Genomic DNA, 226939 nt, shown 5'->3' with positions numbered 1-226939 from the left:
GCCGTTCTCCTCGCCGTAGTCGAAGACGCTCGCGATGCCCTCGTGGTTCACGAGTGCGGCGTGGCGGGCCTCGGCGCGGAAGCGCTCGAGGAACCCGGGGTCGCCCATGTACTCGTCTTTGAGGATCTTGATCGCGACGGTGCGGCCGATGACGTGGTCAGTGGCTTCCCACACCTCGCCCATACCGCCGATCGCGATCCGCGAATCCAGTTCGTAACGCCCGCCGAAGCTCACGCCTTGCATGGGTCTCATCTGTTCAGCACCGCCTCGATAACCTTCTTCGCAATGGGGGCTGCGATCCCGCTGCTCGTCCCGGCCTGCCCCTGGCCGCCCCCGTTCTCGACCATCACTGTGACGGCCACCTGGGGGTTGTCCGCCGGCGCGAAGCCGGTGAACCACAACGTGTACGGATCGCCTGGACCGTGCTCCGCAGTGCCCGTTTTTCCGGCGACATCGACGCCGTCTATTCTTGCACCGCTCGCCGCACCGTCACGGACATTGGCGACCATGAGCGTGCGCATCTGCTCCGCGACATCCGTGCTGAGAGCGCGTTGGAACTCGCTCGGCTCGAACTTCTCCTGCACGGTCAGATCGGGTGCGACGACGGAGTCGAGCAACTGCGGCTTCATCACCATCCCGCCGTTCGCGATGCCTGCCGAGACCTGGTTGATCTGCAGCGGTGTCGCGGTGACGTCGCCCTGCCCGAAGCCGGAGAGCGCCGTGCGGGCGTCGTTCAGTCCGCGGGGGTACTCGGATGCGGCGGCCGGGAGCGGGATCTCCATCTCGCTGTTGAAGCCGAACTTCTCGGCCTCTTCGCGGATGGCGTCGTCTCCGAGCTCGACGGCGAGCTCGGCCATCGGGATGTTGCAGCTGAGCCGCAGCGCGGTTGCGAGCGTCACGGTCTCGCCCGGACCGCACGTGCCCAGGTCGAAGTTGTGGAGCGTGTTGCTCGTTCCCGGAATGGTCCAGGTTGCGGGATTCGGGAACGTCGACTCGGGCGTGTACTTGCCCGAAGAGAGTGCAGCCGAGGTCACCACCAGCTTGAAGGTCGATCCCGGCGGATTGAGGTCGCCGCCGATCGCGCGGTTGAACAGCGGCTTCAGCGGGTCCGCCGCGAGCTCGTCGTACGCGGCGTTGACGCCGGCCGAGTCGTGCGACGCGAGAAGGTTGGTGTCGAAGCTCGGGCTCGTCACCATCGCGAGGATGCGTCCGGTGGACGGGTCGCTCGCGATGACGGCGCCTTCGTACCCCTGCAGGGCGTCGAACGCGGCCTGCTGGATCTGGGGGTCGATCGTGAGCAGCACGTTCGACCCGCGCGCGGGTGCACCCGAGATGATCTGCTCGAGGCGGGCGAGGAACTGCGTGTCATCGGTGCCCGAGAGCGACTGGTTCATGATCTGCTCGATCCCTGATGCAGGTGAGCCGAGCACGGGGTTGATCCAGCCCGTGATCGGCGCCCACATGGCGGCATCCGTGTACTGGCGCTGCCATGAGTAGATATCGCCGCTCGGCACGGATGCCGCCACGACCGAGCCGCCCGCGATGATCGACCCGCGCTGCACCTCGAAAGAGTCGTACAGCGTTCGCCGGTTGCCCGGGTTCTCGTTCAGCGCCTGGGCCTGGATCACCTGGATCCAGCTGGTCGAGATGAACAGCGCGAGGAACATCGCCAGCATCACGAAGCTGAGTCGCCGCAGTTCCTTGGTCATCCGATCACCACCCGGGGTCGAGAGCGAACCGCATCCGAGATGCGGAGGAGGAGGGCCACGATGATCCAGTTCGCCACGAGCGACGATCCGCCGGCAGCCAGGAACGGCGTCGTCAGCCCCGTGAGCGGGATGACGCGGGTGACGCCGCCGACCATGATGAAGACCTGCAGCGCGATCGTGAACGACAGGCCGGTCGCGAGGAGCTTGCCGAAGTCGTCCTGACCGGCCAGGCCGATGCGGACGCCGCGGCTCGTGAAGACCATGTAGAGGCACAGCAGGGCGAAGAGGCCGATGAGGCCCAGCTCCTCACCGAGGCTGGGGAAGATGTAGTCGCTCTGCGAGAGTGGCGTCATCCACGGGCGGCCCTGGCCGAGTCCCGTGCCGATGAAGCCGCCCTTCGCGAGACCGTAGAGGCCGTTCACGAGCTGGAAGCTACCGCCGGCCGCGTCGATGTTCGCCGGGTCGAACGGGTTCAGCCAGTTCTGGAATCGCCCCTTGACGTAGGGGAGCACCTGCGAGGCGATCGCACCGCCGGCCACCACGAGGCTCAGGCCGATCATCACCCAGCTCGTCTTGCCGGTCGCGACGTAGAGCATCGCGATGAACATGCCGAAGATCAGGGTTCCGGTACCGAGGTCGCGCTGGAGCACGATGATCCCGAGGGAGATCACCCAGATGACCAGCACCGGGCCGAGCTCGCGAGCGCGCGGCCACGTGATACCGAGGAAACGGGTGCCGACCGATGTGAGCGATTCGCGCGTGCGCACGAGGTAACCCGCGAAGAAGATCGCCAGGGCGATCTTCGCCAGCTCTCCCGGCTGGAACGAGACGATTCCGCCGATGGACACCCAGACGTCGGCGCCGGCCTCGACACCCAGGCCGGGGATGAACGGCAGGAGCAGCAGGGCGATGCCGGCGAACCCGAAGACGTAGGTGTACCGGAACAGCACGCGGTAGTTGCGCAGGGCGATGACCACGATGAGAGCGGCCACCAGGGCGATCGCGCACCAGACGATCTGGCGCACGGCAAGCATGTCCCAGCCCGCGGAGGTGCCCTCGAGGTCGATCCGGTAGATCATGGCGATGCCGATGCCCGACAGCAGCGTCGCGATCGGAACGACGAAGGGATCTGCGTCGCGTGCGCGCAGGCGCAGCACCACGTGGATCGCCAGCGCGACCGCGTCGAGCACGGCGCAGTAGATCAGGAACGAGGAGTCGATCGCGTCGTTCTTGCCGAGCTGCACGAGGGCGAGCGCGGCGGCGTTGATGACGAACGCGAAGAGCAGCAAGCCGAGCTCGCGGTTGCGCTGCGTCTGCGGCATCCGCAGTTTGCGCAGCGCCTTGATGACCGAGGTGTCGGCCGAGACGGCGGTGCCGGTCACGATGATCCTCCGTCCACGCGCAGGTTCTCGACGATGGCTCGTGCATCCGCGAGGGAGTCGGCCGTGATCGTCTGCTTGACCAGGTCCAACTGGTACGGAGCCAGGTCGGCGAGGGCGATCCCGGTGTCCTCTTCGGGCGAGGAGAGCGAGATCGGTCCGATGCTCGGCGGGATGCCGCGGTAGATCACGACCGTGTCCTCGTCGACGCCCACGAAGAAGCGGGTCTGCGTCCAGCTGTAGGCGCCGAACAGCACGACGCCGATCGCCGCGAGGATGACGATGAAGCCCGCGAACCAGGTGAGCCGGCGCCGGCGTGCGCGGCGGCGGTCCTCCTCGATCAGTTCCTCGAGGAACTCGGCGGCCGGTTCGAAGTGCGTGGGCTCGTTCGCGGCCTGCCGGGCAGGATGCAGCCAGCTGCTGCGCTGCGGACGCGCTGCGGGCACCTCGATGCCGAGCGGGTGCGACGCCGAGCCGACGACGGTCGGCGGTCCGCTGAAGAGGGGGTGCTGACCTCCGACGTCGACGATGACGATCGTGACGTTATCGGGCGCTCCGCCGTCGAGGGCCTGCTTGAGGAGGCTGTCGGCGGTGCGACCGGGGGCCCAGCCCTGCCCGAGCGCCTTCGCGGTGTGCGCGTCGTCGACGACGCCCGACAGTCCGTCGGAGCACAGCAGCCATCGGTCGCCGGGCTGCGTGGGCATGATGAACGTGTCGATCTCGGGATCGGGGTCCATGTCGCCGAGCACGCGCATCAGCACCGAACGGCGCGGGTGATACCGGGCCTCCTCCGGGGTGATGCGACCCGAGTCGACCAGGCGCTGCACGAAGGTGTGGTCCGTCGTGATCTGGGTGAGCGTCCCGTCGCGGAAGAGGTAGAGGCGCGAATCGCCGATGTGGGCGATCACGGCGTATTCGTCGACCATGACGAGCGCGCTGACGGTGGTTCCCATGCCGGCGAGCTCGGGGCGCACCTTGACGGTGCTGATCAGCTCCGCGGCCGTGTCGGCCAGCGCCTCGCGCAGCGCGGCCTCTGCCTCGGTCGTCGACGAGAAGGCGTGGTCGAGACTCTCGAGCCGTCGGACCGCCAGGCTCGACGCGACGTCACCGCCGGCGTGCCCGCCCATGCCGTCGGCGACGACGAACAGGTTCGAGCCGCAGAAGCCCGAGTCCTGGTTGTTCGAGCGCACCTTCCCGGTATGCGAGATGGCGGCGCTGGAGCCCTGGAAAACCATGCGTGCGGGCTACTTCCGCAGTTCGAACGTCGTCGCGCCGACCTTGATCGGCGCTCCCACGACGACCGGAACCGGAGAAGCGACGCGCTCGCCGTCGTGCCACGTGCCGTTGGTCGAATCGAGGTCCTGGATCATCCACTGGTTGCCCCACAGCACCAGGCGCGCGTGGTGGCTCGACGTGTAGTCGTCGCGGATGACGAGACCCGACTCGCTCGAGCGGCCGATGGTCAGCGGCTCGGAGCCGAGCGGAAGCTCGAGGCCCGCCTTGGGGCCGCTCGTGATGACGATGCGCGACACGGCGTCGGTCGTCGCCTTTCCGCCCTTGCCCGCCGGCGCGGGCGTGCCGACGGCGCCGACTGCGGCGGTCGCGGCATCCGGAGACGACGTGGGCGGACGGGTGACCGCGGGGCTCGCCGCGGGCGCGGCACCGGCGGCGGCCGGCTCGGGGAGCTTGCGCACCTTGACGCCGAACAGGTCGGCGCGCAGCGAGTACACGACGGCGAAGACGAAGAACCACAGCAGTACCAGGAAGCCGATCTGCAGCAGCAGGAGGGTCAGCGGACTCATCGGACGTCACCTCGGGTGTCGTACATGCGGGTCGCGTCGGCCGCCGACATCCGCGGACGTGCGGGAGCCTGAGCCTGCGGGACGACGCGGAAGACGATGTCGGTGCGACCGATCCGCACGACGCCGTCCGACGGCAGAGCGGCCTCGCTGACGCGCGAGCCGTTGAGCTGGGTGCCGTTGGTGGAACCGAGGTCGCGCACCATGGCGCGCTCGCCGTCCCAGAGGATCTCGACGTGCTTCCGGCTGGTTCCGGCATCCGGAATGGTGATGTCGGCGTCGCTGCCGCGCCCGATGACGGTGCGGGCCGCGACGATCGGATGCCGCGTCCCGTCGATGTCGAGCACGGCCTGCCACGACACGCGGGCGCCCGCGTCCGAGTTGGAGTCGACGCGGACGGTGCCGGTCGACAGCTGCGGGTCGGCCTGGAGCGTCACGGTCACGGCGCCCGAGAACGAGTAGCCCTGCGCCTTCGCGTGCTTCTCGACCATTCCGCGCAGCTCGTCGAGAAGAGCGGGCCCGATGGCGTTCATGCGCTCGGCGTCGTTGTCGGAGAGGCGCACCGTGAAGGCGTTCGGAACGAGGATGCGGTCGCGGCTGACGACCGCGGCCTTCTTGTCGAGTTCGCTGCGGAGGGCCGAGGCGATCTCCACCGGCTGGACGCCGCTGCGGAAGGTCTTGGCGAAGGCGCCGTTGACGGCACGCTCGAGACCCTTCTCGAAGCTGTCAAGTAGTCCCACTGGGCTCCTCAGGCAGGCGGATGGTTGCTTCATCGTAGTCAGCGAGGCTGAACGGACCATGCATTGGGCCTCGGATCGCGGCTCAGGAGCCGCCGTCGGCGTGATATCCTCGGGAAGTTGAGTTCGTGGAAACACGTTCTCGCGCGAGTGGCGGAATAGGTAGACGCGCTGGCTTCAGGTGCCAGTGCCCGCAAGGGCGTGGGGGTTCAAGTCCCCCCTCGCGCACAGTGAGACGAAGGCCTCCGACCGGGAAACCGGCGGAGGCCTTCGGCGTTCGTATGGGTCTGGCGGGCTTGACCGGACTCGATGTCGATGAGCCCGCTCGATGCGGGGGAGGGCGACCGAGGGCTCGTAGCATCACCCCATGGGCATGCAGAGGACGATCGTCGATCCGCAGACGTGGCTGGAAGTCATCGTGCCCGACTTCGCGACCGATCAGGAAGCTCTCGATCGCTCGCGTCGCCGAGAAGCTGGCGGGGTACCGGCGGTCAAATGGAGCCCGACTACGGCTGTATCTTGTCGCTCTGGCCGGAGAGCAGCGGTGCCGTGGAAGACATCGCTCGTCGCCTCCCCGAGGACGTGGTCCGAGACCTCATGCTTTGGCAGGAACGGTTCGAGGTGGGTTACGTCTTCCCGACAGCGTGGCGTTCCGACGAGCACCGCAGCGAGTGGCTGGAGCAGGGCGAGCGACTGTTCACAGTCGTAGAGAAGGCCCTCTGGTCAGACTTCGACGTCATCCCGAGCTTTCGGCGAGCGACGGGGGAGAGCGATCGCATATAGACACGGGTCGTCTGATCCGCATGCCCGGGACTGCGCGCCGTCAGGACGCCGGGGCCTCCAGGGCGACCTTCGGCTTAGCCCAGGAGCGACCGCGCGTGTCCTTGAGGATGTCGTACTCGACGTCGACGTGCGGTTCGATCGCGCTGTACTTGTCGTTCGGCGCGCCGATCACGAGCTGGAAGCCGAGTCCGCGCCATGCTCCGATCGCACGCTTGGTGAAGTGCGCATCGGCCTTGATGAGGGCTTCGTCCATGAACACGGGCGCGTAGCGAGGTCGTTCGGCGCTGGCGTCGCCGAGCTGGTAGCGCAGGGCCGCGCCGACGATGAACGCGATGAGCTCCTGCGACTCGCCGCCGGACTTCTCGCCGATGTGGTCGTACAGCGCGACGTGCTCCTTCGTCACGGCATCCACCCGCTCGGCGCTCACGCGAACGTGGTTGCGGACGTCGATGAGGTCGCCGAAATCGGGTGCCGACCGCCGCATGTGCCCGATGAGGCGCGACATCCGGCGGTAGGCGTGCTCGCGCTCATCATCCGTCGTGGCGTTCTCGATCAGCCCGCGCACCTCGCGCAGCTCGCGCCGGAAGCGCCGGCGAGGCTCGGACTGGTTCTCGCGCGTGGTGATCTGCAGGCGGTGGTCGTCGTCGTAGAACGGGAGGTCCTGCATGATGCGGTTGATCGGGTCGATGCGATCACGGATCTCGCGGATCGACCGGCTGAGCGTCGAGTCGAGGTTCGTGAGGTCGTTGCCCGATAGCTTGAGCAGGCTGTCGCGCCACTCCGCCTCCAGCTCATGCAGCCCACTGGTCTCGAGGGCCTGGAGAGCGCGTTCGAAGTCGTCGATCGAGGTGTCGGGGTCGGGCAGCAGGTTCGGATTCGGCCACCGCTCGAGGAAGCTCGCCATGATGCGTCGCAGGCCCTCACGGCTCTCGTCGAGGGCATCGACGGCCGCCCGCCGGTCCTCTGCGAGGCGCTGCGCAGCCGTCGCGAGGGCGGCGGAGAAGCGGTTCAGCGCCTCGGACGGGCTGGCGTCCGAGGTCGGCCCATCGAGATGGAATCGCTCGTCGAGGAACGCGGACTGTGCGGCGGTGAGAGTGCGCTCCGCCCGCTCGGCGTCGTCGAGCACGGACTGATCCGAATCGACGTCGTCGATCACCTCGGCCCACTGCGCCTCGATCTGATCACGCTCGATCGACACGCGGGCGATCTCGTCGCGCAGGTGTGAGATCCGGTCCTTGATGTCGGAGATCCGTCGCTGCACATCGGCGATCTCGGGGTTGGCGGCCGTGACGTCGCTCTGCACGCCGATCCAGCGCTCTCGTTCCGCGGTGACCGCCTCGACGTCGACCTCTTCCCAGGTCAGGTCAGTGATCTTGGCGTACACAGCAAGGCGCGAGTCGACCGTGTCGAGCTCGGTCTCGGCGACCTTCCGCTCCCGCAGGGCGTCGTCGAGACGGCGGCGAGCGTCGTCGATGAGACGCGCCACGTCGTGCCGGCGTCGCTCGTTCGAGAACCCGAGGACGTTCTCGCGACCGTGGCCACCGTGCGCGCCGCGGTTGCCCTGCGCGACCTGTCCGGTGATCGTGAGCGCCATGCGATGCTTCGGCAGCTCGGCGCTGGAATCGACGCAGACGTATCCGTGACGGGTTTCGAGCCGCTCCTGCAGCCAACCGGTGAACGGCGAGCTCTGGTAGTCGAGGCGCCCGGGCAGGGTCTGCGGGTCGAGGTTGGCGACCGGCTCCATGCCTGCGTGCACGCCCTCGAAGCGCAACCGCACGGGGGTGTGGACCGATTCGATCGCCGCCCGGAAGCGCCCCAGGTGAGCGGTGTCGATCAGCACCGTGGTCGCGAAGCCGCCGAGCGCGAGGTTGAACGCCTCTCGCCACGGCTCGAACTCGGTGCGCACTTCGACGAGCTCGCCGACGAAGGGAAGGTCGGCTGTCGTGAGCCCGGCGGCCTCCGCGAGCCGCTCGCGCGACTCGTGCAGAGCGGGTGGGATGTTGCCGTGGCGAGAGGCCACGCGCTGAGCCTCCGCCTCCAGTTCTGCGACGTCGATCCGCGCGGCTTTCGCCGCCGACGCGGCTTCAGCGAAGGCGGAGCGAGCACGCGCTTTCGCATCGGAGTCGGCGAGTTCGGCCCGCGCGCGGGAGATGAACGCTGTGAACTCGTCGCGGTTCGAGATCTCGACGCCCAGACCGCGGAGGGCGGCGTCGAGCACCTCGCGGTGTCGCCGGACGTCGGTGAGGCGCCGCTCCACCTCGCGCAGTTCGCGCTGCGCCGTGGCCAGCCGATCCCCGCCGGAGAGCCGGAGCACGTCGATCAGGCCATCGCGCTCCGCCTCGGCGCCATCTGCGAGGGCACGCTTCTCGCGCAGCGTGACCTCGGCCGCGGTCTTGCGCTCGCGCAGCTCGGTCTCGACGTCGCGCAGCATCCCGAGGCGTCTGTCCGCTCGCCAGAGCGTGGCGAGCGACCCGGCATCCGAGAAGGAGCCGACCTCGTCGATCAGGTTCACCCGCTCGGCGGCGGCGGCCATCTTGGCGCGCAGCTGCGGGATAGGCGTGAGCGCGGTGACCTGCTGCCGAGCCGTCAGCATGCGCATGCGCGTGCTCTCGAGTCCGTCGAAGTGCGCGACGACGGCGTCGGCGGTCTCCATCGTCTCGGGCTCTTCGAGCACGAGACGCTTGTAGAGGTCGTCGACGGTCGTGATCTGCTGGCCCGCCTGGATGCGCGCGAGCAGGCTCATCGCCTTGGCCCCGGCCCCTGCTGCCCCGATGCCCAGGACGGCGTGCAGGCGGGCCGAGAACTCGCGGTCCGTTCCGACGGGCTCCAGACCGGCGTCGCGCACGGCGGAATCGGAAAGCCGCTGCGCGGCGGCCGGTTCGAGCGAGCGGAGGTCGAAGGCCCGATCGGTCGTCGCCCGCACGCGCACGGTGTCTTCGAGCACGCGCGCGCTGGCCGGGATGTACCAGGCTCGCACCGCTGTGAACTGCGACCCGTCGTGATCGATCCACGTCATCGAGACGGCGGTCCAGGTGTCTTCGCCGTCGCCTCGGAGGACGGTCATCTTCGTGCCGTCCTCGGTGCGCGACTCGTCGATCTTGCCGCGACCGTAGGAGAGGATGTTGCGCTGCTCGGAGCCGCGAGGACGCCCGGTGACGCCACCGTTCGAGGCGCCGTTGAAGGGAGTGGTGTGGGGCATCATGAGCGCGATGTAGGCGTCCATCAGCGTCGACTTGCCCGACCCCGAGCCGCCGCACAGAAGAGTGGCACCGAGGGAGAAGCGCACGCGATGGGCGCCCTCGTAGCCGCCCCAGTTGATGAGCTGAAGGTCTTCGGCGAGCCACTGCTGGCCGCGGGATGCCGCCGGGATGAGCCCGAACAGCGTCTCGAGCATCGTCACAGCTCCTCCTCCTGAGGCTCGTCGTCGCCTTCTTCGTCTTCGTCTTCGCCGGCCGCGATGCCACCCGTGTCGTCCGCCCCCGACCGGTCGCGTAGCCAATCGCGCAGTTCCCGCAGCTTCTCGGCGCTGAGGACGATCTCGACGAGCGGACTGATGCGGAAGCGGCCTGTCGTCTCCTCGTCGACGATGCCGTCGCGGGCGAGCCGGTCCATCGCTTTGCGGATGAGGCGCTGCCGCTTCGCGGTGTCGCCGTCGGCATCCGCGAAGTAGCTCATCACGGTCTGCTCGACGTCTTCGATGTCGACCCGGGCAGCCGGCTCACCGGCCGCCGATTCCCGCTGGTACACCGTGCGCAGGTGCACGAGGACGAGGGTCTCGGAGCGCGTGTATGCGGCATCCCGAAGCAGGATCGGAACATCGAGCTCGTCCGAGCGCACCTGCTGCTTGTACGCGACCCCGCGGTCGTGGTCGATCACGAGCCGCACGAAAAGGTCGTTGAGGCGCGATTCGACGAGCTGCTGATTGTCGAGGAGGGCTGTCCACTCCTCGCGGTTGCGGTCGGCGAGCACGAACCGCCGCTGCAGCAGGTGGACGAGCACGCGGCGCACCGCGGGATCGAGAACTCCGCGATCGCCGGGGAAGAGCTCGCCGAGATCGTCCTCCATCGCGGCGGGCTCGACGAATGCGCCGTCGCCCGGGGCCTCGTCTTGGGCTGCGCCGAGGGTGGCGGTGTCAGTCATCGTCGGACTCCTTCGAGGTGCGGGCGGTCACGGATCCGAAGGCGAAGCGCCGGGTGGTTCCGTCGGGGCGACGCGCCTCGACCACCGAAAGGTCTTCGCCCTGGCGCATGCCGTTGCGGTGGGCGATCTCGAGAAGGCCCACCAGGTCGACCGGGCGGCGGACGTCGTCGTCCGCGGCGAGGAAGGCCTCACCCAAGTCGAACTCCTCGCCGAGTCCGGCGACGAGAGCCTCGAGCTCCGCATAGCGCGGACCGCCCCAGGCCCGCGTATCGGCATCCAGCATCTCCGGGTCTTCGTCGGATGCCGTCAGCGGTGCCGGCGCACGCGGCGGGCGGATGTCGGTCGTCGACTGCCGCAGGTGGCGGATGTCGGCCGTCGGCAGGCTGCGGATCATCTCGACGGTTGCCTCGGATGACGTGCTGTGCGTCCAGGCCTGGAGGCCGGCCATGACATCGCGCAACAGATCGTCGACGTGGCGATCGCGGATGGGGTCGTGCGTGCGCACCTGCGCGGTGATGACCCGCGACGCACGGCGCTGCGCGGTCAGCACCTCTTCGACGCCGAGCTCCACGCGCCTCGAGATCGCATCGAGCTCGGCGCGCTGCTCGGCGTCCATCAGGCGCGCGAAGGGCTGCGCGACCAGGGCGTGCAGCTGATCGGTGAGGCTGTCGATCCGCTCGGGGTCGCCGATCAGCCGCAGCGCGCCGGCGAACGCCCGGCCCTCGGGGGTCGACTGCATGACGTGCTGCCCGCGCTGCAGGTACTCGCGCAGCACCTCTCCGGTGGGCCGAACATCGCGCCGGAGGTCGGCGACGACATCGCGCTGCATGGCCTTGATCGACTCCGCGACGCGCGTGAAGTCGGCGGGCAGCTCACGCGCCAGGTGCAGCACGTTCTCGGCCTCTTCGAGGAGCTGCTCGTCATCGATCGGCTCGGACTCACCGACCTGGAGGCGCGCGATCTCGGCGTCGAGCGCGTCGCGTTCGCGGATGAGGCGAGCCAACCGCACCTCCGGGTCGGTCTCGGCGTGGTCGGAGAGTCGTTCGACCGCTTCGAGGAGGGTGCGGACACGCGAGTTGGAGACCCGGGTGCGTCCGCCGGTGGTGCGTCCGGTGATCTCAAGCGCGCCCACCGCGTGGGCCGTCAGCCGGTAGACCTCGACGTCGCCGTCGATCTGGGGGACGAGCCATCCCACCCGCACCCAGTAGCGACAGATCTCACGGGCTGTGCCGGCCGGGAGCGCGCGGTCGTCCTCGTCGTATCCGGCCCCCCGCAGCTCGTCGAGGATCTCGGCGACCTCGGCATGCGCGTCCGAGATCTCGACCGACGGCCGGTCGACGGAGAAGACGAGCGAGAGCGTCGCGACCACGAACGGCGCATAGCGGCCGTGGAGCAGATCGAGCGTGGGGGTACGGAACGCCGACAACGCACGCAGATATGCGGCCTCAGCCCGAGTACTTCCCATCCATGCAACAGTATCCGGCGCGCCGACACCGAACTGTCGCGTCAGATCCCGTCGAGCGCCGGTGAATCTCGCCATCCGCGCGTTCGGCGACCGGACGCAAAACACCGGTGGGTGCCCGAGCCTACGTGCCGGCTGGGGCGTTGTCGTATCGGAGTATGTCGCCGGGCTGGCAGCCTAGCGCCTCACAGAGCGCAGAGAGCGTGGAGAAGCGGACGGCCTTCGCACGACCGTTCTTGAGCACGGCAAGGTTCGCTGGCGTGATTCCTATCGCCGCGGACAACTCAGCGACGGTCATGCCGCGTTCGTCCATGAGCCGGTCGATGTCGACGACGATCGGCATCAGATGACCTCCGCAAGGTCGTATCGCATGGAGGCGGACTGCCGAAGCAGCGTGAACAGCACGGCCAGGATCAATGTCGCCGCGGCACTGACTCCGATCGCGGACAGCATGCCGAGCATGAGCGCCGGCGGCGTGACGTGCGCGGCGTTGAGCACCACGAACATCGCGAGGGTGCTGAGCCCAATCGCGGCGGGGCACCACGTCAGCGCGCGCACCCACGTGAAGGCGTCGGTCGTGAAGATGCTGTCGTCGCGCACAAGATCGAGCAAGCGCCACGTGACGACGACCGCTGCCTGACCGCAGGCGATGACGAAGGCTCCCCACCCGATGATGACGGGCTCGATGCTGGCGACCTCCGCGTAGTCGCTGGCGAGGCCGGCGACGTTCGCGGGGATGATGAAGAGCTGGAGCGCGAGCCCGATGAGGGCAAGTACGGCGAAGACGATCTTGGCGGTGGCGATCAGGGTCCGGTTCATATCGCGCTCCTTCACTAGGTATCGAGAAACGATCGATTGTTTCTCGATAGGCGTCTACCCCCTGGACGCGTAGCGGCCGGGATGCCGGCCGGGTCAGCGGGCTCCACAGCGCGAACCAAGTACCTGGCGATGGCCGGCCATAAACGATCGTTTCCGGTGGGCTCGTCGGCATCGATGAGCAGCTGCGCGATACGCCGAGGCTCGATCTCATCGAAGAAGCGATCCTCGCGCCCTGGGGCCATGGACCCGCAGTCCCCGGCGGTCATCGTCCAGATGAATGAAGAAGCCCGAACTCCTGAGCTGCAGTTAGTAGCTCGCGACGGCGGCACCGCCTTGAGGGGGGGTTTCGGTGGAACCCGGCTGATGGCAGAGTCCTATGCGGCAGGGGGGCTCCACCTAAAGAACGGACAGAAAATGCGGAACGCGAAAATGCTCGGCCTCGTCGTCGCGTCGGCGCTTGCCATGATGCTGGCGGTCCCGGGGGCTGCTAGCGCGGCGCAGGTTGAACCGGCACCACCGGCTGATGTGGCGGCTCAGATCGCGAGCGATCCCGAGCTGCGGTACGTCACGGTAGCGGAAGCGGAAGCACTTTATGGTTTCGACGCTGATGCTGAAGATGTCCCGGAGCCAGCCGCAACCGAGCCCGTCGTCACCCCTCTGTGGTCTTGGTGGGGCTGCGACTGGCGCGGAAAAGCCGATTACCCGCACGTGACGAAAAACGAAGCCTCTGTACATGGGTACTGGGTCAAGGATGGTGGCGACTGCCCAGCGACGGGAACGGTCACTGTTGAACTGCAAGCTCTGGGCTGCAGCCAGTTCGGTTGTACATGGATCACCCAGGCGACAGACGTCGCCCCGGGTGTGAAGCCAGGATCGGGAACGGGGCGGTGGGCCACTCCGCACAAGGCGTGCGCGAACAACAACCTCACCGGTTGGCGCGGCCGTGTCGACACGGCGCTCACTGATTTCTACGATCCGTTTGGTTGGGACGATGGGCCGGCCAAGGATCTGAGCTGCTCGCCGGCATGAGTGAGGACGACGAGCAGATCCGGTACGTCCCTCTGCGCCCAGCCGACGAGTACCATCGCGCACCTCAACGCCGAGCCTTCGTGTTGTCAGAGCTTTCTGTCACGCGACTGGTCATCATCTGCGAACTCGACCAGCCCCTTACCGGTAGATCTCGGCCCACCATGAGCATGAAGATCACGCAGTACTTGCGGATGTCGGACGACTCGATGGTGCGCCTCGACATGGATCGCGGGGTGAGCTCGTTCAAACACGGGTGGGAGAGGCCCGTGAGCTGGAAGAGCGCCGCGCAGGACGTGATCGATGAAGTTCTCGACCTCGTTCGGGCTGACGGAGTGGACGGCGAGTCATTTCCGTGGGAGGAGTACGCGGAAGCCGCGCGAGTGCGCGGTATCGAGGTGGGTCCAGACGAACTGAAGGACCTCCCCCACACCGTGCTCATATCGGACGAGCTGACGAAGGTCTTCGAGTTCTGACTTCCGGGACCCGTATCACTTGTGGCCCCGGCGTGAGTATCACCCGGGGCCACAAGTATTGCCCGCACGGTTCGCCTTCGTGGTCTCATCCGCGCCGTTCTTGCTCAGGCGGTTCTGGATGGCGCATCAGCCGACGAGATAGCCGAGACTGCAGGCCTCCTACAAGCGCAGGCCAACGAGATCATGTCGGGTCACACAAGCTTCTCGAAGCTGCTCTTCGAAGCTGCCGCCGCCGACTCGCTGCCCACAACACGAGAGCAGCAGGCGAGAACTTCAGCGTCCTTCTCGAAGTCCAGCCGGGCTGGTGGCCTGTAGCGAAGTTCGGTCAGATCCCGTCGAGCGTGGGCGGGAGGGCGAACACGAGTTCGTCGATCTCGGCGCCACGCGCGGGGGCGTAGGCGCGCTGCCGCCGGATCTCGCTGAAGCCGTTCTTGGTGAGGACGGCGATGGATGCCGCGTTGTCGGCGGCGACCCGCGCGTAGAGCGGACGCTCGGCCTCGCGGGCGACAAGAAGTCGCAGCGCGGCGGAGGCGACACCGCGGCCCTGCGCATGGCGGGTGATCCAGAAGGTGACCTCGCGGTCTCCGTCCACGGTGAAGGCCGCGGCGGTGCCGGCGAAGCCGCCGTCATCGGTCACGACGAACATCGAGACCCGGTCGTCGGCGCGGTGGCGCTCGAGCCAGGCGTCGAACGCTGCCCGGTCGGAGGGGTCGTCGGCGGTGAACGCGGCCTGGGCGACGGCATCCGGGTCGCGCATCATCTCGAAGACGGCATCCGCGTCGTCATCGTCGAAGGGGCGGAGATCCACATGAGTCACACCGGCACGCTACGCGGATGAAATCCGTCTCATTTATGGGTATCGGTGCGCGGCGAAGATCAGTACGCTTATCCCGTCACGCATCGCGTGACGTATCCGGGGGGATCCGTCGACGCCCGGGCGCTGCATTTCTGGCACGCAGCCCGGGCGTCGAATGGGGGAGTGCCCCGACGCTCAGCCGGCAGGGAGCAGCTGCGTACGCAGCTCGTCGATGTCGGCCGCCACGGCGATCGCGCCGTTCGCCTCGTCGGGGGTGCTGAAGCCCCACGACACGAAGATGACGGGCACGTCGTTCGCGGCGCCGCCCTCGACGTCGTGGTGGCGATCTCCGATGAGAACGGGTCGCGACACGTCGATGCCGTCGGCCGCCAGGCGTCGGAGAGCCTCCGCCACGATGTCCGACTTCGAGCTGAGCGTCTTCTCGTCGCTCGTGGCCCCGACGATCTCGCGCAGCCGCGGAGCGAGGCCGAAGTGCTCCATGAGCGCCCGCACCTGGATCTCGGGCTTCGAGCTCGCCGTCGACTGCGGCACGCCGGCCTCATCCAGCTCGACCATGAGGTCGGCGACGCCGGGATAGAGGCGAGCACCGGTCGTGTAACCGTCGGCCTTGCCGAGCACGCGGTAGAACGACACCGCCTCGGTCGCCTTCTCGGGCGTCATCCCGAGGTTCGTCTGGAACGACTCGTGCATCGGCGGACCGATCCAGTGGATGAGCTCCTCACGCGTCGGCGCGGGGTGGCCGAAGTGCTCGAGCGTGATGGTGAGGCGGCGGAGGATGCCTTCGGACGCATCGACGACTGTGCCGTCGATGTCCCACAGCACGCAGGAGAACGGCGATCGGGTCATAGGTCCCACCCTATGTGCGCGATGACACGGAGTACGGCGTGAGGGCGCCGTCGGCCATCTCCAGCACGCGGTCGCAGTGTCTTGCCGACAGGCTGTCACCTACGAGGGACAAGTTCACATGCGCCGTGCACGCCTCCATCGAGAACCCCGATGACGCCAGCGATCACGTCGTCGGCGTCGACCCCGTGCTCCACGAGCTGCATGCCGGCGGTGATGACGCCCTGAACGAGGGCCGCACGGGTTGCGGCATCCGGGATTCCCAGCTCCTCGAGGAGGTGACGCAACGGCGCCGTGAGTGCGTCGTGCATCGCCATGATCGCCTCGACGTTCTTCGGCGAGATATCGGTCTGCTGGAGCCCCGTTGCGAGCGTGTGCTTGCCGTCGGCCGTCATCCGGATCGTCGCGGTGACGTAGGCGTGCAAGCGATCACGCCCCGGCCCGGCGGCATCCATCGCGGCCTCGAGCTCCGCCCCCCACTCCTCGAACGCCTGCATCGCGATCGCGGCGAGGAGGTCGTCCTTGGAGGGGAAGTACTCGTAGAAGCTCGACCGGGACAGGCCTGCTCTCTCGCAGACCGAACGCGGGGTGATGGCGGCGACGCCGGCCTCGGCGATGATCGCCTTCGCCGAGGCGAGGAGGGCTCCGTGTTGAGCGACGCGGTGTTCTGCGACGGTCGCAGCGGTGATCTTCGGCACCGCCCCATTATGGGTCTCGCTCATGAGGCCCGGCGGGGTGGCTATGCGGGTGGCGGGAATGTCTCGCGGCTCCCGCGCGCTGACATCCTCATGACGACATCCAGCACGTCCTCAGCCCACGCTTCCGGCACCTTCCGCATCGGCGGCGACCTCGAGGTCAACCGCCTCGGCTACGGCACGATGCAGCTCACCGGCCCCGGCGTCTGGGGTCCGCCGAAGGATCACGACGAGGCGATCCGCGTGCTCAAGCGCGCCGTCGAGCTCGGCGTGAACTTCTTCGACACCGCCGACTCGTACGGACCCTACGTCGCCGAGGAGCTCCTCAAGGAGGCGCTGCACCCCTACGGCGACGACGTCGTGATCGCGACGAAGGCCGGACTCACGCGCACTGGGCCCAACGAGTGGCCGCCGCTCGGGCGCCCCGAGTACCTGCGCCAGGAGGCCGAGATGAGCCTCCGCCGCCTCGGACTCGACCGCATCGACCTCTTCCAGCTGCACCGCATCGACCCGCAGGTTCCCCTCGAGGACCAGGTCGGCGAGCTGAAGAAGCTGCAGGACGAGGGCAAGATCCGCCACATCGGACTCTCCGAGGTCACCGTCGACGAGGTCAAGGCCGCCCAGCAGATCGCGACGATCGTGTCGGTGCAGAACCTCTACAACCTTCAGAAGCGGGATGCCGAGGAGCTGCTCGACTGGTCGACGGAGCAGGGCATCGGCTTCATCCCGTGGTTCCCGCTCGCGACCGGCGGCCTGACCGGTGCCGACTCGCCGCTCAGCGAGCTCGCTGAGCGCAAGCAGGCATCCCCCGCCCAGATCGCGCTCGCGTGGCTGCTCAAGCGCTCGCCGGTCATGCTGCCGATCCCGGGCACCTCGAGCGTCGCGCACCTCGAGGACAACCTCCGCGGCGCCGAGATCGAGCTGACCGACGACGAGTTCGAGGAGCTGTCGAAGCTCGGTTCCTGACGGGTTCGTGGTCGCGGGCGCGCCGCGTCAGAACAGGCGCGGTGCGCCCGACTCGATGCCCTTCATGGCGTCGTAGTCGAGCGTGACACAGCGGATGCCGCGGTCTGTAGCGAGCACTTTCGCCTGCGGCTTGATCTCCTGTGCGGCGAACACACCCGACACGGGCGCGAGGTGCGGGTCACGGCCGAGCAGCTCGAGGTAGCGCGTGAGCTGCTCGACGCCGTCGATGTCGCCGCGGCGCTTGACCTCGACGGCGATCGTGCCGCCCGCGGGATCGCGCAGCAGCAAGTCGACCGGGCCGATCGCGGTCGGGAACTCGCGTCGGACGAGCGTCAGGTCCTCGCCGATGACCTCGACCTGCTCGGCCAGCAGCCGCTGCAAGTCGGCCTCGACGCCGTCCTTGATGAGACCGGGGTCGACGCCGAGCTCGTGCGACGAGTCGTGGATCATCTCGTAGATGCGCACGACGAGGGTGTCGCCCGACTTCGCGTGGGTCACCCGCCACTGCTCGACGACCTGCTCCTCGACATCCGGGTCGTCCTCGGGCGTCTCGACCGTGAGCGTGCACGGCGGACTCATCCAGTTGAGTGGCTTGTACGACCCGCCGTCGGAGTGCACGAGCAAACTTCCGTCGCCTTTGTGCACCAGCAGCCGAGTAGCCAGCGGAAGGTGAGCATTGAGGCGCCCCGTGTACTGAACGGAGCAGCGGGCGATGACCAGACGCACCCGTCGAGCCTAAGCGCTATCGCTGGGCGGCGTCGGTGTCGGTGTCGGTGTCGGCATCGGCGTCGGTGTCGGCATCGGCGACGGAGAGCTCGTAGATGATCTCCCGGCCGTCCTCGTCATCCCACTGCTCGCCGCGCTCGACGAACCCGTAACCGTCGATGAGCGCTCGTGACGCGACGTTGTCAGGGCTGATCGTCGCGCGCACCGTGCGCACATCGGGGTGGGTGCGGGCGACGTCCAGGAGTATCTCGAGAGCCTGCCGCGCATATCCGCGGCGTCGCAGCTCGGGGTCTACGCGGTAGCCGACCTCGACCATTCCGCCCTCATCAGGCGGGCCGTGGAAGCCGGCCACTCCGACGGCGACGTCGCGCTGGGGATCGATGATGAGCCGGGTGATCCACGGAGCGTCACCAGGCGCGTTCCCGACCTGTGCGCTGCGGTGCCGCCAGAGCCAGTCACATTCCGGGCCTGTGAGGAACGGATTGGCGTAGATCGGGTCGAGGTTCGCCGTGTCACCTGCCCCGAGGGCATGGAGAACCTGCTCGGGGATCATGTCGAGGTGGACGCCGGTGTCGGATGCCGGGAGATGCCAGGGCTGTGTGGAGATCGTCATCGCGGATGATCCTGGCAGAGTGTCGGCGCGGGCGCGCGCCCGCGTGTTCAGCCGATATGCGCGGCGACGGTCGGGATGAGGATGGGTGCGTTCACGGCTGCGTGGAGCACCATGCAGGCGACGAGGCTACGGCGCCAGAGGTACAGCACGTAGATCGCCACGGTTCCGCTCGCGTGGTAGAGAAGCCACTCGGGTCCGAAGGTGAACAGATGTGGCACGACGAAGAACGGAAGCGTCGTGGCGACCGCGACCCAGCGTCGCCGGGTGAGCTCGGTCAATCGTTCGAGGGGATAGCCGCGGAACTGGACCTCTTCGCAGATCGCGGCACTGAGGATCATCGCGACGACCACCAGGATCGGGAGCGCCGCGATGGTGGCGGAGCCGGTGTCGGGTGCGTTCTGCGGACGGATGAGCTGCGCCAGCCAGCTCCAGGCCATGGCGCCACCGAAGAAGATGAGCGCCCACTCGAGGTCTTTGCCGGTCGGCCGCACGATGCGCAGAGACGACAGTCCGCGCCGCTCGACACCGAACACCCACGCGAGGACGAGCGCCGTCGCGAGCCAGTTCCAGAAGATCGAGGCCGCCGGTCCCGCGAGCCCGATCGCCGCGAGCGGGGGGCGCGGGTCGGCTCCGACGGCGCGAAGCACCTCCGGGAGCCACATCGGTGACCACGCGAGACCGATGCCCACGAGCGCGGTGACCCATGCGCGTGCCCGGGTGCGCGGGCGCTGCGATTGCGGTGCCGCGACGGGGTTCGATTCAGGTTCCACGAAAGCAGATTAGCTGCTCTAGAGTGGGCACTCTAGTAACGATCGGCGGGTTATCGTGGCTCCCGTGCCACGCCGACGCGATCCAGAACGCTTCGAAGAGCGACGTTCGGCGATCTTGGATGCCGCGGCGGCCGAGTTCGCCGCATCCGGATACGCGGCCGCCACCACTGCGTCGATCCACCGTCGCGCGGGCGTGTCGTCGGGCACGCTGTTCCACTACTTCCCGACGAAGCTCGACCTCCTGGTCGGAGTGCTGGAGCTGGGGCGTGCGGAGACGGCTCGGGCGCTCGGGGAGATCACCGGAAGAGCTGCAGGCACGGATGCCGTTCTGGCCTATGCCGCCCACGTCGAGACCGAGCTCGCCGACGAGCTGTACCCCGGTCTCGTCCGGGCGATCGGCGACGTCGAACGGCTCGAGCCCGTCCGCGAAGCGCTCGCCGCCGAGACCGCGGCGATCGACGACTTCCTCACGCAGCACCTCGCGCAGGCTCTCGATGCAGACCCGGCGAGGTGCACCGGCCAGGCTCGCGCGATCCGCTGGCTCTTCGACGGAGCCGCAGCCGACGCGGTCGCCGCGCCCGTCCCCACCGGGTTGCTTGTCGACGCGGTGCGCGCCCTGCTTCGCGGCATGGGGGTGCCGCTGCCGCGGTTCTGAGCTACCGCGCCGGCATCTGCCGGTTGTCCCGTCGTCAGGCTCACCTGCCGTTCAAGCCCCGCGGGCCGTCAGCGAGCACGGTTGAGCCTGTTGACCGGACGGGACCGGCTCGGCTCACACGAACCCGACTCGTCCGCCAGGCCATCTGCCCCCGCCCGCTTCACCGCTCCGCCGAGGTCCCAGTTGGGCCGGGAATGGCGGCGGGATACCCGGCCAAACTGGGACCTCGCGGCGCGGTGACGCGGCGCGGACCTCGCGCGACGGGTCAGTGGCGCCCCGCGCCGACCTTGGCCCCGGGCAGCGGCTTCGCGGCGGACGAGGCGAGACCGGATGCCGCAACGAGCACCACCAGGATGAACAGCGTCGGCAGCAGGCCGATGTGGTCGCTGATGAAGCCGAGGATCGGCGGCCCGCACAGGAACGCGACGTAGCCGATCGTCGCGGCGGCACTGACGCGCGCGGCCGCGCGGGCGGGGTCGTCGGCGGCGGCCGACATCCCGAGCGGGAAGCCGAGCGACGCCCCGATGCCCCACAGTGCCGCGCCGACGAAGACGAGCGGCAGGTTCGGGGCGAGGATGAACAGCAGGATGCCGGCTGTCGCGGCGACGGCGAGCACGCGCAGCGTCGCGACGCGGCCGAAGCGGTCGACGAGGGGTCCGCCGAAGACGCGCACCACGGTCATCGACACGCTGAAGACGGTGAGGGCCGCAGCGCCGATGGCGGCGGTTCCGCCCTCGTGCTCGACCACGCCGAGCGCGAGCCAGTCGTTCGCGCCGCCTTCGGCGAAGGCCATGCCGAGCATGATGATGCCGAGCGTGTAGGTCCGCGGCTCGCGCCAGGCCGAAAGCGACACGGCGAGGCGCTGACGCCAGCCGGGCGCGGGACCGTCGGCGGGCGCCGCCTCGGGTGCCGCGGAATCGGCGGCGACGGCGTCGGTGACCGCCCGGCGGGGGACGTTCGCGATCGCGACGATCGCAAGCACCACGATGAGGGCGGCGATGGTGACGGCGTGGATCGCGACGCCGATCCGCAGGCCCGCGGCGATGGCGCCGAGCCCCGCGCCGATCACGGTTCCGAAGCTGAAGAAGGCGTGGAACAGGGGCAGGATCGTCTTGCCCGACTGCGTCTCGATGGCGGCACCGTCGACGTTCATCATGACGTCGAGGCATCCGTTGCCGAATCCGAACAGCGCGAGCCCGACGATGAGCATCGCGTACGAGTGGAAGAAACCGCTGCCGAGCCCGAGGATCGCGAGGCCGATCGACAGCGTGATCAGCACCCCGAACATGCCGGTGCGGGTGCCGAGCCGGGCGATGATGACGGAGCTCGCGGAGAGCCCGAGGATCGAGGCGATCCCCATCGCGAGCAACGCCAGTCCGATCTCGCGGTTCTCGATGCCGAGGTCTTCTTTGATCGTGGGAACGCGCGCCGCCCAGGTGGCGATGCTCAGGCCGCTCGCGGCGAAGATCGCGAAGACGGCGTTGCGCCAGCGCAGGTAGACGGAACGGGAGAGCACATCGGTCACCGGGTCAGCGTACCGAATCGATTCGACGTCGCACGACAGCCAGGTACGATCGGGGCGTGAATGCTCGTCGGCCCACCATCTCGGATGTCGCACACGCGGCCGGGGTCTCGCCGTCGACGGCATCCGTCGTCTTCAGTGGCAAGACGCCCGTGAGCGAGGCGACCCGGGCGAAGGTCCTCGCGGCCGCAGCCGAGCTCGGATACCTCGGGCCGGACCCGCGCGCGGCGTCGCTCCGACGCGGACGCAGCGGCATCATCGGCGTCGTCAGCGGAGGGCGACTCGGCAGCGTCTTCGGCGACCCCGTCATGCGCACGACGATGGATGCGCTCGCCGATGCGGTCGCTCCCATCGGTGCGGGCCTGCTGCTGCTGCGCGAAGGCAGCGTCGTCGCGGGCGAGCCGACCCTCATGACGGCTCCGATCGACGCCGCCGTGCTGATCGGATGCAGCGCGCTGCTGCGCGATCACCTCGCGAGCGTGCGCGCCCGCGGCATCCCGGTCGTCGTCATCGAGGGCGACGGGGGAGAGGGGGTGCCCCGCATCGCGCTCGACAACCGCGAGGCGCAGCGTCTGGCCGCCGAGCACGTCCGCGATCTCGGGCACACGAACGTCGTCGCGGTGACGATGCCGGTGCGGTGGGGGTCGGAGTCGGGCTGGCTGTCGCGTGACGACGAGAGCACCACCTCGGTCGACGTGGTGGCCGACCGGCTCGCCGGATTCCGCGACGTGTTCCCGGATGCCGCGGCCTACGCCGCTGTCGACAGCTCGATCGATGCCGGCGCCGCGGTCGGCCGCGCCCTGTTCGCGGGTGACGGCCCTCGGCCGACCGCGATCGTCGCGCAGAGCGACCTGCTCGCCGTCGGCGTGCTGCGCGCGGCGGAGGAAGCCGGACTGCGGGTGCCCGACGATGTCAGCATCACCGGCTTCGACGGCATCGTCGTCGACGGCCTGGCGCCCTACGAGCTGACCACTCTCGTGCAGCCCGCGTGGCAGAAGGGGCGCGCCGCCGGCGAGGCTGTCGCTGCGCTGCTCGGCGGCGACACGCCCGACTCGCAGTGGTTCACCAGTACGTTCCGCATCGGGAACACGACGGGGCCCGTCGCCGGCGAATCTTAGATCCCGGGGCGCAGGACCGTCATCCTGTCGGTAAGATGGATGACACGACCCCCCACGCCCAGAGGAGGCCTGTTGCTGATCTTCCTCGGTGCGTTCGCGGTTCTTCCGTTGGTTCTGCCGTGGTTGATCAAGCGGATCGGCGCCCGCGCATTCTTCGTCGCAGCCCTGCTGCCCATCGCCGCGTTCGTCGATGCGGCCCGCCGCGCTCCTGAGGTTCTGAGCGGTGGCATTCCGTTCGAGTCATACGCCTGGATCCCCCAGCTCGACATCGCGCTGTCGATGCGGATGGACACCCTCGCGTGGATCATGACGCTCATCGTCACGGGCGTCGGTGCGCTCGTGATGATCTACTGCCGCTGGTACTTCGACGGCAAGAAGGTCGGCGTCGGGCAGTTCGCCGCCGTGCTGCTGGCCTTCGCCGGTGCCATGTACGGCCTCGTCCTGACCGACGACATCGTCGTGCTGGTGATGTTCTGGGAGATCACGAGCGTCCTGTCGTATCTCCTGATCGGGTTCTACAACGCCCGCGGTGCGAGCCGGCGCGCCGCTCTGCAGGCTCTGCTCGTGACGACCCTCGGCGGGCTTGTGATGCTCATCGGCGTCGTCATGCTGGTCGTGCTGTACGGCACGACGAGCCTGAGCACGATCGTCGCGTCACCGGCCCCCGACGGCGCGCTGCTGAACGTCGCCATCGCGCTGACCCTCGTCGGCGCCCTGAGCAAGTCGGCGATCTTCCCCTTCCACTTCTGGCTTCCGGGCGCGATGGCCGCACCCACGCCGGTGAGCGCGTACCTGCACGCGGCCGCGATGGTGAAGGCGGGCATCTACCTGATCGCCCGCCTCGCCCCCGCTTTCGCCCACGAGGATCCGTGGCGCCCGATGGTCATCGGACTCGGCGTCTTCACGATGCTGCTCGGCGGATTGCAGGCGCTGCGCGAATCCGACCTCAAGCGCATCCTCGCCTTCGGCACCGTCAGCCAGCTCGGCATGCTGACGGTCGTGCTGGGCTACGGAGAGCGCAACTCCGCTCTCGCGGGTCTGGCCCTGCTCGTCGGCCACGCGCTCTTCAAGTCATCGCTCTTCCTCGTGGTCGGCGTCATCGACCGACAGCTGTCCACTCGCGACATCCGTGAGCTCTCCGGGGTGGGCCGGCAGGCGCCGACGCTCGCGGTCTTCTCGATCATCGCGATCGGTTCGATGGTGGGCCTCGCGCCCACCGTCGGCTTCGTCGCGAAAGAGGCGGCGCTCTCGTCGCTGCTCGAGGGAGGCACCGATCCCGAAGCCCTCGCGCCTCTCATCGGAATCGTGCTCGGGTCGCTCCTGACCACCGCCTACGGCGCCCGCTTCGTGTGGGGGGCGTTCTTCACGAAGAAGGATGCCGCGGGCGAGACTCTGCCCCGTACCGAGTGGCCCGACCCGCCCATCGGTTTCCTCGCGGCCCCGGTGCTGCTGAGCGGCCTGACCATCGTCGGCGGTGTCGCGGCACCCCTGCTCGACGTCGCATTCTCGGGTTACGCCGACACGATGCCCGAGGTGGCCGGCGCCGACGGCTACGAATACCACCTGGCTCTGTGGCACGGTCTCGAGCCGGCGCTGTTCCTCTCGATCGGCAGCATCCTCGCCGGTCTGGTGCTGTTCTGGTTCGTCGGCCGGCGCGACGGCACGCAGCGTCGCTGGCTTCCCTTCACAGCGGTCGACGCCTACAACGGCACGGTCCGTGCGATCGTGCGGACCTCGGTCTGGACGACGTCGCTGACCCAGCGCGGGTCGCTCCCGGTCTACGTCGGAACGATCTTCGTCGTCTTCGTCGCGGCCGAGGGCACTGCACTCATCGCGCACGGAGGCTGGCAGGCAGACCTGGCCGCGTGGCACTCGCCGATGCAGGTCTTCGTCGCACCGATCATGATCATCGCGGGTATCATCGCGGTGCGCGCGCGGAAGCGTTACACGGGCGTCGTGCTCGTGTCGGTGACCGGGCTCGGCATGGTCGCGCTCTTCGCCTCGGCCGGTGCGCCCGATCTCGCCCTGACGCAGATCCTCGTCGAGACCGTGACGCTCATCGCCTTCGCGCTGGTGCTGCGCCGCATCCCGTCGCGGATGGGCGACCACAATGCCTCGGTCTGGCCGATCGGGCGCGCGCTGCTCGGAATCGGCGTCGGCGCGACGATGGCGCTCGTGGCGATCGTCGCGACCAGCGCCCGCGTCGCCGAGCCGATCTCGACCGCGTTCCCCGACCTCGCCTACGAGATCGGCCACGGCAAGAACGTCGTCAACGTGACCCTCGTCGACCTGCGCGGCTGGGACACGATGGGCGAGCTGTCGGTGCTCATCCTCGCGGCGACGGGCGTGGCCTCGCTCGTCTTCGTCACCCACCGTTCCGACACGCTCTCGCGGGCGATCTCGTCGCTGCCGACCGGCGCGCTCCGCACCCGGCGCCCGCTCGTCGAGACGGCGGAGGGCCCGCGTCCGCGTGCCGGCTCGGGCTCGTCTCGGCAGGCCTGGCTCGTGGGCGGGCAGAAGCTCCGGCCCGAGACGCGCTCGATCATGCTCGAGGTGATCGTCCGCATCCTGTTCCACACGATCATCGTCGTCTCGCTCTACCTGCTGTTCGCCGGCCACAACCTGCCGGGCGGCGGCTTCGCCGGCGGACTCGTCGCGGGCATGGCGCTCGTCATGCGCTACGTCGCGGGCGGCCCGTACGAGCTCGGTGCGGCGGCTCCCGCGGATGCCGGGCGGCTGCTGGGCGTCGGGATGGCGCTCGCCGTCGGCACGGCGGTCGTCCCCCTCTTCTTCGGGGCACCAGCTCTCACCAGCACGTTCTGGGAAGCGGAACTGCCGGTCCTCGGCCATGTCGAGTTCGTCACCTCGACGATCTTCGACGTCGGCGTGTATCTCGTGGTGATCGGTCTCGTCCTCGACGTGCTCCGCTCGCTGGGCGCTGAAGTCGACCGCCAGCGCAAGGAGCGAGAGGAGCTCGCCCGATGAACGTCTCGCTGATCCTCATCATCGTCATGGGTGTCCTGTTCGCCGCCGGCGTCTACGCGATGCTCGAGCGCAGCCTGACGCGCGTGCTCATCGGGTTCCTGCTGCTCGGCAACGCGGCCAACCTGTTCCTCCTCGTCGTCATGGGGGCGCCCGGCGTCGCGCCGTTCTACGGCTCCGCCGACGACCCTTCGGAGTTCAGCGACCCACTGCCGCAGGCCCTGACGCTCACGGCGATCGTCATCACCTTCGCGGTGTCGGCGTTCCTGCTGGCCCTGATCTACCGTTCCTGGCAGCTCGGTCAGGCCGACACGGTCGAGGACGACGAGGCCGACCTCGCCGTGCGTGATCGTGTCGCCGAAGACGACGAGGCGATGGAGCAGGAGATCACCGACGAGGACGACGACGCCACGACCGACTTCGTCGGCGATCAGACCTCGCCCATCACCGTGCTGCACTCGCGCGACTTCGACGCGCTGCGCGACGACGCGCCCACCGATCGCCCCGGAGGAGACCGATGAGCGCCCTGGTTCCCCTCCTCGTGACGCTGCCCCTGCTGGGGGCCGCGATCGCCCTCATCTTCGGTCGCCGCCGCCGCATCCAGGTCGGGGTCTCGATCGTCACGCTCACCGCGACGCTCGTGATCGCGGCGGTGCTCCTGAACGCCATCAATGCCACCGGCGTGCCGATCGCGGTCTCGGTCGGCGGCTGGCCGATCCCCTTCGGCATCGTGCTCTACGTCGACCGGCTGGCCGCGCTGCTGGTCGTCGTCTCGAGCGTCGTCCTGCTCGCGGTTCTGCTCTTCTCGGTCGGCCAGGGCGCCGCCGACGGTGACGACGAGACGCCGGTCTCGATCTTCCACCCGTCGTACCTCATCCTCTCGGCGGGCATCTTCAACGCCTTCATCGCGGGCGACCTGTTCAACCTGTACGTCGGGTTCGAGATCCTGCTCGTTGCGTCGTACGTGCTCATCACCCTCGGCTCGACCGAGTCGCGCATCCGCACGGGCGTCGTCTACATCGTCGTCTCGCTCGTGTCGTCGATCCTGTTCCTGTCGGCGATCGCGGCGATCTACGGCGCGCTCGGCACCGTCAACATGGTGCAGCTCTCGCAGCGGATGACGGAGCTGCCCCAGGAGACGCAGCTCGTCCTGCACCTGCTGCTGCTGCTCGCGTTCAGCATCAAGGCCGCCGTCTTCCCGCTGTCGTTCTGGCTACCCGATTCGTATCCGACGGCCCCCGCTCCTGTCACCGCGGTGTTCGCGGGTCTGCTGACGAAGGTCGGCGTGTATGCGATCATCCGCACCGAGACGGAGATCTTCCAGGACAACGATGTCAATACGCTGCTGCTGATCGTGGCGCTGGCGACGATGATCGTCGGGGTGCTCGGCGCCGTGGCGCAGGCCGAGCTCAAACGCATCCTGTCGTTCACGCTGGTGAGCCATATCGGCTACATGATCTTCGGCCTCGCGATCGCGACGCCGGCGGCCGTCGGGGCCACGATCTACTACATCGTCCACCACATCGTCGTTCAGACGACCCTCTTCCTCGCGGTGGGGCTCGTGGAGCGACGCGCGGGGTCGACCTCCATCCTGAAGGTCAAGGGCCTCATGCGGGCCGCACCGCTGCTGGCCGTGCTCTACTTCATCCCGGCGATCAACCTCGGGGGGCTCCCGCCCTTCTCGGGCTTCATCGGCAAATACGCGCTCTTCGACGCGGCCGCCGACGAGGGCACCCCGCTGATGTACGTGCTGATCGTCGCGGGCATCATCACCTCGCTCCTCACCCTCTACGCCCTGATGCGCGCGTGGAACCTCTCGTTCTGGCGGGAGAAGGACGAGGTCGGCGAGGGTGAGAGCGAGACCGACTCGCGCATCGCCTACCTCGGGGATGCCGAGGGGGCCGACGTCCAGACCGAGAAGCGCGTCATCCCGCGCATCATGACGACCGCGACGGCCGGAATGGTCGCGGTGACCGTGGCGCTGACCGTCTTCGCCGGGCCCCTGTACGACCTGTGCGCCGCCATCGGAGAATCGCTCCTGCAGCCGGTCACGATCAGTCAGCTCGAGCAGGAGGTGCAGTGATGATGGGCGAGGCGAAGCGCAATGCCGCGACCGCGCTCTGGCGACAGCTGCCGTTCTTCGTCTGGCTGGTCGCGCTGTGGATGCTGCTGTGGGGTCAGTTCACCGTGCTCGCGGCGCTGACGGGGATCGTGGTGGCCCTCTTCGTGACGCGCGTATTCCGGCTGCCGCCGGTCGAGCTGTCGGGTCGGGTCAACATCTGGTGGGGCGTCGTCTTCTTCCTCGAGTTCCTCCTCTCGCTCGTCAAGGGATCGCTGCTGGTCGCCTGGCAGGTCATCGATCCGCGCCGTCAGCCGGGCGCTGCGATCATCGCTGTGCCGCTGCGTACCGACGACGACCTGATCATGACGCACGTCGCGGTGACGGCATCCCTCATCCCCGGCTCGCTGATCATCGACATCGACCGCGATCGCCGCATCCTGTATGTGCACGCCATCGGCATCCGCACGCAGGAGCAGCTCGAGCACCAGCGGCGCGAGATCCAGCACTGGGAGGAGCGCATCGTGCGTGCAGTCGGCTCGAAGGAGCAGGCGCACCAGCTCTCGGACCTGCGGAGGGAGCGCTCATGACCTGGCTCATCGTCGTCATCTCGGTCGTCTTCGCCGTCTCGGCGCTGCTCACGCTGTGGCGCATCATCGTCGGCCCGTCGATCCTCGACCGCGCCGTCGCCTCCGACGTGCTGCTGACGCTCGTCATCTGCGCGCTTGGCGCCGAGATGGCGATCAACCATCACACCCGCACCTTGCCCGTGCTGCTGATCGTCGCCGCGGTCGGCGTGTTCGGTTCGATCTCGATCGCGCGCTTCGTCGCGCGGAAGGACAACACGGACGCATCATGACCATCACCGACGTCATCGCCCTCGTGCTCGTCCTCATCGGGGCGCTGCTGTGCCTCACGGCGGCGATCGGCTTGCTGCGTTTCCGCGACGTGCCGACCCGCCTTCACGCCGCCACGAAGCCGCAGGTGCTCGGCTTCATCCTGATCTGCATCGCGGTCGGCGTCTCGCTGCACTCGTGGCCGGTCGTCGCCTTCCTCGTCCCCGTCGCGCTCATCCAGCTTGCGACGGCTCCTCTGTCGGCGCACATGGTGGGGCGGCAGGCATACCGGAACAAGACCCTCGACCGCGATTCGCTCTTCGTCGACGAGTTCGCCGACGCTCCTGCGCCGAGCGACACCCGCGACTGAGGCGCGAAGAAGCGCTAGCCGGCGAGCGAGTCGAGGTGGCGCGCGAGCACCTCATCGGCGTTGACGACGGTGTCGATCGACGAGGTCCAGATGAGGTGCAGCGCCAGCCCGTCGAGGAGCGCGTGCAGTCGCTCCGTCTCGAGGACCGGGTCGAGGTGCGACGCGAGCGCTCCCGCGGCCGCGAGCTCCTCCACGGCGGCGGCACAGACCCGATGGACGCCCTCGTGCAGCTCGCGGGCGTGGCCTCGTAAGCCGTCATCGGTGAGTGCGAGCCGGGTCAGTTGGAGCTGAACCAGCAGCTCGGTACGCCGGGAATCGTCGAGCGGCAGCAGCTCGCGCATCCAGCGCATCGCGCGTTCGCGGCCCTGGCCGGTCACGGCGAGCAGGCGGGTCGTGACGTCCTGTTGCAGTCGCTCCAAGCAGAATCGGCGCAGCTCATCCTGCGTGGAGAACGCGCGACGAAGGGATGCGGTCGCGATCCCCGCCTCGTCCGCCACCCGCCGTACCGACAGTGCCGCGACCCCGTCGCGGGCGAGCACTCGGAACGCGGCCGCAGCGATCTCGTCGTTGCGGTGGTCGTGGTCGATCAGGCGGGGCATGCCAACATCATCCCGCAGCGACGGGAGCCCGCTTGGGCCAGAGGGAGTAGCTGATCGCCCAGAGCAGGTCGATCCCGACGATCACCCCGAGAATGGGGAAGAACCCGAGCAGCTCCGAGGTGCGGTCCGCGTCGCCGACGACGACGATGAGCCCGCCCAGGATCGAGGCAGCGATCGCCGCCGCGAGCAGTGTGCGCGGGACGTCCTTCCAGCAGGCGACGGCATACGCCGCGCCGTACAGCGCGGGGCGTGGGGCCGCGCCCCGGAAATGTGTGGCGACCTTCGCGTCGGCCCAGGCGATCATCCGGTGCCCGTACGCGACGGAGATGCCGATATAGAGCGCGGCGAGGCCGTGGTGCCAGGAGGCCGTCCCGCCGCCGATCAGGTCCGCTGCGACGAGCAGGAGCAGGAGCAGGTCGATCAGCGGCGCTGCGAGGAGCAGCATCGCACCGAGTCGGGGGCGGTTGAGGGCGTAGCGGGCGACGAGGCCGGCGACGATCGCGACCCAGAACCCCACCTCGCAGGCGATGATCGCGGCCAGAATCATGATCGAGTCCTCTCGAGTCGACGAATGCGCCGATGTTAGCACGCGTGTGCTATCAAAAAGGCATGGCTCCGCGACCCGAAGCGGGCGGAAGTCGTATTGACAGGAGGCATGACGCACGCCCCGCCCGACACCCGGGTCTTCCCGGCGGAGACGACGCCCGTGGTCGTGGCGACAGGACACCGATCATGGGAGAACCTCGCGCGGCAGGCGATCGTCGCCGCCGTCGTCGTCGGAGCGGCCATCGCGAGTGCAGCCGTGCCCTGGCTCCCCGTGACGGACGCGACGAGGATGTGGCAGGGAGCCGCTCTCGCGGTGGTGCTGCTGGTCCTGGGCGCTCTGATGGCGCGGTGGCCGGTGCTGCGGCGCGCGGAGCTGATCATCCCGATCGGCGACTTCGTCGCGATCGGCTTGCTGCGCTTCGGCACGGGCGACACGCAATCCGTGTTCCTTGCGATCGTCGTGCTCCCGGTGATCTGGATCGCCGCCGGGCCCGGGCGCTGGCGCATCCTCGTCCCCCTCGTCGGCGTCTGCGTCACGCTGCTGCTGCCGCTCGTGCTGGCGCCCGGCCAGGTACTCACGGTGAGCGAGTTCGTCCGGCTGATCATCGCCGTGCTCGTCTACGCGGCAGCGGGCGCCGTCGTCAACGAGCTGTCGCGCCGCTCGCTGCAGAAGCTCACGGCGTCGCAATGGCACCGGCGCCTGGCCGAGGCCGAGGTTTCGCAGGCCGCCGTCGTGCAGCGGTCGTTGCAGCCGGTCGACGGCTCGGACCTCCCGCCGCGCTTCCGCGTCGCGGGGGTCTGCGTGCCGGCCCGGACGGTCGGCGGCGATTTCTACGACTGGTACGCCACGCCCGACGGCGGCACAGCCTTCACTCTCGGCGACGTCATGGGCAAGGGTGTCGGCCCCGGGATGATCGCCGCAGCCGTCCGCACGGTCATCCGCAGCAACGTCGACGATCCCGACCCCGCCGCGGCTCTGCGGCGCGCCGCCGTCGGCCTGAACACGGGTCCCACCGACACGATCGGCACCCAGTTCACGACGTGCTTCCACGCGCGGATCAGCCCGGATGGGATGCTGCGCTGGGCCGATGCCGGGCATGGCCTCACGATCGTCCGGAGCGCCGACGGCACGAGCTTCTTCCTGCGTTCGGGACAGCTCCCCATCGGTGTCGGCACCGGCTGGACCAGTGACGAGGTCGCACTGCGGCCCGGTGACAGTGTCATCAGCGTCAGCGACGGCGTCCTCGACCTCTTCGGCGGATCGCTGGACTCGATCGACCGCTACCGCGACTTCGTCACCGGTCGGGACGACATCGACGCCGTCGTCAGCGAACTCGCCGCTCGTGCCGCACAGAGCGAGCAGGAGGACGACGTCACGGTGATCGCGGTCACCTGGGGCATCGCCTGAGCTTGCCGACGGCGCTCAGAACGCGCGGTTGCGCACCAGCTCGACGGCGGCCTGCTCGTACCAGCTGCCCGCGGCGGGCCCGCCGTTGCAGGCCCCGTCGCTCTCTCCGGGACGCTTGACCCAGAGCAGGGCGTCGAGCCCGGAGCCGTCCGTGCCGATGCTCGGCGGGGTACCGAGGCCCACCCCGGTCGGGTTGCACCACGTTCCCTGCCATCCGCGGCCGTTGCGCGAGGTGTCGATGACGTACCGCGGGGCACCGCCCAGAAGGGCCCGCAGGCGCTCCGCGTAGCGCTGCTCGTCGGCCGTCGGCGAGAAGTTCGACACGTTGGTGGAGAACCCCCGGCCCTCGAGCACCCCGGCGTCGCGCAACCGCTGGGCCATCGTCTCGGGCGGCACCCAGTTCGCGTTTCCCGCGTCGACGTACGCGGCGACGCCGGCCGCGGTGAGGGCACGGACGGCGTCGCCGATCAGCGTCGCCCGCGGACCCTGGCCCTCGCAGTCGCCGAGCATCGCCAGGGCGTCGGGCTCGACGATGACGGCGGATGCCGTGCCGCGCAGCGTCTGCGCGATAAGCCGTGCCCACGCGCCGTAGCGGTCGACCGGGAGCCCACCCTGCGAGTAGGCGGAGCAGTCGCGGGCGGGGATCGCGTACATGACGAACGTCGCGACCTTGTTCTGCGCCGCCGCCGCCGCGGTCTCCGCCTGGAGCACCCGTACGAGCTCGGCGTCGCTGTACCACTCCCCGAGCCAGGTCGCGGTGGGTCGGCTCGCGATCACCTCGAAAGCGTCGGCCTCGGCCGTCCGGCCCTGAGCTCGCGCGTCCGACACCGCTTGGGCCGCGGCCGAATACGTCGGCAGCGCGGCTCCGCGCGCGAGTGGGTTCGGGCCGGAGCTCGCGCCGGCCGACGGGCCCGCGCCCCGCCGGGTCTGCTCGTGTGCGCTCGCCGGCGCGGCGTGGGCGATCCCGACGGTCACCGCGAGAGCGAGCACCGCCGTGATGGCCGAGAAGATCCGCAGAACGCTTCGCATGATCGACCACCCTCCAAGAACGATGTCCCGAGACTATCGGGATGCCGCGCGCTCGTCAGCGGCCCCGCGCGACCTCCGCCCGGATGATGTCGGCGAGCTCGCGCGGCCTGCTCCACATCGGCCAGTGGCCCGTGGGCAGGTCGACGACGTCGACGTGCCGAAGCCGCGTGACCTCGGCGAACATGGGATGACCGCTCTCGGCCATCCGAATGACCTGCGCGCCCGAGATCGAGCAGCACACCAGCGTGGTCGGCACGGCATGGCGCGCATCGTTCGTGAGGCGCACCGGTTCGCGCACCACCGGCGCGGGCTCGGCCATGGCGCGGTCGCGGAAGCGGTCGAGGTGGTCGGCGTCGAGCCCTGCGAGGCTCGCCTGCTGCCCGAGTTCGTCGAAGGGGGGCAGGGGAAGTTCGGAGACGGTCTCGGGCAGTCCTGGCGCGAACGCGGAGCCGCTCGCCATCGGGCCGGAATCGACCCATACGATGCGCCGGACGAGTTCGGGATGCCGGTCGACGACGATGCTCACCGGCCCGTTGGCGCCGCTGTGGGCGACGACGACCGCCGGGTCGGCGGGTGACGCACCGAGCGAGTCCAGCGTCTCGAGAATCGCGGCGACCTGGTCTTCGATTGTGCGCGTCGCGTGCGCGGGGTCGTCGCCGTCGAGGCCCGGCAGGGTGAGCGCCTTCGTACGAGCATCGGCGGGGGAGAGGTGGGCCAGGACGTCGTCCCAGGCCCATGCGCCCAGCCAGTGGCCGGGGACGAGGAGGAGCGGGGGAGAGGTGAGCTGATCGGTCATGACACCAGCATCCGCCGGGTGTTGGACAGCAGTGTGTCATCATCTATGTCATGAATTCATCGCGATTCCGACGATGAAGCGCGCGGAGCGCTTGCACGCCCTGTCCGAGACGCTGCGCCGCAGCGGGGCGCGCGGTGTCTCGGCCGAGCGTCTGGCGCAGGAGTTCGAGGTGTCGGTTCGGACGGTCAAGCGTGATCTCGATGCACTCGAACGCAGCGGTGCGCCGATCTGGTCGCGGCCCGGCCCGGGCGGTGGCTACGGGCTCGCCGCCGGGTCCTCCCTCCCGCCGATCAGCCTGTCGCCGTCTCAGGCGGTGGCGCTCATGGCCGCGACCGCGGCCGCGACGGACGCGCCGTACGCCGACCTCGCATCGGCCGCCGTGCGCAAGATCGTGGACGTGCTCGACCCACGCACCCGGAAGCACGCGGCCGACCTCGCCGGACGGGTCTGGGTCGACGGCGCGCCCGGCGCCTCGCGTGCGGTCAGATCAGCCCTCGAACAGGCGATGGCCGAGCAGCGCGTCGTCCGCATCCGCTACACCGCTGACAGCGGCGCCACCACGACGCGCGACGTCGAGCCGGTGCTTTTCGCGTCGAATGGCGGCCGCTGGTATCTCATCGGATGGTGTCGCCTGCGCGACGGGATGCGTTGGTTCGCGATGGATCGCGTCGAGCGGGCGCACGTGACGGCGGCGGAGTGCGAGGGGCACACCGTCGCCGAGGTCGGGCGGCCGCCGGACCACGCGCGGCCCGTCGGCGGGTCACGAACGGAGTGAGTCCGCGGGGTCGCCGAAGTGCGTGCGGATGTGCTCGCTGATGACGCGCCGGCCCTCGTCCTGGTCGCCCGCGCGCAGGGCGTCGAGCAGTGTTCGGTGCTGCGCCCCCACGGCGTGCGGGTCGCTGTAGAACGACGCATCGCGCCGGAAGTACGCGCGTACGCGGGGCTGGATCGTCCGCCAGATCTGCAGGCAGTGCTGCTGGCCGGAGAGGATCACGATGGCCTCGTGGAACCGGGCGTCCTCGTCGGCGAGCCGACCCAGGTCGCCGGCCGACGCCGCATCGTCCATGCGCTCGATGATGGCTGCCAGTCCTGCGGCATCCTCATCCGTGCACGCCTCCATCGCCTTCGCGAAGGCGAAGCGCTCGAGGGCGAGGCGGACGGGAACGAGGACGTTCTCGATCTCCTCCTGCGAGACGCCGAGCACCTCGGTGCCGCGGTACGGGTAGGAGACCACGAGCCCCTCCTGCTCCAGCTGTCGGAGCGCCTCGCGGATCGGCGCACGACTGGTCCCGAGCTGACTCGCGAGCTCGAGCTCGGTGAGCTTGTGTCCGGGTTCGAGGTCCCCGGACGTGATGGCCTCTCGCAGCACGTCGGCGACCTGCTGGCGGCGAGAAGCGGTCGGGATCGGCGGAAGCGGAGAGGAGCTCACTCCGCCACCGTAGCAATCCGGTGGTCGTTGTCGACAATGGCCGGAAGAGGCCGGTACGGTTATTGTCGACAATCGACAGCAAGGATTCCGTGGTGAGGAAGGCGGATCAGATGAAGATCACCGAGATCAAGACGTGCGGGCTGCGCGGCGCGACCCCGGAGGGTGGGTGGACGCACGAGCACGGCCCCGACGACGTCATCCACACCCTTATCGCGGTGCACACCGACGAGGGCGTCATCGGCGTCGGCAGCTGCTACTCGAGCGAGGCGCTCGTCCGCGCCGCGCTCGAGCTCCTGACACCGCTGGTCGTCGGGGCAGACCCGCGCGAGCCCGAGCGGGTGAGTCAGACGCTGGCAGCCCATACCTTCTGGATGGGAAGAGGGGGCGCGGTCGCGCACGCCATCAGCGGGATCGACATCGCCCTGTGGGACATCCTGGGGCAGACGGCGGGACTTTCCGTGGGGATGCTGCTCGGGGGCGTCTACCGGTCGCGTGTACGACCGTATGCGTCGCTGCTGGTCGACGACCCCGCCCCGCTGCGCGACACGCTCCACGAGATCGCGGCCGACGGTTTCCACGCGTTCAAAATCGGGTGGGGCGGTTTCGGACGCCGCGACAGCCGATACGACGAGGATGTCGTCGCCACGGCGCGCGACGCGATCGGGCCGGATGCCATGCTCGCCGTCGACGCCGGCGGGTCGGATGGATTCTGGGCGGGCCGATCGGCGTGGGCAATCCGCACCTCGGCGATGCTCGCCGACTACGACGTCGCATGGTTCGAGGAGGCATTGGCGCCCGATGACATCGAGGGCTACACGGCTCTGCGTGCTCGAGCCGGCGTGCCCATCGCCGGCGGCGAGGTGCTGACGCGGCGCCAGGACTTCGCGAGATGCATGCGCGCCGGGGCCTTCGACATCGTGCAGCCCGACACGACGAAGAGCGGCGGGCTCAGCGAATCACGCCGTGTGGCCTGGCTGGCCGAGGAGTTCGGGGTGCAGCTCATCCCGCACGGGTGGAACACGGCGGTCGGGCTGAGCGCGGATCTGCATCTCGCGTCCGCTGTCGCCGGCACCGACCTCGTGGAGTACCGCACGGGCTCGGCCTACATCGACGGGCTGCTGGAGACGCCTCCCGAGCTCGACGTCGACGGCATGCTCGCCGTGCCTGAGGAGCCGGGCCTCGGCATCCGGCTCTCGCAGGAAGCCCTCGACCGATGGGGCACGCGGCCCGATCTGCTTCGGCCGAGCGTGAGCCGGTGAGCGCCGCGGGTCAGTGAACGACCGTGTCGAGGATGAGAGTGCGCATGCCCGCGCGCGAGGCGGCCAGCGCGCCGACGGCGCTGTCTTCGATCGCGAGACACCGGTCGGCTGGAGCCGCGACGAGCGACGCGGCTCGACTGTAGAGGTCGGGGTGAGGCTTGGGGCGGTCGCGTGGCGTCCATCCCACCAGCGTCACTCCCGCCAGCAGGGGCAGCGCGCAGGAGACGGTGTACTGCAGCCGTTCCTGCGCGCTGTTGCTGACGATCGCGACGGGAATACTCGCGCGGACGAGCTCGCGGGCGAGGCGGTAGGTCGCCTCGATGGGCTGCAGGCTCTCGTCGAAGGCTGTGCGCAGGCGCCGCCAGTACTCGGCATAGACGACCTCGGTCGGGGGAAGCGCGGGATTCGTGGTCCGCAGCGCCTCGAGGCGCTGCTCGAAGCTGAGGCCCTCCGCGTCGGCTCCCGGGGCTGCCACCACGCCCAGGTCGCCGGCGAGAGCGCCCCAGACGCGGTGGCCGATGGGCTCGGAGTCGACGAGGGTGCCGTCGCAGTCGAACATCACCGCGTCGATGTCCTGCCGTCGGACGAGATCGACCACGGCAGTGCCGACGTCGTCGACGCGGGTCCGCTCGGGGGCCATCGGGTCACGTGCTCCGTCGGCGTCCACGTCCACCATTCCGCCACTCCTCGCTCTCGTGTCGATTGTCGACATTCTAGCGGGACTGGCCCGGAGTGAATCAGCCGATGAGGCTCGGCTGTAGGTCGCGCAGCGTGCGACCGTGCGTCATCCGGGCCACGCCGACCGCGGCGAGCACGAGAGCGCCGGCCATCCACGCGAAGAGCACCGCGAGATCGAGACTGACCCGACTGAGGTCGCCCCCGTACATCCACTGGCGCATGCCGTCGACGACGTAACCCATCGGCAGAACATGGTGCAGGGCGGCGAGCGGTGCCGGCAGGGTCTGCCAGGGGAAGGTTCCGCCCGCCGTGACGAGCTGGAGGACCATCAGCACGAGGCCGATGAACTGACCGACCGACCCCAGCCACACGTTGAGCGCGAGGATGATCGCGGCGTACGTGAACGACGCCGTGATCAGCATCCCGAGCGTGCCGACGGGGCTCGAGAAGTTGAACCCGAGCGCGATAGAGAGCACCCCGAAGAGGACGATCATGCCGATCCCGCCCAGCATCGCGGGTGTCAGCCAGCCGGCGAGGGTCACGCGCAGGGGTGAGCGCAGCGCGGTCACGGCGCGGCGCGAGACCGGCTTGACGATGAGGAACAGGGCGTAGATGCCGATCCATCCGGCTAGGGCGGCGAAGAAGGGCGCGAGGCCCGCGCCGTAATCGCCGGCCTTCGCGAGGTTGCCGGAGTCGACCGCCACCGGGTCGGCGATCGTCTGCGCCTGCTGGTCGCGCAGCTCGGGAGTCGAATCGGGCAGCTGGGCCACGCCCGAGCTCAGCCCGTCACGCAGGGTGACGAGCCCGCCGTCGAGGGTTCCGAGACCCGACGCCAGCTGCCGCGCGCCCTCGTCGAGCTGAGCGGCGCCGGTCGCGGCCTCGTCCGTCGCCGACGCGAGCTGGCCGGCACCCGACGACACGGATGCCGCACCGTCGGCGGCCTGTGCGGCGCCGCTCGCGAGCTGGGCGGCACCCGAACTGACCTGAGCGGCCCCTGCGGCGAGACGGTCGATCTGCCCCGTCGCCTCGTCGACGCGCGTCGCGCCCGACTGCAGGCGCTCGCCGATCGGATCGAGGCGCGCGAGGACCGCCGCGATCTGCCCCTCGTCGAGTCCCCCGTCGGCGAGCAGGGCGGCGATGTCCGTCCGCACCTGCGGGAGCTGCCCCGCAGCGTCATCGACGGCCGCGCGAACGCGATCGGCGTAGCCGGCGAGCTCGGCCGTGCCGTCGGAGACCTGGGCCGCGCCCGACGCCAGATCGGACGAGCCCTGAGCCAGGGTGCGGGTGCCGTCGGCGAGCTGCGACGCACCGCCGGCGAGCTGGTTCGCGCCGTCGCGCAGCTGCACGGCGCCGCTCGAGAGCCGCCCGGTGCCGTCGGCGAGTTGGTTCGCGCCGTCGAGGGCCTGACCGGCACCGTCGACGAGCTGGTTCGCACCGTCGGTGGCGTTCTGCAGCTGCACGCGGATGTCGGCGATGCCGGTGAGCAGACGCGACGCGGCCTCGCGGCCGACGAGCTCGGCGACGGACGAGCGGATGCGTTCGACCGCCTGCGAGCCGATCGATGAAGCGAGGTAGTTGTTCGCGTCGTTGGTGGCGAGGACCAGCGTCGCCTGCCGGGGCATGTCGCCGGCGGCGCTCGTCAGAGCGAGCGAGAAGTCCTCGGGAAGGGTGACGGAGAAGTCGACCTCGCCGGTGCGCAGCGCCTCCTGCGCCTCGGCGGCATCCATCTGCTTCCAGCCGAAATCCCTGCTCTCGACGAGCTTGTCGGCGACCTCCGACCCGTAGTTGACCGTGCCGTCGCCCTCGCTCGCGGGCGCACCCGCGTCGAGGTCGACCAGGGCCACCGGGATGTCGGCGAACTTGCCGTACGGGTCCTGGTTGGCCCACAGGTACAGGCCGCCATAGAGGACGGGAACGAGCATGAGCGCGATGAGGGCCACCACCGACATCCGGGTGGCCGTCAGCCGTCGCAGCTCGGCGCTGATCAGGGCGGGGATCTTCATCGGGAGGCCTTCGGACGGGTGCCGCGCAACCGGATGCCGCTGGGCACCAGGCGTCGATGCGGCGCGAGGGGATCGGTTTCAGTGAGGAGCGTCGCGGCGGCCTCGCCGGCGATGACGAGCACCGCGAGCCCACGTCCGGCGAATTCGCGCGCGAGCGTCCACCAGGCATGGGGATCGCCGCCGTGGCGGTCGGGCGAGACGAGCACGATGCCCTCGACGCCCGGGCGCAGGGCCGCGAGCTCGAGCAGCATCCGGATGCGATCGGTCGCGGGAACGTCGCCGATGGGAACGCGCGAATACGAGCGCAGGTCGTGCTCGTCGAGCCAGCGCCGAGCGGAGATCGGGTCGGCGAGCCGGCCCGCGAACATCAGCTCCTCGCCGACCATGCCGACCGTGGAGATGTTCGGTGGCGGATCGCTGACGTCGGGAGCGTCGATCAGTGCGGTCTTGTGCCGAAGGGTACGCGCCGCCCGGGCGCCGTCGAGCAGAACGGTGCCGCCGTCGGGCCGCATGCGTCCGCTCGCGATGAGGCCGAGGACCGTCGGGCGCTGCTCGGTCTCGGCGATCGCGAGGGTGGCGCGGCCGGTGCGGAACGACAGGCTCGTGGGCGGCAGAGCGAGATCTTTGCGGCCCTTCGCCACCTCGCGCAGTTCGACGCGCATCAGGACACCGTTCCGACCACGTCGGCGTGTGCGTCGATGATGGCGGCGGCGTCGCGCCACGAGAGCCCCGCGATCGACAGCACCGCTCGGACGACGAGCGAACGCGCCTCGGGCGACGAGGCGTCGAGGCGCACGATGACCGTTCGGGCGGTCTCTTCGATGAGGCGGGCGAGCGTCGGCGCCGCGACGTCCGTGCGGAGCGTGCGCTCGTCCTGACCGCGGCGCACGAGCGCCATCAGCGCTCGGCGGAGCGGGGCGAGGGCCGCGGCGGAGTCTTCGACGTGGCGCTCGTCGAGGGCGACGGCCGCCGCGACCTGCACGTGGGACGCCTCGCCCCAGAGCCGGCCCGTCAACCGGGCGAGGGCGACGGGGACGGGCTCGGTGTCGAGTCGCAGCGCGGGGTCGGTCGCGATGGCGTTGAACCGCTGCGCGCCCGAGGCCACGAGCTCGCGCACGAGGGCGTCACGGTCGTCGAAGTGGCCGTAGAGCGCGCGGCGGCTGAGCCCGGCGGCGCGGGCGATCGCGTCGACGGAAGCGCTCGGGTCGAGCGCGAGCGTGCGCGCGGCGGCGGAGAGCAGGCCGGCGCGGTTCGCGGCGGCATCCTTCCGCGGACGACGGGGGGAGACGGTGTCGGTCACCCGTCGATGATACGAACCTGCACATGCGTGTGCAAGTTACCTCGCTGCAGCGCGTGCTGCGGGTCAGTCGGCGCCGAAGTCGAACGACGCGGACTCGCCCGCGGCATCCACTCGCTCGGCGAGATCCTGGTCGGTCGGCTCGACGTTTCCGGTGATCTCGGCCGCACCGCCCCGCTCGAGGTCGCCGACGAGCTCGGCCGTCGGACCGCCGATGAGGCCGATGCCGGCGTAGTGCTCGAGGCGCGAGCGCGAGTCGGCGATGTCGAGGTTGCGCATGGTGAGCTGGCCGATGCGGTCGGTCGGACCGAAGGCCGAGTCGCCGACGCGCTCCATCGAGAGCTTCTCGGGCGAGTACGACAGGTTGCGGCTCTCGGTGTTCAGGATCGTGTAGTCCTCGCCGCGGCGCAGGCGCAGCGTCACGGTGCCGCTGATGGCGGAGCCCACCCAGCGCTGGATCGACTCGCGCAGCATGAACGACTGCGGCTCGAGCCAACGACCCTCGTACATCAGGCGGCCGAGGCGGCGACCCTGCTCGTGGTAGGTCGCGAGGGTGTCCTCGTTCAGGATGCCGTTCACCAGGCGCTCGTACGCGATGAACAGCAGCGCCATGCCGGGGGCCTCGTAGATGCCGCGGCTCTTGGCCTCGATGATGCGGTTCTCGATCTGGTCGCTCATGCCGAGGCCGTGGCGGCCACCGATCGCGTTCGCCTCCATCACGAGCTGCACGATGTCGGAGTACTCGACGCCGTTGACGGCGACGGGACGGCCGGCCTCGAACGTGACCGAGACGTCCTCGGTCTCGATCTCGACGGCCGGATCCCAGAAGCGCACACCCATGATCGGCTCGACGATCTCGAGCGAGACGTCGAGGTGCTCGAGGGTCTTCGCCTCGTGCGTCGCGCCCCAGATGTTGGCGTCGGTCGAGTAGGCCTTCTCGACCGAGTCGCGGTAGGGGAAGCCGTGCGCGACGAGCCACTCGCTCATCTCGGTTCGGCCGCCCAGCTCGGTGACGAAGTCGGCATCGAGCCACGGCTTGTAGATGCGCAGCGCGGGGTTGGCGAGCAGGCCGTAGCGGTAGAACCGCTCGATGTCGTTGCCCTTGTAGGTGGAGCCGTCGCCCCAGATGTCGACGCCGTCCTCCTTCATGGCGCGCACGAGCATCGTTCCGGTGACGGCGCGGCCGATCGGCGTGGTGTTGAAGTAGGTGCGTCCGGCCGAGCGGATGTGGAAGGCACCGCACGACAGGGCGACGAGGCCCTCCTCGACCATCATCGGCTTGCAGTCGATCAGGCGCGAGCCCTCGGCGCCGTACTGCAGCGCGCGACCGGGGATCGACGCGATGTCGTCCTCGTCGTACTGACCGAGGTCGCCGGTGTAGGTGAAGGGGACGGCGCCCTTGTCGCGCATCCACGCGACCGCGACGGAGGTGTCGAGACCCCCCGAGAAGGCGATGCCGACGCGTTCGCCGACGGGCAGGGACTGGAGGACCTTCGACATGGGGACAATCCTACTGAGCAGGCGTCAGTCCTTCGTGACGGGGACGACGAGGCCGCCCCAGGTCTCGTTCTCGAAGTCGGCGACCTCGGTGGAGGTCAGCAGGTCGTAGAGCGCAACGATGCGGGGGTCGTCCTTCAGGTCGGGGCGCGTCGCGAGAACGTTGTAGTACGGGCTGCCCTCGCCCTCGGTGAGGATCGCCTGGTCGGCGGTGAGGCCTGCGGGCAGCGCGAAGCTGATCGTGACGAAGGCGGCGTCGACGTCGGGCACGGCCTGCGGCAGCGTCGCGTTCTCGATCTCCTGGAACCGGAAGTCGCGCGGGTTGTCGGTGATGCCGGTGAGGTCGGCGACGTCGTCGGAGACCTCGATCAGGCCCTCCTGCGCGAGCAGCTTCAGTGCTCGTCCCTCGTTCGTCGGGTCGTTCGGGATGGCGATCGTCGCGCCGTCCTCCAGGTCGTCGAGGCTGTCGACCTTGCTCGAGTAGAACGCGGCCGAGGGCAGGTAGGCCTCGCCGACGCTGATGAGGTCCGACCCGGTGTTGGTGTTGAAGTTCTCGAGGAAGGTCGAGTTCTGGAACAGGTTCGCGTCGATCGAGCCGTCGACGAGCGCCGTGTTGGGGGTGTTGTAGTCGGTGAAGGGGACGAACTCGATCGTCAGCCCGAGTTCGGCCGCGCCGTTCTCGGCGATGTGGTTGAGGATGTCGCCGGCCGGGGTCTGCAGCGCGCCGACCTTGAGCGTGCCGAGGCCGTCTCCGTCGGCGTCACCCGACTCGGACGCCGGCGATCCGGCGCACCCGGCGAGCAGGAGCGCGGCCGAGGCGACGGCGGCGATGAGGAGCGGGGTGCGGGCGGTGCGAGCCGTGCGGGACATGAAGGGTTCCTCTCGGGATGACGGTGCGGTGCGGTGCGGTGCGGTGCGTGGGGTGCGGGTCGGGGACGGACGGGTGTTCAGGCGGCGCCGCGGGCATCGGCCCGCTGCATCCGTGCGCTCGGGGCGGCGGTGCGGCCGCGGGGCGAGCGGCGGGCGAGGCGCCGGGCGCCCCAGCTCGCGAGGCCTTGCAGCACCATGACGATCGCGAAGATCACGACGATGACGCTGACGATGTGGATCCAGCTGTACTGCTGGTAGCCGTACCGGATCGCGACGTCGCCGAGACCGCCGCCGGCGACGGTGCCGACCATCGCCGAGAAGTTGATGATCGAGGTGACGGTCGTCGAGAGGCCGAGCAGCATCGCGGGCGCGGCCTCGGGCAGCAGCACCTTCGTCACGAGCTGCCAGCGGCTCGCTCCGAGCGATGCGGCGACCTCGAGCAGGCCGTCATCCACTTCCTTGATCGCGATCTCGACCATGCGGGCGAAGAACGGGATGGCGACGACCGACAGGGGCACGATGGCCGCGGTCGGTCCGATGAAGGTGCCGACGATGAGCCGGGTGAAGGGGATCAGCGCGACCATCAGGATGATGAACGGCACCGAGCGGCCGAGGTTGACGATGAAGTCGAGCACGCGGTTGATGACGATGCCGACGCGGCGCGAGCCGAAGGGCGTTGCGAGAAAACGCCCCTGCTCCGTGCCGACGAGCACGACGCCGAGCGGCAGGCCGATGACGATCGTCGCCAGCAACGCGACGCCCACCATGTAGAGCGTCTGGCCCGTGGCGACCAGCAGCAGATTGAGCAGTTGCTCGTTCACGCGGCATCCCCTCCTCGCAGGACATCGACGATGAGACCCTGACTGCGCAGGTCGGCGATGACGGCGGATGCCGCGGACGCGGGCACCTCGAGACGGGTGCGGCCGGCCTGCGTCCCTGCGATCTGCTCGACGAGAGCGCCGAGCAGCGACACGTCGACGTCGTGGTCGCGGGCGATGCGCGCGATGACGGGACGGTCGGCTGTGCCGCCCGCGAACGTGATGTCGATGACCGTCGCGCTCGGATCGGCTCCCGCAGGAATCGGCCCCAGCGGGAAGAGCTGCGACGTGAGGCGCGAGCCCGGCGTGCGGATGACGTCGGTCAGGCGCCCGCTCTCGATGACGCGGCCGTGCTCGATGAGCGCCGCCGAGTCGCACGTCGACTTCACGACATCCATCTCGTGCGTGATGAGGAGCACGGTGAGTCCGAGCTCGGCGTTGATGCGCCGGTAGAGGTCGAGGATCGAGGTCGTGGTCTCGGGGTCGAGGGCGCTCGTCGCCTCGTCGGAGAGCAGCACGCTCGGGCCGCTCGCGAGGGCGCGGGCGATGCCGACGCGCTGCTGCTGCCCGCCCGACAGCTCGTGCACGGCGGCGTCGCCGCGGTGACCGAGGCCGACGAGGTCGAGCATCTCCTGCGCGCGGTCGCGCCGCCGGGTCCGGGGGCTGCCGTCGAGTTCGAGGGCGAGCTCGACGTTGCCGCGCACGGAGCGGCTGCCGAGGAGGTTGAACCGCTGGAACACCATTCCGATGCGGCGGCGTGCCGCGCGCAGGCTGTTCGCGTCGAGGGCGGTCAGATCCACCCCATCGACGACGACTCGGCCTGTATCCGGCCGCTCGATGAGGTTGACCATACGGGCGAGCGTGCTCTTGCCGGCGCCGGACTGGCCGACGATGCCGTAGATCTCCCCGGAGGGGATCTGCAGCGAGACGTCGTCGACGGCGGTCAAGCCGCCGTAGGTCTTCGATACGTGCTCGAGCGCGATCACGGTCGGGCCTTTCGGAGGTGTGCGCCGTCGGGTCGCCGGCGTCACCCCGAGTTTCCCGGTGTTCACGCGCCGCGCCGAATTCTCGTTACCCCAAATGTCGCCGTCGCTTGCCGACGCGCGAGCACGCACCGTCGCCGCGAGCGCGTACCCCGCATGGCGCGTTCTCGCCGAGAGGGTGCGTTCTCGGCGGATGCCGCGTGCCCGGGCCGCGGCCAGACGGTCGGATGCCGCGGACGTTCGGTCGGGCGCACGTTCGGCCGAGGCGACAACATCGGAAGCATGACCTCGACCGCAGCCATCCCCCTCGCCCGCGAGAACGCCGCGCCCATGAGATACGGCGGACTCATCGTCGTCATGCTCATGGGGTTCCTCGTGGTCACCGCGGAGTTCCTGCCCAACGGCGTGCTGACCGAGATGGCCGCGGGCCTCGGGGTGACACCCGGTCAGGCGGGCCAGACGGTGACGATCACGGCGCTCGCCGGACTCATCGCGGCCCCGACGATCGGCCTCATCTTCCCGCGCCTCGATCGGCGCGCGCTGCTCGTGGGGGCCGCGGCGGCGGCATCCGTCTCGAGCATCGTCGTCGCGCTCTCACCGCACCTGGTCGCGATCCTCATCGCCCGCTTCTTCCTCGGCGCCTCGATCAGCGCGTTCTGGTCGATGTCGATCACGGTGGCCGCCCGGCTCGCCGGGCCGGAACGCATCGGCCGGGCGATGATGTTCACCTCGGCCGGGGTGTCGCTCGCAACCGTGGCCGGCGTGCCCCTCGGAGTCCTTCTCAGCGAGATGCTCGACTGGCGCATCGCGTTCGCCGTCGTCGGAGCCGCGACCGCTGCCGTCGCGCTCGCCGTGCGCCTCACCCTGCCCACGGTGCCGGCCGCGGCGGCATCCAGTCTGCGGCTGCTCGTCGACTCGCTCCGGCGCACCGGCGTCGCGGCGGGCATGATCGGCCATGTGCTCGTCGTGCTCGGGCACTTCCTCGCGTACACCTACATTCGGCTGGCGCTGGAGCGGGTACCGGATGTCGGGGCCGAGACGATCGTGCTGCTGCTCGCGGTGTTCGGGGCGGGCGGGCTCGTCGGAAACCTCGTCATCGGGCTGCTCGTCGACCGGGCGTTCCGCATCCTCGCCGTCACGGCGCCGGTCGTCATCGCCGCGGCGCTCGCGCTTCTCGTGCTGCTGCCCGGATCGATCCCCGTCGTCGTCCTGGCGGTCTTCGCCTGGGGCTTCTTCTTCGCCTCGTGGCTCATCATCGTCAACACGTGGGTGGGACACCGGATGCCGGACCGGCTCGAGGCCGGTGGAAGCCTGACGGTCGTCGGGTTCCAGCTCGCGATCGTGGTCGCGGCCGGACTCGGCGGGCTGCTGGTCGATCTCGTCGGCGTCGTCGCGATCGACGTCGTCGCCGTTACCCTCCTCGCGGCCGGCGCGGTGCTGTTCGGTTGGGTCGTGCGGACGCACGAGGCCGACCGGATGCCGCGCCCCTGACGAGGCGCCCGGACGACCGCCCCGCCGCCGAGGGCGGCTCTCGGGCGGCGGTACCGTCAGTACAACGACGGCGCCGCCGCCCGCGCACGCCACAGCGACGGCGGCATCCCGGTATGGCGGCGGAACGCCCGGCTGAAGCCTTCGTCGGATCCGTAGCCCAGGGTGCGGGAGGTCTCCGAGACGGATGCTCCCGACTCGAGCATGTCCTTGGCGTGCTGCATCCGGATCTCGGTGACGTAGCTCGCGGGCGAACGCCCGTACGCGCGCCGGAAGCGTGCGGCGAAGACCGTCCGCGACATGGCGCTGAGGCTCGCCAGCTGGTCGATGGTCCAGTCGCGACCGGGGTCGGCGGCGACGGCCTCCGCGGCGCGGCTGAGGAAGGGGTCGACGGCCGGCGCGGGCCACGCGGAGGCGCCGGCGGTGTGCGCGGCCCACGCGCGGATGGCCGAGAGCAGCACGGTCTTGACCATCATCTGGCAGATGACGGCGTCTCCCGACCGCCCTGACGCGGTGCCGGTTCCGAGGTGGGAGACGAGGGCGGCGGCCGCGGGCTCGAGCTCGACGAAGCCGTCGACGAAGACGAACGGCGGCAGCGGGGTCACCGCGGCGAGGGAGACGTCGGCGGGGACGACCGTCAGCTCTGCGCCCGACTGCGAGGTCAGGGAGATCGGACGGCATCCCAGGCTCAGGAAGGCGTCACCGGCGAGGAGCGTGCGCGCGCCTGTCGGGGTCGCGGCGTCGCCGGAGGGTCCGACGACCGTGCAGCTGGTGCCGGATGCCGGATCGCCGGTGATCTCGCCCGATCGCACGTACACCAGCGTTGCGTCGCCTGTGCCGAGCGGCAGCGATCCACCCGGGGCGAGGTCTGCCCGATGGGCCATACGCGGCCGGATCTCGAGGGATGCCAGAGCCTGTTCGAGCGCGATCACGCTGTCCCCAACGCCGTGCCGAGCGGCCTCATTCCGCCGCGCACGCCTACGCCCACGCGAGAACGTACCGTCGGGGCGAGCACGCACCCCGTTCGGTGCGTGCTCGCGGCAAGGGTGCGTTCTCGGCGGGCTCGTCCCAGCCGCGGGCGGCTCAGCCCAGTGAGACGCCGGTGATCGTCACGGGGGTTGCGGGGGCGCCGTCGCCGGCGCCGCCCTCGGCGCCGGCTGCGGCGACCTCGCGCACGACGGCGAGGCCCGCTTCGTCGAGCGTGCCGAAGACGGTGTACTTCGCGGGCAGCGGGGTGTCCTCGTACACGAGGAAGAACTGCGAGCCGTTGGTGTTCGGGCCGGCGTTGGCCATAGCGACCGTTCCGGCCGGGTAGGTCTCGCTGCCGTCGAGCTCGTCGGCGTAGTTGTAGCCGGGGCCGCCGCGTCCGGTGCCCGACGGGTCGCCGCACTGGAGCACGAAGATGCCCGAGGTCGTGAGGCGGTGGCACGGCGAGTCGTTGTAGTAGCCCTGCTCGGCGAGTGAGACGAAGCTCCCCACCGTGCACGGCGTGCGGTCGGCGTCGAGGGTCATCGGAATGTCGCCCGCCGACGTCTGCAGGACGGCCGAGACCTGCCCCGACACCTCGGCCTCAGCGGGCGGCGGCGTCACATCGCGCACGCCGCCGGCTGCCTCGACGTAGGCGCACGAGCCCTCCGGGACGGTCTCCGCCGTCGGCATCGTGTCGGGTTCGGCCGGCGCCGGCGACGACGAGCATCCGGCGAGAGCGAGAGCCGACAGGACGAGGAGGGCGGAACCGAGGCGAGCACGCATGGTCCGAGCCTACGGTCTTGGATGCCGCCTCCCGGGTAGTCCTCGCGACGTCGTTCGGTCTCCGCGGCAGACGCCCGGATGTCGGATCTTTCCCGCACGCGGCGCGAGTGGCACGATCGGACCGTGACGCCCGCGCCGCGGGCCGCGGAAGGGGTGGCGATGGCTGACAGCACGGCGGGCGGGGCCGGGTTCTCCGACGAGGAGAAGGCCGCGATGAAGCAGCGGGCCGAAGAGCTCCGCTCGACGAAGGGTCTCAAGGGTGCCGCGAAGCTCGCGAAGGAGCTCGAGGCCTGCATGGAGGCGATCGACGCGCTCGAGGGGATCGACGGCGAGGTCGCCCGCATGGTCCACCGGATCGTGTCGGAGGAGGCATCCGACCTCGATCCGAAGACGTTCTACGGGTTCCCCGCATACGCGCGGGCGGGCAAGGTCGTCATCTTCGTCCAGCCCAAGTCGAAGTTCGACACCCGCTACCCGACCCTCAACTTCGACGAGACGGCGACGCTCGACGACGGGTCGATGTGGCCGACGTCGTTCGCGATCGTCGAGGTCACTCCCGAGGTCGAGCGTCGCGTGCGGGCTCTGGTCCGCGCGGCGATCGACTGAGCGCCGACGCCGGCGAGACCCCCGCCGACCGCGGTTCTCGCGTCGCGGCGACCGCGATCGCCGTCAGCAGCGCGGGCACGGCGAGACCGAGCAGAGTCCCGGCCGCGACATCGTGCAGGTAGTGCGCACCTTCGAACATCCGGCCCGACAGCACGATGAGCGCCGCTGCGACAGCCGTCCAGGTCGCCCACGCCCGGTGCACCGCGACGGCGATGACCCAGACCGCGCCCATCGCCAGAACCGAGTGGTTCGAGGGGAAGGAGTAGCCCGTCGCGTCACACGCGGTCAGCGCGGTCCAGCGGGTGCACGGACGGGCCTGCATCAGAGCCACCTTGACCATCTCGCTCGTCGCGTAGGCGATGACCACTCCGCCCGCTGCGGCGATCGAGAGGATGCGCCGCCGCGGGCTGCCGCGGAGCGTGACGGCCAACGCGACGACTGTTCCGACGGCGAGAAGAGACAGGAACACGTCCGACAGGTACGCGGTCGCCGGAAGCGCGAGTCCCGCGTTCATCGCCCGGCGCGTGACCTGGACACTCAGGCTCACGCCCCACCACGGGATGAGCAGCGCCGCCGCGGCGATGACGGTGACAGCGGACAGGGGGAGTATCGACGATCGAGGGATGACGGTGCTCACTTCAGCAACGCTAGGAAGCGCGCCGCGGCGCGGCATCCGCTCGCAGGCTGAGTCGCATCGTCCGCGCGGTGTATTTCCGCCTCAGGAGAGCAGCGCCTCCGCACGCAGCGTGAGCGCGGTCGCGACGATCGTCGACAGCAGGCCCGAGGCCAGCAGGAGGCCCGGATGGGCGAGACCGATCACGATCTGCCGGGTGCGCGGCGCCTCGGCCAGGAAATGCTCCGGGATGCGGTGACGCGTAGGCACGGCCGACCAGCCGCGCAAACGCACGAGGTAGCTCGCGTAGCGGATGATCAGCACGCAGTAGAGCAGCACGGTCACCGGAGGCACGATGCGGGCGAAGAGGTCGCCGGCGACGAGCCAGGCGGTCTCGATGTTCGTGCCGCTCTCGTCGGCGAGCTGCACGGCGATCGCTCCGCCGATCACGACCGAGCCCAGCCAGAACACGAAGGCGCTGAAGAGCGCGAGGAACCGCGCGAAGAAGTGGGTCAGGATCGACGGCTCGTACTCCAGGTGCGACCTCGGTGTCTGCGACAGGACGATGAGCGTCGCCACGAGCGGGGGCAGTGCTGCGGTGAGGGTCAGGGTCGCGCGCAGCCAGTGCGGGCCGCCCAGCAGATCGCAGATCACGAGCAGGGCGACCACGGCGACCATCCACAGCAGGCCGAGGGCCGTGGGGTGGGAGGTCACGAACGACGGATGATGCTCCTCCAGGCGGGCCCCGGCTCGTTCGACGAGGCGCCGTCCCCGATCGTTCGTCGTCACGGGGGGATGCTATCGCCGGTGACGGCCGGGCGGGCAGGGAGTAGCCTGGACGCGTGAGTGCCGCCCGCCTGCCGATGCCCTCTGGGCGTGAGGGGGTCTCCGGCGCGCTCAGCGCCGGCGGCACAGGCGCGGCATCCTTCGTCCTCCTCGCCGGTTGATCCGGCGCGCGTCGCGTCGACTTTCGTCCGCGATGCACTCTCCCGGTCCCGGGCGACGGCTCCGTCGTTCCGGGATGATCCGCTCACGACCGTCCGCTCGCAGCCCGTTCCGGGCGCCGGCGCGACGGTGGTGCGCGAACGTGTACTCAGACAGGACCCCGTCATGTTCGCCCTCACCGCGAAAGCCATCCGCTCCTCGTTCATCAACGTCTCGCTCCGCGAGCGCAATTCGCTCGTCGTCCCCGCCGATCTCGGGGACCTCGACTGGTCCACCCGTGACTACTACGGATGGCGCGACCCCAAGACTCCGCTGCTCGGGTTCATCGTCGCCGAGGTCGACGGCGAGGCCGTCGGCCTGCAGCTGCGTCAGGCCGACCAGGCCACGCGCACCCGTCCGCAGTGCTCGTGGTGCTGCGACGTCACCCTCCCCAACGAGGTGGTCTTCTTCGCCGCGAAGCGGGCGGGCAAGGCCGGTCGTGCCGGAAACACCGTCGGGACGCTCCTGTGCTCGGGATTCGAGTGCTCGCGGAACGTCCGGCGGCTCGACCCGCCGCCCTACCTCGGGTTCGACGCCGCAGCGGCGCGCGATCGTCGCATTGCGACGCTCCGGAACAACGTCGACGCCTTCTTCCGCGATCTGCGCGACGGCGCCTGAGCCGCCCCGCCCGGGCGTCCGGCTTCTCCTCGACGAGGTGGGGCCGGACGCCGGCGGTCACCGATCAGATCGTGGCAGGGGTGATGTCTACGAGCAGCGCCTCGGCGGCCAGTGCGTCGAGCGATAGGCCGAGGCTCGCGGCGACGGCGGCGACGGTCGCGAACGACGGGGTCGCCAGCCGCCCCGTCTCGATCTTGCGCAGCGTCTCGGGAGACACCCCCGCGGCTGCCGCGACCTCGGCGATCGACCGGTCGCCGCGCGCTCGCCGGAGGTGGGCGCCCAGGCGCCGGCCGCGCTCGACGGCTTCGGGGGTGAGAGCGCGACGAACCATCATGCGCTCATCGTATCGGTATAGTTTGACCGGTATTTTTATACCGGAGGAGCGCACCATGATCGAGATCTTCACACCGCCCGAGGTCGACCGCGCCCGAGAGACGGGAGCCATCGTCGGCGGCATCCTTCGCGACCTGCGCTCGCGGGTGCAGGTGGGCACGAACCTGCTCGAGATCGACGAGTGGACGCGCGAGCTCATCGCCGACAACGGAGCGACGTCCTGTTACGTCGACTATGCGCCGTCGTTCGGGCGGGGACCCTTCGGGCACTACATCTGCACCGCCGTCAATGACGCGGTGCTGCACGGGATGCCGCATGACTACCGTCTCGCCGATGGCGACCTCCTGACGCTCGATCTCGCGGTCATCAAAGACGGCCTCGCTGCCGACGCCGCGATCAGCTTCATCGTCGGGCGCAAACGTCCCGAGGGGGCGGCGGCCCTCATCGACGCGACCGAGCGCGCCCTGGCGGCGGGCATCGAGGTCGCACGCGCGGGCAACCGGGTGGGCGATATCTCGCGCGCGATCGGCAATGTGCTCTCCGGTGCCGGATACTCCATCAACACCGAGTTCGGTGGTCACAGCATCGGGACGGTGATGCACGGCGACCTCCACATCCCGAATACCGGGCGGCCGGGGCGCGGCTACATCCTGCGGCCCGGGCTGCTCATCGCGATCGAGCCGTGGGTCATGGAAGACACGAATGTGCTCGTGACCGACGCGGACGGGTGGACGCTCCGCAGCTCGACCGGATGCCTCACCGCGCACACCGAGCACACGATCGCCATCACCGACGGAGCGGCCGAGATCCTCACTCTGTCGCGGTGATTTCCGTCGCGGCGGCCTCTGCCGTGGTGGCCTTCGTCGGCACGGCGCGGCCGCGGCGGCGGGTGACCCACACCGCTCCGAAGCCGACGGCGACGAAGCCGATCGCGATGACGACGACGTACGCCGTGACCGACCCCCATCCGCCGGGCCCATTCGGATTCAGGAACGGGTACGGGTACCAGTACGGCTCGCCCGTCGTGGGGTTCGTGACGAGCGGGCCTCGGACGAGCGTGTAGGCCACCCACAGCAGCGGGAACGCGACTACGACCCAGACGACCTGCCAGCGGAGGGCGCGGCGCCGGGTGCCGATCAGCAGGTCGAGCACGAGGAAGATCGGGCCGATCAGGTGCAGCACCTCGTTCGACCACGGCACCGGCTCGGATCCCTGCGGGAGCGTGATCCCGCGCAGGAGTGCGTTGTAGACGATTCCGGTGATGACCATGTACGCCGTGGCGCAGGTGAGCGCGGCGGAGAGCCCGAGTGAGCCGGCGGCTTCGGCGGGCCGCATCAGCGCTCGGGCGCCCGCCGTCGCAAGGACCACCGCCGCGATGACGTTCGAGAGGATCGTGAAGAAGCTGAAGAAGTTCGCGAACACTGTCGCGACGTCGCCGCCGGTCTCGGCGGTTCGGGTCAGTGACACGGTCAGCTGGGTGATGACGGCGGCCAGGATGACGACGGCCATCGCCAGCCGCAGAACGGACCACACCGTCGCCTGCCTCGAGCTCTGCACGAGGGCACACTATCGCTCGCCCGCCGTTCGTGAACGTATGTGGCGGCGGTCCGGGATGTCGCGTCCGGTCACGGCTAGCGTCGCGGTGCGGCATCCGCGGGCATGGATCTGCGCTCCCGTGCGTTGCGTTCCTCGGCGACCGCGACGAAGGCACCACGCGGCGCGCGCGAGAGGACGAATCCGATGACCATCACCACCCCTCCTGCTCTGGGAGTCTCCGACGTCCGCGACAACGCCGCGTGGCACTCGCTGACCGGGGTGCATGCGCACCTCGCCATCGGCGACGATCTCGTCCGCCGGTACCCCGACGACGTGGCCGGCTTCGTGGGCGTGCGCACGTGGGACGACCCCGCGGTGTGGGACTCGCTCGCGACCGTGGTGGGGTCGGGCAACGAGTTCAGCATCAGCACGCCCGACCGTGCGGATGCCGCGGGCGTCGCTGCCTCTGCGCCGGAACTGCCGGAGGGCTGGGTCCGTACGTTCGGCGGCGCAGGCGTGCAGCTCGTCGAGACGGATCGCCTCCGCCCGAGGCCGGACGACGAGGCGGTCGAGCTCGGTGAGGCGGATGTCGCCGACATGCTCGCGCTCGTCGAGCGCAATCGGCCCGGCCCCTTCCGCCCGCGCACCTACCTGCTCGGCCGGTACATCGGCATCCGGCGTGACGGCCGGCTGATCGCGATGGCCGGGGAGCGGCTGCAGCCGGGCGAGTGGACCGAGATCAGCGCTGTCGCTACCGACGAGGCGTACCGGCGGCAGGGGCTGGCGTCTCGGCTGGTGCTGGATGTCGCTTTCCACATCCGGCAGCGGGGCGGCCGCGCGATGATGCACGCCGCGGCGTCGAACGTGAATGCGATCGCCGGGTACGAGAAGCTCGGATTCGAGCTGCGGCAGCGGACGAACTTCACCGGCGTGCGAGTTCCCTGAGCGGGGCGTTCGCTGCGCGATTCTCCAGCGGCGATTCCTCCCCAGGGGGCGCGCTCTGACGGGCTTCTTAGTTCGTCGCTATGTTCGATACTAATGTCTGACCCTGCTGCCACAATGGGAACATGGCAGCGAACACGGGTGGTGGCTCGGACGGGGTGGAGGTCTCGCCGCACGCCCACGCGATCGCCGCTTACGGCGAGACGTTGGCGCTGGTGCATTACGCGGAGGTCGCGTCGGTGCGCGCGCTGGCCGAGCTCGGGCGGTCGGCGCTTCGTGAGGCCCAGCGTCATGGGGTTCGCGGGATGGCGTCGGACATGGAGCTGCGCTCGGTCGCGGCCGAAGCGGCCGGGCTGGCCCGGCGCAGCGACCGGCGCCTGCAGGCCGACATCGACCATGCGTTGACGATCGTCGATGACTACCCGGCCGTGTTCGAGGCGTGGGAGCAGCGGCGGATCACCCGCGACCATATCGAGGTGGTCGTCAAAGCGGGAACCGGGCTGCCCGATGAGGTGCGGGCCGAGTTCGAGTTCGCCGCGATAGCGGTCTGTGAGCGGGATATCGCGACGCGGGTGAAACCGGCCCTGCGGGCCCTGGCCGAGCAACTGCACGAACGCACCTTCACCGACCGGCACCGAGAAGCCGCCGCGAGCAGGTGCGTGCGGGTATCGCACGGTGCGGACGGGATGTCGGACCTCATCGCCACCCTCCCCACCGTCATCGCCGCCGGAATCCTCGACCGGCTCACGCAGATGGGACAGTCCGTGAAGGACGCCCGAGTGGAGGCGGCCGGCGCCGTGGCAGGGCCGAGCGCTGAGGGGCTGGATGCCGCGGGCGCGAGTGTCGATGCGGATGGCGCGGGCGCGAGTGTCGATGCGGATGCCGCACCGGATGTCCGGACGATGGACCAACTGCGCGCGGACGTCCTCGGCGATCTCGTCCTCGGCGGGGCGCCGGTGGTCGATCCGACCTACGGGACCGACCGGGCCGGTGGGCTCGGCGCGATCCGCGCGCGGGTGCAGGTCGCCGTGACCGCCGAGACCCTGACAGGTCGGGATGAGCGGCCCGCCGAGGCCGTCGGGGCCGGGCTGATCGACGCCGAAACGGCACGCGAGGTCGCCGGGCAGGGATCGGAGTGGGACCGGCTGTTCATCGACCCGGTCACCCGCACCCCGGTCGAGATCGACACCTACCGGCCCACCGCGGCGATGAAGAAACTGCTGATGGCACGGGACCAGCATTGCCGGTTCCCCGGATGCCGACGGGCAGCGATCCGCTGCGAACTGGATCACACCATCGACTACGCCCTCGGCGGGCACACCCATATCAACAACCTTGCCCACCTCTGTCAGCGACATCATTCGATGAAGCAATTCACGAAATGGGAAGTCAGACAACTCGGCGGCGGAGTCCTCGAATGGACCTCACCCCTCGGGCGGGTCTACCGCGAAGACGTACCGACACCGGCGGTGTGCTTCACGATCGACACGGGTGACACGGCCGCTATCGGCGACGCGCCACCGGGTGGCCGAACCGAGCGGGTAGCGCCACCCGAATCACCACCCTTTTGACGCCAGCTCTCTGACGCCGGTCGCGTTCGACACCGACAATTCCCCCGCGGTCAGCCTGTGCGACATGCGGTCAGCTCTTCGAGCCGGCGAACGCAAGGGTGCCGCCGAGGCCGATCATCATCACGCCGCCCGTTCCCGCGAGCGTCGACATGCGCCGCGGCGAGTCGGCGAACCAGGCGCGGGCCGTTCCCGCAGCCAGCGCCCACAAACTGTCGCAGACGACGGCGAGCACCTGGAAGAGGAGGCCGAGCGCGAGGAGCTGCATCCAGATCGGACCAGCTTCGGGGGCGACGAACTGCGGCAGCACCGCTACGAAGAACGCGATCGTCTTCGGGTTGGTCATGCCGACGACGAACCCTTGGGTGAGCAGACGCGTCGACGAGGTCCGTTCGCCTCCCGGAGCGTCGACCCGCACGTGGCGATGGCGGATCGCCTGCACGCCCAACCACACCAGGTAGGCGGCGCCCACGAGTTTGATCACGGTGAACGCTGCGACCGATGACGCGACGATCGCACCGACGCCGAACGCCACCGCGATCACAGCGGGCACGGTGCCGAGGGCATTGCCGATGACGCTCAGCACCCCGGCCCGGCGCCCCAACGCGATCGACCGCCCGATGACGAACAGCACGCTCGGCCCGGGGATCACGATGATGACGACAGCCGCGAGGAGGAACGCCAGCAGGTTCTCGAACGGGATCACGAGCGAACGCTACTCCGTCGATGTTTCAGCCGTGCGGCGGACGCTCGCCCGACCCGCGCTGCACCAGCGAAGTCGCGATCTCGACGCGTCGCGGCGGCGCCGTCGGGCGGTCGATCCGATCGATCGCGAGCAGCGCTGCGGCTCGGCCGAGCGCGTGCGCATCGTGCGCGACGACAGAGATCCCCAGCATCTCCGCCAGCTCGAAATCATCGAAGCCGATCAGCGCGCACGGCGAATCGAGATCGCGCAGCGCCTGCAGGGTCGCCGTCGTCGCCCGGTTGTTGCCCGTCACGATCGCGGTCGGCGGCTCACTCGAACGCATCAGCTCGACGACGGCGTCGCGCGTGCTCGCCGCCGGGTCGTCGCCGAGGCTCAGCCAGCGATCGGTCGGGCTCACCCCCACCTCCGCGAGCGCGTCGCGGTACCCCGCCAATCGCTCCCGCACTGTGTGCACCGATGCGGGATTCGCGACGAACGCGATCCGGCGGTGTCCGAGGGCGGTCAGCGATCGCACCGCCTCAGCCATCCCGGCGCGATTGGTGAGCAGCACCGTGTCGGACAGCAGGTTCTCGAGAGGCCTGTCGACCCCGACGATCGGCGTGCCGAAATGGCGCTCGCCCTCGAGGTACGACTGATCGTCCGCGACGGGGATCAGCAGCAGTGCCCGCACGCCCTGTGACAGGACCGCGTCGACCACGCGGCGCTCGGTCTCGGCCGAGTCGTCCGTCGTGGCCAGCAGCATCGTGTACCCGTGCTGCGCCAGCTCGTACTCGATGCCCCCGGCGACGGTGAAGTAGAACGGGTTCTGGATGTCGCCGATCACGAAGCCCACGGTGCTGGTCACCCCGCCGCGGCGCAGATCGCGCGCGACGCGGTTCGGGCGGAATCGCAGACGTTCCGCGGCGGCCATCACCCGCTCGCGCGTGTCCGGACGCACCTGGTCCGAACCGTGGAAGACGCGCGAGACGGTTTTCGCGCTCACCCCTGCGAGCCGGGCGACATCCTGAATCGTCGCCCGCGTCGGATTCGGCATCCCTGCTCCCTCCGATGACAACGAGGGACATTCTATCTGTGCGGCGATGCTTCACACATCGCAAGGCGGAGCGTAGAGTGACGTCGCTCGATGACAACGTTGACATCCGATGAGCTGGGGCAGAGGAGCTTTGGTGACCGATTCAGAATCCGGCGTGCCCGGACACGGCCGCGAACGGCCTGACCGGAGTTCGACCGGCCGACCCTTGCTCGAGATGCGCTCCATCACGAAGCGCTTCCCCGGCGTCATCGCCCTCGCCGACGTGTCGCTCACGGTGCAGGTCGGAGAGATCCACGCGATCTGCGGCGAGAACGGCGCCGGCAAGTCGACGCTCATGAAGGTGCTCTCGGGGGTCTACCCGTACGGGACCTATGAGGGCGACATCGTCTTCGACGGGCAGGCGGCCCAGTTCCGCGACATCCGGGCGAGCGAGGATGCCGGCATCGCGATCATCCATCAGGAGCTCGCCCTCATCCCCGAGCTGTCGATCGCGGAGAACATCTTCATCGGCAACGAGATCTCGCGGTTCGGCCGCATCGACTGGGACGCCTCGCGAGCCCGGGCGCGTGAGCTGCTGCAACGCGTGGGCCTGCGCGATGACCCGGCCACCCCCATCAAGCAGCTCGGCGTCGGCAAGCAGCAGCTGGTCGAGATCGCCAAGGCCCTGTCGAAGAACGTCAAGCTGCTGATTCTCGATGAGCCGACCGCCGCGCTGAACGAGAACGACTCGCAGCACCTGCTCGGCCTCATCACCGATCTGCGAGACCGCGGCGTGACCTCGATCATCATCAGCCACAAGCTCAACGAGATCGCCCAGATCGCCGACTCGATCACGATCATCCGCGACGGTCGGACGATCGAGACGCTCGACGTCCACGCCGGCGACGTCGACGAGGACCGCATCATCCGCGGCATGGTCGGCCGCTCGCTCGAGAACCGGTTCCCGCCGCGCGACGCGAAGATCGGAGAGGTCTTCTTCGAGGTGCGCGACTGGACGGTGCGGCATCCGCTGAACGCCGACCGGCTCGTCGCGAAGTCGTCGCACCTCACCGTTCGTCGAGGTGAGGTCGTCGGTCTCGCGGGGCTCATGGGCGCGGGCCGCACCGAGCTCGCGATGAGCCTGTTCGGCCGCTCGTACGGCCTCTACGAGGGCGGTCAGATCCTCATCGACGGCGAGCCCGTGACGCTCAAGGACGTGCCGGCGGCGATCTCGCACGGGCTCGCATACGTCAGCGAGGACCGCAAGGTGCTCGGGCTCAACCTGCTCGATCCGATCCGTCGCTCGGTGGTGTCGGCGAAGCTCCGCAAGATCGCGCCGCACGGCGTGCTGCATAAGGACGAAGAGCGCGCCGTCGCCGACGACTACCGGGGGAGGCTGCGCATCAAGACGTCGAACGTCGACAACGGCGTCTCGAAGCTCTCGGGCGGCAACCAGCAGAAGGTTGTCCTCGCCAAATGGATGTTCACCGATCCCGACCTGCTCATCCTCGACGAGCCCACCCGCGGCATCGACGTCGGGGCGAAGTACGAGATCTACTCGATCATCAACGACCTCGCCGCTCAGGGGAAGGGCGTGCTCCTCATCTCGAGCGAGCTACCGGAGCTGCTGGGCATGGCAGACCGCATCTACACGGTCTTCGAGGGGCGCATCACCGACGAGATCGACGCACGCAGAGCCACACCCGAGGAACTGATGCGGAGCATGACCGCAGACCGTGGAAAGAAAGTGACCGCATGACTCAGCCCGACACCGCCCCCGTCCGCACCGGCGGGCTGGCCGACATCCGCAAAGCGTTCGGCGGCGGACAATCCACGCTGCGGCAGTTCGGCATCCTCGGATCGCTCGTGCTGATCATCCTCGTCTTCCAGATCTGGACCAATGGCCTGACGCTGTCGTCGGGCAACCTCATCAACGCGATCAATCAGAACTCCTACATCCTGATCCTCGCGATCGGCATGGTGATGGTCATCATCATGGGCCACATCGACCTCTCGGTCGGGTCGGTCGCCGCCTTCACCGGCATCGTCGTCGCCAAGTCGATGGCCGACTGGAACCTGCCGTCGTACCTCGCGATCGTGCTCGGGCTCGTCGTCGGCGTGCTCATCGGCGCCTGGCAGGGGTTCTGGGTCGCCTACGTCGGCGTGCCGGCGTTCATCGTCACGCTCGCCGGGATGCTGATCTTCCGAGGCTTGAACCAGATCGTCGGGCAGTCGACGACCCTCGCCGTGCCCGCCGACTTCCAGGTGATCGGCGCCGGGTACCTGCCCGAGCTCCCCTTCATCCCGTTGCCGTTCAACGTGCTGACCCTCGCGCTCGGCATCCTCGGTGCGCTCTGGATCGTCGTCAACGAGATCCGCCTGCGCCGGCGTCAGGCCAAGACCGGAGCCGAGTCGGCCCCGCTGTGGGTCTCGATCCTCAAGGTCGTCGTCGTGGGCGGCGTCATCCTCATCGCCGCCTACCTGTTCGCGACCGGGCGACCGGGCACCGGGTTCCCGATCTCGGGCGTCATCCTCGTCGCCCTCGTCATCCTGTATTCGTTCATCACCAACAACACGACGTTCGGCCGACGCATCTACGCGGTCGGCGGCAACCGTCTCGCAGCGACGCTGTCGGGCGTGAAGGACCGGCGCGTCGACTTCTTCGTGATGATGAACATGTCGGTGCTGGCCTCGCTCGCCGGCATGATCTTCGTCGCCCGCTCGGGTGCCTCCGGACCGCAGGACGGCAACGGATGGGAGCTCGACGCCATCGCGGCGGTGTTCATCGGCGGCGCGGCGGTCTCGGGCGGCATCGGCACCGTCATCGGCGCGATCATCGGTGGACTCGTGATGGCCTTCCTCAACAACGGGCTGCAGCTCGTGGGCACCGGCGCCGACCTCGTATCGGTCATTAAGGGCCTCGTGCTGCTGCTCGCCGTCGGCATCGACGTGCTGAGCAAGGCGACCGGGCGCCCGTCGATCATCGGCCTCTGGTCGGCGCGCCGCCGGGCCCGCGCCGACGCCCCCACACCTCCGACTGTCTTGCCGACCGCCGGAACCAATGAGACCAGTCAGCCCGTCGATGCCGGTCGTCGATGACGACACCGCTCGCTGATGGCTCTCCGCACCGAAGAAAAGAGATGAATGCAATGAAGAAGATCGCTCTCGCCGTCACCGCGCTCGCGGTCACGGCGCTGGCCCTGTCGGCGTGCTCCAACGCGCGCACCGACGCGGGCGCCGGCGGCGACGCCTCCGCTGCGGCGGGCTTCGCGGCCGACGCGACGATCGGCGTCGCCTTGCCCGACAAGACCAGCGAGAACTGGGTGCTCGCGGGCGACCTGTTCACGAAGGACCTCGAGGCCGCCGGCTTCAAGGCCGACGTGCAGTACGCACCGGCATCGAACACAGTCGCCGAGCAGCAGAACCAGATCTCCGCGATGATCACGAACGGTGCGAAGGTCATCGTCATCGGCGCGAAGGACGGCAAGCAGCTGGGTACCCAGCTGCAGCAGGCCGCCGACGCGGGCGTGAAGATCATCGCCTACGACCGGCTGCTGGAGAACAGCGAGAACGTCGACTACTACGTCGCGTTCGACAACTTCAAGGTCGGTCAGCTGCAGGGGCAGGCGCTGCTCGACGGGCTCGAGGCGCGGTCGGGCCACGGCGCGCCGTGGAACATCGAGCTGTTCTCCGGCTCGCCCGACGACGCGAACTCCGCGGTGTTCTTCAACGGCGCGCTCGACGTGCTCCAGCCGAAGATCGACGACGGCACCCTCGTCGTGAAGTCGGGTCAGGACGAGATCGCGCAGACGGCGACCCAGGGCTGGAAGGCCGAGAACGCCCAGAGCCGCATGGACTCGATCCTGACGTCGACCTACAGCAGCGACACGCTCGACGGCGTGCTCTCGCCCAACGACACCCTGGCCCGTGCCATCCTCACCTCGGTGAAGCAGGCGGGCAAGGATGTCGCGACCTTCACCGTCACCGGTCAGGACTCCGAGGTCGAGTCGGTGAAGTCGATCATGGCCGGTGAGCAGTACTCGACCATCAACAAGGACACGACGCTGCTGGTCGAGCAGACGGTCAAGATGATCGGCGAGCTGCAGCAGGGCGAGGATGCCGAGGTCAACGACACCGAGCAGTACGACAACGGCGTGAAGGTCGTTCCGGCCTATCTGCTCGAGCCCGTGATCGTCACGAAGGAGAACGCGGCCGAGGCGTACGCCAACGTCCCGAGCCTCCTCGAGATCGTGCAGGCGGCGCAGTAGCCCGAACCGCTCTCGGAACCGGCCCCCAAGCTCTCTCGCTGGGGGCCGGTTCCTCGTATTACGCCGTATCTCTCTTCGTGTCGTCGTGTGAGCGGATGCCGCGACACCGGGCTCCTCCGAGTCCTACTGTCGTGCGATCCGCAGCCTCCGCTGCATCCACGCCGTTCCGAGGAGATCCGCATGACCGACACCGTCTCGCGCGTCGACCGCGCCGTCGGCGACCCTGCGTCGACCGCGCCGCGCGTCGACCTCGGCGACATCCCCGTCGTCCGCACACGGCACTGGTTCCGCTGGGCGATCGCGGCGATCGTCGTGTTCGTCGTGGCCCAGTTCGTGTGGTCGCTCGTGACGAACGAGAACTACGAGTGGGACTACTTCGCGCAGTACTTCTTCTCCGACCCGGTGCTGCAGGGACTCGGCCTCACCCTCGTCTACACGGCGGTGTCGGCGACGATCGGATTCCTGCTCGGGACGGTGCTCGCGCTGGCTCGGCTCGCCAAGTCGCCGCTGCTCAACGCCGCGGCGTGGGGCTTCATCTGGTTCTTCCGCTCGGTCCCCCTCGTCGTGCAGCTGGTCGTCTGGTACAACCTCGGCTACCTGTATCCGACGCTCGGACTGGGCACCCCCTTCACAACCGACTTCTGGATCGTCGAGTTCCCGACGGTGCAGCTGATCAGCGCGTTCGCGGCCGGCGTGCTCGGCCTGAGCCTGCACCAGGCGGCCTACTCCGCCGAGATCATCCGCGGCGGCCTGCTCTCGGTCGACCAAGGCCAGCTCGAGGCGGCCGCCGCCCTCGGCATCCCGCCGCGTCGGCGGCTCAGCCGCATCGTGCTGCCGCAGGCCATGCGATCGATCATCCCCAACGCCACGAACGAGGTGATCGGGCTCGTCAAGGGCACCTCGGTCCTGTTCGTGATCGCGATCCCCGAGCTGTTCTACGCGGTGCAGGTGATCTACAACCGCAACAGCCGCGTCATCCCGCTGCTGCTCGTCGCGGTGGTCTGGTACACGATCATCACCACGGTGCTCAGCATCCTGCAGTACTACATCGAGCGTCACTACGCGCGGGGATCCGTGCGGGTTCTGCCGCCCACGCCCGTTCAGCGTGCGCGCCGCTGGATCGCCGTGCAGTGGGCCCGCCTCGGCGACGACGCGCCGGCACCCCGCCCACTCGCGACCAGCCGCGCCACTTCCGGAGGAGAGTCATGACCCGCGGTCTCGTCGAGATCCACAATGTGCACAAGAGCTACGCCGGGGTCGAGGTGCTCGGCGGTATCGACCTCACCATCGAGCCGGGCGAGGTCGTCGCGATCCTCGGCGCGAGCGGCTCGGGCAAGTCGACGCTGCTGCGCACCATCAACCACCTCGAGACGGTCGACCGCGGATCGGTCACGGTCGACGGCGAGTTCATCGGGTACGAGCAGCGCAACGGCAAGCTCTACGAGCTGCGCGAGAAGGCCGTGCTCGAACGCCGCACCCAGATCGGGATCGTGTTCCAGAACTTCAACCTCTTCCCCCACCTGACCGCCCTCGAGAACGTCACCGAGGCGCCCATCGCGCTCGGGCGCCTCTCGAAGGACGACGCCCGCGAACTCGCCCTCGGGCTGCTCGACCGCGTAGGACTCGGCGACAAGGCCGGTCACTACCCGCGCCAGCTCTCCGGCGGGCAGCAGCAGCGCGTCGCGATCGCGCGAGCGCTGGCTCTCAAGCCGAAGGTGATCCTGTTCGATGAGCCGACGAGCGCGCTCGACCCCGAGCTCGTCGGCGAGGTGCTCGACGTCATCCGCGACCTCGCACAGCTCGGCACGACGCTCATCATCGTCACCCACGAGATCGGCTTCGCCCGCGAGGTCGCCGACCGCGTCGTCTTCCTCGATGGCGGCCGGATCATCGAGCAGGGCCCGCCGACCGAGGTGCTCGTCGCACCGAAGCACCCGCGCGTGCAGGAGTTCCTCGCCAAGGTCCTCGCCTGACATCCCATCCCACCCCTCCACCCGCACCCCACTTTTCGAGAGAGACCCAACAGCATGGCCATCAGTAAGAAGCAGGGCATCGCCGCCGGACTCGGCGTCGTCGCGGTCGCCGCGATCGTCGGCGGCATCGTCACCGCCGTGAACCTCAACCGGCCTGCCGAGGCCGAGGCCGCCGCGCCCGCACCGACGACGGCGAACGTCGCGACCGACGACATCCACTGGGTGCACCTCGACGAGCCCGTCGCCGAGGCCGTCGCCGCCCTCGAAGCGAGCGGTTTCGAGCCGGTCGAAGAGGGGAAGCTGACCGTCGCCCACTCCGCTTACCTGCCGCCGCTCGGCTACATCCCCGAGGGAGAGACCGAGGCCGCCGGAACCGAGCCCAACATCGGATCGCTCATCGCCGAAGCGCTCGGCCTCGAGTACAACCCCGTGGTCGTCGCATGGGCCGACTGGCCCCTCGGCATCCAGTCGGGCAAGTACGACCTCATCACCTCGAACGTCACCGTCACGGAGGAGCGCAAGGAGCTCTACGACTTCGCGAGCTACCGCGAAGACCTGCTCGGCTTCTACGTCCGCGCCGACAGCGACATCGACACGATCGAGGAAGCCGCCGACATCTCGGGCCTGAAGATCGTCGTCGGCTCGGGCACCAACCAGGAGCAGGTGCTGCTCGCCTGGAACGACGAGCTCGAAGCCGCGGGCGAGGCGCCTGCCGAGTTGCAGTATTACGACGACAACGCCGCGGCCGTGCTCGCGCTGCAGTCCGGCCGCGTCGACGCCACCTTCGGCCCCAACGCGACGTCGGCCTGGTCGGCGCGGGAGACGGGCGACACCAAGCTCGTCGGGCTCGTGCCGGGCGGCTGGCCGCAGACCGCGAACATCGCCGCGGCCACCGCGAAGGGCAACGGCCTGATCGAGCCCGTGTCGATCGCGCTCAACGCCCTCATCGCCGGCGGCCAGTACGACGAGGTCCTCGAGACCTGGGGGCTCGAGTCGGAGCGCATCGAGAAGAGCGAGATCAACCCGCCCGGACTCCCCGCGTCATGAATGGGCCCGCGTCGCGATCGGGTCTCGGTGAGAGGTAGCGTCACCTCGTGACATCGACCGCGACAGCGCTCACCATCCGGCTCGTCCGCACCGAGGAGTTCGCTCGGGCGGGCGAGCTGACCGCTCGCGCCTACCAGCACAGCTACGGCGAACTCTCGGAGCACTACCTCGCCTCGTTGCGCGACGTCGCCGCGCGCGTCCGGAGCGGAGATGTGTGGGTGGCGGTGGACGCCGGCGGGAGGGAGGATGCCGCTGCCGAGCCCGAGATCCTCGGGACCGTGTGGGTCGCTCGGCCCAACCGCCCGCTCGCCGGGGTCGCGCAGCCCGGCGAGACCGACTTCCGTCAGCTCGCCGTCGCCCCCGAGGCGCGGGGGCGGGGCGTCGGCGAGGCGCTCACGCGGCACGTGATCGAGCTGGCCCGCGAGCGCGGTTCGCACCGCGTCGTCATGAACAGCGGACCCGAGATGACCGCGGCGCACGCGCTGTACGCCAAGCTCGGCTTCACGCGGCTCACCGAGCGCGAGGGGCGGATCGAGGTCGAGCCCGGCCGCTTCATCGAGCTGCTCGCCTTCGGATACGACCTCGCGCCCGAGCCTGCCGCCGCAACCCGCGCTCCTGCAGGCGCCTCGGCCACGACGTGGCTGTTCGAGCACATCGACTACGACGACCCGCGTGCCGAGGCCCTGCGCGCCGAGATGGACCGCGAGGTCGGCCCGCGCTACGCCGACCGCTTCGACGAGACCGACCCCGAGGCCGCCGCTCGGTCGGCACGAGCGTTCGCCCTCGATCCCACGACGATCGTGGCGACGGTGCTCGTGACGGATGCCGCGGGCGAAGCAATCGGCCACGGCGCGCTGCGCGATCTCGAGCACGACGGCATCCGCGATCTCGAGATCAAGCGCGTGTATGTCCGCCCTCGGGCCCGCGGTCTCGGCGCGAGCCGGGCACTGCTCGCCGAGCTCGAACGCATCGCCCGCGACCGGGGCGCGGCGCGCGTCATCCTGCAGACCGGCGACCGCCAGCACGACGCCGTCGTCCTGTACGAGCGCCTCGGCTACACCCCGATCCCGATCTACGCCCCGTACACCGAGTACGCGTTCTCCCGCTGCTTCGCCAAGACCCTGTAGCCCCGAGCCCCCTGGCACGATCGCCGAGAACGCACCCTCCCGGCGAAGACGCACGGTGCAGGGTGCGTCCTCGCGATGGCGGTGCGTTCTCGCGGCATCGACACCGCCGAATTTCCATCCGTTGCGGGCTCGGCGACGAAGACACTATGCACGGTAGGAGTGATCTGCCGATCGAGAGGCGACAGCGATGGCGAAATCGACCGCATCCGCGAACGAGGCGAAGACCCGTCGCTGGGTCTGGGGCCTCTGGAGCGCACTCGCCGGCATCGTCAGCGCGGCCGCCTTCCTCGCGGTCGCCGAGCTGATCGCGCTGCTCGTCGCGCGCGAGAGCAGCCCGATCCTCGCGGTGGGCGCCTTCGTCATCGACATCGTGCCGCAACCCCTCAAGGAGTTCGCGATCGCGACCTTCGGCTCGGCCGACAAGATCGTCCTGCTGGGCAGCCTCGCGCTCGCCGTCGTCATCGCCGCGGCGATCGCCGGCATCCTGCAGTTCTTCGTCCGGCCCTTCGGAGTCATCGTCATCGCCCTCGCCGGGGTGATCTCGACCGCGGCGATCATCACTCGAACCGGCGCCAGTCCTCTCGCGTTCGTGCCGCCCGTGGTCGGGACGCTCGTCGGAGTGCTCGTCCTGGTGTTCCTCATCACGCGCCTCCGGCGCTGGGCGGGCGCCGCGGATGCCGCTGATGCCGACACTCCCGCGGCACCGGCCGCCGAGCAGCGCGGCCTCGGTCGCCGTTCGTTCCTCGTCGCGACGGGAGGCGTCGGCATCGCGGCGGTCATCGTCGGCGTCGGCGCACGTCTGCTCAACGCGACGTCCGCGTCGGTCGACGCCCTGCGCCGCGAGCTGCGCATCCCCGAGCCGCGGTCGACCGTCACGATTCCCGACGGCGCCGAGCTCGAGGTCGAGGGCATCTCGCCGCTCATCACCCCGAACGCCGATTTCTACCGCGTCGACACGGCGCTCACCGTGCCCTCGGTCGACCCCACCACGTGGCGTCTCGTCATCGACGGCATGGTCGACCAACGCGTCGAGCTGAGCTTCGACGACCTCGTCGGCATGGGCCTCGACGAGTACGCCGTGACGCTCACCTGCGTCTCGAACGAGGTCGGTGGCGGGCTGGTGGGTAACGCGATCTGGCAGGGCGTCCCGATCCGCGACATCCTGCGCATGGCCGGCCCGCAGTCCGGCGCCGACATGGTGCTCTCGAAGAGCGTCGACGGCTACACGGCGTCCACCCCGCTCGAAGCTCTGACCGACGATGCGCGCGACGCGATCTTCGCCGTGAAGATGAACGGCGAGCCGCTTCCGCTCGAGCACGGTTTCCCGGTGCGCATGGTCGTTCCCGGGCTGTACGGCTACGTCTCGGCGACGAAGTGGGTCACCGAGCTCAAGGTCACGACGTTCGAGGCCGACGAGGCGTACTGGACTCCGCGCGGATACGCGGCCGAAGCTCCGATCAAGTTCTCCTCCCGCATCGACACTCCGCGCACGGGTACCCCGGTGGCGGCGGGAACCGTCGCGATCGCCGGGATGGCGTGGGCGCAGACCGTCGGCATCGAGCGCGTCGAAGTGCGCATCGACGACGGCGACTGGCAGGCCGCGACGCTCTCGACTCCGATCAATGCCGACACCTGGGTGCAGTGGATGCTCGAGTGGCAGGCCGAAGCGGGCACCCACTACGTCGAGGTGCGCGCGGTCAACAAGAACGGCGACACGCAGATCGAGGAGCGCGCCCCCATCGCCCCCGACGGCTCGAGCGGCTGGCAGCGGGTGCTGGTCACCGTCTCAGCCTGATCCCCTCTGACCCTGCGACACCCCCGGTCGACTCGCCACGAACTGCGGGTCCTGGCCCCGCCGTATCCGCAATTCCTGGCGACTCGACGGGGGTGCCGCGGAGCGCGGGGTGCAGCGCGGCCGCGAGCGACAGGGCGCTCGCGAACGCGCAGACGGCGACCGCGGCCTGCAGCGAACCGGCCGTCGCCTGGCCGCCGGCGGTCAGCAGGATGCCGGTCGTCAGCGCCACGAGGAACGTCGCCGCCAGCCGCTGCGTCAGCTGCAGGAAGGATGCCGCGACGCCATGCAGTCGCGCCGACGCGAACGACAGCGTGAGCGCGCGGATCGGCGGCTCGACCAGCCCGCCGGCGAACCCGAGGCCGATCTGGGCCGCAACCGCGACGACCAGCAGCGCGCCGTCGTCGACGAGCGGCGCCGCCACCGCGATCAGCGCCAGCAACAGGAGCTGGATCGTCAGCCCGAGCGACACGGTCGCCGTGCCGATCCTCGCGAACACCCGCTGGCTCAGCAGAGAGGCCACCAGTCTGGCCACCGCCCCCGGGGCGAAGAGCAGGGCGATCGCGAACGGCGTCAGCCCGGGACGCTGCAGGAAGTACAGGGTCGCCGCCGAGGCGAAGGCCATGCCGCTGCCGAACCACAGCAGCGCCGAGACGTTGCCCGCGACGAAGCCGCGCGAGCGCACGAGGGCCGGCGCGAACAGCGGAAGCCGTCCCCGCTGGCCGTAGTGACGCTCCCACGCGACGAGGGCCACGATCAGCACGGCGGCGGCGGCCGCAACGATGATCCCGGCGACTCCCGAGAGGCCGGGTTCGACGACCGGCAGGGTCGCCGCCACGACGATCGCGCAGAGCAGCACGATGCCGGGCAGGTCGAGGGCGACGCGGCGCCCGTCCGACGGACCACGGCGGACGGGACCCGGCAGTCCGCGAGCCCCGAGCGCGAGCGCCGCGAGCACGAACGGCAGCGGCATCAGCAGCACGATGCGCCAGGCCCCGTCCGTCCACCCTCCGTCTGGCCAGGCTCCGTCCGCCCGTGCGGCGGTCGACACCAGGGCCGCTGCCACCGGCCCGAGCAGCCCCGCGAGGGCTCCCGTCGCCGTGTAGGCGCCGAGCGCCCGCAAGCGGGCTGCCCCGGTGAACAGGTCCTGGATCGTGCCCAGCACCTGCGCACTGATGACACCCGCACCCAGGCCCTGGACGAAGCGGGCCGCCACCAACAGCCCGATCGATGGAGCCGTCACCGCCACGAGTCCGCCGACCAGGAAGACCGCCAGGCCGAGCACGAACAGCCGGCGCCGCCCGTACACGTCGCCCAGTCGGCCCGAGGGGATCAGCCCCAGGCCGAACGTGAGGGAGAACGACGCGAGCAGCCACTGCACGCCGGCGGTCGACGCGTCGAGGGATGCCGCGACATCCGGCGCCGCGTACGTGATGACGGTCGCGTCGAACAGCGTCGCGAAGCCGGCCGCCACGCACGCCCACAGCGCCGCCCGGGAACTCACGCGGGCACGGCCACCTGGTCGGCGGCGGCGGTCTGCGCCCGACCTGCGGCGGGGTCGCGCTCGGTCCACAGGTCTGTCGGCAGCTCGCGCCGAAGCACCGGGGCGACCTCTGTGGCGAAGCGATGCAGGATCTCCAGCTGGCGCGGGAAGGGCACCGTCGTAGGCAGGCTGATCGACTGCAGGTCGTGCCCCAGTCGACCGTGGAAACGTGCGATCTTGTCGATCACCTGCTGCGGCGTGCCGACGAGGGCCGGCCCGTCGGCGACGGCGTGCTCGATGTCGCGGAACGGGGTGTTGTTGCCCGGCACGTTCGTCGCGGCGACGAGCGCGTTGTACACCGGGCCGTAGGCCGCGACGGCCTCCTGGGTGGTGTCGGCGATGAAGAGCGCGCCCGACCCGGCGCCGACGAAGGCGCCGCGGGGATCGTGCCCGTGCCGGGCGAACTCGGCGCGGTAGTGGTCGACGAGCACGCCGTAGTTCTCGAGCGGTTGGATGGCGTTCGCGCTGAACAGCGGATCGCCGTACTGCGCGGCCAGCGCCGCCGAGAACAGGGTGGTCGCCGAGCCGTGCCAGACCCGCGGCGCACCGGCGAACGGGCGGGGGAGTGTCGTGACATCCGTCAGCGGTCGCGTGTAGGGCGAGCCCGCCCACGACACGCCCTCGTGGCGCCAGAGGGTGCGCAGGAGCGCGTACTTGTCGGCCAGCAGCTCCCACTGATCGTCGATGTCGAGTCCGAACAGCGGGAACTGCGCGACCTCGTTCCCCTTTCCGATCGTGATGTCCAGGCGGCCGCGCGAGAGCTGATCGATCGTCGCGTAATCCTCGGCGACCCGAACGGGATCGAGGACCGACAGCACGGTGACGCCTGAGTTGAGGCGGATGCGGCTGGTGCGCGCCGCGATCGCCGCGAGCAGCACGGTCGGCGACGACGAGATGAAGTGGCCCGCGTGGCGTTCGCCCACGGCGACGGCATCCAGCCCCCACTCCTCGGCCCGGACCGCCTGCTCGAGGGTCTCGGCGAACCGATCGGCCGGTGACACCTGGCGGCCGGTGACGGGATCGGGGCGGTAGGGCACGATGTCGAGCAGTTGGAACCTCATCGTGACACCTCCGTGTCGGCGCTGACGCGGGCGAGCGGAGTCTTCTCGCCCGCCTCGATGCCGATCGGCAGCCGGTTCTCCGCCGGGGGCAGGGGACACGTCGCGTGGTCGGTGTAGGCGCACGGCAGGTTCACGGCGCGGTTGAAGTCGATGACCGTCCAGCCGTCGGCGTCGGGCGCCGCGACCGAGACCGACCGGTTCGCGGCGTACGTCGTGAGTCCGCTCGTCGCGTCGGTGAAGAGGACGAGCAGGCTTCCCGGCCCGGCGTGGCCCGGGAAAGCGGTCAGCGAGAACGTCTCACCGCGCCACGAGAACTCCAGCACTCCCGGAGCCTCGTACACGTGCGTGAGACCGTCGACGGCTGCGCCGACCTCGGTCGGACGGGGCTCGTCGAACGCCCGGAACCGCGCCGCGACCCGCCAGCGCGGATTGGGAACGTACGTGGGTGTGCCGGTGTACGACGCCAGGAAGGGATGGTCGGGGCGCCGCGGACGCACGATCGTGTGACCGCCCCGCTGTGCGAGCTCGATCACCCCGGTGACGTCGCCGTCGACGAAGCCGAGGTTCACGCCGCCGCGCTCGGGGATGTCGCCGAAGGCGTGCTCGCCGCGCAGCGTCTCGCCGTCGAGGTCGAGCGTCTCGCCGTCGGCCAGTCTCACGACCGGCCCGTCGGGCCCGAGCGTCCACGTGCCGGGTGCGTCGGGCAGCGTGACGGCGGCATCGCCGAGCCAGTGCAGCCCCGTCACCGCGAGGAAGCCGTGGGGGTCGGCCCGCCGCGCCTCGTGCTCGCGGTGCCAGGTCTCCCAGTCGCGACCGAAGGCCGCGCGGTCGATCGTGCCGCCGGGGATGCGGTCGTCGGTCGTCGTGCTCATGTGTTCTCCTGATCGTGGAAGGTACGCACGACGTGGTCGAGCGCGTGGACGGTGAGGTCGAGCGAGGCCAGGTCGATGCGCTCGTTGTGGCCGTGGAACAGCCGGCGGAAGGTCCCGTAGTCCCAGCGTTCGCTGAGCACGCCGAACCCGTAGGCCGGGATGCCGCGGCGCCGGTAGAACCGGCCGTCGGTGCCGCCGATGCCGAGCATCGGAAGCAGCTCCGCGCCGGGGTAGGCCCGGCGCACGGCGCTTCCGAGCGCCGCGAACAACGGCGTGTCCGTCGGCGAGATCGTCGACTCGCCGAACCAGTCGCCCTCGATCTCGATGTGCTCGAGCAGATCGCCGAGCGCCTCGCGCAGGTAGCCGTGGACGTCGTCGCGCGTCACACCCGGCAAGATCCGGATGTCGAGCTGCACGGTCGCCTCGCCGGGGATGACGTTGGCCTTCTCGCCCGCGCGCACCACGTTGGGCGAGATGGTCGTGTGCGTCGAGGCGTGCGCGAAGCCGTTGAGGTCTCCGAGCGCGTCGACGCCCTCGAAGAACCGGGCAGGATCGGTGACCGCCGCACTCACGTCGGGCTCGAGCTCGAGGGCCTCCGCGTAGGCGCGCCACTGCGGCGTGATGACCGTGGGGCCGCGGAATCGCGCGAGCCGCGTCATCGCCTCGGCTGCGATCACGCCGGCGTTGCGGGTCCCCCACGGCGCGGAGCCGTGGCCCGGCACGCCGCGCACCCGCAGCAGTCGGCCGGCTCCGCCCTTCTCGCCGATCATGACGCCGAGCGCCGGCGTGGAGCCGGCGTGCGCGCCGCCCGACTCGGTCAGGACGTAGTCGGCGTCGATGAGGTCGAGTCGGTGTTCGGTGAGCCAGCCGACACCGAACCTGCTGCCGCTCTCCTCGTCGGCCACGGCCGCGAACACGAGGTCGCCGCGCGGACGGAAGCCGCTCGTCGCGATAGCCCGCGTGACGACGGCGTAGGCCGCGGTGAGATTCAGCATGTCGATCGCCCCGCGTCCCCACAGCACGTCGTCGACGATCTCGGCGCCGAACGGATCGCGCTCCCAGCCGGCCGGTTCGACGGGCACGACATCCGTGTGGCCGACGAGCGCGAGCGAGGGCGCGCTGCGGTCGGTGCCCTCGATCCGCACGATCAACGACTCGCGCCCCGGATGCGGTTCGACGACGACGCCTTCGACGCCGGAGCCGGCGAAGAACTCCTGCAGCGTGCGCACCTGGCGCCACTCCTGCCCCGAGTCGGGGGTACCGTCGTTGACCGCGGCGTTCCGGATCAGCTGCTGCAACAGCTCGGTCGTCTGCTCGGCGAGCCCCGGAGTGCCGCTCATGCGACGGCCTCTCGTGCGCGTCCGGGGATGGCGTTGATCAGACGGCGCGTGTACTCCTCGCGCGGGTACGTCAGCACCGTGGCGGTCGCTCCCTGCTCGACGACGCGTCCCTGCCGCATCACCGCGACGCGGTCCGAGATCTCGCGCACGACGGCGAGATCGTGGCTGATGAAGAGGTACGACACCCCGAGCTGCTGCTGCAGCTCGACGAGAAGGTCGAGGATCTGTGCCTGCACCGACACGTCGAGGGCCGAGACCGCCTCGTCCAGAACCACCAGGTCGGGGTCGGTTGCCAGAGCGCGCGCGATCGCGACGCGCTGGCGCTGCCCTCCCGACAGCTCGGCGGGCCGGCGCCCGGCGATGTCGGCGGGGAGCGCGACGCGGTCGAGCAGCTCTCGCACGCGCGCCGCGCGTCGTGTCCGATCGCCGATGCCGAACGCGCGCAGCGGCTCGTCGACGACGTCCGCGATCGTGAACCGCGGGTCGAGCGAGGCGTACGGGCTCTGGTAGACGAGTTGGAACCGGCGACGGAGCGACCGCAGCTGCTCGCGCCTAGCGGCCACGAGGTCGACGCCGTCGAAGCGGATGCCGCCGGCCGTGGGCTGCTCGAGCCGCAGCGCGAGCCGCGCGGTCGTGCTCTTGCCCGACCCCGACTCGCCCACGACGGCGAGGGTCTCGCCCCGCCCGACCGTAAACGACACGTCGTCGACCGCGACGAGACGCCGGCGGCCGGGAAGCGCGAACTCCTTGCGCAGACCCGTGACCTCGAGAAGCGGCGCGGGCTGCACATCCGCTGCAGGCCGCACATCCGCCGTTCGCAGACCCGCCGCCCGCAGTCCCGGTGCCGCCGCGATGAGTGCGCGGGTATAGGGATGCTGCGGAGCCGCGAGCACGGCGCCGGTCGGTCCCTGCTCGACGATCCGGCCGTTCTGCATCACGACGATGCGGTCGGCGCGGTCGGCGGCGACTCCGAGATCGTGCGTGATGAGCAGCACCGCGGTGCCGAGGGTGTCGGCGAGCGTGTCGATGTGGTCGAGGATCTGCTTCTGCACCGTGACGTCGAGCGCGCTCGTCGGCTCATCGGCGATCACGAGCTGCGGCTCGGCTGCGAGCGCCGCGGCGATGAGTGCGCGCTGCCGCATCCCGCCCGAGAACTGGTGCGGGAACTGCTGCGCCCGGGCCTCGGGCTCGGGGATGCCGGCGAGCCCGAGCAGCTGCACCGCCTGCCGATCGGCGGCACGGCGCGAGGCGAGACCGTGGATCACGAGCGGTTCGCCGACCTGCCGCCCGACGCGTTTGACGGGGTTGAGGCTCGTCCCCGGGTCCTGCGGGATCAGGCCGATCCTCCGGCCGCGCACCTCGCGCCAGGCCCGGGGCGACAGCCCGGTGAGGTCTTCACCGTCGAACCGGATGGCACCGGCGTCGACGCGGGCATTGCGTGCGAGCAGATGGATGACGGCATGCGCGGTCGTGCTCTTCCCCGAACCCGACTCGCCGACGATGGCGACGACCTCTCCGCGGTCGACCGAGAACGAGACATCCGTCACCGCCGCGCGCGTCTCGCCGTCGACCGTGTACGACACGCTCAGGCCGTCGACCTCGAGCAGGGGTGTGAGCGGGGCGGTCATCGGGTTCCTCCGTTGCGTTCGAGAGCGCGTGAGATGCGGTTGGCAGAGAGCACGACGGCGACGATCACGAGTCCCGGGAGCGTTGTCAGCCACCAGGCGACGGCGAGGTAGTCACGCCCGCCCGACACGAGCGATCCCCACTCGGGCGTCGGCGGCGGTGCGCCGAAGCCGAGGAACGACAGCGATGAGATGGCCAGCACCATGACGCCGAACTCGAGGGCGGCGAGGGCGACGACCGGTCCCGACGCGTTCGGCAGGACGTGGCGGGCGAGGATCGTGTACCACCGCACGCCCGAGACCCGGGCGGCCTCGACGTAGACGGACGTTGCGACCTGCAGCACCTCCGCGCGCATGACGCGCGAGAACGATGCGACGCTCGCGAGTCCGACCGCGATCGCGACGTTGATCGTCCCGAAGCCCAGAGCCGTGATGAGGGCCAGCGAGAGCAGCAGGCTCGGGACCGCGAGGAGCACGTCCATGAAGCGCATGATCACGTCGTCGACGAATCCGCGCAGAAAGCCGGCGAGCAGCCCGAACACCGATCCCACCGTGAGCCCCACGACGACGGCGACGCTCGTCGCGGCGAGCGACGTGGCCGATCCGTGCACGACCCGGGCGAACAGATCGCGGCCGAGGTTGTCGGTGCCGAACAGGTGCTCGGCCGACGGCGGCTGCAGCCGGTCGCGCGCCACCCCCTCGATCGGGTCCCATGACGTGAACCAGGTCGGCGCGACCGCCCACAGCACGACCAGGGCGAGCACCGCGACGGCGAGCACGAGCGTCGGTTGACGCAGGAATGATCGGATGCCGCGCGCGGCACGTGCCCGATCCGCTCCGGTGCGGGGCGGCCGACGGCCGCCGCTCGGCCCCCGGCCGGCGGATTCGGCGGGATCGGCGGGTTCAGCGGGGCGGATGGGGGCGTCGAGGGTGATGGCCATGATTCCTCCGGCTCAGGCGGCGACGAACGCCGTGCGTGCGAGCGTGATGCGGCGGTCGACGAGCGGGTAGACGAGATCGACGATCAGGTTGGCGACGACGAAGACGAGGGCGGCGAACACCACGACGATCTGCACGACCGGAACGTCGCGGTTGTTGACGGCGGTCACCACCAGGCGTCCGATGCCCAGCCGCGAGAACACGGTCTCGGTCACGACGGCCCCCGACAGCAGGCCGCCCACGAGCACGCCGCCCATCGTGAGGGTCGGGATGACGGCGTTGCGCAGCGCATGCCCGAACTGCACGCGGGTCTCGCCGGCACCCTTCGCGCGGACGACTTCGACGTAGGGCTGCGCGAGGGTCGAGCGCAGGCTCCGCGAGAGCAGCTGCGCGATGAACGCGCCCGAGGGGATCGCGATCGTCACGGCGGGCAGGACGAGACTCACGAAGCCGTCGTCGCCCATCGCCGGGAACAGGCGCAGCTGGAACGAGAACGCCTGCAGCAGCAGGAGACCGATCCAGAACACCGGAATGGAGACGCCGATCGGCGGAAGGGAGAACAGCAGGTTCCGCAGCCACGCGATGCGGGTGAGCGAAGCCGCGAGCGCGAGCACCGCACCCAGCACGACGGACAGCACGAACGCGAAGCCGGTGAGGGCGAGAGTCGGAGGCAGCGCCTCGCCGAGCAGATCGGCGGCGGGGCGCCCGGTCTGCGTCGAGGTGCCGAAGTCGCCGACGAGCGCCCGCCCGAGTGCCGTGAGGTACTGCTCCCACAGGGGGCGGTCGAGCCCGAGCTCGGCGCGCAGCCGGGCCACGAGCTCCGGGTCGACCGCTTCCTGGTCGGCGCCGCCCGCGAACAGGGCCGCGGCGTCACCGGGCAGCAGGTACAGGACGAGGAACGAGATCGTGTACGCCGCCCAGAGCACGACCAGTCCCTGCCCGACCCGACGCGCGATATAGGTGAGCCACATGATCACTCGGCGATCCAGGCGTCGTAGAAGTCGAGCCGGCTCGACGCCTCGAACGTCAGTCCCCGCACCTTCGAGGCCGCGGTGATGGTGGTCGACAGCTCGTAGATCGGGATGGTGATCCCCTCGGTGACGAGCGCGCGCGCCGCCTCGTCGACGACGGTCTGGCGCTGTGCGGCATCCGTGATCGCCGACTGCTCATCCAGCAGGTCGTCGACGGCGGTGCGCGTCGTGCGCCGGGTGTTGCCGGCCGGGTTGTCGGCCGTGAAGACGGTGCGCAGCACGTCGGGGTCGGACCGGGTCAGGTTGCCGTAGACGAAGTCGTAGGTGCCGTCGGCGGATGCCGCCTGCGAATCGGCGATGCTGGCGAACTTCAGCTGCAGGTCGACGCCGATCTCGCGCAGCTGCTGCTGGACGAGCTCGAGCACCTCCTTGGGCGACTGCCAGTACGTGACGAGGAAGCTGAGCTTCTCGCCGTCCTTCTCGCGGATGCCGTCGGCCCCGACCGTCCATCCGGCCTCGTCGAGCAGCTCGCCCGCGGCATCCGGGTCGTACTCCAGCACATCGCTCAGGTCGCTGAAGTACGGCGTCGACGAGGCGAGCGGCGACAGCGCCGGCTTGTCGTCGGGTCCGAGCAGGGTCGCGGTGATCTCGTCGCGGTCGATGCCCTTCTGGATCGCCAGGCGTACGTCGGCGTCGGCGAGCTTGGGCGTCGACTGGTTCGCGTAGAGGTTGTAGACGACGCCGGGGTTCGCGCGGTTCTCGCTCCAGAATCCGTCGCCCTCGAACAGCACGGCGTCGGTCGCCGAGATGCCGGTGGTCGCATCGATCTGTCCCGACTGCAGGCTGCCGGTGCGGTTGCCGGCCTCGGGCACCACGACGTACTCGATCGCGTCGAGGTAGGCCTCGCCCGTGTGGTCGTTGGTCGAGGGACCCCAGTCGTAGCCCTCGCGGCGTACGAGCGTCGCGCCCTGGTTGGGCGTGTAGCTCTCGACCGAGAACGGACCCGAGCCGACATATTCGCCGAGGCAGCGGTCGGCCTGGCTCACCGCGGCGGTCGCTGGGGAGAGCAGGCCGAGGCTGAACGTCGAGGTCGCCTGCAGGAACTGCGCGCTCGGACGCGAGAAGGCGATCGTCACGGTGCTGTCGTCGACGACGTCGATGCTCTCGAGGTCGGCGAGGTACGACGAGCCGAGGGGTGCCTTCGCCCCGAGCGCTCGGATCGCCTCGAAGTTCGTCTTCACCGAGGCGGCGTCGATCGGCGCGCCGTCGGCGTAGGTCGCTCCGTCGCGCAGCGTGAACGTGAAGCTCGTCGCGTCGGCGTTGACCTCGTAGTGCTCGGCGAGCCAGGGCAGGATCTCGCCCGTCTCGGCATCCTGCGTCGTCAGCGAGGCGACGGTCTGGCGGGCGATCGCGATCGCGTCGTTGTTGCCGACCTGCTGGGGGTCGATGCACTGGCTGTCGACGGAGATCGCGAAGGTCAGCGTGCCTCCCGAGACGGGTTCGCCCGACGGCGAGGGGCTCGCGCCGGCGGTCGTCGAGCTGCAGGCGGAGAGGAGGACGGCGCCGGCGGCCGCGCCGACGAGGAGCACGGTCGGCGCGGCGCCGCGCAGCGCGCGCGAACGGGTGCGGATACGGGAAGGTGTGCGGAGGAGAGGCATGCGTCCCAGGCTCGCGACCATCGTCGCGGCCGGCGCGCGGCCCCGTCACACAGCGGAAGACCCCGACACGCAGCGTCATCCGCCGCCCTCCCACACTCCGTCGACTCGCCAGAAAGGGCGGATGCTGACGCTCCCTCATCCGCAATACGTGGCGAGTCGACCCCGGGCGGAGCGAGGCGGCAGGTCCTCAGGCGCGGTGGTGGCGGCCGAGGGGAGAGACGAGGGGCGCCCCGGAAGCGGGGTCGGGGATGACGATCGCGTCGATGCCGAAGACCTCGCGCACGAGGTCGGCGGTGACGACATCGGCTGGGGCGCCCTCCGCGACGATGCGCCCGCCCGACATCGCGACGAGATGGTCGGCGTAACGGCACGCGAGCGACAGCTCGTGCAGCACCATCACGATCGTGGTGCCGCGCTGGTGGTTGAGGTCGACGAGCAGGTCCAGCACGTCGATCTGGTGGCTGATGTCGAGGTAGGTCGTCGGTTCGTCGAGCAGCATGACATCGGTCTGCTGCGCGAGGGCCATCGCGATCCAGACGCGCTGGCGCTGACCGCCCGAGAGGGTGTCGACGGAGCGGTCGGCGAGCTCGGCGACCCCCGCCGTGCGCATCGCAGCGTCGACGATCGCGTCGTCCTCGGATGCACGTCGCCGCAGCCAGCTCTGATGCGGATACCGTCCGCGGGCGATGAGGTCGGCCACGAGGATCGACTCCGGCGCGACCGGCGATTGCGGCAGCAGCCCCAGCACACGCGCGACCTCCGCGGTCGGCCGCGAACGGATGTCGGCGCCGTCGAGCAGCACCGCGCCCGTGGTGGGCGTGAGCAGCCGGGCGAGAGCCCGCAGCAGCGTCGACTTCCCGCACGCGTTCGCCCCGACGATCACGGTGATCCGCCCGGGTGGCACGGCGAGCGACAGGCCGTCGACGATCGGGACTCCGTCGTAGCCGAGCGTGATCGCCTCGGCGCTGAGTCGGTGATCGGCGGTGGTCATCGGGTGCCTCCCGGTCGGGTGGGGTCGGAACGTGTCAGCAGCCAGGCGAGGTAGGGCGCGCCGATCGCGCCCGTCACGACCCCGACGGGAAAGGGGATGCCGGGTACCGCGTACTGCGCGATGAGATCCGCCGCGCTGACGAGGGCGGCGCCGACGGCGGCCGAGGCCACGAGCGAGATCGACCCCGGGCCCACGAGGCGTCGCGCGATCTGCGGCGCCATCAGGGCGACGAAGCCGATCGGTCCGCTCGCTCCGACGGCGATCGCGGCGAGGACGACGGCGGTGAGCAGCACACCGATCCGGACCCGCTGCACGCGCACGCCCAGGGCGGCGGCGGTCGCGTCGTCGAGCTCGAGCCCACGCAGACCCCGCACCTGCAGGACCAGCAGGGCGAACACGATGACCGCGACGGCCCCGCTCGTTCCGACGACGGCCCACGACGAGCCGCCCAGGCTGCCGACGAGCCACGTGTACGCGACGCTCACATCGCGGATCTCCGCACGGGTCAGCACGGTTCCGGTCAGCGCCGTCGCGAAGGCGGAGAACCCGACGCCGACGAGGATGAGCCTCATGCCGTGCAACCCGCGGTTCCAGGCCAGGACGCCGATGAGCGCCGCGGCGACGACCGACCCGCCGGCGACGAGGCCGGTCAGTGCGATGCCGCTGACACCGAGACCGAGCACGGCGGCCACGCCGACGGTTCCGGCGGACGCCGTCACCCCCAGCACATCGGGGCTCGCAAGCGGGTTGCGCAGCACCGACTGGAAGACGGCCCCCGCGGCGCCGAGGCAGGCGCCGACGACGACGGCAGCGAGGGCGCGTGGCATGCGGAGCTCCCAGACGACGAGCGAGACGACCGGCTGGGCGCGGCCCGTGATCGCCTCGACGACCTCAGCCGGCGAGAGCGCCGCCGGTCCCAGCAGCAGCGCAACGGCGAACAGGACGGCGACCGCGACGGCGGCGCTCGCCGAGACGATCACGACCCGGCGGGCAGCTGCTCGGCGGAGCGGCTGAGCGAGAGCTGCGGGAACCGCGCCCGTCACAGCCCCGCCATCCGACCCCGCCGCACGAGCGCGATGAAGAACGGTGCGCCGACCGCCGCGACCACGATGCCGACCTGCAGCTCGCCCGGTCGCGCGACGATCCGGGCGACGACGTCCGCCGCGACGAGGAGGACGGCGGCGGTCGGCGCTGCGAAGAGCAGGATCCATCGGTAATCCGGGCCCGCGATGCTGCGCACGGCGTGCGGCACGATCAGACCGACGAAGGCGATGGGACCCGCGACCGCCGTCGCGCCGGCTGCGAGCACGACCAGCGCGATCGCCAGAAGCAGGCGCGCGCGGTTCACCCGCAGGCCGAGGGCCGCGGCGGTCTCATCGCCGAGGGCGAAGAGGTTCAGCGTCCGACCCGACGCCAGCGCGACGGCGGCCGCGACGATCAGCACCGGCAGCACCGGAACGAGGACGTCGAGACCACGTCCGGCCAGGGCTCCGACCTGCCAGAAGCGCATGGCATCGAGCGCCTCGCGGCTGACGATGAGCACCGCCGAGACGAGCGAGAACAGCGCGGCGGACACGGCCGCTCCCGCGAGGGCCAGCTTGCCCGGGGTGGCCCCGTCGCGACCTCGCGACGACAGCACCCAGACGATGGCGGCGGCGATCGCCGCGCCGACGATCGCGAACCAGAGATACGAGTTCGGCCCGGTCGCACCGAAGACCGTGATGGCTGCGACCACCGCGAGGGCGGCTCCCTGATTGACGCCGAGGATGCCGGGGTCGGCGAGCGGGTTCCGGGTCACCCCCTGGGCGAGGGTGCCCGACAGCCCGAGCGCGGCGCCGACGATGATGCCGACGACCGTGCGCGGCAGACGTTTCTCGACGATCGCGATGTGCTCCGGATCGGCGGGGTCGTAGGCCGTCAGCGCATGCCAGACGGTGCCGAGAGGAATCTCGGACGTCCCGACCGCGAGGCTCGCGACGACGACGCCCCCGAGCGCGAGCGCGACTGCCGCCCCCGCCCAGACGCGCCGACGGGGCAGCGACCGCGGAGAGCGGCCCCTGCCCCGGGGAAGCGCGAGGGTGTCAGCCGACACGCTCGGCGACGGCGGCGAGCTGCGGAACGTACTGGTCGAGCATCCACGGGATCGACAGCACCGTGGGCGCGCTCGAGGCCATGACGAACGACTCGCCGACGATCGGGGCGAAGCGGTCCTCCTTCACCTGCGGCATGGCGGCGACGAGCGGGTCGGCGACGAACGCGTCCACGTCTGCCTGTGTGCCGAAGTAGGCCACGAGCACGTCGGACTCGAGGGCGTTCAGGTTCTCGAAGCCGAGCTGGTAGAAGTAGCTGTCGTCGTCGGGGGCGAGCGTCTCGACCGAGGGGGCGACCGTCATGCCCAGCTGGGTGAGCAGCTGTACGCGCGGGTCGTCATCGCGGAAGACGTTGAAGATCTCGGGCTGGTTGTTCGCTCCGTAGGCGAAGGACGTGCCTGCGAGCGCCGGATACTCGGCGGCGAGGTCGGCGATGTCGGCGTCGACCTGAGCGACCAGGTCGGCGGCCGCATCCGTCAGGCCCAGCGCCTGGCCGACGATAGCGGTCTGGTCCTCCCACGAGGTCGCCCAGCGCTGGTCGGGGTATGCGACGACGGGCGCGACCTTGCTGAGAGCGTCGTACTGCTCCTGTGTCAGCCCCGAGTAGGGCGCGAGGATGACGTCGGGGCGGGCTTCGACGAACTCTTCGATGTTCGGCTCGCCCGTGTCGCCGCCCGTCAGGAGCGTGGGGGTCTCGCCGCCGAGGTCCTCGATCGCATCGGCATCCCACGGGAGCACGCCGTCGACGCCGCCGTAGGCGAACGCGGGCATGGCGACCGGGACGACGCCGAGCGCGAGCGCCGCGTCCTGCGCCGACCAGCCCCATGTCGCGATGCGCTCGGGCTTCTCGGGGATCACCGCGTCGCCCAGGGCGGACGTGACGGTGACGGGGAAGCCGGCAGCGTCGGAGCCGTCCGCGGCGGGTGCTGTGCTCGCGTTCTGGTCCGTGGGGGCGGAGCAGGCGACGAGGCCGGCTCCGGTGATGATGAGGGCGGTGACGGCCGCGGCGGCGCGGCCCCCCGGACGTGAGAGAGCGGTGTGCATGGGGATCCTGGCTGGAGAGGGTTGTGCGACCGGTGATCCGGCCGCACGTTAGGTTACCCTAACCAGCGGCGCAGCTGCGTCGAGAACGGTGGCGACGATGGCGCCGGCGGTGCGATCCGTCTGGCGGATCGAGAGCGCGTTCGACCCCGGGCGGGTGAAGGCGCCGCTCTCGGGCAGCGACGTGAACGGTCCGAGCGCGAAGGCGGATGCCGTCGGCACGCCGTCCGCCGTCAGCACGCGGCCGTCGGCGTCGGTCAGCACCCGCGCCACCGAGCCCTGCTGCCGGGCGAGCGCGCGCAGCACGGGGTTCTCGCTGAGGGCGGCGCCGGGTCCGGGGACCCACGCGTCGACGAGGCTGCGGGCGACCGTCTCGCCCGGGACCCGCGGGCTCGAGGCGACGAAGCCGCGCTGCGGATCGATGCGGACACCGATCTCGGGTCCGAGGAAGCGGACGACCCCGGCATCCGCGAGGGCGAGGAGCTCCTCGAGGCGATGTGCGGGCGGGCCGCTCGCGACATAGCTGAAGAAGGTGTGCCACCGCCCCGGCAGCGACTGCGTGCGCGAGCGCTCGTTCCACCGCGCCGCGGGGATCTCGGCAAGCGCGAGGAACGACAGCAAGGCGGCCAGGAAGACGCCCTGCGCGGCACTGCGCTTCGGCGACGTGCGCAGATGCAGGTCGGTGACGATGTGGGCGCGCACGCGGTCGTGCGCGTCCTCGCGATCGGTGAAGGTCTTCGCGGCCAGCGGGCGGTCGAGCGACGCGACGTCGAACCGGTCGAGCGGGTCGGGCACCGCCGCCGCGATCGCCTCCAGAAGCGCCGGGTCGTCCCACGCGTGCGACTGCAGCACCGCACGGAAGGTCGGCCAGTCGCCTACGACACGGTCGGGGTGGCCCGTGAACAGCTCGCGGTAGTGGCCGTGCAGCAGCTCGCCCGCGATGAGCGGCCAGACATCGGCCTCGAAGTCGATGAGACCGGGGCGGGCCACCAGCTCGGCGATCGCCGCGGGCGTCAGCACCTCGCGCTGCGGCGCGTCGCCCTGTATCGCCGACGACACCTTGGAACGGTAGGGCACACCCCGGCGCGACCCGAGATGCAGGCGGGGCTCACGCCCCGAGGCGACGTACCGCAGGGCGCCGCCGTCGTCGACGAAGCGTCCGCCACGGCCCTGAGTGAGCAGCACGACGAGGTCGACCGCGGCCAGCCCCATGCCCCGCACGATGACGTCGTCGCCGGCTCCGAGATGGGAGAGGTCGGCATCGGCGGTGAAAGCCGGCGGCACGTACTGCAGTTGTCCGCGGCGGGCTCCCGCGATGAGGTCGGCGGTGGCGGCATCCGGTTCGCGACCGGTGTGACCCAGCGCGAACACGACGCCGTCGGCCTCGAGCTCGAGGCCGCTCGACAGGGTCACGCGATTCTCCGGGCTCACGCTCGCGACGGTGTCGGGCCGCCAGCGCACCGTGACGCCGGTCGGCGCCTCGGCGACCGTGCGTCGGTAGAACCACTCCAGGTAGTAGCTGTGCAGCCGCCGCGTGGGAAAGCTCTCGCCGCGCAGCCCGCGTGCCTCGGCCGCGGCGACCTCGTCGTCGATCTCGATGCCCCGGCCGGTCGCGGTCAGCTCGCCGCTGCGCCAGAGCTCGGCCCACTCGATGAGCGAGGGCCCCGGGCGGATCGGGCCGTCGATCGTGCAGCTGTCGTCGGTGAAGACCGTCACGTCGCGCGCCATCGAATTGAGCTTCAGCAGCGGCGATTGCGCTCGCCGCCAGATCCGGCCGGCACCGGGGGGATGCGGGTCGATCAGCTCGACGTGCAGCCGCGGTGCACCGACGGTACGAGCGTCCGCCGTGCCCGCCGCGGCGCCGAACCGCGCGACGATCCGCTCGAGGAGCATGATCGCGCGCGGGCCGGCGCCCACGAAGACGAGCCGGTGGACGCTCACGCCGGTACGGATGCGGGGGCCGGAACCGCGGCCGGCAGCCCGAGCAGGTCGCGCAGCGTCGCACTCTCGTCGTACGAGTCGCGGTACGACCCGCGCTCCTGCAGGAGGGGGACGATGCGGGTGGCGAACTCGTCGAGCCCGTTCGGCGTCAGATGGCCGACGACGGTGAAGCCGTCGGTCGCCCGCTCCTGCACGTAGCGGTCGATCTCGCCCGCGATGTGCTCGGGCGTGCCGACGAACGTGTGCTTCGCCGTCAGCCGGATGACGAGCTCGCGCACGCTCAGACCCTCCGCCGCGGACAGGTCGCGCAACGAGGCGATGCGCGCTTGCACGGCCTTGTGGCGGTTGGCCCAGCCGCGTGCCGTCTCCGACCCGGTGTCGGGTTCGACGTCGGGCAGCGGGCCGTCGGGGTCGTAGCCGCTGAGGTCGCGACCCCAGACCTGTTCGAGGTAGGTCAGTGCCTGCTCGGGCCGCACCTGCTGAAGCGCGATCTCGCGCGACCGCTCGCGCGCCTCGGCATCCGTGTCGCCGATGACGAACGTCGCGGCGGGCAGGATCTTCAGCGAGTCCTCGTCACGACCCCAGGCGGCCAGGCGGCCCTTGACGTCGTCGTAGAACACGCGGGCCGCGTCGAAGTCCTGATGCAGCGAGAAGATCACCTCGGCGTGCTCGGCTCCGAAGTCGCGCCCGTCGGCGGAGTCGCCGGCCTGCACGATCACCGGGCGCCCCTGCGGCGAGCGGGGAACATCGAAGAGGGCGTCGACGTCGAACTGCGGACCCGCGTGGCGGATGCGGCGGGGCAGCGCCTCGTCCTCGTCCCATGAGTCCCAGAGCTTCTTCGACAGGGCGGCGAACTCCTTCGCGCGCTCGTAGCGGTCGGCGTGGTCGAGGAACCCGCCGCGGCGGAAGTTCGCGCCGTGGAACGCGTCGGAGCTCGTCACGGCGTTCCACCCGGCGCGGCCGCCGGACAGGTGGTCGAGCGTCGCGAGCTGACGCGCGAGCTCGTACGGCTCGTTGAACGTCGTGCTCAGGGTGCCGACGAGACCCACGTGGTCGGTGACCGCCGTGAGCGCCGCGAGGACGGCGAGGGTGTTGGGGCGGCCGAGCACGTCGAGCTCGTGCACGCGGCCCTTGTGTTCGCGCAGCCGCAGGCCCTCGGCGAGGAACACGTAGTCGAAGAAGCCGCGCTCGGCGGTGCGGGCGAAGTACTCGAAGGCCGCGAAGTCGATCTGGCTGCCCGACGTGGGATCGGTCCAGACGGTCGTGCTGTTCACGCCGGGGAAGTGTGCGGCCAGGTGGATCTGGCGGGGTGAACGGCTCACAGGGCGACCTTCTCTCGTGCCGGCGCGGAGTCTTGCGCGGGAGCGGCGTACCTGCTCGCGGGACGCGGCAGGCCGAGTCGGCCGCGCAGGGTGCCCGCGTCGTCGTCGCGCAGCACACGGGTCGCGCGCAGCAGCGGAGCGAGCCGATCCGCGATCGCGACGACGTCGTCGGGCTGACGTGCGGGACGCAGCCGCACGCCGTCGACGCCGGTCTCGGCGAGGGCACGGAGGTGCTCGGCGACGTCGGTCGGCGTTCCAGCGATGATCCGCGCGTCGGAGCGGAACTCGGCCCCGGCCAGGCCGTCGAGCCGCGCGAGCGCATTGCGCGCGGCGGCGGAGGTCTCCTCGATCAGCACGATCACGTCGGCGAACACGCGCAGTCGCTCGGGAGAGCGGCGCAGCTCGGCGGCGGCGCCGTCGAGCTCGGCGAGGATCCCGGTGGCCGCGGCCTCGTCGTGGGGCGTGACGAACACGACATCGGCGTGCTCGGCAGCCAGCCGGAACGGCACCGTCTGATGCGCGAGCACCGAGATGATCGGGCGGCCCTGGGGTGACCGGGGCACGATCGACGCGCCGGTGATCGAGAAGAACTCGCCCGTGAACTCGATGTTGTGGATGCGGTCGGCGTCGACGAATCGGCCGCTCGCGGCATCCCTGATGATCGCGTCGTCCTGCCACGAGTCCCACAGGCGTCCGATCGCGTCGGCGACCTCGCCCGCCTCGCGGAACCCGGTCTCGAGGTCGATCTCGTCGCGGCGCCCGAAGTTCGCCCGCTCGGCTGCCGACCCGCCGACGACGAGGCGGACGCCCGCGCGGCCGCGACTGGCGAAGTCGAGCGTCTGGATGCCGGTGGCCACATGGAACGGCTCGGTGTGCGTCGTCGTGACCGTCGGGATCAGGCCGATCCGGTGGGTGAGCGGCGCGAGCGCAGCGGCCAGCAGAACCGCATCGACGCGGCCGTGCAGGCGCTGCGGGTCGGGGGCGTCGGCGTTCTCGGAGCGATCGGTCAGGGTGAGCGCGTCTTCGATGGTCGCGAAGGTGACGCCCGCCCGGTCGAGGACGCGTACCTGCTCGGTCCAGTGACGCGATGTGGTGAGCGCGCGTGGCGAGAGGCCCGCGGCGCGCCACGCGGCGGGGTGCCAGCCGGCCCGCTCGAGAGCGACGGCGAGATGGATGCGGTGAGACATGAGCCCACTGTCGACCTCACCCTCGGCGCTGCCAAGGGCGCGCGTCATCCGGCGACACCTGTCGTAACCGGAGTTCGCGGCGGGAGCCCGGGTCAGGCGCTGCGGAGCCGATATCGCGTCGCCACGGCCCCGGAGCGGAACGCCGTGCGGTCCACGGGGTCGAGTCCGATCTGCCGGTCCAAGCCGGCGAGCAGGGTCGGTCCGCGACCCGCGACGACCGGCTGCACGAGGAACTCGAACTCGTCGATGAGGCCGAGGTTCGCCAGGGCGGTCGGCAGGGTCACGCCGCCGACCCAGAGCCCGGTGCCCGGCTCGGCCTTCAACGCGCGGACGGCTGTCTCGAGGTCGCCCGAGAGGAGCTCGGCGTTCCAGTCGGGGTCGCTGAGGGTCGACGACACGACGTACTTCCGCGCGCCGTCGATGGCCTCGGCGAACCTGACCTCGGCGTCATCCATCCAGTCGGGCCACTCGCCCGAAGGCGGCCGCCGCCAGGCCGCCGCCATCATCTCGTACGTCACCCGCCCGAGCAGCAGCGCGTCGACGCCGGCCATCTGCGCCGTCCAGAAATCCATCGATTCCTCGTCGGGCGGCAGGCCCGCCTCGTGGTGGCAGCAGCCGTCGAGCGTCACATTGATCGAATACCGGAGAGGTCTCATGTCGCATCCCGCCTGCGGCGGATGACGCCGCGACGCCAGTCTGGACCTGCGGGCATCGATATGCGAGGAGTCCAGGCCAAAAGCACGGCGAAGACGACGCGCGTCGCGAGCAGGACCGCCCAGATGGCCTCCGCCGAGCCGGAACGCGTGACGGCGAGCAGCGTCAACCCGGGGCCGGCCACCGCCCCGTAGGCGATCCCGAGGGCGGGCAGCCCGGCCGCCGTCGACAGCGCGATCTTCCGGTAGGAGTAGAGAACGCCTGCCCACGGTTCGATGAGCAGCTGCACGGCCATCATCGCTATGAGCAGCCAGCCGAGCTGGTCGAAGACCGGCAGGGCGAGGCGCGAGATCGCGAGCGCCACCGCGATCGCCGCGAGCAGGACGAAGCAGTTCGTCTGGACCGTCGACAGACGCATGGCGTCCTCGCGCTCGCGCCCGCGCTCGGCGATGACGAATCGCGCCCCGACCACGCCGAACTGCTTCAACGGGACGATGACCGAGCGCATCACCGCCACCGAGAGCGCGACGACAGCGCCGTCTGCGGGGGAGTGCGCTGTGGCCACCAGGATCGCCGCGGTGAAGGTGACCAGGAAGACCAACCCGTCGACCGACGCAGCAGCACGCTCGCCGAGCGAGCGGACCACCGCGACGGGGTGCGCGAGAGCGTCTCGCGTCGCCGCCGCGAACATGGGCCACGAGATCATGTCCGCCCGCGCGAGCTGGGATCCTCGTACCAGCGCTCCCAGGATCGACGCGACCGACGTCGTGGCCCCCACCGCCGCGACGGCAGCAAGCGGTGAGACGCCGAGCACGACGACGACCGCCGCGACGGCCGCTTTCACGAGCGTCCCGGTGACCGCGGTGATCAGGTTCGTGCCATCGCGGTGCAGCGCCTGGAACGCGCCGTTGAAGACGAAGCCGATCGGCGTGAGCACCGTCGCCGGGATGGTGGCGATCCAGTACGCGGCGAAGAACCCGCCCGCGTCCGAGCGGGAGAGCACCGGGCTGAGCAAGGCGATCGCGATCGATGCGAGCAGCAGGAGCATCGCTGCCCCGACGGAACCCGTCAGCTCGCCCTGGAGGGAGCGTCCCGCCGTGCGTGCACGAATGGTGGTGACCACGAAACCGGATGCCACGACCGTCACGATCGCGGCGGTCGAGCCGCCCAGCCCGATCGCCGCCTGCACGTCGTCGGAGTAGGCCGTCGCCATGATCAGCAGGATGACGACGCTGCCGATCCCCGGCAGGAACATCGCGGATGCCGCCAGAGCGGCCCGCCCCAGATAGTCGCGCCTCATGATGGGGCTCCTGTCCACGCCTCGATCGAGGCGACCACCCGATCCGAGGCATCGAGACGCAGGGCGTTGAGGAGTGGGTACTCCTTCCAGCCGTGGTCCCCCAGCGCGGGCTCGGGGACGGAGCTCCGCCGGACTGTGATCGCGAAACTGTTCGACGTGTACATCACCTCCGCCTCGAGACGCTCGAGTGCGCGTCGCAGCCGATGGTGCAGCTTCCGCTGGCGTGTACCCACGTCGTGGGCGCGACGGCGAAGGTTGTCGCCATCGATGAATGCGTCCCAGACGGCGCACTGGAACACATCGAGCTCCATCGGGTTCGGCATGACGTGCGGTCCGGGTCCGCCATCGAGCAGAACGCCGAGACGGATGCCGGCCAGGCCCAGCGATTTCGACGCGCTGACGATCACCGGCGCGTCGGTCAGGCGCAGCAGGGGCGCGAGCCCGGCGACGCCGTCGGGGTCGAGAAGCGAGAATGTCGCGTCGACAACGGCTTGGGCGCCCCTTCCCGCCAGCGCCCGGAGGAGATCGCCGGCATCCGCCGTCGCGATCGGCGACGACGGCGTCGTGATGACGACGAGGTCGCCGCGGCGCGACCCCGCGAGATCGTCGAGGTCGGCGTACGTGAGAAGCGGGATGCGGCAGGATGACGCGACGCGAGCGAATCCGGGGTACCCGTGCGCCGGGGCCCACAGTCGTTCGGGCGCCCGGTGCTCGATCAGGCACCTCAGCGCGGCTTCCGCGCCGCGGTGGAGCGACCCGCGCCGGTCGCCCCCGGGGTCGAGCCTGAGACGCTCCGCGAAGTCTCGGGCTGCTTGCCGTCCGTCGAGGCCGACGTAGGTGTTCCAGCGCGAGAGGCGCACCCGCTCGAGGACCTCGGCTTTCCAGGCGACATCGACATCACGGTCGTGCGTTGCGAACGACACCCGCGAGGGCGGGCTCAGCGCGTAGTCCGGATTCACGCGGCCAGGAGCATCTCGAGATCGTCGTGCGCGAGGATGCGCCATGGTGAGTCCGGCGGCAGTGCTGCCTCGGGCTGAGCGGATGCCGCGACTGCGTTGATCTCGTCGAGCGTCATTCCGAGCTCGGAACGCAGGAACCCGACCACTGTCCAGTGCTCCGCACGCTCCGGATCGAAAGGCCCGAAGCTGTGCACGTAGTCCGGGACCCAGCGGAGGAACTCGGCGACGAACTCCCGCTCTCCCGTCCGCGCGGCGTATGCGTCCGGCGTGATCGAGGCATGGTGAACGTACCTGCCACCCGGCAGGGCTTCGCACAGGGCGAAATACGGGCCCGTCTGCACGATGAGCTCGTGCCAGACCTCGTCGACTTCCGGAGTGACGACTATTCGTCGCCCGCTGGTGCCCGACATGATCGCGAGGCATTTCAGGCACTCGATGATATGTCGGTCGGTGCAGGCCAGTCCTTTTTCGTCGACACGGCTGCGAACCGTCTCGACGTAGTTCCTCGTGAGCATGAGTCGCCTCTCCTTCATTTGCGGCACGGAGGGCGGCGGGTGCGCTCTCGGTCCGCCCCGCCGCCCGGTGTGATCACTTCGGTTCGTCGATCACTGCGCAGCAGTCCATGTGGACCTGCTTCAGCTGATCCAGGTGTCGCGCTTCGATGAGGTCAGCGATGGCATCCATGCTCGCTCCTTTCTGCCGATATCCGGCCTCGGAGTTTTCGGAATAAGACGCACATTTTGCGCCCCGTGGTGCGGGAATTTACCGGCGTCGGGATATGCACTCAATGGGCCACTGGTGTTCTCGGCCACTTTTGACGAGTTTCATTGTCGGTGGCGCCCGCTAGCGTCAGATGGATGGATCTCCAGCGCGCCGCAGACCTCGCCATCGCCCTCGCCCGGGAGGTCGGTGACTTCGCCGTCGCAGAGCGGGCGACCGCCCGCGTCCACGCGAAGGGCGACGGCGCCGACCTGGTGACGCACGTCGATCGCGAGGCCGAGCGCCGGATCGCCGCGGCCCTCCGTCGCGAGTACCCGGATCACGCGATCCTCGGCGAGGAAGGCGGCGAGCAGGGCGCGGAAGGCAGCGAGTGGCGCTGGCTGATCGACCCGCTCGACGGCACGCACAACTACGTGCTGGGACTCGACGTGTACGGCGTCTGCATCACGCTCTGCCACCACGAGCGACCGGTCATGGCTGTCGTGCACTATTCACCGCGCCACCGCACCTTCTGGGCCATCGAGGGCCGCGGGGCGTTCGTCGCCGACGCTGCACCCGACGCCGGAGCCGCCGCCGACCGCCTCCGCGTCGACGCGGAGGGCGCGCTCGCTCACGCGACCGTCGCCTTCACGCAGGGTTACGGCGTCGGTCATGACGACCCGCGCCGCAACCAGCTGTTCGACCGCCTCGAGCGCCGCACGAAGCGGGTGCTGCGCAGCTGGGCGCCGTCGTCCGACTGGGCGCTGCTCGTGACGGGCGGGCTCGGCGCCCTCGTGGCCTACCGCAACGAGATCTGGGACCTCGTCGGCGGCGCGCTCATCGCGACCGAGGCGGGAGCGGCATCCTGGACCTCTGCCGACGGCGACCTGGTCATCGTCGGCCGACCGGATGTCGTCGCGGCGCTGCGCGAGCTCGTCACTCGCTGACCGGCACGACGATCGGCAGTTCGCGGACGGGCACGAGCACGATGTCCTGCACCTTCCAGTCGAGCTCGACGCAGCCTTCGCGGGCAGCCTCCAGCTCGTCGAGGCTTGGCATGCGCCCGTCGCGCGGCACGACGAACGACTCGACGTGGAACACGTGCCCCTCGTCGCGCACCCGGCTGCCGACAGCCGAAACCCAGGGCAGACCTGCGAGGTACGCGTCGATCTCGCCCGCGAGCGGATGGGGCTCGGCCTCGTCGAACGTCGTGGCGCGCGCGTCCATGAGATCGACGATCGCGGCCCGCAGGTTCTTCAGTCCGTCGCGCAGGATGCCCGACGCGATGAACAGCGCCGCCGCCGCGTCGAGCCACCACAACCCGAGCCCGATGCCGGTGACGCCGACGATCGAGCCGACGGCCGTCATCCAGTCGGCTTTGTTCATGTCGGCATCCGCGTAGAGCACCTTGTTGTGCAGCTCACGCGCCAGCTTGAGCTTCGCGCGCCCGAGGAGGACGGGCGGCACGGCGGTCATCGCCATGACGCCGATCATGAGCCACCCGAGCCAGATCGACGCGCCGAACAGCTCGACCGTCCCGATCGTCGGGTGTTCGCCGCTCAGCAGCCCGATCCCCGACTCGACGATCAGGTAGGTGCCCATCGTGGTCAGGGCCACGGCCGCGACCAGGTGGCCGACCCCGACCGAGCGGTGATAGCCGTACGGATGCTGGAGCGTCGGCCGTCGACGGTTGACCCGGATAGCGATGAGGAACGCCAGCGGCGGGATGAACGACAGCAGATCCTCGATCCACGCCGCCTTCATCGCCTGCGAATTGCCCAGCACGAGGAAGACGAGGGTCACCGTCACCGCGAGGAACCCGATGGTGATCCACTCGAGCCGCACCGCGCGGCGCAGCACCTCGACCTGACGCTGCGGCAGCTCGGTCTGCCCGAAGCGCACCTCCGACCGGTTCACAGCTCGCCCGCCTTCGCCCGCTCCGAGAGGAACGTCTCGAGGCGCGAGAGGAACGCGTTCTCGCCGAGCGGCACGAGCATGACGACCTTGAGCGTGCTGCCGTCCTTCGCCGTCGCTTCGGCGTAGGGGCGGGTGACCCCCGCCTTGTCGGTCCACGGCGTCTGGTCGGTGATGCCGCCGGCGATGAGGTCGAGCCCGCCGTTCTCGAGCTCGCGCACCAGAGCCTCCTCCGACCCGACGGTCCATTCCACGTCGGCGTCGAGTGACTCGGCGAAGGCCCGGATCGCGTCCGGCTCGCTGCCCTGCGGCTCGTCGCCGTCGACCTGCACCCACTCGCCGTCGGGGGAGACCCCGGCCCGCAATGTGCCGCCCTCGACCGAGGCGAGCGTGCCCGACGGGTCGGTCGGGATCGACAGCCCGCACCCCGCGAGCGCGAGAGACGATGTCAGCAGCAACAGGACCGCGCCGACCGCTGCGGCGAGCCGGTGGTGCATGAGACCCTCCTCCTTGCGTGTCTGATCGATACATCCGATCTGCGCCATCACCCTGGCGCGCGCGCCGCGATCTCCGTAAGGGGGTTGCGTCCGTGTCGATAGGATGGGGTGCAATCCCTCCTCGACAGAAAGGGAGATCCGCATGCCGGGAATCGTCATCGTCGGCGTCCAGTGGGGCGACGAGGGCAAGGGCAAGGCCACCGACCTGTTGGGCGACCGCACCGACTGGGTCGTCAAGTTCAACGGCGGCAACAACGCCGGGCACACCGTCGTCATCGGTGACGAGAAGTACGCCCTGCACCTGCTGCCGAGCGGCATCCTCTCGCCGGGCGTCAACGCCGTCATCGGCAACGGCGTCGTCGTCGACCTCGAGGTGCTGTTCGCCGAGCTCGAGGCGCTGTCGGCGCGCGGGCTCGACATCTCGCGCCTCAAGGTCAGCGCCAACGCGCACCTGATCACGCAGTATCACCGCACGCTCGACAAGGTGACCGAGCGCTTCCTCGGCAAGCGTCAGATCGGCACCACCGGCCGCGGCATCGGGCCGGCCTACGCCGACAAGATCAACCGCGTCGGCATCCGCGTGCAGGACCTCTTCGACGAGAACATCCTGCGGCAGAAGGTCGAGGGCGCCCTCGACCAGAAGAACCACCTGCTGGTCAAGGTCTTCAACCGTCGCGCGATCACCGCCGATGAGATCGTCGAAGACCTGCTCTCGTACGCCGATCGCCTGCGTCCGATGGTCTGCGACACGGGCCTGCTGCTGAGTGAGGCGCTCGACAACGGCGACGTGGTCGTCTTCGAGGGCGGCCAGGCCACGATGCTCGACGTCGACCACGGCACCTATCCCTTCGTCACCTCGTCGTCGGCCACCGCCGGTGGCGCCGCGACCGGATCGGGCGTCGGCCCCAACCGCCTCGACCGTATCGTCGGCATCGTCAAGGCATACACGACGCGCGTCGGCTCGGGTCCGTTCCCGACCGAGCTGTTCGACGAGAACGGCGACTTCCTCCGCTCGCGCGGGTTCGAGTTCGGCACGACGACCGGCCGTCCCCGCCGGGTCGGCTGGTACGACGCCCCGATCACCCGCTACGCCACGCGGATCAACGGCATCACCGACCTCGTGCTCACCAAGCTCGACATCCTCACGGGGCTCGACCGCATCCCGGTCTGCGTCGCGTACGACGTCGACGGCGAGCGGTTCGACGAGGTTCCGGTCAACCAGTCCGACTTCCACCACGCGAAGCCGATCCTCGAGTACTTCCCCGGCTGGAAGGAGGACATCTCGACGGCGCGCACGTTCGACGACCTCCCCACCGCGGCCCAGGAGTACGTGCTGGCCCTCGAGAAGATGAGCGGCACCCGCATCTCGGTGATCGGTGTCGGGCCCGCCCGCGACGCCGTCATCGTCCGCCACGACCTCGTCGACTGACGTGCGGCTGCTGCTCGGCGGCTACACCGCCGACATGGGCGGCGAAGCCGCCGGCATCGGGCTGCTGCACGCCGGCGATCCCGACGGTGCCACCGCGGACGGTCAGCTCTCGCTGCGGCCCGAGGTCGTCGCCGCGTCGTCGCCGTCGTGGGTGGCCCGCCACCCGCGCCTCGACGTCGTCTACGCGGCTCTCGAGTTCCGTGGCGAGGTGCGGGCCTACCGGCGCACCGGGCTCGACGCGTGGACGCCGCTCGGCCGCCCCGTCGCGGCGGGCGAGGCGGTGTGCCACGTCGCCGTCGCCCCCGACGGAGCATCGCTCGTCGCGAGCTGCTGGAGCGACGGCCGCGTCGTCCGCATGAGCGTCGACGCCGCCGGCATCCCGTCAGCGCCCGTGATCGCGCCCGCCGCCGTCGACCCGTATGGGCCCGACGCACCGGCCGAGCCCACGGTGGACGACATCGACCTGGCCGCCGCTGCGCGGGCGCTCCGAGAGGCGGCCGGTCCCGAGTTCGCCCATCTGGTGCCCGGCTCCGACGCGCCCGCCGCGCCGCATCCCGGTCCCGATCAGGATGCCGAAGCCCCGCGTCCGTCGCGATCTCACCAGGCGCGGTACCTGCCGGGCGGCCTCATCGTCACGACCGATATGGGCCTCGACCTCGTACGTTTCTGGCGTGACAGCCCGCGCGGGCTTCGGCTCGTCGAGCAGGTCGCCCTGCCGCTGGGCAGCGGGCCGCGCCACACGCTCTGGCACCCGAGCGGCCACCTGTACGTGCTCACGGAACTCTCGCGCGAGGTGTTCGTGCTCGGTGCCGACCGTGAGGGGCGATGGCGGATGCTGTCGGCGACCGGCCTTCTCGGCGCTCTCGACGACGACACCGCCGCTGAGATCGCCATGACGCCGGACGGCGAGGCCATCTATGCCGGTGTCCGTGGCAGCAACACCCTCGGTGTGCTGCGCGTGCGCGACGCCGGCGACCGGCTCGAGCAGCTCGCGCTCGTCGATGCGGGCGTCGACTGGCCGCGCCACCACGTCGTCGTGCGCGACACCCTGCTCGTCGCCGGGCAGCTCTCGAGCGAGGTCGTGTCGATGACACGTGACCCCCGGACCGGCGTGCCCGGTCGCGTGCGCCACCGCGTGACAGCGCCGAGCCCCACCTGCATCCTGCCGGTCGCGTGATCGCGTGCCCCCGCCGCGGGGCTCAGTGGGGCAGCTTCTTGGCGTCCTGACGCGGGATGACGATCTGGTTGATGATCAGCAGGATCGACGCGGTGACGGGGATCGCGACGAGGGCGCCGAGCAGGCCGAGCAATGTGCCGCCGACCAGAGCGCCGATGACGACGAGTGAGCCGGGCACCGAGACCGTGCGGTTCATGACCCGCGGCGTCAGGACGTATGCCTCGACCTGCATGTAGAGGAGATACACGGCTGCGAAGATGATCGCCTGCACCGGCGCAGTCGGATTCGTCAACAGGGTGATGACGGAGGCGCCCACCCAGAAGATCACCGTTCCGACGAGGGGGATCAGGGTGATCGCGAAAGCGAGCACGGCCATGAGGGCCGCGAACGGGACGCCGAGGATGGTGAGCACGATGAAGGCGAACGTCGCGTTCATGAGCGCGAGCACGACCATGCCCGACAGGTAACCGCCGATCGACTCGGTGATCTGGCGGGTCATGTCGGCGACCGTGGCCCGTGACCGGGCCGGCGAGATGCGCACGAGCGCGGTCTTCATGCGGGGCAGCGACGCGAGGAAGTACAGGCTCAGCACGAGCACGATGATCGAGCCCGAGATAGCGGTCACCACGTTGACGCCGACCTGCAGCAGGCCGCCGCCGATCGCGGCGATGTTGGAGGGGTTGGTGACGAAGCTCTGCACCTCATTGATCACGTCGCTCAGGCTGTCGCCGAAGGTGTCTTCGGCCCATCGGACCGTCTCGCTCTTCAGCACATCGTTGACGATGTTCGGCACGTCCTTCGCGAACTGCTCGACCTGGCGCACGACCGGCGGCAGGACGACCCACAGGATGCCGGCGATGATGAGCGCGAGCGCGGCGAACGTGATCACGATGCCCCACGCTCGCGGGATGCCGCGGCGCACGAGGAATCGCACGACCGGGTCGAGCGCGAGGGCGACGAATAGGGCGATCGCGACGTAGATGAGGACCGTCGACAGGCTCGAGATCGCCAGGCCGAGCACGATCGCGGCGAGAGCGCCGAGCGCCAGGAAGAAGCCCGCGGCGAACGGGCGGGAGAGCGCGCCCCAGATGGGCTGGTCGCGTGTGGCCTGCTCGGAGACGGGGACGGTGGGGTCCGCGGGCGCGGGGCCGGTCGAGCGAGGCTTCGTCATGGTCACACTCTAGAGGCGGGGTCGGCGCTCCGTGAGGGGCGGGGCGGAGGCCGTCGAGCAGATAGGGTCGGCGGGGGAGGAGCCACCATGACCGACGCCACGACCGAACTCCATCGCCTGCGCGCGAGCATCGACAACATCGACGCCGCGCTCGTCTTCATGCTGGCCGAACGGTTCCGCTGCACGAAGCAGGTCGGCGAGCTCAAGGCGACGCACGGCATGCCGGCCTCCGATCCTGGTCGGGAGGAGCGGCAGATCGCCCGGCTGCGTCGTCTCGCCGAGGAGGCGGATCTCGACCCCGAGTTCGCTCAGAAGTGGTTCGGGTTCGTGGTCGCCGAGGTGATCCGCCACCACCGCATCGCGGCCGAGGACATCGCCGACTGAGTCTCAGTCGCCGGGAGCCGCGAGCTGCCGGATCGATTGCTCGATCGCCGCGCGCTGAACCGCGTCGAAGTCGAGGAACCCCGTCGCCCGGCTCACCCACAGCCCCAGTGCCGCTGCCACGGCGGTCAGCTGCGCGGGTGTGGCGTCGTCCGGCTGCAGCCAGTGCGCCCGGATGCGATGCCATTCGTCGTGCATCCGCCGCCCGCCGATGGTCTCGACCGCGAGGCGCAGCTCGGCCGGTGTGGCGTCTCCTTCGAGCATGCCGGCCACGAACGCGGCGAATCTGTGCGGGGGATCGTCGGGTTCGTCGGCCGCATGGGATGCCGCCGCCTCGGCCCAGCCGTCGATCAGCCGGCCCGCGACAGCCTCGAGGATCAGCTGCCGCGTCGCGAAGTGATAGACGATGCCGCTCTTGGTGAGACCGGTCTGCGCCGCCAGGTCGTCGTAGGTGACCGATTCGGCCCCGGAGGTCGCGAACAGCTCGACGGCCGCGTCGATGATGAGCTCGCGGTTACTCGGCCGCACGGGGTGCTCCACTCGCCGCGGTGTCACCGGCTCGCCACATCGCGAGCGGGCCGGCGCCGTCGGGCCAGGGCAGCCGCGTGAGCGGAACGAAGCCGTGCCGGCGGTACAGCGCGGTCGTGCGGTCGTTCGACGACTCGAGGTAGGAGGGAGAGCCCTGGGTGTCGATCAGCTCGAGCCGAGCTGCCAGCAGGGTTCCCCCGATGCCGCCGCCGACCGCGTCGGGCGCGACGCCGACCGCCTTGAGGTACCAGTGCGGGACGGCGGGCCGGTGGGAGTCGATCGCGTCGGACACGCGGAGGGCGCGCGCGAGGCCCCCGATGCCGATCGCTCGGGCGTACTCGGGCAGGGCGGCCGTGCGCATGCCGGTGTCGCCCGGACGCGACCACACGGCCACCCCGATGAGCGTCCCGGTATCGGGATCGCGAACGCCGTCCACGGTGCCGTTCTGCAACGGGCCGCCCAGCAGGATGGCGCGGAACAGGCGGTGGCGCGCTCGCTCGTCGTGCGCGCGCTCCTGCAGCAGCGCGCGCGTGGGGGCATCGTTCGCAAACGCGCGGGTCAGCAGGTCCGCCGCCACGTCGATCTCTCCGCGGGTGACAGGGGTGACGGTGCGGGACGTCGTACGGGTCATGCCGTAACTGTACGTGCACTGCACATACAGTTGTCTGTGAGTCGACTGTCCATTCGGGCGCGTGCGCGCGCGTTTATCCGAATGGCCGGTCAGCGGTCAAATCCTCGGTTCGATTTGCGACCTCCCTGTGAACGTGAAACGTTGGATGAGGCCCTCCGCGGGCCACTACCCGACCAGTCCGCGGTCGCTGGTGGCAATCTCCTGAGGTTCCAGACCGGCGAGCGTATGGTCGGCGGCCTGTGCTCGTGGGTCCGACATCCGCAGCCGAGACGCCGTCGCGAGACGCGCCGAGAGGTCGCCACCCGGGCGTAACCGATGCAGCCTGCACCGGCTGCCGAGGTGACCTGTGACCAGTCCGTCTTCTTCGGGGGAAAAGACGTCCCCCGCTCTCGAAGCCAAGAATCTGTACAAGGTCTTCGGGCGCAACCCGAAGTCCGTCGTCGAGAAGCTGCGGGCCGGCGCCCAGCGCAACGAGATCTCCGACGCCGGGACCGCCGCCGTCATCGACGCCTCCTTCACCGTCCAGCCCGGCGAGATCTTCGTCATCATGGGCCTGTCCGGCTCGGGGAAGTCGACCCTCATCCGCATGCTCAACGGCCTGCACGACGCCACCGCAGGAACGATCACCGTGAAGGGCGACTCGATCACCGATGTCGCGCCCGCCCGGTTGCGCAGCATCCGTCGCGAGCGCATCGCGATGGTCTTCCAGCACTTCGCCCTGCTCCCGCACCGGACCGTCGCCGCCAACGTCGCCTACCCGCTCGAGCTTCGCGGCGTCGGCAAGGTCGAGCGCCTCGCGAAGGCCGAGGAGATCCTCGCCCTCGTCGGGCTCGAAGGCTGGGGCGACAAGCTGCCGTCGGCGCTCTCCGGCGGAATGCAGCAGCGCGTCGGCATCGCCCGCGCGCTCGCCGCCGACAGCGACATCCTGCTCATGGACGAGGCCTTCAGCGCGCTCGACCCGCTCATCCGGCGCGAGATGCAGGAGCAGCTGCTCGAACTGCAGCAGAAGCTGCAGAAGACGATCATCTTCATCACGCACGACCTCAACGAGGCCATGTTCCTCGGCGACCGCATCGCGGTCATGCGCGACGGCCGCATCGTGCAGATCGGCACGCCCGAAGACATCCTCACCGACCCGGCGAACGACTACGTCGAGCAGTTCGTGCAGGACGTCGACCGCGCCCGCGTCCTCACGGCCGCGAACGTCATGGAGCGGCCGCGCCCCGTCGTCGCCGAATCCGCCGGTCCTCGCGTGGCCCTCAAACAGATGCGGGATGCCTTCATGTCGGCGGCCTACGTCGTCGGGCGCGACCGCAAACTGCTCGGTGTCGTCACCGACCGCGACGCCGTCAAGCTCGTCCGCCGCGGCGAGTCGGCGCTGTCTTCGGTCATCAAGCCCGCGCCGCAGACCGTCGGCCAGGACGAGGTGCTCATGAACCTCTTCGTCCCGGCCGTCGAGTCGCCGCTGCCGCTCGCCGTGACCGACGCGGAGGGGCGCCTCGTCGGCGTCATCCCCCGCATCACCCTGCTCGCCGCCCTCGGCCCCGGGCCCGGCGCGACGGAGGAGATCACGATCCCGCTGCAGCCGATGCCGCAGGCCGCGATCGATGAGGTGCTCGCGGAGGCGACCGCCGTCGACGGCGCCGCTCTCCAGAACGGGGAGGTGCGCTGATGGATGGGTTCCGCATTCCGCTCGGCCAGTGGGCCGAGGTCGCGGTCGACTGGATCCGCGACAACCTCTCCTGGCTGCTCGGCGCGGTCTCGACCGCGGTCGGCTGGCTGGTCGGCTCGCTCGCCGACCTGCTGCTGAGCGCACCGATCGTCGTCGTCATCGTCATCGCGGCGCTGCTGGGCTGGTTCCTGCGCTCGTGGAAGTTCGCGATCGGCACCGCGATCTCGTTCGCGATCATTCTCGGCGTCGGCCAGTGGGTCACCGCGATGCAGACGCTCGCACTCGTCGTCATCGCGACGCTCATCGCCGTCGTCATCGCCGTTCCGCTCGGCATCCTCGCTGCGCGCAGCGACCGCTTCAGCGCGATCATCAAGCCCGTCCTCGACCTGATGCAGGCGATGCCGGGGTTCGTCTACCTCATCCCCGCGATCGTGTTCTTCAGCATCGGCTTCGTGCCGGGTCTGGTCGCGACCGTCATCTTCGCGCTGCCGCCGGGCGTGCGTCTGACCGAGCTCGGCATCCGCAGCGTCGACTCCGAGACCGTCGAGGCCGGGCACGCGTTCGGCGCGACGCCAGGGCAGATCCTGCGGGGCGTGCAGCTGCCCCTCGCGATGCCGACGATCATGACGGGCGTCAACCAGGTGATCATGCTCGCGCTCTCGATGGCCGTCATCGCCGGTATCGCCGGTGCTCCCGGCCTCGGCAAGGAGATCGTCCAGGCGATGTCGACCGTCAACATCGGCACGGGTGTCGAGGCGGGCCTCAGCGTCGTCATTCTCGCGATCTACCTCGACCGCCTGACCTCGGCCCTCGGTGACATGAAGGGCCAGAAGGGCTCGATCCTCGGCGTGATCGGCCGCCGTCGCACCGCGGCCGCCGCCGCGACCGCCGCGGAGAAGCGCGAGCTCGCCCCGGCTGCGTGAGCCGCGGCATCCCGAACGTATCCTCCCTGCACCACCCATACGGAACGAATGAATCCATACGGAAGGCACACGATGAACAAGCGACACCTCACCGGGATCGTGGCGCTCGGCGCCGCGGCATCCCTGGCCCTCGCCGGCTGCGCGAGCGGTAACCAGGCCGAAGGCGGCTCTGGCGAGAGCGGCGACAGCAAGGGCACCATCACGCTGGGCTACCTGCCCTCGTGGACCGACGGCCTCAGCACGGCGTACCTGCTCGAGAACCAGCTCGAGCAGCTCGGCTACACCGTCGAGATGCAGGAGCTCACCGAGGCGGGCCCGCTCTACGCCGGTCTCGCGCAGGGCGACGTCGACATCTACCCGTCGGCCTGGCCCGAGCTCACCCACGCCTCGTACATGGAGCGCTACGGCGACCAGATCGACGACCTCGGCGCGTACTACGACAACGCCAAGCTCACGATCGCTGTGCCCGAGTACGTCGACATCACCTCGATCGAGGACCTGGCTGCGAACGCCGACCGCTTCGGCGGGCAGATCTACGGCATCGAGCCGGGCGCCGGGCTGACCAAGCAGACCCAGGAGTCGATGATCCCCGAGTACGGCCTCGACGGCACGTACGAGCTCGTCACCTCGTCGACCGCGGCGATGCTCACCGAGCTCGACACCGCGATCGCTGCGCAGCGCGACATCGTCGTGACCTCGTGGCGTCCGTTCTGGGCCAACGAGCGCTACGGTCTCAAGGACCTCGAAGACCCGCGCGGCGCGATGGGCGACACCGAGGCGCTGCACTTCCTCGCGACGTCCGGCTTCGCCGACGAGCACCCCGAGGCCGCCGAGCTGATCGGCAAGATCAAGCTCGACGACGAGCAGTACGCCGCGCTCGAGGACATGGTCGTGAATCAGTACGGCGAGGGCAAGGAAGCCGAGGCGATCACAGCCTGGCTCGAGGAGTACGGCAGCCAGGTCGACGGTCTGCAGACCAGCTGACCTCGTCTGAGTGACGACGAAACCCCCGGGAGCTGCTCCCGGGGGTTTCGTCACTCCGGCCGGTCGCCGCGCGACGGGCGGTCGCGCCGCATCCGGTTCCACATCTCGGTCGACCGGGTGATGGCGCGTTGCGCGTTGTCGAGGAGGTCTTGCGCGACCTCGGCCCAATCGGGCGAACGGTCGTCGGGCTCGGGAAGCTCGCGAGGCGTGCCCTGCCGCGCGGCGCGCTCCGCGGCGTCGAAGGCATGGGTAGCGCGCCGGACGGCTTCGCGATAGGCGCTGTAGTCGGCCGGGGCCATGCGAACCTCGCGCGAGGCCGGGCGCAGCCACGACGCCTGCTGGTGCTCGCGCAGGAAGAGGTCCATCGGCGGCCAGCGGGCGTCGAGCATCATCGGGAATCCGATGGCCTTCGCGGCATCGGTCTCGTAGTCCATCCACCGCGCCAGCAGTGCGTCGTGCTCGGCCATCAGCCGGGCCAGCGGCATCCGGTCGACCTCCTTGCGCGACGCGGGCATCATCGCGCGCGCGGCCTGTACGCCTGCGCGCCGCGCCTTCAGCTCGGCGACGGCGGCCCGTGCCTGGCGCTCGGCGATCTGCAGGCGACGACGGGCCTCGGGCACCGCACCCGCGGTCGCCCGGGGAGTCGCCTTCTCGGCCTGCGCGCGCATCAGCTCGGCGCGCGCGACCTTCAGCTGCGCGCGGGCATGGGTGACGCCCTGCTGCGCGCGGCGGAGGTCCAGCTGGGCGGCATCGAGCTCGAGGCGACGCTGCGACGGCCGTCCCCGGCGCAGGCCGGCCCAGCCGAGGGCGCCCGCGCTGGCTCCCGCCGGCGCGATCCACCACCACTCGGCCGCGAGTGCGAGGATCGGATCCACTTCTTCAGCCTACGCACCTCGACGCGCCGCGTCTTCGAGCCAGCTGGGGATACACCTGTCGGACTGGTGGTGCTGGTGTACGGTCGAACCCGCCGTGAGGCGACACCAGCCCCACGGGTCCTACGGATGTATCAGCCGAAGAGCAGCGCGAAGACCGTCGAGCCGCCGCCCACGAGGATGAGCGAGACGATCGCGACCCACGCGGTCACGCGCAGGCGACGCGAGCGCCCGCGCGCAAAGCCGGCGTACTCGTCGTCCTCGCCCTGCGGCGTCAGGTCGCGCCCGCTCATGCCGCGCTCATGACGTCGGCACCTCGTCGACGATGTCGCCGAAGGCGGCGGGCAGGGTCGCGCGCGACGTGGCGCGGATCTCGGCGACGGGCACCGAGAACAGGCCCTGGATGTCGAGCACCGACTCGACGCCCTCGGCGGCATCCGTTACGCCGATGCGGATGACGGGGTAGTCGCGGCCCTCGCACAGGCCGCGGAACTTCACGTCCTCCTCGCGCGGCACCGAGACGATGACGCGGCCGGTCGACTCGCTGAACAGCGCGGTCGCGACATCGACGCCGTCGCGCTCGACGATCTCGCTGAGCCAGACGCGGGCGCCGACGCCGAAGCGGGTCGTCGCCTCGGCGAGGGCCTGGCCGAGGCCGCCGGTCGACAGGTCGTGCGCGGCCGAGATGAGTCCCTGCTGCGACGCGGCCTGGATGAGGCCGGCCAGACGCTTCTCGGCGGCGAGGTCGACCTTCGGGGGTCGTCCGCCGAGGTGGCCGTGGATCGTGTCGGCCCAGGCCGAGCCGTCGAGCTCCTCGGCGGTCGTGCCGAGCAGGTAGATGTTCTCGCCGGCATCCTGCCAGCCCGACGGGATGCGGCGGGCGACGTCGTCGACGATCCCGAGCACGCCCACGACGGGGGTCGGGAAGATCGGCTGGTCGCCGGTCTGGTTGTAGAACGAGACGTTGCCGCCCGTCACCGGCACGCCGAGCTCGAGGCACGCGTCGGAGAGCCCGTCGACGGCCTGGCCGAACTGCCACATGACCTCGGGGTTCTCGGGGCTCCCGAAGTTGAGGCAGTCGGTCACGGCGGTGGGCACGGCGCCCGTGACGGCGACGTTGCGGTACGCCTCGGCGAGGGCGAGCTGCGCGCCCGCGTACGGGTCGAGCTGGCAGTAGCGGCCGTTGCAGTCCGTCGCGATCGCGAAGCCGAGGCCCGACTCCTCGTCGACGCGGATCATGCCGGCGTCGTCGGGGAAGCTGAGCGCGGTGTTGCCGAGCACGTAGTAGTCGTACTGGTTGGTGATCCAGCTCGTGTCAGCGAGGTTCGGGCTGCCGACGAGCTGCAGGAACTGGTCGCGGAGCTCCTCGCCGTCGGTGGCGCGGGGGAGGGATGCCGCCGAGTCGGCCTGCAGGCCGTCGATCCAGGTCGGGTAGGCGACCGGGCGGTCGTAGACGGGACCGTCGACCGCGACGGTCGAGGGGTCGACGTCGACGATCTTCTCGCCGTGCCAGAAGATCTGCAGGCGGCCGTCGCCGGTCACCTCGCCGAGCACGCTCGTCTCGACATCCCACTTGCCGACGACGGCGAGGAACGCGTCGAGCTTCTCGGGAGCGACGATCGCCATCATGCGCTCCTGGCTCTCGCTCATGAGGATCTCCTCGGGCGTGAGCGAGGGGTCACGCAGCAGCACGTTCTCGAGGTCGACGCGCATGCCCGATCCGCCGTTGGCGGCGAGCTCGCTCGTGGCGCACGAGATGCCGGCCGCGCCAAGGTCCTGGATGGCCTCGACGAGCTCGCCCGCGTACAGCTCGAGGCAGCACTCGATGAGCACCTTCTCGGCGAACGGGTCGCCGACCTGCACGGCGGGGCGCTTGGTGGGTCCGCCGTCCGCGAAGGTGTCGGACGCGAGGATCGACGCGCCACCGATGCCGTCGCCGCCCGTGCGGGCTCCGAACAGCACGACCTTGTTGCCGGCGCCGGTGGCGTTGGCCAGCTTGATGTCCTCGTGGCGCATGACGCCCACCGCGAGGGCGTTGACGAGCGGGTTGCCCTGGTAGACCGAGTCGAAGACCGTCTCGCCGCCGATGTTCGGCAGGCCCAGGCAGTTGCCGTAGAACGAGATGCCGCTGACGACGCCGTGCACGACGCGGGCGGTGTCGGGGTGGTCGATGGCGCCGAAGCGCAGCTGGTCCATGACCGCGACGGGGCGCGCGCCCATCGAGATGATGTCGCGGACGATGCCGCCGACACCCGTCGCAGCGCCCTGGAACGGCTCGATGTAGCTCGGGTGGTTGTGCGACTCGACCTTGAAGGTGACCGCCCAGCCCTCACCGACGTCGACGACGCCCGCGTTCTGGCCCATGCCGACCATGAGGCGGGTCTTCATCTCGTCGGAGACCTTCTGGCCGAACCGGCGCAGGTAGTTCTTGCTCGACTTGTAGGAGCAGTGCTCACTCCACATGACCGAGTACATCGCCAGCTCACCCGAGGTGGGGCGGCGGCCGAGGATCTCGCGGATCTTCGCGTACTCGTCGGGCTTGAGGCCCAGGGCTCCGTAGGGCTGATCACGCTCCGGAGTGGCGGTGGCGTTCTCGACGGTATCTGCGACAGGGGTGCTCACGCGGCTGGACTCCAGGACTCGGGATGCCGGACGCGATCAGTCTAGTTGGCGGGACGAACCGCCGAGTCGCCAGGAAATGCGGATGCGGGCGGTCCGGTACCCGCGCCTTCTGGCGAGTCGACGCTCAGGAGGGCGCGTTGTATGCGCCGAAGAGACCGGTGCCGTGCTCGACGAGGGCGTCGTACGCCTCGCCGTAGGTCGCGGGCAGCGTGCTGCCGGGGTCGAAGCGCGACGTCAGGAGCCCGAGCAGTCCGCGAGCGGGCGGGGTGAGCGGACGCTTGTGGTGCTTCTCGTCGGGGGCCTTGGTCGCGCCCTTCTCGGGATTGGGCGGTACGTACAGCGACTGCGGCTGCGGCCAGGTGTAGGGCTGGCGCGGCGTCGTGAGGTTGACGGCGTTGAAGATCGGGTTCGCGGTCTCGTCGCGGACGTTGAGCGGCCGCAGCCCGTGCAGCCGGCAGAGCGTGTTGATCACCGATCCGTGATGCATCTCGTCGTGGATGACCGTCCCGGCGGCGGTGTACGCGCTCACGACGATCGCCGGCACCCGCAGACCGAGGCGGTCGAACGTGAAGCCCATCTCGCCGGGTCCGCTCGCATCCGGCGGCGGCGCGGCCGGCGGCGCGACGTGGTCGAAGGTGCCGCCGTGCTCGTCGAAGGTGATGACGAGCGCCGTGTTCATGGCGTTCGAGCCGGAGGTCGACGCACTCGTGCGGATCGCGTCGTACACGTCCTGCGCGAGTTTGTCGCCGGCGCGGACGTCGCTGTCAGCGCTGTTGGTGATGCGGATGCGACTGCCGTCGGGCAGCTCGAGCTCGCCCTCGCGAGTCGCGCCCCAGGGCGGATGCATGTCGTTGTGATTGAAGACCATGCGCGGCTCGATGAACGCGTAATCGGGCAGCTCGCCGTTCGCGGCATCCTCGTAGAACTGCTCCATGACGCGGAAGTTCGTCTTCCAGTACCGCTCGAGCACGGGCGCGTGGAGCATGCCGGTGAGCGAGACGAGCTGCGTCGCGTCGTAGTAGACGCGCCACGACAGGCCGGCGTCTTCGAGGCGGTTGAAGATCGTGGGTGCTGCGGGTGCGTCGATCCACTTGTCGTAGTTGTCGCCGGTGTGGTTGACGACGTAGCCGTGCGAGGTCGAGGCGTGGAAGAAGCTGCGGTTGCAGAAGGTCTGGGACGGCACGCCGGCGAACCAGCGGTCGTAGACGCCGAACTCACGGGCGAGGGTCGAGATCACCGGCAGCATCTCGGGCGAGAAGCCGCCCATCGCCGTGGCGTACTCGTCGGCGGTCGGCTCGCGCTTCTTCGCGAGGCGGTAGTTGACGACGTAGTCGTGCACGAACCCGTCGTTGCGGGGCGCGCTCCCCGCGGCGGGAGCGTTGTAGGGCGGCTGCAGCCCGTTGCGGGCGATGTCGGCGTTGGCGGGCGGGTCGATCGTCCCGAACAGCTGCGTATTGACGTGCGGGTAGGTCTCGCCGGGGTCGGGCTGCGGCTGCTGCATGATGTGGTCGGTCGCGCCCGTGTAGACGTGCGCGGGCACGACGGTTCCGTCGGGGGCGGTGTTGGCGTAGTCGCCCTGCAGGATGCCGTCGAAGTCGGCCGCGCTCTTCTCGTCGGCCGTGTAGAGGTGGCCGAGCAGGTTGTCGAAGCTGCGGTTCTCGAACATGAGCACCACGACGTGGTCGAACCCGGCGACGCTCCGCGCCGCGAGGGGCGCGAACTCGGGCGGATGCGCGGTCATCGCCGCCGTCACGGCCGCGCCGGCCGAGCCTCCGACCGCGAGGCCTGCGGCTCCGAGGCCCGCGCGGCGCAGGAAGTCGCGGCGCGACGGGCGTCGGCTGGCCCAGGAGGCGTCCGTCTCGTCGCGATCGGCGTCGGTCACGGGTCCCCTCCCTCCCTGGGCGCTCGGCGATCAGGCTACCCTCACACCATGGAGGACGGCCTGCGTTTCGATCGGGGAGCCCGATACGGTGCGGCGATCGTCGCGGCGATGTTCGGCACCTATCTCGCCGTCGCGTCCGACTTCTCCGCGATCGTGCAGGCGCAGATGTACGCCGGCACCATCACGAACGACATGCCGTACGTCGACACGCTCCAGTTCGTGCTCGTCGTGGCGACCCTCGTCGCCGCGTTCGCCGTGCTCCCGACGTCGCCGATGCGCCGCGTGGGAGGTGTGACCCTCGCGTGCGTCGCGCTGTTCCTCTGGGCGACGTTCGGGCTGCTGCGCGGAGCCGGTCATCTCGCCCACCTCGACCCCCTGTGGGAGGTCGTGCTCAATCAGGGCTTCATCGCGTTGCTGGCCGGGGTGGGCGGCTGGGTGGTCGCGCGCGGCCGGCATCCGCTGTCGTGGGTCGTCGTGATCGTCGCGCTCGTCCCGCCGATCGTCGGCCCCCGACTGGTCGAGGCCAACGTCACGAGCGGCGGCTACGCGCTGGCGATGCAGGGCATCGTGATCGTCGGCGGGCTCGTCGCGACGTGGGCCGCTGTCGGGATCGATCGGTTGCTGCGCCGGCGAATCAGTGGTCGGGATGCAGCGACGCGTCGGCCGGCACGCTCCGCCACGACACGAAACGAACCGTGAGCCCGGCGCGCGTGGGCGCGCAGCAGAACGGCCCGGTCGCCACCTCCGCCTCCGGGTCGAGGGGGGCCACCCGGACGAGCCGCCAGTCCTCGTCGTCGACGCGGGCGCGGATCGTGACGGCGTCGCCCGACCGGCTCGCGCGAACCGTGACGACGCGTCCAGCCCAGTCGGCGACGGGGGAGAGCGACCAGTCCGACATCCCGCGCGTCACCACCGCGCCCAGGCTGTCGGCGCCGTCGCTGTGCTCGATGCCGGCCTTGATCCAGGTCTCGTCGTCGACGCGCAGGAAGACACCCGCCTGATCGAACTGCGCCGAGAAGTCGAGCACGAACGCCACCTCGACCGCGGTGTCGGGTGCCATCGGCGCGAGCAGCGCGTGCTCGTCGTCGTGCACGAACCCGTACGACGTCACGCGCCACGCGTCGCTTCCCTCGCGCGCCGTGACGAGCAGGTCGTGGCCGTCGAGCGCGGTCGCCGCGGGCTCGTTGGTCCACGATCCGGTGGACCAGGCGATGTCGGTCATGTGATTCCTCTCGGGTCAGGCGCGCAGCTGGGCCAGCAGCGCGGCGTGGTCGGTGGTGCCGGCGAACTCGACGATGCGGCCTCCCGCCACCCGCAGGAACCCGAACTCCGCCACGTTGACGTGTCGGCGGGTGGGCCGGATGCCGCGGAACGGGCCGGTGTGCGTGCCGCTCGCGCGCACGTGCGCCGCGATGCGGTCATCCTCGACGACGAGCTGGATGCGGCGCACCTGCCAGTCGGGAAAGGCGTCGAGCACCTCGACGGCGTCGGCCATCCACGCGTCGGCTCCGCCGGGCAGGTGGGCTCGCCGCACGTTCGGGTCGATGAACGAGCGGATGGCGTCGAGGTCATGACGATTGCAGGCGTCGAGGTACTCGGCGTACCAGGCGTGCATCTCCCACGGCTCCATCCGCCCATTATCGGCTGGTGCGACGGGGTACCCCGCCCTCAGCGGGTCGCGGTGGCGTTCTCGTAGGCCCGCATCGCGGCATCCTGTGCGTCCACGAGCGCTTCCTCGGCGGTCTTGTCGCCGAGAAGTGCCGCCGTCACGGCGTTGTTCAGCTCGTTCTGGATGTCCTGTCCGGCGGGGGAGGAACCGAACGACGTGCCGTAGTCGACCACGTCGTAGTAGGTGGCGACGACCTGGTCGAATCCCTCGTCGCCCGACGGAGTGACCCACTTCTCGCGGATCGCCTGGTCGGGCTGCGGCGATCCCGTGAACAGGCCGGTGTTGGCACCGCCGTCAGCGGCGCGCGTCTCGGCGCGCGCTTCGCCCGCCGCGTTCCACGCCTCGTCGCTGGTCAGAGCCGAGACCCACGCGCAGGCCGCCGCGGGGTTCTTCGCTCCGGCCGGGATGACGAAGGCCTGGCCGCCGGAGACCGAGAACGGCTCGCCGTCGCTGTCGCGGAACGGCACCGCCTCGATGTCGATCTGCTCGAGGTAGGGCGAGAGCACGTTCGGGTACCACTGCGCGTTGACCTGTGCGCCGACCTGGTCGGTGACGTACTGATTGGCGTCGCCGAACGTGTCGAAGGCGTCGGTGAAGCTCTTCACCTGCGCGAAGCCGCCCTGCGCGTCGTTGATGCGCTGCAGCAGCTCCATGCCGGCGAGGTTGCTCGGGTCGTCGAGGGTCGGCATGCCGTCGTCATCGGTGAGCTGCCCGCCCGCCCCGAGGATCCACAGCGCGGACTGACCGGTCGAGACGGGATCGAAGCCCAGGCGCGTCGGAACACCGCCGGACTCCTGATACATCTTCTCGATGGCGGCCAGCAGGACGTCGGGCTGCGAGGTGTCGATCTCGTCGGCCGTCACGCCCGCGGCATCCATCACCCGCTTGTTCAGGATGATGGCCGGCGGCTGGTAGAACTGCGGCGCTCCCCACACCTGATCCTCGTAGCGCACATCGTCGACGACCGACTCGTACCACCGGTCGTCCGCGTCGACGTCCTGTGCGTCGAAACAGCTGTCGAGCGGCAGGATGAGGCCCTGTGCCGCGTACTGCGTGACGTAGCGGCGGTCCATCTGCACGACGTCGGGCACGTCGCCGCTCGCGATGCGGGTCGTGAACTTCTGCGAGTCGAAGGCCGTGGCATCCAGTTGCACGTCGACATCCGACAGCTGCTCCGCCGCGTAGTCGAGTCGCGCGGTGCCGACGTCGTCGGCGTTCTCGAAGCCCCACGCCGCGAGGGTTCCGGTGGGCGTCGCCGAGAAGTCGACGTCTTCCGCGGTGCCGGCGTCGTTGCTGCATCCCGCCAGCACGATGACGGATGCCGCGGCCACCGCGGTCGTCCCGATCAGTCGATTGCGCATGTGATTCCTCCTGTCGTGGTTCCGCGCGAGCACGCGGGTCATCCCTTGCGGCCCTGGGTCGCGACGCCTTCGATGAAGTAGCGCTGTCCGAAGGCGAAGAGGATGAGCATGGGCAGCGTGACGATGAGCGATGCCACCATCACGTACTGGTAGTCGCCCTGGCCGCCGGCCGTGGGGCTGTACTTGGTCATCGCGAAGGCGATGCCGAGAGGTGCGGTGAACTCGTCGACCGACCCGGCGTTGAGGTAGATGAGCGCGGACTGCAGGTTGTTCCAGCTCGCCTGGAACTCGAACAGGAACACGATCACGAACGAGGGCACCGACAGCGGCATCGCGATACGCCAGAAGAGTCCCCAGTAGCTCGCGCCGTCGATGCGCGCCGCCTCGAAGAGCTCGCGCGGCAGGCCGAGGAAGAACTGGCGCTGCAGGAAGATGTAGAACGCCGACCCGAAGAGGTTGGCGCCCCACAGCGGGACCCACGTTCCGAGCAGGCCGGTCTCCTTCCAGATCAGGTAGACGGGGATCATCGTCACGGCGCCGGGCAGCATCATCGTCGCGAGCACCAGTCCGAACAGGAGCTTGCGACCGGGGAACGAGAAGTAGGCGAACCCGAACGCGACGATCGAGCTCGAGATCGACACCGCCGTCGCCGCCAGCAGCGCGATCGCGACGCTGTTGAACATCCAGCTGAGCAGCGGGAGCTGGTTCCACACCTCGGCGTAGTTCTCGGGCACGAAGGTCTGCGGGATGAGGCGGTTGTCGAACACCTCGCCGCGGGGCTTGAAGCTCGCCGCGAGCAGCCAGGCGAACGGGTACAGGAACAGCAGGGCGAAGCCCGTCGAGATCGCGGCGAGCGTGACGCGGCCGGCGACGGTCTTCGGGGTGCGGAACCTCGTCGCCATCAGCGGTCGCCCTCGTAGTAGACGAAGCGGTTGCCGAACTTCACCTGGATGACCGTGACGGCCATGATGATGACGAACAGCAGCCAGGCCATCGCGGCGGCGAACCCGAAGTTGAACTGCCGGAACGCCTGCTGGAAGAGATAGATCGCATAGAACAGCGACGCCTCGGGTGATGCGTTGCTCTGATCCCGCCAGAACAGCAGATAGGCCTGGTCGAAGACCTGGAAGGCTGCGATCGACAGCACGATGACGTTGAAGAACATCGCGCCCGAGATCATCGGCAGCGTGATCGAGAAGAACTTCCGCACCGGCCCGGCGCCGTCGAGGGATGCCACCTCGTACAGCTCGACGGGAACGTTCTTCAGCGCGGCGAGGAAGATGACCATCGTGCCGCTGACGGTCCACAGCGCCATGATCACGATGCTGGGCTTCACCCAGGCCGGGTCGACGAGCCACTGCGGACCCTGGATGCCGATGGCCGCGAGCCCCTGGTTGATCGCGCCGGAGTTGCCGTTGAGCAGAAGGAAGAACACCGCCGCCGTCGCGACCGCCGGGGTCATCTTCGGCAGATAGTAGAGCGTGCGGAAGACGCCCGCGCCGCGACCCATCCGGTTCAGCAGCAGCGCGAGCACGAGGGCGAACATGATCTCCAGCGGCACGGCCATGACTGCGTAGAACAGCGTGTTGCCCAGGGACACCGCCACGCGGGGGTCGTCGAAGAGCCGGGCGTAGTTGTCGAAGCCGATGGGCCGCGAGGAGTTCGTCGCGAGGTTGTAGCTGCTGAACGAGATGTACAGGCTGTAGACCATCGCCCCGACGGTGAAGACCAGGAAGCCGATGATCCACGGCGTCAGGAAGAGGTAGCCCGCCAGCGCCTCGCGCTTGTTGTACTTCTGCCGGATGCGGCTCGGCCGTGTGGCGCGGACCGCCGTCGGTCGCGCGCGAGCGGTGATGCTTATGTCGTCCTCCGGATGCCGTCATACCCGCAGGACCTGGTGGATGCCGTCCTGTGAGGCCGAAGTTAGGAGCCGGGAGAACCGCTTCCCCAGTGGCTTGACACGGCGGCATCCCTCGGGCAGTGCTCGCCGGACAGTCCCGATCAGGCTGACGTGGTCACAGCGACGAGGAGATGCCTGCGTGCTGGTTCATCTCCGCGACGAAGCTGGTCCCCGTCGCGACGACCTCGACCTTGAAGCCCGCCGCATTCTCGAGCCAGCCGGCGTAGTGCTGCGGGCCGCCGGCGTGCGGGTACCGCTCCTGATACAGCGGCACCCAGCCCGCGGACGGGGCGTCGGCCATGATCGCATCGACCTCGGCGGGGGAGCCGCCGTGGAACGCCAGGTGGTTCAGCCCCGGGCGCCGACGGTCGTGCTCGGCGCCGACCGTGTTCGGTGACGTGGTGAGCGTCAGGTAGTCCCCGCCCGCCGCCCACGACTCGCCCTGCGCCCACGTGCTCTCGAGGTCGAAGCCGACCCGCCGAAGCAGCCAGCCCCAGTCGGAGCGTGCGCTCTCGATGTCGCTGACCCAGAGCTCGACGTGATGGAAACCTGCCATGGCTCCAGTCTCGCGCGTGGAGTGAGTGACTCGTTTCGCCTCGTTGTCCAGCCCCGCCGTCGATGCCGGCGACCCGGGACGTGATGACCCGAGTCGCCGGCCGCTGGTCAATCCGCGACTGTCATCCGATCGAGGTTGACATAGTTCGCGCCGCCCGCCGCGCTGTCGACGCGCAGGTCCACGCGGTTGTACCCCTCATCGAGCGAAACGGTCACCGTACGCGTCTGCCAGTCACCCCAGCCGGACGTCGCGGGGAACGACAGCGGGGTCGTCGCACCGTTGACGGTCAGCGCCCGTGAGGCGACACCAGCCGCGGCGGCGTAGTGGAACTGCAGCTCGTAGGTGCCGGCGGACGCGACGTTGACGTGGAAGGTCGCCCCGGTGCCGTCGCCGATCCAACCGCCGATGTATCCGCGCCCGCTGTATCCCGACTGCCCGCTCTCGGACATCACTCCCGAGCGCTCGGTGTTCTCGGCCTCGTAGACGCGGGTTCCCTCGACCGGCCCCGTGTAGCCGTCGGGCGTCGCCTGGCTCATGACGGCAACGCTGGCCGCTGCGGCGAGACTCTGAATGGCGGTCGTGCCGAGCTCGGGTGCCGGGGCGGTCCAGTCGTATGCCCCGATGCCTGCGGAGTTGAGGTGGTTGGCCGCCTGGGTCGCGTTGTCGGTGAGCAGCTGCTCGTACTGCGTCTGCCCGGCCTCGTCGATGAGCGCGCGGATGTTGCGCGTGAGGATGGCCTTGAACCCGCCCGTGTCGTCGACGCCCTCGAAGAGGAAGGTGCCCGATGAGGTCAGGTTCGCCACGGCCCAGTCGACCGCCGCAACCGCGCGCGAAAGCTCAGCGGGATCGCCCGAGTCGAGATACATCTCGAGGGCGGCGCCGGCGTAGTTGCCCTGGTTGTAGGTCCAGTCCCAGTCGACGAACTGGCCGGTGCCCTCGATGTGGTCGCGCAGTTTGCCGCCGACGTAGAAGTTCGCGTCGAGCCAGGAGAAGATGCTCCGCGCCTGGTCGCGGTACGAGACGTCGCCCGTCGCGGCATAGATGCGCATCGCCGTGTAGACGGCCGTCGCGTTCGTGGCGACGTTCTTCTCGTTGCGCTCGCCGTCGCCGATGTCGACGTTCTTCCACCAGATGCCGCCGCCGTAGGTCGTGTCGGCGTACTGGGCGATGAAATCGAACATCTCGATCGCGTCGTCGCGGTACTCGACGTCGCCGGTGAGCTCGTACGCGCGGATGGCGCCGCGGGCCCACCATCCGATGTCGTCGTTCCAGTCGTTGTCGCGGAAGTCGGGATACTGCGTCTGAAAGCCGTCGTAGATGTCATCGATCATCTGGCGGGCGTCGGTGCTGCCGGTGCGCTCGTAGACATCCATGACCGTCTCCCACAGCTGCGCCTCCCACCAGTAGTCCGTGTAGAGGCCGCCCTGAGGGCCGTGCGCGTGTTCGGGGTGGATCTGATGGTCGCTGTACGTGAAGAAGTAGTTCGCAGAGTCGTCCCAGAAGACGTCGACGAAGTCGTCGAAGGCCGTCTCGGGCTCGGCCGCGGTCAGCGCGTGCGCCGGTTGCGGGACCAGGAGGGCCGCCGCGAGCAGCGTAGCCCCGAGGATGGGCAGGGATCTCTTCATCGTTCTCTCCTCAGTGAAAAAACATATTGATTGCCGACCGGTCGACGCCGCCTTTCAGTGGCTTCAGCGTCTTGGGCTACGCGAGACACAGCGTTGCACATATTTATACGTTTTAATAGACGGATTGCTAGATCCGTCCTATACTCGGGCCTACCGTCCACCGCTGGGCGGGTCCGACACCACCCGAGGAGCAACGTGGCTCACGTGCATTCGGCCTTCATCCGTTCCGTCTCCGATCGTGTGCGGGAACGTCTCGACGACGAGGTCGCCGACATCTTCGAGCGCTGCTTCGAGAACACCCTCGGCACGACGCTCACGGCGATGCCCGACGGGACGCTCTTCATGCTCACCGGCGACATCCCCGCCATGTGGCTGCGCGACTCCACAGCGCAGCTCGCGCCCTACCTGCATTTCGCCGCCGAGGATCAGGCGATCTCCGACATGATCGCCGCCGTCTCGCGGAGACAGGTCGCCTTCGTCCTCATCGACGCTTACGCCAACGCCTTCAACGCCGCTCCCGACGGCAAGGGCCACCAGGACGACCTCACCGACGGCTCACCGTGGGTCTGGGAGCGCAAGTACGAGGTCGACTCGCTCTGCTACCCGATCCAGCTCGCCCATGACCTGTGGACGGTGACCGGTCGGACGGATCACCTCGGGCCCGACTTCGGCGAGGCCGCACGTCGGATCATCGCGCTGTGGCGCGTCGAGCAGGATCACGAGGCGTCCTCGCCCTACCGGTTCCAGCGCTTCGACTGCCCCCCGAGCGACACGCTCGTTCGCGACGGCCGTGGTCCCGAGACCGCGCCGACCGGCATGACGTGGTCGGCCTTCCGCCCGAGCGACGACGCGTGCGCATACGGCTACAACGTGCCCGGCAACATGTTCGCCGCCGTCGAGCTCGGCCACATCGCCGACATCGCCGAGACCGTGCTCGGCGATCCCGAGCTCGCCCGCACCGCGCGCGACCTGAGGGACGATATCGAGCGCGGGGTCGCCGAGCACGGTCTCGTCGTCGACTCCGATCACGGCGAGCTGTACGCCTACGAGGTCGACGGTCGCGGCGGTGTCCTGCTCCTCGACGACGCCAACGTGCCGAGTCTGCTCTCCCTGCCGCTCATCGGGTGGTGCGGAACGGACGACGACCGGTACCTCGCGACCCGACGCTTCATCCTCAGCGACGCGAACCCGACCTTCGTCCGTGGCGTTCTGCCGGACGGCGGCGACGTGCGCGGCCTCGGCAGCCCTCACACCCCTGCCGGTCACATCTGGCCCATCGGCCTGTGCATCGAGGGTCTCACGACCTCGGACGAGGACGAGCGGCGCCGCATCCTGCGTCTGCTCCTCGACACCGACGCCGGCACCGGGCTCATGCACGAGTCGTTCCTCGCGACCGACCCCGAGACGTTCACGCGCGAATGGTTCTCGTGGGCGAACGCCATGTTCTGCGAGTTCGTGCTCGACCTCGCGGGCCTCCGCGTGCTCGTCCGCGACGCGGTCACCGAGGCGCGGCCGTCATGAGCGCGTCGACCGTGGTGCGTCCGGGCTCGGCCGAGCAGACGCCGCGTGCGCAGCGGACGCATCGGCCGGGGAACCCCTCGGCCCGGCAGATGACCCGGAGTGCCTGGCTGTTCCTGCTGGTGCCGGGCGTGCTGTTCCTCGTCTTCATGGCGCTACCGATCGCGATCGCGCTCGTGCTGAGCCTGACGGACTACGCCATCGTCGGAGACTTCGACTGGCTCGGGCTGCAGAACTACGCCGAGATCGCCGTCGACCCGTTCTTCTGGAGTGCGCTGCGCAACACCGCCTACTACACGGTGCTCTACGTCCCGGCCGGACTCGTCGTCGCGCTCGGCACGGCGCTGCTCCTCAATCGTCGGCAACGGGCCGTCCGTATCTTCCGCACGCTCTTCTACATCCCCGTCGTGGCTTCGACGGTGGCGACGGCGACGATCTGGTTCTGGATGCTGAACCCGCAGAACGGCCTGCTCAACGTCGTGCTGAGCTGGTTCGGCATCGACGGCCCCGCGTGGCTGTACGAATCGCAGTGGGCGATGATCGCGATCGTCATGATGAGCGTCTGGGCCGGCTTCGGCGCCAACATGATCATCTTCCTCGGCGGACTGCAGGGCGTTCCCGGCGAGCTCTACGAGGCCGCTCGTCTCGACGGCGCGAACGCCTGGCAGCAGTTCCGGTACGTCACTCTGCCGTCTCTCACGCGCACGACGTTCCTCGTATCGACGCTGCTGATCATCGGCGCGTTCCAGGTCTTCGACCAGGCCTATGTCCTCACCAAGGGCGGGCCGGGCAACTCCACCGTGACGATGGTCTATTACATCTACAACAAGGGGTTCGGAGCCCTCGAGATGGGCTATGCCTCGGCGCTGTCGTTCATCCTCTTCCTCATCATCCTCGTGTTCTCGCTCGTGAACGCACGACTCACGAATCGCGGAGGCGTCCGATGACGAACACGCTCAACGGCTCCGTGGACGGCGGCAGCGCCGTCCAGACCGCCCTCGCGGCCCGGACGCCGGTCGCGGCGGCTCCGACCGCCCGTCCGCGGACGCCGCGGCAGCGCGCGGGAACGATCGCCTGGTACGTCGGAGTGATCCTCGTCAGCATCGTCACGGTCGCGCCGCTCGTCTGGACGATCTCGACGTCGATCAAGCCGGCCACCGAGATCCTCTCCGGCGCCCTGTCGCTCATCCCCGATAACCCCACGATCGAGAACTACGTCCGGGTGTTCGACGAGGTGCCGTTCGGGCGGTACTTCGTGAACTCGCTCGTGCTCGGCATCGGCGGCGCGGCGACGAACATCTTCTTCGGCGCGCTGGGCGGCTACGCCCTCGCCAAGCTGCGGTTCCGCGGCCGCACGGCGGTGTTCGCGGTCTTCCTGTCGTCGCTCATGATCCCCGGCATCATCACGATGATCCCGTCGTTCCTGATCCTGCGGTCGATCCCGTTCGCGGGCGGCAACGACATTCTGGGGCAGGGCGGCCTCGGCCTGATCAACACCTACTGGGCCGTCATCATCCCGGGCGCCGCCGGTGCATTCGCGGTCTTCTTTATGAAGCAGTTCTTCGAGACTCTGCCCGACGAGCTCGGCGAGGCGGCGCGCATCGACGGCGCCGGCGAGTTCCGCATCTTCGCGCTCATCTACTTCCCGCTCGCGAAGGCCGGGCTCGCCGTGCTCGGCATCATCAGCTTCCAGGCCGGATGGAACAACTTCCTGTGGCCGCTCATCGTCCTGAACAGCCAGGACATGATGACGGTCCAGGTCGGGCTCGCGTCGTTCGTCAACAACTACGAGACGGCATTCGGCCCGCTCATGGCCGGGACCGTGGTCGCGAGCCTCCCCGTGCTGCTCGTGTTCCTCTTCGCCCAGCGATACATCATCGAGGGCGTCGCGCACGTCGGCACCAAGTAGACGACACTCCCACCCGCAACCACACCATCCGATCACAGGAGATTCCGATGAAGAACACCGTGCGCTCGCTCGCCCTGCTGGGCGTCGCGACCCTGACCGTCACCCTCGCCGGCTGCGGCGGCTCCGATGCCGGCAACGGCGGCGACGGACCCGAGCCCGTCGTCATGTGGGGCTCGTGGTCGGGCGATCAGGTCGCCCAGCTCGAGGCTCAGGCCGCCCGCTTCAACGAGGCGCAGGACGACTACGAGGTCAGTTACGTGCCGCAGGAGCTCGTCGAGGAGAAGCTCCTCACGGCCCTCGCCGGGGGCCAGGTGCCGGACATCGTGCTGTGGGACCGCTATCAGACCTCGCTCTACGCCCCGAAGGGAGCGCTCGCTCCGATCGACGACTTCATCGCCGAGGATTCCGTCGACACCAGCGTCTTCTACGAGCCGGCTCTCGGCGAGATGGAGGTCGACGACAAGCTCTACGGCCTTCCCCTGCTCGTCGACAACCGTTCGCTCGTCTACAACCGGGCGCTGCTCGACGAAGCCGGCGTCGCGGCGCCGACGAACTGGGACGAGCTCCAGGCGGCCGCCCAGGCGCTGACCAAGCGCGACGGCAGCAAGCTCGTGCAGTCGGGCTTCGACCTGAGCGACCCCGGCCTGTTCAGCATGTACCTCGCGCAGGCGGGGGGTGAGCTGCTCAACGACGACGAGACGAAGACCGCCTTCAACAGCCCGGAGGGCCTCGAGGTGCTCGAGTTCTGGCAGAGCCTGCTTGATGACGGCGTGTACTCGCAGGGCTTCGGTGACACGGGCGACGCGTTCGCCGAGGGGCGCACCGCGATGAAGCTCGACGGCCCCTGGGCGCTCTCGACGCTCGACAAGGTCGACGGTCTGACCTACGGCGTCGCGCAGCCGCCCGCCGGTCCCGACGGCGACTCCGGCGCGTACATGGGCGGCTTCGGGCTCGTCATCCCCGAGGGCGCCAAGAACGCGGAGGGTGCCTGGGAGTTCATGAAGTGGTGGACGACCGAGGCGGAGAACGGCGTCGCTTTCGGCGAGATCTCCGGCTGGATCCCCGCGAACATCGAGGCCGCGAACGACCCCTACTTCACCGACGACGAGCACTACGCGGCCTTCATCGAGACCATGAACTACGCCGGGGCCCGGCCGAACGTGCAGGGCTTCTCGGACGTCGAGGGCAAGGCGCTGGTGCCCGCTCTCGAGCGGTTCATGTCCGGCGAGATCTCCGCCGAGCAGGCGCTCAAGGACGCGCAGGAGCAGGGCGATCAGATCCTCGCGAAGAACCGATGACGCGACCGACCCCCGTCTCGGCCCGCGAGGCCGCCGACCTCCCCATCCAGAGAGAAGAGCACGCATGACCCGTCCCGCAGCGATCGTCTGGTCGTCCCGAGCGGATGTCGCCCAGGAGAGCCTCGACCACTTCTTCGGCGTCCCCGGCATCCAGTTCCTCGCGAACAGCCACCCGCACGACCGCGGCGACACCGCGGTGTTCAACTACTGGTGGCTGGCGCATGTCGTCGACGCCCGCATCGACGCGTGGCTGCGGACGGGGGAGGCCCGCTGGCTCGAAGCGGCCGTCGCCGCCCGCGACAACATCGTCGAACGCAACGGCGGCTCGCTGTTCAACGACTACTTCGACGACATGCTCTGGTTCGCGCTCGCACTCGAGCGGCTCCACGCCGCGACCGGCGATCAGCGTCACCTCGACGACGCCCGCGCGATCTGGGACCACGTCGTCGAGCACGGCTGGAACGAGACCCTCGGGTGGAGCCTCGCGTGGCGGAAGCAGCAGCTGGCCTACAAGAACACGCCCGCCAACGGGCCGCTCGTGATCCTCGGCGCGCGGCTGAGCGCGCTCGACGCGTCCGGTGACCACCTCGACTACGCCCATCGGGCGTTCGACTGGCTGACGGCGAACCTCGTCGGACCCGACGGGTTCGTCGAGGACGGTGTCAATCGCAACGATGACGGCGCCGTCGACACGCAGTGGCGCTTCACCTACAACCAGGGGCTCTACGCGGGAGCGGCGGTCGAGCTGTTCCGGCTGACGGGCGACCGCGCGTTCCTCGAGCGTGCCGTGCAGACGGCCGTCACCGCCGTCCGAGAGCTGAGCGACGGTTCGGTGTTCCGCGACGAGGGCGACGGCGGCGACGAGGGCCTGTTCAAGGGCGTCTACTACCGCTACCTGGGGGAGGTGCTCGCGGTCCTCGCCGATGAGCCGGGCTTCGCCGACGAGCGGGCGCTGCTCGAGGCGTTCCTGCGGGCGAGCACCGACGAGCTCTGGCGAACCGGCGTCGTCGACGGTCGGCTGCGTCCCGGCAACGACTGGTCGGAGCCGGCGGGGGAGTGGATCCCGTACTCCACCGCTGTCAGCGCGATCTTCGCGATCGAGCAGCGCGCGCGACGGGAGAGCGCCGAGTCCGCGGGTGAGACGGTGGGCGCGGGTTCCGCCGCGGCAGCCGGTACGGTCGTCGGCGCCTAGGCCGCGCCGCCTCGTTCTGCTCCGCGCACGACGGCGCCTCCTCAGCTGCGAGGTGGCGCCGTCGACGCGCCCGGCATGAGCTCGGTGGGCAGCACGACCTTGTCGACCGTGAGCGGGTGGGCGATCTGCTGCTGCAACGACGCGATGCCACGGCCGCCGAGCTCGGTCTGCGCCTGCCGGATGTGGGTGAAGCGGAACAGGCCCGTGTCGAAGAACGCGTCGGGATGGTCGAAGCAGACGACCGACACGTCGCGCGGGATGCTGAGCCCGAGCCGCGAGCAAGCCTCGCGCAGCATGAGCGCGATGTTGTACTCGGCCGCGACGTAGCCGGTGATGTCGGGATGCTCGCCGACGAACGCGATGAGCCGCTCGATGTCGTCCTCGACGGTGTCGGTGCTGCCGGGCACCGTCGACTCGAGCGTCTGCAGCTCCGCACGGTTCTCCAGGGGCAGGTGGTTCATGGCGTGGGCATGGATGTACCCGTTGCGACGGTCGTCGCTCGATGACACGTGGCTCGACGGCCCCACGAACCCGACGGTGCGGTGCCCGAGCTCGAGCAGGTGCTCGGTCGCCGCGCGTCCTCCGCCGAGGTTGTCGGAGCAGACGGCCGAGACGGGGATGCCGTCGAAGAGGCGGTCGAGGATGACGAGCGGGAACCGGCGCGCGACGAGCTCGAGGGCGGCGGGCGGGATGTACTCCGACGAGCTCGGGAGCAGCACGAGCCCCTCGACGCCGGCGTCGACGAGGGATCGGATGCACGCGTCCTCCTCGGCCAGGTCGCCGCCTGACCGTTTGAAGATGACGTGGGTGTCGGCGCCCGCCGCGGCGAGGATCCCCTCGATGATCTTGTTGCCGAACGTGTCGTCGAAGCTCGTGAGGACGCAGCCCAGCAGGCGGGTCGAGACCTCCGACCCCGCGGCCGGGACGGTCGTCGCGGTCGCGCTCGTCACCACCGTGCCGATGCGTGGACGACGCATGATCATCCCCTCGCTGCGCAGCAGCTCGAGTGCCCGCTTGACCGTGATGGCGCTCACGTCGAACTGCTTGGACAGCTCGGCCTCGGAAGGCAGGCGCTCGCCGACCGGGTAGGTGCCGTTGGTGATCGCCAGACGCAACGATTCGTACACCCGCTTGTACAGCATCCCGATCCTCCTCCGGCTGGAATTCTTATATTTAATCTACAGGGTTGGTGGTCGAAATCCGCCGGTCGTGGCGCGGCTCGCTACGACCGCAGATCCGCGGTCATCTGCACGCGCGGGCCGAGGGCATTGAGTCCCATGCGCTCCTCGGTCTCGACGAGCATGAGCTCGAACTCCGAACGCGGTTCGGTCACCGCGAAGCCGAGGCGCTCGTAGAACGGGGCGTTCCAGGGCACGTCGGCGAAGGTGCGGAGCGACATCCGGTCGTGGCCGCGGTCGCGGGCGAACGTCATCGCCGCCTCGACGAGCTTGCGGCCGTACCCTCGGCGCCCGTGCTCGGGCGACACCGACAGCTGTTCGAGGTGAGCGTGGCGGTCGACCTCGAGCACATGGACGAACCCGGCGATCACGCCGGCGCCGACATCGGCGACCAGCAGGAAGCCGGCCTCGTCGGCACGCGACGCGCCGGTCGGCGCCGGCCACCAGGTCGGCGGGTCGAGCCGATCGCGGAGCAGTGCGTCGGCGTCGTTCTCGATGTCTTCGAGAAGGCTCAGCTCGTCAGGCCTCGGCGGTCGGATGTCGATGGGCACGACCAGATCGTAGCGAGCGGCGGTCAGTCGACGATGAGCCGGTACCCCATGCCCGACTCCGTCAGCAGGTGCTCAGGATGCGCGGGATCGGCCTCGAGCTTCTTCCGCAGCTGCGAGACGTAGAGACGCAGGTACCCGGTGTCGTTGACCTGCTCGGTGCCCCACAGCTCCTTCAGCAGGTCCTGCCGGGTCACGAGCGCCCCGGGGCTCCGCGCGAGGAAGTCGAGCATCCGCCACTCGGTCGGCGTGAGGTGCACGCGCTCGCCGCCGCGCGTGACGGTCTTGGCGGCCCGGTCGATCTCGACATCGGCGAACCGCACGACGGCGACGGATGCCGCACCGCCGGCCCGCCGGGTCAGCGCGCGCAGCCTCGCGAGCAGCTCGTCGATCTGGAACGGCTTGGTGACGTAGTCGTCAGCGCCGGCGTCGAGCGCCGCCACCTTGTCGGCCGACCCGGTGCGCCCCGAGACGACGATGATCGGCACGGCGCTCCATCCCCGCACGGCCTCGATCACGGCGACGCCGTCGAGGCGCGGCATCCCCAGATCGAGGACCACGACGTCGGGGTGCTCGGCCGCGGCCGCGGCGATCGCGGCGGCCCCGTCACCCGCCGCGACGACGTCGTACCCGTGGGCCGCGAGCGTGATGCGCAGCGCCCGCACGAGCTGCGGGTCGTCGTCGGCGAGAAGGACTTTCACCCCTCGATCCTGCCCTCTGGTGCCGCCGACGATGCCAGGGGCAGTTCGATCACCATGGTGAGGCCGCCACCGGGGGTCTGCTCGGGGACGAGCTGACCCTGCATCCCCTCGGTGAAGCCCTTCGACAGCGCGAGCCCCAATCCGAGCCCGGTCGTGTTGTCGGTGTCGCCCAGCCGCTGGAAGGGCGCGAACACGTCGCCGTGGCGTTCGGCCGGGATCCCGGGTCCGTGGTCGATCACGCGGATCTGCGCCCGCTCGCCCAGTGAGCTCGTGCTGATGCGCACCGGCGTTCCGGGCGGCGAGTGGCGGTGGGCGTTGGCGAGCACGTTCACCAGCACGCGCTGCAACAGCACAGGGTCGGCCAGCACGGGCTCGATCGCCTCATCCATCGCCAGCTCGACCGCGCCGGGCCCCAGGCCGAGTTCGTCGACGGCGGCGAGCACGGCCTCGGCGGTGTCGACCGGCCGCAGGGCGACCGCGAGAGCACCCGCCTCGATGCGGCTCACGTCGAGCAGGTCGGTCACGAGCGAGGTCAGCGTGCCGAGGCTCTCGTCGGCGGTCGCGAGCAGCTCGTCGCGGTCGGCGTCGCCGAGCGCGGGTCCCGCAGCCCGCAGCCCGCCGAGCGCTGCGACGGCCGCGGCGAGAGGACGTCGCAGGTCGTGGCTCGCCGCTGAGAGGAGGGCGCTGCGCACCCGGTCGGTCTCGGCGAGCACCGACGCCGAGCTCGCCGCCCGCTGCAGGTCGGCCTGCTCGAGGGCGGCGGCGAGCTGCGCGACGACGACATCCAACAGCCGGCGTTCCGAGCCGTCGAGCTGCTCCGACTCGCTGCCGTGGAGTTCGAGCACAGCCTCGCGTCCGACGTCGACGCGCAGGTGGCGGTCGTCGCGCACGGGCTCGCCGTCGGCGGCGACGACGGTTCCGTCCGACGCGACCAGGCGGGCGCCCGACATCCCGAAGGCCTCGCGCGCCCGCGCGACGAGAGCCGGGATCGAGCCGTCGCCCCGCAGCACGCTGCCCGCGACCGCCGCGAGCAGCTCGGCCTCGGCCGCCGCCCGCCGGGCCGCGCGCGTGCCCCGGGCCGCGCGGTCGACGATGACGCTCACGAGGAGCGCGATGACGACGTACAGGATCAGCGCCCACGCGTGCAGCGGATCGGAGACCGTCACGGTGTACAGCGGCGCCACGAAGAAGAAGTCGAGCGTCACCCCCGACATCACCGCCGCGAAGACCGCCGGCCACAGGCCGCCGACGAGCGCGACCACCACCACGAGCAGCTGATACGCGAGCACATCGCTCGTGATCGACTCGGGGCTCCGCAGTGCGACGAGCAGCCAGGTGAGCAGCGGCCCGCCGGTGAGCGCCACGACGAAACCGAGGATCCGGCGCCGCACGCTGAGCGCTCCGCCGGCGACACGGGGCAGGGTGAAGCGGCCGCCGGCGGCCGCATGCGTCACGACGTGCACGTCGATATCGCCCGACTCGCGGATGACGGTGGCGCCGATGCCCGGGCCGCTGAGGGCCGCAGCGAGCCGGCCGCGACGGCTGACGCCGACGACGAGCTGCGACGCGTTGACCGACCGCGCGAACTCGACGAGGGCGGCGGGGATGTCGTCACCGACGACCTGGTGATAGCTGCCACCGAGAGACTCGACAAGGGCCCGCTGGGCGGCGAGGGCGGCGGGGTCGGCGGTGCGCAGCCCGTCCTGACCCGACACGTGGACGGCCAGGAGCTCGCCGCCGGCCGACCGGTCGACGATGCGGGCCCCGCGGCGGATCAGCGTCTCGCCCTCGGGGCCGCCGGTCAGCGCGACCACGACGCGCTCGCGCGCCTGCCAGGTGCCCCGGATGCCGTGCTCGGCCCGGTAGTCCTGCAGAGCGCTGTCGACCTCGTCGGCGAGCCACAGCAGCGCGAGCTCCCGCAGCGCCGTCAGATTGCCGAGCCGGAAGTAGTTCGACAGGGCGGCGTCGATGCGCTCGGCGGGGTAGACGAGGCCGGCGGCGAGGCGGTCGCGCAGTGACGGCGGCGCGAGGTCGACGAGCTCGATCGGGTCGGCCGAGCGCACGACGGCATCCGGCACCGTCTCGCGCTGCGCGACGCCGGTGATCTGCTCGACGACGTCGCCCAGCGACTCGATGTGCTGGACGTTGACGGTCGTGATGACGTCGATGCCGGCATCCCGGAGCTCCTCGACGTCCTGCCAGCGCTTCTCGTTGCGCGATCCGCCGACGTTGGTATGGGCGAGCTCATCGACGAGCGCGACGCGCGGGGCCCGGGCGAGCACGGCGTCGAGGTCCATCTCGTCGAGCGTGACGCCCCGGTGCTCGATGCGGCGGCGCGCAACGATCGGCAGGCCCGCGGTCATCGCGGCGGTCGCGGCGCGTCCATGGGTCTCGACGATCGCGACGACGACGTCGACCCCGGCATCCTGCAGCCGGCGGCCCTCCTCGAGCATCTCGTAGGTCTTGCCCACGCCCGGCGCCGCTCCCAGCAGCACCCGCAGCCGTCCCCGCTTCACGGCATCACCCTAGTTCTCCCCGCGCCCGGCTCGACCCGCTCCTGCGGGCCGCGATGCAAGGGATCCGGCCCGACACCCCGCCGAAGGGCGCTGTTGCCCGGCGCGCCGCCCCGCATCCCTTGCACCCGTGCCCGGGAGGAAGCTCATCGCGCGAGGCCGTCCAGCGCCGCGTTCAGCTCGACGACGTTCACCCGCGGCTCGCCGAGGAACCCGAGATCACGGACGGCCGTGTTCTCCGCGACGAGGTCGCGCACCTCGGCATCCGACAGCCCGCGCTCGGCCGCGACGCGGGCGACCTGCAGCTCGGCGTACGCCGGCGAGATGTGCGGGTCGAGGCCCGACGCCGAGGCGGTGACGGCATCCGGCGGCACGTCCGAGACGGCCACGCCCTCGCGGTCGGCGATCGCCGTGCGCCGCTCCTCGATGGCTGCGACGAGGTCGGCGTTGTTCGGGCCGAGATTCGAACCGCTCGAGGCGGCCGCGTCGTAGCCGTCGCCGGCCGCCGAGGGGCGTGACTGGAAGTACTGCGGCAGCGCTTCGCCGTCGGCATCCGTGAACGACTGGCCGATGAGCGACGAGCCGACGACCTGGCCCTCGGCGTCGCGCAGCAGCGATCCGTTCGCCTGCGCCGGCAGCGCGAGGCCGATCAGCGAGATGAGCAGGGTGTAGCCGACCCCGAGGACGAGGGTGAGGACGACCATCGCGCGGACGGCGACGGCGGAGGTGCGCAGCGAGGCGCGGGCGGTGGACATGACAGGTCTCCAGGAGGGGGCTCAGAAGCCCGGGATGAGGCTGACGACGAGGTCGATCAGCTTGATGCCGACGAACGGGGCGATGACGCCGCCGAGCCCGTACACGACGAGGTTGCGGCTGAGGATCGACGAGGCGCTGGCCGCGCGGTACTTCACGCCGCGCAGCGCCAGCGGGATGAGCACGATGATGACGATCGCGTTGAACACGATCGCGCTCGTGACGGCGGATGCCGGCGACGACAGCTGCATGATGTTGAGCGCGGCGAGCCCCGGGAAGACGCCCATGAACATCGCCGGGATGATCGCGAAGTACTTGGCGATGTCGTTCGCGAGCGAGAACGTCGTGAGGGCGCCGCGCGTGATGAGCAGCTGCTTGCCGATGCGGACGATGTCGATGAGCTTCGTCGGATCCGAGTCGAGGTCGACCATGTTGCCGGCCTCCTTCGCCGCCGACGTGCCCGTGTTCATCGCGACTCCGACATCGGCCTGCGCGAGCGCGGGCGCATCGTTCGTGCCGTCGCCGGTCATCGCGACGAGGTGACCGCCCTCCTGCTCCTTGCGGATCAGGGCGAGCTTGTCTTCGGGCGTCGCCTCGGCGAGGAAGTCGTCCACGCCCGCCTCTCTCGCGATCGCGGCGGCGGTCAGCGGGTTGTCGCCCGTGATCATGACGGTGCGGATGCCCATCGAGCGCAGCTCGTCGAAGCGCTCGCGCAGCCCGTCCTTGACGACGTCCTTCAGGTGGATGACGCCGAGCAGTGTTCCGGTGCCGGATGGGTCGAGGGTCGCGACGGCGAGCGGCGTGCCGCCGGACTGCGCGATCGCGTCGGCGTGGTGGAGCAGCTCGGCGCGGGCCTCGGGCGAGACCGGCCGCGCCGAGGCGTCGAGCCAGGCGAGCACCGACCCCGACGCGCCCTTGCGCACCTGCGTGCCGCCCGGCAGGTCGACGCCGCTCATGCGGGTCTGCGCCGTGAAGGCCACGGCCACCGCATCGCGCGGCAGCTCGGCCACCACGTGCTGCGAGGCCGCGAGCTCGACCACCGAGGTGCCCTCGGGCGTCGGGTCCGACAGCGACGAGAGGGATGCCGCGCGGGCGAGCTCGGCGCCGTCGACGCCGGTCATCGCGACGAACTCCGATGCGCGACGGTTGCCGTAGGTGATCGTGCCGGTCTTGTCGAGCAGGAGCGTCGTCACATCGCCGGCCGCCTCGACCGCGCGTCCCGACATGGCCAGGACGTTCCGCTGCACGAGGCGGTCCATCCCCGCGATGCCGATGGCAGACAGCAGAGCGCCGATCGTGGTCGGGATCAGGCAGACCAGCAGCGCGACGAGCACCGGGATGCTGACGGGTGAGGCGCTGTACGACGCGATGGGGTTCATCGCCAGCACGACCACGACGAAGACGATCGACAGGCTCGCGAGCAGGATGTTGAGGGCGATCTCGTTCGGTGTGCGCTGCCGCGCGGCGCCCTCGACGAGGGCGATCATCCGGTCGACGAAGGTCTCGCCGGGCTTCGAGGTGATCCGCACGACGATGCGGTCGGAGAGCACCCGGGTGCCGCCCGTGACGGCGCTCCGGTCGCCGCCCGACTCGCGGACGACGGGAGCCGATTCGCCGGTGATCGCCGACTCGTCGACCGTCGCGATGCCGTCGACGATGTCGCCGTCGCCGGGGATCAGTTCGCCCGCCTCGACGAGCACGACATCCCCGAGCCGCAGGTCGGCCGAGGGCACCTCCTCGGTCGCGGCGCCGCGGGCCGCGGCATCCGTCCGCTCGTCGTACGAGACGACGCGGCGCGCGGTCGTCGTCGTGCGGGTCTTGCGCAGCGCCTGCGCCTGCGCCTTGCCGCGGCCCTCGGCGACGGACTCTGCCACGTTCGCGAAGAACACGGTGAGCCAGAGCCACACCGCGATGCCCCACGTGAACCCGGCCGGGACGGTCGTGCCGCCCGAGGATTCGGGTCCGCCGAGGAACGGCTCCGCGATCGCGAGCGCCGACGTGAGGGAGGCGCCGACCCAGACGAGGAACATGACGGGGTTCCGCCACTGGGCGGCGGGGTTGAGCTTGCGCACGGCGCCGGGGAGGGCGGCGCCGACCTGCTCGAGGCTGAACGCGCTGCGGCGGCGCGGTGCCGGGCCGGCGGCCGGGTCGGCGGACGACGGGCCGGATGAGGGCCGGGTTTCGGTCAGAGGGGCAGACATCAGGAGAGTCCTTCGGCGAGGGGGCCCAGGGTGAGGACCGGGAAGTAGGTGAGCGCGGTGATGATCACGACGACGCCGGCGAGCAGGCCCGCGAACTGCGGGCGGTGTGTCGGGAGCGTGCCGGCGCTCGACGGCACCGTGTCTTGTGCGGCGAGCGATCCGGCGAGGGCGAGCACGAGCACGATCGGGATGAACCGGCCGAGCAGCATCGCGACGCCGAGCGCCGTGTTGAGCCACGGGGTGTTGGCGGTGAGGCCGGCGAAGGCCGAGCCGTTGTTGTTCGCCGCGGAGGTGAACGCGTAGAGCACTTCGCTCAGGCCGTGGACGCCCGGGTTCCAGATCGAGGTGCTCTCGACGTCGGCGCGAACGGCCGGGATCGCGAAGCTCAGCGCCGTTCCGGCGAGCACGAGCGTCGGCGTCACGAGGATGTACAGACTCGCGAGCTTGATCTCGCGGGGCCCGATCTTCTTGCCGAGGTATTCGGGCGTGCGTCCGATCAGCAGGCCGCCGACGAAGACGGCGAGGATGGCGAGCACCAGCATCCCGTACAGCCCTGAGCCGACACCGCCGGGGGCGATCTCGCCGAGCATCATGTTGAGCATCGGCATCATGCCGCCGAGCGGTGTGAAGCTGTCGTGCATCGCGTTGACCGCGCCGGTCGAGGTGAGGGTCGACGCGCCGCCGAACAGGGCCGACGCGGCGACGCCGAAACGGGTCTCCTTGCCCTCCATCGCGGCGCCGGCGAGCTGCGTCGCCGTGCCCCCGCCCGACGCCTCCGCCCACGAGCCGAGGGCGATCGAGGCGAGGAAGATCCCGCCCATGACGGCGACGATCGCATAGCCCTGGCGGTCGTCGCCGACGATGCGGCCGAAGGCGCGCGGCATCGCGAACGGGATGACCAGGAGCAGCAGGATCTCGAACAGGTTCGTCCACGGCGTCGGGTTCTCGAACGGGTGCGCGGAGTTCGCGTTGAAGAACCCGCCGCCGTTCGTGCCGAGCAGCTTGATGGCCTCCTGGCTGGCGACAGGTCCGCCCGGGATCGACTGCGCCCCGCCGGCGATCGTCTGCACGTCGGTGAAGCCGGCGAAGTTCTGGATCACGCCGCCCGCGAGCAGCACGACGGCAGCGACGATCGCCATCGGGAGGAGGATGCGGCCGAGCCCGCGCACGAGGTCGACCCAGAAGTTGCCGATCGTGCCGGAGCGGCGATACGCGAAGCCGCGGACGAGGGCGATGGCCACGGCCATGCCGACCGCGGCCGAGACGAAGTTCTGCACGGCCAGGCCCGCGAACTGCACGGTGTAGCCGAGCGTCGTGTCGGGCGAGTACGACTGCCAGTTCGTGTTGGCCACGAACGAGATGGCGGTGTTGAACGCGAGGTGCTCGCTCGGTGCGGGAAGGCCCAGGCTGAACGGCAGGATCGGCTGGAGGCGCTGCAGGCCGTAGACGATCACGACCCCTACCAGCGAGAACAGGAGCACGCCGCGGGCGTAGGCCTGCCAGGTCTGTTCGGCGCGCGGGTCGACCCCGATCAGGCGATAGACGCCCCGTTCGACGGCGAGGTCGCGCGGCGAGGTGTAGACGCGGGCGATGTAGTCGCCGACGGGTCGGTACAGCAGGACGAGGATGAGGACGAGGGTCGCGATCTGCAGCGACGTGAACCCGATCTGCGCGGCATCCACGTCAGAACCGTTCGGGCCGCGCGAGGGCGACGACGAGGTAGACGATGGCGGCGACGGCCAGCACCGCCGCGAGGAGCGAGAAGACCATCACAGCTTCTCGACCCCCCGGGCGATGAGGCCGGCGACGGCGAAGAGCGCGAGGATCGCGGCGAGATAGATGAGGTCGAGCACGAGATCCGATGCAACACCCCGCCGGATGCCGCTCCCGCGGTCCTCACGGAATCCATACGGCCTCGCGCCCGCTCCTCACGCCGCCCTCACGGTCTGCGTGGCGATACATCCGTCGGACGGCCGGTGCTGGTGTCGCCTCGCACCCTGCGCCGAGACGACACCCGCACCACCGGTCCTGCAGATGTATCGCCATGCCCCGCCTCACGGCCGGGTCAGGGGGCGGGGTCAGGGCGCGAGGGGGGAGGACTCGTCGTCGATGACCCCGATGCCGACGGCGTGGTGGCTCGGCTCCTCGTCCTTCTGCTCCCGGGCCTTGGGCTCTTCGCCCGGCTCCTTCGCGACGCTGGGCTCTTCGAGCTCCTCCGTCGAGGGGTTCTCGTCGGGGGCGTGCTGGGCGCCCTCGTCGGCGTGCTCGGCCTCGTTGTCGTGGTGTTCGGTCATGTCGTACTCCCTTCCACCCCCAGCGTGCGCCGATCCGGCCGCCGATGTCACCGGCTTGACGTAGCGACTCGCGTGGCCGAAGCGCACCGGGCGGGCCCCTCGGTAAGGTTCGCGGATGACGTCACGGACCGGCACCCGCGCGCTGAACCTGTCGTTCGCCTTCGTCGCCGCGGTGCTGTGGGCTGGAGCCCTGCTGGCAGCGATGCCCGCCGGCATCAACGACGGGCCGAGCGGCGCCTGCGCGCACGCCGTGGGCAACCGCCCGGTGTTCGACCTATCCGTGGTGCCCGAATCCGTCGCGGCCCACGGCGCCTGGCAGCTCTTCCCCCTCGGCGTCGGATGCCGCTACACGGCCCCCACCGGGGAGTCGGTGTTCGTCGGGCCGAGTTACGGGCCGTCGATCATCGCCCTCCATGCGCTCGCCGTCACCGTCATCCTGGCCGGTGTCGTCGTGAAAGACAGGTGGCGCGAGCCGCGTCGCCGCGACGACCTCCTGCGGGCGTAGGGTCGCGGGATGGACCCGGAAGCGCGGCTGCACGAGCGCAAGCGCGAGCTCACCGTGCAGCTCGACCGGCTCGATGCCGACGACGACAGCCTCCGTCACGACCGCGCCGACGCCACTGCCGACGATGAGCACGACCCCGAGGGCTCGACGCTGTCGGGGGAGTGGCAGCGCGTCGAGGCTCTGCGCCGCGCTGCACGGGCCGAGCTCGCCGAGGTCGAGGTTTCCCTCGCCCGCGTCGCCGCGGGCACCTATGGCGTGTGCGCGAGCTGCGGCCGCGACATCCCGGTCGAGCGCCTCGAGGTGCGCCCTCACGCCACGATGTGCGTCGCCTGCGCTTCGCGTTGACCGGGCGCGTAGGCGCCACCGCGTCTGCATCCCGCCAAACGTCGGAGAATCACGCGAGATTCGGGGGGATGCGGCGTCGCGGTCCGAGTTCTGCGTCGATCTCCGAAGTCCGTTCCGCAGGGGGCATTGACACCACCCACGCCGAGTCCTAACGTACAACCAAATGGTTGCACGAAACGATCCCCGACCGAGTGAGCGGAGCGAGCTGAGCGATGACGACATCGACCGCCTCTTCCACGCGCTCGCGACGGCGACGCGTCGCGACATCCTCCGCCGCACGATCGAGCACGAGCAGTCGGTGTCGGCGCTCGCTGCCGACTACGACATGTCGTTCGCCGCGGTGCAGAAGCACATCGGCGTCCTCGAGACGGCCGGCCTCATCGTCAAGCGGGCCGAGGGGCGCGAGCGCCTCGTCCGCGCCGACCCCGCCATGATCGCCCGCGCCCGGGCCCTCCTCGCCCGCTACGAAGACCTCTGGCGTGCCCGCGTCGACCGGCTCGACGCGCTGCTCGCCGAGCCCGAAGACTGACCCCGCAGACCGCAAGCCCGCACCAACCCACGAGCACCATCCGTTCGAAGGAGAATCCGATGCCCGTCACCGACATCACCACCGATGCCGAGAACCTCACGATGACGCTCGTGGCGGATGTCGCCGCGCCCGTCGACCGCCTCTGGCGCGCGTTCACGCAGCCCGCGCAGCTCGAGCGCTTCTGGGGCCCTCCCGGCTGGCCCGCGACCTTCACGCGGTTCGACTTCACGCCGGGCGGACGCGCGCAGTACGCCATGTCGAGCCCGCAGGGCGAGAAGTCGCGCGGAACCTGGGAGTTCATCGCGATCGACGAGGGCCGCAGCTTCGAGGTGCTCGACGCGTTCGCCGACGAGAACGGCGAGCCGATGGAGCAGTTCCCTGCGATGCGCATGCTGTTCTCGTTCGAGACGACCGAGACCGGCTCGCGCCTGACGAACGTCACCTACTTCACCTCGGCCGAAGGCCTCGAGCAGGTCATCGCGATGGGCGCCATCGAGGGCTCGCGCCTCGCCATGGGTCAGCTCGACGCGGTCGTCCAAGACCTCCGCGCGTACGCGCAGGGGCAGGGCACGCGCGTCGAACTGCTCGACGACACGCACGTGCGCATCACGCGGTTCATCGACGGCCCGCGCGAGCTCGTCTGGCGCGCGCACCACGAGACCGCGCTGCTGAAGAAGTGGATGCTGGGTCCCGACGGTTGGACCATGACGGTCGCCGAGCCCGCCACCGACGTGGGCGGGACGTTCCGCTACGCGTGGGAGCAGGAGGGCGCGCCCGAGACGGCGTTCGGTTTCGAGGGCGAGCTGCTGCAGCTCGACGCGCCGCGCCGCGAGGTCACGACCGAGCGGATGTCGGGAGTCGAGGGGCCCGGTACCGTCAACGACCTGCAGCTGTACGAGGAGGACGGCGCGACCCTGCTCACGCTCCTCATCGAGTATCCCGACAAGGAGACGCGCGACACGGTGCTCGCCACCGGCATGGCCGACGGCATGGAGGACTCCTACGCCCGCCTCGAGGCGGAGGTGCTGTCAAAATGATGGGGTGACCGAACCCGTGATCGCCCTGCAGAATCATCCCGGCGACGTGGAGTTCCCCGTCCGCCCGCGGCGGCGGTACACGCGGATGCTGGACGCGCGGCGCAAGGCCGACCCCACGGCCATGCGCAAGCGGGCCCTCCCCGTGACGGCGATCGCGGTGCCGATCGGCATCCTGGGCTTCGTGCTGTCGTACGTGTGGGTGGGCAGCGAGGATTTCGGCAACAACCTGTTCGGTCTCTTCCTCGGGATGTGCGCGGGCCTGCTCGTCGCCTCGATCGTCCTCGCGGTGCGCGATGCCCGCGCACCGCGCGACGCGCAGCGGCAGTACCTCGCCCTTGCGGCGCGCAGCCCGCTGACGCCGCGGCAGCAGCAGATCCTGGCGCTCGACGCCGCGAGCGACTTCGCGATGCGCGGCTGGAACTCGTCGCTCGCCTTCACGCCGACCTTCGCGGAGCTGCCGCAGGAGCTGCGCGCCAAGCACCGTGACGGGGTCGACGGATCGCCGTGGTTCGCGATGCCGCTGCCGGGCATGCAGCAGCTCCGCGCGGCTCTCGACGAGCAGTTCAAGATCGTGTCGCGCTCGGACGCCGAGCTTCTCGTCGCCGACACGCTCGCCCGCGGCGTGCTCTCGACACGGTTCGCCGAGGTCGCGCGGAGCGATGCAGCCGAGCACATGATGTCGCGCATCGCGGCCCTCACGGATCTGCCGGTCTTCGACATCCACGACCTCGCGCGTGGCGACGAGGGACGTCCGCCGCGGCTGCTGCTGGCCGCCGACATCGAGCGCGCGATCGGCGGTGTCCGATACGCCTACGTCGCCGGCTACCTGACCGCCGACGAGGCGTGGACGCTGCTCGAGCCCCTCGCGACGCGCGCGTTCACCACGTACCAGGGTCGCGACGACTATTGGCGCGAGGTCGTCATCGCGACGGCGTTCCGCACGGACTCGCTCGAGTCGGTGCAGCGCCAGCGCGAGACGCTCGCCGAGCTGCAGCGGTCGGACTGGCCCGCGGCATCCGTCGCCTGGCCGTCGGCCTGACCGGCGCCCGGCCCGCGGCCTGCCCGGACGGCCGGGGTTCAGGCCCGCCCGAGACCGTCTTCGAGGGCGACCCAGGCGAGCATCGCGCACTTGACGCGCGCCGAGAACTTCGAGACGCCCGACAGGGCCGCGGCGTCGCCGAAGGTCTCCTCGTCGAGGGGGATGCTGCCTCGCGAGCGCAGCGCCTCACGGAAGCGTTCGATGAGGGCGGCCGCGTCGGCGCGCGTCATCCCGTCACCCTCGACCTCTTCCTCGACCAGCGAGGCGAGCATCGACGCCGAGGCCTGCGAGATCGAGCATCCGGTGCCCTCCCACGAGACCTCGGTGATGCGGTCGCCGTCGACGGCGACGCGCAGCGTGATCTCGTCGCCGCAGACGGGGTTCTTCTGGTGCGAGTCGGCGTGGGCGGCGTCGCCGACGTCGTGCAGCGGGTTGCCGACCGGGTGCTTGGAGTGGTCGAGGATGAGCTCCTGGTACAGCGAGTCGAGCCCGGTCATGCGTGTGCCCCTTCGGCCTGGTCGGTGACGCCGAAGAAGCCGCGGATGCCGCGCACCGCGTCGAGGAACAGGTCGACGTCGTCCTCTGTGTTGTACAGCGCCGTCGAGGCGCGGACGGATGCCGTCATCCCGAACTGCCGGTGCAGCGGAGCTGCGCAGTGGTGTCCGACGCGCACCGCGATGCCCTGCGCGTCGAGGAACTGCCCCGCGTCGTGGGCGTGCACCCCGGCGACGTCGAACGACCACAGGCCGACGCGATCGGCTCCCGGTGCGTCGCCGAGCAGGCGGACGCCGGGGATCTCGCGGAGGCCCGTACCCATGCGCTCGGCGAGGGCGACCTCGTGCGCGTGGATGTTCGCCGGCCCGACATCCTGCAGGTAGCGGACAGCCGCGGCGAGACCGATCGCCGGTCCGACGGCCTGCGTTCCGGCCTCGAACTTCTGGGGAGCCGGCAGGTACTCGGCGTGGTCGAGCGTCACGGTCGTGATCATCGACCCGCCGGTGAGGAACGGCGGCAGCGCGTCGAGCACGTCGGCGCGGCCGTAGAGTCCGCCGATCGCGTAGGGGCCGAGCATCTTGTGGCCGCTGAAGACGGCGAGGTCGACGCCGAGCGCGGGGAGGTCGAGCGGCAGGTGCGGGGCCGACTGGCACGCGTCGAGCACGGTCGTCGCCCCGACCGCCTGCGCGAGGGCCACGATCTCGGCGACCGGGTTGACGATGCCGAGCACGTTCGAGACGTGGGTGAAGGCGACGATCCGGGTGCGTTCGCCGATGATGGATGCCGCGGCATCCAGGTCGAGCGTGCCGTCCGCACGCGCCGGGATGTGGCGGAGCACGGCGCCGGTGCGGGCGGCGAGCTCCTGCCAGGGGATGAGGTTGGCGTGGTGCTCGATCGCCGTCGTGACGATCTCGTCGCCGGGTGCCAGCGCGTACGGTGCGGATGCGGGCGCGCCGCGGCCGAGCGTGGCGTTGCCGATCGCGTAGGCGACGAGGTTGAGGCCGGCCGTCGCGCCGCTGGTCCAGACGAGCTGCTCGGGCTGGGCGCCGACGAACCGGGCCACGGCGGCACGGGCGTCCTCGAAGAGATCGGTCGCCTCTGCGGCGAGCGTGTGCGCGCCGCGGTGAACGGCGGAGTTGGCGTGCGTGAGGAAGTCGCGTTCGGCGTCGAGGACCGCGGTGGGCTTCTGGCTCGTCGCGGCGGAGTCGAGGTACACGAGCCGGTGCCCGTTGACCTGCTCCGAGAGGATCGGGAAGTCGGCGCGCAACGACACCGCGTCGAGCGGGCTGACGCGCGGCGACGCGGCGGGAACGGCGGAAGAACTCACCCCTCTAGGCTACGCCCGCCCACCGACCCGAGCTCGGGCGCGGGTGGCCGGCTGGCGGCGAGAACGTACCGCCGCCACCAGAACGCACCGTGCGGGGTACGCGCTCGCCGCGACGGTGCGCACTCGAGCCGGGGCACCGGCAGGGCCGGGGCGCCGGACGGGGAGCGCTGGCACGATGGGGGCATGAGCGACACGACTCCCGACCCGAGCGGACTGCACGACGCGGCGCGCGACCGCACCCGGCGAGACCAGCTGGCCGCGCACGCCGACGCCGCGCGCCGCCTCGTCGAGCAACGCGAGAGCGAGCTCACCGAGATGCAGCAGAAGCTGCGGGTCGAGACAGCGGACGTCCGTCGACTCGAGCGCTTCTCGCCCGCGCAGGTGTGGGGCCTCCTCCGCGGTGACATCGACGACAAGCTCGCCGTCGAACGCGCGGAGCAGCAGGCGGCCGAGCACGCCGTCGACGGCGCGACCGAGCGACTCGCGCACGCCCGGGCCGACCTCGCCCGCATCGAGGGCGAGATCGCCGCGCTGGGAGACGTGGACGCCGCCTACTCCGCTGCTCTCGGACGGCGTGAGGAAGAGCTGCGCGTGGCCGGCCGGGAGGCCGCGGCCGAGCTCACCCGACTCGACGCCGAGGCCGGCGAGCTCAGCGCCGAGTCGCATGAGATCACCGAGGCGCAGGTCGCTCTCGGCCGGGCGCAGGAGGCGCTCGCCGTCGCCCAGCGCGACCTCGATGCCGCGGGAGGCTGGTCGACCTACGACACGTTCTTCGGCGGCGGCATGATCGCCGACTGGATGAAGCACGACCGGATCGGACGCTCCGCGCGTGCTTTCGCGGCCGTCAACCGCGCCCTCGAGACGCTCGCCACCGAGCTCGCCGACATCGACGCGCCGCCGGTCGCGGGTGTGCAGATCTCGGAGTCGCTCGCCGTCTTCGACGTGCTGTTCGACAACGTGATCTCCGACTTCATGGTGCGTCAGCGCATCGCCGACGCGCAGGCCGCGGCATCCGACCTCGATCTGCGCCTGCGCGGGCTGAACGACTATCTCGCCCAGCGAGCGGATGCCGTATCCGCGCGCACCGCCGATCTCCTCTCCCGCCGCGAGCGCCTCCTCCTCGCCCCCTGACCCCCCGATCCGCCGCGCGAGGGCGTACCGCTGCCGCGAGAAGGCACCGTGAAAGGTGCGCCCTCGCCGAGAGGGCGCGCTCTCGCGCGCGCCGGGCGCCGGGCGCGGGCTCAGCGCTCGTCGGGGGACTCGGTGTGGGCCACCAGGCCGTAGGTCGCGGAGGCGCGGCCGGCGCGGTCGTCGCCGGGCATCGGGCGCGAGCGGCGGCCGTAGACGATCTCCGACGAGTCGAGCAGCCAGGGAACGAGGGTGATCTGCACGCCGTGCACCATCATGAGCTGCTGGGCGATGCGCCGGGCGCGTCGGTTATGCAGGAAGGTCTCCCACCAGTGCCCGACGATGTACTGCGGCAGGTAGACCGTGACGACGGATGAGCCGTGCTTCTCGCGGTACTTGCGGATGAAGGCGGCGAGCGGGGCCGCGTACTGACGGTAGGGCGACTCGATGATCACCAGCGGCACCGGCATCCCGTGCACTTCCCAGTCGGTCTGGATCTCTTGCGCCGATTCCTTCGACACCGCCACGTGCACGGCGATCGTCTTGTCGTGCTTGGCCGAGAGGGCGTAGTCGACGGCCTTCGCGACCGGCTTCTGCAGGCGGTTCACCAGGACGAGGGCGACGTCACCGGTCGAGCCGTAATGCACGTCGTCGTCCATCGCGATCTCGTGCTCGACGTCGCGGTAGTAGCGGCTGACGCCGACCATGAGGAACGCCAGGATCGGGATCGCGATGAACACCAGCCAGGCGCCGTGGGTGAACTTCGTCACGGTGACGATGACGAGCACCGCGACGGTGAAGGTCGCGCCGATGCCGTTGATGACCAGTCCCCGGCGGGCCTCCGCGCGGTCGGCCGACGCCGACGGATGCAGCAGCCGCAGCTCGCGCCGCCAGTGCTTGACCATGCCGACCTGGCCCAGCGAGAACGACACGAACACGCCGATGATGTACAGCTGGATGAGCGTCGTGAGGTCGGCCTGGAACACCACGAGCACGAGGATCGCGGCGAGCCCCAGGATGATCATGCCGTTGGAGAAGACGAGCCGGTCGCCGCGGGTGTTCAGCGACTTCGGTGCGTACCCGTCGCGGGCGAGCACGGCGCCCAGCAGCGGGAATCCGTTGAACGCCGTGTTCGCGGCGAGCAGCAGCACGCACGCCGTCGCCGCCTGGATGATGAAGAACGGGATCGACCCCATGCCGAAGGTGGCAGCCGCGATCTGGGCCATGAGGCTCGGCTGCGGCTGGTTGACGCAGTCGAAGCCGACGAGGGCGCAGGGGTCCTCCGCGTAGTGGACGCCGGCGATGAGGCCGAGCGCCGTCAGGCCCGAGAACAGCAGGATGGCGATCGTGCCCATCATGACGAGGGTCTTCTGCGCGTTCGCGATCTTCGGCGCGCGGAAGGCCGGCACTCCGTTCGAGACCGCCTCGACACCGGTCAGGGCCGAGCAGCCGCTCGAGAACGCCCGCAGGATCAGGAGGATGAGCGCGACCTGGCTGAGGCTCTCGGCCTCCATCGCGAACTGCGCGCTCGAGGCGACGGGGGCGTCGCCGAGCAGCGTGCGGATGAGCCCGGTCGCCACCATGACGCCGACCGAGCCGATGAAGATGTACGTCGGCACGGCGAACGCCGACGACGCCTCGCGCACGCCGCGCAGGTTGACGATGATGATGAGGACGACGAACCCGACCGCCAACTCGACTCGCCAGGGGGCGAGACCGGGCAACGCCGAGATGATGTTGTCGACACCGGATGCCACCGACACCGCGACCGTCAGGATGTAGTCGACCAGCAGCGCGGCCGCAACGACGACTCCGGCCTTCTCGCCGAGGTTCGTGCGCGCGACCTCGTAGTCGCCGCCGCCCGACGGGTATGCCTTGATGAGCTGACGGTAGCTCAGCACGACGACGATGAGCAGGGCCACGACCGCGAGCGCGACCCACGGGCTGAAGGCGAGCATCGCCGTGCCGCCGATCGCCAGGATCATCAGCAGTTCCTGGGGCGCGTAGGCGACCGACGACAGGGCGTCGGAGGCGAAGATCGGAAGCGCCCGGCGCTTCGGCAGGAGCTGGTCGTCGAGCTTCTCGGAATCGAGCGGGTCGCCGATGAGGATGCGCTTCGCGATAGGCGTGGTTTCCTCGCCCGGTTCGCGACTGTCAGTGGTCACGGCGGGCGACATTACGCCTGGCGCGGCATCCTGCGCAATCTCGCCGCGCCGAGCGTCACCAGAGCGTTGTCGAACCGCCGTTTTCTCGCCGTGCCCGCGTGCGCGGATGCAACGAATCGGTCACGGCGCGCCGGGAACGGATGCCGCGCCGCGGCGCGTCGGTGACGATCCGTTGGATCGCGGCACGGGCCCGCCCCGCGGCCGACCCGCGGCAGACTCAGCGGCCGGCGCGGAACGTGTAGGTGACGGTGACCTTGCTGCCCTCGACCGTGACGGCTGCCCCGAAGCGGCGCTGCCCGTCCTGGTAGAAGGTGTTGCGATCCGAGCCGAACACGAACGATCCGCCCTGACCGGAGTCGGGACCGAGCGCCGCGACCTCGTCGGCCGACATGTCGAGCCCGACGCCGAAGTCGTCGGTCACCGGCACGTCGATGTCCGAGTCGTAGGAGATGAACGTCGGTGCCGGGACCTCGGATCGCGGACGGTTGCTCTCGTTGAGGTAGACGTCGTAGAGCCGGAAGCCCTCCCACGCGTAGATCCGATACGCGTAGTTCTCCGCGTCGCCGTTCTGGAAGTCCTCCGTCGGCGCCGCGCCGAAGAGCTCGGTGAGCGCCGCCACGGCCGGGGCCGCGTCATCCGCCCACGCGTGCGTGAAGACCGTCGAACCGCTCGCGTCGCTGATGGTGAATCCGTCGGCGGTCACCGCGACGCCGGAGGTCGCTGCTGGGGCGCTCGGGCTCTCCGACGGCTGCGGGGTCGCCGACGGCTGCGGGATCGACTGCGTCGCCGGAGCCGTGGGCACCGGGTCGGCCGCGGGCTCCTGACGCTGGGACTGCTGCGTCAGGTAGATCGCGAACACCACGACGACTGCGACGACCAGCAGTCCGGCGATGCTGGAGAGGATGACGAGCAGACGACGATCGCCGCCGCCGCCGCCGCCGCCGTTGCTCGGCTCGGCCGGACGCGGCGCGAGGGGCTCGTCGGGCCAGCCCGCCATGACGGAGGGCGTCCCCGCCCCCTTCTCGCGCTTGGGACCGGGCTCGCGCGATGCGCGGGGCTTCTTCGCGCGGGGCTCCCGGGGCTCGCGGGGCTCCCGGGGCTCGCGGGGCTCCCGGGGTGCTTTCTCGCGCTTCGCGCGCTCGGGCTTGGCCGGCGGCTCGTAGGGCTCGAAATCGGCGAACGGGTCGTTGGGGTCGCTCATGCGAGGAACTCCTTGGCTGCCACGACGAGGTTCTCGACCCCGCGCTCGATCGTCGGGTGCATGACCGGCGCGAAGAACGGGGAGTGGTTGGTGGGGATGTCGCGCTCGACGGTGCCCGCCGCGACGGCATCCGCGAACTTCTGCGGGTCGACGCCGCCCCAGAACCAGAACACGAGCGGAACGCCGGCCTCGCGCGCGAACCACGAGACGTCCTCGCTTCCGGTGAACATGCCGGGGTCGACGACGCTGCCCTCGCCGAACGCGCGCTCGAAGGCGGCGGTCAGGCGTGCGGTCGCCGTGTGGTCGTTGATCGTGGGCGGCAGGGTGTGATCGGTCGTGATGGTCGGCTCGGTCTCGGCGCCGGATGCCGCGGCCTCGGCGCGCACGATGCGTTCGACCTTCGCCAGGACGCGCTCGCGGGCCTCGTCGTCGGGGTATCGCAGACTGAGCTCGAGCTTGGCCTCGGCGGGGATGATGTTGTTCTTCAGGCCGGCGTGGATCGAGCCGACCGTCACGACAGCTACGTCGCGGGGGTCGACCTCACGCGAGACGATCGTCTGCAGCCGCATGACGGTCGCCGCCGCCATCACGACCGGGTCGATCGTGGAATGCGGGCGCGAGCCGTGTCCGCCGCGGCCGTGCAGCACGACCGTCAGGCCGTCGGATGCCGCCATCTGCGTGCCGGGTCGCACACCGATGACACCCGCGGGGAGCGGCGTGACGTGCTGGCCCAGCACGATGTCGGGCTTCGGGAAGCGGTCGAGCACGCCGTCGGCGATCATCGCCTGCGAGCCGGCGCCGTACTCCTCGGCGGGCTGGAAGACGGCGACGACGGTTCCCGACCACTCGTCGCGCGTCCCGACGAGCTGCTCGAGGGCGCCGAGCAGTGCCGTGACGTGCATGTCATGGCCGCACGCGTGCATGACGGGCACGTCGTTGCCGGCAGGGTCGACGCCGCGCGCCGTGGAGGCGTATTCGAGGCCGGTCTGCTCGGGAACGGGCAGGCCGTCCATGTCGGCGCGGAGCCACACGACGGGACCGTCTCCGTTGCGGATCGCGGTCACGACACCGGTGCGGCCGACGCCCTCCTCGTACGGGAGACCGAGCTCGCTGAGCCGAGCCGCGATGACAGCGGCCGTCCGCGTCTCCTGGAACGACAGTTCCGGGTGCCGGTGCAGGTCGGTGTAGAGGGCGTCGAGGTCCAAGGCCATGCTTCGAGCCTACGGGAGGCCGCCTGCGCGCCGCCTAGGGGCCGTTGCAGAGCCTGGGGCGATACAGCTGTCGGATGCGCGGTGCTGGTGTCGTGTGCACGCGGCGTCCGGACCCCACCGGCCCCGCGGGTCCGACGAATGTATCGGCGCCGGCGCGGCCCCGGCGTGGGCGCGGCCCCGGCCGCCTCGGGCCCCGACTCAGGCGGGTGGGGCCGTGCTCGACCGCTCCACGAGGGCGAAGTCGAGGTCGGCCGGGGGCTCGGACGCCGCCCCGCGCAGGGCGGCGATCATCGCCGAGGCCACGCGCTCGCCCTGCCGCCCCGGGAACTGGTCGACCGTCGTGAGCCCGAAGAACCCGCCGAGGTCGTGGCCGTCGACCCCGATGACCGACACGTCCTCCGGCACGCGCAGCCCGAGCTCCCGCGCCGCGAGCATCGCGCCGATCGCCATCTCGTCCGAGGCCGCGAAGATCGCCGTCGGTCGTGCCTCTGCGTCGCGGAGCAGCCGCGTCGCAGCGTCGTGTCCGCCGGCCATCGTGAAGTCCGCGGCGGCGAAGCGATCGGCCCGCGGTGCGAGACCGGCCTCGGCCAAGGCCGCCTCGAAGCCGCGGCGACGCTGCGACGGGATGTGGAAGTCGCCCTCGAATTGCGGATGCAGACCGATATGGGCGATGTCGCGGTGCCCGAGGCCGAGCAGGTGCTCGGTCGCGGTCCGGGCCACCTCGATCTCGTCGACGGTGAGCGATCGCAGGCCGGCCAGCTGCCCGCCCATCGCGATGACCGGAAGGCCGAGGTCGCCCAGCTGCGCGATCTCGTCGTGTGCGAGCGCCATCGACACGACGATCACCCCGTCGACCCGCTGACGCCGGAGCGACGTCGCGAACACCCGGCGGCGCTCGTCGGCCTCGGCGGTGAGGGCGTACAGCGCGACGTCGTAGCCGTCGCGCTGGAGTGTCGCGGCGACGCCCGTCAGCACGCGCGAGAAGAACCAGCGGTCCAGGATCGGAACGAGCACACCGATGTTGCGCGTGCGTCCGGACGCGAGGCTCGAGGCCGCCGACGAGACGACGTAGCCGAGGTCGGATGCCGCGCGCAGCACGCGCTCGCGCGTCGCGGGCGACACCGGACCACGGCCGCTGAGGGTGCGGGAGACGGTCGCCGTCGAGACCTCGGCGCGTCGCGCGACGTCGTCGATGCCGACCATCCCCCGCTCCTCTCGTCAGCTCGCGCGGATCCAGACCGCCGCGTCGACGGGCAGCTCGGAGCCGCCTTCAGCGCGCTCAGCGAGGCCGGCGACGCTCGAGACCAGGATCTCACCGGCGGGCAGTGCGACCGCATCCGTCCCGGTGTTGGCGACGACGAGCACGTCGCCGTTGCGGAACGCCACGACGTCGTCGCCGAGCTGCAGATCGACCCACTCGAGCGATCCGGTTCCCAGGTCGTGCCGGCGGCGCGCCGCCAGGAGCTCGCGGTAGAGCGTCAGAGTCGAGGCGGGGTCGCCGTCCTGCACCGAACGAGCGAGGCCGTGCCACTCCTCGGGCTGCGGCAGCCACGAAGCGCCGGTGGGGCTGAACCCGTAGCCGGGGGCGTCGGCCTCCCACGGGATCGGGACGCGGCATCCGTCGCGGCCGTAGCGCTCGCCGTCGGTGCGGAACCAGGTCGGGTCCTGACGAGCGTCGTCGGGCAGGTGCACGACCTCGGGAAGCCCGAGCTCCTCGCCCTGATACAGGTACGCCGAGCCGGGGAGGGCCAGCATGAGCGTCGTCGCGGCGCGGGCGCGGGCGAGGCCCACGACAGGGTCCGGCTGGCCGGGGGAGTCGGGTCCGAGGCCGTGGCCCTGGGGGTTCTCGGCCGTCAGCGCCAGGCGCGAGGCGTGGCGGACGACGTCGTGGTTCGACAGCACCCAGGTGGCCGGCGCGCCGACGGCGGGGAAGGCGCGCAGCGACTCGGAGATCACCTCGGTGAGGTGGTCGGCATCCCACTCGGTCTGCAGGTACGGGAAGTTGAACGCCTGGTGCATCTCGTCCTGGCGCACCCACAGAGCGGTCTCGTCGACCGTGGGCAGCCACGCCTCGGCGCAGAGGGCCCGGTCGCCCTCGTACTCGGCGAGGATGCGGTTCCATCGGCGGTAGATGTCGTGGACGCCCTCCTGGCCCCAGTAGGGGACATCGAGGCTGTCGCCGCCCATCGATCCGGCGTCTTCGGCGGGCACGAAGTCGGGCAGACCGTCGGACTTGACCAGTCCGTGGGCCACGTCGACGCGGAAACCGTCGACCCCGCGGTCGAGCCAGAAGCGGAGGATGCGCTCGAACTCGTCGCCCACCTCGGGGTTGGACCAATCGAAGTCGGGCTGGGTCGAGTCGAAGAGGTGCAGGTACCACTGGCCCGGCGTGCCGTCGGGGTTCGTCGTGCGGGTCCAGGCGGGGCCGCCGAAGACCGATTCCCAGTTGTTGGGAGCCTCGTCGCCGTTCTCGCCCTTGCCGTCGCGGAAGATGTAGCGCGCGCGCTCGGGGCTGCCGGGTTCGGCGGCGAGGGCCTGCTGGAACCACGCGTGCTGGTCGGACGAGTGGTTGGGGACGAGGTCGACGATGACCCGGATGCCGCTGTCGTGCGCCTCCGCGAGCATGGTGTCGAAGTCGGCGAGCGTGCCGAAGAGCGGGTCGACGTCGCAGTAGTCGGAGACGTCGTACCCGGCATCCTTCTGCGGCGACCGGAAGAAGGGACTGAGCCAGACGGCGTCGACGCCGAGGTCGGCGAGGTCGCCCAGGCGCGAGGTGATGCCGGCGAGGTCGCCGATGCCGTCACCCGACGCGTCGGCGAACGAGCGGGGGTAGATCTGATAGATGACGGCGGTGCGCCACCACTCGGCGCCGGGCCGGGAGATCCCGATCGGGGCGAGGGTCGATGCCGCCGTGTCCACGGAGGAGGAGGTCATGGCGCTCACTCTAGTGCAAGCGCTTGCAGTCGTGTCGTCGCCGTCGGAGGCCTCTCGAAACAGGCCTAGGGTGGTTCGGTGACTTCCGACCCCCTCGAGCACGCCGAGTCGCTCATCGCGCTCATCCCGGACTTCCCCGAACCGGGCATCCTCTTCCGCGACATCTCGCCGCTGCTCGCCGACGCGACCGCGTTGCGCACCGTCATCGACGCGATCATCACGCCCTTCGCCCGCGAGTTCGACGTCGTCGCCGGCGTCGAGGCACGCGGATTCCTCATCGCCGGTGCGGTGGCCGCCGCGAGCGGCGTCGGCATGGTGCCGATCCGCAAGGCGGGCAAGCTGCCGCGCCCGGCGGCATCCGTCTCGTACGACCTCGAGTACGGTCAGGCGACGATCGAGATGGCGGACGACCTGCCCCGCGGCACCCGCGTGCTGCTCGTCGACGACGTGCTGGCCACGGGGGGAACCCTGCGTGCCGCCCAGCGCCTGCTCGAAGGCCTCGGCCACCGGACCGTCGGGACCGCCGTGCTGATGGAGCTCACCGAGCTCGGCGGACAGGACGTCTGCGGTCCGGTGCACACGATCTTCCGCGTCTGACCTCGCTCGCGCCCTCGCGGGCGGGGCGCCGTCAGAGCACGCCGGCCCCCAGGTTGATCGGGCTGCCCGCGATGTTGCCCACGATGCCGCGGATGATGCCGGCCCCGTCGGTGCCGCGCAGGCCCCGATACCAATTCGCGGTGACCTCCGGGTCGGCGCCGTGCGTCTCGGCCGCGCGGGCGCGGGCCCGCAGCACGAGGTCACCGGCCCGCTCGACGCGCGACGCGGCATAGCGCCGCAGCGTGTCTTCGACCGACACGGTGTCGGTCGCGACCGCGATGCCGAGGGCGAAGGCGTCCTCCAGCGCCGAGCATGCGCCCTGTCCGATGTCGGGCGTCGTGTTGTGCGCCGCGTCTCCGAGGATCGCGACGCGTCCGCGGGTCCAGGTGTCGAAGGGGTCGATGTCCCAGATCTCGACGCGGTTCAGCGAGCCCTCGCGTTCGATCGCCTCGATCAGCGCCCGCGTGCCGGGGGCCCAGTGCGCGAACGCCTCGTGCAGCTCGGCGAGGGCGTCGCCGTCCTCGCCGGAGGGGCGCGGGATGTCGAACCAGTAGTAGAAACGTCCGCCGGCGATCGGCATGACGGCCGCCCGCTTGCCCTCGGCGACGTAGGTGGTCCACTGGTCGTCGGGCCCGATGCGTCCGTCGAACGCGACGAGTCCGTTGTAGTTCGTGTACCCGGCGTACGTCCGCTCGATCGGCGGCTCGTCGGCGCCGGTGACGTAGTCGCGCGTGAACGACCGGGCGCCGTCGGCGCCGATGAGCATGTCGGCGGTATCGGTGGTGCCGTCGGCGAACGTCGCGGTGACGGTCGTGCCGTCGTCGTCGATGCCGACGAGCTGCATGCCGAGCCGGATCCGGTCGGTGCCGAACCGCTCCATCAGCAGGTTCTGCAGGTCTGCGCGTGCGACGGGGTACGCGCGCTGCCCGGTCTGCTGTTCGACCGGCGCGAGCGAGAACCGGCACAGCTCCTCGCCCGTGATGCCGTCGCGGTAGGCCATGTGGTCGAGCGCACCGCCGAGCGCCGCGACCTCCGGCCCCACTCCCAGCCAGTTGAGCACCTTCACGCCGTTCGACCAGAGCGACAGCGCCGCGCCGACCGGCCGGTTCTCGCGCATCCGGTCGTAGACGACGACGTCGTGGCCGAGCCGCTGCAGGGCGATGCCGGCGCTCGTACCGCCGACGCCGGCGCCGATCACGATGACCTTCATGCCGCCGCCACCGGCTCGTGCACGAGGTCGGAGATGATGCGCTTGTACTCGGTGAACGCCGGCGAGAGGATGTCGCGCTGCGGGGGCAGGTCGATCTCGACGATGCGACTGATGTGCCCCGGCACCCCGTGCGACGCGCCACCGGTCATCACGACGACCCGGTCGGCGAGGAAGACGGCCTCCTCGATCGAGTGGGTGATGAAGACGACGGTCGTGCGCGTCTCGAGGTGGATGCGCTTGAGCTCGGCCTGCAGGTCGGAACGCGTCAGCGCGTCGAGGGCGCCGAACGGCTCATCCATGAGCAGCACGCGGGGCTCGTTGGCCAGCACGCGTGCGATCGCGACGCGCTGCTGCATCCCGCCCGACAACTGCCCCGGGTACTTGGCCGCGAACCGGGTCAGCCCGACGGCTGCGAGGAAGCGGTCGACCAGCTCGTTCACCCGCGCACGGGGGAGGCGCCGGCGCCGGGGGCCGTACGCGATGTTCTCGCGCACGGTGAGCCACGGGAACAGCCCGTAGTCCTGGAAGACCACTCCGCGATCCGGCCCGGGACGCGTGACCGGGGCGCCGCCGACCGAGACCGAGCCGCTGCTTGCTTCCTCGAAGCCGGCGAGGATGCGCAGCACCGTGCTCTTGCCGCATCCGGAGGCCCCGACGATCGCGACGAACTCGCCCGAGGCGATGCTCAGGTCGACGCCGGCGACGGCCTGGGTGCCCGCCCATTCGGGACCGTAGCGCTTGCCCAGATCCACGATCTCGACGGAGGCCGAGGTGTCGGCGGCGAGATCCGCCGCGGGGGAGATGATGTCGGTCATCGTCGCTCCAGTCACTTGATGAGGGGTCGGCCGCGCGTCGCGAGACGGAAGACCCCGACGAGGATGCGGTCGGAGAGGAAGCCGGCGGCGCCGATCGTCACCATCCCCACGACGACCATGTCGGTGCGCACGACGTCGCGGGCGAGGATGATGGCCGACCCGAGGCCGACGTTCACCCCCACCGACTCGCCGAGCACGAGCACGACCCAGGCGATGCCGAGGCCGACCCGCAGGCCGTTCATGATCGACGGCGCCGATGCGGGGACGACCACCTGCGTCAGGATCTCGCTGCGCCGGGCGCCCAGCATCCGACCGGCTTCGACCAGCCGCTGCGGCACCTCCTTCGACCCGCTGATGGCTCCCAGCACGATCGGGAAGAACGCCGAGAGGGCGATGAGGAAGATCGTCGCCTGGTCGCCCCAGCCGATCAGCAGCCCGACCAGCGGGACCCACGCCGTCGCCGGGATGGGGCGGAAGAGGTTGATGAAGGGGTCGAAGAGGCCGTCCATCGTGTACGAGCGGCCCATGACGATCCCGAGGGGGATCGCGATGGCCGCGGCGATCGCGAAGCCGACCAGCACGCGCAGCGCCGACGTGCCGAGGTTGACCCAGAGGTCCCCCGAGAAGGCGTCGTCGTTCACGCCGCCGAACCCGTAGTCCCACAGCGACGTCACGACCTCGGCGGGCGTCGGCAGGAACGCCATCCGGATGCCGATGAGCGGGATCTCCCACTCCTGGTCGCGGCCGATCTGCCACAGGACGACGAAGAGGAACGGCACCGGCAGGCCGAGCAGGAACCGGTAGAGAGCTGCCCGCTGGTTGGGTCGGCGTGCCGGCGGGCGGCGCCGGTGCGCCGGTGCGCTCGCCGGCGCACCGGCGACGACGGCTGCGTCGTCGGTGCGCCCGGACGGGACGGTGTCGGTCATGGTGCTTCTCCCCGCGGGTCAGTCGGCGAAGCTCGTGTCGACGATCGTGTCGGCGGTCGGCGTCGAGGTGATCAGGCCGATCGAGGCCATGGCTCCGGCGAGGGCCTCGAGCTGGCCGACGTACTCGTCCGAGAGGTCCGACCGCAGCCAGAAGTTCTCGAGCGCCGAGGTGAGGACCTCCTCGTCGCCGCCGAACTCCTCGACCATGCCGGGCAGCCACTCCTCGATGTTGTCGGCCATGTAGGCCGTCGTCGCGGCGTGGGTGTCGACGACTCGCTGCACCAGCTCGGGGTTCTCCTCGATCAGCTCGCCGGTCGTGACGAGTCCGATGTTCACGCGCCCGATGGGGGTGGAGTAGGGGTCGACGACCTCGGTGCCGCCGGCGGCCTTCGCGATCGAGACGCCGATCTCGACTCCCATGAAGGCGTCGATGTCGCCGCTCGCGAAGGCCGAAGCCATCTCGGGGACGGGGATCGGGGTGAGCTCGAAGTCGTCGGGTGACATGCCGGCCTCGTCGATGAGCAGTCGCAGCGCGACCTCCTGCGCCGAGCCCTGGACGATGCCGATCTGCGAGCCCGCGAGCTCGGCGAGGGAGGTCTCGCCGTTGCCGATGAAGCCCGACCCGCCGTCGGCGGCGCTCGCGACGATGCGCAGGTCGCGGTTCTGCGAGATCGACGAGATGGTCGGGGTGACGCCGGTGATCGCGAAGTCGATGCTGCCCGAGACGAGCGCGTCGGAGAGTGCCGGGGTGGTGTCGAGCGTCACGACCTCGAACTCGACGCCGTCGACGGCGTGGTCGGCGTAGAGGAACGGCTGGTAGAAGTGCGGCTGGCCGCGCAGGGTGCCGACCTTGACGGTCTCGACGCCGTCATCGCCCGCGGCGTCGTCGCCGGCGGAGCTGCAGCCGGCGAGGACGAGGGCGGCGAGGGAGACGGCGGCCAGGAGGACGACGCGGGGTGAACGTGCGCGCATGGGGTTCCGATCGGAGGAGGACGGCGGTGCAGAGGACTGCCGTCATTCAACGGTTTCCGATCGCTCGCGAGGTGAAGGCCGTGTAACGACCTTGTTAAGCCAGCGCTTAAGGTGCGTGAGCGCGGGGTTCAGCTGCCGCGGTAGGTCGAGTACGCGAACGGGCTCAGCAGCAGCGGCACGTGCAGGTGGGGCTCGTCGCCGACGGTGAAGCTGACGGTCGCCGACGGGTAGAAGGTCGCGGTGCCGGACCGGGCGAAGTGCCCGCCCGTGTCGAACGTCAGCGCGTAGATTCCCGGCTCGAGCCGGTCGGGCCCGAGCGCGAGCCGTCCGTCGGCATCGGTCGAGCCCGTCGCGATGACGGCTCCGCGGGCGTCGGCGAGCTCGATCGCCACGTCGACAGCGGGAGTGCCGGTCGCCGCGTCCAGCACATGAGTGGTCAGGTGGGTCATGCCGGCGCCTCCGCGGTGACGGTCTGCGACAGGCGGAGCAGCGCGATCTCGGCCAGCTGGCCGAGGGCCTCGGCCGTCTCGGCGCGGTCGTCGTTGCCGAGGCGCCGCTCGAGCTCGGCGCGCATCTCGCCCGGGGTCCGGCCGGCCGCCCGGATGAGGAAGACACGGTCGAACCGCTCCTCGTAGCGCCGATTGCCCGCCGCGATCGCGGCGGCGTCGTCATCGGATGCCGACCGCATCGCGGCCTGCTCGGATCGCGACGCGTCGCCCTCGGCACCCGGCTCGTCGACGCGGGCGCCGATGCGCGGATGATGCGCGAGCGCGGCATCGAGGTCGTCCTCGTTCCAGTGCGCCGACTCGGCCCGCGCCCGGGCGCCCAGCTCCGCGACGTCGCGGTACGGCCGCCCGGCGACCAGGGTCTCGACCCAGCGGGGGATGGGGGCCCAGACGGCGACGACGCGTCGGGCATCGTCCGCGCTGAGGGCGTGGAACTCGTCGAGGTGCATGCGCGTCACGGTACTGTCACCGCGTTTCTCCTGCGTTACATATCATCGTGCCGTGGAACCGCAGCGCGCCGAGCCCGACCTTCCCGCGTCGATCGGGCGCCGCCTGCGGGCGCTGCGCACCCGGACGGGGCGCTCGCTCGCCTCGGTCGCGCAGGAGATGGGCATCTCGGCGAGCGCCCTGTCGCAGATCGAGACGGGTGCGATGCAGCCGTCGGTTCACCGGCTCGTCGAGCTCGTCGGGGTGCTGGGCGCTCCGGTGTCGGTCATCTTCGACGATCACGCCGTCGCGGTGATCCCCGATGCCGATGCCCCCGGCGAGCTGAACGAGCCCGTCCCCGGCGTCTTCGTCGCCCGCGTCGGCACCGAGACCACGGCGCACCTCGGCGGCGGCGTCACCTACCGGCGGCTGACGCCCGTGCCCATCAGTGGCGTGGAGCACTTCGAGTCGACCTACCCGCCGGGCGCGAGCTCGAGCGCCGACGGCGGCCTCCTCGTCCACGCAGGCTACGAGAGCGGGCTCGTCGTGACGGGGACGCTCACCTTCGAGTTCGCCGACGGCGAGGTCGAGCTCGGCCCGGGCGAGTCGCTCTCGTTCGCGGCATCCCGACCGCACCGCGTCGCGAACCGCACCGACAGCGTCGCGGTCGCGACGTGGCTCACGGTCGTCGGGTCGACGGGGCCGGTCGACGGCGCGACGGGGCGCTGAGACCCTGGCGCCTCGCGCGCGCCGGCGTCCGACCGAGCTCACGCGGGCCCGTGGACGATCAGCCAGGTCGCGACGGCGGTCTCGTCGCCGTCGTTGTGGATGCGGTGCGGTCGCGAGCACGGGTAGCTGATCGTGTCGCCGGGACGCAGCACGACCCGCTCATCGGTGAAATCGATCGTCAGCTCGCCCGAGAGCATGGTGCCGACCTCGTACCCGTCGTGCCGGAAGAGGTCGGTGTCGCGGTGGGCCGACGACCCGGGCGGATAGGTCGACTGGAAGTAGTCGATTCCCGGGCTCGGTCCGGGGGACAGGCGGCGGAAGGTCACTCCGTCGCCGAGCTCGACCGTCGTGGCCTGGGCGGCGCGGACCAGCGAGAATCCGTCGATCTCCGCCGCGAGCGCAGCGGCGGGGGCCTCGCCACCGCTCTCGAAGACGGCGGCGAGGGGCACGCCGAGGGCGTCGGTGATGGCGAGCAGCCGCGAGACGCTCGGCTGCAGCACGCCGCGCTCGATCTGCGACACCGCGCTGGGGCTGATGCCCAGCGCGGCGGCGACGGCACGTGCCGACATCCCTCGCTGCCGCCGAAGCTCGCGCAGCCGGACGCCCACCTCGGTCCCGGTCCCCAGCGCGAGCTCTGACATGCCGCCGAGTCTAAACGGGCTGCGGCGGCGTCCGAGCGCGACCGCTGTGAAGCTCCAACTTCACACCGTCGTTACATCAGCGAAACCCGCCGGGATCGATTAACCCATAGCTTCACTTTCCAGATCCCCTCCTGGAAGGTTCCGACGCCATGACCGCTCCTCCGAACATCCTGCCCGCCGAGACGACGGTTCCCGATCGGGGCTACGACCCCCGACTGTCGAACGAGGATCTCGCCCCGCTCCGCAAGCAGAGGTGGACCTGGTACAACATCTTCGCCTTCTGGATGTCGGACGTGCACTCGGTCGGCGGCTACGTCACGGCGGGGTCGCTCTTCGCGCTCGGCATCGCCGCATGGCAGGTGCTCGTGGCTCTCGTCGTCGGCATCGTGATCGTGCAGGTCTTCGCGAACATGGTCGCCAAGCCCAGTCAGAAGACGGGCGTGCCCTATCCCGTGGTGAACCGCGCCATCTTCGGGGTGCGCGGCGCGAACATCCCCGCGATCATCCGGGGCATCATCGCGATCGCCTGGTACGGCGTGCAGACCTTCCTGGCGGCGCAGTCGCTGAACATCATCTTCCTGAAGTTCATCCCCGGCTCCGCGGCGCTGCTCGACGTGGGCTTCCTCGGGCTCTCGGCGCTCGGGTGGATCTCCTTCTCGATCCTCTGGGTCGCCCAGGTCGCGCTGTTCTGGAACGGCATGGAGGTCATCCGCCGCTTCATCGACTGGGCCGGCCCCGCCGTCTACGTCGTGATGATCGTGCTCGCGGTGTACCTCGTGAGCCAGGCCGGCTGGGAGAACATCGACCTGAACCTCTCCGACCCGGCGGCGGCGCCGCACGACCTCTGGGGCACCCTCGGCCTCATGGCCATGGCGGTCGGCATCGTGGTGGCATACTTCGCCGGCCCGATGCTCAACTTCGGCGACTTCGCGCGGTACGGCCGTTCGTTCAGCCAGGTCAAGAAGGGCAACTTCTGGGGCCTTCCGGTGAACTTCCTGTTCTTCTCGATCCTGACCGTGCTCACCGCCGCCGCGACCGTGCCGGTGTTCGGCGAGCTGCTCCTCGACCCCATCCACACCGTCGAGGCGATCGACACCCCCTTCGCGATCCTGCTCGGCGGGCTGACCTTCGTCACCGCGACGGTCGGCATCAACATCGTCGCCAACTTCATCGCGCCCGCCTTCGACTTCTCCAACGTCGCGCCCCAGAAGATCTCGTGGCGCATGGGCGGCATGATCGCCGCGGTCGGATCGGTGTTCCTCACGCCCTGGAACTGGTACTCCGACGCCACCGCCATCCACTACTCCCTCGGCATCCTCGCGGCCCTCATCGGCCCGCTGTTCGGCCTGCTGGTCGCGGGGTACTACATCGCGGCCAAGCAGCGGATCCGCACCGATGACATGTTCACGATGAGCGAGATCGGGGCGTACTGGTACCGCAAGGGGTACAACCCGAACGCGATGAAGACGCTCCTCGTGGCCGGCATCCCGACGATCCTGCTCGCGATCCTGCCCAAGACGTTCGCCGACATGGGGCTGTTCGACGTCTCGTGGATCGGGAACTTCACCTGGTTCATCGGATGCGGCCTCGCGTTCGCCGCGTTCGTGGTGTTCGAGCGGCTCGACCCGCAGGTCCCGACGTTCGCGGGCGAGACCGAGGGCATCTCGGACGGCACCCTGCCCGAGTCCGCGCCGGAGGGCGCCGCGTGAGGATCACGCTGATCAACCCCAACACCTCCCGGGCGATGACGGACAAGATCGCCGTCGCCGCCCGGGAGGTCGCCGGGCCCGGGGTCGAGGTAGTCGCCGCGCATCCGACCGACGGCGCGGCCGCGATCGAGAGCCATCTCGACGAGATCACCGCCGCCCGCTCGGTCGTCGACATCATCGAGGCCGACCTCGCCGTCGGCGGAAGCGACGCGTACGTCATCGCGTGCTTCGGCGACCCGGGACTCGACGCCGCGCGCGAGCTCGTCGACGTTCCCGTCATCGGCATCGCCGAGGCCGCGATGCACGTCGCGACCCTGTCCGGTCGTCGGTTCGCCGTGGTCACGACGCTCGGCCGGACGCTCGGCCGGGCGCGCGATCTGCTCGCCCGCTACGGGATGACGTCGGCTTGCGCCTCGCTGGTCGCCTCCGGCATCCCGGTGCTCGATCTCGAGGACACCGGGTCGGATGCCTTCGAGCGCATCGCGGCGCTGTGCGCCGCCGAGGTGGCGGGCGGGGCCGACGTCATCGTGCTCGGCTGCGCCGGGATGGCCGATCTCTGCCACGCCCTGACGGAGCGCGTCGGCGTTCCCGTGGTCGACGGGGTCGGCGCGGCGGTCGGGCTCGCGTCGGCGATGGTGCGGATGCGGGTGGGGACGAGCAAGCGCGAGGAGTACGCCGCCCCGCCGCGTCGTCACGAGAGCGTTACATCGGGGTAACCGCCGCGGCTGCGTTAACCCATAGCTTTATATTGACATCGGGCTCTGCGCATCGCGCGCCCGCCGTCGTTCCTCGCCCCCGACCCCGCCCGGAGATCTCGTGACCGCATCGTCCCCGTCCCGCTTCGTCGTGCGCGCCGGCCGCGTCTTCGACGGCACGGCCTTCGTCCCCGCAGCCGTCGTCGTCGAGAACGGCCTCGTCGTCGCGATGCTCGACGAGGACGCCGCCGTCGCCGACGCCGCCGAGGTGCGCGTCGCCGCCGACGCTGTGCTGCTGCCCGGGCTCGTCGACTCGCACGTGCACGTCAACGAGCCCGGACGCACCGAGTGGGAGGGCTTCGGCTCGGCGACGCGGGCCGCGGCGGCGGGCGGTGTCACGACGATCGTCGACATGCCGCTGAACTCCATCCCGCCGACCACGACCGCCGGCGCACTGGAGGTCAAGCGTGCCGCCGCCGCGGCATCCGCGCACGTCGACGTCGGGTTCTGGGGCGGGGCGGTGCCCGAGAACCTGGGGGAGCTCGGCCCCCTGCACGAGGCCGGCGTCTACGGGTTCAAGTGCTTCCTCGCGCCGTCGGGCGTCGACGAGTTCGGACACCTCGACCGTGCTCAGCTGCGCCAGGCCATGGGCGAGATCGCGGCGCTCGGCTCGCGGCTCATCGTGCACGCCGAGGACCCCGAGCTGCTCGGTGCCGACGGCGCGCTCGGCCGCGGATACGACGCCTTTCTCGCGTCGCGCCCGGCGACGAGCGAGGCGTCGGCGATCGACGCCGTCATCGAGGCCGCGCGCGCGACCGGCGGCCGGGCGCACATCCTGCACCTGAGCGACGCCCGGTCACTGCCCGCCATCCGTGCGGCCCGCGCGGACGGAATCGACCTCACGGTCGAGACCTGCCCGCACTACCTCACGATCATCGCCGAGGAGATCCCCGACGGCGCGTCCGAGTTCAAGTGCTGCCCGCCCATCCGCGAGGCCTCGAACCGCGACCTCCTGTGGGAGGGCATCGTCGATGGCACGATCGACGCGATCGTCAGCGACCACTCGCCCTCGACCGTCGACCTCAAGCGCGCAGGCGACGGCGACTTCGGGCTCGCCTGGGGCGGCATCTCCGGACTGCAGGTCGGGCTGTCGGCGGTCTGGACCGAGGCGCGCGAGCGCGGCATCCCGCTCGAGACGATCCTGCCGCTGTTCACGACAGGACCCGCTGTCGTCGCGGGCCTCGCCGTCGGGCGCATCGCCGTGGGCGCGCCCGCGCACCTCGCCGTCTTCGCCCCCGACGACGTCGTCCGCGTCGACGCGCGCGAGCTGCGTCACCGCAACCCGATCTCGGCCTACGACGGCCGCGTGCTGACGGGACGGGTGCGCCGCACCTGGCTCCGAGGCGAGGTCGTGTTCGAGGCCGGCGTCGATGTTGCCGATGCCATGGATGCCGCGGGCGTTCCGGGCGGGCGGCTGCTCTCGCGCGGCGGCACTCTCGTCGCCGTCGGCGAGGACGCGTCGTGACCGGTCGCGCCCACGGCGATGCGCCGAACGACGGCGCCCCGGCCGGCGGCATGCCCGCCGATCTCGCGGCGGCGTTCGCCGACTACGAGCGCGCCATCGTCGAGAACGACCTCGCGGCGCTCGACGCCGCGTTCGCCCCCGGAGCCGGCACGATGCGGGCGGATGCCGGGGGCCTGCTCGTCGGCCACGATGCGATCAGCGCATTCCGCGGGGCGCGCGGCGGGGTCGCGGCGCGCGAGATCGAACGGATCGAGTACCGGCCGCTCGCCCCTGACGTCGCTCTGCTGATCTCGGTCTCCCGCTACGCCGCAGGTGGCACCGGCCTGCAGACCCAGCTCTGGCAGCGCATCGACGGTCGCTGGCTCATCACCGCCGCACACGTGACCCCGCGGCCGCAGGCGTTCGACCGGTCGATCTGGCGCACCGTGGGCGACCCGCTCTACCAGGGCGCCTGGGAAGGTCCGCTGGCCGGGCTGACCGTCGCCGTCAAAGACCTCTTCGCGATCCGCGGCTACCGCATCGGGGCGGGCAACCCGACGTTCCTCGCCTCGGCCCGCGCCGAGACGACCACGGCGCCCGCGGTCGGCGACCTGTTGCGCGGCGGAGCGTCGCTGCGCGGCATCGCGCGCACCGACGAGTTCGCCTACTCCGTCGCCGGAGACAACACCCACTACGGCACGCCGCCGAACGCCGCGCTGCCCGGAGCGCTCCCGGGCGGCTCGTCGAGCGGGCCGGCATCCGCCGTCGCGGCCGGGCATGCCGATGTCGCCCTCGCCACCGACACCGCCGGATCGGTGCGGGTACCCGCCTCGTACCAGGGGCTCTGGGGCTTGCGGACCACGCACGACCTTGTGCCCCGGCAGGGCATGCTGCCCCTCGCGCAGAGCTTCGACACCGTCGGATGGCTGACCCGCGACGGATCGACGCTCGAGCGCGTCGCCGAGTGGTGCCTCGGGTACGCCGGCTCGGAGTCGACCGAGAGCGTGCACGGCGAGCCGGACGACGAGCTGCCGACGCGCCTCCTCGTGCCCGACGAGATCCTCGCGGCCGCCGAGCCCGCCACCCGGCGCGCGTTCGCCGAGCTGCTCGACCGCGTCACGGCCACGGGAGCCGCGGTCTCGGTCGGCCGCGTGTCGATCGGCGACCTCGACGCCTACCTCGACGCGTTCCGCACCGTGCAGGGCGCGGAGGCCTGGCGCAACAACGGCGACTGGCTCGTGCAGCATCCCGGCGCGGTGGGAGCCGCCGTCGCCGACCGCTTCCGCACCGCCGCCGCCGTGACACCCGACGACGAGAAGCGGGCGCGCGCCGCCCTCGCCCCTCTCGCCGACCGCCTGCGTGCCGTCGTCGACGACGCGGTGCTGCTGCTGCCGACCGTCCCCGGAGCCGCACCTGCGCGCACCGCCGGCGGCGAGGCGCTCGACCTGCTGCGCCGTGACACACTGCGGATGACGACGCCGGCCGCCGTCGCCGGGCTCCCCGCGATCTCGGTGCCCCTGCTCACCGTGCCGTCGCCGCTGGGACCGGCGCCCGTCGGCGTCTGCCTCGTCTCGCGCGCCGGCACCGACCTCGCCCTCGTGCGGCTCGCCCGCCGCCTGTTCTCGCTCCTCGACCCCCGGATGGACACGCCATGACGAACCCGACCGTTCAGATCCCCGGACCCATCGACCCGCCCGCTCGCCTGCTCATGGGCCCCGGGCCGATCTCGGCGTACCCCAGCGTGCTCACCGCGATGTCGGCCGCGCTCGTCGGCCAGTACGACCCGTTCATGACGCGGACGATGACCGAGACGCAGGAGCTCTACCGTGCGGTCTGGAACACGCGCAACGACGCCACGATGCTCGTCGACGGCACGAGCCGCGCCGGCATCGAGGCGGCGATCGTCTCGCTCGTCCGGCCCGGCGACCGTGTGCTCGTGCCGATCTTCGGACGCTTCGGGCACCTGCTCGCCGAGATCGCGGAGCGCGCGCTCGCCGAGGTGCACACGATCGAGACCGAGTGGGGGCAGGTCTTCACGCCCGCCGCGATCGAAGAGGCCGTCGTGCGGGTCAAGCCCACGCTGCTCGCGCTCGTGCAGGGCGACACGTCGACGACCATGAACCAGCCGCTCGACGAGATCGGCGCGATCTGCGCGAAGCACGGGGTGCTGTTCTACTCCGACGCGACCGCCTCGCTCGGCGGCAACGAGTTCGACGCCGACGACTGGGGCCTGGATGCCGCCACCGCCGGGCTGCAGAAGTGCCTCGGCGGACCGAGCGGATCGGCGCCCATCACCCTCAGCGAGCGCGCCGTCGAGGTCGTGCGGTCGCGGGCGCGCATCGAAGCCGGCATCCGCGAGCCCGGCGATCCGGACGCGAGTGACTTCGTGCGGTCGAACTACTTCGACCTCGGCATGATCCTCGACTACTGGGGGCCGCGCCGTCTCAACCACCACACCGAGGCGACGTCGATGCTCTACGGGGCGCGCGAATGCGCCCGCGTGCTGCTGCTCGAGGGGCGCGACGAGGTGATCGCGCGCCACCGGCTCGCGGGCGCCGCGATGCTCGCCGGCGTGCAGGCGCTCGGCCTCACCGTCTTCGGCGACATCGCGCGCAAGATGAACAACGTCGTGGCCGTCGAGATCCCCGACGGAGTGCCCTGCGACGAGGCGCGCGCAGCGCTGCTGACCGACTTCGGCATCGAGATCGGCACGTCGTTCGGTCCGCTCCACGGACGCGTGTGGCGCATCGGGACGATGGGCTACAACGCGCGGCAGGACGCCGTGCTCACCACCCTCTCGGCGCTCGAGGCGGTGCTGCGCCGCTACGGCGCCGCCGTGCCGGTCGCCGGAGGGGTCGAGGCGGCAGCGGACGTCTACCGGGGACATTGAGCCGTGGCATCCGCTCTGCTCCCCGTATCGCCCGAACGCATCGCCGACGCGGCACGACGGGTGATGTCGCGCTGCGACGATCTCGCGCGCATCAGCGCGGCCCCCGACCGGATCGAGCGCGTCTACCTCTCGCCCGAGCACGCCCGTGTCAACCGTCTCGCCGCCGAATGGATGCGGGAGGTCGGCATGACCACGCGCCAGGATGCCGCCGGCAATCAGATCGGCCGACTCGACACCGCCGGCGACGAGCCCGCGCTCATGATCGGCTCGCATCTCGACACGGTGGCCGACGCCGGGCGCTACGACGGCATCGTGGGTGTCCTGATGGGGATCGAGGTCGTGCGGATGCTGCGCGAGCCCGCCGACGACGACGGCTCGTCGTGGCGTTCGCCCCTGCCGTTCGCCCTCGAGGTCGCCGCGTTCTGGGACGAGGAGGGCACGCGCTTCGGCAAGGCGCTGCTCGGGTCGTCGGCCGTCGGCGGTGTCTGGGACGACGGGTGGTGGGACCTCGCCGACGTCGAGGGGACGACCCTGGCCCAGGCCTTCCGGGAGTTCGGCCTCGACCCCGGGCGGGTCGGCGAGGCGGCTCGCCGGTCGGACGAGCTCGTCGGCTACCTCGAGGCGCACATCGAGCAGGGCCCGCAACTGCACCGGAGCGGCGAATCGCTCGCCGTCGTCTCGTCGATCGCCTCGGCCCGACGCTTCCTGCTGTCGGTCGAGGGCGAGGCGCGGCACGCCGGAGGCACGCCCTACGACATGCGGCGCGACGCGTTGCTGGGCGCATCCGAGGCGGCTCTCGCGGTCGAGCGGATCTGCCGGGCCGAGCATCACATCATCGGGACGGTCGGCCAGTTCGAGGCGTTCCCGGGCGGCGTGAACATCGTGCCCGGCGAGGTGCAGTTCTCCCTCGACCTGCGGGGCGAGTTCGACGGTGAGCGCGACCGCGTCTGGCAGCGGCTCGCCGCCGAGCTCGACGAGATCATGGGCCGTCGCGGACTGCGCTGGCAGCACCGCGAGATCCACAACGCCGCGGCGGTCGCCTGCGCGCCGCTGCTGCAGGACGTCGTCCGCGAGGGCATCCGCGCGGCGGCGGGCGAGGTGACCGACGAGCCGCCCGCGATCTTCAGCCGGGCGGGGCACGACGGCATGGCTCTCGGCGGTCTCACCGGCATCGGGATGCTGTTCCTGCGCAACCCCGACGGCATCAGCCACCACCCCGACGAGGACGTCTCCACCGCTGACGTCGCCCGCGGCATCCGCGCCCTCGCCGAATCCGTCCTGCACCTCGCCGCCGACCGCCGCGCCGCCGCCTGACCCGGCCGGCGACCCGCGAGATCGCCACCGCGCGGGCGCAATACCCCTGACCCGAGGGCGAAACATGGGCTCGGTAGCGTGCGGGTATGCGCCTGCTCGTGACCCACGCCCGCCTCATCACGGTGCCCGCCGGCACCGACGACCCCGGCTACATCGAGGAGGGATGGATGCTCGTCGACGACGACGGGCGCATCGCCGCCATCGGCGCCGGGGATCCGCCCGTGGGCACCACCGCCGACGAGATCCTCGACGCCGGAGGCTCGTTCGTCGCCCCCGGGTTCGTCTCGAGCCACTCGCACCTGTTCACCTCGGGTCTGCGCGGACTCGGGGTCGCCGAGACGCTCTACGGCTGGTGCGACGCGATGCTCGGGACCACCGCCCACATGACCGCCGATGACGTCTACTGGTCGACGCTCCACGGCGCCCTCGACTTCCTCTCGAACGGCGTGACCACCGCCTACAACTTCACCGACCCGCTGCAGTCCTGGGAGTCGATGGTCGACGGCAAGCGCGTGGGCGACGCCCGTATGCGCGAGCTCGAGTACCACACGCGTCAGGCCGACGCGACGCGCGACGCCGGCATCCGGTTCGTCGATTCGATCGGCATGGATGTCACCGTCGGCTCCGACGACGAGATCTTCGCCCGGTTCGCCGCGTCGGTCGCGCACACCCGCGCGATGGACCCCGATTTCGCGCTCGGCGCGTCGATCATGGGCCAGGTGCAGTGGTCGCCCCGCGCGGAGGCGGCGTGGCTCGAGGTCGAGGCGATGCGCCGCTACGGCGTCACCAATCAGGCGCACTTTCTCGAGTCGCCGGAGGCGGTCGAGCACCAGCGGTCGAAGTTCGCGCAGTATCGGGATGCCGGGGCGCTCGGTCTCGGTCTCGTCTTCGGTCACTTCATCCAGACGACGCCCGAGATCATCGACGAGGCCGTCGCGGGCGGCGCCGCGATGTCGTGGCAGCCGGCCTCGAACGGGCGGCTCGCGTCGGGGACCGCGCAGGTACCCGAGATGCTCGCGAAGGGCATGAAGGTCGGCATCGGGCTCGACGATCAGGCGTGCACGGATGTCTCGGATCCCTGGCAGAACATGCGCATGGGCATCTACCAGCAGCGGGCGCGCCTGCAGGATCCGCTCGCGATGATGCCCGAGCAGGTGCTGCGGCTGCACACCCTCGGTGCGGCTGAGATCATGGGCGTCGCCGACCGGGTCGGTTCGCTCGAGGTGGGCAAGCTGGCCGATTTCGTGGTGGTCGACCCCCGGCGTCCCGATGTGGGTCCGCTGTGGCATCCGGTGCGCAGCTACGTGCTCGCGATGAGTCCCCGCAACCTGACGCGCGTGTACGTCGGCGGCGTCCTGGTCGACGATCGCGGCACGTCGACGAACCCCCTGGCCGCCGAGGCGTCTGCGCGTCTGCACGAGAGCCTCGCCGAGGTCGCGCGTCGCCGCCCCACGCACCCTCACTGACCCTCGGCCCGCCCGTCCCTCCGGACCGCGAGACGACAGCTGCGCGTGTGTCGTCTCGCGGTTTGGTTCGGCAGACCCGTCAGGCCACCGAGGTCGTCATGCCCATGCGGGTGAGGACGAGGGTCTCGGCGATCTGCACGAGGTTGTAGAGCACGAGGGTCAGCAGCGTGATGATCGCCACCGACGCCCACAGGTCGTCGAAGCGGGCGGTCGCGGTGAACTTCACGATCATGCCGCCGATGCCCTGCCCCGTCGACAGCCACTCGGCGAGGAGGGCGCCGGTGACGGCGCCCGGCACCGAGACGCGGGCGGCGGCGAAGAGCGAGGGCAGCGCGCCCGGCACGCTGACCTTGCGCAGCTGCGCGAGGCGTCCGCCGCCGTAGACGTGCACGAGGTCGAGGCTCTCCTTCGTCGCGCGGCTCAGGCCGAACAGGATCGAGGCGAGGGCGGGGAAGAGCACGACGATCGAGCCGATGACGGCGACGGATGCCGCGGTGCCGCGGCCCGTGATCAGGATGATGACCGGCGCGATGGCCACGAGCGGCACCGAGCGCAGCAGCAGCGCGAGCGGCATGACGCCCGCCTCGATCGCCTTCGACAGCGAGAACGCCACGGCGAGCAGGAGCGCGACGAGCATGCCGACGCCGAACCCGAGGGCGGCGTCCTGCACGGTCTGGCCGATGAGCGGCCACAGGCCCATGCGGTTCTCGGCGGCGTCGTCGGCGGTGAACAAGAATTCCCACACTTCGCCGGGGCCCTTGGCGACGTAGGTCGAGATGCCCGTGAGGTTGACGACGGCCCACCACAGCGCGAGCACGATGAGCACGGTCGCGAGGGCGTTGATCAGCGAGCGGCCGACGGAGCGGCGGAGGGCGACGATCATGCGGCCGACCTCCCCGAGACCCACGGCGTGACGAGACGCGCGACGAGGCCGAGGGCCGCGTATCCGATGAGGGCGACGATCGCCGACAGCAGGAACACCGCCCAGACGCGCGGCGAGTCGAGGTCGCCCTGCAGCTTGATGAGGGTGATGCCCACGCCCCGGTCGATCGCGCCCATGTACTCGCCGAGGATGGCACCGAGGAAGGCGCTCGGCACGGCGATCTGCAGCGCGTTGAGGATGGCGGGGGTGGCGGCGATCAGGCGCACTTTGCGCAGCTGCGTCCACCGCGACCCGCCGTAGACGCGCACGACATCGAGCGCCGCCTTGTCGGCCGCCTTGAACCCGAGCAGCGCGCCGACGACCGTGGTGAAGAAGACCGCGAGCGCCGCGAGGAAGATCGCGGTCGCGCTCGGATCGCCCGCGCGCTTGGCCCCGCCCAGCACGACGATCGCGATGCCGCCGACGGCGACGACGGGTAGGCAGTAGCTGACGACGGCGATCTGGGTGACGACGACCTCGAGGCGGGGGAGGAGCAGCACCGTCGACGCGAGGAGGAGCGCGATCGCGTTGCCCCAGACGTAGCCGATCATCGCTTCGCCGATCGTGACCTGGAACACCGTCCAGTACGGCGCCAGACCGTCGCGGACGATGGTCTCGAACACGGTGAACGGCGAGGGGACGGGGGTGAAGGTCGTGCCCTCGGGCGGCGAGAACGCCGTGACCGATAGCAGCCACCACGCCGCGATCAGCACGACGGCCCCGATGACGCCTGCGAGCCAGGTCGGCATTCCGGCGCGGCGCATCACGACTCCGCGTCGGCGCGGCCGTCGCTGCCGAAGAGCAGCTCGGACGCGCGGTCGACCAGCGCGTGGAACTCGGGAGTCCGCATCATCTCGGGAGTCCGCGGGCGCGGCAGGTCGACGTCGATGATCTCGACCACGCGCCCGGGCCGCGGCGACATGACCGCGACACGGTCGGAGAGGAAGATCGCCTCGGAGATGCCGTGGGTGACGAGCAGCGTCGTCGCGGGCTTCTCGGTCCAGATGCGCAGCAGTTCGAGGTTGAGGTTCTGCCGGGTCATGTCGTCGAGCGCGCCGAACGGCTCGTCGAGCAGCAGCACCGACGGCTTGAGCGCGAGCGCGCGGGCGATCGACACGCGCTGCCGCATGCCGCCGGACAGCTGGGCGGGCTTGGACTTCTCGAAGCCGGTGAGCCCGACGAGCTTGATGAGCTCGTCGATGTAGGCCTTATCGGGCGTGCGACCCGCGATCTCGAAGGGCAGGCGGATGTTGGCCAGCACGCTGCGCCAGGGGAGCAGGGCGTGGTCCTGGAAGGCGATGCCCAGCTCGTGGTCGCGACGCAGCTCGTGGGGGGTCTTGCCGTCGACGCGGACCTCGCCCGCGGTCGGGTTCTCGAGGTCGGCGAGGATGCGCAGGATGGTGGACTTGCCGCACCCCGAGGGGCCGAGCAGGGCGAGGAACGAGCCCTTGTCGGTGTGGAGGTGGGTGTCCTGCAGGGCCGTCACGGTCCGGCCGCGGCCGGTGTGGAAGGTCTTGCTGAGGCCGTCGATCAGGATGCCGGTGCCGCGAGGGGCACCGGCATCCCGGGTGTCGTCGTGTGTCATGTGATGGAGGGAAGCGTCCGAACCTACGGAAGGTAGTCCAGCAGCTCCGGGTTCTCGTCGTAGATCTCGTCGATGATGGTGGTGTCGAACAGGTCGTCGACCGAGACCTTCCAGCCTGCGGCGGCGAGCGAGTCGACCGTCTGCTGCTTCAGGTCGTCCGAGATCGTGAAGAGGCCGTTGGCCTCGGTCTCCTCGGTCGAGATGAGCAGGTTCTGAGCGGCGATGCCGGCGGTCGTCTTCGCGGGGTCGAGGGCGCCGAACACGGCCTCGAGGCCGTCCTCCGACTCCTCCGCGGCCTGGTTGTAGTACTTCTGCACCAGGCTGACGGTGTCGTCGACGGGCTGCTGGAACACCTGGGTCCAGCCCTTGATCTCGGCGATGAGGAACTCCTTGAGGAGCTCCTTGTTCTCGGCGAGGTACTGGTCGGTGACGGTGAACGTCTCGGCCACGTAGGGCACGCCGTTCTCGGCGTACGAGAGGTTGGTGATGTCGTAGCCCGCGAGCTCGACGGTCAGCGCCTCGTTGGTGAGGTAGGCCATGAAGCCGTCGACCTGGCCGTCCATGAGCGGGGTCGGGTCGAAGTCGACGGGAACGACGGTGACCTCCCTCGGGTCGATGCCGTTGGCGTTCAGCAGGGCCGCGAACACTGAGGCGTTGGAGTCCTGGACGCCGATCGTCTTGCCGATGAGGTCCTGCGGGGTCGCGATGTTGCCGCCGTCCGCGAGCGAGAGGATCGTGAACGGATTCTTCTGGAAGGTCGCGCCGATGATCTTCAGCGGCGCATCCTCCTCGGCGACGGCGGCGCCTACCGAGGCGGCGTCCGAGAGCGCGACCTGCACGGTGCCCGACAGCAGCTTCGCCACGCCCGTGTCGGGCCCGGAGATGCCGATGACCTCGTCGAAGCCGGCCTCGTCGTAGTAGCCGTTCTCGTAGGCGTAGAACTCGCCGGCGAACTCCTCGTTCTTGATCCACGAGTACTGCACGCTGATCTCGCCGAATGACGCGGAGTCGTCGGAGCCCGATGCGCCGGGCTCGGCGGAGCTCGACGAGCAGGCCGAGAGGGCGAGGGCGGCGACGGCGGCGGTGGCCAGGGTCGCGGCGAGGCGGTGTTTCCGGATGCGCGGTGCGGGCATCGGTTCTCCTTCGGGTGTGCGGGTGCAGGAACGCAGCGCGGGTGCACGGATGCCGCTGCGGGGAGGTGCTGGCTTGAAGCTATTGCTTGAATATTTCGGTCACCGTCGCGCTCGTGTTTCGATGCTGTGACGGCTTCCGGCGCGTCGCGGCTCAGCGGGGGCCGTGCTGAGCCAGCCGCCAGATCCGGTCGCGGCTGAAGGGCTGCTCGTAGGGTCGTCGCCCGAGGGCGCGGGCGATCGCGTTGCCGATCGCGGGCGCGACGGGGTTGTAGGGCGACTCGCTCATCGACTTCGCGCCGAACGGTCCGAGCGCGTCGTCGGTCTCGGCGAAGAAGACCTCGGTGTCGGGGATGTCGGCCGACTGCGGCACGCGGTAGGTGCGGAACACCGGGTTCCTCACCCGCCCGCCGTCGTCGATCATCACCTCTTCGTACAGGGCGCTGCCGATGCCCTGCGCGACTCCGCCCTCGACCTGTCCGCGGCACTGGGCCGGGTTGAGCACGACCCCCGCGTCCGCCGACTGGACGGACTGGAGGATGCGCACCGATCCGGTCTCGGGGTCGACCGCGACGCGGACGGCGTGGACGTTGAAGGCGAGCGATCGCTGTTCGCCGAGCTCGCTGCCGTCGGCGGTGAGCCCGTGCTCGTCGCGGTGCGCCGGATCGGCGGCGGCGATCAGCTCAGCGGGGCCGACGAGCCGCACCGGGGTGCGCACCGAGCCGTCGGGCTGCAGCACCGCGTCGGCCGGGGAGGTCTCCGTGAGCGCGGCCGCGGCCTGTCGCATCCGATCGGCCAGGGTGAGGCAGGCGGCGTGCAGGGCCTTCCCGGCGACGGTGATGCCGGCCGAGGCGAACGCGCCCGTGTCGTGATGCACGGCGTCGGTGTCGGCGCTGCGCACCTCGAGGTGCTCGCTGCCCAGCACCGACGACGCGATCTGGCGGTGCACCGTGCTCGTGCCGTTGCCGAACTCGACCGTGCCGGTGCGCAGGAGGTACGAGCCGTCGGGACGCAGCGTCGCGGTCGTGTGGGCGATGTGGCCGAACGGTGCCATCGTCGCGATCATGGCCGCCGCCATGCCTTCGCCGACGAGCCAGCCGTCGGGCGCGACGACCTCGTTGCCGCGTCGCAGCGCGGCCTCGGCGAGGTCGAGGCACTGGTCGAAGCCGTAGCTGCCCCAGACGAGGTCGTGCTCGTGCGTCGCATCCGCCGGTCCGACCGCGTTGCGACGGCGCAGCTCGAACGGGTCGATGCCGAGCTGCTCGGCGAGCATGTCCATCGCCGACTCGACGCCGAGGATGACCTGGCCGAGCCCGTATCCGCGGAAGGCGCCCGAGGGGACGTTGTTCGTGTAGACGACCTCGGCGTCGAGGCGCACGGCATCGCAGCGGTACAGCGCGACCGACTCGGCGAGCGAGTGGAACATGACCCCGCGCGAATGGTTGCCGTAGGCTCCGGTGTCGCTCAGCAGATCCACCGTCATCGCGGTCAGCCGGCCGTCGGTGTCGGCGCCGAGGGTCACCGACACGCGCATCGGATGCCGCAGCGACGCGCGCTGGAACTGCTCCGTCCGCGAGAACTCGTAGGCCACCGGTCGGCCCGTGCGCAGTACCGCCAGCGCGACCAGGTCCTCGGTGAAGATCTCCTGCTTGCCCCCGAAGCCGCCGCCCACGCGCGCCGTGAACACCCGCACCCGGTCGGTGGGCAGGTCGAACAGCCGGGCGATCTCGTCGCGGGCGAGGAACGGCACCTGGGTGGAGGAGCGGATGACGAGGCGTCCCGCGTCGTCGAGCCATCCCACGGAGCCGTGCGTCTCGAGCTGCGCGTGCGAGACGCGCTGCGTCGACCAGGTGCCGCTGACGACGGCGGCGCTCGCCGCCAGAGCGGCCGCGGTGTCGCCCGTCTCGCGGTGGAGTCCCGCGATCACGTTGCGGCCGGCGTCGTCGACGCGGTCGGCGGGCGTGCGGTCGGGATGCAGCAGCGGGGCGCCGGCGCTCCGTGCCTCCTCGGGGTCGAAGACCGCCGGCAGCACCTCGTACTCCACGCGCACGAGACGCCGGGCGGCGTCGGCGGCCTCGGCGGTCTCGGCGACCACCGCGACGACCCGCTGTCCGACGTGGCGCACGACCTCGTCGAGCATGAGGGTGTCGTCGGGGTCGTCCTCGCGGTGCTCGTGCCGGCCCGTCGAATAGCGGATGCGGGGGACGTCGGCCGGGGTGAGCACCGCGACGACGCCGGGCACGGCCCGCGCCGCATCCGTGTCGATCGCGAGGATGCGGGCGTGCGCGTGCGGCGATCCGACCACGCGCAGCACGAGCGGCGGACCGGCCGGGGTGTCGGCGATGTCGAACGTGTACGGCTCACGGCCCTGCACCACGCGTCGCGCGGCCTCGGGCGACACCGAACGGCCGACTCCGCGCGGGGCCGCGGGAGCTCCCTCGGCCGAGAAGGGCACACCCGTCTCGCGCACGGGGCCGAGCACCGAGGCGCGGACGGCCTCGCGGATCGGGCGGTAGCCGGTGCACCGGCACAGGTTGCCCTTGAGTCGACGGTCGAGGTCGTCGAGGTCGTCGGCGCACAGGGTCGAAGCCGTCACGCTCAGACCCGGCGAGCAGAACCCGCATTGGAAGCCGAAATGCTCGACGAGGGCCTCCTGCACCGGATGCAGCTCGTCGCCGGGTGCGAGACCGGCCGCAGTCGTCACGCTGCGACCGTCGAGCCGCGCCGCCGGGATGAGGCAGGAATGCACCGCCTCGCCGTCGAGCAGCACCGAGCAGGCGCCGCAGTCGCCCGCGTCGCAGCCCTTCTTGACCTCGAGGCGGCCCGTCTCGCGGAGCATCGTGCGCAAGCACTGCCCGGCGCGGGGCGCGGCCTCGACCGCCACCCCGTCGACCTCGAACCTGACGGCGTCGGCGGTCATGCGGGCTCCATCCGGTCCCTCTCGCGCCGCAGGTCGGCGGCGGCTCGGCGAGCGAGCACGGAGCTGACTCCGCGGCGCCAGTCCGCGGCACCGAGCGGGTCGCTGTAATAGCCGGGTGCCGCCTCGGCGGCCGCGACCAGCGCCGCGTCGGACGGGATTCCCGAGAAGCGCAGCACGACCGGGCGCCGGACGGCGGCTGTGATCGTGAATGTGGCCGACCCGTCGTCGTCGAGGCGCCCGGTGACGACGGCTCCCGACCGGCCGAGCTCGGCGAGGGCGATCTTGTGGAGCACCGCGCGCGAGCGCAGCGTCGCGGCGGGCAGCTCGATCGCCCGCAGCAGGTCGCCCCTCGCGAGGCAGGTCGCGCCGTCGTCGACGACGAGCTCGGCCACCGGCATCCGCGTCTCCCCGCCGTCGGCGTGCCAGATCACCGCGACGCCGTCGAGCGCAGCGCACAGGCTGATCATGGCCCCCGCGGCGAAGGCGCGGCAGAGGTTGCCGCCGACCGTGGCGGTGTTCCAGATCTTGAAGCTCGCGAGCAGGGCGTTCGCCGCGGCCGGCACGAGGTCGAGCGCGGTCCAGTCGGTGCGGGGGGCCACCTCGAGGCGCCCGGCTGCGAAGGCGACGAGTCGCGCGATGGTGCACGTCGCGGCGATGCGCAGGCCGTTCTCATCGACCTCGAGCTCGGGCCAGCCCATCGTCGTGAGGTCGACGAAGCCGGTCGTCCCCGGCTGCGGCTCCGACATCAGCCAGGTGCCTCCGGCGATGAACCTCTCGCCCGGCGCGAGCACGAGATCGTCGCGTGTCCGGGCGGCGCGGAAGCCGGTGACGGTCGTGATGTCCATGGGGCTCCTCTCGGCTCGGACGTCGCATGAGTGAATCAGCCCCGCATTTCGCTCGTGTTTCACGTCGCCGCAACGAGCCGCAACGAACCGGCAACACGTGAGGCCTAACGTGCGGAGGAGTCCCGTCGCCGCCCCGAGGAGGTCCCATGCGCGAGATCCTCGCCGTCGCCCGCGATGAGCTGGCCGCGGGCCGCGCCGTCGCCGTGGCGACCGTGGTGGCCGCAGCCGGCAGTTCGCCGCGCGAGATCGGCGCCTCGATGCTGGTCGCGGCCGACGGGCGGGCGTTCGGCAACGTGTCGGGGGGATGCGTCGACGGAGCCGTCTACGAGCGGTGCGTCGAGGTGCTCGCCGGAGACGACGCGGTGGTCGACCGCTTCGGCATCGCCGATGACGACGCCGTCGCGGTCGGGCTCTCGTGCGGCGGGACGATCGAGGTGCTGGTGCGCGCGCTCGTACCCGGGTCGCCCGAGGCTGCGACGCTCGCTCTTCTCGCCGCGCGTGACCGCGACGGCGTCGCCACGGTGCTCCGGCTGCGGACGGCCGGCGATGGGATGGGGTCGGCCTCGATCATCGACGCGGGCACGGCCCCCACCCCCGCGCCCGCTGGGAGCGTCGACCTGCAGTTCGGCGCACCGCCGCGGCTCATCGTGGTGGGCGCCGTCGAGGTCGCGGTTGCCCTGGTCGCGCTCGGGACCGCAGCGGGGTTCCACGTCGTCGTCGTCGACCCGCGAGACGTCTTCGCTCGCCCCGACCGCTTCCCGGCCGCGGAGGTCGTGGTCGACCAGCCCGGTCGCTATCTCGCAGCCGCCGGCCTCGACGTGCACACCGCCGTCTGCGTGCTCACCCACGACCCGAAGTTCGACGTTCCCGCGCTCGCCGCCGCGCTCGTGTCGCCGGCCGCGTACGTCGGTGCGATGGGCAGCCGCGCGACGTGCGCGGACCGCGTCCGTCGGCTCGTCGAAGCCGGGGTACCGACAGCGCTCGTCGACCGGCTGCGTTCGCCGATCGGGCTCGACCTGGGCGGTACGAGCGCCGCCGAGGTGGCGCTGTCGATCCTGGCCGAGGTCGTGGCCGCGCGGCGCGGTGGAACGGGTGCGCCGCTGCGCGCCGGATCGGGCCCGATCCATCGAGACACGGCGTCGGAGGGATGCCGCGTCGACCACCTGGTCACGTGACGGACGACGTCGCGCCGCGTCGTACTCCCCCCGTCGGAATCGTGCTCGCCGCCGGAGCCGGCACGCGCTACGGCATGCCGAAGGCGCTGGCGGTCGCGCCCGGGGGACGCGCCTGGCTGGACGGGGTGGTGGCGGCGCTCGCTGCGGCCGGGTGCGAGCCGATCCTCGTGATGCTCGGTGCCGCGCCGGAGGCGCCTGTCCCCGCGGGGGCACGCGCGCGCGTGGTCGAGGACTGGCGCGAGGGTCTGTCGGCGACCGTGCGCGCGGCGCTCGCGGCGGCATCCGGCACCGACGCCGCCGTCGCGGTCATCGTGCCGGTCGACGTCCCCGAGCTGCCAGCCCGAGCGGTGGCCCGGCTGCTGACCGCCGCCGCCGGTGACGCTCGCGCGCGTCATCGCGCCGTCTTCGGCGGGCGTCCCGGCCATCCCGTCGTCCTCGGGCGAGCGCACTGGGACGCCGCCGCGCGCGCGGTCTCCGGCGATGAGGGGGCGGGTGCCTACCTCAGGCGCATCGGTGCTGTCGGCGTGGAGTGCTCCGACCTGTGGCACGGCCGCGACGTCGACCATCCGCCGGATGACGGACGGGCGCCCGACGGCCGGGCACCCGCCGCCTGACGCCGGGCGTCGTCAGGCGTCGGGCGTCGTCAGGCGTCGACGACGTTGACCGGCTCCTCGCCGGCGGCGAGGCGCTCGATCTGGGTCCGGACGAGCTTCGCGATGCGCGGACGCATGGCGTCGGCCGCCCCGCCCACGTGCGGCACGACGATCACCCCGGGGGCGCGCCACAGCGGGTGGTCCTCCGGCAGCGGCTCGGGGTCGACGACATCGAGCGCGGCGCGCAGACGTTCCGCCTGCAGCTCGGCCACGAGGGCGTCGGTGTCGAGCACGGTGCCGCGCCCGACGTTGACGACGAGTGCGCCGTCGGGAAGCAGCGCCAGCTCGCGGGCGCCGATGAGCCCCTTCGTCGGCTCGCCGCCGGGGAGCGTGATCATGAGGATGTCGGTGTGCGGCAGCAGCTCGTCGAGCTCGTCGATGCCGTGGACGTGGACCCCGTCCTCGTCGCGCGCGCGGGACGCGACCGGGATGATCGTGGTCTCGAAGGGGAGCAGGCGGGATGCCACGGCCTTGCCCACGCCGCCGTAGCCGAGCACCAGCACGGTGCGGTCGGCGACGCTGCGGCTGAACTGCGGGGCCCACCGCGCCGACTCCTGGTTGCGGACGTAATCCGCGAGGTCGCGCTGCGCGGCGATGGTGAGACCGACCGCGATCTCGGCGGTCGCCGTCTCGTGGACACTCGTTGCGTTCGCGAGCCTCGTGCCCTCGGGCAGGTAAGCGCCCATGCCCTCGTAGCCGATCGACTGGCTCTGGAGAAGCCCGACCTTCACGTCGCCCAGTGCACTGAGCAGTCGCTTGCCCGACATGTAGGGCGGGACCACCATGTCGAACGCACCGCGGGGCGCCGGAGAGCGGAGGTCCCAGACGACCAGTTCGACTCCGTCGGGAAGAGGGCCGATGTCGGCCGCCAGCTCATCGGTGGGAACGCTGACGATGACGGTGCCGGGGGATTCGCTCATGCCCCCAACGCTACCGACCCGGCGCTCAGACGCGGGCGAGCACCGCGGCGACGGCCGACGTGAAGAACGTGAGTCCGTCGGTGCCCGAGCGCATCGCCTCGGTGGTGTTCGGGCCGAAGCCCGGCTCGACGGCGTGCTCGGGATGCGGCATGAGTCCGACGACGTTCCCGCGCTCGTTCGTGAGGCCGGCGATGTCGTCGAGCGAGCCGTTGGGGTTCACGCCGCGGTAGCGGAAGGCGACGAGACCGTCGCCCTCGATCTGCTCGAGCGTCTCGGCCGAGCAGGTGAAGCCGCCGTCGGCGTTCTTCAGCGGGATGACGATCTCCTGGCCGGTCTCGAAGCCGCTCGTCCACGCGGTGTCGGCGTTCTCGACGACCAGGCGCTGGTCGCGGCGGATGAACTGCTGGTGGGCGTTGCGGATCAGGCCGCCGGGCAGCAGGTGCGCCTCGACGAGCATCTGGAATCCGTTGCAGATGCCGAGGATCGGCATCCCCTTGGCGGCGGCATCCTTCACCTCGGCCATGATCGGCGCGTGCGCCGCGATCGCGCCGGCGCGGAGGTAGTCGCCGTAGCTGAAGCCGCCGGGCAGGACGAGCGCGTCGACGCCGTCGAGGTCGTGCGAGCCGTGCCAGAGCGCGACGGGCTCGGCGCCGGCGAGCCGGACGGCGCGCTGCGCGTCGCGGTCGTCGAGCGAGCCCGGGAAGGTGATGACACCGATGCGCGCGGTCACTCCACGACCTCGATGTTCACGACGTCCTCGATGACCGAGTTCGAGAGGATCTCGTCGGCGATGCGGCGAGCGGTCTCGAGGGTCGCGTCGTCGGCGCGGTCGACGGTGAGCTCGAAGCGCTTGCCGATGCGGACGTCGGAGAAACCGGCGACGCCGAGGCGGGTGAGGGCCCCCGATACCGCCTTGCCCTGCGGATCCAGCAGCTCGGCCTTGGGCATGACGTCGACGACGATGGTGGGCATTGCTCGCTCCGGAGGTCGCGGGATGGGTGCGCGACCAGTCTACGGGTGGGATGCGCGCCTCGTTCGCCGCATCCGGCCGGTCTCGTGACCGGATCGTGACCATCGTCTTTGGGAGCGCTCTCTTGTGATCCTGGGAGCGCTCCCGTATGGTCATGGTCAATCGGTGAGAGCGCTCCCAAAGTCGGGTGCGAACCGCCGCGCACCAGATACCCGCAATCACGAAGGAGTGACACGTGAATTCACGCGCACTGCGGCGGATCGGCCTCGTGGCCGGCGTCGCAACCACCTCGGCCATCGTCCTCGCCGGATGTTCGGGCGGAGGTGACCAGGCCGCATCCGGTGGCGACTCCGACACCGTGACCCTCGCGACGTTCAACGACTTCGGCTACACCGACGAGCTGCTCGCGGAGTTCACCGAGGAGACCGGCATCAAGGTCGTCCACACCAAGGCGGCGACCTCGAACGACGCCCGCACCAACTTCTTCCAGAAGCTCGGCAAGACCGGCCTCGCCGACGTCGAGGGCGTCGAGGTCGACTGGTTCCCCGAGATGATGCAGTACTCCGACCTGATCGCGCCGGTTCCCGACGAGCTCGCCGGCCGCTGGCTCGACTGGAAGGAGAAGGCGGCGACCGATGCCGAGGGCAACCTCGTCGCCTACGGCACCGACGTGGGACCGCAGGCCATCTGCTACCGCGCCGACCTGTTCGAGGCCGCCGGCCTGCCCACCGACCGCGAAGAGGTCGCGAAGCTCTTCCCGACGTGGGACGCCTTCTTCCAGATCGGCAGCGACTACGTCGCCAAGACCGGCCAGCCCTTCATCGACTCGGCCAACTCCGTCCTGCAGGGGGTCGTGAACCAGCTCGAGGTCGCCTACGAGGAGCCGGACGGCACGGTCATCGCGACCGAGAACCCCGACATCCGCGAGGCCTACGACACCGTCGTCGACAAGGCGATCCCGATCTCCGCCTACCCGGGACAGTGGACCGACGACTGGTACGCCGCCATGGCGAGCGGCAAGTTCGCCGCCATGCTGTGCCCGCCGTGGATGCACGGCATCATCGAGGGCGAAGCGCCCGACATCGCCGGCTGGGACATCGCCAACGCGTTCCCCGAGGGCGGCGGCAACTGGGGCGGTTCGTACCTCGTGGTCCCCGCGAACGGCAAGAACCTCACCAACGCGCAGAAGCTCGCCGACTGGCTGACGTCGCCCGAGACGCAGATCAAGGCCTTCAACAACGCCGGCACCTTCCCGAGCCAGCCCGAGGCGCAGTCGAGCCCCGACCTGACCGGGTTCGTCAGCGAGTACTTCAACAACGCGCCCACGGGTGAGATCGGCATCGACCGCGCCAACGCGATCACCGTGACGACCTTCAAGGGTCCGAAGTACTTCCAGTTCCACGACGCCCTCGGCAACGCCATCACGCGTGTCTTCGACGGCATCGAGGACAAGGAGACCTCCTGGAAGACCTGGGTGAACGAGGTCGGAAGCTTCTGACCCGCCCCGCCGGGGCGCACCGCACCGCATCGCCGGTGCGCCCCGGCGTTCCCCGCCCACGCACCCGAAGGACGATCGTGACCACGACACAGCAGCGCCCGGCGACGCGCTCCCCCCGAACCGACGACGGCGGTCGTCCCCCGCGGGTCATCTCTTTCTCGCAGAAGCTCAGCAAGTGGGACATCCGCTTCTCGCCGTACCTCTACATCTCGCCCTTCTTCATCATGTTCGCGATCGTGGGGCTCTTCCCCATCGCGTACACCGCGGTGATCTCGTTCATGGACTGGGACCTCATCCGCGGTGAGGGCGAGTTCATCGGATTCGACCAGTACATCTGGATCCTGACGCAGCCCCACTTCTGGACGGCCCTGCGCAACACCTTCAGCATCTTCCTGCTCTCGAGCGTTCCGCAGCTCGTGCTCGCGATCTTCATCGCGGCCGTGCTCGACCGCAACATCCGCGCCAAGACCTTCTGGCGCATGGCGGTGCTCGTCCCCTACGTCGTCGCTCCCATCGCCGTCGGCCTCATCTTCAACGCGATGTTCGCCGACCAGTCGGGCTTCATCAACGGCATCCTCCAGTCGATCGGCATCGGCGCCATCCCCTGGCACGTCGAGCCGTTCTGGAGCCACATCGCCATCGCGACGATGGTGAACTACCGCTGGATGGGCTACAACACCCTCATCCTGCTCGCAGCCATGCAGGCGGTGAACCGCGACTTCTACGAGGCCGCCACCGTCGACGGCGCGGGCCCCGTGCGCCAGTTCTTCTCGATCACCCTGCCCTCGCTCAAGCCCACGCTCATCTTCGTCATCATCACCGCCACGATCGGCGGTCTGCAGATCTTCGACGAGCCGCGCGTGTTCGATCAGGCGGGCCGCGGTGGCTCGGCCCAGCAGTGGCTGACCATCACGCTCTACCTCTACGACGTCGGCTGGGGACAGTGGAACTTCGGTCGCGCCGCCGCCATGGCGTGGATCCTCTTCCTCATCATCGTGCTGATCGGCCTGGTCAACCTCGTGGTCACCCGGACCCTGGTCCGAGACGAGGGGCTGAGGCGCGAGCTCAGCAAACGGCAGCAGAAGCAGCAGGCCAAGCAGGCGCAGCGCGCGCTGAAGGAGAACCAGGCATGAGCACCATCGGCACTCCCGCCCCTCTCGCCACGGTGGAAGAAGGGATCCCGACCGCTCGCGAGCAGCGTCGCGGAGCCCGCGCCCGCCGCATCCGCGGCAGCCGGCCCGGGATCTGGACCTACGGCATCCTCGGGGCCGTCTTCCTCTCGGCGGTGTTCCCCCTGTACTGGTCCTTCGTGATCGGTTCGGGCGACTCCACCACCCTCCGCAAGCCCTTCCCGTGGATCCCCGGCGGCAACTTCATCGAGAACGCGCTGTCGGTCATCTCCAACCCGGCGGTCAACTTCTGGCCGGCGCTGTGGAACTCGATCTACAGCTCGTTCCTCATCGCCGCCGCCGTCGTGATCACCTCGACACTCGCCGGCTGGGCCTTCGCGAAGCTGCGCTTCCACGGCGGTCCGGCGCTGCTCGTCTTCGTCATCGCCACGATGGCCGTGCCGCAGCAGCTCGGCGTCGTGCCGCTCTACATCCTGTTCTCCGAGCTCGGGTGGACGGGGCAGATCGGCGCAATCATCATCCCCGCCCTCACGAGCGCCTTCGGGGTGTTCTGGATGACGCAGTACCTGCGCCAGGCGGTGCCCGACGAGCTCATCGAGGCCGCGCGCGTCGACGGCGCGTCGATGATCCGCACGTTCTGGACCGTCGGCATGACCGCGGCGCGTCCGGCCGCGGCGATGCTGTTCCTCTTCACCTTCGTCGGAGCCTGGAACAACTTCTTCTGGCCGTTCATCGTGCTCGACCGGCAGAACCCGACGCTTCCCGTGGCGCTGTCGCTGCTGCAGTCGAACTACTTCGTCGACTACTCGGTCGTGCTCGCGGGCGTCATCCTCGCCACCATCCCGCTGCTGCTGCTGTTCATCTTCGCGGGCAAGCAGCTCGTCAGTGGCATCATGGCCGGGGCGGTGAAGGGATGACCCTGAACCTCGACCGCACTCAGCAGGAGAACATGAACGCTTCGCGCAGCTTCCCGACCGGCTTCCTCTTCGGAGCAGCCACCGCGGCGTACCAGATCGAGGGCGCGGCCTTCGAAGACGGCCGTACCGCGTCGATCTGGGATGCGTTCGCCCGTGTTCCCGGTGCCGTGATCAACGCCGACAACGGCGACGTCGCGTGCGACCACTACCACCGCTACCGTGACGACGTCGCGCTCATGAAGGAGCTCGGCCTCGACACGTACCGGTTCTCGACCTCGTGGTCGCGCGTGCGTCCCGACGGCGGCCCGCTCAACCCGCAGGGCGTCGACTTCTACGAGCGGCTCGTCGACGAACTGCTCGGCGCCGGCATCATCCCGTGGCTGACGCTCTACCACTGGGATCTGCCGCAGGCCATCGAGGAGCGGGGCGGCTGGACCCTGCGCGAGACGGCCGACCGCTTCACGGAGTACGCCCTCGACATGCACGACGCCCTCGGCGACCGTGTGCACCACTGGACGACGCTCAACGAGCCGTGGTGCTCGTCGTTCCTCAGCTACACCGCGGGCATCCACGCTCCCGGACGGTTCGACATCGGCGACGGCATGCTCGCGGCGCACCACCTGCTGCTCGGCCACGGGCAGACCGTCGCCGCGCTGCGCGAGCGGGACGAGTCGCTGTCGCTCGGCATCACGCTGAACCTCACGGTCGCCGAGCCCGTCGACCCGGCCGACGCCGCCGACGTCGACGCCGCGCGACGTATCGACGGACAGTTCAACCGCTGGTTCCTCGACCCGATCTTCCGGGCCGCGTACCCGGGCGACATCGTCGCCGACATCGAGAAGGTGGATGCCGCGGCGGTCGAGCGTTGGCGGAATGCCGTGCGCCCGGGCGACGAGGCGATCATCGCGCAGCCGCTCGACGCCCTCGGAGTGAACTACTACCACGGCGAGTTCGTGGGCGGTCGTCCCGACCCCCACCCGCCGACCCCGGGCGATGCACCGACCGATCGTAAGACCGGGTCGCCCTGGCCCGCCGGTCACGACATCTACTGGCACGAGCGGGGCCTGCCGCGGACGTCGATGCACTGGGAGGTGCAGCCCGCGGGGCTGACCCAGCTGCTCGAGCGCGTGTGGACCGAGTACGCCCAGCCCGTGGGCACGATCCTCTACGTCACCGAGAACGGCGCCGCCTACGACGACGAGCTCGTCGAGGTGGAAGGCGAGAAGACGGTTCCCGACGCCGAGCGCACCGAGTTCCTCCGGGTTCATCTCGGTGCGATCCTCGATGCGCAGGAGGCCGGTGTCGATGTGCGCGGCTACTTCTACTGGTCGCTGCTCGACAACTTCGAATGGGCGTGGGGCTACGAGAAGCGCTTCGGGATCGTGCACGTGGATTACCACACTCAGGAGCGGACGCTGAAGGACAGCGCGAAGGAGTATCGTCGGGTCATCGCAGATCGTGCGATCGACGTTCCCGCCGCGGCGGACGCCGCCCGGACCGCCGTCCCGAGGTAGCCCACCTGTGATCTCCGACCAGAACCGGACGGCCGCGACCATCGAAGAGGTCGCGGCCGTCGCCGGTGTATCGCGCTCGACCGTGTCGCGCGTCGTCAACGGCTCGACCGCCGTCAGCCCGGCCGCGCTCGAGTCGGTGCGCCGTGCGATCGCCGAGCTCAACTACGTTCCCAACCGTGCGGCGCGTTCGCTCGCGAGCCGGTCGACGATGGCGATCGCCCTGGTCGTCCCAGAAGACACCAGCCGCGTGTTCGGCGATCCGTTCTTCGCGTCGGTCGTCTCGGGCATCAACTCGCGCATCAGCCGCAGCGATTACGTGCTGAACCTGATCATGGCCAGTGCCGACCCCGGCGACAAGACCGCTCAGTACGTGCGCAGCGGCGCCGTCGACGGGGCGATCATCGTGTCGCACCACACGAGCGACACGTTCATCGAGCGCATCGCAGCCGCGATCCCCGTGGTCTACGGCGGCCGTCCGGTGCGGTCGCGGGCCGGCGACTATTACATCGACGTCGACAACGTCGCCGGTGCGCGCGATGCCACGGCCTACCTCATCGGCCGCGGATGCCGGCACATCGGCGCGATCACGGGTCCGCCCTCTATGCCCGCCGGCGTCGACCGCGCCGAGGGCTACCGCGTGGCGCTCGCGGAGTCGGGACTCACTCCGGCTCCCGTCGTGCAGGGCGACTTCACGACCGAGTCCGGCGCCGTCGCCATGCGCGCCATCCTCGCGGCGGGTGAGCCGCTCGACGGCCTCTTCGTCGCCAGCGACCTCATGGCGCGCGGCGCGATGCAGGTGCTCGCGGCCGAAGGCATCCGGATCCCCGACGAGGTCGCCGTCGTGGGCTTCGACGATTCGCCCGTCGCACTGACGACCGAGCCCCAGCTGACCACGATGCGGCAGCCGTCGTTCACGCAGGGCGAGTGCATGGCCGACGTCCTGCTCGCCCGGCTCGCGGGGATGTCTCCGCCCGAGGTGACGATCCTCGACACCGAGCTCATCGTCCGCGGCTCGGCCTGACGCCTGGCCTGACGCTCAGGCCAGGGCGGCGTGGAGCGTGTTGTTCCAGGGGTCGTCGAACGCGACCGTCCGCCCGTCGTCGCGCACCGCGACGCCGTGATGACGCAGACGCTCGGTGAGGGCCCCGAGATCGTCGGATGTCGGCAGGGCGAGGTCGACGCGGCCGAGCCCGAGCGCCGGCATGCGCGGCCCCGCCCCCCGGGAGTTCCACACGTTCATCGCCATGTGGTGGTGGTAGCCGCCCGCGCTGACGAAGAGGGCCTGATCGCCGAGCGCCGCGGTCGTGTCGAACCCCAGGGCGTCGACATAGAACGCCCGTGCGGTCGCCACGTCGCCGACCGAGAGGTGCACGTGTCCGACGCGGGCGGGATCGGACGGTGTGAAGGCGGCGCTGCCCGCGCCGTCGAGCGTCGCAGGGTCGAGGTGTTCGCGCAGGAAGGCGTTGGGATCGAGGAAGAGGGTGTCCATCTCGACCTGTCCGTGGGTCCACGACCAGGTGCTGCGGTCTCGGTCCCAGTAGAGCTCGATGCCGTTGCCCTCGGGGTCGGTGAAGTAGAACGCCTGGCTGACGAGGTGGTCGGCGCTGCCGCTGAAAGTCGAAGGCGCGTGACGGGCGACGCTGTAGAGCGCGGCCGCGAGGGCTGCCTGCGTCTCGAAGAGGATCGCCGTGTGGAACAGGCCCGCCGACCCTGAAGCCGCGTGGCGTAGCGAGGGCTCGTGGCGCAGGATCACGATCGGTCGACCGGAACGCCCGAGCGTGACGGTGTCGCCCTCGGCGGCAAGCACCTGCAGGGTCACGACGTCGCGGTAGTAACGCGTCATCGCGTCGAGGTCGCCGACCAGCAGGGTGACGGCGCCCATCCTGGTGGCATCCGCCAATTTCTCATTCACACACATACACAACCCCCACACCCCCCATGTCATTCCCCCCCGGGTGGCGCCGAGTGCACGGCAAAACGCCGAGTGCACGGCATCCTCGCGTGTGAAAGTCGTCCTTTCGACGGGATGCCGTGCACTCGGGCGCGCTGCGCTTACTGGGGGTCGCCGCCCAGCGGGCCTACCGCGGGGATGGGGCCGCCGTCGTCGGCGCCGGTCTTGCGCCAGCGGGCGATCGCGTTGCCCGCGTGATAGATCACGAGGGCGGCGATGGTGCCGAGGACGATCGCGCCGAACTGCAGCGAGCCGAAGTTCATCGCGAAGCCGGCGATCGCGATGACGAACGACACCGCGACGGTGTACTGGTTGACGGGGCGCGAGAAGTCGACGCGGTTGTCGACCCAGATCTTGATGCCGATGACCCCGATCAGGCCGTAGAGGGCCGTCGTGACGCCGCCGAGCACGCCCGCCGGGATGGTGTTGAACACCGCCCCGACCTTGGGCGAGAAGGCGAGGAGGATCGCGACGATGCCGGCCACCCAGTACGCGGCGGTCGAGTAGACGCGGGTCGCGGCCATGACGCCGATGTTCTCGCCGTAGGTCGTGGTGCCCGAGCCGCCGAAGCCGCCCGCGAGGGTCGTCGCGACACCGTCGGCGATGAGGGCGCGACCGGTGTGCTTGTTGATCGACGGGTCGTCGGTCATGGTCGCGACGCCGCGCACGTGGCCGACGTTCTCGGCGATCAGCACGAGCACGACCGGCAGGAACATCGGCACGATGGACCAGGCCGCGGCATCCCCGATCGCCACGAGGTGGAAGTCGGGCAGACCGAACCAGGCGGCGGCCTCGACGGCCTCGAACTCGACCTGCCCGGTGACGGCGGCCACGACGTAGCCGACGATCACGCCGAGGAAGATCGAGATGCGGCCGAGGAACCCGCGGAACAGCACGCTGAACAGGATGACGGCGCACAGGGTCACGGTGGCGATCTCGGGCTGCAGCTGGAAGTTGTTCCACGCCGCGGGGGCGAGGTTGAAGCCGATCAGCGCGACGATCGCTCCGGCGACCACGGGAGGCATGAGCTTCTCGATCCAGCCGGTGCCGAAGGCCTGCACGATGAAGCCGACCGCCGCGAGCAGGAGGCCCGCGACGACGACGCCGAGGAGCGCCTGCGTGATCTGCTCGGCGGTCTCGAGGCGGTTGCCGCCGTTGAGTGCCGTGATGGGGGCGATGAACGCGAACGACGAGCCGAGGTAGCTGGGCAGCTTGTTGCGCGTGATGAGCAGGAAGACGAGGGTGCCGAGACCCGAGAAGAGCAGGGTCGTCGAGACCGGGAAGCCGGTGATGATCGGAACGAGGAACGTCGCACCGAACATGGCGACGACGTGCTGCGCGCCGATGGCGATGGTGCCGGGCCAGTTCAGGCGCTCGCCGGGCTTGACGACGGCGCCGCGCGCGACGGTGCGGCCGTCGCCGTGGAGGGACCAGATGGGCATGGGACTCCTCGGGAAGGATGAGGGATTCGGGATGGAGCGCGAGAGCGGCCCCACCCTATCTGTGAGATCCCTGGATGCCCGGTCGGCGCTCCGCGGAGCCGCGCGACCCGCGCCGCGAAGGACGGTACCGGAGTCAGCCGGCGAGCGTCTCGAGCAGCTCGCGGTACTTCGCCGCGGTGCGCTCGACGATGTCGTCGGGGAGGGCCGGGGGAGTGCCGGTCTTGTCCCAGGCGCCCGCGAGCCAGTCGCGCACGATCTGCTTGTCGTAGCTCGCCATGCGCTCGGCGGGCGTCGTGCCGGTGCGCCAGGCCTCGGCATCCCAGTAGCGCGACGAGTCGCTCGTGAGCACCTCGTCGGCGAGGGTCAGCACCCCGTCGGCGTCGAGGCCGAACTCGAACTTCGTGTCGGCGAGGATGAGTCCCTTGCTCTCGGCGAGGGTCGCGGCACGTCGGTAGATCTCGAGCGATGCGTCGCGCAGCGCGGCCGCGGTCTCGGCACCGACGAGCTCGACGGAACGCTCGAACGAGATGTTCTCGTCGTGCTCGCCGAGGGGCGCCTTGTAGGCGGGGGTGTAGATCGGTTCGGGCAGCCGGTCGCCGTTCTGCAGGCCGGCGGGAAGCGGGATGCCGCACACCGTGCCGCTGTCTTGATACTCCGCCCAGCCGGAGCCGGTGAGGTAGCCGCGCACGACGCACTCGATCGGCTGCATGTCGAGCTCGCGCACGACCATCGCCCGGCCCGCGACCTCTGCCGGGGGCTGGAGCCCGAGGACGTGGTTGGGGATCGGGCGTCCGCCGTCGGCGCCCGCGAGCTGCGCGAACCACCACAGGCTGAGGCGCGTCAGCAGTTCGCCCTTGCCCGGGATTCCGGGTTCGAGCACCTGGTCGAACGCGCTGACGCGGTCGCTGGCGACCACCAGCATCCGGTCGGCCGGGCCGTCGGCGGGGCGATAGAGGTCGCGGACCTTGCCGGAGTAGACGTGCTTCCAGCCGGGCAGATCGAGGGCGCTCACCCGGCCATTATCCCGGAGCGCGGCGACGAGTTGAGCCGGGCGGCGAGCATCACGGCAGTCGCGGTCAATGTGCGTGCAGGACGGCCCACGCAATCAGGCTGTCGATGCGTCGGACATCGGCTCCCTTCGAAAGCTTCACCTTGATGTGTCCGGCTCGCGTCCACAACTCGATCTCGGAGTTCCAGTCGAGGGTCCCCGCGTTCTCGGATGACCACATGTTGATCGCGCTGTAGGGCAGGGAGTAGATCTCGACCTTCTTGCCTGTGATGCCCTGTGCGTCACGAACGATCAGTCTTTTCGTGGTGAAGGTCGCGGAATCACGGAACGTCTTGAATGACGCGAGGGCTTCTTCGCCTTGGGTGAGAAGGGGCAGTACGTCGGCGGGAACGGCGATCTCTTGTTGCAGCGTCCACGTGAGCATTGCGGCGGGTTCCATGAGGGCATTCTTCCGTGATAGCGAGACGAAGGTGCAGGTGGTGCGGGGGCGGACGAGTCGTCTGCCCCCGCCGTTCAGTAGCCGATGGCTGCCAGCCCGAATTCGATCTGTTCGGAGGTGAACCCTTCGAACGCGAGCTGGTCGTAGAGACCTTGGCGTGAGAACGCCATGAGGTCGAGGTAGCTCGCGGCCTTCTCAGCAGCTTCGGCGTTCCAGTCCGCGCCCGCGTTGTCGGCGCCGAACGTGGCGTCCTCGTTGGTGAACCCCTCGAACTCGAGCTGCGTGATCAACCCCGTGCGCGAAAAGCCCATGAGGGACAGGTAGCTCGCGGCTTTGTCGACCGCGTTGCGCTGCCCCAGCGAGAACACGGGCGCGGGGGCCTCAGCGACGATCGTGATCTCTGCTCCGTCGTCGGCCTTGGTGCCTTCGCTGACGTTCTGAGAGGTGACGAGCCAGTCGTCCCCGGTTCCTTCGGGGGCGACGAGGACGAAGCCATCGGCTTGCAGCGCGACCCGCGCCTCGGCCACAGTTGAACCGACGACGGTCGGCACGGTGGCGCGGTCGTCGACCGGTGCCGCCGCCGCGTCGTCGGCGGGCTCGGTCGCAGTCTGGTCGTCGATGGGCGCGGCTACGGCAGGAGCCGAGACGCGGTCCGACACGCTGTTCGCGGCGTTGCCGATGTTGGCGACGAGCGCGACGAGCACGACGATACCGGTGACGATCCAAGCGATCATCGGCTGCTTGCCTTCGCCTCGAACCGCGAGGCCTCGGGCGTCCTTGGCATTTTGCGTCAGCGTGATGATGAGGTCGACCAACGCCCAGATCCCGAGCCCGCCGAAAGTCAGGAGCTTGATGATGCCGGTTCCGATTTTTCCGAGGTAGAACCGATCAACTCCCAGGACTCCGAGGAACAGAGCGAAAAGCCAGGTCGCGATGAATGACTTGTCGCTCAGGGCGGGCTGTGCCGAGCCCGGTCCGTGCACGGTCATAGCGGATGGCGCGGCGGGGTAGCTCTCTCGGGGCGGCGACTGGGCCGATGTTGCGTGCATGTTAGGTGCCGGCGGGGCCGCGAGGGTTGCCGGTCCCGGCGGTGGTGGCGGTGGTGGCGGCGGCGTAGTGGCGCGCGAGTGCGACGTGTCTTCTGAAGTCATTTCTCCCCCGAATGTCTCTGCGCAATATGAGACGGCTCTCATATTGGCATCCGATCCCCTTTCGTCACAATGCAGCGGGCTGCAATCGGCGTCGATCGGACTAGCGCGTTGCTCGATAGGCCGCGGTCCACGCCTCACGAGCATCGTGGGGGCCCGTCCGGGAGCCCGCCGTCGCTCCCGTGAAAAAGGGCGTATAGTCCACATGGACTAATCGAGAGGGGGGTGCCATGCCGGATGCCGTCGACCGACTCACCCCGCTGGGGCTGATGCTGCTGGCGCTGCTGCACGAGGACGACATGCACGCCTACGAGATGGTCCGTCTGCTGCGCGAGCGCAAGGCCGACCGGCTCGTCGCCCTGACCCACGGCACGATCTATCACACGGTCGCTCGCCTCGAGCGGCAGGGGCTCATCGCCGAGGTCGGCACCGACCGTGACGGCAACCGTCCGGAACGGACGACCTACACGCTCACGGAGGCCGGCGCCGACATGATGATCGCGTGGGTGCGGCGCGAGCTCCCCGCCATCGACCGCCCCGACCGATTCCGCGTCGCGCTGGCCGAGTCGCACAACCTCGACCGTGGCGAAGTCGTCGCGCTTCTCAGCGAGCGGCGGGACGCCCTGGCGGCATCCCTCGGTGCGCACCGTCAGGCGCGCGATCACGCGATCGAGCGCGGCTCGTATCCCCAGTTCTGGATCGAGGTGCACCGCGAGACGGCTCTGCTGTCGGCGGATGTCGCCTGGCTCGACGAAGCGGTCGAGTACATCCGTCGTCCCGACACCGTGTGGGGGGTCACCGACCTCGCCCCGACCGACCGCTACCTGGCACAGAGAGAAGCCGCCCGCGCATGAGCGAGAGAACCAGCACCGTCCGCGCCCCCGAAGGCGCCGCACCCGCCGTCAACCCGTGGCCCGCCCTGTGGGCGATGGTCATCGGATTCTTCATGATCCTCGTCGACACGACGATCGTCTCGGTCGCGAACCCCGCGATCAAGGCCGCGCTCGACCCGTCGACCGGCAACCTCGACAACGTCGTGTGGGTCACCTCGTCGTACCTGCTCGCGTACGCCGTGCCGCTGCTGGTCACCGGCCGCCTGGGCGACCGGTTCGGACCGAAGAACATCTACCTGATCGGGCTCGCGATCTTCACGATCGCCTCGCTCGCCTGCGGGCTCTCGGGCTCGCTCGCCGTGCTCGTGATCGCGCGAGCCGTGCAGGGTCTCGGCGCCGCTCTCATGACCCCGCAGACGATGGCCGTCATCACCCGCACCTTCCCCGCCGAGCGCCGCGGCGCGGCCATGGGGCTGTGGGGTGCGACCGCCGGTGTCGCGACGCTCGTCGGACCGCTCGCGGGCGGCCTGCTCGTCGACGGCTTCGGGTGGGAGTGGATCTTCTTCGTCAACATCCCCGTCGGCGTCGTGGCGTTCGTGCTGGCGTGGCGCCTGGTGCCGCAGCTCGAGACCCACCCGCACCGCTTCGACGTCGTGGGGGTCGTGCTCAGCGCGATCGGGCTCTTCCTCATCGTCTTCGGTCTGCAGGAGGGCGAGCACTACGAGTGGGCCGCCGGCATCTGGGCGATGATCGCCGCGGGTGTCGTCGTGATGGCGGTGTTCGTCTGGACACAGGGCCGGACCAAGAGCGAGCCCCTCGTTCCGCTCGAGCTCTTCCGCGACCGCAACTTCGCGATCTCGAACCTCGCGATCGCCGCGGTGGGCTTCACGGTGACGAGCATGGCGCTGCCGATGGCGTTCTTCACGCAGCTCGCGCGGGGCCTCACGCCGACGCAGTCGGCGCTGCTGCTCGTCCCGATGGCGGTGCTGTCGGGTGCGCTCGCACCGTTGGCCGGCCGCATCCTCGACCGGGTCGACCCGCGCCTGCTGCTCGTCCCCGGCCTGACGCTGATGGTCGTGGGTCTCGTCGGCTACGCGCTGCTCATGAACACCGAGGCCCCGGTGCTGCTGCTGCTCATCCCTGCCGCGATCATCGGTGTCGCCAACGCCGGCATGTGGGGGCCGCTCGCCACGACCGCGACCCGCAACCTGCCGCCGCGTCAGGCGGGGGCCGGCTCGGGCATCTACAACACGACCCGAACGGTCGGCTCGGTGATCGGCTCGGCGGCCATCGCGGCCTACATGCAGTCGCGGCTGACGGCGAACCTGCCGGGTGCCGGGGATGCCGCGAGCGGCGACTTCGGCGGTGGCGGCGGCGCGATGCCTCCCGCGATCGCCGAGGGCTTCTCCGCCGCGATGGCGCAGGCCATGATCCTGCCGGCGATCGTCATCGGGGTCGCCGTGATCGTCGTGATCTTCCTCAAGCGCCCCGCGCACCTCGCCAAGCGCTGACCCCGTCGCGCTCCGTCGGGCCGCCCGTGCCGTGGATTCAGTCCGCGACGCGGGCGGCGATGTCGGTGCGGTGGTGCGAGCCTTCGAGGCTGATCTCCGCGAGGGCGCGGTAGGCGCGGTCGCGAGCCTCGGTGAAGTCGGCGCCGCGTGCGACGACGTTGAGCACGCGTCCACCCGTGGCGACGAGCCCGTCGACCGACTCGGCGGTCGCAGCGTGCGCGAGGTGCACGCTTTCGACGGATGCCGCGGCGTCGAGCCCCGTCAGCGCCCGGCCGGTCACCGGGTTGTCGGGGTAGCCCTCGCTCGCGAGCACGACGGTGACGGCGGCATCGTCCGAGAACGTCGGATCGGGCTCGGACTCCAGTCGCCCGCTCGCCGCGGCCATCAGCAGCTCCGAGAGCGGCGAGGTCAGCCGCGCGAGCACCACCTGCGTCTCGGGGTCGCCGAACCGCGCGTTGAACTCGATCACCTTGATGCCCGACTCGGTGAGGATGAGGCCCGCGTAGAGCAGGCCGATGAACGGTGTGCCCTCGGCGTCGAGGTGGCGGATGACGGGCTCGGCCACGTCGCGCGTGACCTCGGCGACGAATCCGGCCTCGCTGCCGAACCGCTCGGCGAGCCAGGGGAGCGGCGAGTAGGCGCCCATGCCCCCGGTGTTCGGGCCGGCGTCGCCGTCGTAGGCGCGCTTGTAGTCCTGCGCCGGGCTCAGGGCTCGGACGGTGTCGCCGTCCGAGACGAAGAAGAGCGACACCTCGGGGCCGGCGAGGAACTCCTCGATCAGCACCGGGCCGCTCGAGAGGTAGGTGTCGGCGTGGGCGAGCGCCGCCTCACGGTCGTCGGTGACGATGACGCCCTTGCCGGCGGCGAGGCCGTCGGCTTTGACCACGTGGGGAGCGCCGAGCTCGTCGAGCGCCGTCTCGACCTCGGCACGGCTCCGCGCCCGCACGGCGCGCCCGGTGGGCACGCCGGCCTCGTCCATGACGCGCTTGGCGAACGCCTTCGACCCTTCGAGCTGCGCGGCGACCTTGCCGGGGCCGAAGACGGGGATGCCGCGCTCGCGCAGCGCATCGGCGACACCGGCGATGAGCGGGGCCTCCGGCCCGACGATGACGAGATCGACGTTGGCGCTGCCGGCGAACTCCGTCACGGCGACCGGGTCGTTCTGGTCGAGGCCCGGCACGATCTCGGCATCGCGGGCGATGCCGGCGTTGCCGGGGGCCGCGAGCAGGTCGTGACCTGCGCCTTCCGCGGCGAGAGCGAGGATGATGGCGTGCTCGCGCGCGCCCGAGCCGAGGACCAGGATCTTCACCCGGCCAGCCTACCGACCGGGCTAGCGTGGAACCCATGGCCCGCAGCATCCTCACCGCCGATGGCCGCGCCGCGCTCGCCGCCGTCGCCGCCGCCGATGCGTCCGGCGAGAAGCCCGCTCGAACCGACCTGGCGACCGCCGTGCGCTACCTGTTGCAGCTGCTCGTCGAGAAGGCGCCCGGCAACTCGGTCGAGATGCGCGTGCCGCCGTTCGGTGCCGTCCAGGTCGTCGAGGGGCCGCGGCACACGCGCGGCACCCCGCCGAACGTCGTCGAGACGGATGCCGTGACCTGGATCGCCCTCGCCCTCGGCGACCTCGCCTGGGCGGATGCCGCCGCCGCGGGCCGGCTGCGCGCGTCGGGCACCCGCGCCGATCTCGGGGCGCTGCTGCCACTGAGACCCTGACACCGGCTCCGATAAGGTTAGGCAAGCCTGACCTTATCTCTGGAGTCTGCTGTGCGCTCTTCCCTTCTGTCCCGCGCGCCCCTCGGGGTGCTCGCCGCTGCGTCGATCGTCCTCGGTGTCGCGAGCCCCGCCCTCGCGATCGGCGACGCCGCGCCCGTCGAGCAGCGGACCGCCGCGACCTCGCCGCCCGTCTGCGACATCACCGACGCGACCATCACGTGGGGCTTCAAGGAGTCGTTCCGCTCGTACATCTCCGGCTCCATCGCGAAGGGTGCGTGGGAGCCGTTCGGCGGCGTGGGTTACGAGACGCCCGCGTTCACCTGGACCGGTGGCACGGGCAGCTACGACCCCGCGACCGGTACCGGCTCGATCGCCTTCCCCGGCGGCATCCGGTTCACCGGGCACGGCGGCCTGCTCGACTCGACGGTGCAGAACGTCACGCTCGAGATCGCGCCGGCGGCGGGGCGTGTTCTCGTCGACCTCGCCGGAGTCTCGATGGAGAGCGCGCTCGCCGGCGACGACACCGTCGTCACGACACCCCAGGTGCCGTTCGTGACCGTCGACCTGGCGGGTCTGGAGAACACGGTCTCGGGAGAAGTCCTCACTCTCGCCGCCGCGGATGCCGCCACCGCGATCACCGAGGAGGGGTTCGCCGCCTTCGGCAACTACGAGACCGGCACCGCCTTCGACCCCCTGTCGTTCACCGCGAGCGGTGTGTGCGCGGCTGCCACCCCGACGGCAGACCCATCGCCCGTCGTCGATGCATCACCCGCCGCGGATGCCGCGCAGGCGGGCGATGACGAGAGCGGATCGAGCGCCGCGCTCCCGGTCGCGCTCTCCGCCGCTATCGGCGGTGCGCTCGTCGCGACGATCGGCGGGTCGACCGCAGCGATCGTCGCCTCGCGCCGCAAGCAGCGGAAGGTGCGTGCCGGCGGTGGGCCCGCCGATCACGCCGACGAAGGGCCGGCCGCGTGAAGATGCGGCGACTCCTCGTCGCGGCGCTCGCCGCTGCTGCCCTGTCGCTCAGCGCCTGCGCTCCGGCTGCGACGTCTCACGGCGAGGCGGCGGGCCAGGTCGTGATCGACCGACCCCCGCTGAGCGAACTGGCGCCGGTGACCGACCCGCGCTCGCTCGAGGGCCCCTCGACCGCCGTCCTCGCCGACGCCGCGGTCGAGCCGGTCGTGACGGATCCCACCCAGAGCCTGCCCGTCACCGTGAGCTCGCACGATCTCACCGGCGACGTCGAGGTGACGGTGACGGACACCTCGCGCATCATCGCGATGGACCTCTCCGGTTCGCTGGCCGCGACCGTCTGGGGCCTGGGCCTCGGCGGCGAGCTCGTCGGCCGCGACGTCTCGACGACGTTCCCCGGCGCGGCGGACCTGCCGGTCGTCACGGGCAGCGGACACACGGTCAACGCCGAGTCGATCATCGGCCTCGCCCCCACCCTCGTCATCACCGACGGCAGCATCGGACCGGTCGACGTCGTGCAGCAACTGCGGGATGTCGGCATCACGGTGATCTTCGTCGAGCGCTCCGCCTCGTTCGACGGTGCCGCCGATCTCGCGCGGACGGTGGGCGAGGTGCTCGGCGTACCCGACGCGGGCGAGCAGCTCGCCCAGCGCATCGCGAGCGAGGTCGACCAGACGCGTGCCCAGATCGCCGCGCTTGCGCCGGCGGCCGCGGCGGACCGGCTGCGCATGGTCTTCCTCTACCTGCGCGGCACGGCGGGGGTGTACTACCTCTTCGGCTCCGAATCGGGCGCCGACCAGCTCATCGCCGCGCTCGGCGGCGTCGACGTCGCCGGCGAGCTCGGCTGGAACGGCATGCAGCCGCTCACCGACGAAGCCATGGTCGCCGCCGACCCCGACCTCATCCTCGTGATGACCGCCGGGCTCGAATCGGTCGGCGGCGTCGACGGTCTGCTCTCCGACAAGCCCGCGATCGCGCTGACCGCAGCCGGCCAGCATCGCCGCTTCGTCGACATGGCGGACGGACAGATCCTGTCGTTCGGGCCGCGCAGCGCGGGGGTGCTCGACGCGCTGGCACGCGCTGTCTACGCGCCCGATCCCGCGTCGTGAGCGGGCGTGCCGCTGGGCGCCGCGGAGTTCTCGTCGCGATCGTGAGCGCGGTGCTGCTCGTCGTGGGCGTCGTGCTCTCGGCCGGGCTCGGTCAGCTGCCGGTCGGTCCCGCCGAGGTCGTGGGCTCCGTCCTCCGCGCCCTCGGCATGCCCGGCTCGTGGGCGCCGACCGAGCCGCTCATCGAGCAGACGCTGTGGCAGATCCGTTTCCCGCGCGTCGCGATGTCGCTTCTGGTCGGTGCGCTGCTCGCGGTCGCCGGTGCCGTCATGCAGGCGATCTTCGCGAACCCGCTCGCCGAGCCGGGCGTCGTCGGCGTCTCGTCGGGCGCGGCCGTCGGCGCTGCCGCAGCGATCACGCTCGGCTTCTCGTTCCTCGGTCCGTGGTCGATCGCGGTCTGCGCCTTCGCGGGCGGTCTCGTCGCGACCTTGGTCGTGTATGCCGCTGCCCGCGCGCAGGGCCGGACCGAGTCGATCACGCTCATCCTGACGGGCATCGCCGTCAATGCGTTCGCGGGGGCCGCGCTGGCGCTCCTGATGTTCGCGGGAGACACGGCGTCGCGCGAGCAGATCGTGTTCTGGCAGCTGGGCTCGATGAACGGCTCGCGCTGGACGGAGGTCGCGGTCGTCGCCCTCGTCGGAGCGCTCGGCACCGCGGCATCCCTCGCTCTCGCGCGCCGCTACGACCTTCTGGCGCTCGGCGATCGCACCGCCGCCCACCTCGGTGTGCGCGTCGAGGCGCTGCGGGTCGGGTCGATCGTCCTCGTCGCCCTGCTGACCGGCGTCGCCGTCGCGTTCGTCGGCATCATCGCGTTCGTCGGCCTCGTCGTGCCCCACATCATCCGCATGCTGGTCGGGCCCGCGCACCGGGGGCTCATCGCCCTCTCGGCGCTCGGCGGCGGCGTCGTGCTCGTCTACGCCGATCTCCTCGCGCGGACCATCGTCGTCGCGGCAGACCTGCCGATCGGCATCCTCACGTCGCTCGTGGGCGGACCGTTCTTCTTCTGGCTCATCCGCCGCACCCGCCGCACCGCCGGGGGCTGGTCGTGACGGGCGTGGCCGTCGAGGTGCGGCACGCGAGCTTGCGGTCGGGTGAGGCGACGATCCTCGACGACGTGGCGACGGATGTCGGCTACGGCCGGCTGCTCGCTCTCGTCGGGCCCAACGGCGCCGGAAAGTCGAGCCTGCTCTCCCTGCTGACAGGCGACCGCGCGCCCACCTCGGGCGCGGTGCATCTCGACGGGCGTCCGGTGGGCGAGTGGTCGGCCCGCGAGCTGTCGCGGCGACGGTCGGTGCTGCTGCAGTCGAACCAGGTCACCTTCTCGTTCACCGCGGGCCAGGTGGTCGCGATGGGGCGCACTCCTTGGATCGGAACCGAGCGCGCCCGCCTCGACGACGCTCGTATCGCCGAAGCCGTCGAGCGAGCGGATGTCGCACACCTGCTCCATCGCGCCTACCCGTCGCTCTCGGGTGGCGAGAAGGCGCGTGTCTCGCTGGCTCGAGTACTCGCGCAGGACACCCCCGTCGTGCTGCTCGATGAGCCGACCGCAGCCCTCGACCTCCGGCACCAGGAAGAGGTCCTCCGCGTCGCGCGGCGGCTCGCGCGGGATGGGCGCGCGGTGGTCGTGGTGCTGCACGACCTGTCGCTCGCCGCGGCATACGCCGACGAGGTCGCGATGATCGACGGCGGCCGGCTCGTCGCTCGGGGGAACCCGCGCGACGTGTTGGCCGCGGACCGGGTCGAGGCCGTCTACGGCACCCCGGTCCGCGTGCTCGACGACCCCGACACCGGCCGTCCGGTCATCCTGCCGCGCCGTCACGCCGAGCGATGACTGTCAGGGACTTCACAAACTTCGATTAGGTAAGGCTAAGCTAACTATCGTCGCGTGCCCGACGCGCGAGCTTCACCTGCATCGAGATTCGGAGGGTTCCCATGCTGAGAACCAGGAGGGCGGCGCTGCAGCGTCCGCTCGCGAGCGTGCTGACCGGCGCGCTCGTCGCCATGGCCGCCGTCGTCGGCGTCGCCGCGCCGGCAACGGCCGCCGGCCCCACCCTGACGACGTCGACCACCGTCGTCGCGAACGAGAAGATCACGGTCGCCATCACCGGCACCGGCTTCGAGGTCGCTCCCCAGTACCCGGGTCAGCCGAGCCGGCACGCCTACGTCGCCCTCGTCGAGAAGGGCGACCTGACGGTCGACCAGGCGACCACGCCCAACGCCTCGCTCGACGTCTCCACCGCGGGCGAGATCACCGGAAGCCTCGAGCAGATCGCGAGCGAGCTCGATCGCACGAAGGCCTACGAGGTCATCTCGTGGCCGTCTCGTTCGTTCCCCACCGAGGCGAACCTCCTCGCCCGCGCCGACGTCTCGATCGACTGGGCCGCGCTCTTCCCGGTCGTCGCCGAGTCGACCACGACGACCCTGTCGGCCTCACCCGATGGAACGGCCGTCGAGGGCGCCGACGTCACCCTGACGGCGACGGTCTCGCCGGCGGCATCCGGGGCGGTCTCGTTCACGGCCGGCGACGCGTCGCTCGGCTCGGCGCCGGTCGACGGGGGCGTCGCGAGCATCGTCACCTCGTCGCTCGCCGTCGGCGCGCACAGCATCGCGGCCGCGTTCACCCCGGCCGACGCCACGGCCTATTCCGCCTCGACCGCACCGGCGCTGAGCTACACGGTCACCGCGAAGGCGAGCGAGCCCGAGACTCCGGCGCGGGTGCCCACGCTCACGCTCTCGAAGTCGACGGGGCTCGACCCCGCGGGCGAGGAGATCACCGTCACGGGCACGGGCTACGACCCGGCTCAGCCGATCTACCTCACGACGTGCACCGACCGCCCGCTCGCTGAGGTCGACTTCGCCTTCATCGCGGCGGGATGCACGAGAGGCGCGAAGCTCGTCACGTCGAACCCCACCACGGCGACGATGGTGAAGTTCGCGGAGGACGGTTCGTTCGAGACCACGCTGACGGTCGCGCCGAAGGGCGAGACGACGGCGGTCTACACGATCGCCGATCACACCGGCATGACCAACCGCACGCAGGACGCGAAGGCCGTGGTGTCGTTCGCGGCCACGACGCCGACCGAGCCGCTCCCCGCGCCGACGCTCACGGTCACCCCGAACACGGATGTCGACCCGAGCGGTGCCACGCTCACCGTCGAGGGACGCAACTACCGCCAGAGCGAGGTCGGCGCCGGCTTCGCGCTGCGCTTCGGCTGGGTCGCCGAGACCTGGAAGCCCTCCGAGGGCGCCGCGAACTCCGCTCGCCCCTCGGTCTCGTACGTCCGCGTCTCGGGCGAGCCGACCGGCGACGCCAACCTCCCGTGGACCGAGAACGCCGACGGCACGGTCGACTTCACGTGGACAGTCCAGGTCGATGAGAAGTCCGCGAACGAGAAGCGCCCCGGCGACGACTACCGCCTCGGTGTCTTCACCTTCGGCAACAAGGCGTCGCAGGGCCTGCAGCCCGACAACGAGCTCTTCGTGCCTGTGACGTGGGCCGCGGTCGCGCCGCAGCCCGAGCCGACGAAGAGCCCGAGGATCACGGTGACACCGAACGCCGACCTCGACCCGGCCGTGGCCAACACGCTCACGGTCTCGGGCACCGGTTTCGTCGGCGACAGCGCCGTGAACGGTGCGTACGTCGTCTTCGGCGAGAAGTCGCTCTGGGCCGGCGCCGGCCCGCTGCCCGCCGAGGGCTGGGTGCAGCTTGCCTGGGTGCGCCCGGGCTCGATCATCGGCGGCGCGTTCACCGTCGACCTGACCGTCCCCGCCGGCTCGCTCGACCCGACGAAGAGCTACCACGTCGCCACCTCCGCGGCGCACGCGCTGTCGATCACCGACCGGACGCTCGACGCCTTCGCCGACGTCACCGTCGCTCAGCCGACGGCTCCGTTCGTCGCGTTCGCAGGCTCGGCGACGGTCGCCCAGGGTGGCGTGCTCGCGTTCACCGGCGGCGGCTTCGCGCCCGGCGACGTCGTGACGGCCGTGGCGCACTCCGAGCCGGTCACCATCGGCACGGCGACGGCGGATGCCGGCGGACGCGTGTCGTTCTCGTGGGCGGTTCCCGCCGGGTTCGCGACGGGCGACCACACGCTCGAGCTCAGCGTCGGCGGCGTCGTCGCGGCATCCGCCCCCTTCCGGGTCACCCCTGCCGCTGTCGCCGCAGCCGTCGAGTCGCCGGCCGCACCGTCGTGCGTCGCCCGGTCGGTCTCGGGAGCGACGATCGAGTGGGGTGTGAAGGAGTCGTACCGCTCGTACATCACGGGCCCGATCGCCAAGGGAGAGATCTCCGGCGGCTGGGGCAGCGGTTCGGGAGCGTACAGCCCCGAGAACGACCGCGGCCGCGTCAGCTTCGGCGGCTCGGTGCACTACACCGGCCACAGCGGTCTGCTCGACATGACCCTGTCGAACCCGCGCGTGCAGATCACCGGCGCGAACACCGCTTCGCTGATCGTGAACGTGCAGTCCAAGGGGTACAACGGCTCGCCCGACGTGAACGCGAACGGCGTCGTCTTCGCGACGCTCTCGCTGCCCGCCGCCACGACGACGGCGAATCGGATCAGCTGGACGGGTGCATCGGCCACGCTGACGGCAGCGGGCGCCGAGGCCTTCGCCGGCTTCTACTCGGCCGGCGAGGCGCTCGATCCCGTGAGCATCACGTTCCCGCTCGGCGCCGAGGTGCCGTGCGACGCCTCGACCGACGCGACCCTCGCCGCGACCGGTGGACAGGCTCCCGTCGACACCCTGTGGCTGGGTGCCGGGATGCTGCTGATCGGCGCGCTCGCCGTGTCGTTCACGCGTCGTCGCCGCAGCGCGCTCTGACGACTCGCTGAGCCCTCTCGTCGCACCGCCCGGGCATTGCTCGGGCGGTGCGACAATGGAGTCATGGCTGAGGAGATCACCGAACGGGTCGAGTCGGCGCGCGTGCGTCGCGTGCCCAAGTACAGCGTGTTCCTCCTGCTCGGAGCCGCGGCGGGCATCATCGTCGCGCTGGCCCTGACGTTCGGCATCCCGGATGAGGGAGTCAGCACCAACACCGGCCTGCAGTACTCTGCGGGTCAGGTGTTCGGGTTCATCGCGCTCGGCGCCATCCCGGTCTGCATGGCGATCGCGGGCGTCATCGCCCTCGTGCTCGACCGCGCCGCACGTCGCCGCACGCGCGAGGTCCGCATCCTCCACGAGCGCGTGCGCGCCGTCGACGACGCCTGACGCGGGCCCGGTTCTCGCGGGTCAGGCGATCTCGGCGATGATCGGTGCGATCGCTGCGTCGAAGGCCACGACGTCGCTGCGCAGTCCGTCGGTGACGGCGATCGTGAGCGCGCCGATCCACCACACGCCGCGCTGACTCAGCGGCAGCACCTGCACGTTCAGCTCGAACGAGTGCGCCCGCCGCCCGATGCGGCGCTCGTGCTGCGCGAGCGCCCCGGCATACGCGCGGTAGGCGACGGCGCCGGCGCCCGACGAGCGCGAGGTGTACCGGGCGTGCACGTCACGCGCGAAAGCCACCGCTTCGGCCGCGTGCGGGCGGATCTCGCGCTCGAGCCGCTCGAACCCCTCGGTGGGCAACGCGACGAGAGTGTCGAAGCCGTCGACGAGATCGAGCGGCACGGGGGAGGGATGCGCGAGCGGCTCGACCGTCATCTCCCAGTACGCGCGCCACTGCCGTTCGAGCTCCGCCTGCGTCTCGGGGTCGCGCTCGACGAATGTCGGCTCTATCCCACGCAGGTGAGGCAGCTCGTCCGGAGTGCGGATGCCGAGCACCTGGCGCAGGTACAGCGCGACGACGACCGAGGGCGCGGCATCCTCCCGCACCACCCACTCGGGAGTCTTCGCCGCGCTCATGGCGCCAGTTTAGAGCGGGGGTGGTGGGGTGCGGCCGGTGCCGAGACGATCGCGCTCGGCACCGGCCGAGGCGTCACTCGAACTCGATCGAGGCGTGTTCGTTGTTCAGCACGATGACCGGCGTGATGGGGGAGTAGCCCGCGCCGCGGATGACGCCCGTGTCGATGCGGAGCAACGGATGCCCCGCCTGCACGCCCTCACCCTGCTGGACGAGCGCCTGGAACCCGCGGCCCTTGAGGTCGACGGTGTCGATGCCCACGTGGATCAGCAGCTCGGTGCCGTCGTCGAGGGTCATGCCCACGGCGTGACCGGTCGGGAACACCGTGGTCACGGTGCCGTCCGCGGGCGCGACGACCGTGTCTCCGTACGGGTCGATCGCGAGGCCGGGACCCATCGTCCCCTGCGAGAACATCGGGTCGGGAACCTGCGCGAGCGGCACGACCGTGCCGGCGATGGGCTGACGCAGCCGCACCACGGCGGGGGCGGTGGTCGTCACCGTGCCCGCACCCTGCGGTGCCGACGATGCCGCGGGCGGCTCGACCTCGCGGCCCGCGAGCACGTCGTCCATCGCGTCCTTCACGAACTGCACGTTGAGCCCGTAGACCACCTGCACCGACTTGGGCCCGGAGACCATGGTGCCCGCCGCGCCGGCGCGCTTGAGCGCGTCGCTGTCGACACGCGACGTGTCGGCGACCTCGAGCCGCAGGCGGGTGGCGCAGTTGTCGAGCTGAACGATGTTGTCCTTGCCGCCGAGGCCCGCGATCATCTTCTCCGCGGTGGGGCCGTAGCCCGCGTCGCGGTTGATCGCCGGGCCGATGTCGGCTGCGAGCTCGTCGTCGTCTTCACGGCCCGGCGTCTTCAGTCGGAACTTCAGGATGAGGAACCGGAACACCACGAAGTAGACCGCGAACCAGAACACGCCCATGATCGGGATCATCCAGGGGTTCTGAGCCAGCGGGTTCATCCAGCCGAGCACCAGGTCGATGAAGCCCGCCGAGAAACCGAAGCCCATGCGGGTCGGGAGCAGCGCGGCGATGAAGACCGAGATGCCCGTGAAGACGGCGTGGACGAGGTACAGCCACGGCGCGAGGAACATGAAGGTGAACTCGAGCGGTTCGGTGACGCCGACGAAGAACGAGGCGACGGCGGCCGAGAGGAGGATGCCCGACACCATCTTCTTGCGCTTGGTCTTGGCGGTGACGTACATCGCCAGGGCGGCGCCGGGCAGGCCGAACATCATGATCGGGAAGAAACCGGTCATGTACTGACCCGTCACCCCGAAGACGCCTTCGCCGTTGGAGCCGGCGAGGAAGTTGTTGAGGTCGTTGATGCCGGCGACGTCGAACCAGAAGACCGAGTTCAGAGCGTGGTGCAGCCCGAGTGGGATCAGGAGGCGGTTGAAGAAGCCGTAGAGCCCTGCGCCGACGGGGCCGAGGGTCGAGATCCACTCGCCGAAGATGACCAGGCCCGCGTAGACGATGGGCCAGACGAAGAACAGCACCGCGGCGACGACGAGCGAGATCCCGGCCGTGACGATCGCCACGGAGCGCTTGCCCGAGAAGAAGGACAGCGCGTCCGGTAGCCTGACGTCCTTGAACCGGTTGTAGGCCCAGGCGCCGATGAGGCCGCAGATGATGCCGATGAAGACGTTCTGCACCTTGCCGAAGGCGGGGTCGACCTCGGCGACATCCTCGATGCCGAGGAAGCCGGCGACGGTTGCGGGGCTCAGGAGGGTCGTGATCGTGAGCCACGACACGAGCCCGGCCAGCGCTGAGGTCCCGTCAGACTTGTTGGCCATGCCGATCGAGATGCCGATCGCGAACAGCAGGGCCATGTTGTCGATCAGTGCACCGCCTGCGGCGGCGAGGAACGTCGCGATGATGTTGGGGCCTGCGGCAGAGGCGATCCAGTAGCTGATCCCGACGAGGATGGCGGCGACGGGTAGCACGGCGACCGGCAGCATGATCGACCGGCCGAGTCGTTGGAAGAATTTCACGGGTCACTCCGATGTGCGCGGGGGAACGGGGTTCTGGCAGTATTGGTTAAGAACGTTTCCGAATTATTTCTCGGGAACTGTACTCGATCGGGGAACGTATGACTACGACGTCAGCGGAAGGCGCTGCTTCGCCGAGGGCGCGCGGCCGCCGCATCCGTCCCGAGGACGCGCGCAGCAACAACCGTCGCCTCGTCCTGCAGGCGCTCCACCGCGAGGAAGGGCTGTCGCGCGCCGACATCGCGCGTGCGACCGGACTCTCGCGCGTGACGATCTCCGATCTGGTCGGTGAGCTCGTCGACGAGCAGCTCGTCGTCGAGAGCGGCCGCGGACACCGGTCGGGGCCCGGCGCGCCCTCCCGGGCCCTCGCGCTGGCGAGGTCGTCGCGCAACGTGGTCGCCGTGTCGATCTCGAGCGGCGACACGATCGAGGGCGCCGTCGTCGACCTCGGGGGAACCGTCATCGCGCGCGAGGTCGTCGAGCGCGGCGGGTCGACCGGCGCCGAGGCGCTCGCCGTGCTCGGTGACCTCATCGACCGGCTGGTCCGCACGGCCGAGGCCCCGATCCTCGGGATCGGCGTCTCGACACCGGGCGTCGTCGACGGCGCGGGCGTCGTCCGCGAGTCGTCGCATCTGGACTGGCACGACGTCGCGCTCCGCGGCATCCTGTTCGACCGCACCGGTCTGCCGGTCTCGGTCACCAACGGGCTCAACGCCGCGGGCATGGGCGAGCTGAGCTTCGGCAAGGTCGACCACGACCTGTTACTCGTTCGGGTCGGCGCCGGCGTCGGAGCCGCCGCGATCGTGAACGGCGCGGTCGTCCACGGACGCAACTGGGCCGCGGGCGAGATCGGCCACGTCGTCGTGACGGAGGGCGAGGGGCCCGTCTGCGCGTGCGGCCGCACCGGATGCCTCGAGGCCTGGCTGTCGGTGCCGAAGCTCGAGGCTCGGCTCGCAGCGGCGCCCGACGCCGAGGCCGCTCTGCACGTTCGCCGCGAGGCGGGGCGGTGCCTCGGCATCGCGCTGTCACCGCTCGTCGCGACGCTCGGGCTGACGGATGTCGTGCTGAGCGGACCGGCCGAGCTGATCGAGGGGGCGCTCATCGACGCCGCGAGCGAAGCCATCGCAGCTCGCGTGCTGCCGATCCTCTTCGACGACCTGACCGTGCGCCTCGCCGAGACCCACGGCGACCTCCGACTGCGGGGAGCCGCAGCCCTCGTGCTGTCGGAGACCCTCGGGCTCGCCTGAGCCGAGCCCCGGCATCCGCCCTCCCGACCGAACCGAAAGAAGGAAGAGTCATGGCCGAAGTCGTCATCGTCCCCAGCGAGCAGGAGGCGGGCCGTCTCGTCGGCGACGCGATCGTCGACCTCATCCAGCGGCGCCCCGATGCCGTGCTCGGACTGGCGACCGGGTCGACCCCGCTCGCGGTCTACCGGCACCTCGCCGAGCGCGTGCGCGGCGAGAACATCGACGTGTCGCGCGTGCGCGGCTTCGCGCTCGACGAGTACGTCGGGCTGCCCGCCGGCCACCCGGAGAGCTACCGCAGCGTCATCGAGCGCGAGGTCGTCGAGCCCGTCGGGTTCGACCCGGCCCGCATCGAGGTGCCGCACGGCGACCTCGACGGAATCGAGACCGCGGGGGAGCAGTACGAGGCCGCGATCCGCGCCGCCGGTGGGGTCGACCTGCAGATCCTCGGCATCGGCCGCACCGGGCACATCGGCTTCAACGAGCCGGGCAGCTCGCTCGCCTCGCTGACGCGGGTCAAGACGCTCACGGAGGAGACGCGGGCCGACAACGCCCGCTTCTTCGACTCGCCCGACGATGTGCCGATGCACTGCATCACCCAGGGCATCGGCACCATCCTGCGCGCCCGCCACCTCGTGCTGCTGGCGTTCGGCGAAGCCAAGGCGGATGCCGTCGCCGCGGCCGTCGAGGGCCCGGTCAGCACCTCGGCGCCCGGCTCGGCCGTGCAGCTGCATCCGCATGTCACCGTCGTCGTCGACGAGGCCGCCGCAAGCGCCCTGAACCAGACGCCGTACTACCGGCACGCGTGGGCGAACAAGCCCGCCTGGCAGGGCATCTGACCCCGGTCCGTGTCGCGATGGAATCACCACCGATTCGGGCCGCCGAGACACGCCCGGCGCTCGGCCGCTCCACGGGCCGGTACTCTGGATGCCGTGGCCTCGAGTCCCACTGATCCCTATACCCAAGCCGGCGTCGACACCGCGGCGGGAGACCTCGCCGTCGAACTGATGAAGTCGGCGGTCCGGCGAACCCACGGCGACGAAGTCCTCGGGGGTGTCGGCGGCTTCGCCGGCCTCTTCGATGCGAGCGCGCTGCTCGGCTACACGAAGCCGCTGCTGGCGACCTCGACCGACGGCGTCGGCACGAAGGTCGCGATCGCGCAGGCCATCGACAAGCACGACACGATCGGGCAGGACCTGGTCGGCATGGTCGTCGACGACATCGTCGTGGTCGGCGCGAAGCCGCTCTTCATGACCGACTACATCGCGTGCGGCAAGGTCGTGCCCGAGCGCATCGCCGACATCGTCCGCGGCATCGCCGACGGCTGCTCTGCGACGGGCACCGCGCTCGTCGGCGGCGAGACGGCCGAGCACCCCGGTCTTCTGGGCGTGAACGACTACGACGTCGCGGGTGCGGCGACGGGTGTCGTGGAGTCCGAGCAGGTGCTGGGCGCCGACCGGGTACGGGACGGCGACGTCGTGCTCGCGCTCGCTTCGAGCGGCCCGCATTCCAACGGCTACTCGCTGATCCGCCACATCATCACGGGTGCGGGCATCGGCTACGGCGACCAGGCGGCGGACTTCGGCCGCACCTGGGGCGAGCAGCTGCTCGAGCCCACGCGCCTCTACACCTCGCCGCTGCTGCGCCTGATCGCCGACCTCGGCGACGGCATCCACTCCCTCAGCCACGTCACGGGCGGCGGTATCGCGGCGAACCTCGCGCGCGTCCTGCCGAAGGACACCTGGGTCGACGTCGATCGTGCGACCTGGTCGCCGTCGCCGGTCTTCCGCGTGCTCGCCGACCTCGGGGGCCTCGAGCTCGAGCGCACCGAGGGCACCTGGAACCTCGGCATCGGCTTCTTCGCCGTCGTGTCGCCGGCCGCAGCGGATGCCGCGATCGCGGCGCTTCGCGCGGACGGCATCGACACCTGGCAGGTCGGTGTCGTCTCGACGGGCCCGCGTCCCGCGGGCGACTACGAGCAGGGCGCCAAGGGCGTCGACGGCGGGGCCGTGCGCCTCGTCGGCGGGTACCGCGAAGCAGGAGTTAACTGACCCCCTATGTGCGGAATCGTCGGAATCGTCGGGCAGTCCCCGGCGAACCAGGAGATCTACGACGCCCTGCTGCTGCTGCAGCACCGCGGCCAGGACTCGACGGGCATCGCGACCGCTGAGAACAGCGGCGTCTTCCACATCTTCAAGGCCAACGGGCAGGTGCGCGAGGCGGTCCGCACGCGTGACATGCGGTCGCTGCTCGGCAACATCGGGCTCGGCCACGTCCGCTACGCCACCAAGGGCACCGCGTCGAGCGAAGAAGAGGCGCAGCCCTTCTACGTCAACGCGCCGTACGGCATCGTGCTGGTGCACAACGGCAACCTGACCAACACCCGCGAGCTGACCGACGAGCTGTTCCGCAAGGATCGCCGTCACCTCAACACCAGCTCCGACACCGAGCTTCTGGTCAACGTGCTCGCCAACGAGCTGCAGGCCACCATCTCGGGCCTCGACCTCGACCCCGACCAGGTCTTCCAGGCTGTCGAGCGCGTTCACGAGCGTGTCGAGGGCTCGTACGCCGCGATCGCCCTGATCGCCGGCCACGGCCTGCTGGCCTTCCGCGATCCGTTCGGCATCCGTCCGCTCATCCTCGGCACCCGCCGGGCCGAGAACGGCCGCGACGAGTGGACCGTGGCATCGGAGTCGCTCGTGCTCGAGAACGGCGGCTTCGAGGTCGTGCGCGACGTCGAGCCCGGCGAAGCGGTGTTCATCGACGCCGAGGGCACGCTGCACACGCGTCAGTGCGCGCAGCAGACGCAGCTCGCGCCGTGCTCGTTCGAGTACGTCTACCTCGCCCGCCCCGACTCGATCATGAACGGCATCTCGGTCTACGAGGCTCGCCTGCGCATGGGCGAGCGTCTCGCCGACACGATCGCCAAGTACACCCCTCAGGGTGCGATCGACGTCGTCATGCCGATCCCCGACTCATCGCGTCCGGCGGCGATGCAGGTCGCGCGCAAGCTCGGCATCGAGTACCGCGAGGGCTTCTACAAGAACCGCTACGTCGGCCGGACGTTCATCATGCCGGGCCAGGCCGTGCGCAAGAAGAGCGTGCGCCAGAAGCTCAACGCGATGTCGAGCGAGTTCAAGGGCAAGAACGTCCTGCTCATCGACGACTCGATCGTGCGCGGCACGACGTCGAAGGAGATCATCCAGATGGCCCGGGATGCCGGTGCCAAGAGCGTCACGTTCGCGTCGGCCGCGCCGCCGGTGCGTTACCCGCACGTGTACGGCATCAACATGCCCTCGCGTCACGAGCTCATCGCCCACGACCGGACCATCCCCGAGATCGCCGAGGAGCTCGGCTGCGACTACCTCGTCTATCAGGAGATCGACGACCTGAAAGCGGCGATCGTCGAGGGCACCGACATCGTCGACCTCGACATGAGCTGCTTCGACGGGCGCTACGTCACCGGAACGGTCAGCGAGGAGTATCTGAGCTGGGTCGAGGGCACCCAGCAGTCGTGACTTCGCTCTGGCGGGGACGCGTCCTCGCGTTCCTCGGCGTCATCCTCGTCGCCTTCTCGCTGCGTTCGGCCGTCGCGTCGCTGTCGCCGATCCTCACCGAGATCGACGCGGACCTCGGCGTGCCGTCGTGGGTGGCCGGCCTCATCGGCGCGGCGCCGCCGGTGTGCTTCGCGGTCTTCGGCGTCATCACTCCGATCCTGGAGCGACGGTTCGGGCTACAGCGCCTCGCGGTCGCCGCGATGGTCGTCGCCGGGGCCGCGCTGCTGGGTCGAGCGCTCGCGCCGGATGCCGGCATCCTGCTCATTGCCACGACCGTGCTGTTCGCCGCGATCAGCATCGGCAACGTCGTGCTGCCGCCGCTGATCAAGACGTACTTCCCCGACCGGGTCGGGACGATGACCGCGGTCTACTCGACGATGCTCGCCGTCGCGGCCTTCGTGCCGCCGCTGGTGGCGGTACCGATCGCCGACACGGCGGGTTGGCGGTTCTCCCTCGGGCTATGGTCGGTGTTCGCCGTGCTCGCGGTGATCCCCTGGCTCGTGACGCTGCGCCGGTCGCGCATCGCGGCAGCGTCGGCGGATGCCGTGATCGCCCCGACTCCGTCGCCGAACGTGCTCAGCCGGCTCGTGCGCCTGCCGATGGCGTGGGCCGTCGCGGTCACCTTCGCGGTGTCGGCATCCAGCGTCTACGCGTCTTTCGCGTGGCTGCCGATCATCCTCGTCGACCTCGCGGGCGTATCGCACGCCGCCGCGGGGTCGCTCCTCGCGCTGTTCGGTGCGATGGGGCTGCCGTGGTCGATCCTCGTGCCGCTGGTCATCACGCGGTGGCAGCGGCTCGGCCCGATCTACGCCGTCGCTGCGTCGGCCGGGCTCGTCGCCGTCGCGGGGCTGCTCATCGCGCCGGGATCAGCGGTCGTGCTGTGGGTCGTGCTGCTGGGCACGCCGCAGATGCTGTTCCCGGCTGCGCTGGTGTTCATCCAGCGCAAGACGAGGACGCACGAGGGCACTGTCGCTCTGAGCGGATTCGCGCAGAGCATCGGCTATGCCGTGGCCGCGGTGTTCCCCATCTCGTTCGCGCTCCTGCACGAAGTGACGGGCGACTGGACGGCCCCGCTCATCATGGTCGGTGTGCTGATGCTCGCTGCGATCCCCGCGGGGATCGTCGTCACGCGTCCCCACACGATCGAGGACGAGTGGGAGCAGCGCCACGGCGCATGGTGATGAGCCCGGTCAGGCCTTCTCGTCCTCGTACTCGTCAGAGTACTGGTCAGCCCACTTGTCGACGTACTGATCGTCGTCGGAATGAGCGAGCTCCTTCTCGAGCGAGGAGAAGTTGACATTGTAGGTGTCGTACTTCAGCTCACGCGCGATCTTGGTGTGCTTCGCCTTTTGACGGCCACGCCCCATGCGAGACCCCCTCATTTCTGAGTCACGGGCTGTTCAGCGGTGCCCGGAGCATTTCACGATCCGGCGCTGCGCCGGGGAAGAGTAGCATCAAGAATAACACGGGGGCCCCGAGCCATCGCCGGTGCCGCCGCTGAGACAGGGGGCGACCATGGCCGATCAGCACTCCGCAGGCGACGAGAGCCGCCTCCCGTCGACGCCCGTCATCGCGGGAGTCATCCCCGGGCAGTCGCCCCGCGTCGTCGTCGAAGCGGCCCGATACGCGTCGATGCTCGGCGTCGGGCTCATCATCGTGCACGTCGACGTCACCCGGTTCGTGACCTACGAAGACCCCGACGGCTACGTCCACACGGCTCCCATCGACCTCGGGGCGATGTCGAGCGCGGCGCAGCTCGAGCAGATCCGAGCGGCCGCGGCGGAGGCGCTCCGGTCGTCCCCCGTGGAGTGGACCGTGCATCAGCTCGTCGGAGATCCGGCGCTCGCGATCAAGCACCTCGCCGACCGGCTCGACGCCAAGCTGCTCGTGGTCGGTACGCGCCGGCGCGGCATCGGCGAGTCGATCCGCGAGTTCTTCACGGGCTCGGTGGCGGCGCGGCTGGCGCATCGGCAGCGGCGACCCATCCTCGTCGTACCGCAGGGTGAGACCGCCGCGGACGACGAAGACCTCTGGCCCGAGCCCTGAGCGGCCCGGAGCAGAGGTCATCGGTGCGGCGTGGCACCGCGCGTCGTCAGCCCCGTAGGGCCCGCAGCACCTCATCGCGGGCCCGGGTGAGTGCAGCGACGAGGTCGTCGACGGTGGAAGCCGTGACGTCGCCGTCGCGCGCGATGTGCGACCGCAGGTCGGCCTTCACGTTCGCCCGGAACTCGGCGATCGCGGCATCCGCTCGCTGCGCCTGCGCGCGGGCTTCGGCGCGCGGGTTCTCGGGTGGTGTCGGACGCGTGGCCGTCTCGTGATCGAGGTTCGCGGCCGCTGCGAGATCGGCCTGGAGGCTCTTCATCGCGGCGCGCACGCTGCCCCGGACCTCGTCGGCGATGAGGCGGATGCTGTCGGCCAGGCCGGCCTGGATGCCGTCGAGGTCATGGCGGCGGGCCGAGAGCTCGTCACGGCCGGCATCCGTGATCTCGTAGATCGTCTTGCGACCGTCGACGGTCTTGGTCACGAGTCCTTCGTCCTCGAGCTTGGCCAACCGCGGATAGATGGTGCCGGCGCTCGGCGAGTACGTGCCGCCGGTGCGCTCCGTCAGGGCCTGCATGAGGTCGTACCCATGACGCGGCGACTCGTCGAGCAGCGACAGCAGGTAGAGGCGCAGATCACCGTGGGAGAAGACGGGCGGCATCGTCAGAGCTCCTCGCGACGGTCGGCGGTGTCCTCGACTGGGGCGGCCTCGACCGGGGCGGCTTCGGGTGCTGCCTCGCCGGCGACCTCGGGAGTGCTCGTGCCGGCGACGTCGGTGGCCGCGGGGGCGGAGCGCCGCAGAACGGTCAGGTCGCCCGAGACCGAGTTGGTGCGGACATCGACGAATGATCCGCTGAGTTCACCCGTCGAGCCGGCGAAGCTCGTCAGCGGCCCGGCACCCTGACCGGATCGCACGACCCCGTCGATGAGCACGCGTCCGCTGACGCTTCGCACCTGATAGTTCGCGGGCAGGCTCTCGTCGAGGCGCACCGTCGCGTCGCCGCCCACGGTGTGGAGCGTGATCGACTGGATCGGACCGGACGAGTCGACGAGCATGGCGCCCGACACGGTGTCGATGTCGGCCGCGCGCAGGGTGCCGATCGCCGACACGTCGCCCGACACGGACTTCGCAGTGAGCGCTCCGGTCAGCTCGCGAGCCTGTACGTCGCCCGAGACGGCGTTGGCGTTCACGTCGCCCGTGATCCCGTCGATGATGATGTCGCCCGAGACGGTATTGACCCGCGCATCGGCCGTGAGACCCGACACGAGCGCGCTCGCGCTGACGACGCCGAGCGTGAGGTCGGTGCCTCGCGGGACGGCGACGCTGATCTCGGCCTTCGGCCCGGACGACCCGAAGTTGCGGAAGACCTGCGTGAAGTTGTCCCAGCGCAGCTGCGGGTGGTCGATCTCGACGACGTCGCCGGTCGCTTCGATACGGAGATCCTTGCCCGTGACGGCGTGCACCTCGATGCGGACGCCCGGTTCGTCGTGGGCGACGATGTCGATCTGACCCCCGACCATGCTCACCTTGAGCTTGCGGATGTCATCGACGTCGATCACCCGCGTCTCGTCGGGGTGGACGATCCATTTCTGCAGTGTCATGGCGCTTCCCTCTCTCAGGCGACGGTTGCCGCGAACTATTCGCGATATATCGCGTGTGCTGACGGTAACACGATATATCGCGACTCGTCCAGAGGTCCTCGGAGCAGGTCGCCGCACGGCTCCGGAAATGCAGAACGCCCCCGCCCGGAGGCGGAGGCGTTCGCGCAGCGCGGCGGTCAGACGCGCTTGTTGCCGCTGATCACTCGGAAGAGGAACGCGATGAGCGCGATCACACCGACGATCAGAGCAACCCAGAGCAGCCAGCTCAGGGCGCTGTTCAGGCCACTGACGATCGCGAGCACGATCGCAACGACGATGATGATGATGAGGAAGATGTTCATGGGGGCTCCTTGTCTGTCTCCCAATGTCCGTCCCACTGCGAGACGTTCCGACCCCGTGAAGGGCTGACCGCAACGTTAGAGAATGCCGAGCGTAAGTGCCGAGGCCTTGACGATCGATTCCCCGTGGTGGTAGCCCATCACGCGCCGACCCGACGCGCATGGTCGTGTCGGCGGCGAGGAAGGCGCCCTTTGTGTCGGGTCGCGGTCGGGCGGCGGCCGGCGGGCGGCGGGTGGGGTGGGGTTACGCCCTTGCGCGAATGCCTGTCAAGCACCTGCGAAGGCCGTCGTGGCGGTCGTAATCTCGGCCTGACGAAGAGGGGAGACCGCCATGCCACAGGGACGCGGATCGAACAGTCTCAAAGACCCCGAGCTCTACGAGGAGCTGCGCGAGGACGGCGCCTCGAAGGAGAAGGCCGCTCGCATCTCGAACGCCGCCGCCCGTGACGGCCGCAAGAAGGTCGGCAGCCGGGGCGGGCAGTCCGGCGACTACGAGGACTGGACCGTCGACGAGCTGAAGAAGCGCGCCAAGGAACTCGGCATCTCCGGGTACTCGGGCAAGAAGAAGGCGCAGATCATCTCGATGCTGCGCAACCACTGAGGTGGCCCGACTCGTCCGGGTCCGACCCGATGTGGATGCCGGCATCCGGCGCATCCGCTCGGGCAAGGGCTTCCGGTACACGGACGCCGACGGCGGCGTGGTCGGGCGGCGCGATCTCGCCCGCATCCGCACGATCGTCATCCCGCCGGCGTGGCAGGACGTCTGGATCTGCGCGGATCCCCAGGGGCACATCCAGGTCGTCGGAACCGACGATGCGGGCCGCCGACAGTACATCTACCATCCCGACTGGACGCGCAGCCGCGACAAGGGCAAGTACGCGAGGGCGCTGCAGCTCGCCGAGTCCCTGCCGCGCGCCCGGTCCCGGGCGACCGCGTCGTTGCGTCGCGCCGACCTCGACCGCGAACGCGTCCTCGCGGCGGCATTCCGGCTGCTCGACCGCTCGGCGCTGCGCATCGGGTCGCAGCGCTACCTGCTGCAGCACGGCAGCCGGGGGCTGACGACGCTCCGGCGCCGCGACGCCTCGGTGGCCGACGCCGTCGTGAGCCTGGCTTTCTCGGGCAAGAGCGGGCAGCGGCAGGCGCTCGAGATCCCCGACCCCGATCTCGCGACGGCGATCATGCTGCTCATCGAGGGGCGGCCCTCGTCGCCGTTGCTCGCGTGGCAGCGGCAGCGCCGGCGGGTGCCGCTCACCCCGAACGACGTCAACGCGTACGTCCGTGCGCTGACCGGCGGCCCGTTCACCGCGAAGGACTTCCGCACGCTCCGAGGCACCGTCGTCGCGGCGGATGCCCTCGCCCGCATCGGCATCGCCGAGACCGCCCGGGCCGTGCATCAGGCCGAGGTCGAAGCGGTGCGCGCCGCGGCGACAGCGCTGGGCAACACCCCGGCGGTCGCGCGCAGCTCGTACATCGATCCGCGCGTGTTCGAGCGTTATCGCTCGGGGATGCTGCTCGACACGACCGTCTCGCCCGAGTCCGCCATCCGTTCCCTCGTCCTCGGTTGACGCCGACGGCGCAGCGCCCGAGCACTCACCGGGCAGCCTCGGCGCGACGCCGAAACGGCCCGGGCCGCACGAGGCGACACCGGGCCGTTCGAAACGCGCGACGCGTCAGCGGCGCTGGGGCTCTCCCGAGGTCAGGAGGGCGTCGGCCTTCGAGCTGAAGAACCGGGTCGCCCACATCATGACGGCGGCGAGGAACGCGAACAGACCCAGCGACACCACGCCCCAGGCTCCGCTCTCGGTCGGGACGGCCTCGTTGATCCCCGTGCGCATGATCGGGGCGACGAAGCCGCCCAGGTTGCCGAGGGAGTTGATGAGGCCGATGCCGGCCGCGGCCGCGGCCCCCGTGAGGAACGAGGTCGGGAACGACCAGGTGATGGGGCCCGTCGAGAGGAACGCCGCGACCGCGACGGTGATCGCGATGATGCCCAGCAGGCCCTGCCCGTTGGCTCCGGCCCACGCCGACACGAGGATGGCCGAACCCGTCACGAGGAAGAACAGGGCACCCCACACGCGGCGCCGGCGCACGGTGTCGGCGTGCTTGCCGACGTAGTAGCAGGCGAACAGGCCGACGGCCCACGGGATGGCGGACACGAGGCCGACCTGCCAGCCGACCGACTCTCCGATGAGGTTCGACACCTGCTGCGGCAGGTAGAACGTCGTGCCGTAGACGGCGATCTGCAGGCAGAAGTAGATGACGGTGAAGTACCAGACCTTCCAGCTGATGAGCGCCGCGCCGATGCCGCGGGGCCCATCGGATTCCTTCACGGTGTCTTCATGCTCCATCACCGCCTTCAGCGCGGCCTTCTCGTCGTCATCGAGGAACTTCGCCTTCTGCGGCGAGTCGACGAGGAAGAACAGGGCTGCGATACCGGCGACGACCGCCATCATGCCCTCGACGAAGAACATCACCTGCCAGCCGGCCCACGGGGTGACCTGGTCGCCGATGCTGATCAGGCCGCCCGACAGCGGGGCTCCCAGCATCTGCGAGAAGGGCTGCGCGAGGTAGAACAGCGCGAACATCTGCACGCGGCGCTTGTTGGGGAACCACTGCGCGAGGAACATGATGACGCCGGGGAAGAGGCCGGCCTCCGTGACGCCCAGGAGGAAGCGCAGCACGATGAACATCGTCTCGCCGTTGACGAAGGCGAAGAGCGACGCGACGATTCCCCAGGTGACCGCGATGCGGGCGAGCCAGAAGCGCGCGCCGAACTTGTCGAGCAGCAGGTTCGAGGGGATCTCGAAGAGGGCGTAGCCGATGAAGAAGATGCCGGCACCGAGGGCATAGGCCCCGGCCGAGATGCCCCGGTCGACTTCGAGAGCGGACTCGGCGAACCCGACATTCGTGCGATCCAGGAACGCGACGAAGTACAGGATGATGAGCATCGGCATGAGCCGGTAGGTGGCCTTCTTGATGCCGCTCGCCAGGTGCGGGCTGCTCAGCAGCTCATTCGCGACCGTGACGTTGGCCCGCGTGGCGGGACCGTAGTCCGATGAGGACACAGTGACTCTCCTTCGAGTTCGTGTGGGTGTGACGGAGTGACGAGGCGGCGGTTCAGCCGCCGAGTGAGGGGATGATCAGGACGAGGCCGACGACCACGCAGATCACCCCGATGGCCAGGAACCCGAGGCGTCCGCGGGACCAGTTGCGGTTCACGGGAGCCTCAGTGCATGTAGAGGCCACCGTCGACGTTCAGGGTCTGGCCCGTCACGAATCCGGCGTCCTCGCTGATCAGGTAGGCCACCGCCGCGGCGATGTCGGTGGGAGTGCCGATGCGCGGCAGCACGCCGTCGGCGGCCATCGCCTCCTTGCGCTCCTCCGTCAGCGTCCCGCCCATGATGTCGGTGTCGATCGGGCCGGGCGAGATGACGTTCGCCGTGATGCCGAGCGGACCGAGCTCTCGCGCGACCGAGCGCATCAGGCCGATCACACCCGCCTTCGCCGCCGAGTAGGGCGTCTTCGAGAAGGTGCCGCCGCCGCGCTGCGCCGACACCGACGAGATGCCCACGAGGCGCCCCACGCCGTTCGCGACGAGCGTGCGGGCGACGCGCTGGGTGACCCAGTGCACGCCGTCGAGGTTGATCGACTCGACGCGGTGCCATTCCTCGGGGGTGACCTCGAGGTAGGGGATCGGGGACGAGACCCCGGCGAAATTCACGAGGGCGACGATCTGCGGCAGCGACGCCTCGAGCGTGTCGATCGCGGCGACGGCCTGCTGGCGGTCGGCCACGTTCGCGCCGACGCCGACGGCCCGCACACCGTGAGCCTCGGCGACCTCGGCGGCGGTGCGCTCGGCGGCCGCGGCGTCGACGTCGACGATGCCGACATGCCAGCCGCGCTCTGCCAGGTGGAAGGCGGTCGTGCGGCCGATGCCCCGGGGGCTCGCGGCGCCGGTCAGGATGACGGTGCGCTCAGCGGGGAAGACGGATGCCATGGCGTGTTCTCTCAGTCCTGTGCGGGGTGGATGGGGGCGGGGCCGAGCTCGTCGATGAGCTTCTTCATCGCGACGTACGCCTTGTTGCGGTAGGCGATGAGCTCGGGCGTGCGCTCGGCGGGGACGTCGAGGAACCCGGCGCCGGACTTCGTGCCGAGCTTCCCGGCCGAGACGAGCTGGTCGAGGATGGGCGGTGTCGCGAACCGCTCGGGGAACTCGGTCTGCAGCGACGCGTAGCAGAAGGCGTAGACGTCGAGCCCGGCCATGTCGGCGATCGCGAACGGCCCGAAGAACGGCAGCCGGAAGCCGAAGGTTGTGCGCACGATGGTGTCGATGTCCTCCGGCGTGGCGACGCCCTCCTCCACCAGCTGCGTCGCCTCGTGGAAGAGCGCGTACTGCAGGCGATTGAGCACGAACCCGGTCGCATCCTTCACCCGGGCGGTCTCCTTGCCCGTCGCGGCGACGATGGCCTCGACGACGGGGAGGACCGCCTCGTCGGTGCCGGCGTGCGGGATCAGCTCGACGCCGGGGATGAAGGGAGCGGGGTTGGAGAAGTGCACGCCGAGAAACCGGCCGGGGTTCGTCACGGCTTCGGCGAGACGGCCGATGAGGATCGTCGAGGTGTTGCTGCCGATGATCGCGTCGGGCGCGGCCGCAGCCGAGATGCGGCGGAGGGTCGCGTGCTTGATCTCGATCTTCTCGGGCACCGCCTCCTCGATGAAGGAAGCGCCGGCGACGGCATCCTCGATCGTCATCGCCGTGATGCGCTCCGCGATGACGGCGCTGGCGTCGGCGGGGAACAGGCCGTCGGCGGTGAACTGCGCGGCCTCGGCGATGAGGCGGTCGCGGTTGCCGCGGGCGACTTCGATGTCGACATCGGCGATGCGCACGTCGGCGCCGGACAGGGCGAGCGACTGCGCGATGCCGCCGCCCATGTAGCCGCTGCCCACCACCGCGTACACGGGGCGTTCGTTCTCGGTCATGACGTTCTCCTCGTCGGTGTCGGTCAGGCTCCGGCGGTCGCCGGAAGCAGGGAGGTCAGGTAGTCGCGGTTGCGGGCGCAGACGCCGAGGCTGTCGCCGCCGTACTGCTCCATGAGGAACGGGCCGCGGAATCCGAGCTCGAGCGCGCGGGCGACCATCGCCCGGTAGTTGATGAGGCCGAGCTCCATGCTCGTCGGCGTCGAGGTCTGCCAGCTGCCGTCGGCCGCCTCGTCGCGCGCGTAGTTCTTCATGTGCCAGTAGTTGGCGTAGGGGAGGGTCTTCTCGTGCATCTCGCGCCAGTCCTCGATGGGGCGGTGCAGGCGCACGAGGTTGCCGATGTCGGGGTTGAGGCCGACGTTGTCGAGCCCGATCTCCTCGATGAGGCGCACCGCGCTGTCGGCGGTGCCGAGGTAGGTGTCCTCGTACATCTCGAGCGACATCGGCAGGCCGACGGATGCCGCGTGCTCGCCGAGTTCGCGCAGGCGGCGGACCGCGAGCGCGCGGGTGTCGGCGTCATCGGGGTCGACCGGGCCCGGCGCGGTCCAGAACCACAGGGCCGCGCGCTGCGCCTCGCTGAAGGGCTGGTGGAGGCCGGTCGAGAAGACGCGCATGCCGAGCTCGGCCGCCGCGTCGATGGCGCGGTGCGCGTACGCGAGGTTCTCTTCGCCCTTGCCGGGCTGGATGACGCTCTGGCGCTGCACGTGCACCGAGACGAGCTCGATCCCGTGACTCGTCGCGACGGACTTCAGCTCGGCGCGACGGGACGCGGTCAGCTCGGACGGACGGATGTGGCTGTCCGCGATCTCGATCGCGGTGAAGCCGAGCCGCTCGACCTGCGCGAACACGTCGTCCCAGGTCTCGGCGGGTGCGTCGTGCAGACGCGTTCCGTCTGCTGCGACCGGGGCGAAGCCGTGCATGCAGACCGCGATCGGGCCGGGCGTGGGGGCGGACGGGTGCGACGGTGCATTCATGGCGACTCCATTGGCGAGCGGGTCCGGCTGAGGACTCCCGTAGATCCTATAGGAAATAGAGAACGCTGCAAGAGGGAGTTCGCGGCGGCGGGCTCAGGCCTGCTCGAGCCCGAGCGATCGCTGGCGCACCTGCTCGAGGTGATGGAGCATCGAGCGCTCGGGAGCGTCGGGGTCGCCCGTGGCGAACGCGTCGACGAGGGCCTCGTGCTCGGCGATCGCCTCGCGCACGTCGGTCACGCCGTGCCGCACCGACTGCCGCATCCGGTGCAGCTGCGCGCCGAGGGTCTCGGACATCTCGGTGAGATACCGGTTGCCGCAGTGGTCGAACACGACGCGGTGGAACGCGGCGTCCGCGACGAAGTATGCGGCGGTCAGCTCCAGGTCGGCGGCCCCGGCGTTGAGGGCCTCGATGACGCGCTTGCCGATGCCGCGGTGCTCCTCCTCCGCCGCGCGGAGCTCGTCGATCATCTCGGGCGAGGCGGGCGTCGCGAGGCGCGTGGCATGCGTCTCGAGCATGATGCGGGCGTCGAAGAGCTCGCGCAGCTGATCGAGTCCGAGGGGCGGGGCGACGCGGTAGCCGCGCAGCGCCTCGCGAGTGACGAGCCCTGTGCGCTCGAGCTGCACGAGCGCTTCGCGCACCGGGGTCTGCGACACGTCGAGCTGGCGCGCGATGGTGTCGATCGACAGGCGGCGACCCGGCACCGCCTCGCCGCTGAGAAGCAGCTGGAGGATCCGCTCGTAGACGTGATCGCGCAGGCCGCGCCGCTCGATCGTGGCATCGAGTCCCCGCAGGTTGCCGTCCCGTGATGCGGTCATCGTCCCTCTTCCGGTTCGCACGGAGCGCACCTCACCCCGAGAGGGCGTCCACCTCATCGAGGATGTCACGAACTGCGCGCGGGTCGTGCGCGAACCGGCCGAGGAACAGGCCGTCGACGGCGTCGGAGATCGTCGACAGCAGCCCCGGCCCCGCACTGCCGCCGTAGATGATCGAGATCTCGCGATCGACGGCGCCGATCCGGGATCGCAATCCCGAGCAGATCGAGCGGATGTGATCGGATGTCGCGGGTGCCGGCGCACCGATCGCCCACAGCGGTTCGTAGGCGATGACCACCGCGCCGGTCGCGGCCGCCTCGTCGGCATCGGCGAGGGCGCTGCGCACCTGCTGCGTGCAGGTCGCGATCGCGGCGTCGAGCCCCGCCTCGTCCTCCTCGCCGACGCAGATGACCGGGACGAGGCCGTTCCGCAGCGCGGCGTGCGTCTTCGCCGACACCACGCTCTCGGTCTCGCCGAACAGGCGGCGCCGCTCGGCATGGCCGACCTCGGCGTAGCGGCATCCGAGCTCGGCCAGGACCGCGCCCGAGACCTCGCCGGTGTAGGCGCCGGTGTCGTGCACGGCGAGGTCCTGTGCCCCGACCGCGAGCCGCCCCGCGCGCTCGAGCGCGCCGGGGATCGAGGGGAACTGGGGCGCCACGAACGCCGTGACCCGGTCGCGTGCGGGGTGCTCGTCGAGGATCGCCGCCACCTCCGATACCCAGCTCAGCGTGCGGGCGTGCGAGAAGTAGGTCTTCAGGCTCGCGCCGATGATCATCGGGCGGACCTCACCCCTCTTCGTACGCGCAGATCTCGCGCACCTTCTCGGCCGAGGCGCTCGAGGTGTCGAAGGTGTAGGTGAGCCATTCCGCCGCGAGGCGCCGTGCCAGCTCGATCCCCACGACGCGCTGGCCCATGCAGAGCACCTGGGCGTCGTTCGACAGGATCGACCGCTCGACCGAGTACGAGTCGTGCGCCGTGACGGCGCGGATGCCGGTGACCTTGTTCGCCGCGATCGCGACGCCGAGCCCCGTGCCGCAGATGAGGATCGCGCGGTCGGCCTCGCCGTCGCGCACGCGCTCGGCGGCGGCCGTCGCGACCGCGGGGTAGTTGGTGTGGCTGTCGGCGTCGACGCCGACGTCGATGACCTCGGCGACCAGGGGGTTCGCCTCCAGGTCGGCCTTGATGCGTTCCTTGTACTCGTAGCCGGCGTCATCCGAGCCGACGATCAGTCGCAGTGCCATGTCAGGCGTCCTCCTTCAGGACATCGAGAACCGTGCGGGTCACCAGCGCGAACGAGACCGCGCCGGGGTCGGGGGTGCCTAGGCTGCGGTCGCCGTGCGTACGGGCACGACCGAGCCGGGCGGTGAGCTGGGCGGTCGCCTCGGCGGCGGCCTGTGCGGCGTCGGCGGCGGTGGCCCACGCGTCGAGCAGGTCATCTCCCTGGGCGAGTCGGTCGCGGAGCGTGTCGGCGAACGGCACGATCGCGTCGATCATCGTCTTGTCGCCGACCGTGGCCTTGCCGAACGACATCACGGCATCCTTCATGCGCCCGACGCCCGCGGACAGCAGGGCGGCGTCGACCGCATCGTCGTCGCCGAGGGCCGCACCGAGGTCGAGGAGCATCTCTCCCCAGATCGCACCCGACGTGCCCCCGCCCTTGTCGGCCCAGGCGTCGCCGGCGTGCTGCAGCGCCGTCCGTGCGCCCGCGCCGGCCGCGACGGCGCGCGAGGCGGCGGCCGCGGCCGCGCGACTGCCGCGCTGCATGCCGATGCCGTGGTCGCCGTCGCCCGCGATGCGGTCGATGCGCCCGAGCTCCTCGGCCTGCTCGTCGAGCATCGCGGCGACGGCGTCGAGGGCGCGGGCGGCGACGGCGGACGCGCGGCGCGACGCCTCGGATGCAGGCCCGATCGCCTCGGTCTCATCGTCGTCGTCATCGGCGGCAGCGGCCACCGCGACGCGGCCCTCGACCGAGCCGCGACGGAACGCGGGGGTGTCGCATGAGGCATGCCACAGCCGATCGAGCTCGTCGTCGAGCCAGAGGAGGGTGAGCGAGACGCCGGCCATGTCGAAGCTCGTGCAGAACTCGCCGACCTCGGGCGAGGTGACCTCGACCCCGGCTTCGGTCAGCAGGCGGTCGACCGCCGCGTACACGACGTAGAGCTCCTCGTACTTCACCGAGCCGAGACCGTTGAGGATCGGCACGACGCGACCGGTCGGGGCGGCGCCGTCCGGTCGTTCTTCGAGCAGGCGCTCGACGAGCAGCTTCGCGAGCTCGGCGGCGGTGGGGATGTCGACCTCGTCGATGCCGGGTTCGCCGTGGATGCCGAGACCGACCGCCATGCGTCCCTCGGGCACCGTGAAGAGCGGCTCGGTCGCGCCCGGAAGGGTGCAGCCGCCGAAGGCGACCCCCAGTGAGCGGGTGCGGTCGTTGGCGTGCCGGGCGAGGCGCTCGACGTCGTCGAGATCGAGGCCCTCCTCCGCGGCCGCGCCGGCGATCTTGAAGACGACGAGATCGCCCGCGATGCCCCGGCGCTTCTCGCGCTCGTGCGCGGGTGCGCTGGAGATGTCGTCGGTGACCGTCACAGTGCGGCAGTCGACCCCCGCCTCGCGAAGGCGGTCTTGGGCCTGGGTGAAGTGCAGGACGTCGCCGGCGTAGTTGCCGTAGCTGAGCAGCACGCCGCGGCCCTCATGAGCGGCCTTCGCGACCGAGCGCACCTGGTGGGCCGACGGCGACGCGAACACGTTGCCCATGACCGCGCCGTGCGCCAGGCCGGGGCCGACGAGCCCCGCGAACGCGGGGTAGTGGCCGCTGCCGCCCCCCACGACGACAGCGACCGTCGGCTCCGCGCCGCGGGTCGAACGGACGACGCCTCCCGTGACGGGGCGGACCCATCGGGCGGATGCCGCGACGAAGCCGGCGACGGAATCCTCGACGAACTCGTCGGGGTCGTTGAACAGACGCGTCATTGCGTTCTCCTCTGCGATGGGGGAGCGAACCTTTCGTCGATCCTATAGGAAATGAGTCGAGGTGTGACCCGGAGTGGCGGCATCGGTCGGCGCATGCCGGGGTCTACGGTGGCGACGTGATCGAGCGGGCGCGCATCTCGCCGCTCACGCTGGTCCTCGTCGTGATCGGCGGTGCGGCCGGAGTCGCCGTGCGCGCCGCGATCACCCTGCCGTTCACGGGATGGGCTCACCCGCTCGCGGTGCCCGCGCTCACGCTCGGCTGCAATCTGCTCGGATCGTTCCTGCTCGGCGTCGTCGTCGGGCGGTGGGCGGTGAGCCGGCCGCGGCTCCGGGCGTTCGCCGGCACCGGCGTGCTCGGCGGCTTCACGACCTACAGTGCCTTCGCCGTGCAGTCGATACAGGTCGCCACCGCCGCCCCCGTCGTCGGTCTGGCCCTCGTCGTGGTGAGCCTCGTGGGAGGACTCGTCGCCGCGGCACTCGGGCTGGCCCTCGGCACCCGTCGCGAGAGGGATGCCGCATGAACGGCGTCAGCGGCGGGATGCTCGTGGCCCTCGTCGTCGCGGGCGGTGCGGGAGCCGGCATCCGCTACGTGCTCGACGTCGTGGTCACGCGGGGGCGGCGCGACGCCTTTCCCGTCGGCATCCTGATCGTCAACGTCACCGGCTCGGGACTCCTGGGGCTGCTGACGGGACTAGGCGCGCTCGTCGCGCCCGACTGGCTGGCCGTGCTCGGGGTCGGGCTGCTCGGCGGATACACGACGTTCAGCACGGTGTCGGTCGAGACGATCCAGCTCGCGCGGCGCGGCCGGCGCGATTGGGCGATCGTGAACCTGGTCGGCACCTTCGCCGTGGCCGTCGTCGCCGCGGCGATCGGCATCGTCATCGGGGGATTGCTCCCAGGCTGAGCCCACGCTGCGTCGGCGACCGCGTGGGATACTGAAGTCGATACATCCATGTATCGACGAGCGCATCGCGCCCGCCTGCATCACACCTACAGCGCCGGTCCGGTGCGCCCGAGGAAACCTGTGTCGAAACTCGCCGTCCTGAGCCTGAAGAATCGCGCGCTCATCGCACTCATCACGATCGTCGCCGCGGTGTCCGGAGGCCTCGCGCTCACGAACCTCAAGCAGGAGCTCATCCCCTCGATCGAGCTGCCCCAGCTCTCCGTGGTCACGACCTACCCCGGCGCCTCGCCTGAAGTCGTCAACACGGATGTCTCGACCCCCATCGAGACCGCGATCCAGGGTGTTCCCGGGCTCGAATCGACGACGGCGACCAGCTCGACGAACGCCTCGATCATCCAGGCCTCGTTCACCTACGGCACCGACCTGGCGACGGCCGAGCAGAAGATCCTGCAGGCCATCAACCGGATCGACAGTCAGCTGCCCGACGGGGTCACCCCGAGCGTGCTGAGCTTCTCGCTGGATGACCTGCCCGTGATCCAGTTGGCCGTCACCGGCTACGACGACGCCGAATCGGTGCAGGCCCGGCTCGAGAGCACCGTCATCCCCGATCTCGAAGACGTCGACGGCGTCAACGCGGCCCAGGTCGTCGGCGGCCGCGTCGAGCGCATCACGATCACCCCCGACCAGGCGGCGCTCGCCGAGGCCGGCTTCACGCAGCAGGCCATCCGCGACGCCCTCGACCAGAACGGCGTGCTGTTCCCCGGCGGCGAGATCACCGAGGGCGACCAGTCGCTGACCGTGCAGACCGGCGCGAAGATCGCCTCGGTCGACGAGCTGTCGGCGCTGCCGCTCGTGCCGACGGATGCCGCGCAGCTCGCCGGCGGCACGACGACGATCGGCGATGTCGCGACCGTCGCGCAGGAGCCGTCGCCGATCACCTCGATCTCGCGCGTCGACGGCGAGCCCGCCCTCACCATCGCGGTCACGAAGCTGCCCGCCGCGAACACCGTCGACGTCTCCCGCGGCGTCCTCGACGCGCTGCCCGCGCTCGAGGACGACCTCGGCGGCGACGCGCAGTTCACCGTCGTATTCGATCAGGCGCCGTTCATCGAGCAGTCGATCGAGGCCCTCGCGCAGGAGGGCCTGCTGGGGCTCGTGTTCGCGGTGCTCGTGATCCTCGTGTTCCTGCTGTCGGTGCGCTCGACGATCGTCACCGCGATCTCGATCCCCACGAGCGTGCTCATCACCTTCGTCGGCATCCAGGCATTCGGCTACTCGCTGAACATCCTGACCCTCGGCGCCCTCACGATCGCGATCGGCCGCGTCGTCGACGACTCGATCGTCGTCATCGAGAACATCAAGCGGCACTACGTCGAGGGAGCCGACAAGCTCGCGGCCATCACCCTGGCCGTTCGCGAGGTGGCCGCCGCCATCACGGCGTCGACGATCACGACCGTCGCGGTGTTCCTGCCGATCGCCTTCGTCGGCGACCTGACCGGCGAGCTGTTCCGGCCCTTCGCGCTGACCGTCACCATCGCGATGTCGGCGTCGCTGTTCGTCTCGCTGACGATCGTGCCGGTGCTGGCGTACTGGTTCCTGCGCCCCGGCAAGCCCGTCGTCACCCCCGACGGCCGGCGCATCGACCCCGAAGACCCCGAAGCGCCGCCGTCGCGACTGCAGAAGGCGTACCTGCCGATCCTCCGCTGGACCCTGCGTCACTCGGCCGTCACCCTCGTGCTCGCGGTTCTCGTGCTCGGTGGCACGCTCGCCGCCGTGCCGCTGATGAAGACGAACTTCCTCGGCGACTCCGGTCAGAACACCTTCACGATGACGCAGACGCTCGGGCCCGCGGCATCCCTCGAAGCGGAGGATGCCGCCGCCCAGCGCGTCGAGGACGCGATCACCGGCCTCGAGGGGATCGACGCCGTGCAGGTGTCGATCGGCTCGTCCGGATCTCAGCTGCGCGACGCCTTCTCGGGTGGAGGCGGCGGAGTCACCTACTCCATCACGACCGACAGCTCGGCCGACCAGCTCGACGTCCGCGACCGCGTGCAGCGCGCCGTCGCCGACCTCGAAGGCGTCGGCGACATCCAGATCGCCGCGGGCGGCGGCGGATTCGGCTCGAGCGACATCGAGATCGACGTCACCGCGCCCGACCAGACGGCGCTGCGCGAAGCGACCGACGCGGTCGTCGCCTCGCTGCAGGATGCCGACGGCGTCAGCCAGGTCACATCGAACCTCTCGGCCTCGCTGCCGTACATCGCCGTGACCGTCGACCGCGACGCGGCGGCATCCCGTGGCCTGTCGGAGGTCGCGGTCGGCGGCATCGTCTCGGGCACGATGCAGCCGCAGTCGATCGGCACCGTCGAGATCGACGACACCTCGCTCACCGTCTACCTCGCGGCGTCGCAGGCGCCCGCGTCGATCGACGAGCTGCGTCAGCTGACGATCCCGACGGCCGGCGGTCCCATTCCGCTGCAGGACGTCGCGACCGTCGAGCAGAGCGAGGGACCGACCTCGATCACGACGCAGCGCGGTCAGCGCACCGCGACGGTCACCGTGACCCCCTCGGGCGACGATCTCAACGCGGCATCCGTCATCGTCTCGGACGCGCTCGACACCGTCGAGCTGCCGCAGGGCGCGGACGCCGAGATCGGCGGCGTGCTCACGCAGCAGCAGGACGCCTTCGGACAGCTCGGGCTCGCCGCGCTCGCCGCCATCCTCATCGTCTACATCGTGATGGTCGCGACCTTCAAGTCGCTGCGGCAGCCCCTGCTGCTCCTCATCTCGGTGCCGTTCGCGGCGACGGGGGCGATCCTGCTGCAGATCGCGACGGGCGTGCCGCTCGGCGTCGCCTCGCTCATCGGTGTGCTGATGCTCATCGGCATCGTCGTGACGAACGCGATCGTGCTGATCGACCTCGTGAACCAGTACCGCGAGAAGGGGCTGTCGGCCCACGACGCGACGATCGCGGGAGGGTCGCGGCGTCTGCGACCGATCCTCATGACCGCGCTCGCGACCATCTTCGCGCTGACGCCCATGGGCCTCGGGATCACCGGCCACGGCGGCTTCATCTCGCAGCCGCTGGCGATCGTCGTCATCGGCGGGCTCATCTCGTCGACCCTGCTGACCCTGCTCGTGCTGCCGACCCTCTACAACCTCGTCGAGGGGGCGCGCGAGCGCCGGGCGGCGCGGCGCCGGGGTGACGTCGGTGCGGGTGCTGGTTCTGTTTCGGGTGCTGGTTCTGTTTCGGGTGCCGGTTCGGCGGGGGACGGGGCGTCTGCGGCGCCGATGACCCGGCGCGAGCGGCGCCTCGCGGAGGCGGCGACGGCCGAGCCGACCCACCTCGTCGTTCCGGTCGACGGTTCGCCGGATGCGCCCACGCATCTCGTCATCCCCGTCGCGCCGGATGACCACGACCACGCCGGTGCCGGTGGTGGTGGTGCTGGTGGTGCTGGTGCTGGTGGTGCTGGTGCTGGTGGTGCTGGACGGCCGGCGGATTCCGGCGAGCCGGGTGCTGGGTCGTCCCGTCGACAGGCTCAGCGCATCCCCGGACCGTCTCGCGGACCCCGTCGCCGCCGCCTGGTCTGATCGCGGCAGGCTCCGGGCTCGCACCGGGCCGTCGGATTGCCGGCTTGCCGCGATGCAAGGGATCGCCTGCGGCGCGCCGTGGCCGGGAGCGAGCGCCGGGGTGTTGCGCCGAAACCCTTGCATCGCAGCATCCATTGCCCCGGCCCCCGACCCCGGCCCTTGCTGCCGGCCCCGACGCCGCGGCGGGCGGATTCCCAGGCGGATGCCGTATGGTGGGCGGGTCGGCTCTGGGCAGCGCGTGATCGCGACAGGTTTTGTGAGTCCATGGGGCCGATGGTGAGCGCCGATCGGCGCGCATGACCATCATGTGAATGGCCCCCGGCCGACGGATGTCCGGGTTTGCCCGCGTGCGCGCGGGCGCTGTTCTCGTGCAGAGAACCCAGAAGGACACACCCATGCCCAAGAACAAGAAGCCGGCCGGCGGCCGCGCGCAGAACTTCGAGCCCCGCTACGGCAAGAAGACCTCGTACCAGGACGCGAAGCGTCGCCCCGGCCAGTCGTCGGCCGGAACCCCCGGCAGCAAGAGCCCCGGTCACCGCGGCTACCGTGCCGAGAGCGAAGACACCGGCCGCAAGAACCGCTGGTCTTCACAGGACCGTGCGGGTCGTGACGAAGCCCGCGGCATCCGTTCGCAGGCCCGCGACGACCGCGGCGGACGTGGCGAGCGCTCCTTCCGTGACGACCGGGGCGGTCGCGATGACCGAGCGCCTCGCGAGCAGCGCGGCTACGGAAACGACCGCCGATCGGATGCCGGTGGCCGACGCCCCTACGAAGCGCAGCCTCGCGACGACCGCCGGACCTTCGGCGACGCGCGTCCCTCGTTCCGCGACGACCGTCCGCGTCGTGACTTCGGCGACCGCCCGGCCCGTTCGTTCGATGACCGTCCCCGTCGCGACTTCTCGGACCGTCCGAATCGCGATGACCGTCCGCGTCGTGACTTCGGTGACCGCCCACGCCGCGACGACCGTCCCGCGCGTTCGTTCGATGATCGCCCCCGTCGTGATTTCGGCGACCGCCCGAACCGGGATGACCGTCCGCGTCGTGACTTCGGCGACCGCCCGCGCCGCGACGACCGTCCCGCGCGTTCGTTCGACGACCGTCCGCGTCGTGACGTTGGTGACCGCCCGAACCGGGATGACCGTCCGCGTCGTGACTTCGGCGACCGTCCGCGTCGCGACGACCGACCGGCGCGTTCGTTCGACGACCGTCCGCGTCGTGACTTCTCGGACCGCCCGCGCCGCGACGACCGCCCCGCGCGTTCGTTCGACGACCGTCCCCGCCGCGACTTCGGCGACCGCCCGAACCGTTCGGACTGGAATGCCGAGACCAAGTCGAAGGCCCACCAGGACCACGTCGACACCGTCCACGAGCGCCTGCAGGCGGAGGCCGTGGATGCGGCATCCGTCGCCCAGTCGTCGTTCGCCGACCTCGGCCTCGGCGACAACATCGTCCGTCAGCTCGAGGCTCTCGGCGCAGCATCCCCGTTCCCGATCCAGGCGGCCACCATTCCGCCGATCCTCGAGGGCAAGGATGTGCTCGCCCGCGGCCGCACCGGCTCGGGCAAGACCATCGCGTTCGGCGCTCCGCTCGTCGAGTCGATCCTGCGCAGCCAGGCCGGCAAGCGCCGCGAGTTCGGGCGTTCGCCGAAGGCCCTGATCCTCGCACCGACACGCGAGCTCGCGCTGCAGATCGACCGCACCGTGCAGGCGATCGCGCGCAGCGTCGGCCTGTTCACGACGCAGATCTACGGCGGAGTGCCGCAGGCGCGTCAGGTCGGTGCGCTCAAGAAGGGCGTCGACATCATCATCGGCACCCCGGGGCGCATCGAGGACCTGCAGAACCAGGGCAAGCTCGACCTCTCCGAGGTAGCAATCGTCGTGCTCGACGAGGCTGACCACATGAGCGAGCTCGGCTTCCTCGAGCCCATGCAGCGCATCCTCCGCCTCGTGCAGGACGGCGCGCAGAAACTGCTCTTCTCCGCGACGCTCGACCGCGAGGTCGCGGCGCTGGTCGACGAGTTCCTCGTCGAGCCCGCCGTCTACGAGGTCGCGGGCGAGAGCCAGGACACCTCGACCATCGACCACCGCGTGCTCGTCCTCGACCACCGCGACAAGGCCGAGATCCTCAACTCCCTCGTCGATCGCGACGGTAAGACCCTCGTCTTCGCCCGCACCCGTGCCTACACCGAGATGCTCGCCGAGCAGTTCGAGGATGCCGGGATCGCGGCGGTCGCGCTCCACGGCGACCTCAACCAGGGCAAGCGCACGCGCAACCTGCAGCGTCTGACCGACGGCAAGGTGCGGGTGCTCGTCGCAACGGATGTCGCTGCCCGCGGCATCCACGTCGACGACATCGATCTGGTGATCCAGGCCGACGCTCCCGATGAGTACAAGACGTACCTGCACCGTGCGGGCCGCACCGGCCGTGCCGGTCGCTCGGGCGCGGTCGTCACCCTCATCACGCGTCAGCGTCGCCGCCGCATGACCGAGATGCTCGAGCGTGCCGAGATCGACGCCCCCTTCGACGATGTGCGCCCCGGCGACGACATCCTCGAGGAGGTCTCGGGCCGACAGCTCGCGAACGTCGACGCCTGACCCGACGCCCCGCCCTCGCGCGCGTGCGCGGGGGCGGGTGCGCATTAGCGACATTCTCATGAAAGCGCGACCGGGTTCCCCTGCACGGCGGATGCCGCTGGGCTGAGGAGCATGCATCGCACACGAGGACTTTCGATCGGGACCGCCTGCGCTGCCGCGGTTCTGTTGCTGTCGGGATGCACAGTCCCCGGCTCGGAGGTCGCGCCCGCTGCGACCGAGCCGGGCTCGTCGGCGGCGTCTCCCCCCTCGTCGGCCGCGCACTCGTCCCCGACGCCGACCGCGACAGCTGAGCCGCAGCGGACCGGAATACCGGCGCACTTCGCCATCCCGGAGTGCGCGGCTCAGGTCGATGATGCGATCGTCCAGGCCGCCTTCGGCGCCGACGTCGTGCTGATCGCCGACACGACGGACACGTGGAAGCCGGTCGGACCCGCGGCCCAAGACGCGCTCGCCGCGTCCGATGATGCGACGGCCTGCCTGTGGGGTGTGCCCAGATCAGGACGAGCGGTGTCGATAGCGGTCGTCAGCGCTTCGGAGGCGGCTCCCCGCCTGATCGCGGCACTCCGCGACGCGTCCGACACCTTCACGGAGGAACGCTCGGGCACCGCGACCGTCTTCACCGGCGACGCCATCGAGGCGGGTGATGTGAGCACGGCCGTGACCTACGTGTTCGACGGTGCCGCATGGATCACCGTCGGCGGCGGAGAGCTCGCGACGCCCGACACGACCCGCGACGTCGCCCTTGCGGTCCACTCCGCGCTCCCGCGCTGACGGCATCGCCGCCCTCCCGGCTTCAGAAGAGGGTGGGAACGGATGCCGTTGCAGCGGCGCGGCCGCGCGAGGTCGTGACGACCGGTCCCGGCCGGAACCGTCGGGTGCTCGGCTGCGCCTCTTCCTCTTCGAGCCCGCCGCGCAGTCGATGCCGCGCGAGCAGGGGTCGAACGCGCGCTGCGAGCATGCGCCGGTAGCCCTGAGGTGCCTGCACCGCGGCCCCGGGGTACAGGCCGCGGTACACCGGCAAGAGGTCGGGGCGTTCACGTGCGAGCCACTGCTGGAACCATGGTTTGACGCCCGGTCGCAGGTGCATCGCGCCGTAGACGACGCGGGCGGCGCCGGCATCTGCGATCCGGCTCAGGGCATCGTCGAGTACCTCGGTCGAATCGGTGAGGTGCGGCACGATCGGCATGAGGAACACCGTCACCCGGAACCCCGCGGCGCTGGCCGCTCGCACCGTGTCGAGGCGCGCGGCGAACGTCGGCGCGCCGGGTTCGAGCAGTTGGCGCAACGGCTCGTCGAGCACCGCGATCGACATCGCGAGATCGACCGGCACGGAACGCGCCGCCTCGGCCAACAGCGGCAGATCGCGTCGCAGCAGCGTGCCTTTCGTCAGCACCGAGAACGGCGTGCCGCTGTCGACGAGTGCCGTGATGATGCCCGGCATCAACCGGTAGCGGCCCTCGGCGCGCTGGTAGGGATCGGTGTTCGTGCCGAGGGCCACCTGCTCGCGTGCCCAGCTCGGCTTCGAGAGCTCCCGACGCAGCACGTCGGCGACGTTCAGCTTGACGACGATCTGCGAGTCGAAGTCGGCCCCCGCGTCCATGTCGAGGTACTCGTGCGTGCCACGGGCGAAGCAGTAGACGCAGGCATGCGTGCACCCGCGGTACGGATTGACCGTCCAGTCGAACGGCATCGCCGACGGGCCCGGAACCCGGTTGAGCGCCGAGCGTGACATGACCTCGTGGAAGGTCACTCCCGCGAACTCGGGCGTCGTCACCGAGCGCACGAGGCCATTGAGCGTTTCGAGGCCGGGCAGAGCAGCGGCATCCGCCACGCCCATCTGCTGCCTCTGCCATCGCACGAGAAGATTCGAACAGAAATTCGAAGCGATGTCAATCACGAAGGAGGCGTAACCGGCGGCCGGCGGGCTCGCAGGGCAGAATGGGGGTCGTGGCGCACCCGACCGAGCCGGAGACGCGTCGCTCGCGACGCGAGCGGTCGCCGGAGACGCGACCCCTTCCGACGCGCCGTGAGCTGCGCGAGCGCGCCGCCGGTTCCGGGTCTGCCGTGTCGCGTCCGCCGGAGGATGCCGCATCCGCGCCGGCGCGCGAGGGTGGTGGCTCGTCCGAGCCCGGCGTCCTGACGGCGTCCGTCCGTTTGCCGGCATCCGTCTATGTCCGCCGCCGCGCCGTCGCCGGCGCTGCCGCCCTCGCGCTCGTCGGGCTCGTCGTCGCGGGTGCCATCGGCACCACGTCGGCGCTGAGCGGATCGGATGCCGCTGCCGCCGACCCCGTCGCCGCGCTCCTCGGCGATACGGCGGGCAACGCGCCCATCGCGTCGAGCCTCCCCGCGCCCGCGCAGTCCGGCGACGCGGACTCCGCTGCGCAGCCGGTCGACGATGCCGCGACGGATGCCGCCGCCGCGGGCGACATCTGCTCAGCTCCGGGCTTCGCGGAGGCGCTCTCGTCCGGCTCGGACGCCGACGTCATCGCCGCGGCCGGGGGAGCCGAGCCCTTCCGCGCCGCGATCACCGCCGGGGCGGCCCCGTGCATCGACCTGCACGAGGCCGGGCGCACCTGGGTCGTGGTCAACAAGCTCAACGCGCTCGATCCGATCGACTACTGGCCCGAGCCGCAAGCGCGCGCCGAGGGCGTCGAGCGGACCAGCGGGGGGCACATGCGTGCGGACGTCGCAGTAGCCCTCTCGCAGCTCGCGGCAGCCGCGAGAGACGAGGGTGCGGGCGCGATCGGGGTCAACAGCGGGTTCCGCTCGTACGACTTCCAGGTGTCGACGTACCGCAATTACGTCGGTCAGCTCGGACAGAGCAACGCCGACCTCACCAGCGCCCGCCCCGGCCACAGCGAGCATCAGACCGGCCTCGCCGTCGATGTCGTCGCGTGCGACGGGGGATGCGGAGCCATCGAGCAGTTCGGCGGCACGGCGCAGTCCGACTGGGTGGCCGCCAACGCGCATCGCTTCGGCTTCATCATCCGTTACCCCGACGGCCGCACTGACACGACCGGCTACGAGTACGAGCCCTGGCATCTGCGCTACATCGGCCCCGAGCTGGCGGCGCTCTACGCAGACGGCGGCTACCGCACCCTCGAAGACTTCTTCGGGATGCCCCCGGCCCCGACCTACGCCGACTGACCTGCCGCGGCGCTCGCCGTGCCGTCGACTCGCCAGGTTCTGCGGATGCTGCACCCCCCGCATCCGCATTTTTCGGCGAGTCGACGGAGGAGGGAAGGGGAAGAGGAAGAGGAAGAGGGGGTCAGGCGGCCGTCCGGCGGCGGGCGAGGGTCGCGACGCCGGCGGCCCGCAGGCGGTCGCCGATCAGCATGCCGAGCCACGTGGCCACGAGGCAGCTCCCGATGCACAGGGCGATGAACCCGACGAGCACGGGCGTGGCCATGCTCCACAGGTCGAACGACTGCGCCGCGAAGACCGGGTAGGTCGCACCGATGATCGCGGCACCCGCGTAGTGCAGCCACGTGTTCCAGCGCCGGTAGAGCGTCGCGAGGAACGGCAGCTCGGGGAAGAACGACCAGTACAACATCGTCGCGACCGATCCGATCGTGAAGAACGGCGCGAGCACGAGCCCCGAGATCAGCCCCACGAGCAGCCCTGCTCCCGGGCGTTGCAGCAGCCTGAGAGCGATGACGGCGGGGAGAACCCACAGCCCGGCGATCGCCACCGTCGCGAACGGCACGGTGAGGAACAGGGTCGTCGATGCGACCCACGCAGGCGCGAGCAACGCGCTCGCCGCGACGCCGATCGCTGCGCAGGTCAGCAGGTACGCCGTCGAGACGCGTGCGGCGCGAGATCGGGCCGAGGTGCTCATGCCGTTGCCTCCGATTCCGCCGACGTCGGAGCCGCGTCGGAGGGCGCGTGCTGTTCCCTCGCCTGCGACCTCGGAGCCGGCGATCCCGCGCCCTCGCGCCAGTAGCCGACGAAACTGATCTGCTCCTTCGGGATGCCGTGGTCGGCGATGAGCATCCGTCGAGCGGTGGTCGGCAGCGACTGCTCACCGACGACGAAGGCATGGAGCGGCTGCGCAGGCACGGCGCCCGGCGCCAACGCGCTCAGCGCTGCAAGGGCGGCTGACCCCGGCTTCGCGTCGGGCGCCCGGACGAGCCACCGGACATCGACCTCCGGAGGCGCTTCGATCTCGAGCACGTCGTCGCTCGACGGGGCCTCGATGAGCGCCATCCCGGATGCCGTTCCCGGCAACGATGCGCAGATGGAGGCCACGGCCGGTGCACCCGTCTCGTCTGCGACGAGCAGCACCCGGTCGACACCTCGCTCGGGGTTGAAGCGCAGTCCCTCGTCGATGATGACGACGCTCTCTCCCGCGTGGGCCTGCGAGGCCCAGCGCGAGGCGGGGCCGGCGGTCGGTCCCGAGCCGTGCAGCACGAAGTCGACGTCGATCTCGGCGCCGCCCGACGGTCCCGACGGCCGGTACGCACGCACCGAGTAGTTGCGCATGACCGGCCGCTCGCCCTCGGGGATACGGAGGTACTTGAGGTACCCGAACAGCTTGTTGGCCTTCGCGGGGATGCGATCGAGGGCCTCATCGCCGCCGAGCGGCAGGAAGAGGCGGAACCACTGGTCGTAGCCGAGCGGCACGAACCGGTCGATGTCGCCGCGGCCGAACGTCACCCGCATCCAGTGCGGAGCGAGCCGCTCGGCGCGCAGCACCTCCAGACGCACCAGGCCGGGCGTCGTGGGCTTGACGAGATTGCGGGTCATGCGCAGCATCCTTTCCGGGCTCGCCACAACCCGTCGACTCGCCAGCAAATGCGGATGCGGGTGCCCCCGCATCCGCGATACGTGGCGACTCGATGGGGTGTGGCCGGCATCAGGGGGTCCAGGGGAAAAGGGGAATGAGGATCGCGGCCGAGGCCATCCAGAAGACCACGATGAAGACGACGTCACGCCGCCGGAACGGTACGAGGTGGCGCTCGGTGCGATCGCGGTGTGCGCCGAAGGCGCGCGAGTCCATCGCGAGTGCGACGCGTTCGGCGTGGCGGATGGCTCCTGCGAGCAGGGGGACGACGTAACCGCCCCACCGTGCGATCGCCGCGAACGGCCCCCGCCCGCCGTGGGCACCGCGCACCCGGTGCGCCTGCCTGATGAGGTCGAGCTCGTAGCCGAAGCGCGGCACGAACCGGAACGCCGCGAGCGCCGTGTAGCCGACGCGGTAGGGCACCCGCAGCTGCTGGACGGTCGCCCGCACGAGGTCCGGCCCCGTCGTGGTGAGTCCGGCGATGAACGCCAGCGCGGCGATCGCTCCGAGCCGCAACCCGGTCGCCATCCCGATCTGCAGCGCCCCGGCTTGCAGGCTCCACGCGCCGAGCTGGAGCAGCACGGGGGTGTCGGCCACCCGCGCAGCGTCGACCCACAGCGACATCCCCGCGCCCACGAGCAGGATGCCGACCGGCACGGCGACCGCGAGCAGCAGAACGGTGCGGAGCGTCCAGCGCGCGCCGAAGATCAGCACCGCGTAAGCGAGCGCGAGGATCGCGAGCGGCGTGACGAGATCGCGCGTGAAGATCAGCGCGACCATCGCGGGGACGGGCGCCGCGAGCTTGGCCAGCGGGTTGAGCCGGAACAGCAGCCGACGCGATGCCGGCGCGGCCGCGTAGGGATCGATCGCGGTGGTCGCCGTCGCGCTCATCGCCGGCCTCGCGGGTCTCGAGGGCCTCGCGGCAGATCGCGGAGACGCGCGACGCCCGCCAGCTCCGGGAACACGTCAAGTCCGTGCAGGGCGCGCCGCAGCGGCGGCATCCGAAGCGCCGCGGAACGCAGGAGCTCGTCGTCGCCGAGGATGTCTGCGGTCGGACCGTCGGCGACGATGCGGCCGTCTCCGACGACGACGCAGCGCTCGGCGTACTCGCTCACCAGCTGCATGTCGTGC

General features: G+C 70.4%; 218 protein-coding genes and 1 tRNA gene (2 of these 219 only partly in view). 88 read left to right on the top strand and 131 right to left on the bottom strand.

Annotation, left to right across the window (positions count from 1 at the left end; genetic code table 11):
• The 6 genes in view from CBF90_RS01585 to CBF90_RS01560 are tightly spaced (at most 56 nt apart) and all read right to left on the bottom strand, a layout consistent with a single transcriptional unit that may run on beyond the window.
• A protein-coding gene (locus CBF90_RS01585; protein WP_071918825.1) for a serine/threonine-protein kinase crosses the window boundary here: on the bottom strand, positions 1–252 show its start. Its footprint begins 1587 nt before the window's first position; the window shows 252 of its 1839 coding nt (coding positions 1–252); it begins with the start codon at positions 250–252; its stop codon lies beyond the left edge, outside the window.
• Entirely contained in the window at positions 249–1709 is a 1461-nt protein-coding gene (locus CBF90_RS01580) for a penicillin-binding protein 2 (RefSeq protein ID WP_088379736.1), read from the bottom strand. The genes CBF90_RS01585 and CBF90_RS01580 overlap by 4 nt, the downstream gene beginning before the upstream one ends.
• Positions 1706–3031, bottom strand: coding sequence for an FtsW/RodA/SpoVE family cell cycle protein (locus CBF90_RS01575; RefSeq protein WP_088379883.1), 1326 nt, complete (start codon positions 3029–3031; stop codon positions 1706–1708). Before CBF90_RS01575 ends, CBF90_RS01580 begins: the two co-directional genes overlap by 4 nt.
• Positions 3032–3087: 56 nt before the next feature.
• Complete coding sequence (locus CBF90_RS01570; protein ID WP_088379735.1) at positions 3088–4323, bottom strand: PP2C family serine/threonine-protein phosphatase; 1236 nt, start codon at positions 4321–4323, stop codon at positions 3088–3090.
• 9 nt (positions 4324–4332) lie between these two features.
• Positions 4333–4890: an FHA domain-containing protein gene (locus CBF90_RS01565; RefSeq protein WP_064955281.1), complete on the bottom strand. Its 558-nt coding sequence runs from the start codon at positions 4888–4890 to the stop codon at positions 4333–4335.
• Complete coding sequence (locus CBF90_RS01560) at positions 4887–5627, bottom strand: DUF3662 and FHA domain-containing protein (protein ID WP_088379734.1); 741 nt, start codon at positions 5625–5627, stop codon at positions 4887–4889. The genes CBF90_RS01565 and CBF90_RS01560 overlap by 4 nt, the downstream gene beginning before the upstream one ends.
• 141 nt (positions 5628–5768) lie before the next feature.
• Here CBF90_RS01560 and CBF90_RS01555 point away from each other — a divergent pair.
• A tRNA-Leu gene (locus tag CBF90_RS01555) sits at positions 5769–5852 on the top strand.
• 267 nt (positions 5853–6119) lie between these two features.
• Positions 6120–6407: a hypothetical protein gene (locus tag CBF90_RS01550; protein ID WP_088379733.1), complete on the top strand. Its 288-nt coding sequence runs from the start codon at positions 6120–6122 to the stop codon at positions 6405–6407.
• A 40-nt stretch (positions 6408–6447) separates the two neighbouring features.
• Here the strand turns inward: CBF90_RS01550 and CBF90_RS01545 are convergent, their stop codons facing one another.
• The 5 genes from CBF90_RS01545 to CBF90_RS01525 all read right to left on the bottom strand — a co-directional run bounded on the left by CBF90_RS01545 (position 6448) and on the right by CBF90_RS01525 (position 12828).
• The gene (locus CBF90_RS01545; protein ID WP_088379732.1) at positions 6448–9807 is read right to left on the bottom strand and encodes an ATP-binding protein; all 3360 of its coding nucleotides are present in this window, start codon (positions 9805–9807) and stop codon (positions 6448–6450) included.
• Positions 9804–10547: a DUF4194 domain-containing protein gene (locus tag CBF90_RS01540; RefSeq protein WP_023953396.1), complete on the bottom strand. Its 744-nt coding sequence runs from the start codon at positions 10545–10547 to the stop codon at positions 9804–9806. The genes CBF90_RS01545 and CBF90_RS01540 overlap by 4 nt, the downstream gene beginning before the upstream one ends.
• Positions 10540–12012 carry a DUF3375 domain-containing protein gene (locus CBF90_RS01535; protein ID WP_088379731.1) on the bottom strand — a complete coding sequence of 491 codons (1473 nt, stop codon included), beginning with the start codon at positions 12010–12012 and terminating at the stop codon, positions 10540–10542. Before CBF90_RS01535 ends, CBF90_RS01540 begins: the two co-directional genes overlap by 8 nt.
• Before the next feature lie 121 nt (positions 12013–12133).
• The gene (locus CBF90_RS01530) at positions 12134–12352 is read right to left on the bottom strand and encodes a helix-turn-helix transcriptional regulator (protein WP_071918818.1); all 219 of its coding nucleotides are present in this window, start codon (positions 12350–12352) and stop codon (positions 12134–12136) included.
• On the bottom strand, positions 12352–12828 hold the full coding sequence (locus CBF90_RS01525) for a DUF2975 domain-containing protein (RefSeq protein WP_141097111.1): 477 nt from the start codon (positions 12826–12828) through the stop codon (positions 12352–12354). The genes CBF90_RS01530 and CBF90_RS01525 overlap by 1 nt, the downstream gene beginning before the upstream one ends.
• A gap of 240 nt (positions 12829–13068) precedes the next feature.
• Here CBF90_RS01525 and CBF90_RS18155 point away from each other — a divergent pair, with 240 nt between their 5' ends.
• Together CBF90_RS18155 and CBF90_RS01520 are read left to right on the top strand one after the other, a co-directional pair.
• A complete protein-coding gene (locus tag CBF90_RS18155; RefSeq protein ID WP_137749715.1) occupies positions 13069–13857 on the top strand; it encodes a hypothetical protein in 789 nt (262 codons plus the stop codon).
• Positions 13854–14330 carry a peptide ABC transporter permease gene (locus tag CBF90_RS01520; protein ID WP_023953388.1) on the top strand — a complete coding sequence of 159 codons (477 nt, stop codon included), beginning with the start codon at positions 13854–13856 and terminating at the stop codon, positions 14328–14330. The genes CBF90_RS18155 and CBF90_RS01520 overlap by 4 nt, the downstream gene beginning before the upstream one ends.
• Before the next feature lie 325 nt (positions 14331–14655).
• Here CBF90_RS01520 and CBF90_RS01515 read toward each other — a convergent pair whose 3' ends face one another.
• The 3 genes from CBF90_RS01515 to CBF90_RS01505 form a co-directional block, all read right to left on the bottom strand.
• Positions 14656–15147, bottom strand: a complete 492-nt coding sequence (locus CBF90_RS01515; RefSeq protein WP_083990456.1) for a GNAT family N-acetyltransferase — start codon at positions 15145–15147, stop codon at positions 14656–14658.
• A 174-nt stretch (positions 15148–15321) separates the two neighbouring features.
• Entirely contained in the window at positions 15322–15993 is a 672-nt protein-coding gene (locus CBF90_RS01510; RefSeq protein WP_064955275.1) for an HAD hydrolase-like protein, read from the bottom strand.
• Positions 15994–16088: 95 nt separating this feature from the next.
• The gene (locus tag CBF90_RS01505) at positions 16089–16688 is read right to left on the bottom strand and encodes a TetR/AcrR family transcriptional regulator (RefSeq protein WP_064955274.1); all 600 of its coding nucleotides are present in this window, start codon (positions 16686–16688) and stop codon (positions 16089–16091) included.
• 90 nt (positions 16689–16778) lie between these two features.
• On the opposite strand from CBF90_RS01505, the gene CBF90_RS01500 reads away from it, so the two are divergent.
• A complete protein-coding gene (locus CBF90_RS01500; protein WP_023953381.1) occupies positions 16779–17651 on the top strand; it encodes an aldo/keto reductase in 873 nt (290 codons plus the stop codon).
• A 27-nt stretch (positions 17652–17678) separates the two neighbouring features.
• Here the strand turns inward: CBF90_RS01500 and nucS are convergent, their stop codons facing one another.
• The 3 genes from nucS to CBF90_RS01485 are packed head-to-tail and all read right to left on the bottom strand — an operon-like array spanning position 17679 to position 19760.
• Positions 17679–18377 (bottom strand): endonuclease NucS, encoded by a 699-nt coding sequence (gene nucS, locus CBF90_RS01495; protein WP_064955272.1) that lies wholly within the window; start codon positions 18375–18377, stop codon positions 17679–17681.
• Positions 18378–18393: 16 nt separating this feature from the next.
• Positions 18394–18990: a GNAT family N-acetyltransferase gene (locus CBF90_RS18865; RefSeq protein ID WP_088379730.1), complete on the bottom strand. Its 597-nt coding sequence runs from the start codon at positions 18988–18990 to the stop codon at positions 18394–18396.
• 47 nt (positions 18991–19037) lie between these two features.
• Positions 19038–19760 carry a CPBP family intramembrane glutamic endopeptidase gene (locus tag CBF90_RS01485; RefSeq protein WP_088379729.1) on the bottom strand — a complete coding sequence of 241 codons (723 nt, stop codon included), beginning with the start codon at positions 19758–19760 and terminating at the stop codon, positions 19038–19040.
• Positions 19761–19824: 64 nt separating this feature from the next.
• On the opposite strand from CBF90_RS01485, the gene CBF90_RS18150 reads away from it, so the two are divergent.
• Positions 19825–20415, top strand: coding sequence for a TetR/AcrR family transcriptional regulator (locus CBF90_RS18150; protein ID WP_242435562.1), 591 nt, complete (start codon positions 19825–19827; stop codon positions 20413–20415).
• Between the two features lie 265 nt (positions 20416–20680).
• On the opposite strand, the gene CBF90_RS01475 is transcribed toward CBF90_RS18150, so the two are convergent.
• A complete protein-coding gene (locus tag CBF90_RS01475; RefSeq protein WP_064955268.1) occupies positions 20681–21940 on the bottom strand; it encodes an MFS transporter in 1260 nt (419 codons plus the stop codon).
• Positions 21941–21996: 56 nt separating this feature from the next.
• On the opposite strand from CBF90_RS01475, the gene CBF90_RS01470 reads away from it, so the two are divergent.
• The 7 genes from CBF90_RS01470 (at position 21997) to mnhG (ending at position 29302) form a co-directional block, all read left to right on the top strand.
• Positions 21997–23055 carry a LacI family DNA-binding transcriptional regulator gene (locus tag CBF90_RS01470; RefSeq protein ID WP_088379728.1) on the top strand — a complete coding sequence of 353 codons (1059 nt, stop codon included), beginning with the start codon at positions 21997–21999 and terminating at the stop codon, positions 23053–23055.
• Positions 23056–23127: 72 nt separating this feature from the next.
• Positions 23128–26040 carry a Na+/H+ antiporter subunit A gene (locus CBF90_RS01465; protein ID WP_023953376.1) on the top strand — a complete coding sequence of 971 codons (2913 nt, stop codon included), beginning with the start codon at positions 23128–23130 and terminating at the stop codon, positions 26038–26040.
• Complete coding sequence (locus CBF90_RS01460) at positions 26037–26558, top strand: Na(+)/H(+) antiporter subunit C (RefSeq protein WP_023953374.1); 522 nt, start codon at positions 26037–26039, stop codon at positions 26556–26558. The genes CBF90_RS01465 and CBF90_RS01460 overlap by 4 nt, the downstream gene beginning before the upstream one ends.
• Positions 26555–28120, top strand: a complete 1566-nt coding sequence (locus CBF90_RS01455; protein WP_023953372.1) for a Na+/H+ antiporter subunit D — start codon at positions 26555–26557, stop codon at positions 28118–28120. Before CBF90_RS01460 ends, CBF90_RS01455 begins: the two co-directional genes overlap by 4 nt.
• On the top strand, positions 28120–28686 hold the full coding sequence (locus tag CBF90_RS01450; RefSeq protein WP_023953370.1) for a Na+/H+ antiporter subunit E: 567 nt from the start codon (positions 28120–28122) through the stop codon (positions 28684–28686). Before CBF90_RS01455 ends, CBF90_RS01450 begins: the two co-directional genes overlap by 1 nt.
• Positions 28683–28955 carry a monovalent cation/H+ antiporter complex subunit F gene (locus tag CBF90_RS01445; protein WP_023953368.1) on the top strand — a complete coding sequence of 91 codons (273 nt, stop codon included), beginning with the start codon at positions 28683–28685 and terminating at the stop codon, positions 28953–28955. The genes CBF90_RS01450 and CBF90_RS01445 overlap by 4 nt, the downstream gene beginning before the upstream one ends.
• The gene (gene mnhG, locus CBF90_RS01440) at positions 28952–29302 is read left to right on the top strand and encodes a monovalent cation/H(+) antiporter subunit G (RefSeq protein ID WP_023953366.1); all 351 of its coding nucleotides are present in this window, start codon (positions 28952–28954) and stop codon (positions 29300–29302) included. The genes CBF90_RS01445 and mnhG overlap by 4 nt, the downstream gene beginning before the upstream one ends.
• Before the next feature lie 14 nt (positions 29303–29316).
• Here mnhG and CBF90_RS01435 read toward each other — a convergent pair whose 3' ends face one another.
• Both CBF90_RS01435 and CBF90_RS01430 read right to left on the bottom strand, forming a co-directional pair.
• On the bottom strand, positions 29317–29901 hold the full coding sequence (locus tag CBF90_RS01435; protein ID WP_088379727.1) for a TetR/AcrR family transcriptional regulator: 585 nt from the start codon (positions 29899–29901) through the stop codon (positions 29317–29319).
• 7 nt (positions 29902–29908) lie between these two features.
• Complete coding sequence (locus CBF90_RS01430) at positions 29909–30448, bottom strand: hypothetical protein (RefSeq protein ID WP_023953362.1); 540 nt, start codon at positions 30446–30448, stop codon at positions 29909–29911.
• Positions 30449–30556: 108 nt separating this feature from the next.
• On the opposite strand from CBF90_RS01430, the gene CBF90_RS01425 reads away from it, so the two are divergent.
• Positions 30557–31855: a PP2C family protein-serine/threonine phosphatase gene (locus CBF90_RS01425; protein WP_088379726.1), complete on the top strand. Its 1299-nt coding sequence runs from the start codon at positions 30557–30559 to the stop codon at positions 31853–31855.
• A gap of 15 nt (positions 31856–31870) precedes the next feature.
• On the opposite strand, the gene CBF90_RS01420 is transcribed toward CBF90_RS01425, so the two are convergent.
• The gene (locus tag CBF90_RS01420; protein WP_088379725.1) at positions 31871–32884 is read right to left on the bottom strand and encodes a glycoside hydrolase family 6 protein; all 1014 of its coding nucleotides are present in this window, start codon (positions 32882–32884) and stop codon (positions 31871–31873) included.
• A gap of 55 nt (positions 32885–32939) precedes the next feature.
• Positions 32940–33680 (bottom strand): alpha/beta fold hydrolase, encoded by a 741-nt coding sequence (locus CBF90_RS01415; protein WP_088379724.1) that lies wholly within the window; start codon positions 33678–33680, stop codon positions 32940–32942.
• A gap of 73 nt (positions 33681–33753) precedes the next feature.
• Here CBF90_RS01415 and CBF90_RS01410 point away from each other — a divergent pair, with 73 nt between their 5' ends.
• Positions 33754–34455: a YafY family protein gene (locus CBF90_RS01410; protein WP_088379723.1), complete on the top strand. Its 702-nt coding sequence runs from the start codon at positions 33754–33756 to the stop codon at positions 34453–34455.
• Here CBF90_RS01410 and CBF90_RS01405 read toward each other — a convergent pair.
• The gene (locus CBF90_RS01405; RefSeq protein WP_052007649.1) at positions 34441–35109 is read right to left on the bottom strand and encodes a GntR family transcriptional regulator; all 669 of its coding nucleotides are present in this window, start codon (positions 35107–35109) and stop codon (positions 34441–34443) included. The genes CBF90_RS01410 and CBF90_RS01405 overlap by 15 nt on opposite strands.
• A 110-nt stretch (positions 35110–35219) precedes the next feature.
• Here CBF90_RS01405 and CBF90_RS01400 point away from each other — a divergent pair, with 110 nt between their 5' ends.
• A complete protein-coding gene (locus tag CBF90_RS01400; protein WP_088379722.1) occupies positions 35220–36368 on the top strand; it encodes a mandelate racemase/muconate lactonizing enzyme family protein in 1149 nt (382 codons plus the stop codon).
• 10 nt (positions 36369–36378) lie between these two features.
• On the opposite strand, the gene CBF90_RS01395 is transcribed toward CBF90_RS01400, so the two are convergent.
• The 8 genes from CBF90_RS01395 to CBF90_RS01360 form a co-directional block, all read right to left on the bottom strand.
• The gene (locus CBF90_RS01395) at positions 36379–37044 is read right to left on the bottom strand and encodes an HAD family phosphatase (RefSeq protein WP_162815189.1); all 666 of its coding nucleotides are present in this window, start codon (positions 37042–37044) and stop codon (positions 36379–36381) included.
• A 61-nt stretch (positions 37045–37105) separates the two neighbouring features.
• The gene (locus CBF90_RS01390) at positions 37106–39049 is read right to left on the bottom strand and encodes a YhgE/Pip domain-containing protein (protein ID WP_088379720.1); all 1944 of its coding nucleotides are present in this window, start codon (positions 39047–39049) and stop codon (positions 37106–37108) included.
• Positions 39046–39711, bottom strand: coding sequence for a hypothetical protein (locus tag CBF90_RS01385; protein WP_071918801.1), 666 nt, complete (start codon positions 39709–39711; stop codon positions 39046–39048). The genes CBF90_RS01390 and CBF90_RS01385 overlap by 4 nt, the downstream gene beginning before the upstream one ends.
• Entirely contained in the window at positions 39711–40349 is a 639-nt protein-coding gene (locus CBF90_RS01380; RefSeq protein WP_088379719.1) for a TetR/AcrR family transcriptional regulator, read from the bottom strand. Before CBF90_RS01380 ends, CBF90_RS01385 begins: the two co-directional genes overlap by 1 nt.
• Before the next feature lie 63 nt (positions 40350–40412).
• Entirely contained in the window at positions 40413–41846 is a 1434-nt protein-coding gene (gene argG / locus CBF90_RS01375) for an argininosuccinate synthase (protein WP_023953341.1), read from the bottom strand.
• Positions 41847–41870: 24 nt separating this feature from the next.
• On the bottom strand, positions 41871–42713 hold the full coding sequence (locus CBF90_RS01370) for a MetQ/NlpA family ABC transporter substrate-binding protein (protein ID WP_064955259.1): 843 nt from the start codon (positions 42711–42713) through the stop codon (positions 41871–41873).
• Positions 42714–42790: 77 nt separating this feature from the next.
• Entirely contained in the window at positions 42791–43534 is a 744-nt protein-coding gene (locus tag CBF90_RS01365; protein WP_064955258.1) for a methionine ABC transporter permease, read from the bottom strand.
• Complete coding sequence (locus tag CBF90_RS01360; protein ID WP_023953335.1) at positions 43531–44517, bottom strand: methionine ABC transporter ATP-binding protein; 987 nt, start codon at positions 44515–44517, stop codon at positions 43531–43533. The genes CBF90_RS01365 and CBF90_RS01360 overlap by 4 nt, the downstream gene beginning before the upstream one ends.
• A gap of 279 nt (positions 44518–44796) precedes the next feature.
• On the opposite strand from CBF90_RS01360, the gene CBF90_RS01355 reads away from it, so the two are divergent.
• Positions 44797–46005 (top strand): MFS transporter, encoded by a 1209-nt coding sequence (locus CBF90_RS01355; RefSeq protein WP_088379882.1) that lies wholly within the window; start codon positions 44797–44799, stop codon positions 46003–46005.
• Positions 46006–46061: 56 nt separating this feature from the next.
• Here CBF90_RS01355 and CBF90_RS01350 read toward each other — a convergent pair whose 3' ends face one another.
• Together CBF90_RS01350 and CBF90_RS01345 are read right to left on the bottom strand one after the other, a co-directional pair.
• Complete coding sequence (locus CBF90_RS01350; protein ID WP_023953332.1) at positions 46062–46934, bottom strand: helix-turn-helix transcriptional regulator; 873 nt, start codon at positions 46932–46934, stop codon at positions 46062–46064.
• A gap of 151 nt (positions 46935–47085) precedes the next feature.
• On the bottom strand, positions 47086–47754 hold the full coding sequence (locus tag CBF90_RS01345) for a peptidylprolyl isomerase (protein WP_064955257.1): 669 nt from the start codon (positions 47752–47754) through the stop codon (positions 47086–47088).
• Between the two features lie 159 nt (positions 47755–47913).
• Between CBF90_RS01345 and CBF90_RS01340 the strand changes: the two genes are divergently transcribed.
• Positions 47914–48360 (top strand): hypothetical protein, encoded by a 447-nt coding sequence (locus CBF90_RS01340; protein ID WP_064955256.1) that lies wholly within the window; start codon positions 47914–47916, stop codon positions 48358–48360.
• Here CBF90_RS01340 and CBF90_RS01335 read toward each other — a convergent pair.
• Entirely contained in the window at positions 48305–48997 is a 693-nt protein-coding gene (locus tag CBF90_RS01335) for a phosphatase PAP2 family protein (protein WP_172407764.1), read from the bottom strand. The genes CBF90_RS01340 and CBF90_RS01335 overlap by 56 nt on opposite strands.
• A gap of 81 nt (positions 48998–49078) precedes the next feature.
• Positions 49079–49762 (bottom strand): hypothetical protein, encoded by a 684-nt coding sequence (locus CBF90_RS01330; protein WP_088379717.1) that lies wholly within the window; start codon positions 49760–49762, stop codon positions 49079–49081.
• Positions 49763–50083: 321 nt separating this feature from the next.
• On the opposite strand from CBF90_RS01330, the gene CBF90_RS01325 reads away from it, so the two are divergent.
• Positions 50084–50575 carry an FBP domain-containing protein gene (locus CBF90_RS01325; protein WP_088379716.1) on the top strand — a complete coding sequence of 164 codons (492 nt, stop codon included), beginning with the start codon at positions 50084–50086 and terminating at the stop codon, positions 50573–50575.
• A 64-nt stretch (positions 50576–50639) separates the two neighbouring features.
• Here the strand turns inward: CBF90_RS01325 and CBF90_RS01320 are convergent, their stop codons facing one another.
• On the bottom strand, positions 50640–50906 hold the full coding sequence (locus tag CBF90_RS01320; protein WP_088379881.1) for a helix-turn-helix domain-containing protein: 267 nt from the start codon (positions 50904–50906) through the stop codon (positions 50640–50642).
• Positions 50907–50964: 58 nt separating this feature from the next.
• Between CBF90_RS01320 and map the strand changes: the two genes are divergently transcribed.
• Positions 50965–51735 (top strand): type I methionyl aminopeptidase, encoded by a 771-nt coding sequence (map, locus tag CBF90_RS01315; protein WP_023953324.1) that lies wholly within the window; start codon positions 50965–50967, stop codon positions 51733–51735.
• Here map and CBF90_RS01310 read toward each other — a convergent pair.
• Positions 51719–52465, bottom strand: coding sequence for a Pr6Pr family membrane protein (locus CBF90_RS01310; protein WP_114598230.1), 747 nt, complete (start codon positions 52463–52465; stop codon positions 51719–51721). The genes map and CBF90_RS01310 overlap by 17 nt on opposite strands.
• A gap of 183 nt (positions 52466–52648) precedes the next feature.
• Between CBF90_RS01310 and CBF90_RS01305 the strand changes: the two genes are divergently transcribed.
• Both CBF90_RS01305 and CBF90_RS01300 read left to right on the top strand, forming a co-directional pair.
• Entirely contained in the window at positions 52649–53389 is a 741-nt protein-coding gene (locus CBF90_RS01305; RefSeq protein ID WP_071918791.1) for a GNAT family N-acetyltransferase, read from the top strand.
• A gap of 236 nt (positions 53390–53625) precedes the next feature.
• On the top strand, positions 53626–54957 hold the full coding sequence (locus tag CBF90_RS01300) for an HNH endonuclease signature motif containing protein (protein ID WP_242435561.1): 1332 nt from the start codon (positions 53626–53628) through the stop codon (positions 54955–54957).
• 70 nt (positions 54958–55027) lie between these two features.
• Here the strand turns inward: CBF90_RS01300 and CBF90_RS01295 are convergent, their stop codons facing one another.
• Both CBF90_RS01295 and CBF90_RS01290 read right to left on the bottom strand, forming a co-directional pair.
• Positions 55028–55660: a LysE family translocator gene (locus CBF90_RS01295; protein WP_064955250.1), complete on the bottom strand. Its 633-nt coding sequence runs from the start codon at positions 55658–55660 to the stop codon at positions 55028–55030.
• A 25-nt stretch (positions 55661–55685) separates the two neighbouring features.
• On the bottom strand, positions 55686–56693 hold the full coding sequence (locus CBF90_RS01290) for a LacI family DNA-binding transcriptional regulator (RefSeq protein ID WP_023953314.1): 1008 nt from the start codon (positions 56691–56693) through the stop codon (positions 55686–55688).
• 214 nt (positions 56694–56907) lie between these two features.
• On the opposite strand from CBF90_RS01290, the gene mmsA reads away from it, so the two are divergent.
• The 8 genes from mmsA to CBF90_RS01245 all read left to right on the top strand — a co-directional run bounded on the left by mmsA (position 56908) and on the right by CBF90_RS01245 (position 66882).
• Complete coding sequence (gene mmsA / locus CBF90_RS01285; RefSeq protein ID WP_242435559.1) at positions 56908–58431, top strand: multiple monosaccharide ABC transporter ATP-binding protein; 1524 nt, start codon at positions 56908–56910, stop codon at positions 58429–58431.
• Positions 58428–59771 carry a multiple monosaccharide ABC transporter permease gene (gene mmsB, locus CBF90_RS01280; RefSeq protein WP_071918789.1) on the top strand — a complete coding sequence of 448 codons (1344 nt, stop codon included), beginning with the start codon at positions 58428–58430 and terminating at the stop codon, positions 59769–59771. Before mmsA ends, mmsB begins: the two co-directional genes overlap by 4 nt.
• A gap of 50 nt (positions 59772–59821) precedes the next feature.
• Positions 59822–60940 (top strand): sugar-binding protein, encoded by a 1119-nt coding sequence (locus CBF90_RS01275; protein WP_023953308.1) that lies wholly within the window; start codon positions 59822–59824, stop codon positions 60938–60940.
• A 180-nt stretch (positions 60941–61120) separates the two neighbouring features.
• The gene (locus CBF90_RS01270) at positions 61121–62149 is read left to right on the top strand and encodes an amino acid ABC transporter permease (RefSeq protein ID WP_088379714.1); all 1029 of its coding nucleotides are present in this window, start codon (positions 61121–61123) and stop codon (positions 62147–62149) included.
• Entirely contained in the window at positions 62146–62913 is a 768-nt protein-coding gene (locus CBF90_RS01265; protein ID WP_088379713.1) for an amino acid ABC transporter ATP-binding protein, read from the top strand. Before CBF90_RS01270 ends, CBF90_RS01265 begins: the two co-directional genes overlap by 4 nt.
• A 54-nt stretch (positions 62914–62967) precedes the next feature.
• A complete protein-coding gene (locus CBF90_RS01260; protein WP_088379712.1) occupies positions 62968–63960 on the top strand; it encodes an ABC transporter substrate-binding protein in 993 nt (330 codons plus the stop codon).
• Between the two features lie 47 nt (positions 63961–64007).
• Positions 64008–65087, top strand: a complete 1080-nt coding sequence (locus CBF90_RS18555) for a GNAT family N-acetyltransferase (RefSeq protein WP_197690549.1) — start codon at positions 64008–64010, stop codon at positions 65085–65087.
• Positions 65088–65274: 187 nt separating this feature from the next.
• A complete protein-coding gene (locus CBF90_RS01245; protein WP_088379711.1) occupies positions 65275–66882 on the top strand; it encodes a molybdopterin-dependent oxidoreductase in 1608 nt (535 codons plus the stop codon).
• On the opposite strand, the gene CBF90_RS01240 is transcribed toward CBF90_RS01245, so the two are convergent.
• The 19 genes from CBF90_RS01240 to CBF90_RS18355 form a co-directional block, all read right to left on the bottom strand.
• Entirely contained in the window at positions 66866–68383 is a 1518-nt protein-coding gene (locus CBF90_RS01240; protein ID WP_172407763.1) for an MFS transporter, read from the bottom strand. The two genes, CBF90_RS01245 and CBF90_RS01240, sit on opposite strands and share 17 nt — an antisense overlap.
• Positions 68380–69483, bottom strand: coding sequence for an LLM class flavin-dependent oxidoreductase (locus CBF90_RS01235; RefSeq protein WP_023953297.1), 1104 nt, complete (start codon positions 69481–69483; stop codon positions 68380–68382). Before CBF90_RS01235 ends, CBF90_RS01240 begins: the two co-directional genes overlap by 4 nt.
• Positions 69480–70355: a DUF1684 domain-containing protein gene (locus CBF90_RS01230; RefSeq protein WP_088379709.1), complete on the bottom strand. Its 876-nt coding sequence runs from the start codon at positions 70353–70355 to the stop codon at positions 69480–69482. Before CBF90_RS01230 ends, CBF90_RS01235 begins: the two co-directional genes overlap by 4 nt.
• Positions 70352–71695, bottom strand: coding sequence for a M20/M25/M40 family metallo-hydrolase (locus CBF90_RS01225; RefSeq protein ID WP_023953295.1), 1344 nt, complete (start codon positions 71693–71695; stop codon positions 70352–70354). Before CBF90_RS01225 ends, CBF90_RS01230 begins: the two co-directional genes overlap by 4 nt.
• Positions 71692–73323, bottom strand: coding sequence for an ABC transporter ATP-binding protein (locus CBF90_RS01220; RefSeq protein WP_088379708.1), 1632 nt, complete (start codon positions 73321–73323; stop codon positions 71692–71694). The genes CBF90_RS01225 and CBF90_RS01220 overlap by 4 nt, the downstream gene beginning before the upstream one ends.
• Complete coding sequence (locus CBF90_RS01215; protein WP_084670355.1) at positions 73320–74261, bottom strand: ABC transporter permease; 942 nt, start codon at positions 74259–74261, stop codon at positions 73320–73322. Before CBF90_RS01215 ends, CBF90_RS01220 begins: the two co-directional genes overlap by 4 nt.
• 12 nt (positions 74262–74273) lie before the next feature.
• On the bottom strand, positions 74274–75230 hold the full coding sequence (locus tag CBF90_RS01210; protein ID WP_088379878.1) for an ABC transporter permease: 957 nt from the start codon (positions 75228–75230) through the stop codon (positions 74274–74276).
• 2 nt (positions 75231–75232) lie between these two features.
• Positions 75233–76888, bottom strand: a complete 1656-nt coding sequence (locus CBF90_RS01205; RefSeq protein ID WP_242435558.1) for an ABC transporter substrate-binding protein — start codon at positions 76886–76888, stop codon at positions 75233–75235.
• Between the two features lie 187 nt (positions 76889–77075).
• Positions 77076–77879 (bottom strand): ABC transporter ATP-binding protein, encoded by an 804-nt coding sequence (locus CBF90_RS01200; protein WP_088379706.1) that lies wholly within the window; start codon positions 77877–77879, stop codon positions 77076–77078.
• Positions 77876–78922, bottom strand: coding sequence for an iron chelate uptake ABC transporter family permease subunit (locus tag CBF90_RS01195; RefSeq protein ID WP_242435557.1), 1047 nt, complete (start codon positions 78920–78922; stop codon positions 77876–77878). The genes CBF90_RS01200 and CBF90_RS01195 overlap by 4 nt, the downstream gene beginning before the upstream one ends.
• Complete coding sequence (locus CBF90_RS01190; protein WP_242435556.1) at positions 78919–79971, bottom strand: iron ABC transporter permease; 1053 nt, start codon at positions 79969–79971, stop codon at positions 78919–78921. Before CBF90_RS01190 ends, CBF90_RS01195 begins: the two co-directional genes overlap by 4 nt.
• Entirely contained in the window at positions 79961–81013 is a 1053-nt protein-coding gene (locus CBF90_RS01185; protein ID WP_088379705.1) for an iron-siderophore ABC transporter substrate-binding protein, read from the bottom strand. The genes CBF90_RS01190 and CBF90_RS01185 overlap by 11 nt, the downstream gene beginning before the upstream one ends.
• Before the next feature lie 48 nt (positions 81014–81061).
• The gene (locus tag CBF90_RS01180) at positions 81062–82951 is read right to left on the bottom strand and encodes an FAD/NAD(P)-binding domain-containing protein (protein ID WP_197690548.1); all 1890 of its coding nucleotides are present in this window, start codon (positions 82949–82951) and stop codon (positions 81062–81064) included.
• Positions 82948–84273: an NtaA/DmoA family FMN-dependent monooxygenase gene (locus CBF90_RS01175; RefSeq protein WP_064955237.1), complete on the bottom strand. Its 1326-nt coding sequence runs from the start codon at positions 84271–84273 to the stop codon at positions 82948–82950. Before CBF90_RS01175 ends, CBF90_RS01180 begins: the two co-directional genes overlap by 4 nt.
• A complete protein-coding gene (locus CBF90_RS01170; RefSeq protein WP_088379874.1) occupies positions 84270–85460 on the bottom strand; it encodes an LLM class flavin-dependent oxidoreductase in 1191 nt (396 codons plus the stop codon). The genes CBF90_RS01175 and CBF90_RS01170 overlap by 4 nt, the downstream gene beginning before the upstream one ends.
• Before the next feature lie 92 nt (positions 85461–85552).
• Positions 85553–86116 (bottom strand): dihydrofolate reductase family protein, encoded by a 564-nt coding sequence (locus CBF90_RS01165; RefSeq protein WP_064955236.1) that lies wholly within the window; start codon positions 86114–86116, stop codon positions 85553–85555.
• A complete protein-coding gene (locus CBF90_RS01160; RefSeq protein WP_064955235.1) occupies positions 86113–87414 on the bottom strand; it encodes a hypothetical protein in 1302 nt (433 codons plus the stop codon). Before CBF90_RS01160 ends, CBF90_RS01165 begins: the two co-directional genes overlap by 4 nt.
• Positions 87411–88373 (bottom strand): aminotransferase class I/II-fold pyridoxal phosphate-dependent enzyme, encoded by a 963-nt coding sequence (locus CBF90_RS01155; RefSeq protein ID WP_088379704.1) that lies wholly within the window; start codon positions 88371–88373, stop codon positions 87411–87413. The genes CBF90_RS01160 and CBF90_RS01155 overlap by 4 nt, the downstream gene beginning before the upstream one ends.
• Positions 88370–88783, bottom strand: coding sequence for a hypothetical protein (locus CBF90_RS18355; protein ID WP_172407762.1), 414 nt, complete (start codon positions 88781–88783; stop codon positions 88370–88372). The genes CBF90_RS01155 and CBF90_RS18355 overlap by 4 nt, the downstream gene beginning before the upstream one ends.
• Positions 88784–89230: 447 nt before the next feature.
• On the opposite strand from CBF90_RS18355, the gene CBF90_RS01145 reads away from it, so the two are divergent.
• Positions 89231–90019, top strand: coding sequence for an inositol monophosphatase family protein (locus CBF90_RS01145; protein WP_088379702.1), 789 nt, complete (start codon positions 89231–89233; stop codon positions 90017–90019).
• Here CBF90_RS01145 and CBF90_RS01140 read toward each other — a convergent pair.
• Together CBF90_RS01140 and CBF90_RS18730 are read right to left on the bottom strand one after the other, a co-directional pair.
• Positions 90009–90989: a cation diffusion facilitator family transporter gene (locus tag CBF90_RS01140; protein WP_242435555.1), complete on the bottom strand. Its 981-nt coding sequence runs from the start codon at positions 90987–90989 to the stop codon at positions 90009–90011. The two genes, CBF90_RS01145 and CBF90_RS01140, sit on opposite strands and share 11 nt — an antisense overlap.
• Positions 90986–91483, bottom strand: a complete 498-nt coding sequence (locus CBF90_RS18730) for a transporter substrate-binding domain-containing protein (RefSeq protein ID WP_242435554.1) — start codon at positions 91481–91483, stop codon at positions 90986–90988. The genes CBF90_RS01140 and CBF90_RS18730 overlap by 4 nt, the downstream gene beginning before the upstream one ends.
• A 142-nt stretch (positions 91484–91625) precedes the next feature.
• Here CBF90_RS18730 and CBF90_RS01135 point away from each other — a divergent pair, with 142 nt between their 5' ends.
• Both CBF90_RS01135 and CBF90_RS01130 read left to right on the top strand, forming a co-directional pair.
• The gene (locus CBF90_RS01135) at positions 91626–92912 is read left to right on the top strand and encodes an adenylosuccinate synthase (RefSeq protein ID WP_023953269.1); all 1287 of its coding nucleotides are present in this window, start codon (positions 91626–91628) and stop codon (positions 92910–92912) included.
• Positions 92860–94089, top strand: a complete 1230-nt coding sequence (locus tag CBF90_RS01130; protein WP_306460391.1) for a beta-propeller fold lactonase family protein — start codon at positions 92860–92862, stop codon at positions 94087–94089. The genes CBF90_RS01135 and CBF90_RS01130 overlap by 53 nt, the downstream gene beginning before the upstream one ends.
• A gap of 22 nt (positions 94090–94111) precedes the next feature.
• Here the strand turns inward: CBF90_RS01130 and CBF90_RS01125 are convergent, their stop codons facing one another.
• Complete coding sequence (locus CBF90_RS01125; RefSeq protein ID WP_088379700.1) at positions 94112–95260, bottom strand: AI-2E family transporter; 1149 nt, start codon at positions 95258–95260, stop codon at positions 94112–94114.
• A gap of 87 nt (positions 95261–95347) precedes the next feature.
• Between CBF90_RS01125 and CBF90_RS01120 the strand changes: the two genes are divergently transcribed.
• Positions 95348–95644, top strand: coding sequence for a chorismate mutase (locus CBF90_RS01120; protein ID WP_023953263.1), 297 nt, complete (start codon positions 95348–95350; stop codon positions 95642–95644).
• Positions 95645–95647: 3 nt separating this feature from the next.
• On the opposite strand, the gene CBF90_RS01115 is transcribed toward CBF90_RS01120, so the two are convergent.
• Both CBF90_RS01115 and CBF90_RS01110 read right to left on the bottom strand, forming a co-directional pair.
• Entirely contained in the window at positions 95648–96169 is a 522-nt protein-coding gene (locus CBF90_RS01115; protein WP_023953261.1) for a TetR/AcrR family transcriptional regulator, read from the bottom strand.
• On the bottom strand, positions 96156–96800 hold the full coding sequence (locus CBF90_RS01110; RefSeq protein WP_052007642.1) for an N-acetyltransferase: 645 nt from the start codon (positions 96798–96800) through the stop codon (positions 96156–96158). The genes CBF90_RS01115 and CBF90_RS01110 overlap by 14 nt, the downstream gene beginning before the upstream one ends.
• A gap of 346 nt (positions 96801–97146) precedes the next feature.
• On the opposite strand from CBF90_RS01110, the gene CBF90_RS01105 reads away from it, so the two are divergent.
• The 3 genes from CBF90_RS01105 (at position 97147) to CBF90_RS01095 (ending at position 100379) form a co-directional block, all read left to right on the top strand.
• Entirely contained in the window at positions 97147–98472 is a 1326-nt protein-coding gene (locus tag CBF90_RS01105) for a glycine betaine/L-proline ABC transporter ATP-binding protein (protein ID WP_064955231.1), read from the top strand.
• Complete coding sequence (locus tag CBF90_RS01100; protein WP_023953255.1) at positions 98472–99395, top strand: proline/glycine betaine ABC transporter permease; 924 nt, start codon at positions 98472–98474, stop codon at positions 99393–99395. Before CBF90_RS01105 ends, CBF90_RS01100 begins: the two co-directional genes overlap by 1 nt.
• Positions 99396–99467: 72 nt before the next feature.
• On the top strand, positions 99468–100379 hold the full coding sequence (locus tag CBF90_RS01095; protein WP_023953254.1) for a glycine betaine ABC transporter substrate-binding protein: 912 nt from the start codon (positions 99468–99470) through the stop codon (positions 100377–100379).
• Between the two features lie 50 nt (positions 100380–100429).
• Here CBF90_RS01095 and CBF90_RS01090 read toward each other — a convergent pair whose 3' ends face one another.
• From CBF90_RS01090 to CBF90_RS01080, 4 genes are all read right to left on the bottom strand, one after another.
• Positions 100430–101254: a hypothetical protein gene (locus CBF90_RS01090; protein ID WP_023953253.1), complete on the bottom strand. Its 825-nt coding sequence runs from the start codon at positions 101252–101254 to the stop codon at positions 100430–100432.
• Between the two features lie 131 nt (positions 101255–101385).
• The gene (locus tag CBF90_RS18350) at positions 101386–101544 is read right to left on the bottom strand and encodes a hypothetical protein (RefSeq protein ID WP_023953252.1); all 159 of its coding nucleotides are present in this window, start codon (positions 101542–101544) and stop codon (positions 101386–101388) included.
• 7 nt (positions 101545–101551) lie between these two features.
• Positions 101552–103873 (bottom strand): phosphoribosylformylglycinamidine synthase subunit PurL, encoded by a 2322-nt coding sequence (gene purL, locus CBF90_RS01085; protein WP_064955230.1) that lies wholly within the window; start codon positions 103871–103873, stop codon positions 101552–101554.
• 124 nt (positions 103874–103997) lie between these two features.
• Positions 103998–105755: an alkaline phosphatase family protein gene (locus tag CBF90_RS01080; RefSeq protein ID WP_242435553.1), complete on the bottom strand. Its 1758-nt coding sequence runs from the start codon at positions 105753–105755 to the stop codon at positions 103998–104000.
• A 48-nt stretch (positions 105756–105803) separates the two neighbouring features.
• On the opposite strand from CBF90_RS01080, the gene CBF90_RS01075 reads away from it, so the two are divergent.
• On the top strand, positions 105804–106454 hold the full coding sequence (locus CBF90_RS01075; RefSeq protein ID WP_064955228.1) for a hypothetical protein: 651 nt from the start codon (positions 105804–105806) through the stop codon (positions 106452–106454).
• Here CBF90_RS01075 and CBF90_RS01070 read toward each other — a convergent pair.
• From CBF90_RS01070 to CBF90_RS01040, 7 genes are all read right to left on the bottom strand, one after another.
• Entirely contained in the window at positions 106390–106977 is a 588-nt protein-coding gene (locus CBF90_RS01070) for a DUF1349 domain-containing protein (RefSeq protein WP_088379698.1), read from the bottom strand. The genes CBF90_RS01075 and CBF90_RS01070 overlap by 65 nt on opposite strands.
• 15 nt (positions 106978–106992) lie before the next feature.
• Positions 106993–107385, bottom strand: coding sequence for an ester cyclase (locus tag CBF90_RS01065; protein ID WP_023953247.1), 393 nt, complete (start codon positions 107383–107385; stop codon positions 106993–106995).
• Positions 107386–107423: 38 nt separating this feature from the next.
• Positions 107424–108785 (bottom strand): ABC transporter substrate-binding protein, encoded by a 1362-nt coding sequence (locus tag CBF90_RS01060; protein WP_088379697.1) that lies wholly within the window; start codon positions 108783–108785, stop codon positions 107424–107426.
• Between the two features lie 38 nt (positions 108786–108823).
• Positions 108824–109687 (bottom strand): carbohydrate ABC transporter permease, encoded by an 864-nt coding sequence (locus CBF90_RS01055; RefSeq protein WP_088379696.1) that lies wholly within the window; start codon positions 109685–109687, stop codon positions 108824–108826.
• Positions 109687–110496 (bottom strand): carbohydrate ABC transporter permease, encoded by an 810-nt coding sequence (locus CBF90_RS01050; RefSeq protein WP_023953241.1) that lies wholly within the window; start codon positions 110494–110496, stop codon positions 109687–109689. The genes CBF90_RS01055 and CBF90_RS01050 overlap by 1 nt, the downstream gene beginning before the upstream one ends.
• Positions 110497–110800: 304 nt before the next feature.
• Positions 110801–111241 carry a VOC family protein gene (locus CBF90_RS01045; RefSeq protein WP_088379695.1) on the bottom strand — a complete coding sequence of 147 codons (441 nt, stop codon included), beginning with the start codon at positions 111239–111241 and terminating at the stop codon, positions 110801–110803.
• Between the two features lie 107 nt (positions 111242–111348).
• The gene (locus tag CBF90_RS01040) at positions 111349–112866 is read right to left on the bottom strand and encodes a glycoside hydrolase family 76 protein (protein ID WP_088379694.1); all 1518 of its coding nucleotides are present in this window, start codon (positions 112864–112866) and stop codon (positions 111349–111351) included.
• 195 nt (positions 112867–113061) lie between these two features.
• Here CBF90_RS01040 and CBF90_RS01035 point away from each other — a divergent pair, with 195 nt between their 5' ends.
• The 5 genes from CBF90_RS01035 to CBF90_RS01015 all read left to right on the top strand — a co-directional run bounded on the left by CBF90_RS01035 (position 113062) and on the right by CBF90_RS01015 (position 118783).
• Positions 113062–114387: a glycoside hydrolase family 125 protein gene (locus tag CBF90_RS01035; RefSeq protein ID WP_197690547.1), complete on the top strand. Its 1326-nt coding sequence runs from the start codon at positions 113062–113064 to the stop codon at positions 114385–114387.
• Positions 114384–115331: a carbohydrate ABC transporter permease gene (locus CBF90_RS01030; protein WP_088379693.1), complete on the top strand. Its 948-nt coding sequence runs from the start codon at positions 114384–114386 to the stop codon at positions 115329–115331. Before CBF90_RS01035 ends, CBF90_RS01030 begins: the two co-directional genes overlap by 4 nt.
• The gene (locus CBF90_RS01025) at positions 115328–116293 is read left to right on the top strand and encodes a carbohydrate ABC transporter permease (RefSeq protein ID WP_023953236.1); all 966 of its coding nucleotides are present in this window, start codon (positions 115328–115330) and stop codon (positions 116291–116293) included. Before CBF90_RS01030 ends, CBF90_RS01025 begins: the two co-directional genes overlap by 4 nt.
• 47 nt (positions 116294–116340) lie before the next feature.
• On the top strand, positions 116341–117591 hold the full coding sequence (locus tag CBF90_RS01020) for an ABC transporter substrate-binding protein (RefSeq protein WP_064955223.1): 1251 nt from the start codon (positions 116341–116343) through the stop codon (positions 117589–117591).
• A gap of 64 nt (positions 117592–117655) precedes the next feature.
• Entirely contained in the window at positions 117656–118783 is a 1128-nt protein-coding gene (locus tag CBF90_RS01015) for a glycoside hydrolase family 76 protein (RefSeq protein WP_088379692.1), read from the top strand.
• A 41-nt stretch (positions 118784–118824) separates the two neighbouring features.
• Here CBF90_RS01015 and CBF90_RS01010 read toward each other — a convergent pair whose 3' ends face one another.
• The 9 genes from CBF90_RS01010 to CBF90_RS00970 form a co-directional block, all read right to left on the bottom strand.
• Positions 118825–119925 (bottom strand): GntR family transcriptional regulator, encoded by a 1101-nt coding sequence (locus CBF90_RS01010; protein ID WP_064955221.1) that lies wholly within the window; start codon positions 119923–119925, stop codon positions 118825–118827.
• 80 nt (positions 119926–120005) lie between these two features.
• On the bottom strand, positions 120006–120512 hold the full coding sequence (locus CBF90_RS01005) for a GNAT family N-acetyltransferase (RefSeq protein ID WP_071918762.1): 507 nt from the start codon (positions 120510–120512) through the stop codon (positions 120006–120008).
• A gap of 23 nt (positions 120513–120535) precedes the next feature.
• Positions 120536–121210, bottom strand: a complete 675-nt coding sequence (locus CBF90_RS01000) for a response regulator (RefSeq protein WP_071918761.1) — start codon at positions 121208–121210, stop codon at positions 120536–120538.
• Entirely contained in the window at positions 121207–123726 is a 2520-nt protein-coding gene (locus tag CBF90_RS00995; RefSeq protein WP_088379691.1) for an ATP-binding protein, read from the bottom strand. Before CBF90_RS00995 ends, CBF90_RS01000 begins: the two co-directional genes overlap by 4 nt.
• A gap of 143 nt (positions 123727–123869) precedes the next feature.
• Positions 123870–124478: a potassium-transporting ATPase subunit KdpC gene (gene kdpC / locus CBF90_RS00990; protein WP_088379690.1), complete on the bottom strand. Its 609-nt coding sequence runs from the start codon at positions 124476–124478 to the stop codon at positions 123870–123872.
• A gap of 21 nt (positions 124479–124499) precedes the next feature.
• Positions 124500–126677 (bottom strand): potassium-transporting ATPase subunit KdpB, encoded by a 2178-nt coding sequence (kdpB, locus tag CBF90_RS00985; RefSeq protein ID WP_088379689.1) that lies wholly within the window; start codon positions 126675–126677, stop codon positions 124500–124502.
• Positions 126677–128359, bottom strand: coding sequence for a potassium-transporting ATPase subunit KdpA (kdpA, locus tag CBF90_RS00980; RefSeq protein WP_088379688.1), 1683 nt, complete (start codon positions 128357–128359; stop codon positions 126677–126679). The genes kdpB and kdpA overlap by 1 nt, the downstream gene beginning before the upstream one ends.
• Before the next feature lies 1 nt (position 128360).
• Positions 128361–128447 (bottom strand): potassium-transporting ATPase subunit F, encoded by an 87-nt coding sequence (locus CBF90_RS00975; protein WP_088379687.1) that lies wholly within the window; start codon positions 128445–128447, stop codon positions 128361–128363.
• Positions 128448–128755: 308 nt separating this feature from the next.
• Positions 128756–128971: a hypothetical protein gene (locus CBF90_RS00970; RefSeq protein WP_088379686.1), complete on the bottom strand. Its 216-nt coding sequence runs from the start codon at positions 128969–128971 to the stop codon at positions 128756–128758.
• A gap of 115 nt (positions 128972–129086) precedes the next feature.
• Here CBF90_RS00970 and CBF90_RS00965 point away from each other — a divergent pair, with 115 nt between their 5' ends.
• From CBF90_RS00965 to CBF90_RS00945, 5 genes are all read left to right on the top strand, one after another.
• Positions 129087–129476: a hypothetical protein gene (locus tag CBF90_RS00965; protein WP_088379685.1), complete on the top strand. Its 390-nt coding sequence runs from the start codon at positions 129087–129089 to the stop codon at positions 129474–129476.
• Between the two features lie 9 nt (positions 129477–129485).
• Complete coding sequence (locus CBF90_RS00960) at positions 129486–129821, top strand: TraR/DksA C4-type zinc finger protein (protein ID WP_088379684.1); 336 nt, start codon at positions 129486–129488, stop codon at positions 129819–129821.
• A 163-nt stretch (positions 129822–129984) separates the two neighbouring features.
• Positions 129985–130350: a helix-turn-helix transcriptional regulator gene (locus tag CBF90_RS00955; protein ID WP_088379683.1), complete on the top strand. Its 366-nt coding sequence runs from the start codon at positions 129985–129987 to the stop codon at positions 130348–130350.
• A 59-nt stretch (positions 130351–130409) separates the two neighbouring features.
• Complete coding sequence (locus tag CBF90_RS00950; RefSeq protein ID WP_088379682.1) at positions 130410–131387, top strand: SRPBCC family protein; 978 nt, start codon at positions 130410–130412, stop codon at positions 131385–131387.
• Between the two features lie 4 nt (positions 131388–131391).
• A complete protein-coding gene (locus tag CBF90_RS00945) occupies positions 131392–132426 on the top strand; it encodes a DUF1266 domain-containing protein (RefSeq protein ID WP_240482580.1) in 1035 nt (344 codons plus the stop codon).
• 38 nt (positions 132427–132464) lie between these two features.
• Here CBF90_RS00945 and sufU read toward each other — a convergent pair whose 3' ends face one another.
• Complete coding sequence (sufU, locus tag CBF90_RS00940; RefSeq protein WP_023953189.1) at positions 132465–132923, bottom strand: Fe-S cluster assembly sulfur transfer protein SufU; 459 nt, start codon at positions 132921–132923, stop codon at positions 132465–132467.
• Positions 132920–134248 carry a SufS family cysteine desulfurase gene (locus tag CBF90_RS00935; protein WP_088379681.1) on the bottom strand — a complete coding sequence of 443 codons (1329 nt, stop codon included), beginning with the start codon at positions 134246–134248 and terminating at the stop codon, positions 132920–132922. The genes sufU and CBF90_RS00935 overlap by 4 nt, the downstream gene beginning before the upstream one ends.
• A gap of 183 nt (positions 134249–134431) precedes the next feature.
• Here CBF90_RS00935 and CBF90_RS00930 point away from each other — a divergent pair, with 183 nt between their 5' ends.
• Positions 134432–135379: a hypothetical protein gene (locus CBF90_RS00930; protein ID WP_088379680.1), complete on the top strand. Its 948-nt coding sequence runs from the start codon at positions 134432–134434 to the stop codon at positions 135377–135379.
• Positions 135380–135489: 110 nt separating this feature from the next.
• Here CBF90_RS00930 and CBF90_RS00925 read toward each other — a convergent pair whose 3' ends face one another.
• The 5 genes from CBF90_RS00925 to CBF90_RS00905 form a co-directional block, all read right to left on the bottom strand.
• Positions 135490–137553, bottom strand: coding sequence for an APC family permease (locus tag CBF90_RS00925; RefSeq protein ID WP_023953183.1), 2064 nt, complete (start codon positions 137551–137553; stop codon positions 135490–135492).
• Between the two features lie 205 nt (positions 137554–137758).
• On the bottom strand, positions 137759–138742 hold the full coding sequence (locus CBF90_RS00920) for a hypothetical protein (protein ID WP_088379679.1): 984 nt from the start codon (positions 138740–138742) through the stop codon (positions 137759–137761).
• Entirely contained in the window at positions 138739–139953 is a 1215-nt protein-coding gene (locus tag CBF90_RS00915) for an amidohydrolase (protein WP_071918749.1), read from the bottom strand. The genes CBF90_RS00920 and CBF90_RS00915 overlap by 4 nt, the downstream gene beginning before the upstream one ends.
• 198 nt (positions 139954–140151) lie before the next feature.
• Positions 140152–141156, bottom strand: coding sequence for a LacI family DNA-binding transcriptional regulator (locus tag CBF90_RS00910; RefSeq protein WP_088379678.1), 1005 nt, complete (start codon positions 141154–141156; stop codon positions 140152–140154).
• Between the two features lie 15 nt (positions 141157–141171).
• A complete protein-coding gene (locus CBF90_RS00905; RefSeq protein ID WP_088379677.1) occupies positions 141172–142887 on the bottom strand; it encodes a glycoside hydrolase family 13 protein in 1716 nt (571 codons plus the stop codon).
• Between the two features lie 78 nt (positions 142888–142965).
• Between CBF90_RS00905 and CBF90_RS00900 the strand changes: the two genes are divergently transcribed.
• Positions 142966–143484 (top strand): adenine phosphoribosyltransferase, encoded by a 519-nt coding sequence (locus CBF90_RS00900; RefSeq protein ID WP_023953175.1) that lies wholly within the window; start codon positions 142966–142968, stop codon positions 143482–143484.
• A 31-nt stretch (positions 143485–143515) separates the two neighbouring features.
• Here the strand turns inward: CBF90_RS00900 and hpxO are convergent, their stop codons facing one another.
• The 6 genes from hpxO to uraD all read right to left on the bottom strand — a co-directional run bounded on the left by hpxO (position 143516) and on the right by uraD (position 148362).
• Positions 143516–144694 (bottom strand): FAD-dependent urate hydroxylase HpxO, encoded by a 1179-nt coding sequence (gene hpxO, locus CBF90_RS00895; protein ID WP_088379676.1) that lies wholly within the window; start codon positions 144692–144694, stop codon positions 143516–143518.
• On the bottom strand, positions 144691–145509 hold the full coding sequence (locus CBF90_RS00890; protein WP_137749766.1) for an ABC transporter ATP-binding protein: 819 nt from the start codon (positions 145507–145509) through the stop codon (positions 144691–144693). The genes hpxO and CBF90_RS00890 overlap by 4 nt, the downstream gene beginning before the upstream one ends.
• An 11-nt stretch (positions 145510–145520) precedes the next feature.
• Positions 145521–146435, bottom strand: a complete 915-nt coding sequence (locus CBF90_RS00885) for an ABC transporter permease (RefSeq protein WP_088379675.1) — start codon at positions 146433–146435, stop codon at positions 145521–145523.
• Positions 146436–146453: 18 nt separating this feature from the next.
• A complete protein-coding gene (locus CBF90_RS00880; protein WP_088379674.1) occupies positions 146454–147407 on the bottom strand; it encodes an ABC transporter substrate-binding protein in 954 nt (317 codons plus the stop codon).
• Between the two features lie 128 nt (positions 147408–147535).
• Positions 147536–147856, bottom strand: a complete 321-nt coding sequence (gene uraH, locus CBF90_RS00875; RefSeq protein ID WP_088379673.1) for a hydroxyisourate hydrolase — start codon at positions 147854–147856, stop codon at positions 147536–147538.
• The gene (gene uraD / locus CBF90_RS00870; RefSeq protein WP_088379870.1) at positions 147853–148362 is read right to left on the bottom strand and encodes a 2-oxo-4-hydroxy-4-carboxy-5-ureidoimidazoline decarboxylase; all 510 of its coding nucleotides are present in this window, start codon (positions 148360–148362) and stop codon (positions 147853–147855) included. The genes uraH and uraD overlap by 4 nt, the downstream gene beginning before the upstream one ends.
• A gap of 52 nt (positions 148363–148414) precedes the next feature.
• Between uraD and CBF90_RS00865 the strand changes: the two genes are divergently transcribed.
• Positions 148415–149068, top strand: coding sequence for a helix-turn-helix domain-containing protein (locus CBF90_RS00865; protein ID WP_023953168.1), 654 nt, complete (start codon positions 148415–148417; stop codon positions 149066–149068).
• Between the two features lie 38 nt (positions 149069–149106).
• Here the strand turns inward: CBF90_RS00865 and CBF90_RS00860 are convergent, their stop codons facing one another.
• Positions 149107–149709: a helix-turn-helix domain-containing protein gene (locus CBF90_RS00860; RefSeq protein ID WP_023953167.1), complete on the bottom strand. Its 603-nt coding sequence runs from the start codon at positions 149707–149709 to the stop codon at positions 149107–149109.
• A gap of 149 nt (positions 149710–149858) precedes the next feature.
• Between CBF90_RS00860 and CBF90_RS00855 the strand changes: the two genes are divergently transcribed.
• The 7 genes from CBF90_RS00855 to CBF90_RS00825 all read left to right on the top strand — a co-directional run bounded on the left by CBF90_RS00855 (position 149859) and on the right by CBF90_RS00825 (position 159287).
• Positions 149859–151418, top strand: coding sequence for an NCS1 family nucleobase:cation symporter-1 (locus CBF90_RS00855; protein ID WP_088379672.1), 1560 nt, complete (start codon positions 149859–149861; stop codon positions 151416–151418).
• Positions 151415–152134: an aspartate/glutamate racemase family protein gene (locus CBF90_RS00850; RefSeq protein ID WP_023953163.1), complete on the top strand. Its 720-nt coding sequence runs from the start codon at positions 151415–151417 to the stop codon at positions 152132–152134. Before CBF90_RS00855 ends, CBF90_RS00850 begins: the two co-directional genes overlap by 4 nt.
• A 100-nt stretch (positions 152135–152234) precedes the next feature.
• Complete coding sequence (gene allB / locus CBF90_RS00845) at positions 152235–153638, top strand: allantoinase AllB (protein ID WP_242435552.1); 1404 nt, start codon at positions 152235–152237, stop codon at positions 153636–153638.
• Positions 153635–155272, top strand: a complete 1638-nt coding sequence (locus tag CBF90_RS00840; protein WP_023953159.1) for an AtzH-like domain-containing protein — start codon at positions 153635–153637, stop codon at positions 155270–155272. The genes allB and CBF90_RS00840 overlap by 4 nt, the downstream gene beginning before the upstream one ends.
• Entirely contained in the window at positions 155269–156507 is a 1239-nt protein-coding gene (locus tag CBF90_RS00835) for an alanine--glyoxylate aminotransferase family protein (RefSeq protein ID WP_088379671.1), read from the top strand. The genes CBF90_RS00840 and CBF90_RS00835 overlap by 4 nt, the downstream gene beginning before the upstream one ends.
• Positions 156508–156510: 3 nt before the next feature.
• On the top strand, positions 156511–157821 hold the full coding sequence (locus CBF90_RS00830) for a Zn-dependent hydrolase (RefSeq protein WP_242435551.1): 1311 nt from the start codon (positions 156511–156513) through the stop codon (positions 157819–157821).
• An 86-nt stretch (positions 157822–157907) separates the two neighbouring features.
• The gene (locus CBF90_RS00825) at positions 157908–159287 is read left to right on the top strand and encodes an amidohydrolase family protein (protein WP_088379670.1); all 1380 of its coding nucleotides are present in this window, start codon (positions 157908–157910) and stop codon (positions 159285–159287) included.
• A gap of 79 nt (positions 159288–159366) precedes the next feature.
• Here CBF90_RS00825 and CBF90_RS00820 read toward each other — a convergent pair whose 3' ends face one another.
• The 6 genes from CBF90_RS00820 to CBF90_RS00795 form a co-directional block, all read right to left on the bottom strand.
• Positions 159367–160170, bottom strand: a complete 804-nt coding sequence (locus CBF90_RS00820; RefSeq protein ID WP_023953151.1) for an ABC transporter permease — start codon at positions 160168–160170, stop codon at positions 159367–159369.
• Positions 160167–160973, bottom strand: a complete 807-nt coding sequence (locus CBF90_RS00815) for an ABC transporter permease (protein ID WP_023953149.1) — start codon at positions 160971–160973, stop codon at positions 160167–160169. The genes CBF90_RS00820 and CBF90_RS00815 overlap by 4 nt, the downstream gene beginning before the upstream one ends.
• Positions 160973–161794 (bottom strand): ABC transporter ATP-binding protein, encoded by an 822-nt coding sequence (locus CBF90_RS00810; RefSeq protein WP_088379669.1) that lies wholly within the window; start codon positions 161792–161794, stop codon positions 160973–160975. Before CBF90_RS00810 ends, CBF90_RS00815 begins: the two co-directional genes overlap by 1 nt.
• Before the next feature lie 23 nt (positions 161795–161817).
• Positions 161818–162927: an ABC transporter substrate-binding protein gene (locus CBF90_RS00805; RefSeq protein ID WP_088379668.1), complete on the bottom strand. Its 1110-nt coding sequence runs from the start codon at positions 162925–162927 to the stop codon at positions 161818–161820.
• 151 nt (positions 162928–163078) lie between these two features.
• Positions 163079–165844: a molybdopterin-dependent oxidoreductase gene (locus CBF90_RS00800; protein WP_088379667.1), complete on the bottom strand. Its 2766-nt coding sequence runs from the start codon at positions 165842–165844 to the stop codon at positions 163079–163081.
• The gene (locus CBF90_RS00795; RefSeq protein WP_088379666.1) at positions 165841–166689 is read right to left on the bottom strand and encodes an FAD binding domain-containing protein; all 849 of its coding nucleotides are present in this window, start codon (positions 166687–166689) and stop codon (positions 165841–165843) included. Before CBF90_RS00795 ends, CBF90_RS00800 begins: the two co-directional genes overlap by 4 nt.
• A gap of 146 nt (positions 166690–166835) precedes the next feature.
• Between CBF90_RS00795 and CBF90_RS00790 the strand changes: the two genes are divergently transcribed.
• Both CBF90_RS00790 and CBF90_RS00785 read left to right on the top strand, forming a co-directional pair.
• Positions 166836–167864 carry an XdhC family protein gene (locus CBF90_RS00790; protein ID WP_088379665.1) on the top strand — a complete coding sequence of 343 codons (1029 nt, stop codon included), beginning with the start codon at positions 166836–166838 and terminating at the stop codon, positions 167862–167864.
• Positions 167861–168478 (top strand): NTP transferase domain-containing protein, encoded by a 618-nt coding sequence (locus CBF90_RS00785; protein ID WP_242435550.1) that lies wholly within the window; start codon positions 167861–167863, stop codon positions 168476–168478. The genes CBF90_RS00790 and CBF90_RS00785 overlap by 4 nt, the downstream gene beginning before the upstream one ends.
• A 29-nt stretch (positions 168479–168507) precedes the next feature.
• Here the strand turns inward: CBF90_RS00785 and CBF90_RS00780 are convergent, their stop codons facing one another.
• The 3 genes from CBF90_RS00780 to purS are packed head-to-tail and all read right to left on the bottom strand — an operon-like array spanning position 168508 to position 170409.
• Positions 168508–169437, bottom strand: a complete 930-nt coding sequence (locus CBF90_RS00780) for a 2-hydroxyacid dehydrogenase (RefSeq protein ID WP_023953136.1) — start codon at positions 169435–169437, stop codon at positions 168508–168510.
• Positions 169438–169462: 25 nt separating this feature from the next.
• Positions 169463–170167, bottom strand: a complete 705-nt coding sequence (gene purQ, locus CBF90_RS00775) for a phosphoribosylformylglycinamidine synthase subunit PurQ (protein ID WP_088379663.1) — start codon at positions 170165–170167, stop codon at positions 169463–169465.
• Positions 170164–170409: a phosphoribosylformylglycinamidine synthase subunit PurS gene (gene purS, locus CBF90_RS00770; protein ID WP_023953132.1), complete on the bottom strand. Its 246-nt coding sequence runs from the start codon at positions 170407–170409 to the stop codon at positions 170164–170166. The genes purQ and purS overlap by 4 nt, the downstream gene beginning before the upstream one ends.
• Positions 170410–170642: 233 nt before the next feature.
• On the opposite strand from purS, the gene CBF90_RS00765 reads away from it, so the two are divergent.
• The 5 genes from CBF90_RS00765 (at position 170643) to CBF90_RS00745 (ending at position 176487) form a co-directional block, all read left to right on the top strand.
• Entirely contained in the window at positions 170643–171905 is a 1263-nt protein-coding gene (locus CBF90_RS00765) for an ABC transporter substrate-binding protein (RefSeq protein WP_023953131.1), read from the top strand.
• A gap of 74 nt (positions 171906–171979) precedes the next feature.
• A complete protein-coding gene (locus CBF90_RS00760) occupies positions 171980–173038 on the top strand; it encodes a carbohydrate ABC transporter permease (protein ID WP_088379866.1) in 1059 nt (352 codons plus the stop codon).
• On the top strand, positions 173035–173952 hold the full coding sequence (locus CBF90_RS00755) for a carbohydrate ABC transporter permease (protein WP_023953129.1): 918 nt from the start codon (positions 173035–173037) through the stop codon (positions 173950–173952). The genes CBF90_RS00760 and CBF90_RS00755 overlap by 4 nt, the downstream gene beginning before the upstream one ends.
• On the top strand, positions 173949–175466 hold the full coding sequence (locus CBF90_RS00750; protein WP_242435549.1) for a GH1 family beta-glucosidase: 1518 nt from the start codon (positions 173949–173951) through the stop codon (positions 175464–175466). The genes CBF90_RS00755 and CBF90_RS00750 overlap by 4 nt, the downstream gene beginning before the upstream one ends.
• A 7-nt stretch (positions 175467–175473) precedes the next feature.
• Positions 175474–176487: a LacI family DNA-binding transcriptional regulator gene (locus tag CBF90_RS00745; RefSeq protein ID WP_023953127.1), complete on the top strand. Its 1014-nt coding sequence runs from the start codon at positions 175474–175476 to the stop codon at positions 176485–176487.
• 15 nt (positions 176488–176502) lie between these two features.
• Here the strand turns inward: CBF90_RS00745 and CBF90_RS00740 are convergent, their stop codons facing one another.
• From CBF90_RS00740 to CBF90_RS00720, 5 genes are all read right to left on the bottom strand, one after another.
• Complete coding sequence (locus CBF90_RS00740; protein WP_242435548.1) at positions 176503–177348, bottom strand: VOC family protein; 846 nt, start codon at positions 177346–177348, stop codon at positions 176503–176505.
• 170 nt (positions 177349–177518) lie between these two features.
• Positions 177519–178859 carry a uracil-xanthine permease family protein gene (locus tag CBF90_RS00735; RefSeq protein ID WP_064955181.1) on the bottom strand — a complete coding sequence of 447 codons (1341 nt, stop codon included), beginning with the start codon at positions 178857–178859 and terminating at the stop codon, positions 177519–177521.
• Positions 178860–178992: 133 nt separating this feature from the next.
• Complete coding sequence (locus tag CBF90_RS00730) at positions 178993–179871, bottom strand: phosphoribosylaminoimidazolesuccinocarboxamide synthase (RefSeq protein ID WP_023953123.1); 879 nt, start codon at positions 179869–179871, stop codon at positions 178993–178995.
• A gap of 64 nt (positions 179872–179935) precedes the next feature.
• Positions 179936–180307: a PH domain-containing protein gene (locus CBF90_RS00725; protein WP_088379661.1), complete on the bottom strand. Its 372-nt coding sequence runs from the start codon at positions 180305–180307 to the stop codon at positions 179936–179938.
• A 74-nt stretch (positions 180308–180381) separates the two neighbouring features.
• Positions 180382–181296 (bottom strand): Ltp family lipoprotein, encoded by a 915-nt coding sequence (locus tag CBF90_RS00720; RefSeq protein WP_242435547.1) that lies wholly within the window; start codon positions 181294–181296, stop codon positions 180382–180384.
• A 389-nt stretch (positions 181297–181685) separates the two neighbouring features.
• Here CBF90_RS00720 and CBF90_RS00715 point away from each other — a divergent pair, with 389 nt between their 5' ends.
• The gene (locus tag CBF90_RS00715) at positions 181686–182309 is read left to right on the top strand and encodes a PadR family transcriptional regulator (protein WP_064955179.1); all 624 of its coding nucleotides are present in this window, start codon (positions 181686–181688) and stop codon (positions 182307–182309) included.
• Positions 182306–183799 carry a DHA2 family efflux MFS transporter permease subunit gene (locus CBF90_RS00710; RefSeq protein ID WP_088379659.1) on the top strand — a complete coding sequence of 498 codons (1494 nt, stop codon included), beginning with the start codon at positions 182306–182308 and terminating at the stop codon, positions 183797–183799. The genes CBF90_RS00715 and CBF90_RS00710 overlap by 4 nt, the downstream gene beginning before the upstream one ends.
• Positions 183800–183836: 37 nt before the next feature.
• On the opposite strand, the gene purD is transcribed toward CBF90_RS00710, so the two are convergent.
• Positions 183837–185108, bottom strand: a complete 1272-nt coding sequence (purD, locus tag CBF90_RS00705; protein WP_088379658.1) for a phosphoribosylamine--glycine ligase — start codon at positions 185106–185108, stop codon at positions 183837–183839.
• Positions 185109–185143: 35 nt separating this feature from the next.
• On the opposite strand from purD, the gene CBF90_RS00700 reads away from it, so the two are divergent.
• From CBF90_RS00700 to CBF90_RS00675, 7 genes are all read left to right on the top strand, one after another.
• Positions 185144–185512, top strand: coding sequence for a sterol carrier family protein (locus CBF90_RS00700; protein WP_088379657.1), 369 nt, complete (start codon positions 185144–185146; stop codon positions 185510–185512).
• Positions 185513–185563: 51 nt separating this feature from the next.
• Complete coding sequence (locus CBF90_RS18725) at positions 185564–186487, top strand: HtaA domain-containing protein (protein ID WP_242435546.1); 924 nt, start codon at positions 185564–185566, stop codon at positions 186485–186487.
• Positions 186488–186489: 2 nt separating this feature from the next.
• Positions 186490–187593 (top strand): hemin ABC transporter substrate-binding protein, encoded by a 1104-nt coding sequence (locus CBF90_RS18720; protein ID WP_242435570.1) that lies wholly within the window; start codon positions 186490–186492, stop codon positions 187591–187593.
• Positions 187590–188639, top strand: coding sequence for an iron ABC transporter permease (locus tag CBF90_RS18715; RefSeq protein ID WP_036304714.1), 1050 nt, complete (start codon positions 187590–187592; stop codon positions 188637–188639). The genes CBF90_RS18720 and CBF90_RS18715 overlap by 4 nt, the downstream gene beginning before the upstream one ends.
• A complete protein-coding gene (locus tag CBF90_RS00685; protein ID WP_172407761.1) occupies positions 188636–189421 on the top strand; it encodes a heme ABC transporter ATP-binding protein in 786 nt (261 codons plus the stop codon). Before CBF90_RS18715 ends, CBF90_RS00685 begins: the two co-directional genes overlap by 4 nt.
• Positions 189422–189522: 101 nt before the next feature.
• The gene (locus CBF90_RS00680) at positions 189523–192411 is read left to right on the top strand and encodes an HtaA domain-containing protein (protein ID WP_088379655.1); all 2889 of its coding nucleotides are present in this window, start codon (positions 189523–189525) and stop codon (positions 192409–192411) included.
• Between the two features lie 63 nt (positions 192412–192474).
• Positions 192475–192798, top strand: a complete 324-nt coding sequence (locus CBF90_RS00675) for a hypothetical protein (protein WP_023953106.1) — start codon at positions 192475–192477, stop codon at positions 192796–192798.
• A gap of 21 nt (positions 192799–192819) precedes the next feature.
• Here the strand turns inward: CBF90_RS00675 and CBF90_RS00670 are convergent, their stop codons facing one another.
• Positions 192820–193431, bottom strand: a complete 612-nt coding sequence (locus CBF90_RS00670; RefSeq protein ID WP_088379654.1) for a zinc-binding alcohol dehydrogenase — start codon at positions 193429–193431, stop codon at positions 192820–192822.
• Positions 193432–193504: 73 nt separating this feature from the next.
• Positions 193505–195427: an N-acetylglucosamine-specific PTS transporter subunit IIBC gene (gene nagE, locus CBF90_RS00665; protein WP_088379653.1), complete on the bottom strand. Its 1923-nt coding sequence runs from the start codon at positions 195425–195427 to the stop codon at positions 193505–193507.
• A gap of 98 nt (positions 195428–195525) precedes the next feature.
• On the opposite strand from nagE, the gene CBF90_RS00660 reads away from it, so the two are divergent.
• From CBF90_RS00660 to CBF90_RS00640, 5 genes are all read left to right on the top strand, one after another.
• Positions 195526–196671 (top strand): ROK family transcriptional regulator, encoded by a 1146-nt coding sequence (locus tag CBF90_RS00660; RefSeq protein WP_071918724.1) that lies wholly within the window; start codon positions 195526–195528, stop codon positions 196669–196671.
• 50 nt (positions 196672–196721) lie between these two features.
• Entirely contained in the window at positions 196722–197507 is a 786-nt protein-coding gene (gene nagB, locus CBF90_RS00655; protein ID WP_088379652.1) for a glucosamine-6-phosphate deaminase, read from the top strand.
• 93 nt (positions 197508–197600) lie between these two features.
• Positions 197601–198719, top strand: coding sequence for a phosphoribosylformylglycinamidine cyclo-ligase (gene purM, locus CBF90_RS00650; RefSeq protein ID WP_088379651.1), 1119 nt, complete (start codon positions 197601–197603; stop codon positions 198717–198719).
• Between the two features lie 6 nt (positions 198720–198725).
• Positions 198726–200186 carry an amidophosphoribosyltransferase gene (purF, locus tag CBF90_RS00645; RefSeq protein WP_023953097.1) on the top strand — a complete coding sequence of 487 codons (1461 nt, stop codon included), beginning with the start codon at positions 198726–198728 and terminating at the stop codon, positions 200184–200186.
• The gene (locus CBF90_RS00640; protein ID WP_023953095.1) at positions 200183–201406 is read left to right on the top strand and encodes a CynX/NimT family MFS transporter; all 1224 of its coding nucleotides are present in this window, start codon (positions 200183–200185) and stop codon (positions 201404–201406) included. Before purF ends, CBF90_RS00640 begins: the two co-directional genes overlap by 4 nt.
• A 9-nt stretch (positions 201407–201415) precedes the next feature.
• Here the strand turns inward: CBF90_RS00640 and CBF90_RS00635 are convergent, their stop codons facing one another.
• Complete coding sequence (locus CBF90_RS00635) at positions 201416–201592, bottom strand: DUF3073 family protein (protein WP_023953093.1); 177 nt, start codon at positions 201590–201592, stop codon at positions 201416–201418.
• 148 nt (positions 201593–201740) lie between these two features.
• Here CBF90_RS00635 and CBF90_RS00630 point away from each other — a divergent pair, with 148 nt between their 5' ends.
• A complete protein-coding gene (locus CBF90_RS00630; protein WP_088379650.1) occupies positions 201741–202271 on the top strand; it encodes a universal stress protein in 531 nt (176 codons plus the stop codon).
• 46 nt (positions 202272–202317) lie between these two features.
• Here the strand turns inward: CBF90_RS00630 and CBF90_RS00625 are convergent, their stop codons facing one another.
• The 3 genes from CBF90_RS00625 to CBF90_RS18345 form a co-directional block, all read right to left on the bottom strand.
• Complete coding sequence (locus CBF90_RS00625; RefSeq protein ID WP_023953089.1) at positions 202318–202926, bottom strand: PadR family transcriptional regulator; 609 nt, start codon at positions 202924–202926, stop codon at positions 202318–202320.
• Between the two features lie 2 nt (positions 202927–202928).
• Complete coding sequence (locus tag CBF90_RS00620) at positions 202929–203867, bottom strand: DUF4097 family beta strand repeat-containing protein (RefSeq protein ID WP_088379649.1); 939 nt, start codon at positions 203865–203867, stop codon at positions 202929–202931.
• 176 nt (positions 203868–204043) lie between these two features.
• Positions 204044–204208: a hypothetical protein gene (locus CBF90_RS18345; RefSeq protein ID WP_023953086.1), complete on the bottom strand. Its 165-nt coding sequence runs from the start codon at positions 204206–204208 to the stop codon at positions 204044–204046.
• Positions 204209–204536: 328 nt separating this feature from the next.
• On the opposite strand from CBF90_RS18345, the gene CBF90_RS00615 reads away from it, so the two are divergent.
• Both CBF90_RS00615 and CBF90_RS00610 read left to right on the top strand, forming a co-directional pair.
• The gene (locus CBF90_RS00615) at positions 204537–204806 is read left to right on the top strand and encodes a Rho termination factor N-terminal domain-containing protein (RefSeq protein ID WP_023953083.1); all 270 of its coding nucleotides are present in this window, start codon (positions 204537–204539) and stop codon (positions 204804–204806) included.
• 1 nt (position 204807) lies between these two features.
• Complete coding sequence (locus tag CBF90_RS00610; protein WP_023953082.1) at positions 204808–205770, top strand: DNA topoisomerase IB; 963 nt, start codon at positions 204808–204810, stop codon at positions 205768–205770.
• A gap of 105 nt (positions 205771–205875) precedes the next feature.
• Here CBF90_RS00610 and CBF90_RS00605 read toward each other — a convergent pair whose 3' ends face one another.
• From CBF90_RS00605 to CBF90_RS00570, 8 genes are all read right to left on the bottom strand, one after another.
• Entirely contained in the window at positions 205876–207270 is a 1395-nt protein-coding gene (locus tag CBF90_RS00605; protein ID WP_023953080.1) for an MFS transporter, read from the bottom strand.
• A gap of 161 nt (positions 207271–207431) precedes the next feature.
• The gene (locus tag CBF90_RS00600) at positions 207432–208202 is read right to left on the bottom strand and encodes an SDR family NAD(P)-dependent oxidoreductase (RefSeq protein ID WP_023953078.1); all 771 of its coding nucleotides are present in this window, start codon (positions 208200–208202) and stop codon (positions 207432–207434) included.
• Positions 208203–208213: 11 nt separating this feature from the next.
• Complete coding sequence (locus CBF90_RS00595) at positions 208214–209185, bottom strand: 3-hydroxyacyl-CoA dehydrogenase family protein (protein ID WP_064955164.1); 972 nt, start codon at positions 209183–209185, stop codon at positions 208214–208216.
• Positions 209186–209208: 23 nt separating this feature from the next.
• Positions 209209–210156 carry a sugar phosphate isomerase/epimerase gene (locus CBF90_RS00590; protein WP_088379648.1) on the bottom strand — a complete coding sequence of 316 codons (948 nt, stop codon included), beginning with the start codon at positions 210154–210156 and terminating at the stop codon, positions 209209–209211.
• Positions 210157–210249: 93 nt separating this feature from the next.
• Positions 210250–210972, bottom strand: coding sequence for a GntR family transcriptional regulator (locus tag CBF90_RS00585; protein WP_023953073.1), 723 nt, complete (start codon positions 210970–210972; stop codon positions 210250–210252).
• A 31-nt stretch (positions 210973–211003) separates the two neighbouring features.
• The gene (locus CBF90_RS00580) at positions 211004–211744 is read right to left on the bottom strand and encodes a triose-phosphate isomerase family protein (RefSeq protein ID WP_064955162.1); all 741 of its coding nucleotides are present in this window, start codon (positions 211742–211744) and stop codon (positions 211004–211006) included.
• 10 nt (positions 211745–211754) lie between these two features.
• Positions 211755–212210: a ribose-5-phosphate isomerase gene (locus CBF90_RS00575; protein ID WP_023953069.1), complete on the bottom strand. Its 456-nt coding sequence runs from the start codon at positions 212208–212210 to the stop codon at positions 211755–211757.
• A gap of 1 nt (position 212211) precedes the next feature.
• Entirely contained in the window at positions 212212–213936 is a 1725-nt protein-coding gene (locus CBF90_RS00570; protein WP_071918714.1) for a dihydroxyacetone kinase family protein, read from the bottom strand.
• Between the two features lie 116 nt (positions 213937–214052).
• Between CBF90_RS00570 and CBF90_RS00565 the strand changes: the two genes are divergently transcribed.
• The 5 genes from CBF90_RS00565 (at position 214053) to CBF90_RS00545 (ending at position 221796) form a co-directional block, all read left to right on the top strand.
• The gene (locus CBF90_RS00565) at positions 214053–214457 is read left to right on the top strand and encodes a CrcB family protein (RefSeq protein WP_023953065.1); all 405 of its coding nucleotides are present in this window, start codon (positions 214053–214055) and stop codon (positions 214455–214457) included.
• Positions 214454–214840, top strand: coding sequence for a CrcB family protein (locus CBF90_RS00560; RefSeq protein WP_023953064.1), 387 nt, complete (start codon positions 214454–214456; stop codon positions 214838–214840). The genes CBF90_RS00565 and CBF90_RS00560 overlap by 4 nt, the downstream gene beginning before the upstream one ends.
• 120 nt (positions 214841–214960) lie before the next feature.
• Positions 214961–218431, top strand: coding sequence for an efflux RND transporter permease subunit (locus tag CBF90_RS00555; RefSeq protein ID WP_242435545.1), 3471 nt, complete (start codon positions 214961–214963; stop codon positions 218429–218431).
• 395 nt (positions 218432–218826) lie between these two features.
• Positions 218827–221025, top strand: a complete 2199-nt coding sequence (locus tag CBF90_RS00550; protein WP_071918713.1) for a DEAD/DEAH box helicase — start codon at positions 218827–218829, stop codon at positions 221023–221025.
• A 111-nt stretch (positions 221026–221136) separates the two neighbouring features.
• Positions 221137–221796: a hypothetical protein gene (locus CBF90_RS00545; protein WP_088379647.1), complete on the top strand. Its 660-nt coding sequence runs from the start codon at positions 221137–221139 to the stop codon at positions 221794–221796.
• A 22-nt stretch (positions 221797–221818) separates the two neighbouring features.
• Here the strand turns inward: CBF90_RS00545 and CBF90_RS00540 are convergent, their stop codons facing one another.
• Complete coding sequence (locus tag CBF90_RS00540; RefSeq protein ID WP_197690546.1) at positions 221819–222883, bottom strand: Rv2578c family radical SAM protein; 1065 nt, start codon at positions 222881–222883, stop codon at positions 221819–221821.
• 89 nt (positions 222884–222972) lie between these two features.
• On the opposite strand from CBF90_RS00540, the gene CBF90_RS00535 reads away from it, so the two are divergent.
• A complete protein-coding gene (locus tag CBF90_RS00535) occupies positions 222973–224172 on the top strand; it encodes a M15 family metallopeptidase (RefSeq protein ID WP_242435544.1) in 1200 nt (399 codons plus the stop codon).
• Between the two features lie 121 nt (positions 224173–224293).
• On the opposite strand, the gene CBF90_RS00530 is transcribed toward CBF90_RS00535, so the two are convergent.
• The 4 genes from CBF90_RS00530 to CBF90_RS00515 form a co-directional block, all read right to left on the bottom strand.
• Positions 224294–224863 carry an ECF transporter S component gene (locus CBF90_RS00530; protein ID WP_088379644.1) on the bottom strand — a complete coding sequence of 190 codons (570 nt, stop codon included), beginning with the start codon at positions 224861–224863 and terminating at the stop codon, positions 224294–224296.
• A complete protein-coding gene (locus CBF90_RS00525; protein WP_242435543.1) occupies positions 224860–225771 on the bottom strand; it encodes a siderophore-interacting protein in 912 nt (303 codons plus the stop codon). Before CBF90_RS00525 ends, CBF90_RS00530 begins: the two co-directional genes overlap by 4 nt.
• 109 nt (positions 225772–225880) lie before the next feature.
• Positions 225881–226699, bottom strand: coding sequence for an energy-coupling factor transporter transmembrane component T (locus CBF90_RS00520; RefSeq protein WP_088379642.1), 819 nt, complete (start codon positions 226697–226699; stop codon positions 225881–225883).
• On the bottom strand, positions 226696–226939 hold the 3' end of the coding sequence (locus CBF90_RS00515) for an ABC transporter ATP-binding protein (RefSeq protein ID WP_088379641.1). Its footprint extends 1574 nt past the window's final position; only the last 244 of its 1818 coding nucleotides appear in the window; its start codon lies off the right edge, out of view; it ends in the stop codon at positions 226696–226698. The genes CBF90_RS00520 and CBF90_RS00515 overlap by 4 nt, the downstream gene beginning before the upstream one ends.

This window comes from Microbacterium sp. AISO3 (genome assembly GCF_002204305.1).
Taxonomy (GTDB): domain Bacteria; phylum Actinomycetota; class Actinomycetes; order Actinomycetales; family Microbacteriaceae; genus Microbacterium; species Microbacterium arborescens.
Note: the sequence above shows the minus strand (reverse complement) of the source record. Positions and strands in the feature narration are given on the sequence as shown.

Excerpts from the sequence above, each read along its gene's own strand:
- CBF90_RS01580 (WP_088379736.1), bottom strand. The coding sequence starts at position 1,709 with ATGACCAAGGAACTGCGGCGACTCAGCTTCGTGATGCTGGCGATGTTC.
- CBF90_RS01575 (WP_088379883.1), bottom strand. The coding sequence starts at position 3,031 with ATGCCGCAGACGCAGCGCAACCGCGAGCTCGGCTTGCTGCTCTTCGCG.
- CBF90_RS01570 (WP_088379735.1), bottom strand. The coding sequence starts at position 4,323 with ATGGTTTTCCAGGGCTCCAGCGCCGCCATCTCGCATACCGGGAAGGTG.
- CBF90_RS01565 (WP_064955281.1), bottom strand. The coding sequence starts at position 4,890 with ATGAGTCCGCTGACCCTCCTGCTGCTGCAGATCGGCTTCCTGGTACTG.
- CBF90_RS01550 (WP_088379733.1), top strand. The coding sequence starts at position 6,120 with ATGGAGCCCGACTACGGCTGTATCTTGTCGCTCTGGCCGGAGAGCAGC.
- CBF90_RS01540 (WP_023953396.1), bottom strand. The coding sequence starts at position 10,547 with ATGACTGACACCGCCACCCTCGGCGCAGCCCAAGACGAGGCCCCGGGC.
- CBF90_RS01535 (WP_088379731.1), bottom strand. The coding sequence starts at position 12,012 with ATGGGAAGTACTCGGGCTGAGGCCGCATATCTGCGTGCGTTGTCGGCG.
- CBF90_RS01530 (WP_071918818.1), bottom strand. The coding sequence starts at position 12,352 with ATGCCGATCGTCGTCGACATCGACCGGCTCATGGACGAACGCGGCATG.
- CBF90_RS01525 (WP_141097111.1), bottom strand. The coding sequence starts at position 12,828 with ATGAACCGGACCCTGATCGCCACCGCCAAGATCGTCTTCGCCGTACTT.
- CBF90_RS18155 (WP_137749715.1), top strand. The coding sequence starts at position 13,069 with ATGGACCCGCAGTCCCCGGCGGTCATCGTCCAGATGAATGAAGAAGCC.
- CBF90_RS01520 (WP_023953388.1), top strand. The coding sequence starts at position 13,854 with ATGAGTGAGGACGACGAGCAGATCCGGTACGTCCCTCTGCGCCCAGCC.
- CBF90_RS01510 (WP_064955275.1), bottom strand. The coding sequence starts at position 15,993 with ATGACCCGATCGCCGTTCTCCTGCGTGCTGTGGGACATCGACGGCACA.
- CBF90_RS01500 (WP_023953381.1), top strand. The coding sequence starts at position 16,779 with ATGACGACATCCAGCACGTCCTCAGCCCACGCTTCCGGCACCTTCCGC.
- CBF90_RS18865 (WP_088379730.1), bottom strand. The coding sequence starts at position 18,990 with ATGACGATCTCCACACAGCCCTGGCATCTCCCGGCATCCGACACCGGC.
- CBF90_RS01460 (WP_023953374.1), top strand. The coding sequence starts at position 26,037 with ATGAACGTCTCGCTGATCCTCATCATCGTCATGGGTGTCCTGTTCGCC.
- CBF90_RS01455 (WP_023953372.1), top strand. The coding sequence starts at position 26,555 with ATGAGCGCCCTGGTTCCCCTCCTCGTGACGCTGCCCCTGCTGGGGGCC.
- CBF90_RS01450 (WP_023953370.1), top strand. The coding sequence starts at position 28,120 with ATGATGGGCGAGGCGAAGCGCAATGCCGCGACCGCGCTCTGGCGACAG.
- CBF90_RS01445 (WP_023953368.1), top strand. The coding sequence starts at position 28,683 with ATGACCTGGCTCATCGTCGTCATCTCGGTCGTCTTCGCCGTCTCGGCG.
- mnhG (WP_023953366.1), top strand. The coding sequence starts at position 28,952 with ATGACCATCACCGACGTCATCGCCCTCGTGCTCGTCCTCATCGGGGCG.
- CBF90_RS01435 (WP_088379727.1), bottom strand. The coding sequence starts at position 29,901 with ATGCCCCGCCTGATCGACCACGACCACCGCAACGACGAGATCGCTGCG.
- CBF90_RS01430 (WP_023953362.1), bottom strand. The coding sequence starts at position 30,448 with ATGATTCTGGCCGCGATCATCGCCTGCGAGGTGGGGTTCTGGGTCGCG.
- CBF90_RS01425 (WP_088379726.1), top strand. The coding sequence starts at position 30,557 with ATGACGCACGCCCCGCCCGACACCCGGGTCTTCCCGGCGGAGACGACG.
- CBF90_RS01420 (WP_088379725.1), bottom strand. The coding sequence starts at position 32,884 with ATGCGAAGCGTTCTGCGGATCTTCTCGGCCATCACGGCGGTGCTCGCT.
- CBF90_RS01415 (WP_088379724.1), bottom strand. The coding sequence starts at position 33,680 with ATGACCGATCAGCTCACCTCTCCCCCGCTCCTCCTCGTCCCCGGCCAC.
- CBF90_RS01410 (WP_088379723.1), top strand. The coding sequence starts at position 33,754 with ATGAAGCGCGCGGAGCGCTTGCACGCCCTGTCCGAGACGCTGCGCCGC.
- CBF90_RS01400 (WP_088379722.1), top strand. The coding sequence starts at position 35,220 with ATGAAGATCACCGAGATCAAGACGTGCGGGCTGCGCGGCGCGACCCCG.
- CBF90_RS01395 (WP_162815189.1), bottom strand. The coding sequence starts at position 37,044 with ATGGTGGACGTGGACGCCGACGGAGCACGTGACCCGATGGCCCCCGAG.
- CBF90_RS01390 (WP_088379720.1), bottom strand. The coding sequence starts at position 39,049 with ATGAAGATCCCCGCCCTGATCAGCGCCGAGCTGCGACGGCTGACGGCC.
- CBF90_RS01385 (WP_071918801.1), bottom strand. The coding sequence starts at position 39,711 with ATGCGCGTCGAACTGCGCGAGGTGGCGAAGGGCCGCAAAGATCTCGCT.
- argG (WP_023953341.1), bottom strand. The coding sequence starts at position 41,846 with ATGTCGAAGGTCCTCCAGTCCCTGCCCGTCGGCGAACGCGTCGGCATC.
- CBF90_RS01370 (WP_064955259.1), bottom strand. The coding sequence starts at position 42,713 with ATGTCCCGCACGGCTCGCACCGCCCGCACCCCGCTCCTCATCGCCGCC.
- CBF90_RS01355 (WP_088379882.1), top strand. The coding sequence starts at position 44,797 with ATGACCTCGACCGCAGCCATCCCCCTCGCCCGCGAGAACGCCGCGCCC.
- CBF90_RS01345 (WP_064955257.1), bottom strand. The coding sequence starts at position 47,754 with ATGCGTGCTCGCCTCGGTTCCGCCCTCCTCGTCCTGTCGGCTCTCGCT.
- CBF90_RS01340 (WP_064955256.1), top strand. The coding sequence starts at position 47,914 with ATGGCTGACAGCACGGCGGGCGGGGCCGGGTTCTCCGACGAGGAGAAG.
- CBF90_RS01325 (WP_088379716.1), top strand. The coding sequence starts at position 50,084 with ATGTTCGCCCTCACCGCGAAAGCCATCCGCTCCTCGTTCATCAACGTC.
- CBF90_RS01320 (WP_088379881.1), bottom strand. The coding sequence starts at position 50,906 with ATGGTTCGTCGCGCTCTCACCCCCGAAGCCGTCGAGCGCGGCCGGCGC.
- map (WP_023953324.1), top strand. The coding sequence starts at position 50,965 with ATGATCGAGATCTTCACACCGCCCGAGGTCGACCGCGCCCGAGAGACG.
- CBF90_RS01305 (WP_071918791.1), top strand. The coding sequence starts at position 52,649 with ATGACCATCACCACCCCTCCTGCTCTGGGAGTCTCCGACGTCCGCGAC.
- CBF90_RS01290 (WP_023953314.1), bottom strand. The coding sequence starts at position 56,693 with ATGCCGAATCCGACGCGGGCGACGATTCAGGATGTCGCCCGGCTCGCA.
- mmsA (WP_242435559.1), top strand. The coding sequence starts at position 56,908 with ATGCGCTCCATCACGAAGCGCTTCCCCGGCGTCATCGCCCTCGCCGAC.
- mmsB (WP_071918789.1), top strand. The coding sequence starts at position 58,428 with ATGACTCAGCCCGACACCGCCCCCGTCCGCACCGGCGGGCTGGCCGAC.
- CBF90_RS01275 (WP_023953308.1), top strand. The coding sequence starts at position 59,822 with ATGAAGAAGATCGCTCTCGCCGTCACCGCGCTCGCGGTCACGGCGCTG.
- CBF90_RS01270 (WP_088379714.1), top strand. The coding sequence starts at position 61,121 with ATGACCGACACCGTCTCGCGCGTCGACCGCGCCGTCGGCGACCCTGCG.
- CBF90_RS01265 (WP_088379713.1), top strand. The coding sequence starts at position 62,146 with ATGACCCGCGGTCTCGTCGAGATCCACAATGTGCACAAGAGCTACGCC.
- CBF90_RS01260 (WP_088379712.1), top strand. The coding sequence starts at position 62,968 with ATGGCCATCAGTAAGAAGCAGGGCATCGCCGCCGGACTCGGCGTCGTC.
- CBF90_RS01245 (WP_088379711.1), top strand. The coding sequence starts at position 65,275 with ATGGCGAAATCGACCGCATCCGCGAACGAGGCGAAGACCCGTCGCTGG.
- CBF90_RS01235 (WP_023953297.1), bottom strand. The coding sequence starts at position 69,483 with ATGAGGTTCCAACTGCTCGACATCGTGCCCTACCGCCCCGATCCCGTC.
- CBF90_RS01230 (WP_088379709.1), bottom strand. The coding sequence starts at position 70,355 with ATGAGCACGACGACCGACGACCGCATCCCCGGCGGCACGATCGACCGC.
- CBF90_RS01225 (WP_023953295.1), bottom strand. The coding sequence starts at position 71,695 with ATGAGCGGCACTCCGGGGCTCGCCGAGCAGACGACCGAGCTGTTGCAG.
- CBF90_RS01220 (WP_088379708.1), bottom strand. The coding sequence starts at position 73,323 with ATGACCGCCCCGCTCACACCCCTGCTCGAGGTCGACGGCCTGAGCGTG.
- CBF90_RS01215 (WP_084670355.1), bottom strand. The coding sequence starts at position 74,261 with ATGGCCATCACCCTCGACGCCCCCATCCGCCCCGCTGAACCCGCCGAT.
- CBF90_RS01210 (WP_088379878.1), bottom strand. The coding sequence starts at position 75,230 with ATGTGGCTCACCTATATCGCGCGTCGGGTCGGGCAGGGACTGGTCGTG.
- CBF90_RS01205 (WP_242435558.1), bottom strand. The coding sequence starts at position 76,888 with ATGCCTCTCCTCCGCACACCTTCCCGTATCCGCACCCGTTCGCGCGCG.
- CBF90_RS01200 (WP_088379706.1), bottom strand. The coding sequence starts at position 77,879 with ATGACCACCGCCGATCACCGACTCAGCGCCGAGGCGATCACGCTCGGC.
- CBF90_RS01185 (WP_088379705.1), bottom strand. The coding sequence starts at position 81,013 with ATGCACACCGCTCTCTCACGTCCGGGGGGCCGCGCCGCCGCGGCCGTC.
- CBF90_RS01170 (WP_088379874.1), bottom strand. The coding sequence starts at position 85,460 with ATGTCTCACCGCATCCATCTCGCCGTCGCTCTCGAGCGGGCCGGCTGG.
- CBF90_RS01165 (WP_064955236.1), bottom strand. The coding sequence starts at position 86,116 with ATGAGACCTCTCCGGTATTCGATCAATGTGACGCTCGACGGCTGCTGC.
- CBF90_RS01160 (WP_064955235.1), bottom strand. The coding sequence starts at position 87,414 with ATGAGGCGCGACTATCTGGGGCGGGCCGCTCTGGCGGCATCCGCGATG.
- CBF90_RS18355 (WP_172407762.1), bottom strand. The coding sequence starts at position 88,783 with ATGTCGGGCACCAGCGGGCGACGAATAGTCGTCACTCCGGAAGTCGAC.
- CBF90_RS01145 (WP_088379702.1), top strand. The coding sequence starts at position 89,231 with ATGGATCTCCAGCGCGCCGCAGACCTCGCCATCGCCCTCGCCCGGGAG.
- CBF90_RS18730 (WP_242435554.1), bottom strand. The coding sequence starts at position 91,483 with ATGCACCACCGGCTCGCCGCAGCGGTCGGCGCGGTCCTGTTGCTGCTG.
- CBF90_RS01135 (WP_023953269.1), top strand. The coding sequence starts at position 91,626 with ATGCCGGGAATCGTCATCGTCGGCGTCCAGTGGGGCGACGAGGGCAAG.
- CBF90_RS01125 (WP_088379700.1), bottom strand. The coding sequence starts at position 95,260 with ATGACGAAGCCTCGCTCGACCGGCCCCGCGCCCGCGGACCCCACCGTC.
- CBF90_RS01120 (WP_023953263.1), top strand. The coding sequence starts at position 95,348 with ATGACCGACGCCACGACCGAACTCCATCGCCTGCGCGCGAGCATCGAC.
- CBF90_RS01110 (WP_052007642.1), bottom strand. The coding sequence starts at position 96,800 with ATGACCCGTACGACGTCCCGCACCGTCACCCCTGTCACCCGCGGAGAG.
- CBF90_RS01100 (WP_023953255.1), top strand. The coding sequence starts at position 98,472 with ATGGATGGGTTCCGCATTCCGCTCGGCCAGTGGGCCGAGGTCGCGGTC.
- CBF90_RS01095 (WP_023953254.1), top strand. The coding sequence starts at position 99,468 with ATGAACAAGCGACACCTCACCGGGATCGTGGCGCTCGGCGCCGCGGCA.
- CBF90_RS18350 (WP_023953252.1), bottom strand. The coding sequence starts at position 101,544 with ATGAGCGGGCGCGACCTGACGCCGCAGGGCGAGGACGACGAGTACGCC.
- CBF90_RS01075 (WP_064955228.1), top strand. The coding sequence starts at position 105,804 with ATGGAGGACGGCCTGCGTTTCGATCGGGGAGCCCGATACGGTGCGGCG.
- CBF90_RS01070 (WP_088379698.1), bottom strand. The coding sequence starts at position 106,977 with ATGACCGACATCGCCTGGTCCACCGGATCGTGGACCAACGAGCCCGCG.
- CBF90_RS01065 (WP_023953247.1), bottom strand. The coding sequence starts at position 107,385 with ATGGAGCCGTGGGAGATGCACGCCTGGTACGCCGAGTACCTCGACGCC.
- CBF90_RS01060 (WP_088379697.1), bottom strand. The coding sequence starts at position 108,785 with ATGCGCAATCGACTGATCGGGACGACCGCGGTGGCCGCGGCATCCGTC.
- CBF90_RS01055 (WP_088379696.1), bottom strand. The coding sequence starts at position 109,687 with ATGGCGACGAGGTTCCGCACCCCGAAGACCGTCGCCGGCCGCGTCACG.
- CBF90_RS01050 (WP_023953241.1), bottom strand. The coding sequence starts at position 110,496 with ATGGTCTACAGCCTGTACATCTCGTTCAGCAGCTACAACCTCGCGACG.
- CBF90_RS01045 (WP_088379695.1), bottom strand. The coding sequence starts at position 111,241 with ATGGCAGGTTTCCATCACGTCGAGCTCTGGGTCAGCGACATCGAGAGC.
- CBF90_RS01040 (WP_088379694.1), bottom strand. The coding sequence starts at position 112,866 with ATGAAGAGATCCCTGCCCATCCTCGGGGCTACGCTGCTCGCGGCGGCC.
- CBF90_RS01030 (WP_088379693.1), top strand. The coding sequence starts at position 114,384 with ATGAGCGCGTCGACCGTGGTGCGTCCGGGCTCGGCCGAGCAGACGCCG.
- CBF90_RS01025 (WP_023953236.1), top strand. The coding sequence starts at position 115,328 with ATGACGAACACGCTCAACGGCTCCGTGGACGGCGGCAGCGCCGTCCAG.
- CBF90_RS01020 (WP_064955223.1), top strand. The coding sequence starts at position 116,341 with ATGAAGAACACCGTGCGCTCGCTCGCCCTGCTGGGCGTCGCGACCCTG.
- CBF90_RS01015 (WP_088379692.1), top strand. The coding sequence starts at position 117,656 with ATGACCCGTCCCGCAGCGATCGTCTGGTCGTCCCGAGCGGATGTCGCC.
- CBF90_RS01010 (WP_064955221.1), bottom strand. The coding sequence starts at position 119,925 with ATGCTGTACAAGCGGGTGTACGAATCGTTGCGTCTGGCGATCACCAAC.
- kdpC (WP_088379690.1), bottom strand. The coding sequence starts at position 124,478 with ATGTCCACCGCCCGCGCCTCGCTGCGCACCTCCGCCGTCGCCGTCCGC.
- kdpB (WP_088379689.1), bottom strand. The coding sequence starts at position 126,677 with ATGTCTGCCCCTCTGACCGAAACCCGGCCCTCATCCGGCCCGTCGTCC.
- CBF90_RS00975 (WP_088379687.1), bottom strand. The coding sequence starts at position 128,447 with ATGGTCTTCTCGCTCCTCGCGGCGGTGCTGGCCGTCGCCGCCATCGTC.
- CBF90_RS00970 (WP_088379686.1), bottom strand. The coding sequence starts at position 128,971 with ATGACCGAACACCACGACAACGAGGCCGAGCACGCCGACGAGGGCGCC.
- CBF90_RS00965 (WP_088379685.1), top strand. The coding sequence starts at position 129,087 with ATGACGTCACGGACCGGCACCCGCGCGCTGAACCTGTCGTTCGCCTTC.
- CBF90_RS00960 (WP_088379684.1), top strand. The coding sequence starts at position 129,486 with ATGGACCCGGAAGCGCGGCTGCACGAGCGCAAGCGCGAGCTCACCGTG.
- CBF90_RS00955 (WP_088379683.1), top strand. The coding sequence starts at position 129,985 with ATGGTTGCACGAAACGATCCCCGACCGAGTGAGCGGAGCGAGCTGAGC.
- CBF90_RS00950 (WP_088379682.1), top strand. The coding sequence starts at position 130,410 with ATGCCCGTCACCGACATCACCACCGATGCCGAGAACCTCACGATGACG.
- sufU (WP_023953189.1), bottom strand. The coding sequence starts at position 132,923 with ATGACCGGGCTCGACTCGCTGTACCAGGAGCTCATCCTCGACCACTCC.
- CBF90_RS00930 (WP_088379680.1), top strand. The coding sequence starts at position 134,432 with ATGAGCGACACGACTCCCGACCCGAGCGGACTGCACGACGCGGCGCGC.
- CBF90_RS00925 (WP_023953183.1), bottom strand. The coding sequence starts at position 137,553 with ATGTCGCCCGCCGTGACCACTGACAGTCGCGAACCGGGCGAGGAAACC.
- CBF90_RS00920 (WP_088379679.1), bottom strand. The coding sequence starts at position 138,742 with ATGAGCGACCCCAACGACCCGTTCGCCGATTTCGAGCCCTACGAGCCG.
- CBF90_RS00915 (WP_071918749.1), bottom strand. The coding sequence starts at position 139,953 with ATGGCCTTGGACCTCGACGCCCTCTACACCGACCTGCACCGGCACCCG.
- CBF90_RS00910 (WP_088379678.1), bottom strand. The coding sequence starts at position 141,156 with ATGGTCGGCATCGACGACGTCGCGCGACGCGCCGAGGTCTCGACGGCG.
- CBF90_RS00905 (WP_088379677.1), bottom strand. The coding sequence starts at position 142,887 with ATGACCTCCTCCTCCGTGGACACGGCGGCATCGACCCTCGCCCCGATC.
- hpxO (WP_088379676.1), bottom strand. The coding sequence starts at position 144,694 with ATGAAGGTCATCGTGATCGGCGCCGGCGTCGGCGGTACGAGCGCCGGC.
- CBF90_RS00890 (WP_137749766.1), bottom strand. The coding sequence starts at position 145,509 with ATGACCGACATCATCTCCCCCGCGGCGGATCTCGCCGCCGACACCTCG.
- CBF90_RS00885 (WP_088379675.1), bottom strand. The coding sequence starts at position 146,435 with ATGACCGACACCGTCCCGTCCGGGCGCACCGACGACGCAGCCGTCGTC.
- CBF90_RS00880 (WP_088379674.1), bottom strand. The coding sequence starts at position 147,407 with ATGCGCGCACGTTCACCCCGCGTCGTCCTCCTGGCCGCCGTCTCCCTC.
- uraH (WP_088379673.1), bottom strand. The coding sequence starts at position 147,856 with ATGACCCACCTGACCACTCATGTGCTGGACGCGGCGACCGGCACTCCC.
- uraD (WP_088379870.1), bottom strand. The coding sequence starts at position 148,362 with ATGCACCTCGACGAGTTCCACGCCCTCAGCGCGGACGATGCCCGACGC.
- CBF90_RS00860 (WP_023953167.1), bottom strand. The coding sequence starts at position 149,709 with ATGTCAGAGCTCGCGCTGGGGACCGGGACCGAGGTGGGCGTCCGGCTG.
- CBF90_RS00855 (WP_088379672.1), top strand. The coding sequence starts at position 149,859 with ATGACCGCTCCTCCGAACATCCTGCCCGCCGAGACGACGGTTCCCGAT.
- CBF90_RS00835 (WP_088379671.1), top strand. The coding sequence starts at position 155,269 with ATGACGAACCCGACCGTTCAGATCCCCGGACCCATCGACCCGCCCGCT.
- CBF90_RS00825 (WP_088379670.1), top strand. The coding sequence starts at position 157,908 with ATGCGCCTGCTCGTGACCCACGCCCGCCTCATCACGGTGCCCGCCGGC.
- CBF90_RS00820 (WP_023953151.1), bottom strand. The coding sequence starts at position 160,170 with ATGATCGTCGCCCTCCGCCGCTCCGTCGGCCGCTCGCTGATCAACGCC.
- CBF90_RS00815 (WP_023953149.1), bottom strand. The coding sequence starts at position 160,973 with ATGCGCCGCGCCGGAATGCCGACCTGGCTCGCAGGCGTCATCGGGGCC.
- CBF90_RS00810 (WP_088379669.1), bottom strand. The coding sequence starts at position 161,794 with ATGACACACGACGACACCCGGGATGCCGGTGCCCCTCGCGGCACCGGC.
- CBF90_RS00805 (WP_088379668.1), bottom strand. The coding sequence starts at position 162,927 with ATGCCCGCACCGCGCATCCGGAAACACCGCCTCGCCGCGACCCTGGCC.
- CBF90_RS00800 (WP_088379667.1), bottom strand. The coding sequence starts at position 165,844 with ATGACCGCCGACGCCGTCAGGTTCGAGGTCGACGGGGTGGCGGTCGAG.
- CBF90_RS00795 (WP_088379666.1), bottom strand. The coding sequence starts at position 166,689 with ATGGACATCACGACCGTCACCGGCTTCCGCGCCGCCCGGACACGCGAC.
- CBF90_RS00790 (WP_088379665.1), top strand. The coding sequence starts at position 166,836 with ATGCGCGAGATCCTCGCCGTCGCCCGCGATGAGCTGGCCGCGGGCCGC.
- CBF90_RS00780 (WP_023953136.1), bottom strand. The coding sequence starts at position 169,437 with ATGAGCGAATCCCCCGGCACCGTCATCGTCAGCGTTCCCACCGATGAG.
- purS (WP_023953132.1), bottom strand. The coding sequence starts at position 170,409 with ATGCCCACCATCGTCGTCGACGTCATGCCCAAGGCCGAGCTGCTGGAT.
- CBF90_RS00755 (WP_023953129.1), top strand. The coding sequence starts at position 173,035 with ATGAGCACCATCGGCACTCCCGCCCCTCTCGCCACGGTGGAAGAAGGG.
- CBF90_RS00750 (WP_242435549.1), top strand. The coding sequence starts at position 173,949 with ATGACCCTGAACCTCGACCGCACTCAGCAGGAGAACATGAACGCTTCG.
- CBF90_RS00740 (WP_242435548.1), bottom strand. The coding sequence starts at position 177,348 with ATGGGCGCCGTCACCCTGCTGGTCGGCGACCTCGACGCGATGACGCGT.
- CBF90_RS00735 (WP_064955181.1), bottom strand. The coding sequence starts at position 178,859 with ATGCCCATCTGGTCCCTCCACGGCGACGGCCGCACCGTCGCGCGCGGC.
- CBF90_RS00725 (WP_088379661.1), bottom strand. The coding sequence starts at position 180,307 with ATGGAACCCGCCGCAATGCTCACGTGGACGCTGCAACAAGAGATCGCC.
- CBF90_RS00720 (WP_242435547.1), bottom strand. The coding sequence starts at position 181,296 with ATGACCGTGCACGGACCGGGCTCGGCACAGCCCGCCCTGAGCGACAAG.
- CBF90_RS00715 (WP_064955179.1), top strand. The coding sequence starts at position 181,686 with ATGCCGGATGCCGTCGACCGACTCACCCCGCTGGGGCTGATGCTGCTG.
- CBF90_RS00710 (WP_088379659.1), top strand. The coding sequence starts at position 182,306 with ATGAGCGAGAGAACCAGCACCGTCCGCGCCCCCGAAGGCGCCGCACCC.
- CBF90_RS00700 (WP_088379657.1), top strand. The coding sequence starts at position 185,144 with ATGGCCCGCAGCATCCTCACCGCCGATGGCCGCGCCGCGCTCGCCGCC.
- CBF90_RS18720 (WP_242435570.1), top strand. The coding sequence starts at position 186,490 with ATGCGGCGACTCCTCGTCGCGGCGCTCGCCGCTGCTGCCCTGTCGCTC.
- CBF90_RS00680 (WP_088379655.1), top strand. The coding sequence starts at position 189,523 with ATGCTGAGAACCAGGAGGGCGGCGCTGCAGCGTCCGCTCGCGAGCGTG.
- CBF90_RS00675 (WP_023953106.1), top strand. The coding sequence starts at position 192,475 with ATGGCTGAGGAGATCACCGAACGGGTCGAGTCGGCGCGCGTGCGTCGC.
- CBF90_RS00670 (WP_088379654.1), bottom strand. The coding sequence starts at position 193,431 with ATGAGCGCGGCGAAGACTCCCGAGTGGGTGGTGCGGGAGGATGCCGCG.
- CBF90_RS00660 (WP_071918724.1), top strand. The coding sequence starts at position 195,526 with ATGACTACGACGTCAGCGGAAGGCGCTGCTTCGCCGAGGGCGCGCGGC.
- nagB (WP_088379652.1), top strand. The coding sequence starts at position 196,722 with ATGGCCGAAGTCGTCATCGTCCCCAGCGAGCAGGAGGCGGGCCGTCTC.
- purF (WP_023953097.1), top strand. The coding sequence starts at position 198,726 with ATGTGCGGAATCGTCGGAATCGTCGGGCAGTCCCCGGCGAACCAGGAG.
- CBF90_RS00635 (WP_023953093.1), bottom strand. The coding sequence starts at position 201,592 with ATGGGGCGTGGCCGTCAAAAGGCGAAGCACACCAAGATCGCGCGTGAG.
- CBF90_RS00630 (WP_088379650.1), top strand. The coding sequence starts at position 201,741 with ATGGCCGATCAGCACTCCGCAGGCGACGAGAGCCGCCTCCCGTCGACG.
- CBF90_RS00625 (WP_023953089.1), bottom strand. The coding sequence starts at position 202,926 with ATGCCGCCCGTCTTCTCCCACGGTGATCTGCGCCTCTACCTGCTGTCG.
- CBF90_RS00620 (WP_088379649.1), bottom strand. The coding sequence starts at position 203,867 with ATGACACTGCAGAAATGGATCGTCCACCCCGACGAGACGCGGGTGATC.
- CBF90_RS18345 (WP_023953086.1), bottom strand. The coding sequence starts at position 204,208 with ATGAACATCTTCCTCATCATCATCATCGTCGTTGCGATCGTGCTCGCG.
- CBF90_RS00615 (WP_023953083.1), top strand. The coding sequence starts at position 204,537 with ATGCCACAGGGACGCGGATCGAACAGTCTCAAAGACCCCGAGCTCTAC.
- CBF90_RS00600 (WP_023953078.1), bottom strand. The coding sequence starts at position 208,202 with ATGGCATCCGTCTTCCCCGCTGAGCGCACCGTCATCCTGACCGGCGCC.
- CBF90_RS00595 (WP_064955164.1), bottom strand. The coding sequence starts at position 209,185 with ATGACCGAGAACGAACGCCCCGTGTACGCGGTGGTGGGCAGCGGCTAC.
- CBF90_RS00590 (WP_088379648.1), bottom strand. The coding sequence starts at position 210,156 with ATGAATGCACCGTCGCACCCGTCCGCCCCCACGCCCGGCCCGATCGCG.
- CBF90_RS00585 (WP_023953073.1), bottom strand. The coding sequence starts at position 210,972 with ATGACCGCATCACGGGACGGCAACCTGCGGGGACTCGATGCCACGATC.
- CBF90_RS00580 (WP_064955162.1), bottom strand. The coding sequence starts at position 211,744 with ATGATCATCGGCGCGAGCCTGAAGACCTACTTCTCGCACGCCCGCACG.
- CBF90_RS00575 (WP_023953069.1), bottom strand. The coding sequence starts at position 212,210 with ATGGCACTGCGACTGATCGTCGGCTCGGATGACGCCGGCTACGAGTAC.
- CBF90_RS00570 (WP_071918714.1), bottom strand. The coding sequence starts at position 213,936 with ATGACGCGTCTGTTCAACGACCCCGACGAGTTCGTCGAGGATTCCGTC.
- CBF90_RS00560 (WP_023953064.1), top strand. The coding sequence starts at position 214,454 with ATGAACGGCGTCAGCGGCGGGATGCTCGTGGCCCTCGTCGTCGCGGGC.
- CBF90_RS00550 (WP_071918713.1), top strand. The coding sequence starts at position 218,827 with ATGCCCAAGAACAAGAAGCCGGCCGGCGGCCGCGCGCAGAACTTCGAG.
- CBF90_RS00545 (WP_088379647.1), top strand. The coding sequence starts at position 221,137 with ATGCATCGCACACGAGGACTTTCGATCGGGACCGCCTGCGCTGCCGCG.
- CBF90_RS00530 (WP_088379644.1), bottom strand. The coding sequence starts at position 224,863 with ATGAGCACCTCGGCCCGATCTCGCGCCGCACGCGTCTCGACGGCGTAC.
- CBF90_RS00525 (WP_242435543.1), bottom strand. The coding sequence starts at position 225,771 with ATGACCCGCAATCTCGTCAAGCCCACGACGCCCGGCCTGGTGCGTCTG.
- CBF90_RS00520 (WP_088379642.1), bottom strand. The coding sequence starts at position 226,699 with ATGAGCGCGACGGCGACCACCGCGATCGATCCCTACGCGGCCGCGCCG.